Origin of the sequence: Chromobacterium phragmitis, from assembly GCF_003325475.1 — a bacterium.
Lineage (GTDB): Bacteria > Pseudomonadota > Gammaproteobacteria > Burkholderiales > Chromobacteriaceae > Chromobacterium > Chromobacterium phragmitis.
Map to the genome: position 1 here is coordinate 784,058 of NZ_CP029495.1, position 226,478 is coordinate 1,010,535.

Below are 226,478 nucleotides of genomic sequence, written 5' to 3' on the forward strand. Positions count from 1 at the left end.
GTACTGCCCAAACACTCAATCCGACAGGGCCGAACAACAGTAAGTCAATTAGCTGCATCAAGCCCACCCCCAGCACGGAGTGGGTGGCGTAAAGCCGTCGCTCCAGCCAATCATCCGGGGTGCAGCCGCCATAATGCTCCAGCATCGCTTGGTCACCGGCCGCGCGGCGATACAGCTCGCTGCCTTGCAGCAAAACCGTCGTGAGCCCGAAACATTGCGGACTGTGCGGGTCGCCCTGGGTATCGGTCACTGCATGATGCTTACGGTGAATGGCGACCCATTCACGAGTCACCATGCCAGTGGTCAGCCACAGCCAGAACCGGAAAAAATGGCTAGCCAGCGGATGCAGCTGCAAGGCCTGATGCGCCTGATGCCGGTGAAGAAAGATGGTGACCGCGGCAATGGTAACGTGGGTGAGCCCCAGCGTCGCCAGGACAAGCCCCCACCAGGGCAGATCAAGTAGGCTCAGTTGCATGCGACCTCCTTGGCAAGTAGCGAACCGCCGCTTGCCGCTTAACCGGCGCCGCTTGCGGCGCGCAAGTCGGCTTCCGCAGCGCCCGCATGATTGACTGCCGCGGTCGACGCTACGCTTCGGCTGGATGCGGGCTTTTTCAACGTAGCGGCCAGCGGATTCAAACTATCCACCATCGCGCTGGGGATCAGAATCGTCGTGCCGCGCTCCTTGGTGGTCTCATAAATAATGTTCATCGCACGCAATTGCAGCGCTGCTGGATGTTCCGCGTAGATATTCGCCGCTTCGACAAACTTACTGGCTATTTCCGCTTCGGCGGAACCCAGAATAATCCGGGCCTGTTTTTCCCGCTCGGCCTGCGCCTGGCGAGACATGGCGTCCTGCAGCGCCTCCGGAATGGCGACATCGCGGATTTCCACCGAGCGCACGGTAATGCCCCATTCCGCCGTTTTCTCTGCGATCTTGCCGCACAGGTCCTGTACCATGTTTTGACGGTCGCTGAGCAGTACCGCCAACATCGAGGAACCTATCATTTCGCGCAGCGAAGTCTGCGCGACTCGATCAATCGCCTGGCTATAGTCGGTGATGGCCAAGGCCGCTTTTTTCGCGTCATGCACATGCCAGAAGATGATCGCGTCCACATTCACCGGCACCGTGTCGCGGGTCAGCGCCTGCTCGGCATTGAAGGCAGTGGTCTGGATTCTTTCATCAATGGTGGCTACCACGCGGTCCACCACCGGGATGATCAAAAACAGGCCCGGACCATTCACGCCGCGCAACTTGCCGGCACGCAGCACCACGCATTTCTGCCAGGTGTTGGCCATACGCAAGGATTGCGCCACAATCGCAGCCCCCACCCAGAGTAGGATAGCCAGCAGTAAATAGTCACCAATATAAGCCAGCGCGCCGGAGATGATGAAAGTCGCGACAATGAAAGAACTGATGGGGCTCATGGCGGCACTCCTTGCCTAAGGTTTGAACGCATGTGCTGACTGCGCTTAAGCATCTGCGCTTTTGCCATGCCCCATCTGTACGCTGTCATACATAGGAATGAATATTGAGGCCTTGTGTCATTTCAAACACATCGCCGCTCCGGGACGCACAACACATTAGACAGGGAGAATGACGGCCCGTCCCTCTTGCCTGCGACTCGCTTTCAGCAATGCGTTTTTCTTCCATAATGGCTTGAAGACTGGAAAAGACATGATCAGCAATGATGACCCCAGGCGGAATGGCTTGCTCGCAAACCTGCCCGAACTCGAATGGCAAAGATTGGCTCCGCAGCTGGAGCCTGTGGAAATGCCATTGGGAAAGGTGCTGTACGAACCTGGCTGCACGCTTAGCCACATCTACTTTCCAACCACGGCCATCGTCTCGCTGCTCTACGTGATGGAGGACGGCGCCTCTGCGGAAATCGCCGTCGTCGGCCTTGAGGGGGTTGTCGGCATTGCCTTGTTCATGGGCGGCGAAACGACGCCGAGCCGCGCGGTGGTGCAAAGCGCCGGCCAGGGCTACCGACTGAGGGCCGAAATTTTAAAGGATGAATTCAAACGCGCGGGCTCGATGATGCATCTGCTGCTGCGCTACACCCAGGCATTAATCACCCAGATGGGACAAACCGCCGTATGCAATCGACATCACTCGCTGGATCAACAACTGTGCCGCTGGCTACTGCTGAGCCTGGATCGGCTGCAAGGCAATGAGTTGGTCATGACGCAGGAGCTGATCGCCAATATGCTGGGCGTGCGTCGCGAGGGCGTCACTGAGGCCGCGCTTAAGTTGCAGAAAGCTGGACTGATCCACTATGCGCGCGGCCATATCACCATTGTGGATCGAGACGGACTGGAAAAGCGCACTTGCGAATGCTACGACGTCGTGAGAAAAGAGTATCAACGCTTGTTGAACGCGCCGCTATCTCAGTAAGCCTGATGGCGTTGACTGGGCGGCATCGCGCAACAAGCGGCGCGCTGCCTGACAAGACAGGTACACTCACGATGCCGCCAGCAGTTGTCGCAACACATAGGGCAGAATGCCGCCATGGCGGTAATACTCTACCTCCACCGGAGTGTCGATGCGCAGCAGCAACGGCAGTTGCCGGGTCCGCCCATCGGCATTCCGCACTGTCAGCGTCACTTCTTGCCGGGGCAGGATGCCGCGCTCCAGACCGCTCAGGTCGAATAGCTCATCCCCCCTCAGGCCTGCGGCGCTGTCGGAACCGGTGAATTGTAACGGCAACACGCCCATGCCCACCAGATTGGAGCGGTGGATGCGCTCGAAGCTGCGGGCGATGACCGCTTTCACGCCCAGTAATCGAGTGCCTTTGGCTGCCCAATCGCGGCTGGAGCCAGTGCCGTACTCCTCGCCAGCGAAGATCAGTGTTGGCGTGCCAGTCCGCTGGTACTCCATCGCCGCATCGTAGAGGAAGCGCTGCGCGCCATCCGGCTGGCTCAGCGTCAACCCGCCCTCCACCGGCTTACCGTCGGCATCCGGCGGTAGCATCAGATTGCGGATGCGCACATTGGCGAAGGTGCCGCGCATCATCACTTCGTGGTGCCCGCGGCGCGAGCCGTAGCTGTTGAACTCCAAGGGCGCGATGCCCCGTTGTTGCAGGTATTGCCCGGCCGGGGAGCTTGCCTTGATCGAACCGGCCGGGCTGATGTGATCAGTGGTGACCGAGTCGCCGAAGATGGCTAGCGCCCGCGCATCCAGCACCAGGGGCACCGCCGCCGGCTGCAGGGCAAAATCCTGAAAGAATGGCGGCTCGGCGATATAGCTGGACGCCTCCCAGCCATACACCAGCCCGGTCGGCGCGGCGATGCCTCTCCACAGCGGATTGCTGTCGACAAAGTCCTGGTACAGGCGGCGATAGGTGGCCGGATCGGTCGCCTGCGCCAGCGCGGCGGCCACTTCCTGGTCGCTGGGCCAGATTTCGCGCAGCCACACCGGCCGGCCGGCACGGTCCACGCCCAAGGGCTCGCGGTCCAGGTCGATGTCCACCCGACCGGCCAGCGCGAACGCCACCACCAGCGGCGGGCTCATCAGGAAATTGGCCTTGATCGCCGGATGGATGCGCGCCTCGAAATTGCGGTTGCCGGACAACACGGCGGCGCAGATCAGGTCCTTGGCGGCGATTTCCTCCTCCAGCGTCGGCTCCAGCGGCCCGGAGTTACCGATGCAGGTGGTGCAGCCGTAAGCCACCACCCGGAAACCCAGCTGCTGCAAGGACGGCAGCAGGCCGGCCTTGTCCAGATAATCGGTGACCACCCGCGAGCCCGGCGCCAGCGAGGTCTTGATGCGCGGTGCCACCCTCAAACCGCGCGCGGCGGCCTTTTGCGCCAGCAGGCCGGCCGCCAACATCACGCCGGGGTTGGAGGTGTTGGTGCAGGAGGTGATGGCGGCGATCAGCACCGCCCCATGTCCCAGCACGCCATCAGCCGCCGGCGCGGCGCCGGCCTTGCCGTAACCGCCGCTGGACGCCGGCTGCGCCAGCAGCTCATGGAAGCGGGACTTCAGCGCCGGCAGCGCGATGCGGTCTTGCGGCCGTTTCGGCCCGGCCACGCTGGGCACAATGCCGGCCAGGTCCAATTCCAGCGTCTGGCTATAGTCGATCGCGCCGGCCTGCGGCATGCCGAATAGGCTCTGCGCCTGAAAATAGCGGCGGAAAGCATCGACCTCCTCTTCGCTGCGTCCGGTGGCGGAGAGATAGGCCGCCGCCTGTTCGTCCGGCGGAAAGAAACCCATGGTGGCGCCGTATTCCGGCGCCATATTGGCCAGCGTGGCGCGGTCCGGCAGCGTCAGACTGGCTACGCCCGCACCGAAGAATTCGACGAACTTACCCACAACCTGGGCCTGGCGCAGCCTCTCCGTCACCGCCAGCACCAGATCTGTGGCGGTCACGCCCTCGCGCAGTCTGCCGGTCAGATGGACCCCCACCACATCCGGCGTCAGCAAATAGACTGGCTGCCCCAGCATGCCGGCCTCGGCCTCGATGCCGCCCACGCCCCAGCCGACTACGCCCAGCGCGTTGATCATGGTGGTATGCGAATCGGTTCCCACCAGCGTATCCGGGTAATAGACATCATTTTTGCGCAACACGCCGCGCGCCAGATATTCCAGATTCACCTGATGGACAATGCCGATGCCCGGCGGTACGACCCGGAAGGTCTTGAACGCCTGCATCCCCCATTTGATGAAGCGGTATCGTTCGGCATTACGGCGGAACTCCAACTGCATGTTCAGATCCAGCGCATCGCTCTCGCGAAAGTGGTCGACTTGCACCGAATGGTCGATCACCAAGTCCACCGGCACCAGCGGCTCGATCCGCCTGGCCGGCTTGCCGAAGCGTTGCGCCACACCGCGCATCGCCGCCAGATCGCACAGCAGCGGCACGCCGGTGAAGTCCTGCAGCACAATGCGCGCCACCACGAAGGGAATCTCCTCGCTGCGCGCCGCCTGCGGCTGCCAGTTGGCCAGTTGCCGCACATGTTCCTCGGTGATGCGCTGTCCATCCAGATTGCGCAGCAGCGACTCGAGCACGATGCGCAGCGACACCGGCAGGCGGCTGACATCGCCGACGCCCAGCTCGGCCAATGCCGGCAGGGAATGAAACTGGGCAAACTGGCCAGAGGCCAACGGGAACTTGCGTAAACTGTCATGGGCACGCAGGGACATGAGGAACTCCGGTGAGAAGGCCGACAGCAACGATACAGGCGAGATCAGCTTTGACTATGACTCATAAATAGAGTTCTACCAGATGGAGCCAATCAAGATGAGCAAAGCACAACGTGCGGAGACCGATAGCTTCGGCCCGATTGACGTGGCAGAGAGCGCGCTATGGGGCGCGCAGACCCAGCGCTCGCTTGAACACTTTGCGATTTCCAGCGAGCGAATGCCGCCGGAACTGATTCTGGCGCTGGCTATGGTGAAGCGCGCGGCGGCGCTCGCCAATCAGGAGCTAGGGCTACTGAACGAGGCTAAAGCCCAGGCAATCGTCACCGCCTCGGATGAAGTGCTGGCAAATCAGCACAGCAAGCAATTCCCCTTGTCGCTTTGGCAGACCGGCTCTGGGACCCAGACCAATATGAACCTGAACGAAGTGTTGGCCAATCGCGCCTCAGAATTGCTGGGCGGAAAACGCGGCCCGTCGCGGCTGGTTCACGCAAATGACGAGGTCAATCTCGGCCAGTCGTCCAATGATGTGTTTCCCACCGCGATGCATGTGGCGGCGGTGATCGGACTGAATCATAGGCTGCAGCCCAGCCTGGCTCGGCTGCGGCAGGCGTTAGAGGAAAAGTCGCTCGAATTCGCCGACATCATCAAAATCGGCCGCACCCACCTTCAGGATGCCACGCCGCTGACGCTGGGCCAGGAAATTTCAGGCTGGGCCGCCCAGCTGCAACATGCTGAACAGGCGCTTCAGCTCAGCCTGCCGGCGCTGTGCCAATTGGCGATAGGCGGCACCGCGGTCGGCACCGGCCTCAATACCCATCCGCACTTTGGTGCCAAGGTGGCGGACATTCTGTCAACTCAGACTCACTTGCCGTTTGCGAGCGCCGACAACAAGTTCGCCGCATTGGCCTGTCATGATGCGCTCACTTCAGCCCATGGGGCGCTGAAAACCTTGGCCGCCTCGTTAATGAAGATAGCTAACGACATCCGCTGGCTCGCCTCCGGCCCGCGATGTGGCTTGGGCGAGCTGGCGCTCCCGGAAAATGAGCCAGGCAGCTCCATCATGCCGGGCAAGGTCAACCCTACGCAATGCGAAGCCGTCACCATGCTATGCTGCCAAGTGATGGGCAACGATGTAGCGATCTCCATCGGCGCGGCCTCAGGCAATTTCGAACTCAATGTATTCAAGCCGCTAATCGCGCACAATTTCCTTCAAAGCGTACGCCTGCTGACCGATGGCATGGCCAGCTTGCGCCAACACTGCGTGCAGGGCATGCAGGCCAGGCGCGAGCGTATCGGCCAACTGTTGGAGCAGTCTCTGATGCTTGCCACCGCGCTCAATCCCCATATCGGCTATGACAAGGCAGCCGCCATCGCCCGGCACGCTCATCAGTGCGGCGGCACGCTGAGGCAATCTGCGCTGGAGTTAGGCTATCTCAGCGGAGAACAGTTTGATGCCTGGGTCAAGCCGCAGGATATGATATAAAAAATGCATAGTTTATAACTTTTTCAACAAAAAACCGCTAATTGCTCCTAAACTGCTGCTTAGGCGAGCCTGGGAAAACCTATTAGGGCTTATCGCAAAATCCGGGCTCGCCTAGGCTTTGTGGGCTGACCACATGAGCACATCTGCCCCGTAGCAGTGCCGAAGCACCAGGAAAGCCTACAAGCAAGCCCTGATACGGCGTGGCACCTGTCCATCTGGCTGAATAGCAGCATGATGTGGCAGACAAGGCCACAGAGGATGCTAACCCAAACGCAGACCTACAATGATGCGGCCATTACGGTCTGTTTAACCATCAAGAATCCGTTTGGGCTGGCGTTAAGACAGACCATCGGTTTCATCCAAAGTCTGTTCAAGCCGACAGGCCCGGGCTTGAGCCTCCCGAACGACTGCCCCCTGTTTTGGCGTCAGCAAACGCTGCAAGTCAGCATTCCCCATAACAAGAGTAAGCGCATTTCATCCAGCCTGCATGAGCGGCAGCAGCGCTTTAGATAGCAAGACACGCAATGCGGCGTTTACGCCGCGTGATGCCACGGGGCGTATCCCCATGCGACGATAGAAAGGAATTTCACTGGGCAAGTACTCGGCACAAGACTCCCCAGGCCCCAACAGGACAATCAGGAAACGCTGAAGCAACTGCCATCGCCGCAATTTGATGGAAATCAAGATGTATTGCTTCAAACTGCAGGGAAAAGCATGATGATCCGGCGCTTCGATGGCCAAGAGACAGCGAGGCAAGTTAGTAGAAGCGCTTCAGCATGCAGGGTAGTAGCGGCATAAATCTGTTCTAGAAAAGAGGAGAGTCATCTTGCTTTGGACTTATGAAACAGAGTCTCCCAGAAATGAAACCATGCACAAAAAATCGAAATTCATTAAAGCAAAGTCATTCATCAACTGAACCGTTCTACTTTAAATATCGTCCCTATTTTACTTGACTATTGAAACTGACAACATAAAACGCCTTACCACTCTATCAAACTGGAAGAGTGAGCCCTGAATGCGGAAATTTTAAACACTCAATTACGCTCACCGCCAAGGAGGTATGAATGGACCTGCCTTCCATATTCAATAGAAAAAACACTATCGACTGTGACCCGTATAAAAAATGGTCAATTCAAGCCAGGCTTCGATTGGCGGACTCTCTTTTCACAAACACTAGCGAAGGGATATGCATCACTGACAACAATCAAAAAGTGTTAGAAATCAATCAAGCGCTTTGCCAAATCACGGGATTTAGCAATGAAGAAATTCTAGGCAATACACCTAAAATTTTCGCATCTGAAATTCATAGCAGACATTTTTTTGCGACCATGTGGCAAGAAATATACAAGCAAGGACAATGGCAAGGGGAAGTCTGGAATCGACATCACAACGGCAGCTTGTATGCCATACGACTTAGCATTTCAGCAGTTTATGATTCATATCGAAAAATAACTCATTACGTCGGAATTATGGGAGACATAACCCAACAGAAACTGGATTTAGCTGCAGTCACTCAAAACGCTCACATTGACTCACTAACAGGCCTTCCCAATCGACTACTTTTCAAAGACAGATTTCTTCAGGCCATCTCCCAAGCGGATCGAAATAAAACACAGCTTGCCGTTTGCTTTTTAGACCTAGATAATTTTAAAATTATCAATGACCAGCATGGCCATCATAGTGGTGATATCGTTTTAAAAGAGGTTGCTAATCGCTTATCAATTACAATCAGAGCTGGAGATACTGCTGCCAGACTGGGGGGAGATGAATTTGTTTTATTGCTGTCGGGACTAAAAAAATGGTCTGAATGCCTTATGATTTTAAAAAGAATAACAGATACCATACGCCAACCAATCAATTTTGATGGCAACATTACCATCCCCAAAGCAAGTATGGGAGTCGCTATTTACCCATTGGATGCAAGCGATCCTGACATTTTAGTAGCTCTCGCGGATTCCGCAATGTATCGAGCAAAAAAATCGGGAGGAAACCAAATAGCCTATCATTTCAAAAAAGACTAGTTAATTGAATAAGGACATTCAATGAATGGGTATATTTTATTTTACAAACAGATACCAGATTGATGGTAAATCAGATAGCTAAATTCTGGCAGACTGCTACTTCCATTGGCTTGCCATCGGCGCGGCCATTGACCTCGGACACCGAGACGTCCACAACCAGGCCGTTGCGGTTCTCGGTCAGGATATGGGCCATATGGCACAAGCGGCTGGCGTCGCCGGCGCTCTTGCAGGCCAGTCGCGCTTCCGGATCGGTTCGCGATTGATGCGTCTGGTTGCTTCGCTTCTCGCCCCGGAAATCGACGTCCGGGTTGCGCCCTGCGGGTGGGGACGTGTCGTCATCCTGGTGAACAAAGCTTTTGTGCGAAGCCCAGGCATCGATCAGCGTGCCTCGACGCTGAAATGTTCGTCGCTGGTGAGCTTGCCCCACTCGGCCAGGCTGCGTACGCGAATGAAGAAGGCGCGGGCGACGTCTTCGGTAAACAAGCGGTCGCGATTTTGTGAGAAGGTCGAGTGATCCCATACGCGGGCATCGGCGGAAAGGCCGACGAACCAGCGAAACAGCAGGTTATAGTCCAGTTGCTCGACCAGCAGCCGCTCGGAGCGGATGGTGTAGAGCACTTGCAGCAGGGAGGCGCGCAGCAGATGTTCAGGCGGAATCGAAGGCCGCCCGACGCGGGAATATAAGCCGTCGAATACCTCATTCATCGAGCCGAGCACCAGGTCGACCATCTGGCGGATCTTGCGCAGCGGGTGATTGGCCGGGATGCGATCTTCCAGCTGGATGTAGCTGAACAGATTGGTCTGCGTGTCGTTGCGGACGCCTCTCATCGGGTGCTTTCGCGGTTCGTTGGATGTTGATGATTATACCAAATGAATGGTTGTTGGTTTTTCAACGGCCTGCTAGTAATGAGTAGCATCATTTAATAGAACCATTCGATATAGGTCAAGAAAAATCTGTTCATCCCATGCAATCGATCAAAACTTCAAATTATTGCTACAGCCAAAGGTACGAACCTTAATCGGCATCGTACCCATTGCCACCAAATCACGATTAATTGCAGATCGTACTTGATTATCGTCTTTAGCAAGATATGGGATAACGATATTGCAGAGATTGTGCAGCTCTTCTTCGCTATCTAGACGTATACGCCCAACGCCAAGGTAACGGTACTGTTGCTTATTTCGATTGCAGTTGTTGTAACACCCCTTCCCTTCCGTGATAGTCATCCAATACTCACCAATCTGATCACCATAGTACGCATCCGCCTGAACCTTATCGGCATTAAACACAAACAAGCAGTGGTAGTGATAGCCAGCCTCTTCCGTGTACTCCAAAGCCCATACCCAACCCAGGCAATGTTCAAAGATGCTAGGCTTCCCACGACGATTGTTCCAAAGCCTTGTCTTGTATTCCTGAATCTCAAAAACAGACATGCCCTGCTGAAACTGGTCTCTTATCAGAAAGTCCACACGCACTGCCATGACTCTCTTGTAGCCATTACGTTTGCAGTTCAAGATGAAATTGATCGCACTCTGGCAATTTACCTCAGAAAATTCATAGTCAGGTTGAAAAGAAATATTCATGGAAATCCCTTTATTTGCTCCTCTCAATAAATAGGGATAACAAATAATAATTTAACTTGCTTATTAATGACCCATGGCTTGTCAATTACTGCCATGGCTTTGATTATCAAGACAGCTGCCTAGGCAAGCACCTCTCTTCTTAATGAAAAGAAATGAATAATCCAATAATAAACATATACCAGAATGAACTACATTAAAAAATGCAGGAACTCCTTGTATGAAGATGTCAAAAATGTCCTCAGGGCGGGCAATTAATAAAACAGGTTAATATACAGAGTTATTAGCTTGTCCGCTGCGCGTCCGATATTACCCAACTCTGCGCGTTGAATTTTACCCAGGGAGGAAAGCCACTTCCGTCTAGGGGTGGCTGTGGATAAGTCTAATACATTCCAGTAGCCTGATTCAGTTCGATGTCACCAATACCGAGGGCTTGGTGCTGTGACCCTCACCCCCGGTAGATCAGTACCTAGAATGGCTCTGCTTCGTCAGCCCCTCCTAGCCGCGTTTTCTCCCTGGCCTTGATTCTCGATTTCGCCGTATCGCTGCTATGACGGAACCGATAGGACTCGTTACCCGTCTCGACGATATGGCAGTGGTGCGTCAATCGGTCGAGCAAGGCTGTCGTCAGCTTGGCATCGCCAAACACGCTGGCCCATTCGCCGAAGGTCAGGTTGGTGGTAATCATCACACTGGTGTGCTCGTACAGCTTCGACAGCAGGTGGAACAGCAAGGCCCCACCTGCCTGGCTGAATGGCAAGTAACCCAGCTCGTCCAGAATCACCAGGTCAACCCGCATCAACGCGAACGCCAGCTTGCCCGCCTTACCCGCCGCTTTCTCCTGCTCCAGCAAGTTGACTAGATCCACGGTGGAGAAGAAGCGTACCCGTTTGCCGTGGCGCGTAATGCCAGACACGCCCAATGCGGTGGCAAGGTGTGTTTTGCCGGTACCCGTGCCACCAATGAACACGACGTTATGTGCACTCTCGCTGAACGACAGGTCTGCCAGCTCGGCGATCAAATGCTGATCCACCTTAGTCTGACTGAAGTCGAACCCCGCCAGGTCGCGATGCGCAGGAAACCTGGCGGCGTGCATCTGGTAGCTGATTGACCGCATGGCGCGGTCGGTTTCCTCTGCGGCCAGCAGGTGTTCAATCAGCCAGCGCGATGACTCGATAGCGCTTTGGGCATCTTGCGTGACGATCTCATCCCAGGCGCCGGCCATGCCGTAAAGCCGCAATGCCTTTAGCTTGCTCGCGATCTCATCCATGGCGGGCTCCCGTGCGCAGGCTGTCGTAGCGTTCTGGATCAGCCAGCGGCGCTTCCTGGACGGCGAGCTGCGTTTCCGCCTGCTCCGGCATCGGCGACTGCTTGAGCCGGTTTAGTACGTTCTCGATGTGCTCGACGCTCGGGTTACCCGACTCCAGTACCAGCTCGACGGCAACCAGCACGACCTCCAGCCCCGAGCGTGGCACCGCCGCCAGCAGTTTGGCCATGACGCGGTCACCGCCTTCGCGCTTGAGTAATAGCCGTCGCAGCCGCTGTAACGGATCTGGCAGGTCGGCGAATGGCGCACCGTTACGCAGAGCGCCGGGCTTACGCTCGATCAGCGGGAGGTAGTGCTGCCAGTCGTAACTCGTGTGGTGGCTGCCGAACCGGCGCGCGTGGGTGGCCACGATAGCGTCGTTGGCCACCAGGTCGATCCGCTCAGGGTAAACATGAATGCTCACCATCTGGCCGACCAACTCACAGGGTGCTGAGTAACGATTGCGGTCGTAGTGCACCAGGCAGATGCTGTTGACCTTGCCCAGCGTCTCCACGTAGCCGTCGAATGGCGTGACCATCGGCATCAGCTGTGGCTGCTCATGTTCCAGCATCTCGGCGATGGTGAGGCCATCGAACTCACCATGGCGCAGCTCCTGCCATAGCGTGCGGCAACGACTAAGCAACCAGACGTTCAGTTCTGCAAAGCTACTGAACCGTTGCTTGGCGGCCTCTTGCCAGATGCGCGGGCGACTGTCCTGCACATTTTTCTCGACGACGCCTTTCTCCCAGCCGGAAGCGACGTTGCAGAAGTCCGGATCGAACAGGTAGTGCGATGCCATCGCGGCGAAGCGGGTGTTGACCGCTCGTGCCTTGCCACGTTTGACCTTGTCGACGGCAGTCTTCATGTTGTCGTAGATGCCGCGGCGCGGAATGCCGCCGAGTGCCGTGAATGCGCGGGTGTGGGCATCAAACAGCATCTCGTGGCTTTGGGTGGGATAGGCCTGCACAACGAAGGCGCGGCTGGCGCATAGCTTGAGGTGCGCCGCCATGATCTTGCGCCAGATGCCGCCGATCACCAGACGCTCCTCGCTCCAGTCGAATTGGAAAGCCTCACCCAGCTCAAAGCGCAGTGGCACGTACGCCTTGGTTTGGCTCGTGCCACCACCAGCCCGCCACTGTCGGATGAAGGCCGTCACTCGGCTGTAGTCGCCGGAGAACCCTGCTGCCTTGAGCTCGGCAAAGAGCTTGAGCGCGCTGCGGCGCTCGCGCTTGGGACGGTGTAAGTCCGTCTCCAGCATTTTGGTGAGCTGCACCGCATACGGTGCGATCTTGGTTTCAGCGGGTTTCCGCTGGTACTTCGGCGCCGTGCCTTCCGCCGCCTTGAGCCAGTGACGGATCGTTTTGCGGGTCAGCCCAGTTCGCCGCTCAATTTCAGATAGCGATAGGCCATCTCGGTAGAACAACCTGCGAACAATGCCCAGTTCTTTCATGGTGATCACTCCATTCTCCTGCTGAAAAATTCAGCAGGGGGATTGAACATCCTGGGTAGTTTTGAACGCGCACTAGCTCCTGAAAACTGGGTAATTTTCTATGCGTACGCACACCCACGTCCTTCGCCACAGCTTTGCCAGTCACTTCATGATGAACGGCGGCAACATCCTGGTGCTGCAAAGGGCGCTGGGCCACCACAACCTCACCATGACCATGCGGTACGCCCATCTCTCACCCGACCATTTGAGCGAAACCCGCGAGCTGAACCCGCTACGCGCGTTGAACCTTTGTTGAACCCGACAAAGCAAAAGGGGTTGCGCTTGCGCGCAACCCCTTGATTGTTTGGTGGGCCCCCCGAGAGTCGAACTCGGCACCAACGGATTATGAGTCCGCTGCTCTAACCAAGCATGAGCTAGAGGCCCTGAAGAGGGGGCCATTATAGCGAGGAAAAGAAAAATCCCCAAGCCCTTTATTCAAGGAACTTGGGGATGCCATTCGACTAAAGCGTTATGCTTATTGGCCGCCCGGCTCGCTGTCCAGGAAACTGCGCAAGCGCTCGGAACGGGTCGGATGGCGCAGCTTGCGCAACGCCTTGGCCTCGATCTGGCGGATACGCTCGCGGGTCACGTCGAACTGCTTGCCCACTTCTTCCAGCGTGTGGTCGGTATTCATGTCGATGCCGAAACGCATGCGCAGGACTTTCGCCTCGCGCGGAGTCAGCGTGTCCAGCACTTCCTTGGTCGCATCCTTCAGGCTGGAGTACATTGCCGCATCGGATGGGGCCAGGTTGTTCTGGTCCTCGATGAAGTCGCCGAGATGGGAATCGTCGTCGTCGCCGATCGGGGTTTCCATGGAGATGGGCTCCTTGGAAATCTTCATGATCTTGCGAATCTTCTCTTCCGGCATCTCCATCTTCTCGGCCAACTCCGCCGGATCCGGCTCGCGGCCGCTTTCCTGCAGGATTTGCCGCGAGATGCGGTTCATCTTGTTGATGGTCTCGATCATGTGCACCGGAATGCGGATGGTGCGCGCCTGATCCGCGATGGAGCGGGTGATGGCCTGGCGGATCCACCAGGTGGCGTAGGTCGAGAACTTGTAGCCGCGACGGTATTCGAACTTGTCCACCGCCTTCATCAGGCCGATGTTGCCTTCCTGAATAAGGTCGAGGAACTGCAGGCCGCGGTTGGTGTACTTCTTGGCGATGGAAATCACCAGACGCAGGTTGGCCTCGATCATTTCCTTCTTGGCCCGGCGCGCCTTGGACTCGCCGGCCGACATCTGGCGGTTGATTTCCTTCAACGCCTTGATCGTCAGCATCGCGCGGTCCTGCAAATCCGACAGGCGGGTCTGCTTCTCGATGATCGCGTGCTTGAAGCGGGTCAGCGCCTCGCTCCAGGCCTTGCCTGAGTCGATCTCTTTTTCCACCCAGTCAAGGTTGGTCTCGTTGCCCGGGAACACCTTGATGAAGTGGGCTCGGTCCATGCGCACGCGGCTGACGCAGATATCCTGGATGTCGCGCTCGTAAGTGCGGATCTCGTTGACGCGGCCACGCAGCGACTCGCAGAGGCTTTCCACCTGGCGGGTCGCGAAGCGCACCAACATGAACTCGGTGGTGATCGCGTCCTGCAGCTCCTGGTATTCCTTGCTTTGCGAACCCTTGGCGCTCAACGCCTTGACCATCTTGTCGAACAGCATGCGCACGCCGGCGAAGTGCTCCAGCGCGTGCTGCTTCAGTTCTTCCAGATTGGCAGCGGCGTCGGCGTCGGCGTCTACATTGCCGTCTTCGTCCTCTTCCTCTTCGTCCTCTTCGTCCAACAGGTCGTCGCTGTCTTCCGGCTCGGCGAATTGGGCTTCGTCCTCGGTCGGGGCATTGAGGTCGATGAAGCCGTCCACGACTTCGTCTACGCGGATTTCATCGCGCGCCACGCGCTCCATCAGCTCCAGCACCTCGGCAATCGTGCCGGGGCAGGCGGAGATGGCCTGGATCATGTACTTGAGGCCGTCCTCGATCCGCTTGGCGATTTCGATTTCGCCTTCGCGGGTCAGCAGCTCGACCGAACCCATTTCGCGCATGTACATGCGGACCGGGTCGGTCGTGCGGCCGAATTCGGAGTCCACCGAGGACAGGGCCGCTTCGGCCTCTTCCACGGCATCCTCATCCGCCACCGAAGGGGTGGCGTCGGACATCAGCAGGGTTTCAGCGTCCGGCGCTTCTTCACACACCTGAATGCCCAGACCGGCTATCATCGTGACGATGTTTTCGATCTGCTCGGCGTCGGACACGTCTTCCGGCAGGTGGTCATTGATTTCGGCGTAGGTCAGGTACCCACGCTCCTTGCCCAGGGCGATCAACTGGCGCAAGCGTTTCCGCTGCTCTTCCAGGCTCATCACTTCCTGTTGGCTGTCCTGCACATCTTTCTGGTTTTCGGGAGAGGCCGCCATTTCGCTTCCTGCTTGAAAAAAAGCCGAAAAAAACAGTTGATTATAACACAACTACCTGAACTTTTCCGCCGAACCCGTTAGTTCGGCGACGAGAACATTTCCCGCAACAGCTGGGCCATCAGGACTTTCTCTTCGGAAGTCAGTCCTTCGTGCCGGTCCTTCAGTTTTAGCCGCTCCAGTTGCTCCGCATGCAGCATTTTCAGCAGCCGGGCGTTGCCGTCCTGAAACAACTGCCGGTCGTCCTCGCCGGGATCGGCGAATTCGTCCGGGTCTTGCATCGCCTGCTGCAGCACGCTGTCGATCAAACCCTCGTACGGCGTGCCGCGCAGTCCTTCGATCAATTTCGCGGTGTTCGGTGCCTCGCCGTGCTCCAGCACCCGCTCGGCCAGCATTGCAAAGCAACCCAGCTCATCCGACAGCGCCAGGCTGTCTGGCAGCTTGACGTCGCCCGCCCACTGCGGATTCATCAACAACCACTTGATCAGCTTCTTGACCATGGTGGTGTTGACCACCCGCTGCGACTGCTCCGGCAGCCTGTACTCGCGCTTGCCGCCGCCGCGGTTGCCGCCGCCGCGGTTGCCGCGCTCGAAGCGTTGCGGCTTGCCGCCGCCGGTAAGCATGTCCAGTTCGTCGACATCCACGCCCGCCATCTCGGCCAACCGCTTGCGTATCATGTAACCCAGCGCCGGCGCGGCGATCTGGGCCAGCAGCGGCGTCGCCTGGCGGATCAGATCCGCCTTGCCTTCCGGCGTACCGAGATTGATGCCGCGGCACAGCTCGCGGGTGAAGTACACCGACAGCGGCAGGCTTTCCTGAACCAGCAACTGCTCAAACGCGTCGGCGCCGAATTCGCGGACATAGCTGTCCGGATCATGCTCGGTCGGCAAGAACAGAAAATTCAGCGCCTTACCGTCCACCAGCTGCGGCAGGCTGTTCTCCAGCGCGCGCCAGGCGGCCTTCTGCCCGGCGGCGTCGCCGTCGAAGCAGAAATACACCTGCTCGGCGTGCTTGAGCAGCTTGCGCACATGCTCGCCGGTGGTGGCGGTGCCGAGCGTGGCCACCGCGTAGCCGATGCCGTATTGCGCCAGCGCCACTACGTCCATATAGCCTTCGACCACCAGCACCCGGTTTTTCTCCCGGATCGCCTGCCGCGCCTCATACAAGCCATACAGCTCGCGGCCCTTTTCAAACAGCGGCGTTTCTGGCGAGTTCAGATACTTCGGCTCGCCCTTGCCCAGCACGCGTCCGCCGAAACCGACGATGGCGCCGCGCTGGTTGCGGATCGGGAACATCAGCCGGTCGCGGAAGCGGTCATAGCGGCGCCCGCTATCCTCGGCCACGATCACCAGGCCGGCTTCCACCAGCTTGTCGTCCTGGTAGTTATCGACCGCGGCTTCCAGGTTCTGCCAGCCGTCCGGCGAGTAGCCCAGGCCGAAGCGGGCGGCGACTTCGCCGGACAATCCCCGTCCCTTGCAGTAGGCGACGGCATTGGCCGCGCCCTTCAGCTCGCGCCGGTAGAAATCGCTGGCCTGTTGCATCAGCTGCTCCAGCGACACCTGCTTCTCTCGCGCCTTACGGCTGGCTTCCGGATTGACCTCGCGCTCGTTCGGCACCTGCATGCCGATGCCCTCGGCCAGCATCTTGACGGCATCGATGAAGCCGATGCCCTGGTACTCCATCACGAAGCCGATGGCCGAACCGTGCGCGCCGCAGCCGAAGCAGTGATAGAACTGCTTGCTGGGACTTACCGTAAATGAGGGCGACTTTTCCTTGTGAAAGGGGCAGCAGGCCATATAGTTCTGCCCGCCCCGCTTCAGCGGAACGTAGCGGTCCACCACGTCGACGATGTCGACGCGGGACAGCAGTTGGTCGATGAAATCCTGCGGAATCAAGTCCTGCCGCCTCGGCCTCAGGCGCTCAGCTTGGCTTTGATCAGCGCGGACACCTGCGCCATGTCGGCGCGGCCGGCCAATTGCGGACGCAGCGCGCCCATCACCTTGCCCATGTCCTGCATGCCGGCGGCGCCGGTATCGGCCACCGCCTTGGCGATCAGCGCCTCGATCTCGGCCTGGGACAGCTGCTGCGGCATATAGCCCATCAGCACGTCCATCTCGGCCTGTTCCTTGTCGACCAGATCCTGGCGCTGAGCGGCCTGATACTGGGAGATGGAGTCACGACGCTGCTTGATCATCTTGTCGACGACGGCGATGACGCCGGCGTCGTCCAGTTCGATGCGCTCGTCCACCTCTTTTTGCTTGACGGCGGCCAGCAGCAGGCGGATCGCGGCCAGCTTGTCGGCTTCCTTGGCTTTCATGGCGGACTTCATGTCGTCGGTGATGCGAACTCTGAGGCTCATGTCGTGCTCACTTGGAAATCAGGCGCTGCGCGGGCAGCGGGGGAAATTCGGGAGTACAAATGGCAAAACCGCAGGCATGGCCTGCGGTCCTGCTTGATGCCGGAAAACTCTTAGTAGAGTTTCGGCGGCAGCATTTGGCTGCGGATGCGCTTGTAGTGGCGCTTAACCGCGGCGGCGTGCTTGCGCTTGCGTTCGGTGGTCGGCTTCTCGTAGAACTCGCGGGCGCGCAGTTCGGTCAGCAGGCCAGTTTTTTCCACGGAGCGCTTGAAACGACGCAGGGCAACTTCGAACGGTTCGTTCTCTTTAACGCGAATAGTCGGCATTTACTTAAGGGTCCTTAGATTTCTTTAGGGCGTGGCTAAAGCCGCCGCCTGTAAAAACAGCATTTTAGCAATGTTACTGCATTTGTAAAAGTCTGAAACGACAACGTCAGGTCATCTTGTGGTGTTTTGCGCGGTTTGGCGCGGCCAGCCTGGGCCATGAACATCACGACTTGACGGAAGAAATCACCCCCTCACTAGGAGAACTTGGCACTGCACTATAAAAACGTTTCGGCATCCGGCCGGCCAGATAGGCGGCGCGGCCAGCTTCCACGGCCAATTTCATGGCGTGCGCCATTAGAACCGGATTGCGCGCAGCGGCAATCGCGGTATTCATCAGCACGCCGTCGCAGCCCAATTCCATCGCGATCGCCGCGTCGGACGCGGTGCCGACGCCGGCATCCACGATCACGGGAACATTGGACTGCTCGATGATCAATTGCAGGTTCCACGGATTCAGTATCCCCATGCCGGAGCCGATCAGGCTGGCCAGCGGCATGATCGCGCAGCAGCCGATCTGCTCCAGCTCGCGCGCGACGATGGGGTCGTCCGAGGTATAAACCAAGACATCGAATCCCTCCGCCACCAGCACCTCGGCGGCCTTGAGGGTTTCCTTCACATTGGGGTACAGATTATTCGGGTCCCCCAGCACTTCCAGCTTCACGAAACGATGGTCGTCCAGAAGCTCCCGCGCCAGCCGCAAGGTGCGCACGGCGTCTTCGGCGGAATAGCATCCCGCCGTGTTGGGCAGGAGGTTATACCGGTTTTGCGGCAAAAAGTCCAGCAAATTCGGTTCGTTAGCGCTCTGGCCCAGGTTCACGCGCCGTATCGCCGCGGTGACGATTTCGGTGCCGGAAGCGTCCAGCGCCGCCGCGGTCTGCTCGAAATCCTTGTATTTGCCGGTCCCCACCAGCAAGCGAGAACCGTACTCTCGGCCGGCTATCACCAGTTTATCGTCCACCTGCATTCCCTTTTCTTCCATTGACGTCAGAATGGCGGGCGGACAGTCTCAGCCGCCGCCGACCGCCACCACGATTTCCAGCTCGTCGCCATCGGCCAGCCTCGCCTCGGCAAAGCTGCCGCGAGGCACGATCTCGCCGTTGCGCTCGATCGCGATGCGCTTGCCGGCCAGATCCAGCGCGGCGACCAGCTCCGCGAACGTGGCGATGCCGGCGAAGCTTCTGTCCTCGCCGTTGATGCGTAGATTCATTTGGCTCACTTTCTCTCCACGCGCTGCACCACCGCCAACTGGCGGACGGCCGCGAGCACGCGCTCCAGATGCTCCACCCCCTCCACCTGCAGGCGGAAATGGATATTGAACAGGCTGTCGCCGTCTCGGCTGCTGTCCTGGGTGTCGGCGCTTTCGATATTGGCCGAAGCCTGGGAAATGGCGGTGGCGATGTCGGCCAGCGCGCCCCGCTCGTTGCGCGACAACACGCCGACAGTGACGCCGAACATCCGGTCGCGCTGAGCCTCCCAGTTGACTTCCAGCAGCTTGTCCGGATCCGCGCGGCGCGCGTTGGGACAGCTGACCCGGTGAATGACCAGCCCCTGGCCCTTGGTCATCACACCCAGGATGTCGTCGCCCGGCAACGGGTTGCAGCAATTGGACAGCTGCACCATGCCCGCCTCGTTGCCGCGAATGGTGATGGGACCGACGCGCACGCCCTCGCCCAGCCGCTCTCCCGCCAGCTCCAGCATGCGGCGCGCCACCACGATGGGCAGCAGCTTGCCGGCCCCGATCTCGGCCAGCACATCGTCGAAGCTCCTCATCTTTTCGCCGTAGGCGGCGAAGTATTCGACGCGAAGTTCTTCGCTGACCGCCAGCGGCGTCGACGCCAGCGCGCCCACCGCCTGCCTGAGCAGCTTCTCGCCCAGCGCCACCGCTTCCTCGCGCTGCAAGCTCTTCAGATAATTGCGGATGCCGGAGCGGGCGCGACCGCTCTGCACGAAGGCCAGCCACGACGGATTGGGCTTGGCCTGGGTCGAGGTGATGATCTCGACGGTGTCTCCGTTCCTGAGCGCGGTGCGCAAGGGCACCAGCGCATGGTTGACGCGGGCGGCGATGCAGCGGTGGCCGACGTCGGTATGCACCGCGTAGGCGAAGTCCACCGGCGTGGAGCCCTGCGGCAGCACCATGATCTTGCCCTTGGGCGTGAACACGTAGACCTCGTCCGGAAACAGGTCGATCTTGATGTGCTCGAGGAATTCGACGGCGTCGTCGCTCTCCTCCTGCATGTCCAAGAGCTTCTGCAGCCACTGATGGGTGCGCTGCTGCGCGGTGTTGACGCCCTCCCCGCTCTTGTACATCCAGTGCGAGGCCACGCCGGCCTCGGCCACGTTATGCATCTCGCGGGTGCGGATCTGCATCTCCACCGGCGTGCCGTAGGGGCCGAACAGCGTCGTGTGCAGGCTCTGGTATCCATTGCCCTTGGGAATGGCGATGTAATCCTTGAATTTGCCGGGAATCGGCTTGTACAGGCTGTGCAGCGCGCCCAGCGCCAGATAGCAGGCTGGGATGTCGTTGACGACGACGCGGAAGCCGTAGATGTCCAGCACCTCGGAGAAGGACAGGTGCTTCTCCTGCATTTTCTTGTAGATGCTGTAGAGGTTCTTCTCGCGGCCCTTGATCGTGGCCTCGATATTGCTCTGCACCAGCCGCTGACTGACAGCCAGCAAAATCTTGTTGACCACTTCGCGGCGGTTGCCGCGCGCGGCGCGCACCGCCTTGGACAAAACGCTGTAGCGGTGCGGGTGCAGATGCTTGAACGCCAGGTCCTGCAGCTCACGGTAAACCTTGTTCAGGCCGATGCGGTTGGCGATCGGCGCGTAGATCTCCAAGGTTTCCAACGCGATGCGGCGGCGCTTGTCTTCGCGCATGGAGTCCAGCGTGCGCATATTGTGCAGCCGGTCAGCCAGCTTGACGATGATGACGCGGATGTCGCGCGCCATCGCCAGCACCATCTTGCGGAAGCTTTCGGCCTGGGCGTCTTCCTTGGTCTGGTACTCCAGCCGCTCCAGCTTGGAGAGGCCGTCCACCAGATCGGCGACGATCTTGCCGAATTTTTCTATCAGCGTGGGCTTGGTGACGCCGGTGTCTTCCAGCACGTCGTGAAGCAGCGCGGCGGCCAGGCCCTGCACATCCAGCCGCCAGTCGGTGAGCATGGTCGCCACCGCCAGCGGATGGGTGATGTAGGGCTCGCCGCTCTTGCGAGTCTGACCCTCGTGAGCCTCTCGGCTGACCAGGAAGGCCAGCCTGAGCATTTCGACGTCTTCCGGCTTCAGGTAGCGCGCGGCGCTCTCCAGGAACGCCGCCGCTTCAGACTCGATCAAGGCGTTGTAATCGATGCCTGCCTCAATGCCGGTGCCCATCGTCTTGCTCCGTCCGGCAATCAGGCCTTGCCGCGGTTGAGGACTTCCTTGCCGACATGGCCGGCGGCGATCTCACGCAGGGCGATCACGGTCGGCTTGTGGCGGCCCGGCTCGACGAAGGCGCTGGCGCCGGAAGCCACTTGGCGCGCGCGGTAGGCGGCAGCCAGGGTCAAGTCAAAACGGTTCTGGATGCGGTCCAGGCAGTCGTCAACGGTAATACGGGCCATGGTTTCTCTCAGCTAAATGACGGTTACAGGGTTCACTATATCGATTTTCGCTCCGTCCGGCACGAGCGGGACGGAACTATTTTCATTTCGCGGCGGCGGTGCCCATGCGGCGGAACATGTCGGCCAGACGGCGGCACTGCGGCGCGCTCTTCAGGCGTTGGGCGCGGACGATGCTGATCAGATCCTGGCGCGCCCGCTCGAAGTCGTCGTTGACCACGATGTAGTCATACTCGGAGATCTTGTCGATCTCGGCGCGGGCGGAAGCCAGGCGGCGCAGGATGACCTCTTCGGCATCAGTGTCGCGGCCGCGCAGGCGGCGCTCCAGCTCCTCGATGGAGGGCGGCGCGATGAAGATGCCGATAGCGTCCGGAAACGCCTCGCGCACCTGCTCGGCGCCCTGCCAGTCGATTTCCAGCAGGATGTCCCGGCCTGCCTCCAGGCGGCCGCGTATCCACGGCGCGCTGGTGCCATAGCAGTTGCCGTACACCTCGGCCCACTCCAGGAAATCGCCGCGCGACTTCATTTCATCGAAGGTTTCGCGGCTGACGAAATGGTAATGCTCGCCATCGACCTCGCCCTTGCGCGCCGCGCGGGTGCTATAGGAGATAGACAGCTCGACGCTGGGCTCTGCCTGCAGCAAAGCCGCCACCAGCGAGGTCTTGCCGGCGCCGGACGGCGCCACCACGATGTAAATGTTGCCGACGGCCTGGTTCATACAACGTACCAACGTTTACCAAAGAGTAATTTTTCAGGATAGCACAGCGAGGCCGCCAGTGTTAAGCAATGACATATTTTCACGTCAAGATTTAGGTGTTTGAGCGCCCGCTGGCCGATAATGCCGCGTTTTCAGAACGCTCGCGTCGTCCGGAGTCATTTTTCATGCAACTGCTGGAAAGCTTCTTCAAGCTCAAGGAGCACGGCACCACGGTGAAAACCGAGGTGATAGCCGGCTTCACCACCTTCCTGACCATGGCCTACATCGTGCTGGTCAACCCGCTGATCCTGTCCTCCACCGGCATGGACCTGAACGCGGTGTTCGTCGCCACCTGCCTCGCCGCCGCGCTGGGCACCGCCATCATGGGCCTGGTGGCCAACTACCCGATCGCGCTGGCGCCGGGCATGGGCCTGAACGCCTACTTCACCTTCAGCGTGGTCAAGGGCATGGGCCTGTCGTGGGAAACCGCGCTGGGCGCGGTCTTCATCTCCGGCATCGTGTTCCTGGCGGTCAGCTTGTTCAAGGTGCGGGAGGCCATCGTCAACGCCATCCCGCAATCGCTGAAGTTCGCCATCTCGGCCGGCGTCGGCATGTTCCTCGCCATCATCGCGCTGAAAAACGCCGGCGTGATCGCGCCGCATCCGGAAACCTACCTGACGCTGGGCGACATCCACAAACCCACCGCGCTGCTGGCCATCTTCGGCTTCTTCCTGATCGTGGCGCTGGAATACCGCAAGGTGCCGGGTTCCATCATCATCGGCATCCTGGTGGTGACCGTGCTGTCGATCGCCTTCGGCCTGTCGCCGTTCAAGGGCATCGTCGCTCCGGTGCCGAGCATGGCGCCCACCTTCATGGCGATGGATATCCAGGGCGCGCTCAACGCCGGCCTGATCGGCGTGATCTTCGTGTTCTTCTTCGTCGACCTGTTCGACACCACCGGCACCCTGGTCGGCGTGTCGCACCGCGCCGGCCTTTTGGACAAGGACGGCAAGCTGCCGCGGCTGAAACGCGCGCTGATGGCCGACTCCATCGCCATCACCGCCGGCGCCGCGATGGGCACCTCGTCCACCACCGCCTACATCGAATCCGCAGCCGGCACCGCTGTCGGCGGCCGCACCGGCCTCACGGCAGTCGTGGTGGCGCTGCTGTTCCTCGCCGCGCTGTGGCTGTCGCCGCTGGCCGCCACAGTCCCGGCCTACGCCACCGCCCCGGCGCTGTGCTATGTCGCCGTGCTGATGGCGCGCGGCCTGGCCGAGATCGAATGGAGCGACCTGACCGAGTCCGCCCCCGCGGTGATGACCGCGCTGGCGATGCCGTTCACCTTCTCCATCGCCGACGGCATCGCTTTCGGCTTCATCAGCTACGCCGTGATCAAGATCCTGGCCGGCCGCTTCGCCGACCTGCGCCCGGCGGTGCTGATCATCGCCGCGCTGTGGATCTTCAAGCTGGCTTTCTTCCACTAAAAGCACAATAATCTCTTCATCCGACGGCCTGCCCGCTACGCGCAGGCCGTCGCCGCGAACCGTGTCAGTCAGCCGGCACAGTCTCTTGATTTCGAAGTACAATAGCCCCATGGAAAACCTAAGCAATCTCGATTATTCCAGCTATCTGAAGGGCTGGATCCGCACGGTGCCGAACTGGCCGCAACAGGGCGTGATGTTCCGCGACATCACCCCGCTGCTGCAGAATCCGAAAACCTTCCGCATGCTGATCGACATTTATGTCCATCGCTACATGATGGAGAAGGTGGATCTTGTGGCGGGCCTGGACGCGCGCGGCTTCATCATCGGCTCGGTGCTGGCCTACGAGCTGAACGTCGGCTTCGTGCCCATCCGCAAGAAGGGCAAGCTGCCCTTCACCACGGTGGAAGAGGAATACGAGCTGGAATACGGCAACGCCGCGGTGGAAATGCACACCGACGCCTGCAAGCCTGGCGACCGCGTGATCCTGATCGACGACCTGGTCGCCACCGGCGGCACCATGATGGCCGGCTACAAGCTGCTCAAGCGCATGGGCGCCGACGTGCTGGAAGCCGCCGCCATCATCGAACTGCCGGAATTGGGCGGCGGCAAGCTGGTGCGCGATGGCGGCCTGGACTTGTTCACCGTCTGCAGCTACGAAGGCCACTAAACCCGAATCTGGCGGCTTGGCAAGAAAAACGGAGCCAAAGGCTCCGTTTTTTCATGCCCACGAAAAAAGCCCGGCTCAACGCCGGGCAAGGGACACGGAGTCATGCCATGACTCAGCTTTTTTCCAAAGAAACCTTCACCGCCTGGCCATCCACCCGCAGCTTGAGCGGCGCGCCCGGGGTATTGAGCCAGTCGCCGCTGACCTTGTTGGCCTGCCCGCTCACCTGGTAGTCCAGCTTGGCCTGGCGGTTGACGCGGAACGCCAGCTTCACCATCTGGCCCTTCACCTCCACGCTGGCGGCCGGCTGCGCGCCCAGCAATTCGACATCGGCCTTCACCGCCTGCCCATCCAGGCGCAGCCCGCGGCTCGCCCCCTTGAAATCCAGGCTCAACGCCTCGCTCTTGGCCTTCAGCTCGCCGACATCGGCCTCCACGTCGGCCTTGACCGCGTCGCCGCCCAGCGCCACCACGCCGTAAGCACCTTTGATGTCCGCCTTCAACGCCTGGGCCCGTAGCCGCACCGCGTCGAACCGCCCCCTCAACTCGCCGTCGAAAGCTTTCAGGCTCACATCCACTTGCTTGCCCGGCTTGACGTTGCCGCGCACCGTCAGCTTGCAGCGGTCGCCGCCCAGCTTGCCCAGATCGATCTGAAAGGTCAGATCCTTGCCCAGCCGGCTCGCGGCCACCTTGCAATCGGCATCCGACCAGTTGCGCTTCTCCAGTTCCAGCTTGTACGGCTTGGCCGCGTCGGCGGTCAACTCCAGCTTCAGCGCGTCGCCGCGAAAATTCAGCCGGTCTATGCTGGCCGCGTCCTCCGCGTGGGCGGCCGCGGCCGTCAGCAGCAGCGCGCAGGCGGTCTTGACGATATGCATTTCACTTCTCCTCGGCATCATTGCAGAAACAACCAGTAGCCGGCCAGCGTCGCCGCCAGCGCAAAGGCCAGAGCGAAGGCGCGAATGGCCAGACGGACCGGACGGCGGCGGCCGGCGAAGCCGGCGGCCAACTGCCGGGTCTCGGCCAAAACAGCCAGCAATCGGTTTTCGCTGGCGCGATCCGCCGCCGCGCCGCGGATATAGCCGCGATAATCGTTCAGAATCTTGCGCAACTCGGCTTCCGGCAATTCGACCAGGGTCAGTTGCAGCTGTTGCAGGCAGGCGTCGTTCTTCATGATCCATACTCCCATCGCATTGCGAGATTGAGGCGTCAGGCCGCGGCGTTGTCGCGATCCTTGCCGGATACCAATTCGATCTGATATTTCACATAAGCCACCAGCGCGCGCCAGGTCAGCCGGGTCAGCCACACGCAGAACACCAGCCCCAGCGCGCCGCCCAGCAGCAGGCACAGCCCCACCACCGCCGCGCTCATGCCGACCGACATGCCCGGCAGCGCCTCGATGTGCAGCAGACTGTCGCCATCCTTGACCATCACCTTGCTTTCGCTGATCTCCAGCACGCTGTCGCCATCCTTGAGCACGGTCAGCCCATGCGGCCCGCTGGCGCTGATTTTCACTTCCTGCCCGCCGCCGGATGCCTGCAGGCGGGTCAGGCCGCCCTTGCCATCCACCTTCAGCGTGGCGCCGGCGCCGTCGCGCCCGGTGTACACCAGTTCCGCCACCGACCCCGCGTTGACGCTGATCTCGTCGTCCACCTGCTGGGCAAGCTGGCGGGCCGCCGGCTGGCTGGCCTCCACCGTCAACTTGTCGCCGTCGCGGCGGATCAGGATGGCGTCGCCCTGCCGGGTTATCAGCTGAATGCGGCTGCCGCTGTCCGGGTCCAGCACCAGCCGGCCGCCGTCGATTCGCCATTGCTCGTCCGCCGCCTCGCCATCCCAAGCGCCATGGCCTGCATGCGAATAGCCGCCGATATCCAGGCTCTTGCTGCTGAACTCCGGCCAGCCGAACAGGCTGTTGCTGCCCCAGGCCAGCACCGTGGCCAGGCCCGCCAGCAGGAAGCTGACCGAAACGATGTAGCCTATGGTCAGGAACATCAGGTAGATCAGAAACGGAATCGCCAACACGAAATTCAACACGCCGAGCCCGGCGATGGACGCCATCACCCGCGACAAATTGCTGAATGAGCGGTGCTCCTGCCACTGCCTGTAATGACTTTGCGCCTTCAACTCCCGCGCCAGCTTCTGCGGGTTGCCCAAAGCCTCCACGACCTCGGCCTCGTCGCGGCCGTCGGCCTGGGCGTCATTGAAATACTCTTCGTAATCGGCCAGGATTTCGCGCACCGCGTCCGGCTTCAAGCCGGACAGGCCCCGCTCCAGCTGGCTCAGGAACTCTTTCCTCGTCATTGCCGCGCTCCCTCTGTCGATGCCGCCGCGTCGCCGCGCAGCACGTTTTCCACTTCGGCCACAAACTCCTGCCATTCCCGCCTCATCGTCTCCAACTCGCGCCTGCCGGCTTCGGTCAGCTTGTAATACTTGCGCGAGGGGCCCGATGATGACTCCACCAGATAGGTGCTGACCCACGATTCGTTCTGCAGCCTGCGCATCAGCGGATAGATGGTGCCTTCGCTGATATCCATCCCCTGCGATAATTTGCTGACCAGCTCATAGGCGTAGCTGTCGGCCTGGGACAGCGCCGCCAGCACGCACATGTCCAGCGTGCCTTTTTTCAATTGTGTCTTCATCGTTGCCTTCCTCAACAACTGGCAATGCACGATACCTTGCATTACAAGGAACATCGCCGAACTACTGCTCTCGGATGTCTGACTGAACTGTATGGCAAGATACCTTGTATAGCAAGGTATCTTTCATTGCCTTGCTCAGTTGCGAACGGCATGCGGCATTTTCGCCACAGCCTCCTGTCCGCATGCTGCATTGCAAAAGCCGTTTTCCCGGCCATACTTCAGCCATGCGTTTGTATTTCCCGATGGCATTTCCACACGGCAATCCACAATGGAGAAACAAGCAATGCCTCATTCCACGAAACCCTCCATCGCGCTGGTGCTGGGCGGCGGCGCCCCCAACGCCACGCTGATGGCCGGCGCGCTGGTCGCACTGGCGGAAGCTGGCGTCGAATTCGACATCATCTCCGCCTCCGGCGCCGGCGCCATCGTCGGCCTGCTGTACGCGGCCCCGCGCCAGAACGACGGGCTGGCCGCCCTCGCCCGCCTGGCCGACATGGGCGTGTCCGATCCCCTCTACCAGTTGCTGCCGATCAACTTCAAGGTATTCAACAAGCCTGGCCCGCTGGCCGACGCCTGGCGCACCTGGCAGGAACACAACCCCTTCCTGCAGGCGATACGGCAACAGGCCGGCGACGGGCCGGCGCAACGGCTGCTGGCCGACTGGACCCAGCTGATGCTGGCCGCGTTCTGCCCCAGCGACCTCAACCATGCCAGCCAGGGTCTGTGCGCGCACGTGCCGTTCATCGAACAGGTAGTGGACTTCGCCAAACTGCAAGAGCGGCCCGGCGAGTTCTATCTGAACGCCTACAACATCAGCCACGGCGAGATGCGTTGCTGGGACAAGCGCGAAATCACCCATGAGCATTTCCTGGCCGCGCTGTCCTTCCCCTTCATTTATCCGCCGTACAAGCTGGAAGACGGCTACTACATCGAAGGCGCGGCCATTGACACGCTGAACTTCAAGCGGCTGTTCGAATTGCACCCGCGCATCGACTACACCATCGTCTTCGACGTGCTGGGCAGCGACAAACTGCTGCACCCGCCCCGCGGCCTGTACGACGCCTGGGTGCAGTCCATCATCGCGCCGCTGACCTCTATCGCCCGCGACGACCTGCGCCTGTTCGAGGCGCTGCACAACAAGGATGACAGCGGACGGCCCCGCACCGAAGTGCTGAAGATCAACTTCGACGCCCACATCAGCCGCGAAGGCCACCGCGAGGAGCTGGACTGGTCATACTCAAACCTGTCGCGGCTATACCACGCCGGCTACCAGTCCGGCCAGGATGCTTGCCGCCGCTACGCGCGCCAGTTGGGACTGGAAGCGCCGCTGCAGCTGACTGCGTAATCATCCCGATTCCAGCCATCCGCGCCGATGGCTAATCTGACGTTCCAATCCCACGCCAAGGAGACCGGCCATGGCACTGCCTACCGCAGTAAACGACCAGATCACCGACGCCGTCATCCAGCCCGCCCCGCGCCACTCCGGCGACGCGCCGGCCCCGGGCGGCCACCACGCCCGACACGCCGACCTGCCGCCGGATTGCGACCCTGCCGAACTGGAGGCGCTGATACGCCACTTGAAGTCGGAGTGATCCCATCCGGCTCGGCATGCGAAAAGGGCTGCCTCGCGGCAGCCCTTTGGCTTGGATCCAATCCCGTTCAAGCTCAGTACCAATCGATGCCCGGACTCTCGGTGGAGATCACGGTGCCGGCCTCGCCCTTGACGATGCGCTCGATGTCTTCCAGCGCGCCGATCACAGCCTTCTTGCCGGTCAGGCGGGCGAACTCGCAGGCGGCCTCCACTTTCGGGCCCATGGAGCCGGCGGCGAAGCCCAGCTTGTCCATCTCGTCCGGGTGAGCCTGGCGGATAGCCTTGGCCTCCGGCGTGCCCCAGCCGACGAACACGGTCTTGACGTCGGTGGCGATCACAAAGTAATCAGCGTCGACCTCCCGCGCCAGCAAGGCGGAAGCCAGATCCTTGTCGATCACCGCCTCCACGCCCACCAGCTTGTCGCCCTGATACATGGTGGGAATGCCGCCGCCGCCGGCCGCGATCACCACCGCGCCCTTCTCGATCATCCACTTGATCGGGCGCATTTCGAAGATGCGCTTCGGTTTCGGGCTGGGCACCACGCGGCGGTAGTACTCGCCGTCGGCCTTCACCGTCCAGCCCTTGTCGGCGGCCAGCTTCTCGGCCTCTTCCTTGGTGTAGACCGGGCCGACGAACTTGGTCGGATTCTTGAACGCCGGATCGTTGGCGTCCACCTCGGTCTGAGTCAGGATGGTGGCGAGCGGCACTTCGAACGGCAGCACGTTGCCCAGTTCTTGCTCGATCATGTAGCCGATCATGCCCTCGGTCTGCGCGCCCAGCACGTCCAGCGGATACGGGGTCACCTTGTCGTCCACATGGCGGGCGTAGGCGTCATTCTGCAGGCCCAACAGGCCGACTTGCGGGCCGTTGCCGTGGCACATCACCAGGTTGTGGCCCAGCCGGGTCACGGCGGCCAGTTGCTCGGCGGCCACTTTGACGTTGGCGCGCTGGTTGTCGGCGGTCATGGCCTCGCCACGACGTTGCAGGGCATTGCCGCCCAAAGCTACGACGACTCGCATAATGCTTCCTTCCATTCTTTCAACGACGCCGGCCAAGGCTCCCGGTCAGGAGGCCTTGGCCGGTTGATGTATGATTTCAGCGTCGGGCGGGCTTCCCCGCCCGACTGGCACGCGACGTTTATTAGTCGCCCAGCGTGGCCACCAAGATGGCCTTGATGGTGTGCATGCGGTTCTCGGCCTGCTCGAAGGCGATGCAAGCCTCGGACTCGAACACGTCCTCGGTCACCTCGATGCCGTTGGCCAGTTCCGGATACTGCGCCGCGATTTCCTTGCCCACCTTGGTTTCGCTGTTGTGGTAGGCCGGCAGGCAGTGCATGAACTTCACCTGCGGGTTTTCCGCGGCGGCCATCAGCGCGCTGTTGACCTGGAACGGCTTCAGCAGACGGATGCGCTCGGCCCACACTTCGGCCGGCTCGCCCATCGACACCCAGACGTCGGTGTGGATGAAATCAGTGCCCTTGACCGCGGCCTTGGCGTCCTCTGTCAGGGTGATGCGGGCACCGGTGCGCTTGGCGATCTCGCGGCACTCGGCCACCAGCTCGTCGGTCGGCCACAGGTGCTTAGGCGCGCCGATGCGCACGTCCATGCCCAGCTTGGAACCGATCACCAGCAGCGAGTTGCCCATATTGTTGCGGGCGTCGCCGAGGTAGGTGTAGCTGATCTGGGAGATGGGCTTGTCGCTGTTTTCCCACATGGTCAGCACGTCGGCCAGCATCTGGGTCGGGTGCCATTCGTCGGTCAGGCCGTTGTACACCGGCACGCCGGCGAACTTGGCCAGCTCGGTCTCCACCATGTGCTGGTCGAAGCCGCGGTATTCGATCGCGTCGTACATCCGGCCCAGCACGCGGGCGGTGTCCTTCATCGATTCCTTGATGCCGATCTGCGAGCCGGACGGTCCGAGGTAGGTGACATTGGCGCCCTGATCGTAGCAAGCCACTTCAAAGGCGCAGCGGGTGCGGGTGGAGGTTTTTTCAAAGATCAGGGCGATGTTCTTGCCCTTCAGGTGCTGCTGTTCGGTGCCGGAATACTTGGCGCGCTTCAGATCGCGGGCCAGGTCGAGCATGTAGCGGATTTCGCGCGGAGTGAAGTCCAGCATGCGGAGGAAGTTACGGTTGCGCAGATTGAAAGCCATGATGTTGCTCCTGATTAGAGTCTGGGCAAGCGGGCCGTCGTCCTTGGGGGAAGCGGCGGTCAACCTGTCTTTTTGCAAACAAACTAGAACGAGATACGGATTTTCAAGCCCGGCCGGATCCGCCGGCCGGGCGGACAAGCCTTACACCTTCACTTCGTCGCGGATGATCGGGCAGGTCATGCAGTGGCCGCCGCCGCGGCCTCGGCCCAGCTCGGAAGCCGGGATTTCGATCACTTCCACGCCGTGCTCGCGCATCAGGCGGTTGGTGTAGGTGTTGCGGTCGTAGGCCACCACCACGCGGCGGTCCAGCGCCACCACGTTGTTGCCGTCGTCCCACTGCTCGCGCTCGCGCTGGTAGGCGTCGCCGCCGGTCTGGATCACGCGGATTTCCTTCAGGCCCAGCGCCTCGCGCACCACGTCCACCAGCTTGCGATCCTCATGGCGCTCGAAACGGACTTCGCCTTCGCGGTCGCCGGCGTAGATGCTGGTGCAGGTGATTTCGTCCACCACGTCCGGGAACACGGACAACAGGTCGATGTCGAGGAAGCTGAACACGGTGTCCAAGTGCATCGCCGCGCGGGACTTCGGCATCTGGCAGGCGATCACGCGCTTGGCGCCGCCTTCCTTGTGCAGCACGCGCTTGGCCACTTGCACCACCGCCTGCGGGCTGGTGCGCTCGCCCATGCCGATCAGCACCACGCCGTTGCCGATAGGCATCACGTCGCCGCCTTCCAGCGTGGCCGGGCCGTGATCCTGATCGCAGCCGCCCCACCAGACGTTGACCTTGCCGGCGAAGTAAGGGTGGAATTGGTAGATCGATTGCAACACCAGCGTTTCCTGGCGCCGCGCCGGCCAGTACATCGGATTCAGCGTCACGCCTTCGTAAATCCAGCAAGACGGGTCGCGCTGGAACAGGCTGTTGGGGATCGGGGGCAACACGAAGTCGGAACGATCCAGATAGCCGCCGAACAGGCCTTTCGGGTCGAACGGCAATTCGAACTTGGCGATGCCGCCCACCAGATGATCGGCCAGTTGCGAGGATGGCATTTCGTTCAGCCAGCTGCGCAGATCCTGCAGCATGCCGATGCCGACGTTGTCGGCCTTGACCTTGCGGTCCAGGATCCAGTTGCGGGCGGCCTTGTCGTCCAGCACCTTGGCCAGCGCGTCGTGCACCTCGATCACCTCGATGCCGCGGGCCCGCATCTGCTCGACCATGTAAGCGTGGTCTTTCTGCGCGCGCTCCACCCAGATCACGTCATCGAACAGCAGATCGTGACAGTTGTCCGGGGTCAGGCGCTTGTGGGCGAGACCGGGACGGCAAACCATGACAGTGCGCAGCTTGCCGCATTCAGAATGAACACCAAACTTGGTCATAACGATACTCCTTGAGTCTTGTCTGACTTCGGGGACGGGCGATCCGCCCCCACGACTGGTTCCGAAATCTTTCGCTTACAGACCGATCTGACCGGTCGCCAGCATGTAGACCGCGATCAGAGCCAGCACCACCACGATGGCGGCCAGCACGGCTTCGATCAGGTTGAACGGCTTCTGGCCCTGCTCCTTCTTGGCCCACAGGTAGAACAGCAGACCCGGGGCGTACAGCACCATGGACAGGAACAGATACTTGGGGCCCGCGGCATAGATCAGCCACGCGCCGTAAACGGTAGCCAGGATGGCGGTGCCCAGTTCCTTGCCTCGGCCTTCGCCTTGGGCGTAGCCCTCGCCGCGTTGCGCCACCAGCCAGGAGTAGCCGGCGCACAGCAGGTAAGGAATCAGGATCATCGAGGTGGCCAGCGACAGCAGCGCCAGGTAGCCGGCCGAGCTCTTCAGCGTGATCAGCAGGAACAGCTGGATCAGGCCGTTGGTCAGCCACAGCGAGGCCGCCGGAGTGTCGTTGGCGTTGACGGTGCCGAACACCTTGGGCATCACGCCGTCCTTGCCGGCGAGGTAAGGCGCTTCCGAAGCCAGCAGGGTCCAGGCCAGCAGCGCGCCGCCGACGGAAATCACCAGACCCGCGTTCATCAGGTTGGCGCCGAAAGTGCCGAAGGCTTTCTGCAGCACATAGGCGGTGGACGGGTTCTTCAGCGCGGCCAGTTCAGCCTGGGTCATCACGCCCAGCGACAGCACCGATACGGCGACCAAGAGCGCGATGGTCAGCAGGAAGCCGATCACGGTAGCCTTGCCCACATCCTTCATGCTCTCGGCGCGGCCGGAGAACATCGACGCGCCTTCGATGCCGATGAACACCCATACGGTAACCAACATGGTGCTCTTCACCTGGTCGACGATGGAGCCGAGCTTGGCATTGCCCCAGAAGTCCAGGTTGAAGGTATCAACCTTGAAGGCGAACACGATCAATAGAATGAACAGCGCCAGCGGCACCAGCTTGGCGATGGTGGTGACGGTGTTGATGAAGGCCGCGCCGTGCACGCCGCGCAGCACCAGGAAGTGCAGGCCCCACAGCACCACCGACGCGCAGGCGATGGCGATGGGCGTGTTGCCGTCGCCGAAGGCCGGCACCCAGAAGCCCAGCGCCGAGAACATCACAACGAAGTAGGACACGTTGCCGATCCAGGCCGAAATCCAGTAACCCCAGGCCGAATTGAAGCCCATGTAGTCACCGAAACCCGCCTTGGCGTAGCCATAGACGCCGCCGGACACTTCAGGCTTGCGGGAGGCCAGCATCTGGAACACGAAGGCCAGCGCCAGCATGCCGACGAAGGTGATGGCCCAGCCGATCAGGATGGCCCCGGCGCCCGCGCCCGCCGCCATGTTCTGCGGCAGCGAGAAGATGCCGCCGCCGATCATGGAGCCGACCACCAGCGCCGTCAGCGCGCCCAGTTTCAACCGGGGCGCGGCGCCTTCGGGGACGCCGGCTTGAGTAGCAGTTTCAGTGGACATTTTGATTCTCCGATTTGGGATGTAAACCGAGCATTACATTATTAAATTCTTATCATCTGAAATGATGGTATACGCGATAAAACAAGGCGTTCCAGCCTTGTCGGGAGCAAGATTGATTTGCATCAAGCGGGTTTTCCGATCAGATGGCCGACTACCGGGGAATGCGACCAGGGCTTACATTAAATCGTCATGACCATAGTCGCAGCATGGACTTAAACAGGTAGCTTCAGCATAGAAGAGGAAAAGAAAAAGAAAAGACGGCGGAGGAAAGGACAAGACTGCGACAAGCCCAAAAAAAACGGATACGGCCCACCACCGTATCCGCCAACACACACATCAAGAGGACATGCCAATACAACAGGGGTAATGCTTACTTGCCGGGCTTGTTGATGTTCCTGAAGATCACCCACAAAGCCCCGCACGCCACCAAGGTGGCTACCACGATAGTCAACAGGCTCAGCCGGCCGACATCGTCGGCCAACAACAGGGTCAGCAGCTCCATGGTTTCCTCCCAGCGGCGTGCGCTTGCGGTTAACTTGCCAACGACATAATAACCCCTTCAATAACCATGGAATTGACATGGGTCAAACCGCGCGATTTCCCGTCGCCAAATCGCGAAAAACAAAAAAGCCCTCGGCGACGCCGGGGGCTTTTTCAATACAGATCAAAAACTTGTCCGCTTATTTGCCGCCGCCCATGTCCTTGGCCAGGAAGAAGGCGTCGGAGAAGAACTCATCCTCCGGCAAGCCGCGCTCTCGGATGAAAGTGCCATGCGCGGCCTCCACCATCACCGGCGCGCCGCAGGCGTAAACCTGATGTCCGGACAAGTCGGCGAAATCCTCCAACGCCGCCTGATGCACGAAACCGGTACGGCCGGTCCAGTTGTCCTCCGGCAGCGCCTCGGACAGAACCGGAATATAGCGGATGTTGGGGTTCGCGGCGGCCCAGCCTTCGGCCAGATCCGACATATAAAGATCCGCCTTGGTGCGCGCGCCCCAATAGAAGGTCATCGGGCGGGTAATGCCGTGACGGATGGCGTGTTCGATGATGCCCTTGACCGGCGCGAAGCCGGTGCCGCTGGCGATGAACACGATAGGCTTGTCCGACTCCTCGCGCAGGAAGAAGGAGCCCATCGGACCTTTGAAGCGCATGATCTCGCGCTCCTTCATTTGATGGAACACGTATTCGGAGAACGAGCCGCCCGGCTGATGGCGGATATGCAGCTCCAGGAAGGCGTCGTCATGCGGGGCGTTGGCGATCGAGAAGCTGCGCTTCTTGCCGTCCTTCATCAGGATGTCGATGTATTGGCCGGCGCGGAATTGCAAACGCTCCGACACCGGCAGCTTCAGTTTCAGCACCGCCACGTCGTGGATCTTCTCGATCTTTTCCACCCGGCACGGCAAAGTCTTGATCTGAATATCGCCGATGCCGGTCACCTCGCGGACCTCGATGCTGACATCGCCCTTGGGACGGGAACAGCAGAACAGCGCCATGCCCTGCGCCTGTTCGGCAGAAGTCAGCGCCTTTTCCTGGAAGCCATCCTGGCTCACCTCGCCCTCCACCACCTTGCCCTTGCAGGCGCCGCAGGCGCCGTCGCGGCAACCGTAAGGCAATCCCACGCCCTGGCGCAGAGCGGCCTCAAGAATCGTTTCGTGCGCGTCCACGCCGAATGTATGCCCGCTGGGGAGCACTTTCACCTGGCAAGTCATGTGTTTCTCAATCCCGAATTCTGGCTAAAATGCGAGCCATGCGTACTCTACTTGTCATCGGCGCCGGCGATGTCGCGCGGCGCGCCCTTCCCCTCTTGCTGCCTCGCTGGCGGGTGCTGGTCCTGTGCCGGAGCCAAGACTCCGCCGTTCGCTGGCGCGCGCTTGGCGCGCTGCCGCTGCTCGGCGATCTGGACTGCGCCGACAGTCTGGCGCGACTGGCCGGCCTGGCCGATGCCGTGTTGCTGACCGCCCCGCCCCCGCCTCACGGCGGAACCGACCCGAGAATGCGCAAGTTATTGTACGCGCTGGCAAAAGCGGACAGCATACCACAGCAATGGATCTACATCAGCACCAGCGGCGTGTACGGCGATGCCGGCGGCGAATGGCTGGACGAAACCGCCCCTTTGCGCCCGCGCAACGAGCGCGCGCGGCGGCGCGTCGACGCCGAATCCCAACTGCGCCGCCTCGCCGCCTCGCGCCGCTGCGCGTTGACCATCCTGCGCGCGCCGGGCATCTACGCCGACGAACGCCTGCCGCTGGCGCGCTTCGCCAGCGGCGCGCCGCTGATCATCGACGCCGAGGATAGCTGGAGCAACCACATCCACGCCGACGACCTGGCCCTGCTCTGCGCGGCCGCGCTGCGCCGCAGGAGCGGCATTCGCGTCTACAACGCCTGCGACGACCAGCCGCTGCCGGTCAGCCGCTGGTACCGGGCGCTGGGCGAAACGCTGGGATTGCCCTGCCCCCCGCAGCTGCCGCGAGCCGAAGCCAAGGCCGCCGCCTCGCCGCAGCAATGGTCGTTCCTGGCCGAATCCCGCCGCCTGGACAATAGCCGGCTGCGCCGCGAACTGGGCGTCCGCCTGCGCTGGCCGAGCGTCCTCGACTATCTGGCGGCGCTGGCGCGCGATCCGGCCCGGCGGGAGGCAATACTCGCAAGCTACGCCAAGATTCGGTAACATCGCGTTTTTTTTGAGTTTTCAGCAGGCCAGCAAAATGGAAAATCCGGCTTTCAATCGAGCGATCCGCAGCTTCGTGCTGCGCCAGGGCCACCTGTCCCCGGGCCAGCAACGGGCGATGGACGAGGGCATGCCCAAGTGGGGCATCGAGTATCGTCCCGAAAAGATCGACCTGGAGCAGGCCTTCGGCCGCGCCGCGCCCAAGATCCTGGAAATCGGCTTCGGCATGGGCGGCGCCACCGCCGAGATCGCCGCGGCCAATCCGGACCAGGACTACCTGGGCATCGAAGTGCACGGCCCGGGCGTCGGCAACCTGTGCAAGCTGATCGCGGAGAAGGAACTGACCAATCTGCGCTTGATGCGCCACGATGCAGTAGAAGTGCTGGACAATATGCTGGCCGACGGCAGCCTGGACGGCGTGCACATTTTCTTCCCCGACCCGTGGCACAAGAAGCGCCACAACAAGCGCCGCCTGATCCAGGCGCCGCTGGTGGAAAAGCTGGTGAAAAAGCTGAAGCCAGGCGGCTATCTGCACGCCGCCACCGACTGGGAAGACTACGCGTTGCAGATCATGGAGGTGATGAACGGCAACGCCGATCTGGCAAACACCGCTGACGGCTACGCGCCGCGCCCGGATTACCGTCCGCTGACCAAGTTCGAGGCCCGCGGCATTCGACTGGGCCACGGCGTATGGGACGTGATCTTCCGCCGCAAATAAGCGGCGGGGATCCCCCTGCGGCCCGCCTTTGCGGGCCGTTCGCTTTTCATCTCGCCAGCAACGCCTTGATGTCGTCCACCAGTTCGTGCGGCTCCACAGCCGGCTCGTAGCGCTTGACCACCCTGCCGCGCGCGTCGACCAGAAACTTGGTGAAGTTCCATTTGATCGGGTGCGGACGCTCGGAGTCGGCCTGGGTCAGCCAGCGCCACAGCGGATGGGCGCCGTCGCCGTTGACCTCAACCTTGGCGAACAGTGGAAAGGACACGCCGAAACGCGCCTGGCAAAATGAAACGATCTCCGCCTCCGCGCCCGGCTCCTGCCCGCCGAACTGATTGCAGGGAAAGCCGAGCACGACGAAGCCCTGCCCGGCGAAATAGTCCTGCAGCTCCTGCAAGCCGGCGTATTGCCGGGTATAGCCGCACTCGCTGGCGGTATTCACCAGCAACGCGACCTTGCCCGCGTAGGCGGACAACGACTCTTCTGCGCCGTCCGCGCGCGGCGCGCTGAAATCATAGAGCGTGGTCATCGCATGCTCCCTACCGTATAATGCCGCAGCCCGGATGGGCGGCCGCCTGCGACCCGATACCCATTGTCGCGCGGGCGGCGCGTCCGCGCCGAGCCCCGCTTGCAATCGCCCGAGGTCTTCATCCATGTTGTTCAACCCCAGCCGCCAGGACGCCCGCCGCTTCTTCTTCGATACCTGGAGCAAATCCAAGTCCGGCCAGCCCTTGTCCGACCTGGAGCAAATCGTCCTATCCATTCTTATAGACCACCCAGAGTACCATCCCATCCTGGAAAACCCGGAGGCCTTTCTGGAACAGGAGTGGACGCCGGACATGGGAGAGTCCAATCCCTTCCTTCACCTTGGTCTGCATGTGGCCATCGCCGAGCAGCGCTCCATCGATCAGCCCTTCGGCATCCGTGCGCTGTACGCGCAATTGGCGCTGCGCCACGGCGACGAGCACCGCGCCCAGCACGAGATCATGGAGTGCCTGGGCGAAATGATCTGGCATGCCCAACGCTACGGCGGCGGCCCCGACGTCAATCGCTACATCTCCTGCGTGCGCGGCAAGCTGGGCATGGGCGAGGAAGAGCAACCCCGCGTCAATCCTAACGACGCCAGCGACTGAACGGCGCGGCCCCCCGGTAAAAAAACACCGTGGCAGGAGGTCTGTCCACGGTGCAACAAGCGGGGCAGCTCAAGTCGGCGGGACCGACCGAGCCTTTTCAAGATAGTCAAGTAACTATCCACATCCAAATATTCTTCAATAAAAACAATAAAATGGATAAGGAAATGACAAAAAAATCCGGCCACATCATGAAAAATGACCGGATTTGTCACCGAATTCTAATCTCTTATTAAACCAATCTGTTTTGTTGCTCGCCGCGAGCGTAAGCTTCGACATTGGCGACCAACTGCGCGGCCAGCCTGCGCATCGCCTCGCCGCTGGCCCACCCCACGTGCGGGGTGACGATCAGATTGGGCAAGCGCGCCTTCAGCAGCGGATTGTCCGCCGGCGGCGGCTCGCTGCTCAGCACATCAAAACCCGCCCCCCCCAGCTGCCCATATTTCAGCGCCGCCACCAGATCGGCCTCGTCCACCAAACCGCCGCGCGCGGTATTGATCAGGATGGCCCCCGGCTTCATCGCCATCAGCTCCGGCTGGGCGATCATGCTGCGGGTCTCGTCGGTCAGCGGGCAGTGCAGCGACACCACGTCGGCTCGCGCCAGCGCCTCCTCGAACAGCACCCTCCCTTCCCGCGCCTCTTCCGCGCCCTTGCGCTCGGCGAACAGCACTTCCATGCCGAAAGCGCGGGCCATGGCGGCCAACTGGCTGCCGATGCCGCCGCGGCCGACGATGGCCAGCGTCGCGCCGCGCAGCTCGCGTATCGGCGCGCCGAAATGGCAGAACTGCTTGCTCTGGCTCCAGATGCCGGCGGCGACGTCGCGCTGGTAGGCTGGCAGGTTCTTCATCAATGCCATCATCAACGCGAACGCATGCTCGGCGACGGTGTGGTCGCCGTAGTGGCGGATATTGCACACCGCGACGCCTCGCTCGCGGCAGGCCTGCAGATCGACATGGTTGTATCCGGTGGCGGCGATGGCGATCAGCTTGAGCTTAGGCAGCTCGGCGAGGGTTTCGCGCGACAGCGGCACCTTGTTGCTGATCACGATGTCGGCTTCGATCGCATGCGTCGCGATCTGCTCGATGGCGGTGGACGGAAACTCGCGGTATTGCACGGGGAAGCTGAAAACGGGAACCGGGACAGGCAAGCTGTCCCGGTCCAGAAATACGACATTGAGCGTCATTGGCAGGCGGTCATCTCTCGAAGGTGATCAAATCCCGATAGGCATGCCAGCTGGACAGCGCCAGCACCGGCATGATGATGATCAGGCCCAGATAATAGGTGGCGAACCCCACCACGGTCATCGCCACAATGATAGCGGCCCATAGCCCCATCGTCAGCAGGTTCCGGTACACCGCCTGCACGCTCGCTATCATCGCGGTGATGGTGTCCACCTCCTTGTCCAGCAGCAGCGGAATGGCCACCACGCTGACCGAGAACACCAGTTGGGCGAACAGGAAGCCGACGGCGAAATAGATGATCAGAAACTCAAGATTGCCCGGACTGAAGGCATCGGCGACGATCTCGTTCAGATTGGGCAGCGCGGCAGTATCGTAGAACAAGGCGAACATCAACAAGGACACCCGGAACCAGCCGAACACCAAAACCGCCAGCAACACCGCGTACAGGCTGAAGCCTGGCATGTTGACCCGCCAAGCGGCCATGCTGTGCAGCAGCTTCACCCGGCCGTGGCCGTCGAAGGCCTCCATCTGCTTGGCGATGTCGTAGAGGCCGATAGCCATGAAAGGGCCGGCCAGCAGGAAAATGGTGGCGAAAGTGATCACCAGCTCCGGCGCCTGCTCGGCGTAAGCGCCCAGCAGATAGCCCATCAGCACGAACACCGCGCCGTAGAACAGGCAGTCGGCCGGCGCCTTCTGAAAATCGCGGAACCCCCTCTTCAGCCACAGCAGCGGCTGCCGCAGCTCCACCTTGCGCGCCACCGGGCGCACCGGAGGCACATCGTCGTGGTGAGTGACATCCATGGCACACCCCCTTCGCATCGCGTGGAAAATGGAGCCAAACGCTCCGCTTTTCGTTATATGCCAAGCAGGGGAAAACACAAACCGGCCGTGCGGCTGCTACAATCGCGCGGTCAACTCCATTGTTGGGAAAGGAAATACCATGAGCGAACTGATCATCGAGGAATTGGCGCTGGGCGAAGGCGCCGAAGCCGTGTCCGGCCAGGAGGTCACCGTCCACTACACCGGCTGGCTGACCGACGGCACCAAGTTCGACTCCAGCAAAGACCGCATGCAGCCATTCAGCTTCCCGCTGGGCGCCGGCTACGTGATCAAGGGCTGGGACCAGGGCGTGCAGGGCATGAAGGTGGGCGGCAAGCGCAGGCTGACCATCCCATCCGAACTGGGTTACGGCGCGCGTGGCGCCGGCGGCGTGATTCCGCCGCACGCGACGCTGGTGTTCGAAGTGGAGCTGCTGCAGGTGGGCTGATCCCGCCAGCCAGCAAAAAGGCCATCCCCGCGGATGGCCTTTTTATTCGCGTTTCCCGTTTTATTTTTTCACGCAGGACAGCCGGCGGCGTTTGAGCCAGACAAAACCGACCACCAGCAGCAGCAGCGCCACGACCGAAAGAATGCCGGCCTGGCCGCGGTGCACCATGGTCATCAGCCAATCCCGGTTGGCCGCGCCGTAATAGCCGAGATACACCCACACCGGCACCGAGATCAGCGCGGCGAAGCCGTCCATGATCAGAAAGCGCCAGTAGGATACGCGCCGGGTCATGCCGGCGGTGATGAAGATGGGAGAGCGCAGGCCTGGCAGGAAACGGGCGACGAACAGCACCCAGTTGCCGTACTTCTCGAACTTCTCCTGCACCGCCTCGAAGCGCTCCTGGGTCAGGATGCGGGCGATGGGCTTGAAGCGCAACACTTTGTGGCCGAAGATACGCCCAGCCAGGAACATGACGCCATCGCCGACCAGCACGCCCGCCATGCCGACCACGAACATGTAATGCACATTGGTATAGCCCAGGCCGGAAATCACGCCGCCAGCCACCAGGGTGATGTCTTCGGGAATGGGAACGCCGAAACCGCAAATCAGCAGCACCGCGAACACGGCCAAATAACCGTAACCAGCGAAAAAATCGAGAAGTATCTGCAGAGTATCCATCTAATGTTCCGTCCGCCGGCTGTATCCGAATCATCGCAATCTAACGGCTGGGCGGCTAATGTCCATGCACGGAGGTGTATAATAGCACACCTCTCGTTCACGCTTTCTTGACATGACACGCCCTATCCGGCTGGAGATTTCCCTCCCGGCCATCCGCCACAATTTCCTGCTCACCCGCCGGCATTCGCAAGCGCGCAGCCTGTTCGCCGTCGTCAAGGCGAACGCTTACGGCCACGGCGTATTGGACACTGCAAAGGCGTTGGCCGACTTGGCCGACGGTTTTGCCCTGCTCAATATCGAAGACGCGATTCGCTTGCGCGAAGCCGGCCTCGACAAGCCTATCGCATTGCTGGAGGGCCCGTTCGACGCGGCCGAAGCCGCGGCGATGGCCGACTACCGCCTATGCGGCGCCATCCACTCACAACAACAGATGGACTGGCTGGCCAAAGGTTCCGCCAAACGGCCGGTGGATGTCTGGCTCAAGGTCAACAGCGGCATGAACCGGCTGGGCTTCCGCCCGGAAGCGGCCATCGCCGCGCAAGCCAGGCTGGCTGCGCTGCCCCAGGCCAGGGCCGCCGCCATCATGACCCACTTCGCCACCGCCGACGACGATTACGGCGTGGCCGAGCAATGGCAGCGCTTCCTGCCGGTGGCCGCCGCCAGCGGCCTGCCGGTATCCGCCGCCAACTCCGCCGCGCTGCTGCGCCACCCGGATACCCATGGCGACATCGGCCGCCCCGGCATCGTGCTGTACGGCGCGTCGCCGTTCGAGGACCGCGCCGGCGCCGAGCTGGGCCTGCGCCCGGCGATGACGCTGTCGGCCGACATCATCGCCGTGCAGCAATTGCAGCCGGGCGATGCGGTCGGCTACGGCCGCCGCTTCATCGCCGACCGTCCGATGCGCATCGGCGTGGTCGCCTGCGGCTACGCCGACGGCTACCCGCGCATCGCCGCCAACGGCGCGCCGGCGGCGATAGACGGCCAGGCCTGCCCCTTGCTCGGCCGGGTATCGATGGACATGCTGACCGTGGACATCAGCCGCCTGCCGCAAGCCGGCGTCGGCAGCCGGGTGGAACTATGGGGCCCAAGCGCGCCGATCGAAAAGGTGGCGGCCGCGGCCGGGACCATCAGCTATGAATTGATGTGCGCGGCCGCGCCCAGAGTGCCGCGCGTCGTGCGCGACTGAGCGCCATCAACAACGGCGGCGCCAGCAACGCGCCGCCGACATGAGCCGGCCACAGCACCGGCTCGCCTCCCGGCCCCGAATTCGGCCACACGCCCTGCCAAACCAGGCGCAGCAACAGCAGCGCCGCCAGCCATCGGCCCATGGACTCGTCCCGCCTCATCCAGGCCAGCGCCGCCCACCATCCGTACACCACGCCGGAAGCGCCGAGAAACGGCTGCGGTTGCGGCGACAGCAACTGCTGCCACGCCAGCAGCCAGGGCAGCGTCAACGCCAGCAGGCATAGCGGCGCCGCCGCGCGGCGGCCCCCCAGCCCGGCCAGCAGCAACAGGGCCAGGCTATTCAGCGCCGCGTGCCGCCAGTCGGCGTGCGTCCAGCTGGCAGTGAAGCCGCGCCACCATTCGTCGGCCAGCCAGGGTTCGAAACGCCAGCGCCGCGCCGCCTCGCCCCAGGGCATGAACAGCGGCAGCAGCGCCGGCAACAGGCTGGCCGGCGGCAGCCTCACTTGCGGCGGCGCCAGGCCAGGAAGCCCGCCAGTCCCAGCATGCCCAGCGCGGCCTCATCGGCGCCGGCAATGGGGACGAGTTGCAGATCGACATACAGCGGATCATGGTCGGACGAGCGATAGGCGTCGGCCGCATAGTACTTTTGCTGCTGAGCCACGGACTTGAATTCGCTGCCGTACTCCAGCGCGGTCGGCTCGTCGGCGTTGATATGCCACTCGCCGGCGCCGGCCACCCATTTGGCAAGCGCCGCGTCGGCCAAGGCGTGGTCCAGATTGCCGGACTCGCCTTGATAGACATAGGAGTAGGCATCTTTCTGGAAGCGAGCCAGTTGGTTGGACAATCCTCCCTGCTCGAACGCGCGGATCGGGTCTTCCTTGGCGTAAGCGTTCATGTCGCCCATCACCAGCAAGCCCTCTTTGGATGACGCGCCTCGCTGCTGAGCCCATTTGAGCAGATCGCGAACCGCCTGCACCCGGGTCAAATTGCAATTGCCCTGGCCGTCGCCGGTGTCCACATCGGCGACGCCGTCCACCTTGACCTGGTCGCAGCTGCTGCCTTTGGATTTCAGATGGTTGACCACCAGCGTCAGCTTCTTGCCGTCAACCGCGAAGGTTTGCGCCAGGCTGAGGCGGTTCTTGCCAGGGTCGCCTATCGTCAGCGCCTGCGCCGCGCCATCCGGCCTCACCCGCGACGGGCGGTACAGCATGCCGGTGGTGATGGCGTCGGTGCCGATCTTGGGCAGGCCGGGGTCGACGAAGCGGTACTGTTTATCGGCGATCTGGCCGGCGTTCAGCGCCTCCACCAGCTCCTTGACCGCCGACTGCGGGCCGAAGCCGTCATTCTCCAGCTCCATCAGGCCCAGCACGTCGGCGTCCAGCTGGCGGATGGCGCTGACGATCTTGGCCTTCTGGCGCAGGAAGTCGTCGCGGGTCTTGGCGCCGCGCTCGGTCGGGAAGCCGCCGCCCAGGCCGTCGCCGTTGAAGAAGTTGAGCACATTGAAGCTGGCCACGCGCAGCTGGCCCGCCTTGCGCGCCGGCGCCGCCTTGCGCGGATTGGCGGCCGTCACCTGCGGCAGGTAAACCGGCTGAATGCGGTAGGCGCCGTTGCTGAACGACACCACCCCAGTCACTCCGTCCAGCCGGTCGCCCACCCGCAGCGTGCTGGCGGCGGACAAGCCCCCCGGACCCGGCAGCCAGGCGTCGGCGTTCTGCCAGGTCTTGTCGTCGTCCAGCAGCACGCGATCGCGCTGATTGGCCGCGCGCAGCACCTGGGCCTCGGCGCTGCCCGGACGGTAAAGCTGGGTGGGCACCCACTGCCTCGGCTGGCTGGACAGGGCCAGCTCGCCGTAACGCCCGTAGTGATAGCTGTCGGCAACGAAAAGCGGCTGCTCGAACTTCACCGCCATGCCCGCCAGCGACTCCAGCTGGGCGGCGTCTCCGCTCAGCGGCAGGCGCAGCGCCACCGGCGACAACTCGCCCTGATACCCGCACGGCTGGATGTCGGCGGCGGCGGCCGGCTGCAGCTGGGTTTCGGTGCGGGCGTCGCCCTTGCGGCCGTACTCCAGCACTTTGCCGCGCACGCCGACCACGTCGCCGGCCTTCAACTGCGGCAGCGCCAGCTTGCCGGCATAGACATAGATGCCTTCGGAGGTGGCGGGATCCGCGTCCTGGCTCTGCGGCGCTTCCTGGATGAAAAAGCCTGCCGGACCATCCTTGCCGTACAGCACGCTGCTGACCACGCCCTGCACCGACACGGTCTTGCCCTGCATCGGGCTTTGCGGGCCGTTGCCCTGGACTTGATGGATGCGCGCGTCGGGCAGACCACAGGCCGCCTGGGCCTGCATGCCGGCCATCGCCAGCAAGGCGGCCATCCCGGCGCGGGAGAAGGGAAATGCGGGCGTTGTTCTCATTTTTTAGTCATCCTGAGTAGAGGTGGCGCAATTCTATACGCAGATTGATGACATTCAAGTTTATTATTATCGGAAAGCAAATTTCAGCTGAAAAAAATGCCAACCTGGCCAGGTTGGCATTTTGACGGGCGCTCGAAACGCAAGGTCAGCTGGCGACCTTCTCGATCGCCGACGCGATCGCGCGCGCCCATTGATCGGCCAGCGCCTTGTCATCGGCCTCCACCATCACCCGCACCACCGGCTCGGTGCCCGACGGGCGCAGCACCACGCGGCCTCGCCCGCTCAACGCGGCCTCCGCCTCCGCCAGCGGCTCGGCGGCGGCGGCCTTCCAGTCGCAGCCGTTGTGGAGGACGTTGATCAGCGTTTGCGGGAATGGCTGCCAGTCGGCGCAAATCTCGGCCAGGCTCATGTCCAGCTGCATCAGGCTGGCCAGCACCTGCAGGCAGGAAATGATGCCGTCGCCGGTGCTGTGCTTGTCCAGGCACAGGATGTGGCCGGAGGCCTCTCCGCCCACCTGCCAGCCATCGGCATGCAGCATTTCCAGCACGTAGCGGTCGCCCACCTTGGCGCGGCCGAAGGGCACGCCCTGCTTCCCCAGCGCCAGCTCCATCGCCAGATTGGTCATCACGGTGCCGACCACGCCGCCTTTCAGTTCGCCGCGCGCCGCGCGGGCCTTGGCGATCACGTAGATCAGCTGGTCGCCGTCGTAGACGCGACCGACCGCATCCACCATGATCAGTCGATCGCCGTCTCCATCCAGCGCGACGCCGAAGTCGGCCTGATGCTCGAGCACCGCCATCTGCAGCGTCTTGGGATAGGTGGCGCCCACCTTGTCGTTGATGTTGTAGCCGTTGGGCTCGCAGCCGATCTCCACCAGCTCGGCGCCCAACTCGTGGAACACCTTGGGCGCGATGTGGTAGGTGGCGCCGTTGGCACAGTCCACCACCAGCTTCATTCCCTTCAGGCTCAGCTCGTTGGGAAAGGTGCTCTTGCAGAACTCGATGTAACGCTCGGCGGCGCCGTCGATGCGGCGGGCGCGGCCCAGCTCCAGCGACGGATTGGTGTGCATGGGCTGTTCCAGCATCGCCTCGATTTCCAGCTCCAGCGCGTCGTCCAGCTTGTTGCCGCCTTCGGCGAAGAACTTGATGCCGTTATCCTGGAACGGGTTGTGCGACGCCGAGATCACCACGCCCGCCTCCAGGCGCAGCGCGCGGGTCAGGTAGGCGATGCCTGGGGTCGGCAGCGGACCGGTCAGCAGCACGTTGACGCCGGCGGCGGTGAAGCCCGCCTGCAGCGCCGCCTCCAGCATGTAGCCGGAAATGCGGGTGTCCTTGCCTATCAGCACGGTGGGACGGCTGTCCTGGTCATGCTTGACCAGCACGCGCCCTGCCGCGTAACCGAGCTTCATCACGAAATCGGGATTGATCGGAAACTTGCCGACCTCGCCGCGCACGCCATCGGTGCCGAAATATTTGCGACTCATTCTGTGTTCTCTAGTATTCGGTTCATGCCTGGAACAGGCGCATCGACCGCCATTTTGCCATTGGCCGGCGCGGAAAAACCAGCCTCAAATCAAGATTGGGCCAGCGCCTGCCACAGCTGCAGCGCCTGGCGGGTGGCTTTCACATCATGCACGCGCACCACCGCCGCGCCTCGCCGCGCCGACTCCAGCGCCGCGGCGACGCTGGCGCCCAGCCGCTCGGCCGGCAACTGCTCGCCGGTGATCAAGCCCAGCATGGACTTGCGCGACAGGCCCACCAGCAGCGGCGCGCCGGCGATCTTCTCAATCTCGCCCAAACGCGCGAGCAGCGCCAGATTGTGCTCCAGCGTCTTGCCGAAGCCGAAGCCGGGATCGACCAACAGCCGCTCGCGCTCGATGCCGGCATCCAGGCACAGCCGCACCCGGCGTTGCAGATAACCGCCCACTTCGGCGACCACGTCCTCGTAGGCCGGCCGGTCCTGCATGGAGTCGGGATTGCCCTGTTTGTGCATCAGGCAGACCGCGGCCCGGCTGCCCGCCGCCAAGGGCAACGCGCCTTCGTCCTCCAGCGCCGACACATCGTTGATCAGATCCACCGCGCCGAGCTGGATCGCCTCCCGCATCACTTCCGCGCGGCGGGTGTCCAGCGATAGCGGCGCGCCGATGCCGCGCAGTTTCTCCAGCACCGGCATCACGCGCGCCATCTCCTCTTCCGGGCTGACATAGGGCGCGCCCGGACGGGTGGATTCGCCGCCGATATCCAGGATATCCGCGCCTTCGGCCAGCATGGATTCGGCGCGCGCGAGCGCGTCGTCGACGCGATTGAAGCGGCCGCCGTCGGAGAAGGAATCCGGCGTGACATTGAGGATGCCCATCACCAGCGGACGGGACAGATCGAGCGCGAAGCGCCCGCATTGCAAGGTTTTCATTCGGCTTTCGTTCCTGGGCTCCGCTCGACCGAGAAGCGGAATGCAAAACCGGGCAAGCCCGCGAAGGCTTGCCCGGTCGAGGACTACGGGATGGATCAGACCTCCTGGGCCGGATCGGAGGTGGCCGACGAAGCCGCCGGCTCTTCCGGCTCTGCCGGCTTGTCTTCCGCCTTGGCGGCGAAGCCTGAGCCCGGCTTGGGCGGACGCGGCGGTTTGCCGTCCATGATGTCGTTGATCTGCTCGGCGTCGATGGTTTCGTATTCCAGCAGCGCGGCGGTCATCGCCTCCACTTTGTCGCGATTCTCTTCCAGCAGGCGGCGCGCCAGCGCGTACTGCTCGTCGATGATGCGGCGGATTTCGGCGTCGACCTGCTGCAGCGTCGCCTCGGACAGGTTCTTGTGGGTGGTGATCGAGCGGCCGAGGAAGACTTCGCCCTCGTTCTCGCCGTACACCATCGGCCCAAGCTTGTCCGACATGCCGTAGCGGGTCACCATGTCGCGCGCCATCTGCGTCGCGCGCTCGAAGTCGTTGCTGGCGCCGGTGGTCATCTGATTCATGAACAGCTCTTCCGCGATGCGGCCGCCGAACAGGATGGCCAGGCGGTCCATCAGGTAGCCGCGGTCGTAGGCGAAACGGTCCTGCTCCGGCAACTGCATGGTCACGCCCAGCGCGCGGCCGCGCGGGATGATGGTGACCTTGTGCACCGGGTCGGACTTCGGCAGCAGCTTGGCGACGACCGCGTGGCCGGACTCGTGGTAAGCGGTATTGCGCTTCTCTTCCTCGGTCATCACCATGCTGCGGCGCTCGGCGCCCATCATGATCTTGTCCTTGGCGGATTCCAGATCCTCCATGTCCACCAGGCGCTTGTTGCGGCGGGCGGCGAACAAGGCGGCCTCGTTGATCAGGTTGGCGAGATCGGCGCCGGAGAAACCCGGCGTGCCGCGCGCGATCACGTCGGCGTTGACGTCGGCCGCGATCGGCACCTTGCGCATGTGGACGTTCAGGATCTGCTCGCGGCCGCGGATGTCCGGCAGCGGTACGATCACCTGGCGGTCGAAGCGGCCCGGACGCTGCAGCGCCGGGTCCAGCACGTCCGGACGGTTGGTGGCGGCGATCACGATCACCGTGGAATTGGTGTCGAAACCGTCCATTTCCACCAGCAACTGGTTCAGCGTCTGCTCGCGCTCGTCGTTGCCGCCGCCGAGACCCGCGCCGCGCTGGCGGCCGACCGCGTCGATTTCATCGATGAAGATGATGCACGGCGAGTTTTTCTTGGCCTGCTCGAACATGTCGCGCACGCGGGCCGCGCCCACGCCGACGAACATTTCGACGAAGTCGGAGCCGGAGATGCTGAAGAACGGCACCTTGGCCTCGCCGGCGATGGCCTTGGCCAACAGCGTCTTGCCGGTGCCGGGAGAGCCGGCCAGCAGGATGCCGCGCGGGATGCGGCCGCCCAGGCTCTGGTAGCGGGAAGGGTCGCGCAGGTAGTCGACGATCTCCTTCACCTCTTCCTTGGCCTCGTCGCAGCCGGCCACGTCGGCGAACACCACGGTATTGGCATCCTGGTCCAGCATGCGCGCCTTGCTCTTGCCGAACGAGAACGCGCCGCCCTTGCCGCCGCCCTGCATCTGGCGCATGAAGAACACCCATACGCCGATCAAAAGCAGCATCGGGAACCAGCTGATGAAGATGCTCATCAGCATGGACGGTTCTTCCTCCGGCTTGGCGGAGAAGCGAACGTTGTTCTTGATCAGGTCTTCGATCAGTTGCGGGTCGTACGGCGCGAAAGTGGAGAACGCCGTGCCGTCGGTCAGTTTGCCCTTCAGCCACTGGCCGCGCAGCGGATGTCCTTCTATGGTCAGGGATTGCACTTTGCCCGACTCGACATCGCTGACGAACTGCGAGTATTCGAGCTGGTTCTGGGTGTCCTGTCGTTTGTTGAACTGATTGAACACCGTCATCAGCACCAAGCCGATGATCACCCAGATGGCGATGTTTTTGCCGATATTGTTCACGAGTAGCGGACTCCTGTGTGCCCTGACTTTTTGGTTGCTTGTTTTGAATGGCTACGATTGTACGCTGCGCGCCCTTTTATGTCAGCGGCGACCCTTGCCCAGCAAGTAGATTTCGCTGGAGCGGTCGCGCGACGCCTTGGGCTTGCGCGTCACCACCTCTTCGAACAGCTCGCGCATGGCCTTGAGGTAGGACTGGAAATCGCTGCCCTGGAACACTTTGACGAGAAAATGTCCCCCAGGTTTCAAATGATCGCGCGCGAAATCCAGCGCCAGCTCGCATAGCAGGAAACTCCTGGCCTGGTCGATGGCGCTCATCCCTGACATATTGGGCGCCATGTCGGAAATTACAAGATCAAGCGCGCGGCCGCCCAATAATTGCTCGAACTCGCGCAAAACCTCCTCCTCGCGGAAGTCGCCCTGAATGAAGTCCACGCCCGGAACCGGGTCCATCGGCAGGATGTCCAGCGCGAACACCTTGCCAGCGTCGCCGACGATGCGCGCCGCCACCTGCGACCAGCTGCCCGGCGTGGAGCCCAGATCGGCCAGCACGGTGCCGGGGCGGATCAGCTTGTCCTTGTCGTTGATTTCCAGCAGTTTGTAAGCGGCGCGGGCGCGGTAGCCATCCTTTTGCGCCATGTGCACATATTGATCGTTGACGTGTTCCTGCAACCAGTTGTTGCTGCTCTTGCTTCTAGCCATCTCGGCGCTTTCTATCGTGTCAATGCTCAGGATAGCCGATGCGGGGCGCTCCAGACGCTATCCTGTTGTTTTTCGGTTAATTCGGGGCCAAATTTGGGGGCGAGGGGCAAATTCTAGTAGAATCGCGTTTTGCTTTGAATTCCGTATTTCCATGAAAATTGAACTCAAGCCGTTTCAGCGCAAGTACCTGCAGGGTCTGGCGCACGGCATCGACCCGGTGGTGATGATAGGCAACAACGGCCTGACCGAAGCCGTGGTGCGCGAAATCGCCATCAGCCTGGACGCCCACGAACTGATCAAGGTGCGCGTGCTGGGCGACGACCGCGACGCCCGCGTGGCCATGTTCGAGCAAATCTGCGACGAACTGGGCTGCGCGCCGGTGCAACACATCGGCAAGCTCTTGGTGCTGTGGCGCCCCAGCGACAAGGCGCGCATCACGCTGCCGAAGAACAAGCAGGCGATGAAGGACTGACCCCTCCTCCCGCCCGGCGGATGAAAAAAGCGGTGGCCCAGCCACCGCTTTTTCGTGTCCGGCTTATTCTCCGCGCCAGAGGTAGAACAGGCCAAGCAGGCTCTGAACCAGATAGATCAGGCTGGAGATCGCGTGCCAGGTGGCGAAGCCGCCCCCGAACAGCCCCTCCGCCGCGTGGTTCATCTGCTGCTTCAAGGTGACGATGATGGGCGCCACGCCGAACTGGTTGATCAGCGTGCAGGCCAGCATGCCGACGATCAGCCAGAAGCCGCCCTGCTTCAAGCCCGCCACGCCATTGCGCCATACCTGGTCCACCAGCAGGAACACCCCGCACACCAGCCCCACCCAGGCGATGGCCGAGAACAGCCGCCCCGCCACCATGCCGGCAGTCACCGCGTCCAGCGACTTGAACAGCACCGGCGCCACGATCAGGCCGATCACCCACAAACCGCCAATCCAGAAGGTCTTGGCAATAGCACGCAAGCCGTCCATCTCTCCCTCCAGCAACAGACGCAGCACGGAAAAACGCGCGATGGGATGCATCGCGCGCGGTTTGGATTCGTATCAGATGTACTTGACGTCGAGCACTTCGTACTCGCGGATGCCGCCCGGGGCCACTACCTCCGCCACGTCGCCGGCTTCCTTGCCGATCAGCGCGCGCGATATCGGCGAATTCACCGACACCTTGCACACCTTGATGTCGGCCTCATCGTCGCCGACGATCTGATAGGTGACGCTCTCTTCGGTTTCCAGATCCATCAGGTCGACGGTGGCGCCGAACACCACGCGGCCATCGGCGTTGAGCTCCACCGGATTGATGATCACGGCGTTGGACAGCTTGCCTTCCAGCTCGGCGATGCGGCCTTCGACAAACGCCTGACGCTCCTTGGCGGCGTCGTACTCGGCGTTTTCCGACAGGTCGCCATGGGAACGAGCCTCGGCGATCGCCTCGATCACCGACGGACGCTCCACGCTCTTCAGACGTTGCAGTTCTTCCTTCAGAAGCTCGGCGCCGCGTACAGTCAACGGGACTTTGATCATTACAGTATTCTCCACGGGCGGTTGTCCGCCTTCATCAAAAGCACAAGCCGCCGTACAGGACGGCGGCTTGGGCAAGCGGGTTTGAGCGGAATTGTAACGGCAAATCGCTTCCGCATCAAAGCCTACCGATGATCTCCCTGCTCAGCCGGCGATCTGCGCATGCAGCTGCTGCACACTGTACACATCGAAGGCCTCGGCGTGGCTCATGCCCACGCACACCGCCTTGGCGGCGGACAAGGTGGTGTACTGCGGCACGCGCGCCTGCAACGCGGAGCGGCGGATGGAGTGGCTGTCCTGGATCGCGGTGCGCTTCTCGTCCACGGTATTGATCACCAGATCCACTTCGCCGTTCTTGATCATGTCGACGATGTGCGGGCGGCCTTCGTTCACCTTGTTCACCACCTGCACGATCAGGCCGGCGTCGGCCAGATGCTTGGCGGTGCCGCGGGTGCAGCAGACGCCGAAGCCCAGGCGCTGCAATTCGCGCGCCACGTCCACCGCGCCGTTCTTGTCGCCGTCGCGCACCGACAGGAACACCTTGCCGGTCTTGGGCAGGCGGTCGCCCGCGCCCAGCTGCGCCTTGACGTAGGCTTCGGCGAAGGTCTTGCCCACGCCCATCACCTCGCCGGTGGACTTCATTTCCGGCCCCAGAATGGTGTCCACGCCCGGGAACTTGATGAAGGGGAACACGGCTTCCTTCACCGCGTAGAACGGCGGAATCACTTCCTTGGTGAAGCCCTGCTCGGCCAGGCTGATGCCGGCCATGGCGCGGGCGGCGATCTTGGCCAGCGGCGCCGAGGTCACCTTGGAGACGAAGGGCACGGTGCGCGAGGCGCGCGGATTCACTTCCAGCACGTAGATGGTCTCGCCCTGAATGGCGAACTGCACATTCATCAGGCCCACCACGTTCAGCGCGCGGGCCATGGCTACAGTCTGGCGGCGGATCTCATCCTGCATGGCCGGGAACAGGCTGTAGGCCGGCAGGGAGCAGGCGGAGTCGCCGGAGTGGACGCCGGCCTGCTCCACGTGCTGCATGATGCCGCCGATCACCACTTGCTCGCCGTCGGACACGCAGTCGACGTCCACTTCGATGGCGTCATTGAGGAAGCGGTCCAGCAGCACCGGGCTGTCGTTGGATACCTTGACCGCCTCGCGCATATAGCGTTCCAGATCGGCCGGCTCATGGACGATTTCCATCGCGCGGCCGCCCAGCACGTAGGACGGGCGCACCACCAGCGGGTAGCCGATTTCCTCGGCCAGCTTCATCGCCTCGGCCGGCGCGCGCGCGGTGCGGTTCGGCGGCTGCTTCAGACCCAGCTCGTTCAGCAGCTTCTGGAAACGCTCGCGGTCCTCGGCGGCGTCGATCATGTCCGGCGAGGTGCCGATGATGGGCACGCCGTTGGCTTCCAGCGCGCGCGCCAGCTTCAGCGGGGTCTGGCCGCCGTACTGCACGATCACGCCGAACGGCTTCTCGATGCGGCAGATTTCCAGCACGTCCTCCAGCGTCAGCGGCTCGAAATACAGACGGTCCGAAGTGTCGTAGTCGGTGGACACGGTTTCCGGGTTGCAGTTGACCATGATGGTCTCGAAGCCGGATTCGCGCAGGCTCAAAGCCGCGTGCACGCAGCAGTAGTCGAACTCGATGCCCTGGCCGATGCGGTTCGGCCCGCCGCCCAGCACCATCACCTTCTTGCGGTCGGACGGATTGGACTCGCACTCCTCCTCGTAGCTGGAGTACATGTAAGCAGTATTGGTGGCGAACTCGGCGGCGCAGGTGTCCACACGCTTGTACACCGGATGCAGCTTCAGGCTCCAGCGCTTGGCGCGCACGGCGGCCTGGTCGGTGGAGAGCAGCTCGCCCAGGCGGCGGTCGGAGAAGCCCTTGCGCTTCAAGCGGCGCAATTCGCTGTATTCCATCTCCTCGACCTTGCGGCCGGCCAGCGCTTTTTCTTCGCCGACGATGTCTTCGATCTGGGCCAGGAACCAGTGATCGATCTTGCTCACTGCGTGGATGTCGTCGCGGCTCATGCCGATGCGGAAGGCGTCGGCCACGTACAGGATGCGCTCCGGTCCCGGCGCCCCCAGTTCGTGGCGGATGGCGGCTTCGTCAGTCGTGACCGAGTCGAAGCCGGACAGGCCGGTTTCCAGGCCGCGCAGCGCCTTCTGCATCGATTCCTGCAGCGTGCGGCCCATGGCCATCACCTCGCCCACCGATTTCATCTGGGTGGTCAGGCGGTCGTCGGCCTGCGGGAATTTCTCGAAGGCGAAGCGCGGAATCTTGGTGACCACGTAGTCGATGGACGGCTCGAACGAGGCCGGGGTGGCGCCGCCGGTGATGTCGTTCTTCAGTTCGTCCAGCGTGAAGCCGACCGCCAGCTTGGCGGCGATCTTGGCGATCGGGAAGCCGGTGGCCTTGGACGCCAGCGCTGACGAACGCGACACGCGCGGGTTCATTTCGATGACAATCATCTCGCCGGTGGCCGGATTGGTGGCGAACTGCACATTGGAGCCGCCGGTATCCACGCCGATCTCGCGCAGCACCGCCAAGGAGGCGTTGCGCATGATCTGGTATTCCTTGTCGGTCAAGGTCTGCGCCGGGGCCACGGTGATGGAGTCGCCGGTGTGCACGCCCATCGGATCGAAGTTTTCGATGGAGCAGATGATGATGCAGTTGTCGTTCTTGTCGCGAACGACTTCCATCTCGTATTCCTTCCAGCCCAGCACCGATTGCTCGATCAGCAGCTCATGGGTGGGGGAAGCTTCGAAACCGCGCTCGCAGATCGCCAGGAATTCTTCCTTGTTGTAGGCGATGCCGCCGCCGGAGCCGCCCATGGTGAAGGACGGGCGGATCAGCGTCGGGAAGCCGACCTTGGTCTGCGCCTCCAGCGACTCTTCCATGGTGTGGCAGACGAAGGACAGCGGGCAGGACAGGCCGATCTTGGCCATCGCCTCCTTGAAACGGCCGCGGTCCTCGGCCTTGTCGATGGCGTCTTCGGTGGCGCCGATCAGCTCGACTTTATATTTTTCGAGGACGCCGTGCTTGGCCAGGTCCAGCGCGCAGTTCAGCGCGGTCTGGCCGCCCATGGTCGGCAGAATGGCGTCCGGACGCTCCTTGGCGATGATCTTTTCCACCACCGGCCAGCTGATGGGCTCGATATAGGTGACGTCGGCCATGTCCGGGTCGGTCATGATGGTGGCCGGATTGGAGTTGACCAGGATGACTTTGTAGCCCTCCTCGCGCAGCGCCTTGCAGGCCTGGGCGCCGGAGTAGTCGAACTCGCAGGCTTGGCCGATGACGATCGGGCCGGCGCCAATGATCAGAATGCTTTTGATGTCGGTACGCTTTGGCATGGCTTCTACTCTTTGATGACTTGTATTCTCGGGCCGCGCCCCCTCCCCGGCGGCGCGGCGTATTCAATATGGCCTTACAGGCTGGCCGCGGCCAGCTTGGCGCCGAATCCGACGAAGACCGCGCCCACCGATCCGCCCAGCGCCGCCGTAAGCTTGCGGCGGCGACGGAAGGCTGCTGCCAGCTTGTCGCCCAGCAGGATCAGCATCGACAGATTGGCGATGCTGCAGCCCTGCACGATGGCGCCCAGCGCCACGAAGGTCACTGCCGGATGCGGGTAAGCTGGATCGACGAACTGCACGAAGAAGGACACGAAGAACAAGATGGCCTTCGGGTTCATCAGGCTGATCAGCAGCGCCTTGCGGTACGGATGGCCGCCGGACAGCGCCGACGCGGCCGCCGGCGACGCCTCGCCGCGGCGCGCGCGGCGCCAGGCGACGATGCCCGACTTCAGCATATTGATGCCCAGCCAGGCGAGGTAGCCGCCGCCGATGTACTTGACCACCGCGAACAGCGCCGGGTTGGCCTGCAGCAGGCCGGCCGCGCCGGTGGCCGCCAGCGTCATCAGGATGAAGTCGCCGCTGACCACGCCGCCCGCCGCGGCGAAGCCCGCGCGCTTGCCGCGCTGCGCCGCCACCGACAGCACATACATGGCATTGGGCCCCGGCAGCATGATCACGATGATGGTGCCGATCAGGTAGGTGGTAAGGTCGGTAATGCCCAACATATCGCTATTCCGCCCTTACTTCCGTTCCGCCATCGCCGCGATGAAGCGGTCGAACAGGTAGGCGACGTCCTCCGGTCCCGGACTCGCTTCCGGGTGGCCCTGGAAGGAGAAGGCCGGGCGGTCGGTCAGCGCGATGCCCTGCACCGTGCCGTCGAACAGCGAGCGGTGGGTGACGCGGACGTTGGCCGGCAAGCTGGTCTCATCCACCTGAAAGCCGTGGTTCTGGCTGGTGATCATCACGCGGCCGGAATCCAGATCCTGCACCGGGTGGTTGGCGCCGTGGTGGCCGAACTTCATCTTGGAAGTCCGGGCGCCGGAAGCCAGGCCCAGCAGCTGGTGGCCCAGGCAGATGCCGAATACCGGCAGCTTGCTCTCCAGGATGCCGCGGATCGCGGCAATCGCGTAATCGCACGGCTCCGGATCACCGGGGCCGTTGGACAGGAATACGCCGTGCGGATTCATCGCCAGCACGTCTGCGGCCGGGGTTTGGGCCGGCACCACGGTCAGCTGGCAGCCGCGTTCGGCCAGCATGCGCAGGATGTTGTGCTTGACGCCGAAATCGTAGGCCACCACGTGGAAGCGGGTGGAAGCCTGGATCTGATAGCCTGCGCCCAGCTTCCATTGCTTCTCGGTCCAGGCGTAGGGCTTCTGGCAGCTGACCACCTTGGCCAGGTCTTGGCCGGCCATGGAGCCGAAGCCGCGCGCCAGCTCCAAGGCCTTGGCCTCGTCGATGTCGCCGGCCATGATGCAGCCGGCCTGGGCGCCCTTCTCGCGCAGGATGCGCGTCAGCTTGCGGGTGTCGATGTCGGCGATGGCGACGACATTGTGCTTCTTCAGGTAATCGGACAGCGAATCTTCGGCGCGGAAGTTGCTGTGCAGCAGCGGCAGATCGCGAATGATCAGGCCGGATGCAAAAACGGCGCGGGATTCGGTGTCTTCCGAATTCGCGCCGACATTGCCGATGTGCGGGTAAGTGAGAGTGACGATCTGCCTGGTATAGGAAGGGTCCGTGAGGATTTCCTGGTAACCGGTGATGGCGGTATTGAATACCACCTCGCCGACCGTGTGGCCGGCGGCACCGATAGCACTACCTTTGAAAAGCGTGCCGTCAGCCAAGACAAGGATTGCGGGGAGGATTGACACTGGCTGGCTCCTGTTGCTTTGCCTCGGCGCTTACACAAAAACCGGCAGCGGCCGGTTTCGTTTTACACCAAGGGATTTTCAAAATTCTGATGTGAATAACGGGACACGACGCGCCGCGCCTGTCCCGTTGGTTAAACCTTTCTATAGTACCGCGTTTTTTGCACTCGCACAATACGACACGCGGCGTTTTTCAGAAAATCCTCACGCGCCCGGCTTCAGCTGCCAGTGGACGCTGGCTGGCCCCGCCGGCTGGCCCAGCATCAGCATCAGCGGCTTCAACGCATCGTACTTGTCCGGCGGACTCTCGGCGCTGCCCTCCATATGAAATGCCCCCCCGGCCGGCAACGCGCCCTGGCCGTTGATCAGCAACGGCCCTTCCAGCGTGGACAGTGTCAAGCTCATGCCCTGGGCCGCGCCCGCCACGTCCAGCTGATAACTGCCGAAGGGCAGCGCCGTGGTCAGCGGCGATGACGCCCCGCGCCAGGCGACCTGCAACGCTCCGCTGATTTCCTTGCCCTGGCGCGCCAGCTGCGGAATGTTCAGCTGCAGCTCCCCGCCCAGCCTGGCCGCTTGCCAGGTCTTGGACAGATTGGCCAAGGCGGCCACCGGCAACGACAGCGCGAGTCCCCTCACTTCCTGCTTGGAGAAGCCCAGCTGCAGCATGCCGGGCTGGCCGGCGCTGTCCAGATGCCAGACCAGCAAGCCAGACAACAGCCCCTTGGGTTGCCATTTCCACGCCAGCGGACTCATGCTCTGCACCTCGCCGGCCGGCCCCAGATACACCAGCTTGGCGCCGCCGTCCCACACCGTGCCTCGCGCGTCGGCCACTCCCCAGTGTCCATCGCTGTAGCGCGACACCGGCCAGGACAGCCAGCTGGCCGGCAGCGACGACAGCAACCCCGCCAACAACAACGCAGCCAGGCTCAGCCATTTCAATATTCTTCGCCTCATGCCGCCGCCCCCGCGTGCGCCAGCAACGCCTTGATCTTCACCTGTCCCGGCACCGGCTGCGCCTCCGCCTTGACGTTGACCACCCGCACCTGCTGCTGCGCGGCCAGCACGCCGACGAAGCGCACCCAGTCGTCGAAACCGACCACGCCCTCCATCGCCACGCCGGACTCGCCCTCCGGATTGAATTGCAGCGCGGCGATGGGCAAACCCTGGCTCTTGGCCGTCTGCTGCAGCAGCGGAATCAGTTCCTTGGCCGGCAGCGGCGTTTGCGCCGGCTGGCGCTTGAGCCTGGCGGCCTCGTCGGCCAGCGCGCTCACCGCGCCCAGCTCCGCCTGCAGCCGCGCGACCGACGCGCGGTTGCGTTGCAGCGACTTGTCCGCCGGCTCCCAGATAGCCAGGTAGAGCAGCGCCGCGCCCAGCACCGCGGCCATCGCAGCCAGCAAGCGCTGTTCGCGCGGGCTGCGATGGCTCCAATATTCGAGGAATTGCTGTTTGTAGGCTTTCATCGTCACGGCTCCCGAGCCACCACCAGTTGCTTGCTGCCCGGCTGGCTGCTCGTCGCCTCCAGCATGATCTGCCGCGCAGCCAGCAGCTTGCGCCAGCGCGCCAGGCTTTCCGCCGGCACCTCGTTCACCTGCAGCTTGAGCCTGCCGGCCTCGTACTCCAGCGCGCGCGCCTGCAGTTCGCGCCCGCTGGCCGAAGCCAGCGCGCCCATCAACTCCACCAGGTCGTCGCGCGCCGGCTGGCCATGGCTCAGCCTCAACCTGTCCACCGCGCGCGTCATCGCCAGCGCGCTGCTGCCCGGCTGCGCCTGGCCGCCAATCCAAGGCGTCGCCGCCGCTCGGATTTGCTGCGACAGGCTGTGCTTCTGCCACGCGAACCAAGCTGACTGGCCCAGCGTCAGCGCGATTTGCGCGGCCAGCAGGCTGCCCAGCAGCCAGCCGGTCTTCTTCAGCGACGGCGCCCAATCGCGCCAGTAGCGGTTGGCGGCCAGATCGCCCTGGGCGAAATCGTAGCCGCCCTGGCGGCGGCCGCTGCGCCAGTCGTGCGCCTCGCCGCGGACAGCCTCGCCCTGCCAGCCAGCCAGGCGCCCGGTCACTTCTTCCGCGCTGTCGGCCCCGCACACGCTCAGCCGCGCCGGCGCGCCGGCCGCCAGCAGCGAGGCGAACAACGCCTGTTCAATCTGCGCGCCGCCGCGCGGCAAACTGGCCGCGTACGGCGAAGCGGCGCGCACCAGCCAGCGGTCCGCCAGCCTAGTCACGCTCCAGCCGTCGAGCGGCGGCGCCGGCAGCAGGCATTCTTCCGGCACGATGCGGTCGCACAGCCGGCCCAGCGTCTTGAGCATCGCCACCGCGCGGCGCAGCCCGGCCGACTCGGTGGCGGCCACCGCGCGCCGGCCGCCCGGCAAGGCGTCGCCCAGCGCGTAGAGATTGGCGCCGGGATCGTTGGCCAAGCTCTCCTCCAGCGCGAAGCCCACCACCGCCGGCGTCGGCTGCTTGACCGCGTCCGGCAGTTTCACTTCGGCGAACAGCGTGCGCCCGGCGGGCAGCACCAATTCGCATTGATCGGCCTTGGGCCAGCCGCCCGGCGCGCTGTCGCCCTGGGCGGAGAGCTCGCCGCGGGCGTTCAGCAGCGCCCAGGGCAGGCCCGGCTCGCTATCGGGCCAGCCGGGACGCAGATAGAGTCGCAGCGTCGTCATGTTTGTCTCCACCGGACCGCGCCTGCTGGCCGCGGCCGTCGTTGCCTTCTTGCCGCCAAACCAATTTGACGACGTTTTGATTGCTGTAGATCATCGCCCGCATCGACAGCCTGGCCTTGTCGTAGCTGGCCCGGCTGTTGAGCAGGAAATAGCTGGACGCGGCGCCGATGTCCACGTCCGGAAACACAAAGCCGCCGCCCGGCAGCCTCGCCTTGAAATCATTGGCGTCCTTGAAGTAATTGGTCTGCCGCTGCTTCATCAACACCAGCAGATTGCCGTCTCCCATGCCGGGCAGCAGCGCCTTCAGCACGCCGTCGGTCGCGGTATTGACGTTGATCTGCGTCACCGACGGCGGCAGCGCGGCGATGTGCGGCGACAGCTTTTCCATCACCTCCGGCGTATAGCCGGGCAGCCAGCGCAGCATCTCCACCCGTGGCAGCGGCCGGTTGGGCTGCGGCGCCGCGGCGGCCCCGTCGCCGGATGGCTTGTCGTCTTCCTCCTTGCCGCCGCGCAGCTCTTTCAGCAGCGGTTCGGACAGGGTAGTGGGCAGGCTCAGCGAACTCAGCAGCCGCTTGTAGAATTTCAGCTGCTTGACATTGGTTTGGCCATTCATCACCAGCGAGTTGATGTTGAATCGCCCCTGCAGATCGCTCAACGCGCCGCTCACCTTCACTCCCTGCGCCTCGGTCTGCGGCAAGGGCTGCGCCCACAACTGGGACAGCGCCACCACGCCGTTGCCGGCCGGCCCGTTGTTGAAGCGCAAGATTTCCATCGCCCAGCCCAGGCCGGCGTCGGCCACCAGCCTCAGCTGGGCCCGGCTCTTGTCGTTTTCCAGTTGATGCCACCACAAGCCTTGCTGCCACAACACCAGGCTGGCCGCGGTGGTGGCCAGCGCCACAATCAGCAGCGCCATGATCACGGCCATGCCGGATTGCCGCCGCCTCATGGCAACACCCATATCCGCCTCGCCTGCTGTTTGCCCGGCATCATCACCCGCATTTCCAGCGCCCGCGGCACGCGCCCCTGGGCCGCGTCGCCCATCGGCCACGCCGTTTGCCAGCTGCCGTCGTTGAGCAGCACCCGCCAGTCCGCGCGCATGCCGGCTCCCAACAGCGCATAGGCGATGGGCGAGCCCTGGCCGGCCGCGCCCGCCGACCAACTGACGCCGCCGGCGCCGCTCTGGTAGACGATGCGCTCCATCCCGCCCGGATAACGGGCGGAAACCATTTCCAGCATCAGCGACTGGCCCTTGCCGTCCGGCTGCAGCACCAGGCTGCTGGCGCCCAGCGTCAAACCCTGCTGCTGGTCGGCGGCGTTGGCCGGCGGCTGCAGGCCGGACAGGTCGCTTTCCAGCCGGCGGAAGGCCCGCGCCACGTCCACCCATTGCTCGCCGGTCTGCATCAGCCTCTCGCGCGCGATCAGCAACGAGCCGAACGCCTTGTAGCCCATCACCGACAGGATGGCCAACAGGCTCATCGCCACCAGGATCTCCAGCAGCGTCATGCCGCCCTGCCGGCGCGCGCTCACCCGCCGCCTCCCGGCTGCTGCCGCAGATAGCCGGTGACTTCGGCCAGCACGTAATGGCCGGCGCCCGGGGCCAGGATGCGCACCGCCACCTTGCGGAAATTGGGATTGGGGGTGCCGGAGATTTCGCGCTCCCAGCGCCACTCGATGCCGTCCTCCTTGCTCTCCCCCGCCTCCTTGCCCGGCTCCGGAAACTGGCGCAGCGCCTGCAGCAGCGCGATCTGATTCTGCGCCTCCCAGTTGGCCTGCATCCGCAACTCCATGCCGGCGGCGTTGTCGGCGGCGAGGCCGGTGGCGCGCAACAGCGCGCCCAGCGCCACCGCGATGATGGCGAGCGCGACCAGCACCTCGAACAAGGTGAAGCCTTGCTGCCGCTTCATGAGCCGTCCGCCACCGTCACGCGGCCCAGCGGCGATTGCAACACCGTCAGCCGCCGGCCCGCGCCGTCCAGCTTCAGCGCCAGCGCGGCCGCTCGGCCGTCCTGCCACAAAAGCAGCGGCCCGCCTTCCTTCCACGGCTGGCCGTCCAGCAGCGCGCCCTCGCCCGAAATGCCGTCCGGCCATTGATGCGCGGCCAGCAACTCTTCGGTCACCGGCTGCCATTCGCCTTCGTCGTCCAGCCGGCTGAAGGCGTAGCCCTTGCCGCTCCAGCTCAACGCCAGCGTGTCGCCCATTTCGGCCAGATCGCCGGCCTGTTCCAGCACGCGCGCGAAGCGGTAGCCCTCGTCGTTCAGCTGACGATGGGTGTCAGGCCGCAGGCTGAGGGTGACCGTGGTGGCGAGCACGCCGATGATCAGCATCACCACCATCACCTCGATCAGCGTGAAGCCGCGCGCGCGCGCCGCCATGCTCAAGTCGAACGCTCCGGCTTACTTGCCGCTGTCCCAGTTGCCGATGTCGGCGTCGTTGGCCTCGCCGCCCGGCTCGCCGTCGGCGCCGAAGCTCCAGATGTCGATTTCGCCGTGCGTGCCCGGATTGGCGTACTGGTAGGCGTTGCCCCACGGATCCTTGGGCAGGCGTTCCAGGTAGCCGCCCGGCTTCCAGTTCTTGGGCTCCGGCGCGGCGGCAGGCTTCTGCACCAGGGCGGACAGGCCCTGGTCGGTGCTCGGATAGCGGCCGTTGTCCAGCCGGTACAGCTTCAGCGCCTGGCTGATCGCGCCGATGTCCTGCTTGGCGGCGACGATGCGCGCCTCGTCCGGTCGGCTCATCACCTTGGGCACCACCAGCGCGGCCAGCACGCCGAGAATGACGATCACCACCATGATTTCGATCAGGGTGAAGCCGCGTTGGGCGGCGTGTTTGAGCTGTTTCATCGTATCTCCGTCTTTCGTGTCCGGCGGGCGCGCCGCCGGGTTGCTTCAATGGGTAATCGGGATGCGGTCTCTGATGACGGGACCGTCAATGCACCATCTGGTTCATGTCGATGATGGGCATCATGATGGCCAGCACGATCAGCAGCACCATGCCGCCCATTACCAGAATCAGCAGCGGCTCCATCAGCGTGGTGAAGGTGGCCAGCTTGCGCTCCACCTCCTGCTCCTGCTGCTGGGCGGCGCGGTCCAGCATGTGGGACAGCGTGCCGCTGGCCTCGCCGCTGGAGATCAGATGGATCAGCACCGGCGGAAACTGCCGGCTGGCGTTCAGCGCGCGCGACAGCGACACGCCCTCGCGCACCTTGGCCATCGCGTCGGCCACCGCGTCCTGCATCGGCAGCATGGTCATCAGGCCGCGCGCCGTCTCCAGCGCGGTCAGCAAGGGCACGCCGGCGCCGACCAGGATGGACAGCGTGCTGGCCATGCGCGCGGTATTGAGGGCGCGGAACAAGCGGCCGAACACCGGCAGCTTCAGCACCCGGGCGTGGAAGCGCCGCTTCAGCGCCGGCGCGCGCAGCGCGCGGACGATCAGGCAAACCGCAGCGACGATGGAGATCAGCAACGCCACGCCCCACTGGCGCAGGAAATCGCTGCAGGCCACCAGCGCGCGGGTGAGAAAAGGCAGCGTCTGCTTGGTCTGGGCGAACACGCTGACCACCTGCGGCACCACGTAGCTCATCAGGCCGGCCACCACCAGGATGGCCACCAGCGTCACCACCGCCGGATAGGCCAGCGCCAGCGTCACTTTCTGCTGGGTGTTCTGCCGCTTGTCCAGATACTCCGCCAGCCGCGACATCACCATGTCGAGATGGCCGGACTGCTCGCCGGCCTGCACCAGCGAGCGATACAGGGGCGAAAACACGCCGGGCGCGGCCGACAATGCCTGGGCGAAGCTCTTTCCTTCCAGGATGTCGCTGCGCAGCGCGGCCAGCACGGTGCGGCTGCGCGCGTTTTCCGATTGCTCGGTGACGGCGGTCAGCGCCTTCTCCAGGGTCAGGCCGGCGTTGAGCAGCGTCGACAGCTGTTCGGTGATCATCACCAGCTCGGCGCGCGGCAAGCCGCGGCGCAAAACATTGCTGCCGGCGCCGCCGGTCTTGGCGTTGACGCTGTCCACCGTCACCGGCAGCAGGCCGCGCTCCCTGAGCTGCCCGCGCGCGGCGCGGGCGGAGTCGGCCTCCAGCAGGCCGCTCTGCTCCTTGCCCGCCGCGTCGTAGGCGGTGTACTTGAAGGCCGCCATCAGCTCCTCGTCACCCGCAGGATTTCTTCCAGGCTGGTCTCGCCGGCCTTGACCCAACGCAGGCCGTCGTCGCGCAGGCTGCGCATGCCGTGGCGGGCGGCGTGGTCGCGCAGCCGGTGTTCGGACGCGCGGTCGTGGATCAGCCGCTGCATGGCATCGTCGATCAGCATCAGCTCATAGATGCCGTAACGGCCCTTGTAGCCGGACTGGCCGCAGGCCGGGCAACCCACCGGCCGGTAATGGATGGCTTTGGGATCATCCTCCAGCGGCACCGGGTGCGGCGCCTTGCATTGCGGGCAGACGCGGCGCACCAGCCGCTGCGCCATCACGCCCAGCAGGCTGGAAGCCAGCAGGAAGGGCTCGACGCCCATGTCGGTCAGCCGGGTCACTGCGCTGGCGGCGTCGTTGGTGTGCAGCGTGGCCAGCACCAGGTGGCCGGTCAAGGACGCCTGCACCGCGATCTGCGCGGTTTCCAGGTCGCGGATCTCGCCTATCATCACCACGTCCGGATCCTGGCGCAGGATGGCGCGCAGCGCCTTGGCGAAAGTCATGTCGATGCGGGCGTTGACCTGGGTCTGGCCGACGCCGTCCAGGTGGTACTCCACCGGGTCCTCCACCGTCATGATGTTGGTGTGGTTGGCGTCCAGCCGCGACAGCGCGGCGTACAGCGTGGTGGTCTTGCCGGAACCGGTGGGACCGGTGACCAGCAGAATGCCGTGCGGCTGGCGGATCAGCTTGTCCACCGAGGCCAGCGTGTCGGCGGCCATGCCCAGCGTCGCCAGGTCGAGCTTGGCGTTTTCTTTGTCCAAGAGGCGCAGCACCACCCGCTCGCCGTGGCTGGTGGGCAGCGTCGACACCCGCACGTCCACCGGCCGGCCGCCCAGCCGCAGCGAGATGCGGCCGTCCTGCGGAATGCGCTTCTCGGCGATGTCGAGGTTGGCCATGATCTTGATCCGCGACACCATCGCCGCGTGCAGCGCGCGATGCGGACTGACCACGTCGCGCAGCGTGCCGTCCAGGCGGAAGCGCACGGTGGAGCGGTCTTCGAAGGCCTCGATGTGGATGTCCGACGCGCCGTCGCGCAGCGCCTGGGTCAGCAAGGCGTTGATCATGCGGATGATGGGAGCGTCGCCCTCGCTCTCCAGCAGGTCCTCCACCGTCGGCAAGGATTCCACCATCTGGTTCAAATCCAGATCCTGGCCGATGTCGTCCACCATCTCCGCCGCCGCGCCGTCGCGGCTGGCGTAGTGCTCGGACAGGCGCTTCTCGAACTGTGAGGCCGTCAGCGTCTCTACGCCCGACAGCCCGCCGCCGTGCAGGCGCAGCGCCTCGCCCCAGGCCGCGGGTTTGGCGTCCTCGCGCAGCAGCAGCACGCGGCCGGCCTCCCCATCCAGCAGGATGACCCCGTTGGCGCGGGCGAAGGGAAAGGGCAGCAGCGTGGAGAACTTGGCTTGCATCATTGCTCGGCCTTGGGCTTGCCGCCGCTCTGCAGCGCGTCCAGCGCGCCGCGGATGCTGTTTTGCGGCAACTCCTTGATCAACGCGTTGGGATCCAGAGACAGCTTGCTGTTGCTGCTCTTGATCACATCTCCCATCACGTAGTTGTAGCGTTCGCCGGCCACCGCGCGGTTGCCGATCTCGTCGCGGATGATGGTCGGACGGATGAAGATCATCAGATTCTTCTTGTCGCGGGTTTTTTCCTGGTACTTGAACAGGTTGCCCAGTATGGGAATGTCGCCCAGCAGCGGCACCTTGTTCTCGGTATTGCCGGTGCTCTGCTGCGTCAGGCCGCCCAAAGCCACCAGGCCGCCGTCATTGACTGTCACCACGGTGTCCAGCGTGCGGCGGTTGAAGGTGGGGCCGGAGGCGTTGGTCACCGTCTGCGGGTCGATGGAGTCCGCCGCCTGGCTGATTTTCATCCGGATGGTGCCGCCCTCGGAAATCTGCGGCGTGATCTCAAGGCCGAAGCCCACGGTCTTCCGGTCATAGGTGCTGTAAGGCGCGTTCGAGCTGCCGCTGGTGCCGGACGGATAAGTGGCGCTGATCACGCCCACTTCCTGGCCGATCACGATCTTGGCTTTTTCGTTGTCCATGGTCACCAGCTGCGGGCTGGCCACCAGATTGCCCTGCGCCTCTTCCTCCAGCGCCTGGGCCAGCAAGCCCAAGGTGGGAATCTGCACGCCGCCGACGGTGATGTTGTTGATGATGCCCGCGGTCAGCCCGCCGCCGGTGAGGCTGTTGACCAACGAATTCAGCGGGGTCGGATTGGTCGCGTCGGTTTTGCCTATGATGGACGGCGCCTTGGGAAAGCTGTTGCCGACAAAGCCGTTGGAGCCGAAATTGGCCGACCACTGCACGCCTATCTTGGTCGCCCGGCTGGCCGACACTTCCATCACCAGCGCTTCCACGTAAACCTGAGCCCGCCGACGATCCAGCAGATCGATCACATTGCGCAGATTCTGGTACATCGGGTCAGGCACGTTCAGGATCAGCGCGTTGCTATTGCTGTCCGCCTGTATCATCGCGCCGTATCCCGCTCCGGACGGAGAGGACGATGACGACGAGGCCGCGGCGGCCGAGCCGTTGTCGGCCGCCGCGGCCGGATTCTGCGCGGAAGCGGCGCCGCCGGCGGAGGAGCCGCTGCTGACATTGGCCATCAGATTGGCGCTGCCGCCGCTGGAAGACGCGTTGCTCAGCGTGCTGCGTCCCTGCACCGGGCTGCCCTCTCCCGCCAGCAAGGCACGCAGGGTCTTGGCCACATCCGCCGCCTGCGCGTTCTTCAGATACACCACCCGCACATTGGAGCCGGCCTGGCTGGGTTGGTCCAACACCTTGAGCAGGCTCTTGACCTTGCCTATTTTGCCCGGCGTGTCGGCGCGCACCAACAGCACGTTGGCGCGCGCATCGGCCAGGATGGTGGTCTTGCCGCCGTCGGCGCCGCCTTCCTGCATCAGCTTGTTCAGGCTGTTGGCCAGTTCCACCGCCGAGCCGAACAGCACCGGGATCACCACCGTGTCGCCGGCGGCGGCGGACTCCACCGATTCGATGATGGACTCGATGCGCTGGATGTTGTCGGCGTAGTCGGTGACGATCAGCGCATTGGACTGCGGATAGGCGGCCACCGTATTGTTGGGAGAGACCAGCGGCCGGATCACTGGCACCAGTTGGTTGGCGTTGCTGTTTTTCAACGCGAACACCTTGGTGATCAGCCGGTCGCCGTCGCCGCGCGGGATGCTCTTGCTGGCCTTGGCGTGCAGCTTGGCGTCCGCCTCCGGCACGATCTTGATCACGCCGTTGCCCTCCACCGCGGAGAAACCCTGCAACCGCAAGGACGACAGCAGCACCTGATAGGACAGCGAGCGCGGCACCGGACGGCTGGAGACGATATTGACCGTGCCCTTCACCCGCGGATCGATGATGAAGTTCTTGCCGCTGATCTCGCCTATCGCCTTGACCACCGTTTCGATGTCGGCGTTGACGAAGTTGAGCATGACCGTATCGTTTTGCGGCGCGGCGAGCAGGTTGCAGCTGTAAACCAAGGCCAGGGCGGCGACGAGTTTGGAAATTCGCATTGCACTCTCTTATTGGCGAATCATCGCGGCGGGATCCACCGCGGGTTGAGGCTGGGCATCGGGCACTTGGCCCGGCACCGGCACCGGCATGGCGCCTGGCATGGGCTGGGCCGGCGGCATCGCCGGAGACGGCTGCGGCAGCGATTGCGGCATGTCGCCGCCGGTCTGCGCGCCGCCCCCGCCCTGCTGCAGGGGGACGAACTGTTCGTTGCCGCCGGAGCGCAGCGTGATGCCGTTGGGCGCCACCTTGACCAGCTCCCAGCCATCCGGCGTCTGCTTGCCTTGCAGCAGCGGCTCGGGATGGCCGTTGCTGTCTATGATGGCGAAGCCTTGCACGCCTTCGCGGCTGGGCGCGTACACACCGAGCAAGCGGACCGGCGGCGGCGCCGCCATCGCCTGCTGCGGGGCCTCGCCGAACCAATGGCCCTGCGCGGCGGCTGCGGCGGCGGCCTGCGGCTGAGCCGGCGCCAGATCGCGATAAGCGCCCGCGGACGGCGCGAGCAGCGCGCTCGCCTGCTGGCCCAGCCAATACGCGGTCAGCCCCAACGCCAGGACGGGCAAGGCCTTGTGCCACTGCCGGCCCGGCAAGCGCCAACGGCTGAAATCCAGCCTCCGGCGCGTGATTGTCTTGTCCCCTGAACCCATCGGCTTCCCGTATTGTGAATGATGCTGATCAACCGCCCCTGTCGGCACGCTAGATTAAGCAGCAAGGGGACGATTTTGCAATAGCTCGTTCGAATATTTGATGACAGATAAAAATTTAGTCATCGTTAATATTTACGCCAGAACCGCCAGCCCATTGATTCCCGCCTCATATCGCTTAGCGATTCTTACTGGGAAAATGCAAACTTTCGGCATTTTCGCATAAAAAACGCCGCGACAAACTCGCGGCGTCCGGAAGTCCAACAAACCCGTTCAGAACTGATAGTCGTCAAGCGCCAGCGCGCTGTCGGCTCCGCCCAGGATGGCCGCGGCAAGGCCGGAAACCTGCGGCAGCAGGTGCTCGGCGAAGAAACGCGCGGTGACGATTTTGGCATTGAGGAAATCGGCGTCCGCATCGGCCTCCTGCAACTTGTCCTTGGCGATCAGGGCGGCGCGGCCCAACTGCCAGCCCCCCAGCACGATGCCCATCAGCTTCAGGAACGGCACCGAGCCGGCTGCGGCCAATTGCGGCTGGCTGCCGAAGGTTTCCAGAATGAAGGCCACGCAGCGCTCGGCGTCGGCCACGGCGGCCGCCAGATTGCCGGCGATGCTGTCGAAACCGGCCGCCTGCAGCTTGGCGACGGCGGATTGCGCCTCGGCCAACAGCGCGCGCGCGGTGACGCCGTGATCCAGCGCGGTCTTGCGGCCGATCAGGTCCAGTGCCTGGATGCCGGTGGTGCCCTCGTAAATCGCGGTGATGCGCGCGTCGCGATAGTACTGGGCGACGCCGGTCTCCTCGATATAACCCATGCCGCCGTGGACCTGGATCGCCAGGCTGGTGATCTCGTTGGCCTGCTCGGTGTTCCAGCCCTTGACGATGGGAATCAGGAAGTTCAGCAATGCCTGGTTGCGGGCGGCCTCGTCCGCCACCGGATGGCGCGCGGCGCGGTCCAGCGCCGCTGCGGCATAGAAGGTCAACGCGCGCTGCGCTTCGATCTGGGCGCGCATGGTCATCAGCATGCGGCGCACGTCCGGGTGCCGGATGATGGCCACGCCGGCCGGATCGGGCGAGCCGACAGCGCGGCTCTGCACCCGCTCGCGCGCGTACTCCACAGCCTTCTGGTAGGCGCGTTCGGATACCGCCACGCCCTCGATGCCCACGCCCAGCCGGGCGTGGTTCATCATGGTGAACATGTAGTTGAGGCCCTTGTTCGGCTCGCCCACCAGGTAGCCCACGGCGCCGTCGCCGTCGCCGAAGCTCATCACCGCGGTGGGGCTGCCGTGTATGCCCAGCTTGTGTTCCAGCGACACGCAGCGCACGTCGTTGCGCGCGCCCAGCGCGCCGTCGGCGCCCACCAGGAACTTGGGCACGATGAACAGCGAGATGCCCTTCACCCCGGCCGGCGCGTCCGGCAGACGGGCCAGCACCAAGTGGACGATGTTCTCGGCCATGTCGTGCTCGCCCCAGGTGATGAAGATCTTCTGGCCGCTGATGCGGTAGCTGCCGTCCGCCGCCGGCACGGCCTTGGAGCGCACCTGAGCCAGATCGGAGCCGGCTTGCGGCTCGGTCAGGTTCATGGTGCCGGTCCATTGGCCGCTGGCCATCATCGGCAGGTAAATGTCCTTCAACTCGTCGGACGCGTGATGGTGGATGGCTTCGATCGCGCCCAGCGTCAGCAGCGGCGCCAAAGAGAAGGCCAGATTGGACGCGCACCACATTTCCTCCACCGCGGCCGCCAACAACGCCGGCATGCCCTGGCCGCCATATGCCTCCGGCGCGCGCAGGCCCACCCAGCCGGACTCGACGTATTGCCCCCAGGCGTCCTTGAAACCTGGCGCGGCGGCCACTTCACCGTCCTTCCACTTGGCGCCCTGGTCGCCTTGCTTGTTGATCGGTGCCAGCACGCCCTCTGCGAACTTGGCGGCCTCCTCCAGCACCGCGTCGGCCAACTCCACCGAGCATTCTCCGTATCCGGGCAGGCCGCAGATCGACGGCAGCTCGGCCAGTTCGTTCAACGCAAAACGGATGTCCTTGATTGGTGCGTGATAAATCATCGCGCTTCTCCTCTGCTTCTCTCGCGTAGGCCCGCGGCGCGCGGGCCATGAAAAAACCGGCGCTCATGCTTGGGCGCCGGCTGCTGTTGTGTGTTCCGGCGGCTATGCTGCCTGCTCGGTCGGGGGCGCTTGCGGCCGCGCCCCCGGCTGGCGCTTACTTCGACAGTTCGGCCACCAGTTCCGGCACCACGGCGAACAAGTCGCCGACGATGCCGTAATCGGCCACCTGGAAGATCGGCGCCTCTTCGTCCTTGTTGATGGCGACGATCACCTTGGAGTCCTTCATGCCCGCCAGGTGCTGGATCGCGCCGGAAATGCCGACGGCGATGTACAGCTGCGGCGCCACCACCTTGCCGGTCTGGCCGACCTGGTAGTCGTTCGGCGCGTAGCCGGCGTCCACCGCGGCGCGGGAAGCGCCGATGGCGGCGGTGAGCTTGTCGGCCAGCGGGCCGATCACGGCCTTGAACTGCTCTTCCGAACCCAATGCGCGGCCGCCGGACACGATCACCTTGGCCGAACCCAGCTCCGGGCGGTCGGACTTGGTCAGCTCCTGGCCGACGAAGGCGGACAATTGGCTGTCCGCGCCGGCGGAGATGGTTTCCACGGCGGCGGAACCGCCCTGGCCGGCCGCGTCGAAGGCGGTGGCGCGCACGGTGATCACCTTGATCGGATCGGACGACTGCACGGTGGCCATCACGTTGCCAGCGTAAATCGGACGCACGAAGGTGTCGGCCGATTCGATGGCGGTGATTTCGGAAATCTGGGCCACGTCCAGCAAGGCCGCCACGCGCGGCAGTAGGTTCTTGCCGAAGGAAGTGGCCGGAGCCAGCACGTGGCTGTAACCCTTGGCCAGGCCGACGACCAGCGCGGACAGGCTCTCGGCCAGGCCGTGGGCGTAGTGGGCGGCGTCAGCCAGCAGCACCTTGGCCACGCCGGCCACGCTCTTGGCGGCGTCGGCGGCGGCGGCGGCGTCGTGGCCGGCCACCAGCACGTGCACCTCGCCCAGCTTGGCGGCGGCAGTGATGGTGTTCAGGGTGCCTGCTTTCAGGCCCTGGTTGTCGTGTTCAGCGATAACGAGAATGGCCATGGCTTACAGCACCTTTGCTTCGTTTTTCAGTTTGGCGACCAGTTCGGCGGCGTTGGCCACCTTGATGCCGGCGGAGCGGGTGGCCGGCTCGGCCACTTTCAGCGTCTTCAGACGCGGCGCGACGTCCACGGCCAGTTCGGCCGGGGTGGTCTTGTCCAGCGGCTTTTTCTTGGCCGCCATGATATTGGGCAGCTTGATGAAGCGCGGCTCGTTCAGGCGCAGGTCGGCGGTGACCACCGCCGGCAGGCGCAGCTTGACGGTTTCCAGGCCGCCGTCGATCTCGCGGACCACGTCCACGGTTTCCGCCGACAGATCCACCTTGGACGCGAACGTGCCCTGGGCCCAGCCCAAGAGCGCGGAAGCCATCTGGCCGGTCTGGTTGGCGTCGTCGTCGATCGCCTGCTTGCCCAGGATCACCAGTTGCGGCTGTTCCTTGTCCGCCACCGCCTTCAACAGCTTGGCCACGGCCAACGGTTGCAACTCGACGTCGGTCTCCACCAGGATGGCGCGGTCGGCGCCCATCGCCAGCGCGGTGCGCAGCGTTTCCTCGCACTGCTTGACGCCCATGGACACGGCGACGATTTCGGTCGCCTTGCCGGCTTCCTTCAGACGCACGGCTTCTTCGACGGCGATTTCGTCGAAGGGGTTCATCGACATCTTGGCGTTGGCGACATCGACGTCGCTGCCGTCGGCTTTGACGCGGACTTTCACGTTGTAATCGACAACGCGTTTCACTGCGACTAGAACTTTCATATTCCTCCAGCAAACATCTGTGGGTTAATCGAACGCGGAAGGCAAAGAACGGCCAGCTGTGCCTGATTATGCCCCAAGCAAAATTCAAACGAGCGTTTGGTTTGTTCGCGCCGGCGCGACGCGTGGTGAAAATGCAACTCGGCGACGATAGTACGTGATTTCCCCGCGGTTTGCATTTCAGCCCGGAACTGTCACAATGCCCTATCGCACTGCAGCATTTCCTTGTCATAAACAACTGGAGCTGTCATGACCGTCCATTTCGAAGACCTCGTCGTCGGCCAGAGCGCAGAAGCCGGAAAAACCATCACCGAGGCCGACGTGCTGCTGTTCTCCGCCGTCAGCGGCGACAACAATCCGGTTCACCTGGACCAGATCTATGCGGCGACCACGCCGTTCGAGACCCGCATCGCCCACGGCATGCTGACCGCCAGCCTGATTTCCGGCGTGATCGGCACCCGTCTTCCGGGCTACGGCACCATCTACCTGTCCCAATCCACCCGCTTCAAGGCTCCGGTGCGCATCGGCGAAACCGTCACCACCCGCGTCACCGTGGAAGAGCTGATTCCGGAAAAGAAACGGGTGCGCCTCTCCACCCAATGCCGCGTCGGCGACAAGGTGGTGCTGGAAGGCGAATCGCTGGTGATCGCGCCGTCGCGCGCCTGAACGTCAACATTCGACGCCATGCCGGGCCAGCGCCCAGCGCACCGGCTCGGCCACCAACTCGTCGGGAAAATCCAACCTCCGCCTCAGCGCGGAGACGATTTCCGGACTGGTGGGCGCGTTGCCCAGCCCCACCGCCAGATTAGACAGCCATTTGTGATAGCCGATGCGGTAGATCGGGCTGCCCGCCATCCGCTCGCGGAATTCTTCCGCGCTCCAGTCGAACAGTTCTACCAGACTGCCGCCATCCAGACCATGACGCACCGCAAAATCAGCCTCTCCTGTTAAAGCGCCGAACCGATTCCAAGGACAGAACAGCTGGCAGTCGTCACAGCCATACACCCGGTTGCCGATCAGGGGGCGCAATTCCTGGGGAATCGCGCCCTTCAACTCTATAGTCAGATAGGAAATGCAGCGCCGGGCATCCACCGTATACGGCTCGACGATGGCGCCGGTGGGGCAGACATCCAGACAACGAGTGCAGCGCCCGCAGTGGCCGTCCTCCGGCTCATCTTCCGGCAAGGGCAGATCGGTCAGTATCTCGCCCAGGAAAAACAGCGAGCCCTGGCGCTTGGTCAGCAGCAGCGTGTGTTTCCCGCGCCAGCCCAACCCTGCCTGCGAAGCCAGCGCCACTTCGGCCAGCGGCGCGCTGTCGGTGAACACCCGGTAGCCGAAAGGGCCGATGGCGCCCTTGATGCGCTCGGCCAGCCTCTGCAGGCGGTTGCGCAGCACCTTGTGGTAGTCGCGGCCCAGCGCGTAGCGCGACAGGTAGGCGCGGGCGGGGTCGGCCAGCACCGCCTCGGCGGACTCGGCCTGCGGCCAGTAGTTCATCCGCAGCGAGATGACGGATAGGGTGCCCGGCACCAGTTCGGCCGGCCGCAGCCGCATGGCGCCGTGGCGGGCCATATAGTCCATCTCGCCGTGGAAGCCCGCCGCCAGCCAGGCTTCCAGCCGTTGCTCCGCCTCCGGCGGCAGCGCGGCGCGGGTGACGCGGGCGTCGGCGAAACCGGCTTCGCGCGCCCAGGCTTTGATTTGGCGCGACAATTCGGGATAATCCGGTTTTTGAGGAGGATTCTCAGTCATGGCGATGGATGATACCAGCGTTCAAAGCGGCAGCCTGGCCGACGAGAGCGCGACCCTGGCGCTGGGCGCCGCCTTCGCCGCCGCCGCCGAGCCTGGACTCACCGTCCATCTGCTGGGCGACCTGGGCGCCGGCAAGACTACCTTCACCCGCGGGCTGCTGGCGGCGCTGGGCCACCGCGGCAAGGTGAAAAGTCCCACCTACACCCTGGTGGAAAGCTACGCCTTTCCTGAATATAGTGTTCATCATTTCGACCTGTACCGCTTCGCCGATCCGGAAGAATGGAACGACGCCGGATTCAGCGAATATTTCGGCCGCGACAGCCTGTGCCTGGTGGAGTGGCCGGACAAGGCCCGCGGCCTCGCGCCCGCGCCGGACATCGCGCTGGAACTTGCCGTCGCCGGCGATGGTCGCACCTATCACTTTCAAGCCCTGAGCCAAACCGGACAGTCATGCCTGAATCGACTTTCGACCCCACACGCCGCACGCTGCTAGGCGCGGCGGCCGCCACCTTTCTGCTCGCCGTCAGCGGCAAAGGCCTCGCGGCCGGCAGCCAGATCGTCGCCCTGCGCATCTGGCCGTCGTCCACTTACACCCGCATCACGCTGGAATCCAGCAGCGCCGTCCAATACAAGCAGTTCACGCTGGCCAACCCCAACCGGCTGGTCATCGACCTGCAAGGCGTGCAGCTGAACGGCGTGCTGAAGGACATCAGCGGCCAGATCGCCGCCGCCGACCCTTATATCCGCAGCGCGCGCGCCGGCCAGTTCGACCCGGAAACCGTGCGACTGGTGCTGGACCTGAAGACCGACGTCAAGCCGCAGGCCTTCACCCTGGCCCCGGTGGCCGAATACAAGCACCGGCTGGTGGTGGACCTGTATCCGGCCAGCGGCCAGCAGGACGACCCGTTGCTGGCGCTCTTGCAGGACTACAACAAAGGCAAGCTGGAACAACCCCCTGCCCAGATCAAGCCCAAGGCCAAGAACGCCGACCGTCCCATCATCGTGATGCTGGACCCCGGCCATGGCGGCGAAGATCCCGGCGCCGTCGGCCTGCAGGGCAACCGCGAAAAGGACGTAGTGCTGAAGATCGGCCACCAGTTGAAGCAGCTGATCGACGCCGAGCCGAACATGAAGGCCTACATGACGCGCAGCGACGACGTGTTCATCCCGCTCGGCGTGCGCGTGGCCAAGGCCAGAAAGCTGAACGCCGACCTGTTCGTCTCCATCCACGCCGACGCCGCGCCCAACCGCGCCGCGCGCGGCTCCTCGGTGTTCGCGCTGTCGGAGAAAGGCGCCACCAGCGCCTTCGCCAAGGCGCTGGCGCAAACGCAGAACGACTCCGACCTGATCGGCGGCGCCAAGATTGGCAGCAAGGACAAATACCTGGCCCACACGCTGCTGGACCTGACCCAAACCGCCACCATCAACGACAGCCTGAAGCTGGGCAAAACAGTGTTGGGCCAGCTGGGCGGCCTGAACAAGCTGCATAAAAGCGCGGTTGAGCAAGCCGGCTTCGCCGTGCTGAAGGCGCCGGACATTCCCTCCATCCTGGTGGAGACCGCCTTCATCTCCAATCCGGAGGAGGAACAACGACTGATCACCGCGGAATTCCAGCAGCAGATGGCCAACGCCATCTTCAGCGGCGTCAAACGCTATTTCGCCTCCGGCGCCGCGCTGGCCGCCCGCGCCTGAACGCCATAGCCAAAACAAAACCGCCGGACAGATCGTCTGGCGGTTTTGTTTTCGTGCGCCGCTCCGGCTCAATGCGTCGGCGGCATCTCTCCAGGAGGATGATCCTCCTCGGCCGGCACCCGATAGCTCTCGCTGGCCCACTGGCCCAGATCGATCAGGCGGCAGCGCTCGCTGCAGAAAGGACGGTAGCGGCTCAGGGGCTCCCAGCGCACTTCTGTTTTGCAGGTGGGGCAGGCGACGACGCGTACGGATTCGGACATGGCGCTCAAAACTTGCAATTGGTCAGTTGGAACTCGACATCCTGCTCGGTCTGGCGCGGGCGAGCCTCGCCGGTCACCGCGCTGACGAAACGGATATTGAGCGCGTATTTGTTGGCCGACAGCTCCGGCAGCAGCTCAAGATTATCGTCGTAGGCAACCTGGATCAGCTGCACCACCTTGCCGCCGGACATCTGCTGGAAAGCGCCCTTGCGCGCGACGTAATGGTAGCTCTTGCCGCTGTCTCGCAGCAGATGCAGCAGAATTTCCGCGGCATCGGCAGTGGGCATCAACGGCGCGGCCCAGCGGCGCAGGTCCTGCCGCCGCACCTCGGCGGAGCGCTGCTGCCACAGGTGGTAAGACGGCAGGTCGAACTGGCAGGTGCCGCCGGGGATGCCGGCGCGCTGCTTGATCGCCATCAGCCATTCGTTCTCGCGCAGGTTCTGGCCGAACTTGCCGGTCAGCGCCAGCAACTGGGAAGACGCGCGCTCAATCTCCTCCAGCACGCCTTCCAGCGTTTCCTCCGCGACATTGGGATTGTCGCGCAGGGCCTCCAGCATCTGCTTCTGCCGCTCCAGTTCCTGCAGCAGGTCGGCCTTCAGGTCGGCGCGGGACGCCGTCTCCATCAGCTCGAACAACACCTGCAACGCGGCGTGGTGATCATGTGGATGATCCTTGCCTATGAAGTAGGCCAGCCGCCCGTACAGATACTCCAGGCGGAGCAGAATGCGGGTGCGCTCGGTGACAGGAAATTCAAAACTGATCACGGCAGATCTGCCCTTCTCCATGGCTTGGAACAAGCCCTATAACAATGCTTTGACAAGATTTGCCAGATAATAACTGTGTTTGGCATCAACTTGAAGCCTCAATTCTGCCATGCCGCCGCTATTGTCGATGACATCGTCGGCGCGGCGACGCCTTTCTTCCCTCGAGACCTGCGCAGCCATGATGGCGCGAACCGCGTCCGCGCTCAAACCGCTGCGCCGCATCACTCTCTCGATCTGCGCATCCTCGCCGCAATCCACTGCCAGCGTGCGCGCGAGCAGCGGCAGATAACGGCCGCTTTCGAACAGCAGCGGCACCACCAGCAGCGCGTAATCGCCGTCGGCAAGCGCCAATTGCCGCGCGCTTTCCTGGTAAATGGCGGGGTGCAGAATAGCCTCCAGCCGCTTCCTCTCCTCCGGAGCCGCGAACACCCTCGCCCGCATCGCCGCGCGATCCAGCGAACCATCCGCGGCCGCCGCGCCTGCGCCGAACGCCTGGACGATCTCATCCATCGCCGCCCCCCCGACGCGGTCAACTGATGGGCGATCCGGTCGGTATCCACCACCGGCACCCCTAGCTCGGCGAAGCGATCGGCCGCCGCGCTCTTGCCGGAGCCGATGCCGCCGGTCAGTCCCACTACCGGGATAGCCATGACAAATATCCATTCACGATTTGCTCGCCCCATACCAGAGCGATCCAGCCCGCGGCGGTCAGATAGGGGCCAAACGGTATTTCTTGCCCGCGGCCGATGCGCGAGAGCGATAGCATGACGATGCCGCAAACCGCGCCGACAAACGAAGACAACAATACGATCAATGGCAGCATTGTCCACCCAAGCCAGGCCCCCAGCGCCGCCAACAACTTGAAGTCGCCGCCGCCCATTCCATGTCGCCCAGCCACCAGCTTGTACGCATTCGACACCAGCCATAGCGTCATATAGCCATAAACCGCGCCAAGCACGGCGGACGCCAGCGGCACCTGCCCCGTCTGCAAATTGAACAGCAGCCCGCCCCATAGCAAGGGCAACGTCAGTCGGTCCGGCAACAGTTTTGTGTCGAGATCGATGAAGGCCAACGCCAGCAGAAAAGCCGTCAACAACAGCGCGCCGGCCAGTGGCCAGCCCCAGCCCAGCTTCCAAGCCAGGAAACCGAACAGCAGTCCGCACAGCGACTCCACCAATGGATAGCGCCAGGAGATGGCCGCGCCGCAAGACCCGCACTTCCCGCGCAGCAGCAGGAAGCTCAGCAGCGGCACATTGCGCCAAGGAGCCACCGGCGTCCGGCAAGCCGGACAATGCGAGGCGGGGCGCCACAAATTGTATTCGGCCTCCTCTCCCATTTCCTGCCGGGCCTGCAGCGCAGCCAGCCGCAGCGAGGAGGATCCGCCCCCCTCGGCCAAATATTCCACGCTATCGGCCAAAAACTCCCGCTCCTCCATTCTGGGCAAGCGGCAAATCACCACATTGAGAAAACTGCCTACCAGCAATCCAAACACCACCGCCACGCCGACCAGCCAAGCCGGGTGCGTGGCCAGCAGCCATCCGATATCGTCCAGCATCAACCCACCACCTGACCCATCTTGAAAATCGGCATGTACATCGCGATCACCAGCCCGCCTATCAATATCCCCAGAATCACCATGATCGCCGGCTCCAGCAGGCTGGAAAGCGCGGCTACCGCATTATCCACTTCTTCCTCGTAAAAGTCGGCCACTTTGTCCAGCATCTGGTCCAGCGAACCGGACTCCTCGCCGATGGAGGTCATCTGCAGCACCATATTGGGAAACAGGTCGGTGCGCTGCATCGAATAATTAAGGCTGGAGCCGGTATTGACATCCGCCTGGATCCGCCGGGTCGCCTCGGCGTATACCTGATTGCCGGCAGCCCCGCCGACCGAGTCCAACGCCTCCACCAGCGGCACGCCGGCGGAGAACAGCGTGGACAAGGTCCGCGCCCAGCGCGCGATGGTGGCTTTTCTGATGATGTCGCCCACCACCGGCACCCGCAGCAGAATGCGATCCATCTGCTCCTGCATCCTGGGCGTGCGCTTGAACGCGTAGAAAAAGGCGAAGATCGCGCCGAAGAGGGTTCCGAAAATCAGCCACCAGTAATGCACGAATTGGTCCGACAGCCAGATCACGAACAGCGTAGGCGCCGGCAGATTGGCGCCGAAACTGGAGAATAAGTCTTTGAATGCCGGGATTACGTAGATCATGATCACCGCGGTGATGATGAAAGCCGTGCCGACGATGGCGGAGGGGTAAATCAGCGCCGACTTGATCTTGGACTTGATGGCCATCACCTTTTCCTTGTAGGTGGCCAGCTTGTCCAGCAAGGTATCCAGCACGCCGCCCGCCTCGCCGGCGGCGATGATGTTGCAGAACAGCTTGTCGAAATACAATGGCTTCTTGCGGAAAGCCTCGGCCAGCGAAGAGCCCGTTTCCACGTCCGCCCTCACCTCCAGCAACATCCGAGTCACGGCAGGATTGCCGTGGCCCTTGGCCGCGATGTCGAATGCCTGCAGCAAGGGCACGCCGGCGCGCATCATCGTCGACAGCTGGCGGGTGAACAGCGTGATGTCCCTCTCGGTGATCTTCTTGCCGAAGCCGCTGCGCCGGCGGCGGATCTTGGCCACGTTGATGCCTTGCCGGCGCAACTGGGTCTTGGCGACGGCTTCCGACTCGGCCCGCAACTCGCCCCGTATCATCTTGCCGGACTTGTCCTTGCCCTCCCATTCCCAGATGTAGCCTGGATTCGTCTTCTTGGCCGCCGTGGTCGCCATCGCTCCGCCTTCCCTTTATTCGCCGCCGCTCATTGCCGCTCAGTCGTTGGTCACCGCCTCGACCTCGGCCAGCGAGGTCACGCCGCGCATCACTTTCAGCAAGCCGGCGCGGCGCAAGTCGACCATGCCTTCCTCCCGCGCCAAGTCGGAGATATCCACCGAGGTCCCGTTCTTCATGATCAGCCGCATCATCGCATCGCTGATGGGCATCACTTCGAATATGCCGACCCGTCCCTTGTACCCGGTATTGCGGCACTCCTCACAGCCGACAGGACCATAGGGATGCCATCCCTCCGCCAGGTCGTCCTTGGAAAACCCGGCGCGCAGCAAGGCCTCCTCCGGAATCTCCACCGGCTGCTTGCAATGATTGCACAGCTTGCGCGCCAGGCGCTGCGCCATGATCAGCAAAACCGAACTGGCGATATTGAACGGCGCCACGCCCATGTTCAACATCCGGGTCAGCGTGGCGGGCGCGTCGTTGGTATGCAGCGTGGAAAACACCATGTGCCCCGTCTGCGCCGCCTTGATCGCGATGTCGGCGGTTTCAAAGTCGCGGATTTCCCCCACCATGATCACGTCCGGGTCCTGTCTCAGGAAAGCCTTCAGCGCCGATGCGAAAGTCAGTCCAGCCTTTTCATTGACGTTGACCTGATTGATGCCGGGCAAATTGATTTCCACCGGGTCCTCCGCGGTGGAGATATTGGTATCCGGTTTATTAAGGATGTTGAGACAAGTGTACAGCGACACCGTCTTGCCGCTGCCGGTGGGGCCGGTGACCAGCACCATGCCGTAAGGGCGGGCGATCGACTTCAGCAAATGCTCTTTCTGCTCCGCCTCGAAGCCAAGCTGGTCGACATCCAGCGACGCGCCCGAGGAGTCCAGAATACGCATCACGATCTTCTCGCCGAACAGCGTGGGCAGCGTGCTGACGCGAAAATCTATCGCCCGGGTCTTGGAAATCACCAGCTTCAGCCGCCCATCCTGCGGCAACCGCTTTTCCGAGATATCCAGCTTGGAAATCACCTTGATGCGCGAAGCGATCTTTTCCTTCAGGATCAACGGCGGTTGCGCCACCTCCTTCAGCACCCCATCCACCCGGTAGCGGATGCGGTAATACTTCTCATACGGCTCGAAGTGGATGTCGGACGCGCCGACGCCTATCGCGTCCAGCAACATCTTGTGGATGAACTTGACCACAGGGGCGTCATCCACTTCGACCTGCGGCCCGCTATCCACCTGCGCTTCGGGATCGGCAAACTCGAGATCGCCCAAATCTTCGCTTTCCAGCTCCTTCAGCGCCGCAGTGGAACTATCCTGATAACGCCCGACCGTCCTCCCCAGCTTGTCGTCCTCCACCACGACGATCTCTACGGTCAGCCCGGTCTTGAAGGTGATCGCGTGGTAGGCGGAAGTCTGGGTTGGGTCCGAAGTGCCGACATATAGCTTGTTGCCGCGCTTGAGCAAGGGCAGCAGTCTGCGGCTAGCGATCACCTCCTCGTCCACCAGCCCCTTGGGCAATTGGTCCATGTCGAGCGAAGCCAGGTCCAGCAACGGATAGCCGAAAACGCGGGAAGCGAATACCGCCACTTCCCTGGCCGTCATTTTCTTGCTGAGGATAAGCTGCTCGACAAAGCTGATATGGGAAACCGCCGCATGTTTCAGAATGGCGTCCGCATCCTGCTGCAGCAGCATATTGTGCTGAACCAGGGCTCTGCCCAGGCCGGAAATCCCCGCCGTAGCTTCCATAAGCGATATCGATCCAGTAACGACCCTGCGGTCATGATCAGGTACAGGCTGTGACGCTATTATATGCGAAGCCACGCGTGGCAGCCTCGCCGTTTCAGGCTTTCCGAGCGTAGGCGATAAAAAAAGAGCCGCCGAGGCAGCTCTTTTTCAAACAACGCGGGTTCTGACTTAGAAGCGATGGATCAGGCCCAGCCCCAAGGAGTTTTCGTTGTCGGTGCCCGGGTACTTCCACTTCACGTGGCCGTAGGATGTATACACGTCGGTACGCTTCGACAGCGCGTAATCCAGGCCAAGCACGAACTGGTCGTAACCAGAATCATTAATGGTGGTGCCGCCCATGGTCGCGTTATAGCCTTTGGCATAGGACAAATAGGGCGTGAACGCGCCAAAGGTATAACCGCCAGTCAGCGCCAACTCCTTGGTCTTCAGCTTCGTAGTATTAACAGCCAGCTGCGCAGCGGCGGCAGTGCTACCTCCTGCGACCAGGCCAGCTACAGCAACGTTATTAGCCATGGTTCCCAAAGCGCTGTTGTAAAAGGTGCCGAAACCATAGCCCTGGACCTGCTGGTAACCGAACGCCAGATAAATGTTGTTGGCGTTATAGCCCGCCTCCAGACGATGCCAATCCTTGTTGCTGCCGACCACGTTGCTAGCGTCCCCCCAGCTGGCATAGCTGTACTTGCCGAAGTAGCCGGCGTTTTCGTAGCTGAGGCCGATATTGACGAACTGCTGGTTGGTTCGCGAGCCATCCAACCCTGCGATGCGGGCCTCATCGAAGCCAAACAAGGCCATATAGCTGAAGCCATACCAGTTGGGACTGTCATAGCGGACGGCGTTGTTCACGCGGGTATCCATGCGGGTGAACATGCCCAGACCGCCTACGCTCTGACCGCTGTAATAACCCGGATCCACCTGCTCCATATCCATGTTCGGATAGTTGGACAGGCGGCCCAAGCGGATTTGACCCCAGCTGTCGCCAGCCAAACCGATGAAGGTGTCGCGGGTGCCAAAAGTATCGGCGCCGGTACCGTCGACATTGAGCCGACTTTCAACCTGCCAGATCGCCTTCAGGCCATTGCCCAGATCCTCGCCGCCCTTGAAGCCGATGCGGGAAGTCCAGTCATTGATCTCCGAACTGCCCTGCGGCTTGCCGCTGGAATCCAGAGCCAGCGTCGACCCATAAGTCTTGTTGTACTCGTAACCGGCGCGAATCTGCCCGTAGATGGTCACGTCGGCCATGGCGGCCGCAGGCAGGGCGGCAGCCAACGCCAAAGCGATGAGCTTCTTGTTCATTGCAAATCCTTTCAAGTCAGTTGATTGTGTCCTGTTGGCTTCCCGGCTAGGCCGTTTGCCCGGACATTTATGTGCCGACGGTATATTCCATCGATCGCTGCACCCAATATAAGACTGACGTTGCAAAAAAACAAAGAACGCCCTGCCATGACAGGTAAAAATCAGCAAAAAAACAACAATACAATGCTATCCAATTGTTTACAAACCAGTTACCTCATTAAGCCCGCCCCTTGCCAGACGCGGAAAAACAACAAAATTCGCCATAGTGTTGTCGATTAAACACACTTGATCTTCCCCATTCCCACAAAAACCAAGACAGTTAAAATTCATACAAAATAAAAACGCCACTCAGAGGGAGTGGCGTTATCCGATATGGGCGAGTATCTGCGACGGCAACTACTTGGCGGCTGGCTTGGCGGCCGCTGGCTTTGCCGTCGCGGGCTTCGCCGCCGGCGCGGCAGAGGCGCCGCTCACGCTGATTTCCTTGCGCAGGCCATCCAGGGTTTTGTCGCCAATGCCGGAAACCTTCTTCAAGTCATCCACCGTCTTGAACGGACCGTTCTTGGTCCGGTAGTCGACAATCGCCTTGGCCTTGGCCGGACCGATGCCTTTCAGCGCTTCCAGTTGCTGCGGCGTGGCGGTGTTGATGTTGACGGCGGCCAAGGCGACATTGCACAGCAACAGCAAACCGGCGAAAACGGCTAACAGCTTCTTCATGGCAAGCTCCTAAATGAAAGTGCGGTCTGTGATCGTCAGCGCCGGACAAGCGACTCATCCGCGCTGCAGGATCAATTCTAAGACCACCTTGCTGCCCACGTATGCCAGCATCAATGACAGGAAACCGGCCAAGGCCCAACGGATCGCCACCTTGCCGCGCCACCCCCTGAGCCGGCGGCCGATCAACAAACCTGCGAAAATCAGCCAGGACAACACGCCAAACACCGTTTTATGCGTCAACGCAGCCGCCTGGCCGAACACCTCTTCGGAAAACAGCACGCCGGTCAACAAGGTCAACGTCAGCAGCAGAAAGCCGACGGCGATCACCTGAAACATCATTTTTTCCAGCGTCAACAAAGGCGGCAATTGTTTGGCCAGCATGGACACGCGGCGATGATGCAGCGCGCGCTCCAGAATCAGCATCAACGCGGCGATCAGGGCGCCGATCGCGAACAGGCTGTAGGCCAGCATGGACACCAGGATATGCAAGACGAAAGCCGGGTTGGACAAATCGCTGACCAGATGGCGGCCGGGAAAGGCGATGGCGAAAGCCAGCGCGGCCATCGCCAAAGGCATCATGAACAGCTGCAGGCCCTCCACCTTGTAGAAAAAGCTGCAAGTCCAGTAGATCAGCAACATGATCCAGACCATCAAGCTCAGCGCGTGGCCGATGCCCAGAGCCAGGCCGCCGCTGGCGCTCAGCGGCGCCACCACCACCACGGCCTGCGCCAGCAGCAAAGCGCCGAGCAGGCTGTGCTCAAGGCGGGGATTGCGCGGCCAGCGCGCGGTGCCTTTCCAGTTGGCCAGGTAGTGCCAAGTGAAGGCCCCGTAGGAGAGGATCAGGAACAGGGACAAAACGAGCAGGAGACTGGTCATATCGGCTATGTGATCAAATCCGGGCGCTGCCCGGGCGGCTCGTGTTAAAATCGATGGATTTGAGAGTCTACACCAAGCTGCCGTTCGTTGGCAGAGAGTAAGGACAGCACCATGCTAGACAACTTGACCAGCCGCCTGTCCGGCGTGATGAAAACCCTGCGCGGCAACGCGCGGCTGACCGAATCCAACATCCAGGACGCGATGCGCGAAGTGCGCATGGCGTTGCTGGAAGCCGACGTGGCGCTGCCCGTCGTCAAGACCTTCATCGCCCAGGTGAAAGAGCGCGCGCTGGGCCAGGACGTGATGGGCAGCCTGACCCCGGGCCAGGCCCTGGTGGGCGTGGTCAACGAAGAGCTCGTCAAGCTGATGGGCGAAAAGAACGACGAGCTGAACCTGGCCGCCGTGCCACCCGCCATCGTGCTGATGGCCGGCCTGCAGGGCGCCGGCAAGACCACCACCGTCGGCAAGCTGGCCAAAAGGCTGAAGGAAACCCAGAAGAAGAAGGTGTTGGTGGTGTCCGCCGACATCTATCGCCCGGCCGCCATCGAGCAGTTGAAGCTGCTGGCCTCGCAAGTCGGCGTGGAGTGGTTCCCGTCCGACGTGTCGCAAAAGCCGGTGGACATCGCCCGCGCCGCGATCGACCACGCGCGCCGCCACTTCTTCGACGTGCTGCTGGTCGACACCGCCGGCCGCCTTGCCATCGATGAGGCGATGATGGACGAGATCAAGGCGCTGCACGCCGCGATCAACCCGGTGGAAACGCTGTTCGTGGTGGACGCGATGCAGGGCCAGGACGCGGTCAACACCGCCAAGGCCTTCAATCAAGCGCTGCCGCTGACCGGCGTGATCCTGACCAAGATGGACGGCGACTCGCGCGGCGGCGCCGCCTTGTCCGTGCGCCACGTCACCGGCAAACCGATCAAATTCATCGGCGTCGGCGAAAAGGTCACGGGCATCGAACCGTTCCACCCGGACCGCATTGCCAGCCGCATCCTGGGCATGGGCGACGTGCTGTCGCTGATCGAGGAAGTGCAGAAGGGCATCGATCAGAAGGAAGCCGAAGCGATGGCCAAGAAGTTGAAGTCCGGCAAGGGCTTCGACCTCGAGGACTTCAAAGCCCAGATGCAGCAGATGAAGAAGATGGGCGGCATGGCCAACCTTCTGGAAAAGATGCCGGGCCAGCTGGGCGAGATGGCCAAAGGCGTTCAGGGCGCCGAAGCCGAGAAATCCATGCGCCGCATTGAAGGCATCATCAACTCGATGACCATGGAAGAGCGCCGCAAGCCGGAGCTGCTGAAGGCCAGCCGCAAACGCCGCATCGCCGCCGGCTCCGGCGTCACGGTGCAGGAAGTGAACCGGCTGCTGAACCAGTTCGAGCAGATGCAGAAGATGATGAAGCAGTTCTCGTCCAAGGGCGGGATGATGAAGATGATGCGCGGCATGAAGGGCATGATGCCCGGCATGTAAGCGAAAACAAACGGGCGCCAGTCGCCCGTTTGTTTTGAGATGAAGACAAGCCGCCGGCAAGACTGTCCCCAGACGCTACATTGATAGGGCGTCGCCGCGGCGATGGATCGCAAGTTTGAACGCCGTTTGTATTGCAACCTGCCGCTGTTTGGCAAACCACGTTTGGAAATACTCAGCATGAATCTGACTACGTTGACCGCCCTCTCCCCGCTGGATGGCCGCTACGCCGCCCAGGTGGAAGGCCTGCGCAACCTGTTCTCCGAATTCGGTCTGATGAAGTGCCGCGTCAAGGTGGAGCTGGAATGGCTGAAGATGCTGGCCGCCGAGCCGGGCATCGAGGAAGTCAAGCCGTTCTCCGACGCCACCATCCGCGAAATCGACGACGTGATCGCCAACTTCAGCGTCGAGCACGGCGAGGAAGTGAAGGCGATCGAGGTCCGCACCAATCACGACGTCAAGGCCATCGAGTACTGGCTGAAAGAACGCCTGTCAGGCAATCCTGAAGTGATGGCGGCCAGCGAGTTCATCCACTTCGCCTGCACCTCCGAGGACATCAACAACCTCAGCCACGCGCTGATGCTGAAGACCGCGCGCAACACCGTGCTGCTGCCGGCGCTGGACGAGGTGATCCACAAGCTGCAGAAGCTGTCGCACGAACTGGCCGACGTGGGCATGATGTGCCGCACCCACGGCCAGCCGGCCACGCCATCCACCATGGGCAAGGAACTGGCCAACGCCGTCTATCGCCTGAAGCGCCAGCGCGAGCAACTGGTGCACCAGGAAATCCTGGGCAAGATCAACGGCGCGGTCGGCAACTACAACGCCCACTTGGCGGCCTATCCGGACATCGACTGGGAAAGCCTGTGCGGCCGCTTCGTCACCGGTCTCGGCATCACCTTCAATCCGTACACCATCCAGATCGAGCCGCACGACTACATGGCCGAGCTGTATCAAGTGGCGATGCGCGTCAACACCATCCTGATCGACCTGAACCGCGACATCTGGGGCTACATCTCGCTGGGCTACTTCAAGCAGAAGGTGAAGAAGGACGAAGTGGGCAGCTCCACCATGCCGCACAAGGTCAACCCGATCGACTTCGAAAACGCCGAGGGCAATCTGGGCATGGCCAACGCCATCATGGGCCACCTGGCGGAGAAGCTGCCGATCTCCCGCTGGCAGCGCGACCTGACCGACTCCACCGTGCTGCGCAATATGGGCGTCGGCTTCGGCTACACCATCCTGGGCCTGAAGTCCTGCCTGAAGGGCCTGAACAAGCTGGAGATCAATCCGGCCCTGATCGCCGCCGAGCTGGACGCCGCCTGGGAGCTGCTGGCCGAGCCGGTGCAGACCGTGATGCGCCGCTACGGCATCGCCAATCCGTACGAGCAGTTAAAAGAGCTGACCCGCGGCAAGGGCGGCATCACCCGCGAAACGCTGCATGCCTTCATCAAGAGCCTGGAGCTGCCGGACACGGTCAAGGCATCCTTGCTGGAGCTGACGCCATCCAACTATCTGGGCAAAGCGGAAGAACTGGCGCGCCGCGTCTAAGCCGCCGTCCTCCCCTACTCGACGCCGCCCGCCCGGGCGGCGTTTTCATTTTCCGCGCGCCACCCACCCGTCTTTGCGGCAAGTTAGCCGCACCTTGCCCGCTCTCGCCCGCCAATCGGCAAAATTTAGTGGTCAAAATGCCAAATGAACCTGACAATGGAATGTGAATAACACCAAAACACCATAAGCATCGCTGCTGAAAGGAACGGCCGGCCGAATCGGCCCGACCGCCCGAATCAAGGGTAACCTGAAGAGAGAATGGATGATCATGCAATCTATGTACGACCAGTCCTCGAATCCCCCGACCACCCCAGACGAACCGGCCGCCGCCCCCCCGCAAACGGTCACCGCGCGCCAGTTGCTGAATCTGAATGAGCGCGGCCAGCACGGCCTGTACCAGTACTTCATCGAGCACGACACCAACCGCATCCTGCAGCACCTGGACACGCTGCGCGGCATGGCGTTCACCCGCGAAGCCGAGGATGGCGCGAACCTCCCCACCGAGCGGCCCTTCCCCTCGGTATGCCTGATCGGGCTGGGCCGCTGCGGCTCCAATATCGCGCTGGACGTGGCCACCCTGGTGTACAACGCCCGCAAGTTCTATCTCAATGAATTCAATCAGGACGACAAGAGCGCGCCGGAGCAGGAACAACGGCCCCGCCGCTGGATACGCCGCAATCTGCTGTCCCAGCACAAAGCGGCCAAGCCGGCCTTTCTGATCGAGCCGATGGTGATGCTGGGCGACCTGGACAAGGACATCAAGGGCCGCATCCGTTTCTCCCGCCGCGGCGAGCAGGGCGACTTCATCAACAACTACAACAAGATGAAGATCATGGATCTGGCCGAGGTCCACGCCGGCGGCGCCGGCAACGCCCCTATCCTGGGCCAGTACCTGGCCAAGATCATCCTCAACAAGGACACGCTGAGCTTCTCCGACCCGGACTGGACGCTGATCCACTCCTACCTGGTGGACTCCTGCGGCATCAAGGCCAACCAGTCGCGGCTGTATTTCTACATTTTCAGCGCCGGCGGCGGCACTGGCTCCGGCATGGCCTCGGAGTTCGGTCTGGCCCAGCAATACGCCTACATGAGCAAGACCTTCGAGACCCGAAACGAAGGCAAATCGGACCAGGCGGACGACTACGGCTTCGTGTTCGAGCCCATCTTCACCAGCGGCATCTGCATCCTTCCCAATATATCGGGCCAGCACGCCGAAGGCTCCGAGGCGCTGCACATCAACGCCGGCCGGCTGCTGTGCAAATACCTGTCCGAGGAGTGGGACTTCTCCTACAACTTCGACAACGAGGAAGCCGGCGCCGAAAGCGTGATGCGCCGCATCCGGCCCTGGAACGCGATGATGCTGATTTCCAACGACATCATGCGCTACGCCGAGGAGAGCGAGGGCGGCAACATCGAACACCTCGACGTCAACGCTATGGAGCGCCACGCCAATCAATACATCTCGCAGCAGATCTTCAACATCCTCACCGCGCAGGCCGTCACCAGCGACTACGACGAGAACTATTTCCTGCGCGCCGGCATCGACATGGGCGAGACGATACGGCTGGACGCCAACGACCTGTTCATGAGCCTGGCCGGCCCGGTGGCGGTGGCCTACGCCGAATCGGTGGTGTCCGACCCGCTGGGCTCGGACGGCTTCGTCAACAAGCTGGACATCGATGACCTGTTCTACCGATCGATCGACCTGCCGCACTTCAACCAGCAGACCCAAGCGATCGAAGGCATCAGCCTGCTGCCGATCGAATCGGCCAACTACCGCGCGGCGCTGGCCGACTACAAGCAGTCCGGCTATGCGGCGGAAAAGCTGAACCAGCTGTTCTTCTTCCAGAACTGCTCGTCGGTGGTGGCCATCCTGTCGCTGCCCAAGGGCTACAAGCTGTCCTACCTGGATCTGAACCGGCTGAAGCGCCACCTGAACGATCTGTTTCCCAGCACCACGCTGAAGCGTTACGCGCTGGTGATCGGCGCCTCCACCAACCTGTCGCTGACCACGCTGGTGGCCAAGAGCCCCTGCCTCAGCGACGACTTCCTGACGTTGATCGTCGCCTACATCAAACGCTGCTTCGCCCACGGCAACCACCGCTTCGACGACAGCCTGGACAACACGATACTGGACCTGATCACCGCCGACACCTTCGACGAGACTGTGCTGGAGCGCCTGCTCAACGAGTACGAAAACCCGGCCAAGATCCTCGACACCAACTGGTTCGCCATCAAACCAATGTATGAAAAGAAGTACCGCGAACTGATCCGGGACAGCAAGAAGTTCGTGTCCATCAACGACATCCGGCTGACCCGCGAGCACGTGCAGAAAGCGGTGTGCTATCTGCGCGAGATCTACCGCCACCGCATCGGAAAGACCCGGGTGGTTTCGCTCAACACCTACTCCCGCAAGCATCATCACGGCTAAGCTTCGCCACTCCGCCCTCCGCCGCCCGCGGAGGGCTTTTCTTTTGCCCCGCCCGTCCCTCCGGCCCCTGTCACTTGAGCGGCCGGCCTTGGCGCGCGATACTTGCCGGCAAACCGCCAATCAACCGCATGGATACCCGCATGACCCATCGCATCGTATTCGTCGAAGACGACGCCGACCTCGCCGAACTGATCAGCGATTTCCTGTCCCGCCATGAAATGGAAGTGGTCATCGAGCCGCGCGGCGACGCCGCCCTCGCCACCATCGCCCGCGAAGCTCCCGACTTGGTGCTGCTCGACATCATGCTGCCCGGCAAGGATGGCCTCTCCATCTGCCGCGAGCTGCGTCCCAAGTTCGACGGTCCCATCATCATGCTCACCTCGCTGGACAGCGACATGAACCAGATTCTGGGCCTGGAGCTGGGCGCCAACGACTACATCCTGAAAACCACGCCGCCATCAGTGCTGGTCGCCAGGCTGCGCGCCCAATTGCGCAATCTGCGCCCGGCCCAGCCTGCCGAAGCTCCGGCGGCCAAAGCCTCGCGCAAGGCGGTGTTCGGCCAGCTGTCCATTGATCCGGTCAGCCGCGACGTGGTGCTCGCCGGCGAGAAGATTCCGCTCTCCACCTCCGACTTCGACCTGCTATGGCTCCTGGCCAGCCACGCCGGCGAAACGCTGAATCGCGACCTGCTGTTGAAAGAAATGCGCGGCGTAGACTATGACGGCCTGGACCGCAGCATAGACGTGGCCATTTCACGGCTGCGCAAGAAGCTGGGCGACAACCCCAGCGAGCCGTTCCGGATCAAGACCGTGCGCAATCGCGGCTATCTTTTCTCGCTGTCCGGCTGGGAGTAAGCGCGGATGCGCCGTCTGTTCATCCAGTTCTACCTGTTGCTGATGTCCTGCTTCCTGGTTGCGGTCATCATGGTCGGCGTCGTTTACAAGCAGGCGGTGGACGGCGTGGGCGAGCGCTATCTGGCCGACCTGCTCCGCACCACGCTGTCGCTGATCGAGGCCGACCTGCGCGGCGTGCCGGAGGATCGATGGAGCGAAACGCTGGCCAACGCCGACTACGGCTTCACTTTCCGCGTCAAGGTGGAGAAGATGAGCAACTACATCCTGGACGAAGAATCCAAGGAGGCGCTGGATCGCGGCGAGATCGTGATGCTGGAAGACAAATACCTGTTCCTGCAGAAGCTGCAGGACAGCAACTACCTGCTGGTGGCCGGCCCGTTGCGCTACCTGTTCTTTCTCCACCGGCTCAAGTGGTTCGATTACGCGCTGCTTGGCCTCTTGGGCCTGTCGCTGGCGATACCGGTCTTCTTGTGGATGCGGCCGCACTGGCGCGACCTGGTGGCACTGGAGCGCACATCCGATCGGCTGGCCAACGGCGAGCTGGCCGCCCGCGTCGAACTGCCGCCTCACTCCGGCGTCCATCATCTCGGCGTCGCCTTCAATCACATGGCCGACAATATCGCCGCGCTGATCAACAGCAAGAAAACGCTGACCAACGCCGTCGCCCATGAGCTGCGCACGCCGCTGGCCCGGCTGCGTTACCGATTGGCGCTGCTTGAGGGCGATCAGGAGTCCAAAGAGCGGCAGGCGATTGAACGCGACCTCACCGCCATCGACCAACTGGTGGAAGAGCTGCTGTTCCACGCCCGGCTGGACCGTCCGGAAGCGCCGCTGAAGCCGGTCAGCTTCAACGCGCTGCCCTGGGCGCGCGACCGCATCGCCGGCCAGGCTGCGCTGGCCCAGAAGATCCACTGGATAGAGCCGTCCGGCGAAGCGCTGGCCATCACCGCGGACGAACATTTGATCACCCGAGCCCTGGATAACCTGTTGTCCAACGCCCGCCGGCACGCCAACGCCGTCGTCGCCACCCACGTGCTGATCGACAAGCAGCAATACTGCATCATCGTCGACGACGACGGCCCCGGCATACCAGAAGCCGACCGGGACCGGGTATTCGATCCCTTTGTCCGCCTGGACGAAAGCCGGGGACGCAAAACCGGCGGCCATGGACTGGGGCTCGCCATCGTGGCTGGAATCGCCCGCGCCCACCGCGGCAGCATCAAAGTGGAAGCGTCGCCGATGGGCGGCGCCCGCTTCGTGCTGCGCTGGCCAACGGCATAGCATGTACATTTTGTAACATTGGGATACATGCCCCTCCTAGACGCCCATGCCTTGCCATCGCTAGCATTCGGCCCTGAATAAGGACTTCTTCGGGTCCATTTCAACCCAATCGAAAGAAACTTAGGAGTTTCGTAAATGAAAAAGCTGGCTCTGCTCGCCCTGACCGCTGCTTTCAGCCTGGTGTCCGCCAACGGCTTCGCCGCTGAAAAAGCCGCCGCTTCCGCTCCGGCCATCCACAAGGCCAAGAAAGCCGAAAAGAAAAAAGTAGCTTCCGCTGCTCAAAAGGCTCAAGCCGCCAAGGCCGACGCTTCCGCTCCGAAGGCCAAGAAAGCCAAGAAGCACGTAGCGAAGAAGGACGCTTCCGCAGCTCAGAAGGCTCAAGCCGCTAAGGCCGACGCTTCCGCTCCGAAGGCCAAGAAGGCCCACAAGCACGCCGCCAAGAAGCACGCTGCCAAGAAAGACGCTTCCGCTGCTCAAAAAGCCCAAGCCGCCAAGGCCGACGCTTCCGCTCCGAAGGCCAAGAAGGCCAAGAAGCACGTAGCCAAGAAAGAAGCCTCCGCTCAGAAAGCCCAAGCCGCTAAGGCCGACGCTTCCGCTCCGAAGGCCAAGAAGGCTCACAAGCACCACGCCAAGAAGCACGCTGCCAAGAAAGAAGCTTCCGCTGCTCAAAAAGCCCAAGCCGCCAAGGCCGACGCTTCCGCTCCGAAGGCCAAGAAGGCCAAGAAGCACGTAGCCAAGAAAGAAGCCTCCGCTCAGAAAGCCCAAGCCGCTAAGGCCGACGCTTCCGCGCCGAAGGCCAAGAAGGCTCACAAGCACCACGCCAAGAAGCACGCTGCCAAGAAAGACGCTTCCGCTGCTCAAAAAGCCCAAGCCGCCAAGGCCGACGCTTCCGCTCCGGCCAAGAAGGCTGCCCACAAGCACGCCAAAAAGCACGTAGCCAAGAAAGACGCTTCCGCTGCTCAAAAGGCTCAAGCCGCCAAGAAAGACGCTTCCGCTCCGGCCAAGAAGCACGCTGCCAAGGCTAAGGCTTCCGCCGCCAAGTAATTCCAGTGCCGGCGCCGCCTGATCACTCGGCGGCTTAGCATTGCACGGGGCGCTTCGGCGCCCCGTTTCCATTTCCAGGAGCCACCACGATGAAGTTGCCGCGCATTGCACTCTGCCTCGCCCTGCTCCCCGCCCTCGCCCATGCCGCGCCATTGAGCAAAGAACACAAGATCCTGTTCTTCGGCAAGGACGACCGCGTGCTGGAAAAGCCAGAGCGCGCGCCTTGGCGCAGCGTAGGCCAACTGGAAACCCGCTCCCGCACCATCTGCACCGGCACCTTGGTGGCCCCTGACGTGGTATTGACCGCAGGCCACTGCTTCATCGACGAAAAAGGCCGCTTCGACCCCGCCGTGAGCTTCACTGTCGGCCTGTGGGGCAAGGAATACACCGCGTTGAGCCGCATCAAGGAAGTGCAAGTGGACAAGACCTTTCTCAAGGGGCTGATCCGCAAGCGAGACGGGCTATACATCCCGCCGCGCATCGCGCCGCGAGACTTTGCCTTTGTCCGGCTGGCCACGCCGCTGGGCAACAGCCAGGGCACAACGCCTGTATTCTCCGGCGGCGCTCAGGCGCTGAAGGCGTTGCTGGCCAGGCAAAACTGGACCGTCACCCAGGGCGGCTACCCGGTGGACGACCAGCGCCATCTGCGTGTCCACCACGGCTGCAAAGCCACTTCTCTGCGCGACGATGGCCGCCTCACCCATCGCTGCGACACGCTGGAGGGCAACAGCGGCTCGCCCATCTTCGTCATCGGAAAAAATGGCCAGGCCACTATTGTGGCAGTGCAAAGCTCGGCGCCGCCGGCCGCGCGCCGTAAGCTGGAAGACAATATGAGCGTGTCCGCGCCGGTCTTCCACAAAGCGCTGCAGGCTTTCATCGCCAAATCAGGCAAACCGGGCAAGAAATGACAAAGCCGCCCGCAGGCGGCTTGATCGCGTAGGAGATGGCGATCCGGGCTCAGCCTTCCAGCGCCTGGCGCTGCAGCGCCAGCAATTCGCCTATGCCCTTGCGCGCCAGCGCCAGCATCGCAGCCATCTCCTCCTCGCTGAACGGCTCGCCCTCTGCCGTGCCCTGTACCTCGACGAAGCGGCCGCTGCCGGTCATCACCACGTTCATGTCGGTTTCGCAGCCGGAATCCTCCAGGTAATCCAGATCCAGCACCGGCTGCCCCTGTGAAACGCCCACCGATACCGCCGCCACTTGGTCGCGCAGCGGATCCACAGCCAGCTTGCCGGCCTTGCGCAGCCCCTGGATCGCATCGGCCAACGCCACATAGGCTCCGGTGATGCTGGCGGTGCGGGTGCCGCCATCCGCCTGGATCACGTCGCAGTCGATGACGATCTGCCGCTCTCCCAGCTTGGCCAGATCGATGACCGCGCGCAGCGAACGTCCGATCAAGCGCTGGATCTCCTGGGTCCGGCCGGACTGCTTGCCGGCGGCGGACTCGCGACGCATGCGGCTGCCGGTAGAACGCGGCAGCATGCCGTACTCGGCAGTCACCCAGCCCTGGCCCTTTCCCTTCAGGAAAGGCGGCACCGACTCCTCGACGCTGGCGGTGCAGATCACCTTGGTATCCCCGAACTCAACCAGCACCGAGCCTTCGGCATGCTTGGTGTAGGAGCGGGTCAGACGGACGACGCGCATCGCGTCGGCACTACGTTGGGAAGGTCGCATGAAGGCCCCGGGAGTAAGAAAATCGACCGCGATTATACCAGCCGGCCGCGCTCAGCAGTCCTTGTCCACCTGGCTGGCCAGGATTTCCTGATGCATGGTGGCCAAATTCGACTCGAGAATCAGCCGTCCCGCTTTGTTCGGCTGTGTTTTCTCAGTATCCAGAGCGTCGTCGCGCGCGCCCAGCTCCAGCTCGTCATCCAGCAAAGTCACCGCCACGGCGGACAGATTGTCGCCGCCGGCGCCGGCCCGCCGCTCGGCGACATTGATCAGCGCCGGCAACACCTGATTGACGCTGCGCCCAGCGAATATCTTCTCCAGTTCGGCGTCCTGCACCTGGGACCACAAGCCGTCTGTGCACAGCATGATGGAGCAGCCCGGCCCGATCTCCTGCCGCTCGCCGATGTCGATATCCGGCTCGCCCGCAGCGCCCAGGCAGTTATAGATCTTGTTGCGGTCGGGATGGGTCTTGGCGCCTTCCTCAGTCAACAGCCCCTGGTCAATCAGACGCTGCACCTGGGAATGATCGCGCGAGCGCAGCCGCAAACCGCCCCCATCCAGCAAATAGAGCCGGGAGTCGCCGACATGGCACCAGTACAAATGGCCTTGCTGCAGGATGGCCACCACCACCGTGGTGCTGGGCACGTCGGGCAGGCGATGATCCGCCGCATACTCCAGAATCACCTGATGCACCGAACTGATGGCGTTCACCAGGAAACGGTTTGGATGGCTGAGCGTCGGCGTCGCCTGCTGATAGAACAGCTCGCAGAGCAAATCCACAGTGATCTGCGCGGCTACCTCGCCGCGCATGTGGCCCCCCATGCCGTCGGCCATCACCAGCATCACCGCCTCGCGCGAATGCGCGATAGCGAGCCTGTCCTGGTTGTAGCTGCGCCCTCCCACCCGGCTCTCCTGGAAGATAGACAGTTTCATCCCTACCCCTCTCGATGCCGGCCGCCGGCCAGCCCCTTGATCCAGCCGACCAGACGGTTGCCCTCCCCTGCGGGCGGGCGCTCCGGCTCGCTGTACTCGGTCTGCTGGAGACTCTTCTGGATTTCCAGCACGGATGCCGGCCGCGCGCCCGGCGCCATCTCCAGACACCGGTCGCACAAACCTGTCAGTTCGCGCGAATACCGATAACGAAAAGCCTGCGACGCCGGAACCAGCAAATCCTGCTCTTGCCGCTCCTTGGCGGCCTGAGGCGTGTCTCCGCCCATGCAAACGTACAGGCAGGCGCCAATCGCGTAAATATCGGTCCATGGCCCAAGCGGCTGCTCCTTCTCATATTGCTCCGGCGCGGCAAAGCCTGGCGTGTACATTGCGGCGAAATGCTTGTCGCGGCGCGACAGCGTCTGCCTGGAGGCGCCGAAATCCAGCAACAGGGGCACGCCGTTGCGCCGCAAGTAAATATTGGCCGGCTTGATATCCAGATGCAGCAGCCGCTGGCTGTGCACCTCGCGCAAGCCCGACAACAAAGCGGCGAACCACTTGCGGATCAGCCTCTCCTCCATCCTGCCTCCGGCCAGTTCCAGCTCCCGCCCCAGCGAACGGCCGTCGGCGTACTCCATCACCATGTACACCGTCTGGTTGGCGCGAAAGAAGTTGCTGACCCGCACCACCGCCGGATGGGAAATGCCGGACAACACCCGGCCCTCCTCGAAAAAGCACTTCAGCCCCAGGTTGAAAGCATCTCGATCCAGATCGTGCGGTACCGTGACCGCGCCATCCTGCTTGCGCTCCGCAAGATTGCGCGGCAGGTATTCCTTGATCGCGAATTTGCGGTCGTCATCATCCAGCGCCAGATAAACGACGCTGAAGCCGCCCATCGACAGCTGGCGCACGATGGTGTACTCGGCTAGCCGATAGCCTGCCGGAAGCGGGGTCTGCTTGCTGGATTGAGTCATCGAATGGCAGTTGTTATAGTGTCCACTGGCCCTGAATTGAGCTTAGCAAAGCAATTCGGGCCCAGCATTCGAAAATACCGATACAGGAGCTCCCCATGATATTGAGCATGACCGGCTTCGCCGCCGCCACCCGGGAATTCCCTGGCGGCATGTTGAGCCTGGAAGTCCGGGCCGTCAATCATCGCTACCTCGACGTGCAGATGCGCCTGCCGGAAGAGCTACGCATCATCGAACCGCAGCTGCGCGAGCAGATCGCCGCCCGCGTCACCCGCGGCAAACTGGAATGCCGCGTAGGCCTCAACCAGGTGGACAGCGCCGCCCCGACACTGGAGTTGAACCAGGCCTTCCTGTCCAGGCTGCTGGAGGTTTCGCGCGAAGTGCAAAAGCAAAGCGGCGAAGGCAAGGGCCTGTCGGTGGGCGAACTGATGCGCTGGCCCGGCGTGCTGAAAAGCAACGAGCTGGCGCCGGAAGTGCTGCACCAACTGTGTCTGGAGGCGCTGCAAACCGCATTGGCCGACTTCAACGCCTCCCGCTCCCGCGAAGGCGAAAAACTGAAGGACGTGCTGATCGAACGCATAGAAGGCATGGAGACCATCGTCGCCGCGATCAAGCCCAAACTGCCGCAAATCCTGGAAAACTACATGGCCAAGCTGTCCGGCCGCCTGCAAGAAGCGCTGGGCAGCGTGGACGAAGACCGGCTGAAACAGGAATTCGCGCTGTTCGCCCAGAAAATAGACGTGGACGAGGAGCTATCGCGCCTGACCACCCACCTGACCGAAGTTCGCCGCATCCTCAAATCCGGCGGCCAATCCGGCAAGCGGCTGGATTTCCTGATGCAGGAACTGAACCGCGAAGCCAACACCCTGGGCTCCAAATCGGTCTCCACCGACACTACCCAGGCCTCGGTCGAGCTGAAGGTGTTGATCGAACAAATGCGAGAGCAGATTCAAAACATCGAGTAAGCCCTCACGCCGCATCATGGCGTGTCAGCGAAACCTCAGAAGCCCCGCCAGCCGGGGCTTTATTCATTTTGGACTGTCACCGCGCCGACACGCATATCGCCGTCCAGACTTCCAACCCTGATGTCGAAAACGAGGTCGATGAAGCCCGATACTCAAGCTTTCAACACATCTGATTTCCACCATGATGACACCATCGCAAGGGGCGCATCATGGAATGGATACTGTTGATAACTGCCGCCATGGCGCTGGCAGTCTGGCGACTACACGTCAAGGAGCAAAACCGACAACGCCGACAACAAGAAGCGGAGGCGCAGCAGCAGACAAGAGCCGATGCGCTCATGTGCTATTTCCGCCAGGTGGACAACTCACGAGCCTTCCCTGACGTGCCGCTGCCATTGAACATGCAGGCAGGAGAGTTTGGCGTGATCGAGACCGGCGCCACCCTCTACGGCTACCGCAAGCAGTCCTACCATGTCGGCGGGGCTGTGCGTGTCGCGCGTGGCGTCTATGTAGGCGGCGGGCAGCGCATCAGCGTAGATGCCTTAACATCGCTGGCCGACGGCGCGCTCAATCTGACCAACAAGCGGGCCGTATTCCTGTCGTCCCAAAAGACCATCAGCGTCAAGCTGTCGGACGTGATGTTCCAGGAGGCCATCGACCGCTCGACCATGGCGCTTCACACCGCCAAGCGCGCCGCGCCGCTGATCTTTTCCACGGCCGACTGCGACGCGGGCCTGCTTGTTCTCCTCATCAAGCTGTTCAGCGCCGGCACCTTTGACAGCCGCTTCCTCCCCGATGGCTTGAGGATCGAGCCGAAGAAAGTTCTGGAAGAGGTCATCGTCGGCGTCAGCCATGTCTGAATCTAAGCCGATCCGAAATTTCTGCGCAGGGGAGGCCACAGGTTCAGCCAGCATGAACCCACAAACTCCATGGAAGCGCTCCGCCGAATTTTTCAGCCCATAAAAAAGGGAGCTCGCAGAGCGATACGCTCGCGCTAGGGCGCCAGTTGCTATTCGCTCCCCATGGGAACCGCATCCGGGATTCCAAGCCTCCATAAGACGATGAATAACTGCTGGTCGAGATTGCGAAAGTGCTAGATTCATTGCATACCCATCGCCCGCCGGCCAGGAGTCGAATCATGATGGCCCCTCCCATTACGCCCGCCCAGTACAGCCTGTGGCAACTGACGCGTTATTTCCTGCGGCTGGGCACGCTGGGCTTTGGCGGCCCGGTGGCGCTGGTCGGCTACATGCATCGTGATCTGGTCGAGCGGCGCGGCTGGATAGCCGAGGCCGATTACAAGGAAGGCATCGCGCTGGCGCAAATCGCCCCGGGGCCGCTAGCGGCCCAACTGGCGATCTACCTGGGCTATGTCCATTACCGCGTATTGGGCGCCACCGCCGCCGGCCTCAGCTTCGTGCTGCCGTCCTTCCTGATGGTACTGGCGCTGGGTTGGGCCTATCAGGCCTTCGGCGGCTTGCCCTGGATGCAGGCGGTATTCTATGGTGTAGGCGCCGCCGTGATCGGCATCATGGCGATCAGCGCGCATAAGCTGGCGACCAAGAACCTGAAAAGCGACCGATTATTGTGGAGCATCTTCGCGGCGCTGGCGCTAGTCACCATCGTCACCCAGTCAGAAATCGCCTGGCTGTTCATTGCGGCGGGCCTGTTGGTTTGGCTGGTACGCTGCCGGTCCCGACCGCCTCCCGGCATGTTGGGCGCGGCATTGCCGCTGCTGCCCGCCGCGGCCGATCCGGGCCTGCTGCTGCAACTGACCGTGTTTTTCGCCAAGGCTGGCGCCTTCGTTTTCGGTTCGGGCTTGGCAATCGTGCCCTTCCTCTATGGAGGCATCGTCACCGAGCATCATTGGCTGACCGACAAGCAGTTCGTCGACGCGGTAGCAGTGGCGATGATCACGCCGGGGCCGGTGGTGATCACTACGGGGTTCATCGGCTATCTGGTGGCCGGCTTGCCCGGCGCGTGCATGGCAGCGCTGGCCACCTTCCTGCCGTGCTATCTGATCACGGTGCTGGCGGCGCCCCATTTCAAGAAGCACGGCAAGCGCCCAGGCCTGATGGCTTTCGTCGATGGCATCACCGCGGCGGCCATTGGAGCCATCGCAGGTTCGGTCGTGCTGCTGGCCCAACGCTCCCTGGCCGACCTGCCAACCGCTCTGCTGGCGATCGCCGCCGCAGCGCTGCTTTGGCGGCTGAAGCCATTGCCGGAACCGATCATCGTGGCCGCGGCGGCGCTGCTCGGCGTGGCGTTGTTTCCGCTGACACATCATTAATGAACCGGCAAGCTCGGCACTCCCATTTTTCATGTGCCCATAAGAAAAGCGCGAGCAGCCCGATGCTTTACTGGCAAAGTGTTGAAAAATCTACTCAATAATCTGATCCATCAGTTGGGCACACAAAGCTTGCTCCCCCATCCAACCGCTATCCGACCCTCCCTCATGTCATTTACACGCCGATCATGCTTTTTTACCTTTATTCACGGCGTGAAATCGCAGAAAATGAGCCTTTACTACTCTTTATCGAAAGATCCATCGCCATGACCAAAGCCGAACTGATTGCCCTTCTCTCCGACAAGTCCGGCCTGACCAAAGCCGACGTGCTGCGTGTGCTGGGCGCTTTCGACGACGTACTGCTGGACACCCTGGCCAGCAACGGCGAGATCAGCATCGTGGCCGGCAAATTCAAGGTGAAGGAAAGCGCCGCCCGCACCGGCCGCAATCCGAAAACCGGCGAGACCATCCAGATTGCCGCCAAGCGCAAGGTTTCTTTCGTCGCCAGCAAACAGCTGAAAGACCGCATCGCCTGATGCGCACATGAGCCGAACATGAAAAAGGGCCGCGATTTCGCGGCCCTTTTGCTTGCATGCTTGAGATCAGTTCCGGTTCCAGATCAGCTTGGCGATCGCGGACGAATCCAGTTCGCCGCCTCCCTGCGCCACCAGTTCGTCTATCAACTGCATCGTGCGCTCCGCCGCCGGCAGGCTGATGCCCTGCTCGCGCGCGGTATCCAGCACGATATGCATGTCCTTGGCGTGCAACTTGGCCTTGAACCCTGGCGCATAGTTGTCGTCTATCATCCTCTGCCCATGAACATCCAGCACCCGACTCTGGGCGAAGCCGCCCAGCAACGCGGCGCGCACCGGAGCGGGATCCACATCACAGGCCTTCGCCAGCTTGACGATTTCCGCCACCGCCGCCACACCTACCGCCACCGCGATCTGGTTGCAGGCCTTGGCTACCTGGCCGGCGCCGCTGGCGCCGATATGGGTGATGGTCTGCCCCATCGCCCGCAACGCCGGCAACGCCTTGTCCAGCGCCTCACCCTTGCCTCCCACCATCACGGTCAACGTGCCGTTGACCGCGCCGACCTCGCCGCCCGATACCGGGCAATCCAGAAAATCCACGCCCTTTTCCGCCAAAGCCGCGGCAATGCGGCGCGCGCCATTGGGCGCGATGGTGCTCATATCCACGCAAACCAGGCCCGGCTTCGCGCCTTCGGCCGCGCCGCCCTCGCCCAACAGGACCGACTCGACGTCGACGGTATCCGACACATTGGTCACCAGCACATCCACTTGCCCGGCTAGCGCTGCCGGACTATCCGCCCACGTCGCGCCGGACTGCAGCAATGGTTCGGCGCTTTCTTTCCGTCTTGCCCAAACGCAAACCTCATGGCCCGCTCTCAACAGATTAAGGACGCAAGGACGCCCCATGATGCCCAGACCGATATATCCGACGCGCATGTTTTCTCCGATGCGAAACAGCAATCGGATGAGGATAGGCTATTGCGAAAAGATGCGCCAGCGGCGCTCAAGAATTGTCAGCCGGCTCCCGCCGGCCGGCCAGCCAGTTTTCAAACTCCTCGCCGGTCTGACTGGCCTGCTTCTCCAGGTAATAGACGAAAGCCAGGATTTCCGCGACGGCGCGATACAGTTCGGGGGGAATATGCTTGTCCAAATCCACCTGCATCAGCAGGGATACCAACTCCGGAGAATCGTGAACGAATACCCCCGCGTCCTGCGCGCTGTCGATGATGCGCTGGGCGACTTGGCCATAGCCTTTGGCCACCACTCGGGGCGAGTGCTGGCCCTCTTTGTACGATAAGGCAACCGCGGAGCGGCGCTTGTCGTCACTCTGCGCTTGGTTCATGCTGCTTCACCACCAGGCTGGCAAGATTCAGTCCCGCTGCCGCCATGCCGCCCTGCAGTCGAGCCGCATGGCGTTGTATCAGTTGCCCGGTTTCGCTTTCGTCTGCGCTGAACATCACCTGCACCGACTGCCCCACCATCCGCACTTTCACTCCCATGCCGCCCAGCGTCGGCAACTCGAGGGACAAACTGGTATTCCACGCGGGAATGTCTTCGCCGCCGCCCCCTCCCTTGCGCTCATTCTCGGCTTTTTCCTGCTCAATCTGCAGCTGCATGGGTTGCCCCGGCCAGGCCAGGCCCTGAAACTGCACCGTCCGGTTCTCCAGGCCATCCAGCTGGCGTTGCACCAAACTGCCCAGCTCCTGCAATTGGGGTTTAAGCTGGCCGCTTTTCTGATCATCGTCCAGCATGTGCGGCGTCAGATTGAGCTTGGCCTGAGGCTCTTGCTTCAACTGCTCCAGCGGATGCTGGCCATTGCTGAAATCCTTGAGGTGGGACTCATAGAACAGGCCGCTCTGCTTGACGTCCTGCTGAAGTTGTCTGGCGACCTGAGCCGGAGGTTGCTGGGCCACATCCAGTTGCAGCGGCTTGGCCGACGCATGGGCCTCGCCGGAATTCAGCAAGGTCGTCAAATAACGGGAGGCTTGGCTCAACTTTACCGCGACCGAGGCATCCTGCGCCGGAGCGGCTTCCTTGCCGCTGTCCAGCAAGGCGAAGGTCAGCGACGGCTGCAACGACATCACGCGCAAATTCAGCGTATCGCCGGCAAGATTCGTGCCCTGCGGCAGACTCAGCGTGAACAGCGCGTTCTTGATCAGCACGGCCAGCTGATTATTGCCCAGTTGGTCCGCCACCTTCGCAGTCAACAGCTCCCCCACCATCATTGACGGCAGCTTGGATGGCTGGCTCAGCGCCTCCAGCAGTTTCGCGCTATCCAGCGCGTTGCGCAGCTGGGCAACCGTCGGTCCGCCGCCCTGTACATTAGCCGGAAGATTGGTGGGGAGAGAGGGAATCATGAAGTCGGGCTGTTACGGTAAAGGGAAACGATCAACTCCGCCTCGCTGCGGGAAATCCCGCAACGCGAAGCCACTTCCGAAGCCGTCAAGCCCTGGCGAATCATTTCTATCGCCTGATTATACGGACTCAAGCCGGAGTCTCCCTGGCTGCGATGCTCCAAGCGAGCCTGCAGGCGCGTCACATCGCGCTGAAGGGAGCTGATTTGCTGTTGCAACTGGTCCAGATACAGGGAGGTGACGCTATCACGTTTGCTTTCCAGGCGCTGCAGACGGCTGAACAGGTACACTGCCGCAGCCGCCAAAGCCAGCCACAGCACAACCATCAGATACGGGAAGAATGCGCCGGACATGGAGATTTCCCCTCGGGTAAGATCCGCACTGACTTAAGTGTATGGCGAAATATGGCGCAACCCAAGCCCAAACCCGGCCAATCAAAACAACCGACGCTCATCCCTTGTATTGGCGATTCAACTTGGAACTCTGACTGAGGACACGCAGTTCCGCTTTGATCTGCTTGGCCCAGCCAGACACTTGCTGCTGGGCCTCTTCCCGCACAATCAGCACTCTGCGCAGGGTTTCCCGTTGAGTCTCGCTCAGGCTGTCTCGCCCGTTGTCCCCCAACTCTTTCAGCAGCTGGCTCACCCCGGCTTCGCTTCGCTCGTAGAGCGCAGAGAAACGGGGGCGATCGCGCCGAGTCGCCGCCTCCAGCAGCTCTCTGGTCAACGACTCCAGCTCTTCAATCAACTTGGCCTGCGCCGGGGTGATCGTCCGTGATTTCATGTCTCACTAGGCCCCGGCCGGACGATCGGCCTCCGCCAGCGAAGCCGCGCTCCCTCTATCCACCTGCTGCCAGGCAGGGAGAATGGTTTCCAGCAACGCGCGTACTTCGGCCAAGACTTCCAGATCATTCTTCAAGCTGGCCTTGGCCAGCCTGACCTTCATATACAGGTACAAATCATTCAGATTCGCAGCCGCATCCGAACCCTGCTCCAAGTCCAATGCGATCCTCAGCCCCTCCAGGATATCCATCACCTTGGTGATCATCCGGGCCTTTTCATCGAAACGGCCTTGGCCGATGGCGACATCCGCCGCCTGCAAGGCTTTGATCGCGCCTTCGTAAAGCATCACGACGATGCCGACCGGGCTCGCCCCATAAATCGCGGTTTTCAAGGCATCATTGGCATATGCCTGATTGAACTGCTTGAGCATTCGTGAATTCAGCATGGCCCACCATCATTTCTGGAACTAGCGGGCGACCCATCGCCGCCCGGACTGCGACTTTACTTGGAAGAAATCAGGTTGAACAAGCTAGCGGAACCTGACTGCATCTCTGACAATGTCTTGTTCAAAGCCGTATATTGCCTGATCAACTGCGCCTGCTTCGTGTCCAACCTAGCCTGCAACGAGCTCTGTAGCTGGGTTTCCGCGCTCGCCTTGGACTTGATCGTCGCCTTACTGGTTTCAATCACGCCCTTGGGATCGAGCATGCCATTGATCGCGGCGTTGAAACGCTGGGCAAAGCCAGTATTCGCGGCGTTTCCAAACAGGTTCATCACCGCCTGCTTGTCTTTTTTCATCGCGTCGTTGAACGCGGTCTGATCCAGCTTCAACGTGCCGTCTTTTTGCAGCGAAATGCCGGCCTGCGACAAGTAGGCGATGGAGTTCACCGCGTCCACGCCCGCCACCGGCGTAGACAATACTTGCTGCAACTTGTTCTGGATGTCCAGAATCGAGGCATTGCCCTTCATCGCGCCGCTGCGCGCAGCCTTGACGTCGCTGATGATTTGGTTGTAGGCATCGACGAACGACTGCAGATTCTTGGCGACGCCTGCGCTGTCAGGCGACATCGAAACCGTGAAAGTCCCTGCTTTATACAGGTCAATCTCCACACCCGCCACGGCATCGGTCACCTTGTTGCTGCCCGCGCTGATCGACACCCCATTTACGGTTAAGTTAGCGTTTGCCGCATCCTTTGACTCGCCTTCAGCGGCCACGGTCTGAGACAAGCCGGCCAAAGTCGAACCGCTAGTCGTGCCTGTGTCGCTGCCGCCGGCAGTGATCTTGAACTGGTTATCCTTGCCAGACTCCGCAGCCTTCAGCACCAGCTTGTAATTGCCGCCGTTCTGCACGATCGAGGCATTGACTCCGATGCCCGCGGCATTGATCTTGTCGTTGATGGTCTGCAGCGAAATCGGATCACTGCCGTTGCTGCTCAGGTTCACCGTCTGAGTCTTGCCGTTGATCTCGAAGGAAATCGACTGCGGGGCACCCGTGATGGACGCCTTCGGATCTGTGATATTCGGCGCCGTCCCGGAGCCTACCTTGTCAAACACCAGTTGGCGGCTAGTCGCCAGATTCGCCACGTTCACCTCATAGGTGCCCGAGCTGCCGCCGCTGGTAGCAGAGACCGCCGCCATCGAACCATCGCTGACAGTCGCCTTGAACACTTGCAAAAAACGGCCGGATGACAGGCCGGTCAAGGCTGTCTGCAGCGCAGACAACGAAGAGCTGAGTTTGCCTACAGTGCTGAGCTGGGTGTTGTATTGGTCGGCTCGCTGTTGACTTTCGTTGAGCGGGCGGCGCTCAATGCCCATCAACTGGCTGACGATACCCTGAACATCCAGAGCGCCCACGGAACTGGTAATGGAAGCCATGTTATCCCCATGTTATTGTCGCTTCGGAACAAAGGGGTCAGGCCTTGTCCTTCAGCAGGAGGCCCTTGAAGTCGCCGATCGCCTTGGCGATGCGCAGCGCTTCTTCGGACGGAATCTGGCGAATGACCTTGTTGTTGTCCTTGTCGACGACCTTTACCACGGTGGAGCCCGTGTCCTTGTCGACCGAAAACAGCAAGGAACTGTTGTACAAAGAGGCCGTGTTGTTCAACTGCTTGACCGAATCCTCCAACTGCTTGGTCAGGGACTGCTGCTTTTGTTCCGAACCCGCCGCCGCCTGTTGCTGCTGGCTCTGCCCAACCGCGGCGACAGCTTGCGTCGTATCCGCCAGCACCGGCTGGCCTTGATCGCTTGCAGGGGCTTGCGCCAGCTCTACCAGTTGCTGACGCTGTACCGGAGCGGCCGCCGTCGGAACGGAAGGCGATAAGATGGAAGGGATTTGCATGATCATGCTCCTCATGACCACAGCTCCGGCTGCCCAACCGGAGCTGCGTCTGGCTATACCATCAGTTTACTACCGTTATTGCAGCAGCGTCAGGGCTGCTTGGGGCAGCGTGTTGGCTTGCTTCAGGATAGACGAGCCGGCTTGTTGCAGAATCTGGTTCTTAGTCAGGTTAGCCGTTTCCGAAGCGAAGTCCACATCCACGATACGGCTGTTGGCGGCAGTCAGGTTTTGCACGTAGTTTTGCAGGTTAGCCACCACAGCGTCAAACCGGTTCTGCACCGCGCCCCAAGTCGAACGCACAGTCGAGATTTCCGCGATGTCCGCGTCCAGGGCCGACAACACGCCGGACGCGCCGGACTGCGAGGTCACGCTGATGGTGCCGGTCGCGCTCAGCGAGGAGTTGTAGCTACACAGCACGCCGCCGGAGGTCAAGTCCACCGAGGAGATCGACACTTGGTTGTTAGCCGCGCCGGAAGAGCCGACTTGGAAGGTCAGGCTGCCGCCGCCGGACAACAGCGAAGTGCCGTTGAACTGGGTGGTTTGCACAATACGCGAAATTTCCTGGGTCAGCTGGTCCACTTCGTTTTGCAGCTGCGAACGGTTAGTGTTGCTAACCGAGCCGTTGGCGGACTGCACCGCGATTTCGCGGATACGCTGCAGGTTGTTGGCGATCTGACCCAGCGCGCCTTCAGCCGTCTGCCCTACGGAAATACCGTCATTGGCGTTGTTGACCGCTTGGTTGTTGCCGCGGATCGCCGCAGTCAGCGTCTGCGAAATCGCGAGACCGGCGGCGTCGTCCTTGGCGCTGTTGATGCGGTAGCCGGAAGAAAGACGTGCCAGAGACTTCGACAGAGACATCTGCGAGTTATTCAGATTCAGCTGCGCCTGCAGCGAGGATACGTTGGTGTTGACGGTAATGGCCATGATGACTCTCCTGATACTCAGTGTGGGCAAAGAGGCTTGCTTACACTGCTTATCGGCTAGCGCATTCCGAACTTTATGGTGAAAGTGTGAATTTTCACACTTGACACGCCATCAACCCCGACCTATCCGGTCATCTCATCCCATCGCTCCCGTTCGATCCTTCCCTCTCGTCCCTTAGGCGGCCGGCTGCTCAGGCAAGCCAGCCGCCCTTATCCCTCTTATTGCAGCAGAGACAGCGCCGCTTGCGGCAGCGAGTTGGCCTGTTTCAGGATGGAGCCGCCGGCCTGCTGCAGAATCTGGCCCTTGGTCAGGTTGGCGGTTTCCGAGGCGAAGTCCACGTCCATGATGCGGCTGTTGGCCGCGGTCAGGTTCTGGGTGTAGTTGCCCAGGTTGGCCACCACCGCGTCGAAGCGGTTCATCACCGAGCCGAAGGTGGAGCGCAGGTCGGAAATCTTGGCGATGTCCTGAGACAGCAGGTTCAGCGCCTTGGCCGCGCCATCCTGCGAGGTCACATCCACGGTTTTCACCGCCAACAGATTGGCATTGAAGGAGTGCAGGCCGCCGCTGGCGCCAATAGTCGGATTGGCGTTGCTGAACGTGGTCTGGGCATCCTTGGCGGTATCCATCGCCGTCCGGGCATTATCCAACGCCGTCTTCGCAGCCGCCTTGCCTGCGGTATCCGCAGCCTGCCAGGCCTTGTCGGCATCGTCCACCGCCTTGCTTTTGGCGGCGAGGTCAGTATCCAGATAGGCTTTCTCCGCATTCAGCGACTTGCGCTTCATTTCATCTGCAGTAGCCTGTGTCACGCCGGGATTCGGCGCGCCAGTAGTGGCATCGGCAACAGCTCCGTATGCCGTCTTTGCGGCATCCCACGCGGTCTTGGCATCTGCAGCAGCCTTTGTCAGGTCTGCAGTAGAGCCAGAAAGGGTGTTCGGGGTCGACTGAGTCAAATCCACGGTCTGAATACTGATCTGGTTATCCGCCGCGCCCTCGGAACCCACCTGGAAGGTCAGATTAGCGCCGCCGGCCAGCAACTTGGTGCCGTTGAACTCGGTAGTCTGGATGGTGCGGGAGATTTCCTGGGTCAGCTGGTTCACTTCGTTTTGAAGCTGCGAACGGTTCGTGTCGCTGACGCCGCCGTTGGAAGCCTGCACCGCGATTTCGCGGATGCGCTGCAGGTTGTTGGCGATCTGACCCATCGCGCCTTCAGCGGTCTGGCCGACGGACACGCCGTCGTTGGCGTTGCGCATTGCCTGGTTGTTGCCGCGGATGGCGGAGGTCAGGGTCTGGGAAATGGCCAGACCGGCGGCGTCGTCCTTGCCGCTGTTGATGCGGAAGCCGGAGGACAGGCGCTGCAGCGACTGGTTCAGCGACATGCTGGAGTTGTTGAGGTTCAGTTGCGCCTGCAGTGAAGACAGGTTGGTGTTGACGGTAATTGCCATTTCATTCCCCTTATCGGCCCACAGGGCCATCGAATTTTCTTGCCTGTTGAGGACAAGATCGGCCGACAGGAGGAATTTGTTATGAAAATGGTATTATTACCAAAAATGAGCTGCGCTAATCATTTTCACAAGCAATAAACAACTCAAATTCTCGCATTCATCAGAATGAAAAACCGGCCGCTCCGTTCATTGAGACGGGAGCGGCCGGTAGGTCCTGGGTTTGCCGGACAGGTCAGCCGTGCAGCACGCGCAGCCAGTCCTCGTAGTGATCGTCTAGCCAGTAGTCGCTTCCAACCCAGGCTCGCAAGCGATCGCCATCCTTCGCCAGCGCATCCAGATCGTGGACGCGCGCGCGTATCGCCTCCACCCACGCCTCAGCGCGGTTGGGCACGCGGCAAACCGGCGCCTGGTTGCTCTGGTAGGGATAGATGTCGGTGCACACCACCGGCCAGCCCAGCACGCCATACTCCAATAGCCGCAGATTGCTCTTGGCCTCGTTGAAGGGATTGACCTCCAAGGGCGCCACTGCCAGATCTAGATTGAGAGAGGCCATTTTTTCCGGATATTGCGAGAATGGCACCGGCTGGTGGAATTCCTTCACATAGGGCTTGAACTGCGGCAGGGTCATGCCCATCAGCACCCAATCCACTTCTTGATGGGTCTGCTTCATCACTTCCAGCAGCAATTCCAGATCGCCGCGGTGCTGCGACGCGCCGACCCAGCCCACCCGCGGCTTGTCGCCGGCTCGGCGCTCGGATTTCAGCTGCTGCCATACGCTCTTGCGCAGCCGGTTCGGAATCACCTCGATCCGCTCTATCATGCCCTTGCAGAAATGCAGCAGAGGCTCGGTCGAAACCACCAGCGCGTCGCAATGCTTCAACGACTGGCGCAAACGCTGTTTGGCGTCCGGGAATTGCCACTTCCACAAATCGTACAAGTCGCTCTTCAACGGCAAGCCTCCCACCATGTCGTCAATGCCGAGCACGATCCGAAGCTGCGGCAGGAAACGGCGGTAGTTCTGCATGGCGAACTGGAGCTCGTCGGTGATCGCGGTATGCATCAGCAAGGTATCCGGCGCCAGGCGCGCCAGCTCGACAATGGAGGGCAGGCCGCGCATCGGCTGCAAGATCTCCCCATCCAGCTTGCCTTTTTCCTGCAGCACCGACAGTGGCATGCTGAGGCGGTACTCACCGCTGCCGCCCGGAACCGGCATGCCCAATACCCGCTTGCGGCCAGGAATCAACGGGTCCCAAGAGGCATGGCGATCGGCATCCGGCTCCATTTTGCGGGTACGCAGCGATAAATGGCGGTTATAGCCGGGATCGCGCTTGAGCAACGGTAGCCAGCGCTCCAAAACCGTGAACATTTCATCGTGCTCGCGCACGGTGGCCTCTAGCGCCACCCGCGGGTCGCGGGTCACTTTCTTGATCGTCTTGCCGTGGTGGTGGTACATCACCGCGTAAGGATTGTAGACATTGCGCCATCCGGCTTGCTGCACCTTGACGCAGAAATCGACGTCGTTGAACCAAATTTGGAAATTGGCCTCATCCATCCCTCCCACCTGCTGGTAAACAGACTTGGAAATCAACAGGCAGGCCGCGGTCACCGCGGAATAATTCTGCATCGTCTGCGCGCGGTTCATATAGCCCGGCAGGTTGATATCTTGAGACTCGAACGCATGCGCGGCGACCGCGAACAGCGCGCCGGGCATGCCCAACACGATGCCCGCATGCTGCACCTGCCCGATTTCCGGGTACAGCAGGCGTGCGCCCACCGCGCCCACGCCCGGCTGCTGCGCGGTGGCCAACATGCGGGTCAGCCAGTTGCCCAGCACCACCTCGGTGTCGTTATTGAGCAGCAGCACGTATTCGCCCCGAGACTGCTCAACCCCCATATTGCATTGGGCCGAAAAATTGAACGGCGCGTCGTAGGGCAGAATGCGCACCCGGTCCGGATAGCGCTGTTGCAGGTCCTGATAATACTCCAACGTCTCCGGCTGCTCGGAACGGTTGTCTATCACCAGCAGTTCGAAGTTTTGATAGTCGGTCTTGTCGAACAAGCCTTCGATGCAGGGTTCCAGCACTTCCAATTTGTCCCGGTTCGGGATGATGATGGAGATCAGAGAGTCGTTTTGAAGCTGGTATTCGTAATGATAGGTGCCCGTCACCAGCCCCGGTCTGACCGCCACCGGGTAGCCGCAACGCTGGCCATGGTTTTCCAGCGCCACCTGGCGCGAAGCATGGCCCAAGTGATCGAACTCGGGGTCGACCCAAGGCAGGGACAGCAGCATGTCGTCGATGTGGGCCGCCATCGACGGTCCATAACTTTCCAGCAACCGCAGGGTCAAATCGTAGCTGTAAGCCTCTGGATAGGGCTGGACGCCGCCAATCCGGACCAACGCCTGGGTGGAAAAAGCCCCGGCATGGCCGATGTAGTCCATCGAACGCAGATAATCCGGCGAAAAATCCGGACGGAACGCGGGCAAGAAGCGCTCGCCCATAGGCGATACGACATCGCTGTCGCAATACACCATCACCTTGTCCGGATTCTGGTGGATCGCTTCGCCCATGCGCAACAGCGTCTGCGGCTGCAGGCGGAAACCGGCCGGCAGCAACCAGGTCCAATCCGCCTGCCGGTCCGCGATGTAGCCATTGATCGCCGCCGCCACCGCGTTGGCGTCATCCATGCCCGGCACGCGGGCCCAGCCTAATTGGCCGCTGCTGGAGAATACCGGATCCGGCGCGTCCCAATCCGCCACCACCAGCAACCGCCAATGCGGATACAGCTGCTTCTCCAGCGCGGTGATCGAGTGCCCCAGCAACGCCTGTTTTTCCTTGGGGGCCAGCACGATCAGGTTGAATAGCGGATGGCTTTGCCACACGGTCATCATCCGCTCGGCCAATTGCTCGGCATGCACCTCGCGGAAGTTATGGTTCTTCAGCCAGCGCATGTAATTGAGCTGGCTCACTTGGTCGCTATTGCTACTTCTTCCCAAGAAGGGTTTGCCCAGCGTCATCGGCATGGTTTGCCGCAACTCCAGTGGCAGCACGCTGTTCCATGCGTCCAGATAGTCGCCGATTACGTTTTCCAAGCAGCAGGCGCCTATGGCTTGCTCCCGCGCCCGCGTCGCCAACGCTCTGCGTTCGACCTCATTCTCAATCAACTCGGAAATCGCTTCGAACCAGGCATCGGGATTGTTCTCGACCACTTTCGCCAGCCCCGTCCCCTTCAGCGAGGCGTAAGGAGGCGCATCGGATACCACCGAGGCTGCGCCGACGATGGAATAGTCCAGCCATTTGATGTCTGACTTGCAATCGTTGAAGTCGTCGCGGCTCAGTGGCGCCAAGCCGATATCCAGGCGCAAGGAAGCCAAATGGGCGAAATACTCGTGATACATCACCCAATCAGGCACCAAGCGCACCCCCTTGCGCCCCACCATGGCCTGGGGCACATCGCCCCAGAACACAAATTTGACCAAGCCCGCGTAGTAGCTGTAAATCCGCGTCAGCGCCGGCGCGATCATGCTCAGGTCTTTGCCATGGGTGCTGGTGCCGGCAAATCCAATCACCACCTGGCCATCCTGGGCAGGCATCGGCTCGACGACGCGATGCCGGCTTACCGCGTTGCGCAGCACCGCAACCCGAGGATTGATGGAGCGCGCTTTTTCTGCCATCAACTTGGTGCTGACCGTCACCAGATGGCATTGCGGCATCAACCAATTGATGTATTCAACGTACTGATAATTGTCCTCATACATCGGATTGCTTGGCGGCAAGCCCGGCAGCCAATCGTCCATCTCCAAGACGATGGGCTTGCCAGACGCCAGCATCTGTTCGATCAATGGTTTGGTCAGGTGCGTAATGAACCAGCGCTGAACGATGAAAAAATCCATCGAGGCGATGAAGTGCTCATCGCTATCGAAACCGTAGTCCCCCAGAAACCGCGCACGCTCGATACTATGGTAAAAATAGGTATCGATCGCGCCGGCCAGCAGTGACAACGGGTCGGCAATGCGCAGCTTGAAACAAGCGAACTCGACAAAATCCCGTGACAGAATCCCTACGCGCGGCTTTCTCTTTTGCATTCTGTTCATCCCTATTTCGCAAGCGCCCGGCAAGGGCGCATCAACTGGATGACGGCGACGCGCCGCCTGCTAGGCTTTCTCCAACAGCAAATAGAATTGCAGCGTGCACATTTCCTGCATTTCCTCGTGGGTGACGTTCTTGATCACCATCTTTTCCACCTCGATATTGCACGGCAGCGAGCCCTGGGCGCGCTCCATCAGCGGCAGCAAGCGCGTATCCAGCGCGTTTTTCTTGGCCAGCACCCGATAGCCGGTCTCGCGGCAAAACTTCTGGATTTCTTTCTCGGTGAAAAATCGGATGTGGGTGATATCAAGCAAGCCCTCCCGGGCATAAGTCCAATTGCCCTTCATCAGCTCCCCGATCAACACCAGATTGCGGACATTGGGAATGCTGACCACCACCTGCCCCTTTTCCGACAGGTATTCTCGCAGTTTCACCATCACTCGCCACGGGTCATACATGTGTTCCAGCACATCGGCCAGCAGCGCCATGTCCAGCGAGCCCTTGGCAATGCCTTCCCGCTCGAGGTCGAAATCCTCGAACATGCCCACCAGCACCTTGTCCAGCCTGCGGCTGGCCAACTCCGCGGCGGCCTTGTTGGTTTCAATGCCCCAAACCTGGCAATCCGGAAAACGCAGCTTGGCCAGCGCGCCGTTGGCGCCGCCGGCGCAGCCGATGTCCAGCATCAGCTTGGGCCGATTGGCTATCATGTCGATCAGATCCTGGCGGCCGGTGGTGTGATAACCCGCCGTCACGTCGTGCGACTCGACGCTCAGGTATTCCTGCCAGACGTATTGGCCCTGCTTTTCCGGGAAGCGCAAAGCCAATTGGTCGACCAGCTCCACCAGCCTGGAAGTGGCTTTTCCATCCACCCCGGCATTGAAAAACTCGCGCCGCGCCGCAGCGGCCTCCAGCAGGCTCTTGCGGAACTCGGCATCGGCGATCAGCTTGGCCAGCGCCAGCGCCACGTCCTGGGCTTCCAGGGTCAACACGCCATCGTTGGCGCCGAAGCTGCCCCCGGCCACGCTGCCGAAATCGCTGAGCACATTGATGGCGGGCGTGCCGGCCAGCACCGCCTCGATCGACAAATTGGAGTCATAGGACACCACCGCGTCGCCGGCCGCCGCCCAGTATTTGGAATCGCTGACCGCATAGCGGACGCAATCGCCGACGCCCAGCTTCTCCGCCACGGCGAAAAAGTTTTCCCGCAGCCGATCCGCGCCAGCCATCGCGGTCACTCGGTCCTTGTACACCAGCCAGGCATTGCCGAAACCGCCCTCCCGCAACTGCTGGATGGCGAGGCAGGCCTCCATCATCTGCTGCAGCGAATCGCGATCGTCCAGAAAGCTCAGCCCCGCGTTCCAGGTAGAGCCCCAGACGATCCACTGGCCATCCAGCGGCAAATTGAAGGAAGCCGCGACGCTGGCCCGGATTTCGTCCCGCTTGGCGCTCATCGCCGGAATCACGTCCCAGCCGGCCTCGCCGACGACGAAGAGATTGCCCGCCGGCACGCCCAAATCCAGAAAATACTCAACGCTCCGGTTGCTGGGCAGCGCCAGATAATCGGACACCACTTCCTCGCCGATGTAATCGCGCCCCATGCCGGTGCCATGCACCACCTGCAACACGGGGATTTTCTTGCGGCGGGACCAGAGCGCCAGCGATTTGCCGTCTCGCAACACATCCTCGTTGAGCAGCGTGATCTCGATGTCGCACATCGCCGAAATGTCGTCCAGCACTTTGAACAAGCCGCGCACCGCCGGCAAATCCCGCCGCAACGCTTGCAGCAAGGCTTCTTTCACCCGGGGGTCCGTCGCGCCCGGACTCAACTCGCAGACAAAGCCATTCTGCTCCACCCGTTCCAGCAACGGCTGGATCTCCTCGACCATGCCCAAATCGGCCGACAGCGGCAGCGGAATCAGCTCGCTGCCCGCCTCTTGGACCGCTTGCCGCAGAGTGTCGTTGATCATGTAGTCGGGCACGAAGACCACTCGGTTGCGCCCCTGCAGATATTGCGTCAATACCGGCAGGTTTTTTTCCCATAGCGCATAGATCAAGGCAGTCGGCTTCATTCCGCGTCTCCGGCTGGCGGCTGCGACAGCAGCGCGACCAGGTTTCTCTGCAGTTGGTATTCCAGGCTGGCGGGAAGAGACTCGCCATCCAGCTCGCAATAGGGTTTCATTTCGTCCGAACGATGCCATTCCTTGACAAAGCTCTGGATATTTCGATCCCAAAACTCTCCCGTGCTCCAGCCATTCAGCCGGGAGCCATGGGAAGGAGCCAAATCCTGCCAATCGAGAGCATCCAGCCGTCCCAGGCAGCTGGACATCAGCATATAGGCGATGCCGCGATTGCGCGCTCGGGACAGCAAATTGTCGAAGGTCTGCCGCCACGCGTCCGGCGGCATATTGAGCCAGGGCGCCAGGTCATCCAGCCGAATGGGCGACGCGCTCTGCAAATAGCCGCTCAGTTGCCTGTCCTGATCCAGCCACAACTGGTTGGCTTGCTCATCCGGGCTGTTTTCCAGCACCACCATGAAACGGCCGGTGGCGATGGCGCTCAAGCAACCGAAGAAGTGCTGCTCGATGAATACCGCCAGCTCCAGCAAGCTGTCATCGCTGGCCAGCCATGTCATCTGCCTTCGCCACCAGGCGGAATTCTGCAGCGGCATGGAGAAAGCGGGATGGCGATACTCGCCGCAGATGAAACTGCCGTACGGCACGATGCCCAATACTTTCAAGCCCACTTCATTGGCGGCCGAACATAGCCGCTCTCCGGACAGGTGCATATTGAAGGCGTTCGCCCCCTGCTCCATCAACTCTTCCACCGTCACGTTCCGCCCGCGGGCGAAGCTCAGATGGTCCAGCGAGTAGATGTCGAAAATCAGCCGCCCGCCCGGACGCACCACCCGCTTCCACTCCTGCAGCACCGGCTCCACATGCGGGAAATGCGTCATCACGTTCAAGGAAATAAGGCTGTCGAAGCTTTGATCGTCGAACGGCAACTGCTGCACATCGCCCTGCTTCAACGTGATGGGCTGGCCGCCGGCCAAACGCTGGCATTCGTCCAGCATCGCCTGGGAGCTATCCGTTCCGGATAGCCGGTAGCCCTTGGCGATCAGCGGCAAAGAGGCGCGGCCGGTGCCGATGCCGACGTCCAGCACATCCTGCCCGCTCAAAAACCGCTCGCACAGCTCGATCTCGACGATATTCTTCAAGCGGTTGGTATCCACATTCTGCACCATGCGCTGGGAATACCAGGCCACCATATTCCGGTCTTTCCAGGCATCGGTCTTCCAGCTGATCAAATCCTGCTCGCTAGTACTCATGATGTGTTGTCTCCAGGAATCTCAAATCTCGCGATGACGGAACAGGACAAAGGCCTCGGCGGCGGCAAAGCCCGCGCTCGCGCCGCGCCATGCGGCCAGATGGCCGGCGCCTTCGATGGAGCGGGGATGCGGAAACGCCCGCATCTCTCCGGCATAGGCAGCCAGGGCCGCCTGCTTTCTCTCCAGCTGCCCGCCAATATCGATGAACCAATTGGGCGCGAACGGCGAGCCGGACCACTCGGTGGATGAAGGCACTTCGAAGCAGAGTATTGTCCGCACGCAATGGCCAGGCAAGGGACGGCAGGCGGTGACCGCCGCGTGATGAGTGACGCGATGATCCACATTCAAGTCATTGGCGAAGTGGGTATAGACAATCTCGGGAAGCAAGCTGGATACCTTCGCCTCCACCGCCTTGACCAGATCCAGCAGATCGACGCCGTCCAACCGGTTGTCGGGAAAGTCGAGCAAGGTCAGCGACGACACGCCCAACAGCCGATTCGCGCGATCGGCCGCCCCGCGCAGCGCCGCGAACGCCTCCTGGCCAGCCTCTCCCCGGCTGTTCAAGCCTTGCGCCAGGATCAGCACATGCACTTCGTCGCCCTGATCGGCATGCGCGGCCATCGCCCCGCCGCACCCCAGCACCTCGTCGTCGGGATGCGCCGCCACCACCAGCACTTTTCGTTTCGTCATGGTTTCCGCACCACAAAGCTCCACATCGCCAACGTGGCCGGCTCGGGAGCGAATCGCTCAATGGTTTTCTCTTCCATCGCCAGCCATTCCCAACCCGCGAACAAATCCCGCAGATGCCCGCTATCGCTGAAGTGCACGCGCCCTACGCCGCCGAACGCGCCTTGCTCGTAATCTCGCCGCGTCCAAGCGTCCTCAGCGGCGGCTCCGCGGCCATAATCCGCATGCCGCGTAGAGAACCAATCCACCCCGATATAGAGGCCGCCGGGGACGAGGCACTCGCGGACCCGGGCAAGCGCCAGACGGATATCCCGCTCGCAGTTATGGGTCAAGGCCGCCCGATCGACCACCAAGTCGAAAGCGCCGGAGAAGGGCAACTCGGCGGTAAAGTCGGCCACCCGCACCGCGTCTTGCAGCATCGGGAAATCCCGCGCGGCCTGAGCCGCCGCGGAGGCGCTGCCTTCCACCGCGAAATAGCGCCAGCCCTGCGCCAGAAAAAAAGGAATGTTGGCGCCCACTCCGCACCCCAGCTCCAATATGCGGGCCTCGGACGGCAAATGGCGCGCATGCCTCCGGCACAAGCTGACCAGATCGGACCACGGCCAGCGGCTCAGATGCGCGCCGCTGGAAAATTGCCGCTCCCATTCCGGGGAAAAACCCATCGCGCCTCCTTAGGATGGAAAACCGGCGCCTGGATCGGCGCGATTCATCCACCAATCCAACACCGACAAGCCGGGCTCAAATGCGCCGTATAGTTGCGGGTACGGCGCCGGCGTGAAGGACTGGTAATCGATGGCGATCCCCGCCTCCGCGAAATCCTGCTCGCGCAGATAATTCCGCCCCAATGCGCCCGATAAATAATGGTCGGCATCAAAATGCCGGCACAAATCCAATACCAAATCCGACTTTTTCCCTAATTCTGACAGCTGGCTGCTGCGCGCCAAGCGGGTATCGATTTGCAGTTCCGCCAGCCAGAATTGCAGCTGCGCCCAGCAAAACTCGGCCAGATTGCGGCTTGGCATCCGGTACAACGGCTCCAGCCTGGCGAACTTGGCGCGAAAATCCGGCGCCTTGGCGTAGTTGGTCGCGATCGCGCGCAAATGCTTGTCCCGCCATGGCTGGGCATCATCCATCTCCGTATCACGCAGCGAGGATCGCAGGTGGCCCTTCTGCCTGACGGGTATCGTCAGCCATTGTCCGCCGCCCGGCCCCTTTATCCTGTTGCGATTGATGAAGCTGTTGCGTTCGAACTGCACGGTATCGAGAAACACGAACACATCGGCCCGAGCGATCTTGTCGAAATAGCCCAACCAGGGCAGATAAGCCGGTTGATGGGCGGATAGCGTGAACGTCACCCGCGGCTTACCTTGTCGCGGTAATAGCCTGCCCTCACCTGCATCGGATTGCCGTATACCAGCGAGTAGTCCGGGATCACGCCCGCATCGACTATGGTGCCCGCCGCGATCACGCAATAATCGCCTATCACCGCTCCTCCCTTGACCAAGCAATGGGATCCGATGAACACGTGGTGCCCTATCGAGATATCCCGTCGCTCGATATGCTCCGACATGCCCAGACAGCGTTTATGGGAATCCGCGCAGTTGATCGCCACAAAGGACGCGATATCGCAATCCGCGCCTATCGTCACCTGGGCGCCCTTGGCATTGACCTCGGACATCGCTCCGATGGCGGTGCGCTCGCCGATATCCGGCGCGCCGTGTATCCAAACCAAGGGATGGAAGCGGTTGGCGGGGAAATCCGTCATCTCGCTGAACCCTTCGCTCAGAGCTTGCCTGAATGCGTCCTTATCCTGCATCGCGCTCTCCATTTGCCATCATTTCGCCCAAACGCAATTTCTGCCCGGCTCTGATCGGAACGGCTGCCACCAGGCCAAGCGCCTGCTGCAGCATATCCGGAGACAGCCCTCCTCCAGGCCTGCGCAAGCCGATGTTCTCCTCGGTCAACGCCTCGCCGGCGGCGATGTCTCTCAAAGCCACGACGCTGCGGCGGGCCAGCGTTCTCATTTCCATCTCGGCGGGAGTGGGGCGTACCCGCGGATCTCCCAGCAAGACATCCGCCAGGCGAATGCCGTCCAGCCATGCCCGCAGATTGCGCGGCTCTTCCGAAAACCAATGATCCGGCCCCGGCAAGCCATGGTCCAACGTGAAGTGCTTCTCGAATACGCAAGCGCCCAAGGCCCGGGCCAGCATGGCCGCATCCCGTCCTTGAGAGTGGTCGGAAAATCCCGTGACCAGCCCGGGAAAGCCCTGCCGCAGGGTGGTCAGCTTGGCGACGTTCACATCCTCCGCCGGCGTGGGATACTGCGAGGTGCATAGCAACAGCACAACCGGGCGCCCCTCGAACCACCCCGCGGCATCCAGCGCCTGATGTACCTCGGCCATATCCGACATGCCGCAGGAAAGCAACAAGGGCAGGCCCGCCTCGCGATACCGGCGGATCTGGGGCAGATTGGTGAAGTCATCCGACCCGATCTTGACCGCCGGAATGCCCAGCTCCAGCAACAGCTGCAAATCGCCGATATTCTGCGGCGTGGACAAAAACACTATTCCCGCGCTGTCGCAGTGACGCTTGATGGCGCGCCACTGATCCACGCCGAATTCGTGCCGTTTGAACATCTGCAGCATGGGTTCGGTCACGCTGCGGCCTTGCGACTGATAGGTATAGGTTTGCGCGGGATCTCCGCAGAACTCTTCCGCTTTGAAAGTCTGGAATTTGACGGCGTCCGCGCCCATGGCTTTGGCCGCGTCTATCATCTTCATCGCCTGCTGCAAGTCGCCGTTGTGATTGATCCCGACCTCCGCGATGCAAAAGGCCGGCTCGCCCTCGCCAACCCAGCGCTGTCCTATCTGCAACCGTCTATCCATCGCTCATTCCCATTCGGCTATGACATCCCACACTCGCCGCGCGCCCAGGCCATCGACCAAGCGGAACGCGGCCTTCGACATGCGGCTCAATTCTTCCGGCCGCAACGAAAGCAGCGCTTGGGCATAGTCGCTCTCATTCAATCGTTCGGCGAAACCCAAAACCCTGGCCGCGCCGGCATGTTCCAACGCCCGGCACACTTCGGCCTGATTATCGGCCAATTGCGCCACCAAAGCGGGCAAACCCAAGGCGCAGCGCTCCCAGCTGGCCGACCCCGCGCTGCCGACGCAGACATCCGCCTCGCGCACCAGGCGGGCCATGTAGCCGATCTGATGATGATGCGTCCAGCCCTGTTCTGCGCACAGCCGGCCAATGCCAGCCGGATCAGGATGGCCGTCGCCGGTCACCACATCCACCCGCAGCGGCAATCCAGATTCCGCGATGCCGCGTAGCGCCTTGCCGGTTTCGTCGCCGGCATCACCGCTGCTGAGAAAAACCAGCGCGCGGCCCAGGCTGCTTCTTGGAACGCAATCCGCGCGCAACGCGGCGAACTCGGGCCGGAGCAAGGCGTAACGCGGCCCCAACAGCAAAGCGCAATCCGCCGGTACCTTGCCGAGATAGCGTCCGCCGCCCGGCCGGCAGTCGTTTTGATCAAGCAGCAAGTCGCAGTCATGGCGGCGATCTGCCATATCATCCAACGCCAGCAGCCAGGCTGCCTCCAACCTCAGCGGCCTCTCCCACTCTGCGTCCAGTCCATAGTGGTCCACCACTACGCCGCATGCAGGCCCGGCTCTCATCCAATCCAGGCAGACCGCAGCATCCTCGGCCGCTCCGCCCTCGGGGTCCAGATCCAATATCCGGCACCCCGCCCTCTCCGCCACGCCCCGCCATGCCGGCGGCAGGGCCCGGCTGGCCAGCGCGACGTCCGCGCCTTCCCGCAGCCGGGAATCCAGCAAGGCGAGGCATCGCATCAAATGCCCCCCGCCCACGGCAGGGCCCGCGTCAGCCCGCAGCAGTATCCGGCGCATATCCCATCAGCCCCCGCGCCAGACATTCCGCCAGGCGAAAATCATCCAGCGTGTCGATGTCCACCGAGCGCGCGAACGGCATCAGGTGCGCGCGCATGCCCGTGCCGTAGAATTCGCGCTCGCGGCGGAAAGCCTCGACATCGACGGCATAGGTGCTGCCGTTTCCGGCCACCAGCGCGCCGAACTCCCGACTGGGCCGATTGCACAGCTCCGGCCACATCGGACTCGCGGCGCCGTCCTCTCCATACCTCAACGCCTGATACGGGTAATGGGTATACGTCGTCGCCGCGATGGAGAAATCGCAATGCCCGGGCTGCAGCAGCCCCATCACCGCGCGGATATCGTCGGCGTCGCGCAAGGGCGCGGTCGCGTACAGCACGCACAATTGCCGGTATGTCCGTCCAGCAGCGGCCTCGCGGTCCAACAATTCCAGACAGACCTCGGCCACGCTGGCGGTATCGCTGCCCAACGCCGGCGGGCGGCGATCCACCTCCGCGCCGCAATCGACCGCCAGCCGGGCGATCTCGTCGTCGTCGGTGGACACCAGCACCCGGTCGAAACAGCCAGACCGCAAGGCCGCCTCCACGCTGTAGGCCAGCATGGGACGGCCGAGAAACGGCAGCGCGTTCTTGCGCGGCAACCGTTTGGAGCCGCCCCGCGCGGGGATCAGCGCCAGTTTAGCCATGCTGCAGATCATCCCAGGCCAGCAGGTGTCCGGCAGGCAGATCGCGCGCCAGCACGCGCTCGCGCAGGCCTTCGTACTGATCCGGCCCGATGCCGTGCCCCGGGCGGCGGAAATCCACCGCCAGCTCGGACAGCCGCTGGCCCGCCCGCGCAGGCTGCGCCAGGAACACGCTGCGCCGTATGCGCTTGCGCTTCTCCATCTCTTCCGGATGCAGGATGCGCCTGTGGCTGCCCAAGGCGGTTTCCACGTCGCGAATCGCGTGGATGAAGGCCGCCATCTCTTGCGGCTCCAGCGAGAACACATGCTCCACGCTGCGAGTGCAGCGGTCCATGGTGATGGTCTTCTCCAGCAGATTGGCGCCCAGCGCCAGCGCGGCGACGTCCATGTCCCACCCTGGGGTATGGTCGGAAAACGCCACCGGGTAGGGGAACATCTTCTTCAAGGTGGCGATGATGTTGAGATTGATGCTGTTCAGACGCGCCGGGTAGCCGGACGGGCATTGGTGGATGATGATGCTCTCGTTGCCCTCGGCTCGGATCACGTCCACCGCGGCCTCGATCTCGCCCAGCGTCGCGTTGCCGGTGTCCAGCTGCACGCACATGCCGGTGCGGGCGGCCTGGCGCAGCAACGGGAAATGATTGACGTCCGCCGAAGCGATCTTGATCGAAGCGCAGCCCAGCTCTTCCAGCAGGCGGATGTCCTCTTCGAACGATACGGTGGAGAAGAAGGCCAGGCCCAGGCTGTCGCAATAGGCTTTCAGCTCGCGCCACTCTTCCCGCTCCAGACAGCGGCGGCGCAAAATCTGGTACAACGGCTCCTCCACCGTCTCCATGCGGCCGCTGGCCTTGTCGACCAGCACTTCGTAACTGAACAGCTGCTGCTTGTCGGCGCACAGCTTGTCGGCGTCGAATATCTGGAATTTGACGGCGTCGGCGCCCGCCTCCGCCGCCAGCTTCACCAACTGCTTGGCGGACGCCAGGCTGTCATGCGTCGGCCCCGCCTCATAAGTGATGAAGCAAGGATGGCCATCGCCTACCGCTCGTTTGCCAAAATATACGGTCATGATGCGATCTCGCTCAAAGAGGTGCGAACAGCCTGGATCACGCGATCGAAGGCTTCGTCCGTCAGGTCGTAATACAGCGGCAGCGACAACGCCCGCTGATAATAAGCCTCAGCCACCGGGCACAAGCCATCCCGGAACCCCAATTGCCGATAGTAGGGCTGCTGATACACCGGCTGGTAATGGACATTGGCCAGAATACCCTCGGCGCGCAGCGCGTCGAACAGCGGCCGCCTCCACTGCGGCTGGTCCAGCCGGGCCGCCAGCAGGTGCCAGGCGGGATCGGTTTCCGGCAATTGCCGCGGCAAGCTCAACGGCAGATCCTCCAGCTCGCGGCGGTAATCCGCCACGCGCCGCCGCCGGCGCTCGACGAAGGCGTCCAGCCTGTCCATCTGGCTCGCGCCGAGCGCCGCCTGGATATCGGTCATCCGGTAGTTGAAGCCCAGCTCCAACTGCTGATAGCACCAGCCGCCTTCCGCCTCGCCGCGCATTTGCGCCGGATCGCGCGTGATGCCGTGAGAGCGCAGCCGCAGCAAACGCTGGTACAGCTCGGGGTCATTGGTCAGCACCATGCCGCCCTCGCCGCTGGTGATGATCTTGACCGGGTGAAAGCTGAACACGGCGGCGTCGGAATGGCGGCAGCCGCCGACGGCTTCGCCCAAATAGCGGCCGCCTATCGCATGCGAAGCGTCCTCCAGCACCTTGCAACCGTAGCGGCGCGCCACTTCGGCGATCTCCCGCATCTGGCAGGACTGCCCGGCGAAATGGACAGGAATCAACACCGCCGGCAACGTCCCCTCCCGCGCAGCCTGCTCGAACTTGGCCTCCAGCGCGTCCGGGGACAGGTTGAAGGTTTCGCCGTCGATATCGACGAAATCGATATCGGCGCCGCAGTAGCGCGCGCAATTGGCGGAAGCCACGAAGGTATTGGGCGCGGTCCATACCCGCGCGCCCTCCGCCACGCCCAAGCCCAGGCAGGCGATGTGCAACGCGGCGGTGGCGTTGCAGACCGCCACCGCGTGGCGGGCGCCGCAGTAGTCCGCCACTTTGCGCTCGAAACGCTCGATCGCCGGTCCTTGCGTCAGCCAATCGGAGCGCAGCACGGCCTCCACCGCGGCGATATCCGCCTCGTCTATGTTCTGCCTGCCATAAGGGATGCTAAACATAGAGCTGCCGGTCCAGTTCCTGCAGCTCCTCCACCGTCAGGAACCAGGGGTTATTGTCCGAGGTGTACTTGAAGCCTTCCGCGACCAGCGCGCCCTGCTCCATCAACCCGTTGCTGCTGTATTCGTTCTGAACCACGAAACGGATGGACGGCGTGATAACGTAGTGATCATCGAATTCAAACGTGTGGTAACTGTCGTCGCGGGCGATCATCATCTCGTGCAGCTTCTCGCCCGGCCGGATGCCTATCACATGCTGCTTGAGATCCGGCGCCATCGCCTGCGCCAGATCCACCACCCGCACCGAGGGGATCTTGGGCACGAACAACTCGCCGCCCTGCATCCGGGCGAAGCTTTTCAACACCAAGTCCACGCCCTGCTGCAAGGTGATCCAGAAACGCGTCATCCTCGGGTCGGTGATGGGCAGGCTATCGGCCCCCTCGGCGATAAGCTTGCGGAAGAAAGGGACGACCGAGCCGCGCGACCCCACCACATTGCCATAACGCACGACCGCGAAGCGGGTCTTGTAGCCGCCGGCGATGTTGTTGGCGGCGACGAACAGCTTGTCGGACAGCAGTTTGGTCGCGCCGTACAGATTGATCGGACTGGCCGCCTTGTCGGTAGACAAGGCCACGACCCGCTCCACCCCGCACTCCAGCGCGGCATTGATGATGTTCTCCGCGCCGTTGACATTGGTGCGTATGCATTCGGTGGGATTGTACTCGGCGGCCGGCACCTGCTTCAGCGCGGCGGCATGCACCACATAGTCGATGCCCCGCATCGCCTGCTTCAGCCGCTCCGGATCACGCACATCGCCCAAGAAGAAGCGCATGCAGGGATCGGTGAATTCCTGCTGCATCTCGAACTGTTTCAGTTCGTCTCGCGAAAACACTACCACCCGGGCAGGCTTGTAGCGAGCCAGCAAGGTGCGGATGAACATCCGGCCGAACGAACCGGTGCCGCCACTGATCAACAACGACTTATTATCAAACATGTCTCCCGCCTCCCCAGATGGATCCGGCACGCCGCGAATCGTCGACGCCGACGTCACGACTGGGCCAGTAGCTCAAGCAACGTGGCGGTGACCGCCTCGACTCCCGCGGCACCTGTCGCGGCGTCGAACTGCACCGTGGCGTTGCCGCCCTTGCCTGCGGCCCGATTGCTGACCAGGCACAAATGGGCATAAGGCAGCTCTAGCTCCCTGGCCAGGGCGGCTTCCGGCATGCCGGTCATACCCACGATATCGGCCCCGTCCCTCTCCAACCTTAGAACTTCCGCGGCGCTTTCCAGCCTGGGCCCCTGCGTGCAGGCGTAAACGCCATCGTAGACGCCGCTGATGCCGGTGCTCTGGAGCGCGCTTTTAAGCCGCCCGCGCAAAGCCGCGTCATAGGGAGAAGTGAACTCGGCATGAACCACGGGGCGCTCGGGCCCTTCGAAGAAGGTGTGCTTGCGCCCCCAGCTGTAGTCGATGATGTCGTGCGGCACCACCAGTCGGCCAGCCCCCATGTCGGGCCGGATCCCGCCGACGGTGCCGATGGCGATCACGCCTTTGACGCCCTGGTTATGCAGCGCCCACAGATTGGCGCGGTAATTGATCTCGTGCGGCGCCAGCGAATGGCCGTAGCCGTGGCGAGCGATGAACACCACATTCTGACCGGACAATCTGCCAAAGGTCAGCGCGCAGGAAGGATCGCCGTAAGGTGTGCGCACAACCTGGCGATGTGTGACATCCAGTACCGGCAGCTGGGCCAGCCCGCTGCCGCCGATGATAGCCAACATATTATTCTCCTTTGTTCCCGCGCGGCCATCGGCCAGCCAAGCGCCGTCCGATGCGACGGTTTTACCCGCTTCCCATATCCCCGTCAGCCTGATTATGTCTGAATCCGGCTGCTTCAGGATAGTGCGCGGAGAAGGCTGGAGCCGGCTTTTCCTGCTTTTCCTTCTCGATGCCGGCGGCCCTGGCATATCGAGAGAACATATTTTCGCCAGGAAAAAAACCGCCGCGCGCGCTCTTGGCAGCGTCATACCATCCGGTCTCCACATCCGGCATTTTCCTGCCCCGCCGCGGCCACCTCCTTCGCGCAGGCCTCGGCCCTTTCCGCCCAGACCAAAATCAATCCGCCTCCGGCAGAAAAATTACACAAGCATCGCAAAACGACAATGGGAAGCCAGGCGAACCCAGGAAAATCCGCTTGCCCTTACAAATGATAATAGTTATCATTTCCATATGAACGCACATTATCCGCCCACCGCCCCGGCCAAACCGCCCGCCGCCGCGTCGCCGCCTCTATTGCACAGCCGCCAGCTGTTCGGCGGCGGCCGCGAAGTGCTGATCGAACACCAAGGCGAGCTTTACCGTCTGCAACTCACCCGCAACGGCAAACTGATACTGATCAAATAACAACCGCAAGCCAGCCGACGCCAGCCAGCGGAAACAACAACGACATTGGAGTTTCCATGGCCCTGTTCCGTGCCACCCCTCTGGTGCTGAGCCTGGCGGCAGCCTGGCCCGCCTTTGCCGATACCACCCTGCCCACGCTGGAGACGACGCAGGTCACCGCCCATCGCAGCGAAAAGCCGCTGGCGGAAACCGCGCCCAACGCCTCCGTCATCTCCCGCCACAAGCTGGACGACCGCCTGATCCGCGACATCGCGGACGCGGCGAAGTATGAACCGGGCGTCGACGTGGCGACCGACCCCAGCCGCCGCGGCAATGCCGGCTGGACCATACGCGGCATCGACGGCAATCGCATCCTGATGCTGATAGACGGCGTTCGTCTTCCTGAAGGCTACAGCGGCCGCCAGGGCATCTACGAGTCCGGGCGCGACTTCGTCGAACTGGAAACGCTGCGCGCGATCGATATCGTCAAGGGCCCTACCTCCAGCCTGTATGGCTCGGACGCCATCGGCGGAGTCATCGGCTACCGCACGCTGACTGCTGACGACTTCGTCCCGGAAGAGAAAGGCGTAGGCGGCAGCGTCAAAGCCTTTGACGCCTCCGCGGACAGCAGCTGGGGAGCCTCGGGCGCAGTCGCCGCCAAGTCCGAGCGCGGCGATCTGTTGCTGCACTACACCCGCCGCAATGGACACGAAACGAAAAACCAGGGACAAAACGCCAACACGGGCTCCAACCGGACCGAGCCCAATCCCAAGGACTGGCACAGCGAAAACATCCTCGCCAAATTCGGCGCCAACGCCAATGCGAACAACAGGCTGGAATTCACGCTGGAGCAATACCAGCGCTCCGCCGATGCCGATCTGCTGAACCAACTCTCCACGCGCGCGCCTTACAGCCAGGCCCAGGATCACACCAAACGGACCCGGGTCTCCGCCGCCTGGGGGGCCAAGCAGCTGGGGCCGCTGGACGAGTTGACGCTCAAGGTATACGGGCAGCGTCTGGAAAACAGCGATAAAGACATCAGCGGCGTCGCCAACGGCAACCGCACCTTGAACGATTACGGCTTCGAGCAGAAAACCGTCGGCCTGAGCCTGGACGCGATGCAGCGTTTCCAAGCTCTGGGCGCGCAGCACCAGTTGCTGTGGGGGGCGGACCTCAGCCGCAGCGACACCTCGCGTCCCCGCAGCAAATACGCGATCGCGGCAAACGGTTCCTCCTCGCTGATGCCGGGCTACCCGAGCAAACTGTTCCCGGACAGCCAGTCAGACCGTCTCGGCCTGTTCGTCAGCGACGATATGAAACTCTCCAACGGCATGGTGGTGTCGCCATCTCTGCGCTGGGACCGCTACAAAATGCGTCCGGAAATGGATGCGGCCTACCTGCTGAACAATCCCAATCCGCAAAACGTGCCATCGTTCAGCGATCAAGCCCTCTCTCCAAAGCTTGGCGTCAGCCTGCCGCTGGCGTCCAACTACACCGCCTTCGCCCAGTTCAGCTCAGGCTTCCGCGCGCCGCCGTTCGACCAGGCCAATATGGTCTTCGTCAACCGGGGCCAGGGTTATGGCTATCAAGTCATCGCCAACCCTAACCTGAAGTCGGAAACCAGCCGCGGCGTGGAACTGGGCCTGAAAGGCAAGTGGAGCGGCTTCGACTTCGCCGCGACCGCGTTCTACAACCGCTATCGGAATTTCATTTCCCTGGTCACCTTGCCGCCGGAAAACGGCTTGATGACGACCCAGTATCAAAACATCGGCCGCACCGACATCAAGGGCGTGGAAGGCAGGATCAACTGGCGCTTCGCTCCAGGCTGGAGCACCAGCGCCTCGCTGGCCTACGCCCACGGGCGCAATCTTCAGGACAACACCCATCTGCGCGAAGTCGCGCCGTTCACCGCTGTCTGGGGCATGCGCTATGACTCGGAGCGCTTCGGCGGCGAAGCGCTGGTGCGCGCGGCGACGGCCAAAAAGCTGGACCAGGCGGCTCAGTTCGGCGCGCCGGGCTACGGCACGCTGGACCTGACTGCCTATTGGAAACCGGCCAAGCAGACCATCATCCGCGCCGGCGTCTTCAACCTGTTCGACAAGAAGTACTGGAAGGATGCGGACGTGCGCAATATCGGCAGCCTCGATCCTGTCGACCTCTACACCCAACCCGGCCGCAACTTCAGCGCCAGCGTCGAATACCAATTCTGATCCACCCCGCGGGCGGTCCCGCCGCCCGCCCCCACAGGAGACACACATGAGCCAGCTATGGGACCGCTATCAGATGCTCAAAGCCAGCCAGCCCCAACTGCGCGCGCGTGACGCCGCCGCCGCGCTGGGCGTCAGCGAATGCGAACTGGTGGCCGCCGATCCGGCCGCCGCGCCGCTGAGGCCGGAGTGGCCGGAAGTCCTCGCCGCCCTGGCCCCGCTGGGCCGGGTGATGGCGCTGACCCGCAACCACGCCTGCGTGCATGAAACCAAGGGCGAATACGCCAATGTGTCGTTCGAGGGCAAGATCGGCATCGCCATCAATCCGGTGATCGACCTGCGCATCTTCCTGTTCCACTGGCGCCATGGCTTCGCCGTGCGCAGCGAGACGCCGCGCGGCACGCAGCGCAGCCTGCAGTTCTTCGACCGCCACGGCGAAGCGGTGCACAAGGTGTACCTGACCGCCGACAGCGACGTCGCCGCCTACGAGGCATTGACGGCGCGCTTCTCCGCGCCCGCCTCCGAACTCGCGCTGGAGCCGCCCGCCCGCCCCGCCGCCGAGCAGCCCGACGAAGCCATCGACCGGGACGCCTTCCAGGCCGAATGGCACCGCCTCAACGACGTGCACGCCTTCCACCCCTTCCTGCGCCGCTGGCAGGTGTCGCGCCGGCAGGGCTTCCGCCTGGCGCCGCCGGGACAGGCCTGGCGCGTCCGCGAAGACGCGGTGGAGCAGCTGCTGCGCCGCGCCGCCGCCACCGAGACGCCCATCATGGTGTTCGCCGGCAACGGCGGCATGATCCAGATCCATACCGGCGCCGTCCGCAACGTGCAGGTGGTGGGGGACTGGCTGAACGTGCTGGACCAGAACTTCAACCTGCACCTGCGCACCGATCTGATCGCAGAGGCCTGGATCACGCGCAAGCCGGGCGACAACGGCGTGGTCAGCTCGCTGGAGCTGTTCGACGAAGCCGGCGAATCGCTGGCCACCTTCTTCGGCGAACGCAAGCCCGGCCGCGCGGAGCGCCCTGAGTGGGTGAAACTGTTGGGCGAACTGCCGCCGCTGGAGCAGGCCGATGTCGCTTAAGTCCTGGATTCCCAGCCTGCTGCTGGCCGCGCTGCCGCTGGCCGCCCCGGCCGCCGAACGGGTAGTGGTGCTGACGCCGGACATCGCCGAGATCGTCGTCGCGCTGGGCGCCGGCGGCGAGGTGATAGGCCGCGACCGCGACAGCAAGCAGCCGGAACTGGCCCGCGCCCAGGTGGTGGGATTCTCCCGCGCGCTGAGCGCGGAAACCATCGCCGGCCTGAAACCGACCCTGGTGCTGGGCAGCGCCGCCGCCAAGCCCGCCGCGCTGTGGCCGCAATTGGCGCGGCTGAAGCTGCGCGCCGAGGAGGTCAGCGCGCGCGAGGACGGCCGCGACTTCGCCGACGCCATCCGCAAGGTAGGCGCTCTGCTGGGCCGCGACGCCGCCGCCGGCAAGCTGGCCGACGACTGGCAACGCAAGATGCTGGCGCGGCCGGCGCGGGCCGTCCGCTACCTGGTCAGCTACGACGGCAGCCTGGTGGCCGGCCGCGACACCGCGTCCGACACCTTGATCCGCGCCGCCGGCGGCGTCAACGCGGCGGCCGGCCTGTCCGGCTTCAAGCCGCTCAACCGCGACGCCTGGCAGGCGCTGAAGCCGGATGTGATCATACTCGGCAGCCACACCGCCGCCGCTTACGGCGGCAAGGACGCCTTCTCCAGGCGGCCGGAAGTCGCCGCCACGCCCGCCGGCAAGCAGGGCCGCATTTACCAGTTGCCGCCGCAGCAGGGCATGCTGATCGGACTGGGCAGCCCGGCCGTAGTCGAGCGGATGGTGAAAATGTGAACGCCTCCCGACTATTGTGGCTGGGCCTGATCGCCGCCAGCGCGGGCTTGCCGACGCTGGCCTTGTCCCTTTCGGCCGGCGCCTGGTCGTGGCCGGACCTCGCCGACCCGCTGGTGACCGAACTGCGGCTGCCGCGCATTGTCGCGGCGCTCGCGGTGGGCGCCGCGCTGGCGGCCAGCGGCGCCGCTTTACAAGCCTTGTTCCGCAACCCGCTGGCCGATCCCGGCTTGATCGGCACCTCAGGCGGCGCCGCCTTGGCCGTGATCGCCGTGCTGGCGTTGGGCCTGTCCGGGCTGTCGCTGCCGTTGGCGGCTTTCGGCGGCGGCCTGGCCGCCACCTGGCTGATCCTGCTGCTCGCCCGGCTGGCCAAAGGCGGGCTGGCCGGCCTGCTGCTGATGGGGTTGGTGGTCGGCGCGTTCTGCGGCGCGGTCTCCAGCCTGATCCTGTTTCTATCCGACGACCTGACGCTGCGCGCCGCCAGCAGCTGGCTGGCCGGCAACCTGGGCGCGGCCATGCCCGCCCAGCTGTGGCCCTGCCTGCTGGCCGCCGGGCTCGGCGTGGCGCTGCTGTGCGCGATAGGCCGCGACCTGGACTGCCTGTTGCTGGGCGAGGAAACCGCCCGCTCGCTGGGCATAGACACCGTCCGCACCCGCCGGCTGGCGGCGGTGGGCGCCGCGCTGGCCACCGGCGGCGCGGTGGCGCTGTCCGGCGTCATCGGCTTCGTCGGCATGATGATACCCAACGCGCTGGCGCTGCTGGTGGGCGGCTGCCGCCGCCGGCTGATCCTGCTGTCTGCCTGGGCCGGCGCGCTGTTCCTGCTGGCGGCGGACACCTTGGCGCGCAACATCGCCTGGCCGCTGGACCTGCCGGTTGGCCTGATGGCCGCCTTCGCCGGCCCGCCGTTCTTCATCTGGCTTTTCCGCCGCCAACAAGGAAGCGCACGCGATGCCTGACACCCACGCCCTGAAAGTCCGCGACCTGGCCTATCACGCCGCCGGCCGCCCATTGCTGCAAGACATCTGCCTGGACCTGCCTGCCGGCCGCGTCAGCGCGCTGCTGGGCCCCAACGGCGCCGGCAAGACCACGCTGCTGCGGCTATTGGCCGGCTTGGCCGCGCCCAGCCGCGGCGCCGCGCGCCTGGCCGGCCAATGCGTGAGCCGGATGGACGCGCGCCGGCGCGCGCGCCTCATCGCCTGGGTGCCGCAGCACCTGCCAGCCGACATCCCGCTGACGGCCGGCGAATTCGTCGCGTTGGGGCGCATGCCCCACCAAGGCGCGTTTGCCCGGCCTTCTCCCGCGGACAAGACGGCAACCCAGGAGGCGCTGGCCATCGTGGAAATGGAGGCCCACGCCGCCAAACGGCTGGACGCGCTGTCCGGCGGCGAGCGCCAGCGGGTGGCCATCGCCCGCGCGCTGGCGCAGCAAGCGCCGGTCATCCTGCTCGACGAGCCGACCAACCACCTGGATTTGCGCCACCAGCACAGGCTGCAACTACTGCTGCGCGAGCTTGCGGCGCAAGGCAAAACGGTGGTGCAGGTGCTGCACGACCTGGCGCTGGCGGCAGAATACGCGGATCAGGCCGCGCTGCTGAACGCCGGCCGGCTGGAAGCGGCCGGCAACGCGCGGGAGGTGCTGACGCCGGAGCGGCTGCTGGCGGTGTACCGCTGGCCGGTTCGCCTGGCACATCCCCCAAGACAAGCCCGCGCAGCCTGAAAAAACAAAAGCCGCCCCGGCATTCCGGAGCGGCTTCCTGTCAAATTTCGCCGTCTTACTTCAGCGCGTAGATGGCAGGCAGGTTGCGCCAGGCGCCGCGCACGTCCATGCCGTAGCCGAACACGTAGCGGTCCGGCACGTCCAGGCCGACGAAGTCCGCATGCATCGGCTTTTCCTTGCTGATCAGCTTGTTGGCGAACACGCCGCTGTAGAAGGCCTTGGCGCCCATGCCCATCACCTTGTCGCGGATGGCTGCCATGGTGTGGCCTTCGTCCAGGATGTCGTCCAGCACCAGCACCACGCGGTCGCGCACATCCTCTTTCGGCGCCTGCTTCCACACCAGCTCGCCGCCATGGGTCTTGTCGCCGTAGCGGGAAACGTGGACATAGTCGAAGTCCAGCGGGAAGGCCAAGCGCGGCAGCAACTGGCCGGTGAACACCACCGCGCCGCCCATCACGGACAGCACCAGCGGGTATTCCTCGCCCAGTTTTTCGGTGATTTCCACCGCCATGCGGTCTACGGCGGCGCTGACTTCCTCCGCGCTGAACAGCACGTCGGCGCTGTTGATCAGGCCGCGGGCTTCGGAAATATTAGGCATGATGACTCCTTAACAGAACAGCGGCGCCGCTCGACGCGGCGCAATGGAAAAAAACTCAGCCGAGCTTCAGCTCGCGCAGGAAGGCGGCGAAATCCTCCGCCACCTCGTGGTGCTTCAAACCATAGTTGACGGTAGCCTTCAGGTAACCCAGCTTGGAGCCGCAATCGTAACGGGTGCCCTTGAACGGCAGCGCCAGCACCGGCTCGTCCTTCATCAACGCGGCGATGCCGTCGGTCAGCTGGATCTCGCCGCCGGCGCCGGCGCCGGTATTCACCAGCTTGTCGAACACGCGCGGCGTCAGGATATAGCGGCCGACCACCGCCAGATTCGATGGCGCCTCCTCCGGTCGCGGCTTCTCGACGATGTGCTCCACGCTCTGGTGTCCCTTGGCGTTCTTCGCCACCTGGACGATGCCGTAAGAGCCGGTCTCTTCCGGCGCCACGGTCTCCACGCCCAGGATGGAGGCATGGGTTTCGTCGAACAACCGCACCATCTGCTCCATCGCCCCCGGCGCGCCCTCGATCAGGTCATCGGCCAGGATCACCGCGAACGGCTCGTCGCCGACCACCGGCCGCGCGCACAACACCGCGTGGCCCAGGCCGAGCGCCTCGGTCTGGCGGATGTAGATGCAGCTGACATTGGGCGGAATGATCTCTTGCACCAGTTGCAGCAGCTTCTGCTTGTTCTTGTATTCGAGCTCCGTCTCCAGCTCGTAAGCCTTGTCGAAATGGTCTTCGATGGAGCGCTTGTTGCGGCCGGTGATGAAGATCAGTTCCGTGATGCCGGCGGCGATCGCCTCCTCCACCGCGTACTGGATCAACGGCTTGTCGACGACGGGCAGCATTTCCTTGGGGCTGGCCTTGGTGGCCGGCAGGAAACGGGTGCCGAGACCCGCTACGGGAAATACCGCCTTGGTGATTTTCTTCATCTCAACTCCGCGATTCTTTGTCAATCCGACTCGATAACAGCGCCGCATTCTAGCCCGAGATCGCTCAAGGTCAAAATGTCTGTTGCGCCGCCAGCTGCCGAGCCACGTCCCGCACAACCGTTTCCCAGTCCCCAGGTGCCGGCTGGCGCCATAGTCTCACCGACGGATACCAGGGCGCCGTGGCGGCATCGGCCAGAAAAAAGGGCGCGCTCTCCGCTCGCAACAAAGCCCAGGTCGGTCGGCCCATCGCGCCGGCCAGATGCAGGATGGCGGTGTCCACGCAAATCACTAGGTCCATCTGCGCCGCCAGCGCGGCGGTATCGGCGAAATCGCCTATTCTTGGCTGCGCCACCAGCCCTTGCAACGCCGCAGGCAACGCGCCCGGCTGCAAGGCGAAGAAATCCATGCCGGGCATCCGGCACAGCTCGGCGAACAAAGCCGGCGGCACCGACTTATGCTGGCGCCAGGCATCGGCGATGCCTACGCCCCAGCGGCCGCTTTCCCACACCACGCCCACCCGAGGACGGCCGCTCATGCTTGGCAACGCCGTCGCCTCGAAATCTGGCTTCCGCAGATAGGTTTCAGTCGGCAGAGTATCCAGCGTCGCGCCTAGCAAGCCTGGCAGCGACATCAAAGGCAATTGGCAATCATAAGCCGGCGAAGCGTCCGACGGCATCAGTTCGATGCCATCAAACTGCGCGAATAATCGATGGAAAGTCTCGGGACACGCCAACAGAATGCGCGCGTCCCGATGCTCAGCGCGGATGCGCGGCAGAAAGCGCGCCATCTGCAGGCTGTCGCCCAATCCTTGTTCAGCCCAAAGCAGCAGCGTCCGGCCCTCCAGCGGCGTCCCCGTCCAGAGCGGCCCGACATGCCGCGGCGCGAGGATGCAGCGCCAGCGCGCCTCGTACAGCGGCCACGCCTCTGCGTAACGACCGGCGAGCAATAGCGCGATGGACAAACTGAATTGAAGGTTGGCGTCATCCGGCGCCATCTCCAGGCCTCCCCGGAGCACGGCGATGGCGTCGTCCAGCAACAAAGCGCTGGTGCAGACATTGCCCAGGTTGTTGCAGCGCGCCGGCGTCAAGCCATCCAGCTCGATCGCCTTCAGAAAACAGGCGATGGCGTCCTGGTAGCGCAGTTGATGCTGGCGCACCACGCCCAGATTGCTCCAGGCATCGACATGGCCGGGTTCCGACGCCAGCGCCTCTTCCAGCAACTTGCAAGCCAGCTCCAGTTCGCCCAGCTCCTTCAGCAATACCGCCAGATTGCTCTTGAGATTGGCCGATTCCGGATTCAAAGCCGCTGCCGCCAGGTAGTCGTCCAGCGCGCGCGCGGTATCATCCAGGCGCAGCCAGGCATTGGCGCGGTTGGCCAGCGCTTGCCAATCCTTGGGATTGCGCGCCAGGCACAAATCGAAAGACTCGATGGCGCCCCGCCAATCGCCGGCCGCCGCGTGTCGGTTGCCTGCGTCGAAATCCGCCCTGCCTATCGCGCTTTTCGCCATCTCAGTCCTCTCAGCCGCCCAGCAAGGCCCGCAGCCCGGCTTCGTCCAAAATGGCGACGCCCAGCTCCTGGGCCTTGGCGAGCTTGCTTCCCGCCTCCTCGCCCGCCACCACATAATGGGTTTTCTTCGACACGCTGCCGGATACCTTGCCGCCGGCGGCCTCGATCAAAGCTTTGGCCTGATCGCGGCTCAAGGTCGGCAGCGTGCCGGTCAACACCAGCGTCTTGCCGTCCAGCGGCAGCGCGGCGGCCTCCGCCGCCTCCGGCAGGCCGGCCAGTATCCCGTCGCGCAGGCCGGCCAAGCGGCCCACGGCCTCGCGCCGGCCGGGCGCGTCCAGCCAATCGGCCAGCGCGTTGACCACCTCCGCCGGCAGCTCCAGCGCCAGCAGCGCGCGGCGCTCGCTCTGCGCCAGCCAGGCCAGGCCGCGCTGCGCCGCCAGCTGCTGGCTGCGCACCTCGGTCAGCCGGGGGATGCCCAGCCGCGCCAACAGCGCGCCATCGTCCAGGCGCTCGCGCAGCTTGGGCGACGGCGCATGCTCGTCGGCAGGCTTCACCTCGGCCAGCAAGGCGTCCAGCGCTTTCTCGTTATTGTCCTCGGCGAAAAAGTCGGCCAGCGAGTCCGCCACCACGCCGCCAATGTCCGGCAGCGCGGCGAACAGCGCCGCCGGACAGCGGCGGATCAGCGCCATGCTACCTAGCCAGTCGGCCAGCGTCTTGGCGGTGGATTCGCCGACGTGGCGGATGCCCAGCGCGAACAACAGCCGCGCCAAGGGCGGCGTCCGGCTGGCGTCTATCGCCTCGATCAGGTTTTCCGCCCATTTGCTGGCCACCTTGCCGGCCTTGACCGTCTCCGGCGTGACGCCCTCGTCCTCGTCGGCGCGGCGCTTCATCTCCAGCAGGTCTTCCAGCTTCAGCCGGTACAGATCGGCCACGCTCTTGACGTAGCCGTACTCGACCAGCTTGTCGATATAGCGCTCGCCCAGGCCGTCGATGTCCATCATGCGGCGGCCGGCGAAGTGCTGGATCGCCTGGCTGCGCTGGGCGCGGCAAGACAGGCCGCCGGAGCAGCGGGCGATGGCTTCGCCTTCTTCTCGCATCACGTGGCTGCCGCACACCGGGCAGGCCGTCGGCAGCCTATAGGCCGGATATTGCGGCGCCTCTCCGGCGCTGAACAGGTCGCCGCCTTCAGCCGGCCGCATCGGCCGGCGCTCCAACACCACAGACACCACTTCGGGGATCACGTCGCCGGCGCGGCGCACGATCACGGTGTCGCCGACGCGCACATCCTTGCGCCGCACCTCGTCCTCGTTGTGCAGGGTGGCGTTGGTGACGGTGACGCCGCCGACGAAGACCGGCTGCAGCCGCGCCACCGGCGTGATGGCGCCGGTGCGGCCTACCTGCTCCTCGATGGCCTCGACCACGGTCAGCGCCTCTTCGGCCGGGAATTTATGGGCGATGGCCCAGCGCGGCGCGCGCGAGACGAAGCCCAAGGCATCTTGCAAATCGCGCCGGTTCACCTTGTACACCACGCCGTCTATCTCAAACGGCAGGCCGGCGCGGCGCGACATCACGTCTTCGTAATATGCGGACAAGCCCGCCACGCCCTTGACCACGGGCCGCAGGCTTTCCTCCACCACCGGGAAGCCCAGCTGTTTCAGCCAGGCCATTTCGCCGCCATGGGTGTCCGGCCAGTCCGCGCCCGCCACCTGGGCGATGGCGTAGGCAAAGAAGGACAAACGGCGCTGCGCGGTAATGCGCGAATCCAGCTGGCGCAGGCTGCCGGCGGCGGCATTGCGCGGGTTGGCGAAAGTCTTGTCGCCGCGTTCGATCTGATCCGCGTTCAGGCGCTCGAAATCGCGCTTCAGCATCAGCACCTCGCCGCGCACCTCCAGCAGCGCCGGCGGATTCGCGCCGTCCAGCTTCAGCGGAATGGCGCGTATGGTGCGCACGTTCTCGGTCACCTGCTCGCCGGCCACGCCGTCGCCGCGGGTGGCGGCGCGAGCCAGGACGCCATGCTCATACACCAGCGAAATGGCCAGACCGTCGAACTTGGGCTCGGTCGCGTATTCCACCTCCGCCGCGTCCAGTCCCTTGCGCACCCTCTCGTCGAACTGGATCAGCTCGGCGTGGCGCTCGGCCGGATCGGCCAGCTGCATGTCGGAAAAGGCGTTGGACAAGGACAGCATCGGCACCGCGTGCACGACGCTGTCGAACTCGGCCAAAGGCGCGCCGCCGACGCGGCGGGTCGGCGAATCGGCGACGACCAACGCCGGATAGCCCTCTTCCAGCGCCTGAAGTTCGCGGAACAAGCGGTCGTATTCGGCGTCGGGCACCGTCGGCGCGTCCAGCACGTAGTACTCGTGGCCGTAGCGGTTCAACAACTCGCGCAGTTCGGCTGCGCGCGTTTCATATGCGGTCATTGGAAATTCTCGAACGGCAAAAGGGCCGGCAAAGCCGGCCCCGAAATCATCAAATCATGGTTCAGGCGAACAGGCGCAAGGCCGCGACGCTGCCCGGCGCGATGCCGCGGTCATCCATGCTGCCGTAAATGTGCAGCAACTGGTCGCGGATGCGGGCCAGGCCGGTTTCGCTCAGCACCCGGCGGTTGTCGTCCACCAGTTGGGCATCGAACTCCTGCGCCAGATGACGGGCGAAATACACGGCGCGGTCGAACACCTCCACGCCGCCGGCCACGCGCGGCACGTCGAACAGCAGCGTCAACGCCGGGAAGCTCTTGTCCAGCAGCGTATGGAAGGTGAACGGCATCTGGTCCGCCGCCACCAGCGAATAAAGGGTATTGCCGGAATCGGCCAGATAATGGAAAGCGCCGTCCGGCTCCAGCTGCAGGCCGGCCGCCTCGACGAAACTGCGCAGCCGCGCGCCCTCAATCGACGACTTGGGCACGACATTGATGCCGATCAGCACGTCGACATCGGCGCAAAAACGGTCCAGCTCGCGCGCCGCCACCAGCTTCTGCTGGCGCTGCGGAAAGCTGACCGCCGCGTCGTGGTCCTCGGCGAAACGCGATACCTGCTGACAGAAAACAGCCAGCTCCTGCTCGGTCACCGCGCCGGAGCGGTCAACCATCTGCATGCTGACGTTGATCTGCTTGTAGCGGGTGCCGGGCAGCGCCTCCGCCACCTTCCACAGGCCCCGCTCGGTGCGGCCTATCAGCTGCGTGCGCTTGCCTACGTTGAAGCGCGGCATCGCCGCCAACTCGTGCGGCTCGTGAAACACCACCTCGGCGATGAAGTCCAGCGACGGATCCAGCATCGCCACCACCAGCGCCTGGTGATCGGCGGAGTCCATCGCCAGCTCGGCCTCGTCTTCTTCATCCATGACCGGCACATCGAGTCGAGACGCAGCCGGCTCCTGCCGAAACTGCGCAGCCGCTTCGCGCGCATACGGGGGATCGTCTGGCAATTGCGGCTCGAACACCGGGCCGTCGTCCTCCGGCTCCAACTCGGCGTCCACCAGCACCGGCTCCATCCGATCGGCGCGCACGCCATCGCGCACATTGTTCTTGGGAACATCCAGCAACACGTCATCGTGTCCGCGCGCAAACGCCTGCTGCGTCCGCTTGCGGAAACGCCACTCCTGGAACATGTTGAAACCAACCACCAGGGCGATCACGCCGCCGCCCAATATCAAAACACCAATCTGCAATTCGCTCATTAGCCAGTCCGCATTAAGGCGAATAATCGAAGCCGCCATTCCTTAAAAAGCTGGTAGCGTCCACCCTTTTGACGCGCCATGCCTCCACATGAGGCCATTTTCCAGCGGCTTCCCGCTATTGTCCTGTCGCTGCCCGGCCGCGGCACTCCGCCAGCCGGCCCGTGGAACACGGTCATTTCACGCTCATTATAACGAAAGCCCGCCGCCGCGCACCATTCGCCAACGCTTTGGCCCTTGACAAACGCCAATCGCCGCAGTGGCTTGGCAGAATTCCAACTCATGTCCTGGGTATTCTGCCACCCTCCCCTCCAAATTACTGTCAGTCAGGACAGGCCGATCTAGAAAATTTTGCCAGGATGAACATGACATTTCAGACAGGCGAATTTATCCAAAGTGCGTGTCAGAATTGCAGGTGACTCTGTCATAGGGCCTACATTTCGCACCACTCCGCTTAAACAGCACGGGGACTCTTTCGATGAAAAAATCCGATCAAGCCAGTTTCCTGCCTGTCGTACGCGAACTATCGCGCACCTATCAGGCCTTTGAACAGTTCGCCAGCTTCAATATCCGCCGGCTGGGACTGACACCGCCGCAGTTCGACGTCGTCACCACACTCGGCAATAGCCAGGGCATGAACTGCAAGGAGCTGTCCGATCACACGCTGATCACCAAGGGTACGCTGACCGGCGTGCTCGACCGTCTGGAAGACAAAGGCATCGTCACCCGCAGCATGCAACCCAACGACCGCCGCAGCGTCTTCGTCGCTTTGACTCCTTACGGCCAGCAATTGTTCAATGACGCCTTCCCGGCGCATCTGGATTACATGCACAACGCCTTCCAGCAATTCGGCGAACAAGACCTCTCCGGCTTCTGCAACGAGCTCGGCCGCCTGCGCGCCAGCTTCAGCCAGGCGCTGGAACAGCAGGAAAGCACGCCGGCCTGAACCGGCACTCAAGGACAGCTAATGTCCGCTCCCCGCAAAGCGCACCGGCACGGTCAGATCCGACTCCACAACATCGCCGTTGCGCTTCGCGGGCACAAATCTCCAGTTTGACACGGTCTCCGCCGCCGACCTGTCCAAGCGGCGATAGCCGCTGCTTCGCGCGATGGATACCGCCAGCGCGCGCCCATCCGCGCTCACCCTGACCTTCAACAACACAGTGCCCTCTTCTCCCAGTTGCCTTGAGCGCTCCGGATAGGCGGGTTGCGGGTTATTCAAATATGCCGGCGCATACAGCGCCTCGCTGCCCCCGGACGCTTCAGCCACGCCTGAGCGCGCAGCCTCCCCGCGCCCCGCCAGCGCGCGCGCCGCCATCTCTGGGCCATTTGCCCCCGCGGCGCCAACCGCGGCAGCAATGCCCCTCCGATGCTCAGCGTCTGCCAGCCTCCCCGCCTGCTTGTTCTCGTCAGATGCCGCCCATCCTGCTCCGGCCTTGGCGGTTGGCTTGGCTTGCGCCTCAATCGCCTGAGCCCCACGCGCCATCGAAGGCGCGTGATGCGCCGGTCCCTCCGCGACCTGACGCGACGCCAAGCCTGGCGGCGGCAAAACCAGGGTCATCGCGCCAAGATTCGCATCCCGTAGCGGAGCCTCGCCGCCTACCGCCAGCAAGACCGCCAGAATCGAACCGTGAATGGCGATAGACAACAGCACGGCCCAACGCAGCCGCGGCGTGCTTGCGCTCAGCAACGCATCGCCGCCCCCGGACGGCTGTATTGCCACCACGCCACGGCGCAGCACATCAGATAAAACAGGAAGAACAGACCGAACGCCGGCAAAAAGCTGCCAAACACATCCAACGCGGAGCCAAAAGCCTTGGGAATGACGAAACCGCCGAAAGCAGCCATCACCGAGCTGACATTCATTGCCGACGCGCCTCGCCGACCGCCTCGCTGATAGGCGGCCTGCAAACTGGCGCCATGCTCGCGCGCCTCTCTGCCCGCCAGAATCAGAAAAACCTTGGGGGACAATTGGTAAGACGAGCCGTTCCCGATCCCAGCCGCGAAAAAAATCAGCTGGAACATCGCCAGAAACCAAGCGAACGAACCGCCGCTGCCCGCCGATGGCAGGCTCAGGTAAACCCCAATGGTTCCCAGCGCCATCAACAAGTTGGCAGCGACCGTGGCGATTCCGCCCCCAACCCGGTCGCCCATCCAGCCGCCCAACGGCCGTGCCAACGCGCACACCATCGGGCCGACGAACAGGTAGGGGCTGGCATCCACCAGCGGGAACATGGCTCGGGCCAACAAGGGAAAGGCGGCGGCAAAACCAAGAAAAGTGCCGTAACTGCCCATGTACAGCAGGCAGATATACCAAGTGTGCCTATCACGCATCGCATCCAACTGGTCTCGCGGCGTAATGCGGAGCTTAGGCAAATCGTGCGCGTACAGCAGACAGGCCAGCGCGGCCACGACGATCAGCGGCAGCCAGATATAGGCCGCATTCTGCAACCAGACGAAATGCACTTCGCCCCCTCGCCCCCAAACCTGGGGCTCGCCGGCCCACCTGCCGAACAAGGGATAGAGTATGCAGAGAGGAATCAACAACTGCGCCACCGACACGCCCAGATTGCCCAGGCCGGCGTTCAACCCCATCGCCAGACCCTTTTCGGACTTGGGAAAGAAAAAACTGGTATTGGACAAATGGGACGTGCTGGCGCCGCCGCCCAAGCCGCACAGGCCCGCCACCAGCAGCAACAACCAGAATGGCGAAGAAATATCCTGAACCACCCGGCCCACGCCCCAGGCCGGCAGCAATAGCAGCAAAGTGGACAGCCCCATCCACAATCCGCCGCCTACCCAACTCCAGACCAGGGAATACGCCAGCCGAGTCAAGGCCCCGACCAGCGGGGGAATGGACACCAGCAGGAATTGCTGCTGGCCGGAAATCAGGAATCCCACCGCCGGCAGGTTGACCACCACCATGCTCCACATCATCCAGATGTTGAAGTTCAGGTGCAGCGAGAAGATGGACAGCCACAGATTGCGTCGGGCAATGCCGCGGCCGCGGCTGAGCCAAAAAATGACGTTTTCCGGCTCCCAACGCTTGATGCTAACAGTCATGACTCTGCTTCCACGATGACGGAACAACGCAGGCGGACTGTTTCATCCAGTCCTATCAGCCCGGCGGCGCAGTATGCCATCCGCCCATGCCGCCTGGCTTGCGCCTGATCAAGACCGGTCTCAGGCCGTTTCCCGCATCCTCAGCGCCTCGACGATATCCACCGCCACAATGCGGCTGACGCCCTGCTCCTGCATGGTTACGCCCACCAGTTGCTCGGCCATCTCCATCGTCAGCCGGTTGTGTGAAATATAGAGGAACTGGGTGCGCTCCGACATTTGCTTGACCAGATCGCAGAAGCGGCTGGTATTGGCGTCGTCCAGCGGCGCGTCCACCTCATCCAGCAGGCAGAACGGCGCCGGATTCAGGGAAAACAGCGAGAACACCAGGCTCATCGCGGTCAATGCCTTTTCGCCGCCGGACAAGAGGTGAATGGTGCTGTTCTTCTTGCCCGGCGGCTGGGCGATGATCTGCACCCCGGCATCCAGCAAATCCTCGCCGGTCAGCACCAGTTCCGCGCGGCCGCCGCCGAACAGCGTGGGGAAGAATTCGCGCATCTTGGCGTTGACCGCGTCGTAAGTGGCCTGCAGCATGTCGCGGGTTTCGCCGTCGATCTTGGCAATGGCATTCATCAAGGTCTCCATCGCCTGATTCAGGTCCGCCGACTGGTTCTGCAAGTATTCTCCGCGCGTCTTCGCCTCGTCCAGTTCCTGCAGCGCCGCCAGGTTGACCGCGCCCAGGCCTTCCAGCGCGCGCGCCAAACGGGCGATTTCCGCCGCCAGCGCGTTAGGCTTCACCCCCTCGTTCAGGTCGGCCAACAGCGCGGCCTCGTCGGCCTGGGCTTGAGCCAGTTCCTCGGCGAAGCGCTCCATCGCCAGGCGCGCTTCCTGATGCTTGAGCAGCCAGTCCGAGCGCGCTTCCCGCAGCGCCGGCAGCGCCGCGTTGGCCTCCTGCTGGCGCTGGCTGATCTCGCGCATGCGCTCGGTCAGATGGTTCAATTGGTCGCGCGCCGCCGCCAGCGCCGCGTCGCGCGTTTCACGTTCGGCCAGCGCCAGCTGCAGCGTCTCTTCCGGCACCGTCTCGTCCACCGTTTCGGACTCTATGGCCAATGTCTCCAAGCGCTCCTGCAGCTGCTCGTCGCGGCCGGTCAATTCGCGGCCGCGGCGCGATAGCTCGGCCACCTTCTGTTCGGCGCTATGCAGAGCCAGCTTGATCTCATGCAGCATGCGCTCGGCGTCGCGCGCCTTGTTGCGCGCCAGCTCCAGCCTGGTTTCGGCGTTCAGCCGCGCGAGGCGGATGTCTTCCAGCTGCAGTCCCAGCTCTTCCAGCGTCAGCGCCGCCTCCTCGCCCATCAGCTCGGCGTCGGCGATGCCGTCGTCGGCGTGCTGGCGCTCCTCGGCGATGCGGCCGCGCTCGGCCTCGATGGCGGCGAGGCGCGCGGCTCCCTGGCGCGCCGCCTGATCCAGCTTGACGTGTTCCAGCGTGGCGGCATTGAGCTCCGCTTCCAGCCGGGTCAGCGAGCCCTTCTGCCCGCGGACCGCCTCGGCCAGCATATTGCCCATGCTTTGCAGGCTGTCGCGCTTCTTTTGCATGGATTCGATTTCCGGCCGCATCGCCTCGGCGCGGGCAGAGGCTTCATCCAATTGCTGCTTGCGCGCCATCAGGCCGTCGCCGCTGGCTTCGGCATGGAAGCGCACGCTGGCGGCGTCCACGCGATGGCCTTCCGGCGTCAGCCAGCATTCGCCGGCGGCCAGCTCGCCGCGCCGCGCCAAGGCGGCGTCTAGGGAATCCGCCAAATAGACGCCGGCCAGCCAGTCTGCCAAAGCCGCGTCAAACGGCGCTTGCGCCTTTACTTCGGCCAGCAACGCCGGCCAGTTGCGCGCGGGCAGCCCCGCGGCAGGCGCGCGCTTGCCGTCCACCAGCGCCAGCGCGGCCGGCGGCAGAGTGGCAGGCAGGCAGGCGGCGCGGGCGGACAACCGCTCGCCCAATACCGCCTCCAGCGCCGACTGCCAGCGCGCGACTTGCAGCGATTGCCACAGCTGCGGCGCGTCGGCCAAGCCATGCGCGTCCAGCCACCCTGCCAGTTGCTCGTCCGCCGCCTCGCGCTGCAGCAGCGCCGCCAGCGCGGCGGCCTCGGCCTCGGCGCGCGCCAATTCAGTGCGCTTGGCGCCCAGTTGCTGATCCAGTTTCTCGCGCTCGGCGGCCAGATCGGCCTGCTTGGCCTCGTCCGCTACCAGCCGCGCCCGCACCGCGTCCAGCGCGGCCTTGGCCTTGTCCACCTCTTGCCGCGCGGCTTCCAGCGCATGGTGCTCGGGCAGGTTCAGGTCGGACAACTCGCGCGTCAGCGCGGCGTCGCGGCCGGCCAGTTGCTGCAGGCCGCGTTGCCAGTGTTCGATTTTCTGGCGCGACAGGTCGCGCTCGCGCGTCAGATTGGCCTGCTGCGCGACCAGCTGCGATTGTTGCTGATCAAGCTGGCGGAAGGCGGCCTCGGCGGTCGGCAGCTCGTCGGCGCCGTCCTCCAGCGCCATCTGCGCTTCCTCCTGCCGCAATTGCGCCTCTTCCAAACGCGGCAGCCAATCGTCCAGCTCGGCGTCCACCTGCTGCCGGTTGTCGGCCAGTTGCTGGCGCTCGCCGCGCGCCGCCAACAGGTCGCGCTCCAGCCGTTGCCGGCTTTGCTCGCGGTGGCGTTCCGCCTCTTCCAGGCGGGCCAATTGGGCATTGGCCTCGAACAGATGCTGTTGCGCCTCGTGCACCGCGTCGCTGGCGGCGAAATGCTGCTCGCGCACCGTCTCCTGCTCGGTTTCCAGATGGGTGGCCGCAGCTTCCAGCGCGGCTTCTTCGGTTTCGATGCGCGCCAGCTCGCCGCGCGCGTGCGCCTCGTTGCGCGCCGCCTCTTCTCGTCGCGCCAGCGCCAGCAGATTCTGCTTGTGGGTCAGCGCGCCGCGCATGTCGTGGTATTGCGCCGCCACCTCGGCCTGCTCCGACAGGCGCTCCACCTGCCGCTCCAGCTCTTGCTGCAAGTCGGCGATGCGCTCTAGGTTGGCGCGGGTGTCGGACAGGCGGTTTTCCGTCTCTCGGCGGCGCTCCTTGTACTTGGACACGCCGGCGGCTTCTTCCAGATACGCGCGCAACTCTTCCGGCCGCGCCTCGATGATGCGCGAGATCATGCCCTGCTCGATCACCGCGTAACCGCGCGCGCCGACGCCGGTGCCGAGGAACAGGTCGGTGATGTCGCGGCGGCGCACCTGCTGGTTGTTGATGTAGTAGCTCGACTCCCCCTGCCGGGTCAGCACGCGCTTGATCGCCACTTCGGCGTACTGCCCCCAGGGACCGGTCAGTTGGCCGTCGCCGTTGTCGAACACCAGCTCCACCGAGGCCCGCGACACCGGCTTGCGGCTGGAGGAGCCGTTGAAGATCACGTCCTGCATGGATTCGCCGCGCAACTGCTTGGCCGACGATTCGCCCAACACCCAGCGCACGGCGTCGATCACGTTCGACTTGCCGCAGCCGTTGGGGCCGATCACCGCCACCAGTTGGCCCGGCACCGCGATGCTGGTGGGGTCGACGAATGACTTGAAGCCGGCGAGCTTGATATGGGTCAGGCGCAAAACGTCCTCGCTGCGAAAGGGAGCAAACTGTTCATTTTATCAGGCCGCCGCCGGCCGCGCTCGCGCAGGCGGGAAGGCAAAATGCCGCTAGCCAGCGGGCATGCCAGTTGTGCCATAATGGCCGTATGGAATCCCTATCGCTGTCCCATCACTTCCTGATCGCCATGCCCGGCATGGCCGACCCGCTGTTCGCCAAGTCGCTGGTCTATCTGTGCGAGCACGGCGAACACGGCGCCATGGGCCTGATCATCAACAAACCGTCCGGCATCGCCATGGCGCAGCTGTTCGACCAGATCGACCTGCCGCTGGACGACGAAGACACCCGCACCGGCTTGGTCTACTTCGGCGGCCCGGTGCAGCCGGATCGCGGCTTCGTGCTGCATCAGCCCGCCGGCAACTGGCAGTCCAGCCTGATGGTCACCGACGACATCGCGCTGACAACCTCCAAGGACGTGCTGGCGGCGGTATCCGAAGGCAACAAGCCGGAGCAGTTGCTGATCTCGCTGGGCTACGCCGGCTGGTCAGCGGGACAGCTGGAAAAGGAAATCGCCGACAACGGCTGGCTGACGGTGCCGGCCGAGACCTCCATCGTGTTCGATCTGCCCTACGAAGAACGCTACGACGCCGCCATGGCGCTGCTGGGCTTCGATCCCTCCTTGCTGTCGTCGGATGTCGGACATGCCTGAAGGCAGCGCTCTGGCTTTCGATTTCGGCGAGCGCCGCATCGGCGTCGCCGTCGGCGATACCCTGCTGGGCATTCCCCATCCGCTGGCCACGATAGACACGGCCGTCACCGACGAGCGCTTCGCCGCCATCGCCAAGCTGATAGCGGAATGGCAGCCCAAGCAGCTTGTAGTGGGTCTGCCCATGCACCCGGACGGCGAAGAGCACGCGCTGTCGGCGCTGTCCCGCCGCTTCGCCAATCGGCTGAAGGGCCGTTTCGGCCTGCCGGTGTGGCTGGTGGATGAGCGCTACACCTCGGTGATCGCCGAGCAACTGCTGGAAGAAGCCGGCGTCAAGAAGGGGCGCAAGCAGAAACCGGCGCTAGACCAAGTGGCCGCCCAGGCCATCCTCGCCGGCTGGTTCGAGCACCCAGGCGCCGAGGTTTGATGGCGGCCAGGCTCGCCGCCTTATTGCTGATCGCCGTCGGCATCTCAGGTTTCTGTTGGCTATGGCGACCGGCCCAGCAGGCCAATGCCGCCCACGACTGGCCCATCGCCGCCGGCAGGGTGGAGCGCAGCGCCGTCGAATGGCGGCCGCGCCGCGGCGGCGGCCACAGCGATCAGCGCGAATACAGGGCCGACGTCGTCTACCGCTATCAAGTAAACGGCCAGACCTATCGCGCCGGCAACATCCGCATTCCCGACGCCGGTTTCGGCGGCAGCCCGACGCTGGCGCAGGAAACCGCCCGCCGCTACCCGGCCGGCGCGGCGGTGCAAGTGCGCTACCATCCGGCCAATCCTCAGCAAGCGTGCCTGGAGGCCGGCGCGCACTGGAGCACGCGGGCCGGCCAGCTGCTGATGCTGCTGTTCGCCGCCGCAGGCATCGCCCTGCGGCTCAGAGGCTGAGCGCCCCCTGGCTTGGCGTTGCCGCACGGCCCATCCCGCAGTTTGAAATCTGGCACAAGCCATTGTTTTGTCAGAAGCCAATGAGTCCGACTGACAAACTGCCCGATACGAACGGCGAAGGCTGATTCACCGGGGGACCCGTCGTGAGCATCCGTCAAACCGCGCAGATTTCCCTGGCCAGCGCCGCCTTCGCGCCGCCAATAAAAAAAGCCCGGATGCTCCGGGCTTCTCTACCTCAGCGGCTGCCTTGCTTGCGGCCTTCTTTCTCTTTCAGCTTCTCTTCCCGCAGAATGGCTCGTTCGGCGGCGAGAATCTTGGCGCGCTTTTCCCACTCCGCCCACTCTTCCGGGCGCTCCAAGGTGATGCGGCCGGTTTGGCCGTCGCGAAAATCAGTCAACACGATCTCCGCCGCCTTCTGCATATTGATGCGGCCGCCGGACAACACCGCGCCGCGGCGCTTGCCTATCAGTTCCAGCGCCTGCCAGTCCTGCGCGCCCTCCAGTGCTTCTTCGTCGAATTTGTAGCGCGCGGCCAGCTCGGAACGGTAATGGACCAGCAGGTATTTCAGCAGCTCCAGCGCCACCTCTTCCTCGTCCATGGCGTTGCGGCCCACCGCGCCGCTGGCGGCCAGATTGTAGCCGCCCTCTTCCACTTCGATCTTCGGCCACAGCATGCCGGGCGTGTCATACAGCTCGAAGTCGTCTGCCAGGATAATGCGCTGCTCGTTCTTGGTGACGCCCGGCATATTGCCGGTCTTGGCGATCTTGCGGCTGGACATGCTGTTGATCAGCGTGGACTTGCCGACATTGGGAATGCCGCAAATCAACACCCGCAGCGGTTTTTCCAACCCGCCGCGGGTCGGCGCCAGCGCGCGGCAGGCCGCGATCAGACGCTGCGCCGGCGCGCGTTCGCCGGCGTCCATGCCGAGCGCCTCTGTCTGCTTCTGGGCGCGGTACCAGGCTAGCCATTGCTCGGTGACGACCGGATCGGCCAAGTCCTGCTTGTTCAAAATCATCAGCCGCGGCTTGCCCTTGGCCATGCGCGCCAGCATCGGGTTGGCGCTGGAGGCCGGCAGACGGGCGTCCAGCAGCTCGATGACGACATCGATATCTTTCAGGCGCTCGGCGACATCCTTGCGCGCCTTGTTCATATGGCCGGGGAACCATTGGATTGCCATTGTCAACGCTTTCTAATCGGGTCCAGCAGATAAGTCAGACCATTGTGGTCGAGTTCTTGCATCAGTTGCAGCAAGCGGCCGATCTCGCCTGGCGGAAAGCCCTCGCGGGCGAACCAGTTGAGATAATTGCCCGGCAGCTCGCAAATCAGCGTGCCTTTGTGCTTGCCAAAGGGCATGGCGCGGGTGGTGAGGGCGATCAGGTCTTCGGCTTGCATGATGGCAGATATAGATGGCGGTGCGGCATTGTGCCAAAGCCGGCGGCTTGCTGCCAGGCTTGACGTGGCGCAAGCGGTCCGCGGGTTTCGCGGCGGCGCATGCCGCCCGAGGGTAGCATGTCGCCATAGCCATCCAGGCCGGGCTCCACCCGGCCATTTTTTACCGGTTCGCGCAGAGCCGTTTGCGGGCGCCTTGGCGCCCGCCTTTTCACTTCGCCGGCATCGGCTTGCGGTCGTTGAAGTACAGGAAGCCTTTGACCACCCGGTAGATATACCACACCCATACCCCGAACAGCACCACGCCGCCCACCAGCAGCCAGAGGGTGGCGAAACCCACGACATAGCCCAGCAACGCCAGCCAGAAAGTGCGGATCTGCCACTCGAAATGGCTTTCGTACAGCGTGCCGCGCACCTCGTCGCGCTTCACGTAATTGACGATCACGCCTACCAGCGCGGTGACGCCCACCAGCAGGCTGACCGCCTGCAGGATATACACCGCCAGCGTAAGGTTGTTCAGCTTGCGCTCGTTCTCGTCGTGCAGCTCCAGCTCCATGGGCATGCTCTCCTGTTCATTGTCCAGACAGTTCGGCAAAGCGGGCCGACAATCGTTCGCGGCAGCGGCGGCTGGCCTCGGCCACGCCGCCGCGCGGCAGCGGTTGCGCGCGCCAGCCGCGCATCGCGCCGGGCTCTCGCCCCGCCGGCAGCAGCACCGGCAAAGCCGGCTGGTACGCCAGGGCCAGAGACTCGGCCAATGCGCGCGCGCGGCGATTGGCCTCGTCCAGCAGGGTCAGTTCGTCCAGCGCCAGCTCCACCTGCTTCCACTCCAGCAGCAGGATGCGCGCCGCCAGCCAGTCTGCCGGCTCGGCGATGCGGGCCGGGGTGGGCCCGAACGGCAAGCCTCGCCGCAGCGCCAGCCTCAGCGCCAGCAGGCGGATTTCCGGCAGCAGCGCCTCGGATAGGCAACCGCCTTCCGGCAAGGCTTGCGGCGATCCCGGACGATAAGCCAGCGCCTCGCCGTCGGTCGCCAGGGCGGCCGGGTACAGCGGCAAGTCCGTCTGAGGCAGGCTGCGGCTGGTGGCGAGGGAAAGGGCGTCGCTGACTTCGTTCATGGCACTATCTCCTGGATGGAAGCTTGCCGCCGCTCCGGAGACCATTTGCTGTGTGATGCTCAAAAGACAAATGCCGCCGGTAATCGGCGGCATGGTCGGTAATCTGCTCGACGGCTTCGCGTATCTCGCTGCCGAGCCTATCCCTGGCGCCGCCGGGAGGGGCGGTACCAATAATAGGCGTGGGCGAAAAATACGGTTCGTTCGAGCATGCCGACCATGCTGCCAACGATGGCCGCCGCCGTCAAGCGCAACCGACGCGGCGTTTGCGCGCGCGCAAAAAAAACCGGCCGCGCGAGGCGTCCGGCTTCGGGTCGTGGCATGGCCGACTTACATATTGGGATAGTTCGGCCCGCCGCCGCCTTCCGGCGTCACCCAGTCGATGTTCTGGGTCGGATCCTTGATGTCGCAGGTCTTGCAGTGCACGCAGTTCTGCGCGTTGATCTGCAGCTTGGGCGCGCCCTCGTCCCGGCCGACGATCTCATACACCCCGGCCGGGCAGTAGCGCTGCTCCGGCGCGTCGTACTGGGCCAGATTGATGGCGATGGGCGCCGACGCGTCCTTCAGCTTCAGATGCGCCGGCTGGTCTTCGCTGTGATTGGCGTTGGAGATGAACACCGACGACAGGCGGTCGAAGGTCAGCACGCCGTCCGGCTTGGGATAGGCGATCGGGCTGAATTCGTAGGCCGGGCGCAGCGCCTCGTTGTCGGCGTGCTTGTGCCGCAGCGTCCACGGCGCTCGGCCGCGAAACAGGAAGGTGTCCAGCGCGGAATAGATCATCGCCGGCCACAGGCCCCAGCGGAAGGATGGGCGGATATTGCGCACCTTGTACAGCTCGTCGTATACCCAGCTCTGCTTGAACTTGGCCGAGTAGGCCTTGGCCTCGCCGCCCTGCGCCTGCGCGTCGTCGCCCAGCAGTTCGAACACCGCCTCCGCCGCCAGCATCGCCGACTTCATCGCGGTGTGGGTGCCCTTGATCTTGGGCACGTTGAGGAAGCCGGCGGTGTCGCCGACCAGCACGCCGCCGGGGAAGGTCAACTTGGGCAGGCTCTGCAGACCGCCCTCGGTCAGCGCGCGCGCGCCGTAGGACACGCGGCGGCCGCCTTCGAAGGTCTTCTTGATCGCCGGATGGGTCTTGAAGCGCTGGAATTCCTCGAACGGCGACAGATAGGGATTTTTATAATCCAAGCCGACCACGAAGCCGACCGCCACCAGATTGTCTTCCAGATGATAGAGGAAGGAGCCGCCGTAGGTGGCGGTGTCCATCGGCCAGCCTACGGTGTGGGTGATGTGGCCGGGCTGGTGGTTTTCCGGCTTCACTTCCCACAATTCCTTGATGCCGATGCCGAAAGTCTGCGGATCGGCGCCGTCGGTCAGTTGGAAGCGCTGCAGCAGCGCCTTGGTCAGCGAGCCTCTACAGCCCTCGGCGAAAATGGTTTGCTTCGCCCACAGCTCCATGCCCGGCTCGCCTTCCAGCTCGCCGTTCTTGCCGGTGCCGACGGCGCCGGTGGCCACGCCCTTGACCGAGCCGTCCGCGTGGTACAGCACTTCGGCCGCGGCGAAGCCGGGGTAGATCTCCACGCCCAGGTTTTCGGCCTGCTGGCCCAGCCAGCGGCAGAAATTGCCCAGGCTGACGATGTAGTTGCCCTTGTTGTGCATCTGCGGCGGGGTGGGCAGTTGGATGGACTCGGTCTCGGTCAGGTAGAGGAAGCGGTCCGACAATGCCGGCGTCTTCAGCGGCGCGTCCAGCTCCTGCCAGTTGGGCAGCAGCTCGGCCAGCGCGCCGGTCTCGATCACCGCGCCGGACAGGATGTGGGCGCCGATCTCGGAGCCCTTCTCCAGCAGGCAGACGCTGATGTCGCGGCCTTGCTCGGCCGCCAGTTGCTTCAGGCGAATCGCGGCGCTCAGGCCCGAAGGGCCGCCGCCGACGATCACCACGTCGTATTCCATGTATTCGCGTTGCACCGTTTCTCCTTTGCGCCCGCTGGGACCTGTTGATTTTTCGGACATCATGCTATGAAGATGTCACGCCGTCAAAATCAAACAAGCGTTTAAACGGTGCCATTGTTGCGCAATGCGACAATGTCCGAGTCCACGTAACCCAGCGCGCGCAAGATCTGCTCAGTATGTTCTCCCAGGGCGGGAGGGGCCAGATTGTACTCTACCGGCGTGCCGGAAAGTTTGATCGGACACCCTACCAGCGGCACTTGCTGTCCGGCGGCGTCGCGCATCTCCAGCTGCATCTCCCTCGCCTGCGCCTGAGGATCGTCGAAGGCCTCCGCCACATTGTTGATCGGCCCGCAGGGCACGCCGGCCTTGTCCAGCGCGGCCAGCCAGTAATCGCGTCCATGGTGGCGGAAGGCTTGCGCCAGCAGCGGCACCAGTTGCACGCGATGGGCGACGCGCTGCGGATTGGTGGCGTAGCGGGGATCTCGCGCCCATTGCGGCTGGCCGATCAGCCGGCACACCTCGGCGAACTGCTTGTCGTTGCCGCAGGCCAGGATGAAATAGCCGTCGGAGGCGGCGAACACCTGGTAGGGCACGATATTGGCGTGGGCGTTGCCCAGCCGAGGCGGCACATTATGCCCGACCAGCCAGTTGGAGGCGACATTGGCCAACATCGCCAGCGAGCAGTCGAACAGCGCCATGTCGATATGCTGGCCGGCGCCGCTGCGCTCGCGGGCGATCAGCGCCGCCTGCACCGCGTTGGCGGCATACAAGCCGGTGAACAGGTCCGACACCGCCACGCCCACCTTGTGCGGCTCGCCGTCGGCCGGCCCGGTGATGCTCATCAGGCCGGACATGCCCTGCACGATGTAGTCGTAGCCTGCCAGGCTGGCGTAGGGGCCGGTCTGGCCGAAACCGGTGATCGAGCAATACACCAGCCTGGGGTTGACGGCCTTCAGGCTGTCGTAATCCAGCCCGTACTTCCTCAAGCCGCCCACTTTGTAGTTCTCCAGCACCACATCGGCGTCGGCCGCCAGCTTGCGCACGATGTCCTGGCCGGCCGGCTGGGCGATGTCCACCGTCAGCGAGCGCTTGCCGCGGTTGGTGCACAAAAAATAGGCGGCCTTGCCGTCAGACAGGCTGGGCGGCGACCACTGCCTGGTGTCGTCGCCGCAGCCCGGCTTCTCTATCTTGATCACCTCCGCGCCCAGGTCCGCCAACAACTGGCTGGCCCACGGTCCCGCCAGCACCCGGCTCAGGTCCACCACCTTGATGCCCGACAACGCTCCTGCCATCTCGCCTGCCTCCCTGCTTTGGATGTCGATGATGCCGCCCGTTCGCGGCGCGCACGCGCCGTCCCGGCAGTTTCAGTGTAGCAATCGCTGATATTCCAGGCACTGTCCCTCACCCTCCTCGCAATTCCGGCCGGAAAAAAAAGTGGCCCGGCAAGGCCGGGCCAACAAAGGACAGACAGGAATCAACGGCGCGGCCGGCCCTCCGGCCGCGCCGGCTTATCAGGCAAATGCCTGAATACCGGTCTGGGCTCGGCCCAGAATCAGGGCATGCACGTCGTGCGTGCCCTCATAAGTGTTGACCGCCTCCAGATTCATCACATGGCGTATCACATGGAATTCGTCGCTGATGCCGTTGCCGCCATGCATGTCGCGGGCGACGCGGGCGATGTCCAAGGCCTTGCCGCAGTTGTTGCGCTTGATCAGCGAGATCATTTCCGGCGCGGCCTGCCCCTCATCCATCAGCCGGCCGACTCGCAACGCGGCGGAAAGCCCCAGCGCGATCTCGGTCTGCATATTGGCCAGCTTCAGCTGGATCAGCTGGTTGGCGGCCAGCGGCCGGCCGAACTGCTGGCGGTCCAGCGTGTACTGGCGCGCGGCGTGCCAACAGAACTCGGCGGCGCCCATCGCGCCCCAGGCGATGCCGTAGCGCGCCTTGTTCAGGCAGCCGAACGGTCCCTTCAGGCCTTTGACGCCGGGCAGCAGTTGCTCGTCCGACACCAGCACGTCGTCCATCACGATTTCGCCGGTGATGGACGCGCGCAAGGAAAACTTGCCGTGGATGGCGGGCGCCGACAGCCCCTTCATCCCCTTTTCCAGGATGAAGCCGCGAATCTCGTCATCGTCGTCCTTGGCCCAGACCACGAACACGTCGGCGGCCGGGCTATTGGTGATCCACATCTTGCTGCCGGACAGCAGATAGCCGCCGTCCACCTTGCGGGCGCGGGTCTTCATGCTGGCGGGGTCGGAACCGGAGTCCGGCTCGGTCAGGCCAAAGCATCCCAGCCATTCGCCGCTGGCGAGCTTGGGCAGGTACTTGTCCTTCTGCGCGTCGGAACCGTAAGCCCAGATCGGGTGCATCACCAGGGATGACTGCACGCTCATCGCCGAGCGGTAGCCTGAGTCCACCCGCTCCACCTCGCGCGCCACCAGGCCGTAGGCGACATGCGACAGACCGGCGCAGCCATAGCCTTCTATCGTGCAGCCGAGGAAGCCCAGCTCGCCCATCTCGTTGATGATGTCGCGGTCGAAACGTTCTTCGCGGTTGGCGGTCAACACCCGCGGCAACAGCCGCTCCTGGCAATACTCGTGCGCGCTTTGCCGCACCAGCCGCTCCTCATCGGTCAACTGGTCCTGCAACAGCAAGGGATCTTCCCAAGCGAACGGGGCGCGCTGTGTGGATGCTGCCATCTGCCTTCTCCCACTCAGTTCCGCATTGCGGAATTAAATTTCACCATGCAAAATAGACTAAACACTCTGCCGCGCGCTTGTAAAGCGATTTATTTGTCATGCGGCAATTTCTTTGTCGCAATGGGGAACAAGATGCAACAACAAGAAGACCGCCAATTCGTCACCGCGCTGGCGCGAGGCCTGGAAGTGCTGGCGGCGTTCCGCCCCGGCGAGGTCGCGCTGTCCAACCAGGAACTGGCGCGCCGCACCGGGCTGCCCAAGTCCACGGTATCCCGGCTCAGTTACACGCTGACCCGGCTGGGTTATCTGCAACAGGAAGGGGACGGCGGCCAATACAAGCTGGGACTGGCGCTGCTGGCGCTGGGGTCGGCGGCGCTGGCCGGCTACGACGCGCGCGCGGCGGCCGCGCCCTTGATGCGGGAGTTCGCGCTGGCCAACAATGTGTCGGTCAGCCTGGCGCTGTGCGACGGCAGCGACATGGTGTATCTGGAAACCTGCCGCAGCCAGGCCCGGGTATCGGTGCAGCTGGCCACCGGCTCGCGGGTGCCGCTGGCCACCACCGCGATCGGCCGGGCCTACTTCGCCGGCCTGCCGCCGCAGGAACGCGAGGCGCTGCTGCCGCTCCTGGCCGAACGCCACGGCAGCGACTGGCCGGCATTGCGCTCGCGGCTGCTGCAGACCTGCGCCGACTACGGCGTCCATGGCTACACCGCATCCTTCGGCGAGTACGAGCCCGACGTGATGGCGGTGGGCATCCACCTGCCGGCGCTCTTGCCCGGCCAGCCGGCGATGGCGCTCAACGCCAGCGGCCCGGCCTTCGCCTTCGACGAGGCGGCGATGCGCCAGCGCGTGGCGCCGGCGCTGCAGGCGCTGCGCCAGCGCATCTCGCCGCTGCCGGCAAGCCCATCGCCTTGAAACGACGACGGCCCGCTTCTCGGCGGGCCGTCGACAGGATTGCGCGGGGAATCAGGCGGACTGGATGTAATGGACCAGGTGGTTGATCACCTGCTCCTGCTCTTCTATGGTCGACCTCACCAAGTCGCCGATGGACAGGATGCCCAGCACGGTCTGGTCCTCCATCACCGGCAAGTGGCGGATGCGCTTCTCCGTCATCAGCGCCATGCATTGATCCAGCGTCTGCTGCGGCGTCACGTACACCACGCGGCTGGTCATGATGTCGCGCACCTTGGTCCCGGCCGAGGTGCGGCCCTGCAGCACGATGCGGCGGGCGTAATCGCGCTCGGAGAAAATGCCGACGATGTCGCCGGACTCCATCACCAGCACCGCGCCGATATCGTTCTCCGCCATCACCTGCAGCGCCTGGAACACGGTGCTGTCCGGCGTCACGTACACCAGCGCCCGATTGGGTTTGCTGTCCAGAAGTTGTCTCACGGTCTGCATGCTGCCTCCCCTTGTGACCCGCGGCGCCAGAGCGCGCGGCATGCCATTACTATAGCCCACCGCGGCAAGCGGCTCCACGTCCGCCGGACAGCCGCGCTCAGGCGCGGATCATGGTGCCCACGCCGGCCGCGGTGAGGATTTCCAGCAGCAACGCGTGCTTGACCCGGCCATCGATGATATGAACCGAGTTGACGCCGCTCTTGGCCGCGTCCAGCGCCGAGCTGATCTTGGGCAGCATGCCGCCTGACAGCGTGCCGTCGGCAAACAGCTCGTCGATGCGCTGCGCGGTCAGCCCGGTCAGCAGTTGGCCTTGCTTGTCCAGCACGCCCGGCGTGTTGGTCATCAGCACCAGCTTTTCCGCCTGCAGCGTTTCCGCCAGCTTGCCGGCCACCAAATCGGCGTTGATGTTGTAGGCTTCGCCATCCAGGCCCACGCCTATCGGCGCCACGACCGGGATGAAGTCCTGGCTGTCCAGCAGCGACACCAGCGACGGATCGATGGATTCGATCTCGCCGACTTGCCCGATATCGATGGCTTCGTCGCCTTCAGCCTTCAGAAACAGCTTGCGGGCGCGGATGAAGTGGCCGTCCTTGCCGGTCAAGCCCACCGCCTTGCCGCCGTGCTTGTTGATCAGCGACACGATCTCCTTGTTGACCAGGCCGCCCAACACCATTTCCACCACCTCCATGGTCTCGGCGTCGGTCACCCGCATGCCCTGGATAAACTCTCCCTGCTTGCCGACCCGGGTCAAGAGATCGTTGATCTGCGGGCCGCCGCCGTGCACCACCACCGGGTTGATGCCCACCAGCTTGAGCAGCACCACGTCTTTGGCGAAGCCCTCCTTCAAGGCCTCGTCGGTCATCGCGTTGCCGCCGTACTTGATCACGATGGTCTTGCCCGCGAACTCGCGGATATAGGGCAAGGCTTCTGCGAGGATCTGCGCTTTCTCTGCTGCTTCGGTGGCCATGGCCTTCTCCAGGATGCTTGCGCCGCGCCGGCCGGGCGGCGTCGTAATGGGGTCAATGTGTTGCATTTTAATCAAGCCAATTACTGAACTGTTATTTATTAATTGCGGCGCGGCGTCATATTGGCCTAGAGTCGACAATTACTGAACAATAATTCAGATATGCAACGATGGCACAAGCACAAGCCTCGCGCTGGCAGCGCAAGAAAGACGCCCGGCCCAGCGAAATCCTGGACGCCGCGCTGACCCTGTTCGTGGAAAAGGGCTACAACGCCACCAAGATGGAAGACATCGCCCGCGCCGCCGGCGTCACCAAGGGCACGCCCTATCTGTACTTCCAGAACAAGGAAGAAATCTTCAAGGCGGTGGTGCGCGAAACCATCGTCGCCCGCGTGCATGCGATGAGCGCCCAGCTGGCCCAGCTTCACGGCATCGGCAGCAGCGAGCTGCTGTTCCTGGCGCTGGACGACTGGTGGACCCATATCGGCTCCACCCGCGCCGCCGGCCTGTGCAAGCTGATGGCCGCCGAAGCCACCAACTTCCCGGAGCTGACCCGCTTCTATTACGACGAAGCCATCCTGCCGGCGCGCCACTTGCTGGGCCACATCATCCAGCGCGGCATGGACAACGGCGAGTTCCGCCCCGTGCCGCTCGACTACGCGATCGACGCGCTGACCGCGCCGATGATGATGACGATGATACTCAGCCATTCCTTCGCCCTGGTGCCCGGCTGTTGCGACAGCATCAAGGCCAATCCGCTCGAATTTCTCAAGACCTCTCTGCAACTGACATTGCAAGGCATGCACCAGCCCTCGCCCCTGGACGACCGCTCATGAAAAGCCCTCAAGCCCTTGGCCTCGCGCTCATCGCCGCGCTGGCCCTTTCCGCCTGCCAGGACAAGGCCGCCGCGCCCGAAGACATCCGTCCTGTGCGCTACATCGTCGCCGGCGGCCAAGCGGAAATCGGCGGCGACAGCTACGCCGGCGAGATCCGCGCCCGCAATGAAACCCAGCTCGCTTTCCGCGTGGCCGGCAAAGTGGCGGCCAAGCTCGTCAACAACGGCGAACGCGTAAAGAAAGGCCAACCGCTGGCGCGGCTGGATCCCAGCGACTACCAGCTGGACCTGGCGGCCAAACAGGCGCAGCTGGCGGCGGCCGAATCCGACCTCGCCCAGCAGCAGCTCAATCTGAAACGCTATCGCGAACTGCTGGCCAAGCAATTCATCAGCCAGGCCCAGGTGGACGCGCAGCAGAACGGCGTCAACGCCGCCCAGGCCAAGCTCAAGCAGGCGCGCGCGGCGCTGGACGCCAGCCGCAACCAGACCGGCTACGCGACGCTGGCGGCCGACGCCGACGGCGTGGTCAGCCAGGTGCAGGCCGAGCCCGGCCTGGTGGTGGCGGCCGGCCAGCCGGTGGCCAAGCTGTCGCAAGACGGCCCGCGCGAAGTGGCGATCCAGGTGCCGGAAAACGCATTGGACGCGGTGCGCCGGGCCGGCGGCTTCCGCGTGACGCTGTGGAAGGGCGGCGCGCCGCTGGAGGGCAAGCTGCGCGAGCTTTCCGCCGACGCCGATCCCGCCACCCGCACCTATCCGGCGCGCATCGCGCTGTCCGGCGACAGCCGCAGCCTGCAACTGGGCATGACCGCCGCCATCGCCCTGCCCGCACGGGTTTCCGGCGAGCTGAAACTGCCGTTGACCGCGATTCTGGACCTGCAGGGCAAGCACTATGTCTGGACGGTGGACGACAAGACGCTGCGCGTCAGCCGCAAGCCGGTCGAGGTGGCGTCGATAGACAGCGACGGCGCGTCGATCGCCTCAGGCGCGCGCGCCGGCGACAAGATCGTCACCGCCGGCGTGCATCTGCTGCGCGAAGGCCAGCGCGTGAAGCTGCTGGGCCAGTGAGGACGCGGCGATGAAAAAACTGAATCTGTCCGAATGGGCGCTGCAGCACCAGCCGCTGGTGCGCTTCCTGATGGTGATGCTGATGCTGGCAGGCGCATGGGCCTACACCCAGCTGGGCCAGAAGGAAGACCCGGAGTTCACCTTCAAGGCGATGCTGGTGCAAGCCAACTGGCCCGGCGCCAGCACGGTGGAAATGGAGCGCCAGGTCACCGACAAGCTGGAAGAAAAGCTGCAGGAGATGGGCGAGATCGACTATGTGCAAAGCTACACCAAGCCGGGCGAGACCCTGCTGATCGTGTCGCTGCGCGAGGACGTGCCGCCCAAGAACGTGCCGCAGTTGTGGTACCAGGTGCGCAAGAAGCTGGGCGACATCGCCTATGCCTTGCCCGCCGGCGCGCAGGGACCGTTCTTCAACGACGAGTTCGGCGACACCTTCGGCAACATCTACGCCTTCAGCGGCGACGGCTTCAGCTACGAGGAGCTGCGCCGCTACGTCGAGGCCTCCAAGCAAGAGCTGCTGCGGGTGCCGGACGTGGCCAAGGTGCAGCTGCTGGGCAAGCAGGAACAGCAAATCCACGTCGACCTGTCCAGCGCCAAGCTGGCCAGCCTGGGACTGGACCGCCGCGCCATCTGGCAGGCGCTGCAGCAGCAAAACGCGATGACGCCGGCCGGCACGTATGAAACCGCGACCGACCGCATCTGGGTGCGCCCCACCGGCAAGTTCGACTCGGTGGCGGCGGTGGCGGCCACGCCGGTCAGCGCCGGCGGCCGCACCTTCAAGCTGGGCGACATCGCGACCGTGTCGCGCGGCTACATCGATCCGCCCGTCACCAGCGTGCGCTTCAACGGCAAGCCGGTGCTGGCGCTGGCCATCAGCATGAAGAGCGGCGGCGACGTGCTGAAACTGGGCGCCGGCCTGGACCAAGCCATCGCCCGCATCAAAAGCAAGCTGCCGCTGGGCGTGGAGATCCACGCCGTGTCCGACCAGCCCAAGGTGGTGCACGACGCGGTGGGCGAATTCATGCGCTCGCTGGTGGAGGCGGTGGTGATCGTGCTCGCCGTCAGCTTCTTCAGCCTGGGCCTGCGCACCGGCGTGGTGGTGGCGCTGTCCATACCGCTGGTGCTGGCGATGACCTTCCTCGCCATGTACTTCTTCAATATCGACTTGCAACGCATTTCGCTGGGCTCGCTGATCATCGCGCTGGGCCTGCTGGTGGACGACGCCATCATCGCGGTGGAGATGATGGCGCTGAAGCTGGAACAAGGCTGGAACAAGTTCCAGGCCGCCACGTTCGCCTACACCAGCACCGCCTTTCCGATGCTGACCGGCACCCTGATCACCGCCGCCACCTTCCTGCCGGTGGGCCTGGCCAAGTCCATGGCCGGCGAATACGTGTTCAGTCTGTTCGCCGTGGTGGGCATCGCGCTGGTGCTGTCGTGGATCGTCGCCGTGGTGTTCACGCCCTTCCTGGGCTACAAGCTGCTGTCCAGCCATCCGCACCACGGCGAACAGCGCGACGTCTACCAGAAGCCGTTCTATCTGCGCTTCCGCCGCGCGGTGGAGTGGTGCCTGGATCACCGCAAGACGGTGATCGCCGCCACGTTGGGCGTTTTCATTCTGTCGCTGCTGGCGTTCAGGCTGCTGGTCGCGCAGCAATTCTTCCCCTCATCCAACCGCCCCGAGCTGATGGTGGACATGTGGCTGCCGCGCGGCGCCAGCTACCACGCCACGCTGGAGCAGGTGGAGAAGATGGAAAGACTGGCCAAGGCCGACGCCAACGTCATCAGCGTCACCAGCTATGTCGGCAGCGGCAGCCCGCGCTTCTACCTGCCGCTGGACCAACAGATGCAGCACACCAACTACGCCCAGCTGATGGTGATGACGAAAGACGAGCACGTGCGCGAGGCCGTGAAAAAGCGGCTGGAAGGCATCTTCGACAACGACTTCCCGCTGGTGCGCGGCCGGGTCACCCGGCTGGAAAACGGCCCTCCGGTCGGCTACCCGGTGCAGTTCCGCGTGATGGGCCCGGATCACGACCAGGTGCGCAAGATCGCCGACCAAGTGGAGGCGCTGGTGCGCAAACATCCGTCCACGCTGCACGTGAACCAGAACTGGGGAGAGCAGGTGAAGGCGCTGCGCATCGACATCGACCAGGACAAGGCCAGCGCGCTGGGGCTGAGTTCGCAGCAGCTGTCGCAGCAGCTGCAAATGCTGATTTCCGGCTCCGCCGTCAGCGCCTACCGCGAAGACGACCAGAGCATCGCCATCGTCGCCCGCCTCAATCCCGGCGAGCAGCGGAATGTCGCCGCGCTGGGCAGCCTGATGGTGCAGACCGGCAGCGGCCGTTTCGTGCCGGTGTCGCAGATCGGGCACATCCGCTATGAGCCGGAGGAAGGCATCATCTGGCGGCGCAACCGGCTGCCTGCCATCACCGTCAGCGCCGATGCGGTGGACGGCGTGCAGGGCGCGGACGTGTCCGGCCAACTGCAGCCCCAGATGCAGGCGCTGGAGCGCACGCTGCCGCTGGGCTACCACATCGAAACCGGCGGGGTGCTGGAGTCCAGCGGCAAGTCGCAGCGCGCCATCGCCGCCGTCGCGCCCTTGATGATTGTTGTAGTTCTGACACTCCTGATGCTGCAGCTGCACAGTTTCCAGCGCACGCTGATGGTGGTGCTGACCGCGCCGCTCGGCATGATAGGCGTCACCCTGACGCTGATCTTGTTCCGCGCGCCTTTCGGCTTCGTCGCCATGCTGGGCGTGATCGCGCTGTCGGGCATGATCATGCGCAATTCGGTCATCCTGGTGGACCAGATTGAGCAAGACATTCGCGAAGGCATAGACCGCTTCGAAGCCATCGTCGGTTCCACCGTGCGGCGCTTTAGGCCCATAATGCTGACGGCATTGGCCGCCATTCTGGCAATGATTCCATTGACCCGCAGCACGTTCTGGGGTCCGATGGCGGTCGCCATCATGGGAGGACTGCTGGTGGCCACCGTGCTGACCCTGCTGTTCCTGCCGGCGCTGTACGCCCAATGGTTCCGCGTCGGCCGCGACGAGCGGCAGCCTCCAGCCCAACCGCAAGAACAAGAGCACACATGAAGAATCACAGCCTCACTCTGATCGCCCTGCTGGCGCTGGGATCCGCGCTGCCGGCCCAGGCCTTCGATCTGGTCGGCGCCTGGCAGGCCGCCCGCGACTACAATGCCGACTTCGCCGCCGCCCGCGCCCAGCGCGAAGCCGGCCAGGAAAAACTGGTGCAGGGCCGCTCGCAGCTGCTGCCCCAGGCCAGCGTCAGCGGCAACTACAGCTACACCAACCCCATCCAGCCCTCGTCCGCCCAGCGGCGCTATGAATCTCACGGCTACAATGTCGGCGTGCAGCAGCCGTTGTTCGATGTCGGCAAATACACCGGCTACCAAAAAGGCAAGATCGGCACCCTGCTGGCCGACACCGCGTTCAGCGCCGCCGAGCAGCAGCTGATCCTGGACATCGCCCAGGCTTACTTCGACGTGCTGCGCGCCCGCGACACGCTGGCCGCCACCCGCGCCAGCAAGAAAACCTATCAAAACCTGCTGGAGCAGGCCAAGACCGCGTTCGAGGTGGGCACCGCCACCATCACCGACACTCATGAGGCGCAAGCGGGCTACGATGGCGCGGTGGCGCAGGAAATCAGCGACGCCAACAACCTGGAACTGGCCGAGAACAATCTGAAGCGGCTGACCGGACTGGAGCCCTCCGCCATCCAGAGCGTGCGCGAGCAACTGCCTCTCGACCCGCCCAAGCCCGCCGGGCTGGATGCCTGGGTCGGCATGGCGCTGCGCGGCAGCTTGAAGATACAGAACGCCGAACAAAACCTGCAGTTGACCGAGCAGACCATCACCGAGAAGCGGGGCAACCATCTGCCTACGGTCAACCTCACCGCCGGCTACAACGACGCCATCAGCAATCAGCCCAGCCTGTTCAACCAGCAGCACACGCGCGGCAGCTCGGTCGGCGTCACGGTCACGCTGCCGCTGTTCGCCGGCGGCGGCATCAACTCGCAGGTGCGCGAAGCCGTGGCCCAGCGCGATGCCGCGCGCGACCAGCTGGAAGCCGCCCGCCGCCAGGTGAAGGAAGACGTGCGCAAGGCCTTTCTGGGCGTCACCAACGGCGCGGCGCTGGTCCGCGCCCAGCAGCAACTGCTGGTTTCGGCCAAGAGCAAGGTGGAATCCACCCGCCTGGGCAAGGAAGTAGGCATCCGCACCAGCATCGATCTGCTGCAGGCCGAGCAAGCCTACTACACTGCCCTCACCACGCTGGCCAACGCCAAGTACAGCTACCTGACGGCCAAGCTGGCGCTGGCGCAATCCGCCGGCCAGCTGCAGCCGGAGACCCTGGGCGAAGTCAATCAATTGATCGTGCGCTGAGCACGGAACGCCCCCAGAACGCCTGTGCCGCTTCCGCCACAGGCGTTTAATTTTTTAAGGCGCTCGTAGCTTTTTGCTAAACACCCTCATAGAATGATCCGATGCCGCGCCGGCCATCCCGGCGCCATATTCGACCCGCCGCGGCGGCGACACGATCGCCCGGCACCGAGGAGACTTCCATGAGCCAGCAGCAACTGATGCAACGCAAATCCGACGCCACCCCGCGGGGCGTCGGCGTGATGTGCGGTTTCTTCGCCGACCGCGCCAAGAACGCGGAAGTATGGGATACCGAGGGCCGGCGCTACATCGACTTCGCCGGCGGCATCGGCGTGCTCAACACCGGCCACCTGCACCCGAAAGTAGAAGCCGCAGTGGCGGAGCAGCTATCCCGCTTCAGCCACACCTGCTATCAGGTGGTGCCATACGAGTCCTACATCAGCCTGGCGGAAAAGCTCAACCAGCTGACTCCGGGCAGCCACGCCAAGAAAACCGCGCTGTTCACCACCGGCGCCGAAGCGGTGGAAAACGCGGTGAAAATCGCCCGCGCCGCCACCGGCCGCCCCGGCGTGATCGCCTTCGGCGGCGCCTTCCACGGCCGCACCCTGATGGGCATGGCGTTGACCGGCAAGGTGGCGCCGTACAAGCTGGGCTTCGGCCCCTTCCCCTCCGACGTCTACCACGCGCCGTACCCGAACGCGCTGCACGGCGTGTCGGTGCAAGACTCGCTGGCCGGCCTGGAAAAACTGTTCAAGTTCGACATCGACCCGGCGCGCGTCGCCGCCATCATCTATGAGCCGGTACAGGGCGAAGGCGGCTTTTACGCCGCCCCGGCCGAATGGGTGAAGGCGCTGCGCGCGCTGTGCGACCGCCACGGCATCCTGCTGATCGCCGACGAAGTGCAAACCGGCTTCGCCCGCACCGGCAAGCTGCTGGCGAGCGAGCATTTCGACGCGGTGCCAGACCTGATCACCATGGCAAAATCGCTGGCCGGCGGCTTCCCGCTGTCCGCCGTCACCGGCCGCGCCGAAGTGATGGACGCGCCGGCCCCGGGCGGCTTGGGCGGCACCTATGCCGGCAATCCGCTGGCGCTGGCAGCCGCTCACGCCGTGCTGGACGTGATCGAGAGCGAGAAGCTGAATGAGCGCGCCCAACGCCTGGGCGACGCGCTGAAAGAAAAACTGAACGGCCTCAAGTCAGCCGTGCCGCAGATCGCCGAAGTGCGCGGACTCGGCGCGATGATCGCCGTCGAATTCAACCAGCCCGGCAGCCACACGCCCGACCCGGACTTCGCCAAGAAAGTGCAGCAGCATGCCTTGGCCAACGGCCTGATCCTGCTGACCTGCGGCCTCTACGCCAACGTGGTCCGTTTCCTGTTCCCGCTGACCATCGAAGACGACATCTTCGCCGAGGCGCTGGGCAAGCTGGAAGCGGCACTGAAAGCCTGATCCATCGACACCCCTCCGAGCGGTCCCGCCGAAAGGCGTGTCCGCTCGCTTGCTCAAGGAACACTCGCAATGTTGAATCTGCAAGACTCCTCGCTGCTGCGCCAGCAATGCTATCTCGGCGGCCAATGGCTGGACGCCGACGGCGGCCAGCACATCGCCGTGCACAATCCGGCTACCGGCGAGAAAATCGGCCAAGTACCGAAGATGGGCGCCGCCGAAACCGAGCGCGCCGTCGCCGCCGCCGCGCGCGCCTTCCCGGCCTGGAAGGCCAAGAGCGCCAAGGAGCGCGCCGCCATCCTGCGCCGCTGGTTCGACCTGATCATGGCGCATCAGCAAGACTTGGCGGTCATCCTGACCTCAGAGCAAGGCAAGCCGCTGGCCGAGGCCAAGGGCGAGATCGCCTACGGCGCCAGCTATATCGAGTGGTATGCGGAGGAAGGCAAGCGCGTTTACGGCGACATCGTTCCCGGCCCCGCCGGCGACCGCCGCGTGCTGGTCACCAAGGAACCGATAGGCGTCACCGCCGCCATCACGCCGTGGAACTTCCCCAGCGCGATGATCACCCGCAAGGCCGCGCCGGCGCTGGCCGCCGGCTGCGCCATGGTGGTCCGCCCGGCCAGCCAGACGCCGCTGTCGGCGCTGGCGCTGGCCGAGTTGGCCGAGCGCGCCGGCATCCCGCCGGGCGTATTCTCCGTCATCACCGGCGGCTCCAGCGAAATCGGCGCGGTCCTGACCGGCAACGACGCGGTGAAGAAGTTCTCCTTCACCGGCTCCACCGAAGTCGGCCGCAAGCTGATCGCCCAATGCGCCGGCACGGTAAAGAAGGTATCGATGGAGCTCGGCGGCAACGCGCCCTTCATCGTGTTCGACGACGCCGATCTGGACGCCGCAGTGGAGGGCGCGCTGATCTCCAAATACCGCAACGCCGGCCAGACCTGCGTCTGCGCCAACCGCATCTACGTGCAGGACGGCGTCTACGATGCCTTCGCCGAGAAGTTCGCCGCCGCCGTCGCCACGCTGAAAGTGGGCAACGGCCTGGAGGCAGGCGTGACCCAAGGCCCGCTGATCGACCACAACGCGGTGGCCAAGGTGGAAGAGCACATCGCCGACGCGCTGGCCAAGGGCGGCCGACTGATCGCCGGCGGCAAGCGCCACGCGCTGGGCCACACCTTCTTCGAGCCGACCCTGATTGCCAATGTGAGCAGCGACATGAAAGTGGCTCGCGAGGAAACCTTCGGCCCGTTGGCGCCGCTGTTCCGCTTCCAGACCGAAGAAGAAGCGATCCGTCTGGCCAACGATACCGAGTTCGGTCTGGCCAGCTACTTCTACGCCCGCGACGTCGGCCGCATCTTCCGCGTGGCCGAAGGCCTGGAATACGGCATGGTGGCGGTCAACAGCGGCCTATTGTCCAACGAGGCCGCGCCGTTTGGCGGCGTCAAGCAGTCCGGCCTGGGCCGCGAAGGTTCCAAATACGGCATCGAAGATTATATGGAGATCAAATACGTGCTGCTGGGTGGGCTGGATCGCTGAGCCGAATTATCAGTCAACAGGATTTCTCCGCCATCCCCGCTGTCGAAACAGCGGGGATTTTTTATACCCGTTGACCTCCTCCCACAAAGCACAAAGCCCAGCTCGATAGAGCTGGGCTTGTGTATGAGGCGTCTGGCGGTGTCCTACTTTCACATGGCGAATGCCACACTATCATCGGCGCTAAGATGTTTCACGGTCCTGTTCGGGATGGGAAGGCGTGGGACCATCTCGCTATGGCCACCAGACATAAACTGGCACAAACTGAAAGAAGCCTGAACCAGAGATGTTCTCTGATTCTGAATATTCGGTATCTGATCGTGTCGCACACACTCTATCTTCGTCACTTAGCTCTCTAAGTCACTCAAATGATAGGATCAAGCCTCACGAGCAATTAGTATCGGTTAGCTTCACGCCTCACAGCGCTTCCACACCCGACCTATCAACGTCCTGGTCTCGAACGACTCTTCAGGGAGGTCAAGCCTCCAGGGAAGTCTCATCTTCAGGCAAGTTTCCCGCTTAGATGCTTTCAGCGGTTATCTCTTCCGAACTTAGCTACCCGGCAATGCGACTGGCGTCACAACCGGTACACCAGAGGTTCGTCCACTCCGGTCCTCTCGTACTAGGAGCAGCCCCCGTCAAACTTCCAACGCCCACTGCAGATAGGGACCAAACTGTCTCACGACGTTTTGAACCCAGCTCACGTACCACTTTAAATGGCGAACAGCCATACCCTTGGGACCGGCTACAGCCCCAGGATGTGATGAGCCGACATCGAGGTGCCAAACACCGCCGTCGATGTGAACTCTTGGGCGGTATCAGCCTGTTATCCCCGGAGTACCTTTTATCCGTTGAGCGATGGCCCTTCCATTCAGAACCACCGGATCACTATGTCCTGCTTTCGCACCTGCTCGACTTGTCGGTCTCGCAGTTAAGCTACCTTTTGCCATTGCACTATCAGCACGATTTCCGACCGTACCTAGGTAACCTTCGAACTCCTCCGTTACACTTTGGGAGGAGACCGCCCCAGTCAAACTGCCTACCATGCACTGTCCCCAATCCGGATCACGGACCAAGGTTAGAACCTCAAACACACCAGGGTGGTATTTCAAGGACGGCTCCACCAGAACTAGCGTCCTGGCTTCAAAGCCTCCCACCTATCCTACACAAGTCTGTTCAAAGTCCAATGCAAAGCTACAGTAAAGGTTCACGGGGTCTTTCCGTCTAGCAGCGGGGAGATTGCATCTTCACAAACACTTCAACTTCGCTGAGTCTCAGGAGGAGACAGTGTGGCCATCGTTACGCCATTCGTGCGGGTCGGAACTTACCCGACAAGGAATTTCGCTACCTTAGGACCGTTATAGTTACGGCCGCCGTTTACCGGGGCTTCGATCAAGAGCTTGCACCCCATCACTTAACCTTCCGGCACCGGGCAGGCGTCACACCGTATACGTCCACTTTCGTGTTGGCACAGTGCTGTGTTTTTGTTAAACAGTCGCAGCCACCGATTCTCTGCGACCTGTCAAAGCTTCATCCGCAAGGGACTACACCTCAACAGGCATACCTTCTCCCGAAGTTACGGTATCAATTTGCCGAGTTCCTTCTCCTGAGTTCTCTCAAGCGCCTTAGAATTCTCATCCTGCCCACCTGTGTCGGTTTGCGGTACGGTTCTTGTGTAGCTGAAGCTTAGTGGCTTTTCCTGGAAGCGTGGTATCAGTCACTTCAGGTCCGTAGACCCTCGTCATCACTTCTCGGCGTTAAAGAAGAGCGGATTTGCCTACCCTTCACGCCTACCGGCTTAAACAGACTATTCCAACAGTCTGATGACCTAACCTTCTCCGTCCCCACATCGCACTACACAAAAGTACGGGAATTTTAACCCGTTTCCCATCGACTACGCTTTTCAGCCTCGCCTTAGGGGCCGACTCACCCTACGCCGATGAACGTTGCGTAGGAAACCTTGGGCTTTCGGCGAGCGGGCTTTTCACCCGCTTTATCGCTACTCATGTCAGCATTCGCACTTCTGATATCTCCAGCATCCCTTACGAGACACCTTCACAGACCTACAGAACGCTCCCCTACCACGCACAGTAAACTGTGCATCCGCAGCTTCGGTTATCAGTTTGAGCCCCGTTACATCTTCCGCGCAGGACGACTCGACCAGTGAGCTATTACGCTTTCTTTAAATGATGGCTGCTTCTAAGCCAACATCCTGGCTGTCTAGGCCTTCCCACTTCGTTTACCACTTAACTGATCATTTGGGACCTTAGCTGGCGGTCTGGGTTGTTTCCCTCTTGACAATGGACGTTAGCACCCACTGTCTGTCTGCCAAGCTCGCACTTTCCGGTATTCAGAGTTTGCCATGGTTTGGTAAATCGCAATGACCCCCTAGCCATAACAGTGCTTTACCCCCGGAAGTGATACTTGACGCACTACCTAAATAGTTTTCGGGGAGAACCAGCTATCTCCGAGTTTGTTTAGCCTTTCACCCCTATCCACAGCTCATCCCCTAGTTTTGCAACACTAGTGGGTTCGGACCTCCAGTGCGTGTTACCGCACCTTCATCCTGGCCATGGATAGATCACTCGGTTTCGGGTCTACGCCCAGCAACTAAGACGCCCTATTCGGACTCGGTTTCCCTACGCCTCCCCTATTCGGTTAAGCTTGCTACTGAACGTAAGTCGCTGACCCATTATACAAAAGGTACGCAGTCACGGAACAAGTCCGCTCCCACTGTTTGTATGCATCCGGTTTCAGGTTCTATTTCACTCCCCTCCCGGGGTTCTTTTCGCCTTTCCCTCACGGTACTGGTTCACTATCGGTCGATCATGAGTATTTAGCCTTGGAGGATGGTCCCCCCATCTTCAGACAGGATTTCTCGTGTCCCGCCCTACTTGTCGACTGCCTAGTTCTTGCGATGCGTTTTCGTGTACGGGGCTATCACCCACTATGGCGGTCCTTTCCATGAACCTTCCACTAACGCAACTCATAACACAGTCAGGCTGTTCCGCGTTCGCTCGCCACTACTTACGGAATCTCGGTTGATTTCTTTTCCTTCAGCTACTTAGATGTTTCAGTTCGCTGAGTTCGCCTCCTCTGACCTATGGATTCAGTCAGGGATCTCCTTGCGGAGGGGTTTCCCCATTCGGACATCGCGGGATCAAAGCTCTATTGCCAGCTCCCCCGCGCTTTTCGCAGGCTTACACGTCCTTCATCGCCTATGATCGCCAAGGCATCCACCAGATGCACTTAGTCGCTTGACCCTATCATTTCAGTAACCTAAATTACCGCAACAACAGAGAGTGTTTGTGCGACGACTGCACCGCCCCTTTTGATATGGCGACGCAGCCTTAGATACAATCAAATACCCAAGATGACGATTCATTCAACATGCAGAATTAACTCCATGTCGTTTGTCTCGCCGTCTTTATATATTCGGCTTCTTCAGTTTGTTAAAGATCGGGCGTTTATACAACGCAAACAGAATCCAACTCTTCCGAATTCGATTTTGTTTGCGATGGTGGAGGATGACGGGATCGAACCGACGACCCCCTGCTTGCAAAGCAGGTGCTCTCCCAACTGAGCTAATCCCCCTCTTTTTGGGTGATGCTGCGTTGCTCAGTCGCTCATGTGCATAAGCACATGCCGCTCCTTCGCGCCTTGCCTGACCCAAAAAATACTGGTGGGTCTGGTAGGACTCGAACCTACGACCCCTGCGTTATCAACACAGTGCTCTAACCAGCTGAGCTACAAACCCAGTAGTCGTTTGATACCACATCCTTTTCGATCAAAATCCAGCAGATCCAGGCGAAAGCTGACGACGTGTACATCGAGTACACGAGGAAGCTTTCAACGCAGAGCTGCGCCGATTTTCATCGAAAATGCCCTTAACTTGAATAACCGATAGGCTGTAAGTACTTGGCAATCGCCATTCTCTAGAAAGGAGGTGATCCAGCCGCAGGTTCCCCTACGGCTACCTTGTTACGACTTCACCCCAGTCATGAATCCCACCGTGGTAAGCGGCCTCCTTACGGTTAGCCTACCCACTTCTGGTGAAACTCACTCCCATGGTGTGACGGGCGGTGTGTACAAGACCCGGGAACGTATTCACCGCAGCATGCTGATCTGCGATTACTAGCGATTCCGACTTCACGCACTCGAGTTGCAGAGTGCGATCCGGACTACGATCGGTTTTCTGAGATTAGCTCCACCTCGCGGCTTGGCAACCCTCTGTACCGACCATTGTATGACGTGTGAAGCCCTGCTCATAAGGGCCATGAGGACTTGACGTCATCCCCACCTTCCTCCGGTTTGTCACCGGCAGTCTCATTAGAGTGCCCAACTTAATGATGGCAACTAATGACAAGGGTTGCGCTCGTTGCGGGACTTAACCCAACATCTCACGACACGAGCTGACGACAGCCATGCAGCACCTGTGTTACGGCTCCCTTTCGGGCACCAAGATATCTCTACCAAGTTCCGTACATGTCAAGAGCAGGTAAGGTTTTTCGCGTTGCATCGAATTAATCCACATCATCCACCGCTTGTGCGGGTCCCCGTCAATTCCTTTGAGTTTTAACCTTGCGGCCGTACTCCCCAGGCGGTCAACTTCACGCGTTAGCTACGCTACCAAGGATTCAAACCCCCAACAGCTAGTTGACATCGTTTAGGGCGTGGACTACCAGGGTATCTAATCCTGTTTGCTCCCCACGCTTTCGTGCATGAGCGTCAGTGTCATCCCAGGGGGCTGCCTTCGCCATCGGTATTCCTCCACATCTCTACGCATTTCACTGCTACACGTGGAATTCTACCCCCCTCTGACGCACTCTAGTCGTGCAGTCTCCAATGCCGTTCCCAGGTTGAGCCCGGGGCTTTCACATCAGACTTGCACAACCGCCTGCGCACGCTTTACGCCCAGTAATTCCGATTAACGCTTGCACCCTACGTATTACCGCGGCTGCTGGCACGTAGTTAGCCGGTGCTTATTCTTCAGGTACTGTCATCCCCGCCAGGTATTAACCAGCGGGATTTCCTCCCTGACAAAAGTCCTTTACAACCCGAAGGCCTTCTTCAGACACGCGGCATGGCTGGATCAGGCTTGCGCCCATTGTCCAAAATTCCCCACTGCTGCCTCCCGTAGGAGTCTGGGCCGTGTCTCAGTCCCAGTGTGGCGGATCATCCTCTCAGACCCGCTACTGATCGTCGCCTTGGTGGGCTCTTACCCCACCAACTAGCTAATCAGACATCGGCTGCTCGTATAACGCGAGGTCTTTCGATCCCCCGCTTTCCCCCTCAGGGCGTATGCGGTATTAATCCGGCTTTCGCCGAGCTATCCCCCATTACACGGTACATTCCGATGCATTACTCACCCGTTCGCCACTCGCCACCAGGAGCAAGCTCCCGTGCTGCCGTTCGACTTGCATGTGTAAAGCATGCCGCCAGCGTTCAATCTGAGCCAGGATCAAACTCTTCAGTTCAATCTCAAGCAAATTTTCTGGCACGCAAGTTCAAAGAAATAAACAAGTATCTCTTGTCTCTTGCAGTGCAAGTGTCGGCTTTCGCCAAGCACTTACACCTATCGGTTATTCGTTCTGTTAAAGAGCAGTGCCTTCGCTGCTTTCGTCACACCGGAGAACCGTTTCGTTTCCGCTGTTTCGTTCGCTGCGTCAGCTGAGGAGGCGAACTATACGCCCGCCCCCCGAACCCGTCAACACCTTTTTCGAGAAAAAACGAACTTTCTTCGACCCGCCCGCGCAAGGCATTGATTTGCAAGAAAAGAGGCAGTAAAGAATTTCAGGCCTGCAGCCCTTGCAGCGAGAAAACCGCCACAGTCGGGCCTGGCTGGCTACTGGAAATACGGAGGCGGCTACGCGCCGACAGGCGATTCTGCTACGCTCCCATGCGTTTGGCACGCGATGTGCCTGCCGTGGACACTCTATATATGCTCAAATTCGATGTGCTGATTATCGGCAGCGGCCTGGCTGGGATGACATTGGCGCTGCACTTGGCGGAAACCCGCAAGGTAGGCCTGATCACCAAGCGGGATTTGCTGGAAGGCAACTCCACTTACGCCCAAGGCGGCATTGCCGCGGTGCTGGATACCGAGGACTCGGTCGAGGACCATATCCGCGACACGCTGATCGCCGGCGCCGGACTCTGCAACGAGGAGGCGACCCGCTTCATCGTCGAGCACTCCAGAGAGGCGATAGACTGGCTGATCGAGCTGGGCGTGCCCTTCACCCGCGACGACGAACACCAGACCGGCTACCACCTGACGCGCGAAGGCGGCCACAGCCATCGCCGAATCATCCACGCCGCCGACGCCACCGGCGCCGCGGTGACCAGCACCCTGGGCCAGAAGATCAAGGCCCATCCCAATATCACCGAGCTGGAACACTATATAGCGATCGATCTGATCACTGCGCAGAAGCTGGGCCAATCCGGCAAACGCGCCTACGGCGTATACGCGCTGGACAAGAACAGCGACGAAGTCGTCACCATCGCCGCCCAGCACACCATTCTGGCCTCGGGCGGCGCGGGGAAGGTTTACCTCTATACCACCAATCCGGACACCGCCACCGGCGACGGCATCGCGATGGGTTGGCGCGCCGGCTGCCGCGTCGGCAATATGGAGTTCATCCAGTTCCATCCCACCTGCCTGTACCACCCCCACGCCAAGTCCTTCCTGATATCGGAAGCGGTGCGCGGAGAAGGCGGCATTCTGAAGCTGCCGGACGGCACCCGTTTCATGCCGCAACACGATCCACGCGGCGAGCTGGCCCCCCGCGATGTGGTGGCACGCGCGATCGACTTTGAAATGAAGAAGCATGGCCTGGATTGCGTCTACCTGGACATCTCCTACAAGCCGGCGCAATTCATCAAGGAACACTTCCCCAATATCTACGCCCACTGCCTGGAGCTGGGCATCGACATCACCCAGCAGCCGATACCGGTAGTCCCGGCAGTGCACTTCACCTGCGGCGGCATCGTCACCGACCTGGCCGGCCGCACCGATGTGGGCGGCCTGTACGCGGTGGGCGAAGTGGCCTGCACCGGCCTGCACGGCGCCAACCGGCTGGCCAGCAATTCGCTGCTGGAATGCCTGGTGATAGGCAAGGCTGCGGCGGCCGACATCCTGGCGGCGGACAGCATCAAACTGCCGACGATTCCCGCCTGGGACGACAGCCGCGTCACCGATCCGGATGAAGAGGTGGTGATCTCGCACAACTGGGACGAACTGCGCCGCGCGATGTGGGACTACGTCGGCATCGTCCGCACCAACAAGCGGCTGGAGCGCGCGCTGCACCGCATCGACCTGCTGAAGGGCGAAATCGACGAGTATTACAGCCACTTCCATGTCAGCAATGATCTGATCGAACTGCGCAACCTGGTGCAGACCGCGGAGCTGATCGTCCGCTCCGCGCTGCTGCGCAAGGAAAGCCGCGGCCTGCATTACAGCCGCGACTATCCGAACTTGTTGCCGGAAGCCGCGGAAACCGTGCTGACGCCGGATGCGCCGCGCGGCGGCTGAGTCTTCCCTTCCCGAAAAGCCGCCTATCGGCGGCTTTTTTTCATGGACCGGCCTACTCGTACAGACATCATTGCAACACATTGTCATTTATTTTTACATTAATAACTCAATTTGAGTTATTCGTCATATCATGACTCCCCGCGCGCTGGTCGTGGGCGGTTCGGCGTTCATCCGCCGTCGCGCCCGTCAGACCTCTCACGCAGATGACGCCGGCACGCGCCTTCGCCCCATTCGCCAATCGATCAATAACCGCGGCTGACTCAAGCCGCGCAACGTTTCAGCTGTTTCATCGACAAGCATCTCTTCAGGCAATACCACCTAGACAGGGAGAAAATTCATGAAATACGCAGCAAAACGCCTTTCCTTCCCATCCGCCATCCTGGCCGGATTCGCCATTCTGGCCACCGGCTTCGCATCCGCCCAAGGCTCCGCAGCGGGCAGCGCAGAAAAACAGGCCTCCCGCCAGCCAGACTGCGCCCCCGCCTGGAACCCCGCCTCGCCTTACGACGCCGGCAGCATCGCCAGCCGCGGCGGAATCCATTACCGAGCAGCCTTCTGGACTCAGGGCAACCCCCCGGAACGGGGGCAGGCCTGGCAGGCCGGCAAGCGCTGTCGCCCCGTAATCCAGGCCAAAGCCGCCGACCACGACGCCAACTTCCCGCCCAACACGCTGAAGTTCCTGAAGGCCAACACCGGCCTGGACGGCGAGCAGTGGGACAACATCATGAAGCTGGTCAACAAACCGGAACAGGACTCGCTGGAGTGGACCAAGTTCTACGGCTACTGCGAGGACATCAAAGACAAGCGCGGCTATACGATAGGGATTTTCGGCGCCACCACCGGCGGCTCCAATGACGAGGGCCCGGACGGTCCGACGCTATTCAAGGAGTTCGATGCTTCCAGCGGTGCCAGCAATCCCTCCATCGCCGGCGGCCTGGCCCGCGCCGGCGTGCACGGCAGCATGCAGGGCAAGATCCTGAAGATCAGCGACAGCGCCAAGGCGTTCTGCGGCAAGATCAACGCGCTGCAAAACAACGCCGCCTGGCGCGACGCGATGTGGAACACCTTCTACAAGGTGTACATCCAGTACAGCGTGCAACAGGCCCGCCAGCGCGGCTTCTCCAGCGCGCTGACCATAGGCTCCTTCATCGACACCGCGCTGAACCAGGGCGCCACCGGCGATTCCGGCTCGCTGCAGGGCCTGCTGTCCCGCTCCGGCAACAGCGCCGACGAGAAAACCTTCATGACCACCTTCTACGCGCAGCGCAGCAAGATCGTCGACACCAACGATTACAACCAGCCGCCCAATGGCAAGAACCGCGTCAAGCAATGGAGCACGCTGCTAAACCAGGGCGAGACCGATCTGAAGAACGCCGACGCCGCGGTGCGGAAGGTTACCGACTGGGAAATGAAGTAAGCGCGCCATCGCCAGAACACCGCGTGCCGGCCCCCCCGGCGCGCGGTTTCGTTTCCAGGCTTAGAAGTGGCCGAACAGCACGCCGGTTTTCTGGTCCGCCGACATCGCGTACACCGGCAGCGTTCCCGGCTTGGTTTCGCCCATTCCGGGCGAATTCAGCGGCATGCCCGGCACCGCGACGCCGACCAGCTTGCTGTTGCCCGCCAGCAGTTTCTTGATGGCGGCGGCCGGCACATGGCCTTCCACCACGTAGCGGCCCACCTTGGCGGTATGGCAGCTGCCCATCCCCGGCGTCACGCCGAGCTGGCTCTTCACCTGCTGCATATCGTCGCGATTGACGGCGGAAACGGCGAAACCGTTCTGCTTCAAATAAGCAATGTAGGCTTCGCAGCAACCGCAGCTTGGGCTCTTGTAGACGGCGACGGGAACCGCGGCCAGGGCGGAGGCGCTGGAAATGGCCAAAACGGCCGCGAACAGGGTATGACGCAATGCGGGCATGCTTGCCCTCCTTTCATGTATCCGGATAAATGAGCCGCGCAACGGCGCGGCGGCAAACGCTCAGATCCGGACAGGCGCAGGAGGTCGAAATGGAGGCAGCAAGGACGGCCCCATCCTCATATGCGGCAACGCAAACACCCGCACGCCGACGGCGGCGAAAACCGGCAGCCCCGGCGACGGAGACCCGATGGGCAACGACAGACAGGCCGAGGCGCATGAGGCCTCGCCGCAGCCGGACTTCGCCTTGTCATGCGGCGATGCCGGCGCCTTCTCCGCGCCCATGGCGGAGCAATCCCGGCCCGCCGCCATCACGGCGCACGCCTGATCCTCGAACACATCCGCCAACGGCGCGCGCGCGGCCGCCGCCCACCCGCTCAGCAGGGACAGCGGCAACACGATCAGCAACAGCAAGCGCCAGACTCTCATCCGGCCACGATACCATGGCTGCGCGCGCGGCGGCATCCCCGCCCGGTTCGCGCTTGCCCTGCGTCAAACCGCCGGCCATGCGCCGCGGCCCGAGGCTGGGTATGCTTGCAGGCGAGACGGCGTAGACAAGAAGGAGGAAAACATGGATCTGCTGGCGGCGATGCGCGCCTTTAGACAAGTGGTGGCCTGCGGCAGCTTCAGCGCGGCGGCGGACGCGATGGATCTGTCCCACACCGCGGTATCCCGGCAAATCAGCGCGCTGGAGCGCCATCTGGGCGCGCAGCTGCTCAATCGCACCACGCGCCGGCTGGCGCTGACCGAGGCAGGCCACCATTACCACCGCCATTGCCTGGACATCCTGGACCGGGTGGACGAAGCCGAGCGCGCGGCGGCATCGCTGCAGGCCCGCCCGGCCGGCATGTTGCGCGTCAACGCGCCGATGGCGTTCGCCAATCTAGAGATGGGCCGCTGGCTGCCGGATTTCCTGTCCCGCTTCCCGGACATCAAGGTGGACCTGGTCGGCAATGATCGCTTCGTCGATCTGATCGCGGAGGAGTTCGATGTCGGCCTGCGCATTTCCCGCGGCCTGCCCGACTCCAGCCTGGTGGCCAAGCGCCTGTCCGCCAGCGACATGGCGGTGGTGGCTTCGCCCGACTACCTGAGGCGGCGAGGCGCTCCCGCCGCCCCGGAAGAGCTGGCCGTGCACAATGTGCTGACCTATTCGCTGGCCCTGCAAACCTCGGAACTGGTGTTCGCCGCGCCGGACGGACAATGGCGCCGCGTCGCCGTCAGCGGCAATCTGCAAGCCAATACCGGCATGGTGGTGTGCGACGCCGCCCGCGCCGGCCTCGGCATCGCCGTCTCCGCCACCTTCGTCGTGCACCAGGATCTGCGCGAGGGCCGGCTGGTGCGGCTGCTGCCAGAATACCGGCTGCCCGCGCGCGAACTGTACGCGGTCTACCCGCAAAACCGGCATCTCTCGCCCAAGGTGCGCGCCTTCGTCGACTTCGCCGCCGATTACTACGCCATGCCGCGTTGGGACTGAGCGCGGATATCAGAACGCCGCCTCGCCCCTGAGGCAGGGCACACCGACACAGTCAGTACAAGCAGTACGAGTCGGCGCGCCTCGGCGCCTGGATGGATGTCAGCGGCGCGAGAACGCGCCGCGCCTCACCGCAGCGGCTTCAGATCAAAGCGATCCCTCTGAAATTGAAACAACAGACAATCCGCGCCCGGCAGGCAGCCGCTGGCATGCGGCCACTCCGCCGGCAGCAAATAATAGGAACCCGCCGGATACAGCGTCCGCTTGCCGCCCGCCTCTGCGTAAAACACGCCGGCCAGCACCACGGTGGGCAGGTCGCTGCCATGCGCGTGCGGCGGATTGTTCCGTCCGGCCGGAAAACGGACGAAAGCCTGGTACGGCCCGCCGGCGGTCAAGCTGCCCGCCACATCCGCCACCTGGATGCCGTCGCCGCCCGGCAGACCGCGCCACGGCAGCGTATCCGCCGGCCAACTGGCCCCGCCAGACGATCCGCCCAGCGCGCCTCCGCTCAAGCAAGCAGCCATGATCGCCGCCAGAGTCTTCAGCATGGCAGGCCCTCCCCTGTCGCGCCGGCCCGCGGCAAACTCACAATCTCGGCGGTCTCCAGCACATCGCCGAAGGTATCGGCGATAGCGGCCAGCGCGGCCAAATGCAGTTGGCGATGCGGCACCGGCTCGCCGCCGGGCGGTTGCAAATCGCGGGTGGCGCAGGCGTCTGCGGCGACGATCACCTCAAAGCCAGCCGGAACCGCGTCCCTGGCCGCGCCTGCGACGCAGGCATGCGTCATCAGGCCGGCGATCATCAGCGTGTCCGTTCCCATCTCCCTCAGCCTGGCCGCCAGATCCGTGCCGACAAAGGCGCTGACCTCCCGCTTATCCACCACCAGCTCGCCCGGGTTGGGCCGCAGGGCGGCATGGATGGCGCTGGACGGCTGGCCGGCGGCGAACAGCGGCGAACCCGCCGGGGCCTGATGGCGGACATGCACCACCGGCCAGCCGCGGGCCGCGGCGAAAACTCGCAACGCCTGGGCGCGCTCCAGCGCCGCTTCCGCGTCCGGCAGCGGCAAGGCGCCGTCGAAATACTCATTCTGGAAATCGATCAGCACTAGCGCGGTGTTTTCCGACAACGAAGTTCTCGCCGCCGCGCCGCAAATGTGTCTAAGCGTCAAAGCCGACATGATGCGCTCCTTGAGCCGTGGATGATGGCTTGCAGCTTAATGGGAGAAGTTGATGCGAAAAACATCATCAAATGAACATGATTTGTGCTTGTTTTGCACAAAACAACACAGCCGCCTGCGGAAACAGGCGGCTGCGGGAATGAGGAACCGCCGTTCAAGTGCGGAAACGTTCCACCACGTTCTTGAGCTTGCTGGCGCTCTGATTCAGTTCGTTCAACGTGGAGCTGGCGCCTTGCGCCACTTCCGACGTGGATCGGGTCATGCCGTTGATGTGTTCGGTGGTGTGCGCGATGTTGCCCACCGCGGTGGACTGCTCGCGAGTGGCATGGGTGATCTGGGTGAAGGTCTCCACCACCTGCTGCATCAACCCGCCTATGCTTTCGATCTCGCCGGCGGCGCTGCGCGCCAGCTCCACGCTCTGATCCACCGTGCTGCGCGCCTGCTGCATGCTGCTGGCGGTGCCGGCCGTTTGTTGCTGCATGCCCTGGGTCATGGTGGTGATTTCGGTTGTGGCCTGGGCCGTGCGCTCGGCCAGCTTGCGCACCTCGTCCGCCACCACCGCGAAGCCTCTGCCCTGTTCGCCGGCGCGCGCAGCCTCGATCGCCGCGTTCAAGGCCAGCAGATTGGTTTGGTCGGCGATATCCTTGATCACGCCGACGATGGAGCTGATCTCTTCGGAATGCTTGCCCAGCGATTGCAGCGTATCGCCCAGCGTGGACATGGCCTGGGATAGCTTGCCCACCTCGGCCGAGACCTGTTGCATCGCGTGGCGGCCGCGCTCGGCGCTGTCGTGGGCTTGGGAAATGATGGCGTTGGCGTCGGCGGTGGTGTCGGCGACGTGGGTGACGCTGACCGTGATCTGTTCGATGGTGGCGGCGTTGGAACTGATCGCTTGGTTCACCTGGTCAGCGTCTTCGCTGATGCGGTTGGTGGTTTGATGCAGCGAGCCCACCGCGGTCACCAGCTCGCCGGCGTTGTTGTTCACCTCGCCGATCAGCCGGCGCAGCCGCTGGTTCATCACGCCGATCTGGCCCAGCGCGCTATGCTCCGGCGCCTTGGGCACGTCTACCGTCAAGTTGCCGGAGGCGATCTCCTGCAGCACGCCTTCGATGTCAGAGACCGATCCGCCCAGTTGGGCGTACAACTGGCGCCGCCCCATCAGGATCAAGACCAGTATCTCGCCTACCAGCAGCACGATGGTCACCGCGAACATCCACTGCGCGCTGGACAAGCGGTCGCGCGACTGTTGCAACGCGGCATTGGTGCGCTGGTCCAGCAGCACGAAAAAGTCGTCGATCGGCTTCATGATCTTGGCTTTGTACACATGGTATTCCTTGCTGTGCACCAACTTGCGGGCCAGTTCCATGTCCGGCGGGCCGCTGACCGTGTAATTGCCTTGCGCGTCGGCAAACTTGCCCTTCACCGCATTCATCGCCTTCACTTCCAGATTGACCAGGCCGTCGGAATTGGCCTGCGCCTCCTTCAGCTTGGCGAACTCCTCGTCGGTGAAGCCTGCCTGCTTCATCAGCGTCTGCAGCGGCACGGCCTCGCCATCCGGCCGCGGCTTTTCCTGCCCGGCGGCGACGAAGTCCCAGTAGATGCGGTTGTACTCCTGCGGCCGCGGCGCCTTGCCGTTGCGGATGTCCAGCACGCGGTTGTACTGCTGCTCATAGGACGGATCGCCGGTGACGACGTAAGTGCGCCCCAAACGGGTCAGGTCATCCGAGCTCTGCCGCAACTCGGACGCCAGCAAATAGGAATGGTAGCGGTTGTCGCCGGCGGCGCTCATCGCATCCACCGCCTGCCGCATCGACATGAAGGTGTACACCACGCCGATAAAGGTCAGCACGATCAAGGCCAGCAGAATATTGATGGCGAGATTGCCGCGGAAATTGCTCATGGAAGAACTCCTTGTAGTGCGCCCCGCCGCCTGTTCCGGCGGCGGGATCCATCTAGCCGCGCCATTGCCCGGCTGGCGTCGGAACCGGCGCGGGCACGTCGGTCCGGGTTTCGAAACGCTGCATCAGCCTTTGCATCTCTTCGGCATAGCCGCTGCTCTTCTCGGAAATGGACGCCAGCTCCTCCACCAGGCAGGCGTTCTGCTGGGTCGCTGAGCTCAGCATCTGGATGGTGGCGTTGATCTGCCCCACCGCGCTGGCCTGCTCCCTGGCCGCGCCGGCGATTTCCTGGATCAGGTCCGCGGTGCGCTGGCTGGACGCCACGCTGGCCTCCAGCTGCCGGCCGGCCATGGACGCCATTTCCACTCCCTGCCTGGCCACGCTGGAAATCTCCCGCGCGGCCAGCTGGCTGCGCTCGGCCAGCTTCCTGACCTCCTGCGCCACCACCGAGAATCCCTTGCCCTGATCGCCGGCGCGGGCGGCCTCGATCGCGGCGTTGAGCGCCAGCAGATTGGTCTGGTAGGCGATGTCGTCAATCGCGGCGATGCACTCGGCGATGCGACGCATGCTCTGCGCCGTCTGCTGGACGATCTCGCCGCCGTGCTGAGTGTCGCCGGCTGCCTGCAAAGCCATGTTTTCCGTCAGCGCCGCGTTGTCGCTGGTCTGGCTGACCGAGGCCGATATCTGCTCCAGCGAACTGGCGGCCTCCGACAGGCTGGCCGCCTGCTCGCTGGTGTTCAGCGACAGGTTCTGCGAAGTGCTGCTGATCTCCGCCGACAAGGCGGATAGCCTCGCCGCGCTGCTCTGGCTGCTGGCGATGGAACCATTGAGCGCGCTGATCGTCTGGACGATGGCGTCGGCCATGCTGCCGGGCGGATAACCGGCCTTGCGCTCCCCCGCCGCCAGATTGCCGGCCGCCACCGCCCTCATCAGCCGGGTGACATGCAGCGGTTCGTCGCCCAGCATCTTGTGCAGCGCGCGGTAGATGCAACAGAACATCAGCGCGCTCAATGCGCAGCAGGCCAGCAGCAAGGCGATGACAACGGCCAGCCACAGCCTGGCGTCGCCCTGGGCCTCGGCCACCGCGCCGTTGGTGCGCTGTTCCATCAACTGGTAAAACTCGTCCACCGGCCGCATGATGGCCACCTTGTCCAGGTGATACTGGCGGTCATGCAGGATGCGGCGCGCCATTTCCTGATCCGGCGGCCCCGTTCGGGTGAAACCGCCCTTGCCGTCGGCGAAGCGTCCTTTCATCGCGTTCATCGCCACCGTCTCGGTGTTCACCAGCCGGTCGGAATTGGCCTGCGCCTCCTTCAGCTTGTCGAATTCCTGCTGGGTGAAGCCGGCCTGGCCCATCAATTGCTGCAGCGGCACCGCGGGGCCATCCGGCTGCGGCTTGCGGCCATCCGCCGCCATGAAGTCCCAATAGATGCGGTTGTAATGCAGGGGACGCGGCAACTGGCCATTGCGGATGGCGAGCACCGACCAATACTGCTGTTCGTACATGGGATTGCCGGTTTCGGCATAGGTGCGCACCAGGCGGGTCAGGTCATCCGAACTCTGGCGCAGCTCGTTGGCGAGCAAATAACTTTGATAGCGCTGCGCCTCCGCGCGCGCCTGCCAACCCTGCGCCTGCTGCAGGCGCAACGTGCACAACAACACCAGCAACAGCAGCAGGATCAGCAATCCGGCGCTGGCCGCCAGCAAAGTCTTGATATTCAGCTTCATGCCCCGCCCACCTCGCGACTCTTATGTGGGAACCCGCCCTCTCGGGGACAGTTAGCTACCGTTATAGGTACTAATACGGATATGACCAAGCCATGCAGCCCATCGAAAACTTCGCCTCGCTATTCAGGAAAAGGCGCGTCCAGCATCATGTCAACGCTGCTCGGCGCGGCAAAGCCGTCAACGAAGCGGCGACCGTAATCGCCCAGGAAATTATCGGCGGCCGTTTGCGGAAAACGCTGGGCGATGCCGCACAAGCACGTTGTCAGCGCCCGCTTCATGCCCAGCCGCGGTAAGGCGCTCAGCACCCGATCCCCCTCCGGAGCCAGCTCGCGCCATCCCCAGCCGCCATAGTCCACGCCGATCCCCAGATGGCAATACCGCACCACGTCCTCCTTGTGCATGGCGATGGAGCCTGTCGTGTGCAGGGCGATCGCGTCCCAGACCTGGCGCAGCCCATCGCCGCCCACGCCCCGGCGGCCCGCCCAGTCTCGGGCGAAGTTCGCCCCATGCACTTCGAACCGTGCCCTCCCGTCGAAATGGCTGGTCAGGCCGACATCGTGCAGCAGGCAGGAAACCGCCAGCAGTTCCGGATCCGGCGCGTGGCCGCGCCGCCTGGCCAGCAGCGCCGCGAACAGCCAGGAACGCGCCACATGGTTGAACAGCCAGGGCGCGGACAGAGACCGCGCGCAGTCAAGCGCCTCGGCAACCAAGGCGCTGTCCGGCAAGGCCAGATCCAGCTGTTTCGACAATTCGCGCAACTCGCGTCCAAAAATGGGGGATGGCATCGATATCGCTCCATGATGAATGCCGGCGGCGGCCGGCCTGTCGCGGCCTTCCCGGAGGCCGCTCTCTTGCCTTCCACCGATTGTGACGCCATCATCAAGTCTGAAAAGCCATATTTCCCACTAAATCAGACAATATGAAAGACATCGTCTTCTTCATCCATTCCGGCTTCGACATGCTGGATCTGGCGGGGCCGCTTTGCGCCTTCCGGCTGGCCAATTGCGGCGCGGCCGTTCCGCCGTATCGGCTGCGCATCGTTTCCGTCCAAGGAGGCCTTGTTCCAGACGCGATGGGACTGCTGCTGGACAGCTTGGCGTTTGAAACGCAGGCCGGCGCCGGCCTGGACACGCTGCTGGTGGCCGGCGGTCCGATTCCCGATCTGCCCGACCCAGGCATCGCATCCGCCATCCAAGCCCTGTCAGCCCAGGCCCGACGCAGTTGCAGCGTCTGCACCGGCGCCTTCTTGCTGGCAGCGGCCGGCCTGCTCTCCGACCGCCGGGCCACCACCCACTGGCGCCACGCGCCACGGCTGCAGCGCGAGTACCCTGACTGCAGGGTGGACGGGGACAAGATCTTCGTTCAGGACGGCCCCATCTGGACCTCCGCCGGCATCAGCGCCGGCATAGACCTGGCCATCGCCCTGATCGAAGACGATCTCGGTAGCCAAGCCGCCCGGCAGGTGTCGCGCGAAATGGTGGTCTACCATCGCCGGCCTTCGGGACAATCGCAATTCTCGGAAATGGACGATCTCTGCCCGCAAAGCGACCGCTTGCGCGCGGCGCTCGCCTTCTTGCGGGCCCATATCGCGCGGGATATCCGCGTCGGGGACCTTGCCGCCGCGGCCTGTCTCGGAGAGCGGCAGTTCAATCGGCTGTTCCGGCAGGAAACCGGAGAAACGCCGGCTCGCGCCATCGAGCGGCTGCGGGTGGAGATCGCCCGCGCCAGGCTGGCCAGCGGCAAAGAGCCAATCGCCGCCATCGCCCGCGCCGCCGGCTTCCATGACCCGGAACGGATGCGTCGGGCTTTTCTGCGGCAGCTGGGGCAAACGCCTCAGGCCTATCGCCGACAAGCAGCCCGCGAACGCGGGGAGACGACCAGCCAGAACCACACTATTTAAATGGGTATCATAAGCTGGCCAAAATCGACGATTTGCACCCATAAGTGAGCGAAGAGCAAGAACGGCATTTCAAACGCGAAAAGCAAACGTTTTCAAGGAACGGGGATGGGGATGGAGAAAAATGAAATGAATTCGGGACGGCAGAGTAGCTAGAAACGCGAAACGGGAAGCATAAGCTGGCCGTTTCGGCCAATTATGCTTCCCGTCTCTTGGATTCTGGTGGACCGAAGGAGGATCGAACTCCCGACCTCTGCATTGCGAACGCAGCGCTCTCCCAGCTGAGCTATCGGCCCATCAATCCGCGGATACTAACACAACGGCATTTCGCTTGGCCAGCCCCCTGCCTCACACCTGTCCCGCGCCGGCCAGGGGCAAGCTGAACCAGAACACGCAGCCCCCCTCCGGGCTGCTGACCGCGCCGAATTCGCCGCGGTGAAACTCGACAATGGAACGGCAGATGTTGAGGCCGATGCCCATTCCTTCCGGCTTGGTGGAGTAGAACGGCGTGAACAGATTGTCCTGCATCCCGGAGGACAGGCCCGGGCCGTTGTCCACCACCTCCACCCGCCACCTGCCGTTTTCCACGCAGGTGTGCAGCTCCACGCAGGGGCGCGGCGTGCCGGCTTCCACCAGCGCCTCTATCGCGTTTTTCATCAGATTCAGCAGCACCTGCTCGATCAGCACGGGATCCATGTCCACCAGACAGGCGCGGCGATCGGCCGCCAGTTGCAGGCTGACCGCGTTCTTCGCTGCCAGGGGTTCCGCCAGGCCCAGCGCGCGCTGCACCACCCTCGCCGGCTCGGCCCGCTCCAGCTGCGGCTCGTGCTTCTTGACGAAGGCGCGGATGCTGCTGACTATCTGCGCCGCGCGGCGCGCCTGTTCGGCGATGGCGTGTATCGCCTCACGCACGCCGGCGGGCAGAATCAGTTCCTCCGGCAAGCGGCGGCCGACGCCGGCGGCGTAGGTATTAATGGCGGTCAGCGGCTGGTTCAGCTCATGCGCCAGCGTGGAGGCCATCTCGCCCATCGCGATCAGCCTGGCCGTATTCTGGAAGCGCTCCTGTTGCGCCTGCTCGCGCTCTTCGCGCCGGCGCTCCGCGGTGACGTCGCTGACAATGGCGAGCCAGGCCGCTTCGCCGTTGACCCACTCGATGCGGCGGCGGCGGATCAGCAGGCAGTTGTCGCCGGTGACGATGAATTCCTGCCCGTATTCGTCGCCGCCCTCGCCGGCGCGCAGACCGGGCAACAGCACGCAGCAGGGCGCGTCGGCATCGCCCACTTGCCACAGCTCGGCGAAGCCCGGGTTGGCGTACAGCAGCAAGCCGCTGCCCTCGTCCACCACGCAGACGCCTGCGGCCAGACCGTTGAGCACGGTGAGGAAGCGGCGGTGGGCGGCGTCCAGGGCCATGCGTTGGCGTTGCCGTTCGGTGATGTCGAACAGCGAGGCGATCCAACCGCGCTGGCTGCCGTCCTCCTCCACCAGCGGCGTGGCGAACAGACGCACCACCAGCGTGTCACCGCGCTTGCGCTTGAGCGTCAGCTCGAAGCCATGCTCCGGCTGGCGGTTGTCCCGCACAGCGTCCATCGCGCCGGCCAAGGTTCCGTGCTGGTCGTCCGGCCAGAACGGGTGCGGCGGGAAGCTGCCCACCAGTTCCTCCGGCGCGAAGCCCAGCATGTCGCAGAAGGCGCGATTGACGCGGACGATCTCGCCCTCCAGCCCGATGGCCACCAGGCCGCTGTTCATCGAATCCTCAATCGCCTGCCTCAGCGACACTTCCTTGGCCAGCCGCTGCTCGGCCAGCAGCCGCTCCCGCATGTGCCGGCGGATGCGCCACACCGCGTAGAGCAAGGTCAGCAGCAGCAGCGCGATGACTACGGTCAACACCGGCAGCGTCAGGCCCAGGCCGCTGCGGTAGCTGACCGCGCGCAGGTACAGCCCGTAGCCGGGCGGATCGAAGCTGGTCTGGTGCGAGATGGTGCCCGGCTGTTCGGCGGCGTCGAATTTCTGCGCCAGCGTCTTGCCGCCCAGATCGACAATGCTGATGTAGTTTTTGGAAGCGATCCACCATGGCACCTGGTGGTAGAGCAAGCCGTCCAGTTGGTAAGACAGACGCACCCCGCCCAGCAGCCGGCCGTCATGGACGATGGGAATGGCCAGGTCGAAGCGGTATTTGCCGGCAGGCCCCAGATAAGGCGCCCCATAGCTGGGACGCAGCAATCGGCCGGCGCGCCACAGCGCGTCGTACTCGGCTGGGTTCAGTTGGCGCTGGTCGCGGCGCACGCCGTGGGTATCCCATTCCACCATCCGGTCCAGCCCCACCCGCTCCAGCGTCACCATCTCCGGGTTTTCACGCAGGTAGAACGATGCCTGCTGGGCAAAGCGGCGACTGTCCAACTTGCCGGAGGCGATGTCGCGCGCCAGCGCGTCGCCCCACTCCTGGTGCCCTTCCAGATGCATGCGCAACGATTGCTCCAGCCACAGCACCTCCTGGATCAGGTTGTCCTGCTGCTCGTCTCGCCAGTCGCGATACACAAGATAACTGAGGCTGCACAGCGCCAGCAGCAGCGCGATCAGCGCCAGGCTGGCGCCCAGCCACAATTGATGCGGAGAACGCCGATTACGGGACGATGACGAAAACATGGCGAATAATGAAGAAGATGGCATGCCGCAGATGATACCCCGAGCGCGCGGCGGCGGGGCGCATGCCCCTGTTCTGGAATTCCCTAATGGCCAAGGCGCGATAGAGCTTCTACTTTATCCGCACAACAACCGGCTAGAACCGGAATGATATCTACAACGCTGCAATGGATGGAGACTCCAACATGAAACTGAAGCACGCCGCGCTGGCCATCTGCGCCAGCCTCACCCTGTCCGGCTTCGCCCAGGCGGCCGGCGAAATCGTCATCAAGTTCAGCCACGTGGTGGCGCCCAACACGCCCAAAGGCAAGGCCGCCGAGTATTTCAAGAAGCTGGCCGAACAACGCACCCACGGCAAGGTCAAGGTGCAGGTTTACCCCAACAGCCAGCTCTACAAGGACAAGGAAGAGCTGGAGGCCCTGCAGCTGGGCGCGGTTCAGATGCTGGCGCCGAGTCTGGCCAAATTCGGCCCGTTGGGGGTGAAGGAGTTCGAAGTCTTCGATCTGCCCTATGTGTTCGACAACTACGACGAAGTCAACAAGGTGATGCACGGCCCCATCGGCAAACAGCTCTTGACCAAGCTGGAGTCGAAAGGCATCAAGGGCCTGGCCTACTGGGACAACGGCTTCAAGAATTTCTCGGCCAACAAGCCGATCAAGACGCCGGCCGACCTCAAAGGCATGAAGATCCGCATCCAGTCGTCCAAGGTGCTGGAGGAGGAAATGCGCAGCCTGGGCGCGCTGCCGCAGGTGATGGCCTTCTCCGAGGTGTACCAGGCGCTGCAGACCGGCGTGGTGGACGGCACCGAGCTGGAGGCGTCCAACCTCTACACCAGCAAAGCCTACGAGGTGCAGAAGAACCTGACGCTGACCCAGCACGGCTTTCTGGGCTACGCGCTGATCGTCAACAAGAAATTCTGGGACGGCCTGCCGGCCGACATCCGCAAGGAGCTCGACGGCGCGGTGGCCGACGCCTCCGTCTACGCCAACAAGATCGCCAAGGAAGAAAACGACAAGGCGGTGGCGGCGATCAAGGCCTCCGGCAAGACTCAGGTCTATGTGCCGACGCCGCAGGAACGCGAGGCATTCAAGAAAGCGATGTTGCCGGTGCACCAGAAAATGGCCTCCCGCATCGGTCCGGACCTGCTGAAGGAAATCTACAAGGAAACCGGCTTCAACCCCGCCAAGTAAACGGACAGATCGCCGCGCGCCCTCCGGCGCGCGGCTTGCGCGCGTTCTAGGAATACCGCCATGCTGAAAATCCTCGACCACCTCGAGGAGTGGCTGATCGCCTGCCTGATGGGGGCCGCGACCTTGATCACCTTCGCCGCGGTGCTGCATCGCTACGGCTCGGGCGTTCCCACTCTTCAACCCTACCTCGCCCCTATCAATATGGCCTGGGCGCAGGAGCTGACCATCTATCTGTTCGTCTGGATGGCCAAATTCGGCGCCGCCTACGGCGTGCGCACCGGCATCCACGTCGGCGTCGACGTGCTGGTGAATCGCCTGTCCGACAACAAGCGCCGCGTCCTGATCGTGGTCAGCCTGCTGGCCGGCGCGCTGTTCACCGGGGTTGTCGGCACCCTGGGCACCAACTTCGTCTGGGCCATCGGCCATACCGACCAGACCTCGCCCGATCTGGAGGCGCCGATGTGGCTGGTCTACCTGGCCGTGCCCTGCGGCTCCTACCTGATGTGCTTCCGCTTCCTGCAAGTGCTTGCCGGCTTCCTCCGCACCGGCGCGCTGCCCAAGCACGACCATACCCATGTGGAAGGCATGGAGGACGTCGCCGCGGACAGCAACTGGTTCGCCTTGGACGACAATCTGCACCCGCGCAGCCTGAACAACGACGACAAGGGGAGCAAGCGGCCATGAGCGTGCTATTCATTTTCGGCCTGCTGGTGCTGCTGATGCTGACCGGCATGCCCATCTCCATCGCGCTGGGCCTGACCGTGCTGACTTATCTGTTCAGCATGACCCAGATACCGATCGAGTCGGTGGCGTTGAAGCTGTTCACCGGCATCGAGAAGTTCGAGATCATGGCCATCCCCTTCTTCATCCTGGCCGGCAACTTCCTCACCCACGGCGGCGTGGCGAGGCGAATGATCAACTTCGCCACCAGCCTGGTCGGCCATTGGCACGGCGGCCTGGGCCTGGCCGGCGTGCTCGCCTGCGCGCTGTTCGCGGCGGTATCCGGCTCCAGCCCGGCCTGCGTGGTGGCCATCGGCTCCATTCTGCTGCCGGCCATGGTGAAGCAGGGCTTCCCCAAGCAGTTCGGCGCCGGCGTGATCACCACCTCGGGCGCGCTGGGCATCCTGATCCCGCCGTCCATCGCCATGGTGATGTACTCGGTGGCCACCAACACCTCGGTAGGCCAGCTGTTCATCGCCGGCGTGGTGCCGGGCCTGATGCTGGCCAGCCTGCTGGGGCTGACCACCTGGCATCGCGCCCGCAAGCACGGCTACCCGCGCCTGCCCAAGGCCAGCATGGCCCAGCGCATGAAGGCGCTGCGCGAGAGCATCTGGGGCCTGCTGCTGATCGTGTTGGTGATAGGCGGCATTTACAGCGGCATTTTCACGCCGACCGAGGCCGCCGCCATGTCCGCCGTCTACGCCTTCATCGTCGCCGTCTTCGTCTACAAAGACCTGACGCTGAAACAGGTGCCCAAGGTGTTGCTGGATTCGGCCAGCATGTCGGCGATGCTGCTGTACATCATCACCAACGCGGTGCTGTTCTCTTTCCTGATGACTTCGGAGAACGTGCCGCAAATGATGGCAGGCTGGCTGATCGACGCCGGATTGGGACCCATCGCCTTCCTGTTGATGGTGAACGTCCTGCTGCTGCTCGCCGGCAATGTGATGGAGCCGTCGTCCATCATCCTGATCATGGCGCCCATCCTGTTCCCGGTCGCCCAGCAGCTGGGCATCGACCCCATCCACTTCGGCATCCTGATCACGGTGAACATGGAGGTGGGCATGTGCCACCCGCCGGTGGGATTGAACCTTTACGTCGCTTCGGGGATCACCAAGATGGGGATCACCGAGCTGACGGTGGCGGTATGGCCGTGGCTGCTCACCATGCTGGCCTTCTTGCTGGCGGTGACCTACATCCCGGAAATCTCGCTGTGGCTGCCGCGGGCGCTGGGCATGATGTCTTGAAAAACCAGCGCATCCGACATGCCGACGCGATGGGCTCGCCCATCGCGTGTTTTGTCTGACACGGCATAGCCCGGGCCTGGCATAAGTCTTATAATGCCTCGCTAGACTCCCTTATACCCTTACAGCAAACATAAAGATAACCTCTCTATCAGGAGCCTGCGAATGGACGAGCAATTGCGCCAAAGCGCCTTGGAATTTCACCAGTTCCCGACACCGGGCAAGATTCAGGTCGCCCCGACCAAGCCGCTGACCACTCAGCGCGATCTGGCGCTGGCCTACTCCCCCGGCGTGGCCGCCCCCTGCGACGCCATCGTCGAAGACCCGCTCAACGCCTACAAGTACACCGCCCGCGGCAATCTGGTGGCGGTGATCTCCAACGGCACCGCAGTGCTGGGCCTGGGCAATATCGGCGCGCTGGCCAGCAAGCCTGTGATGGAGGGCAAGGGCGTACTGTTCAAGAAATTCGCCGGCATCGACGTGTTCGACATCGAAGTCAACGAGCTGGACCCGGACAAGCTGGTGGACATCATCTGCTCGCTGGAGCCGACCTTCGGCGGCATCAACCTGGAAGACATCAAGGCGCCGGAGTGCTTCTACATCGAGAAGAAGTGCCGCGAGCGCATGGGCATCCCGGTGTTCCACGACGACCAGCACGGCACCGCCATCGTGGCCGCCGCCGCGGTGCTGAACGGCCTGCGCCTGGTGAAGAAGGAAATCTCGGAAGTGCGCGTGGCGGCCTCCGGCGCCGGCGCCGCCGCCATCGCCTGCCTGGACCTGCTGGTCGCCCTGGGCGTCAAGCGCGAAAACATCACCATCTGCGACTCCAAGGGCGTGGTCTTCATCGGCCGCGACGAGAAGCTGGACGAATCCAAGCTGCGCTACGCCATCAAGGACAACGGCTGGCGCAAGCTGGCCGACGCCATGGCCGGCGCCGACATCTTCATGGGCCTGTCCGGCCCGCGCCTGGTTTCGCAAGACATGGTCAAATCCATGGCCCGCGATCCGCTGATCCTGGCCATGGCCAACCCGGAGCCGGAAATCCTGCCGCCGCTGGTCAAGGAAGTGCGCCCCGACGCCATCATCGGCACCGGCCGCTCGGACTTCCCGAACCAGGTCAACAACGTGCTGTGCTTCCCCTTCATCTTCCGCGGCGCGCTGGACGTGGGCGCCACCACCATCAATGAAGAGATGAAGCTGGCCACCGTGCGCGCGATCGCCGACCTGGCGATGGCCGAACAGAACGATGTGGTGGCCACCGCCTACGGCGACCAGGAGCTGTCCTTCGGACCGGAATACGTGATTCCGAAGCCGTTCGACCCGCGCCTGATCGTCAAGATCGCCCCGGCCGTGGCCAAGGCGGCGATGGAGTCCGGCGTCGCCACCCGTCCGATCGAAGACTTCGACGCCTACGCCGACCAGCTGGCCCAGTTCGTGTACAAGACCAACTTGTTCATGAAGCCGGTGTTCGCCCAGGCCAAGAAGGACCCGAAACGCGTGGTGATGACCGAGGGCGAGGACGAGCGCGTGCTGCACGCCACCCAGGAAATCGTCACCCAGGGTCTGGCCAAGCCCATTCTGGTGGGCCGTCCCAGCGTGATCGAGAAACGCATCGAGAAGCTGGGCCTGAAGCTGCGCGCCGGCGTGGATTTCGAGCTGGTCAACAATGAGTCCGACCCGCGCTTCAACGACTACTGGCAGGACTACTACCAGCTGATGAAGCGCAAGGGCGTGTCGCAGGAGCAGGCTCGCCGCCGCGTGATCGGCAACACCACGCTGATCGGCGCGATGATGGTGCGCCGCGGCGACGCCGACGCGCTGATCTGCGGCACCTACGGCCCGTACCGCCAGCACTTCGACATCCTGGAGAACGTGCTCGGCTACGCCAACCAGGACAAGGTGGCCGGCGCGATGAACGCGCTGATCCTGCCGACCGGCAACATCTTCATCGCCGACACCTACGTCAACGCCGAACCGAACGCCGAGCAACTGGCGGCCATCACCAAGATGGCCGCCCAGAGCATCCAGCGCTTCGGCATCGCGCCCAAGGCCGCGCTGCTGTCCAACTCCAGCTTCGGCGCGCTGAACACCGCGTCGTCGCAGAAGATGCGCGCCGCCTTCGACCTGATCCGCGAAGCGCAGCCTGAGCTGGAAATCGACGGCGAGATGCAGGGCGACGCCGCGCTGGTGGAAAGCATCCGCCAGCAGGCGATGCCGGACTCCTCGCTGAAGGGCTCCGCCAACCTGTTGATCATGCCGAATGTGGAGGCCGCCAACATCAGCTACAACCTGCTGCGCGTGTCCGCCTCCGACGGCGTGACCATCGGCCCCATCCTGATGGGCATGGCCAAGCCGGCGCACATCCTGACCCCGATCTCGTCGGTGCGCCGCATCGTCAACATGGTGGCGCTGGCCTCGGTCGACGCCCAGGTTGCCGCGCAACAGGGCTGATCCGGCGCTTCAGGCGTCTTATACTGAACGGGCAAGCATCGCTTGCCCGTTTTTTTATCGCCGGAATCCACCATGAGCCAAGACAACCATAACGACCCTTTCGCCCTGTTCCGCCAATTCTGGCAACAAGCCACGCCTCCCGGCATGCAGGCCTTTTTGCCGCCGATGTCGGAAGAGGAAATCGAACGCAAGCTGGCCGAGCTGAAAGTGGTGGAAGGCTGGCTGACGATGAACCTGGGCGTGCTGACCATGCAGATCAAGACGCTGGAGATGCAGAAAGCCGCGCTGCACTCGATGCGCCCGAAAGATCCGCCCATTGGCTGAGCCCCCGGCTCCGCCGCGCTGGGCGCCGTTCCTGGCGCTGTGCCTGCTATGGCTGCTGCCGGGCCTGATCGGCCACGAGCCTTGGAAGCCCGACGAGGCCTATACCTTCGGCCTGGTGCGCCACCTCGCCGCCAGCGGCGACTGGGTGGTGCCGATGCTGGCTGGCGAGCCCTTCCTGGAAAAACCCCCGCTGTTCTTCCTCACCGCCAGTTGGACCATGCGCCTGTTCGAGGGATGGCTGGGCGCGCCGGACGCCGCTCGGCTGGCCGCCGGCCTGTGGATTGCCATCGGCGGACTGGGACTGGCCTCCGCCGCCCGCGGCCTGTACGGACCGGGGCACGGCCGCTGGGCGCTGGCTCTGTTGCTGGGCACTGTCGGCCTGCCGCTGCGCGCCCATCAATTGATCACCGATACCGCACTGCTGGCCGGCTTCTGCTGGGGCCTGGCCGGACTGTGCCACGCCAAGAATCGCCCCGTGCCTGCCGGGCTGATGCTGGGCGCCGGCGCGGCCATCGCCTTCCTCAGCAAAGGGCTGCTCGGTCCAGGCTGCCTGGCCATCGCCGCGCTGGCGCTGCTCGGGCATCGCAGCTACCGCAGCCTCGCCTACCTGCAAACCTTGGCCATCGCGCTGGCCATCGCGCTGCCGCTGCCCCTATGCTGGATGTTCAGCCTGCATCAACGCAGCCCCGCGCTGTTCCATGTCTGGCTCGACGCCAACAACTTCGGCCGTTTCCGCGGCACCGCCCAGCTGGGACCGCGCGCCGCTCGCGGCTTTTACGGTCTGACCCTGCCCTGGTATGCGCTGCCGCTGTGGCCATTGGCCTTGCTGGCGCTATGGCGCGCCGGGCGGAGTCGATTCGCCAAGGTGGAGTGGCTTCCGCCGCTGGCGCTGTTCGGCGTCACGCTGGCGGTGCTGCTCGCCGCCGCCGACGCGCGCGAACTGTACGCGCTGCCGCTATTGCCGCCTCTCGCCCTGCTGGCGCTATCCGGGCTGCGCGGCGCCGGCACGCCGCCGCGTTGGCTGAAATGGCTTCTGGCCTTGCTGATGGCGGCCCTGGCTGGCTATCTGTTGCTAGGCGCCGCCGCGCTCAGCTTCCCCCTGGACAGCATCCTCGCCCGCCGCTGGCTGGAACATCGCTTCCCGGGCTGGGCGCCGCGCTTCCTGCCCGGCGACTGGCTGCGTTTCCTGGCCGCCAGCGCGTTGCTGGCATGGTGCTGGCGACAGCCCATGCCCGGCGCCGCCAGCTTGCTCTGGCGCTGGAGCCTGGGCCTGACCTGGCTCTGGTGCGTCATGGCCATTTTGTGGCTGCCTGCGCTGGACCACGGCATGCGCTACCGTGAAGCCTTCTCGGCGTTGAAGCCGCGGCTGGACAATATCGCCCGCGGCGGCGATTGCGTCGCCAGCCTGGGCCTGGGAGAGCCGCAGCGCGCGCTGCTGGAATACTATGCCGGGCTGCGCACGCTGCGGCTGGAAGCTTCGCCGGCCGCCGGACGCTGCCGCTGGCTGCTGCTGCAAACGCTTCACGACCGCGTGCCCTCCCCTTACGACGCTTTGCGGCCTGTTTACGCTTTTCAACGGCCGGGAGACCGCAAGGAACGCTTCCGCCTGTATAAATTGTGGTGAATTAGCATTTTTTATCATGACAGCGCTATCTTGCGTCACATTCCGTCACACGGTTCCACACAACTATTAACAATTTCAATCATGGATTTATCTTATCCTGACATTCCCAAGGATGAGGTATTGCATGACTGTCACAAACTCCGTGGATTTGTTCTGGTCGCTGGCGAAGGGAGAGTTTTCCCAACGCGACGGTTTCGACGAGGGCAAGAACCGCTTCAAATTCGTCTTCCGCGGCATGCTGACGCTGCCGTGGACATTGCGCTGGCTGGACACTTTCCGCCATTCGCAGACGCTATTGACCTATCTGCGCCGCAATCCACGGTTAGCCAGCAAGCTGCATCGTCCCTACCTGCACCGCTCGCTGGGGTGCGCCGGCAAACTGGCAGCGCTTCGCGCGCATTATCAGCTTCTCGAACAACGCTTCGCAGCCGATGTCCGCGGGCGCTTGTTGTCCAGCGCGCCCTTGCGTCTCGCCGATCTCGTCGGCAAAAACGACGTGCCGCTGCAATTGCTGCTCACACAACAGCACAGTTTCGACAAGGAAGGGGAAATGTCGCTACAGGTCTGCGGCGCCGATCAGGTGCCGCTGGCGACGCTGACCTTTACGCTGACCCGCCGCGACGGCGGCATGACGCTGGTGGCCGGCGGCCTGCAAGGCCCCCGCAAGCCTTACGGCGCAGAGCAGGTACAACAGGCCACCAAGGCCGCTCACGGCCTGTTCCCGAAACGGCTGGCGATGGAAGCGCTGGCGGCGCTGGCCCGCAAGATAGGCGCGGACCAGATTCTGGCCGTCGGCAACCGCGAGCACATCTATAGCTCTTGGCGCTATCGCCGCAGCCTTTTCGCCGACTACGACAGCTTTTGGCAGACGCTGAACGCCGAGCCGGTGGACGGCGGCCGCTTCTTCCGCATTCCGCTGACGCTGCCGCGCAAGGCGATGGCCGACATCGCCAGCAAGAAGCGCTCCGAATACCAGCGCCGCTACACGCTGCTGGACGAGCTGTCCGCCCAGACCCTGGCCGCGCTCTGAAATCGCCTCAGGCAGGCCGCTCCAGCGTGAACGCCGCCTCGGCCAAGCTGTAGCGGTTGCCGCCCAGCTTTCCGACTGCCTGCAGGCTTTGCTCGTCCAGCGCGCCGTCGCGCCACAAGCCATCCGCCACATGAATGTATTTCACTTCGGCCAGCACCAGATTGCCGGCGCCGCTGCCGTGGCCGAAAGTCAGGCATTGATGCAGCGCGCACTCCAGCCTCACCGGCGCTTCGGCCACGCCAGGCGGCTTGACCGTCACACTGTCTATCTTGGCCACGCCGGCCAATTCGAATTCGTCCACATCCGCCGGATACGCGCCGCAACTGGCGTTCATCGCCGCCGCCAGCGGCTGGCTGACGATGTTGACCACCAGCTCTCCGGTCAGGCGGATATTGGCCAGCGTGTCCTTGTCGCGCTCCGGCGCCTGCTTCAGGATGCTGATGCCGAGCAGCGGCGGATTGACGCTCATCACGTTGAAAAAGGAAAACGGCGCCAGATTGCACACGCCCTTCAAGTCCTGGGTGCTGACCCAGGCGATGGGCCGCGGCAACACGCACCCCACCAGCAGCTGATACAGATTCGTCCGATCCAGTTGCTGCACATTGAACTCCATCGTTGGTTCTTCGCCTGCGGTGAAATTGCCATGCCAACATTCTAATGCGCATCGCCGCGCATTTGCCAGCAGACGATTGACTGGTTCGTCCCTTCGCCACCCGCTAAAATGCCCGGATGAACGCACCCCGCTTTGTCCATCTTCGCCTCCACTCGGAGTTTTCCATCACCGACGGCATCGTCCGCCTCGACGACGCGGTCAAGCGCGCCGTCAAGGAGCAGATGCCCGCGCTAGGCGTGTCGGACCTGATGAATCTGTTCGGCATGGTCAAGTTCTACAAGAGCTGCCGCAACAAGGGCATCAAGCCCATCGTCTCCGCCGACATCTGGCTGGAAAACGAGGAAGACCGCGACAAGCCCTACCGGCTGATGCTGACGGCGAAGAACCGCGAAGGCTACCGCCGCCTGTGTGAATTGTTGACCGAGGCCTTCAGCCACAACCAGTACCGCGGCCGCGCCGAGGTCAGGCGCGAATGGCTGGCGTCCGGCGACAACAGCAACCTGCTGTGCCTGTCCGGCGCCCACCTGGGCGACGTCGGCGTCGCGTTGTCGATGGGCCAGCGCGACGAGGCGCGCCGCCGCGCCGACTACTGGGCAAAACTGTTCCCAGGCGCCTTCTACCTGGAAGTCCAGCGCGTGGACAGCCCGCAAGTCGAGAGCGTGGTGCAGGCCACCTTGTGGCTGGCCGGCGAAACCGAGCTGCCGGTAGTGGCTACCCACCCCATCCAGTTCATGGACAAGGGCGACTTCAAGGCGCACGAGGCGCGGGTGTGCATCGCCGAAGGCTACACGCTGGGCGACAAGCGCCGCCCGCGCAGTTTTCATGAGTGCCAGCACTTCCTCAGCGCCGACCAGATGATGGAGCGCTTCGCCGACATCCCGGAGGCGCTGGCCAATACCGTGGAAATCGCCAAGCGCTGCAATATCTCGGTGGTGCTGGGCAAGAACTACCTGCCGCTGTTCCCGACGCCGGACGGCATGTCGCTGGACGACTTCCTGGTCCACGAAGCCCAGCGCGGCCTGGAAGAGCGGCTGAAGCAGCTGTACCCGGACGAGGCCGAGCGCGAGGCCAAGCGGCCGGCATACGACGCTCGGCTGAAGTTCGAGTGCGACACCATCATCCAGATGGGCTTCCCCGGCTACTTCCTGATCGTGGCGGACTTCATCCAGTGGGGCAAAGGCAACGGCTGCCCGGTGGGCCCTGGCCGGGGCTCCGGCGCCGGCTCGCTGGTAGCGTACAGCCTGTCCATCACCGACCTGGACCCGCTGAAATACGCGCTGCTGTTCGAGCGTTTCCTGAACCCGGAGCGGGTGTCCATGCCCGACTTCGACGTGGACTTCTGCCAAGAAAACCGCTGGCGCGTGATCGAATACACCCGCCGCAAATACGGCGAGGAGGCGGTGAGCCAGATCGCCACCTTCGGCACCATGTCGTCCAAATCGGTGATCCGCGACGTCGGCCGCGTGCTGGACCTGCCCTTCGGCCTGTGCGACCGCCTGTCCAAGCTGATCCCGCTGGAGGCCAACAAGCCCCTCAGCCTGACCAAGGCGATGGAGGTGGAGCCCCAGATCGGCGAGATCATCGAAAGCGAAGGCGCGGGCGAGCTGATCGAGCTGGCGATGACGCTGGAAGACCTGACCCGCGGCATCGGCATGCACGCCGGCGGCGTGCTGATCGCGCCGGGCCGCTTGACCGACTTCTGCCCGCTGTACATCGCCAGCGGCGAAGGCGCGTCTCCCGTTTCCCAGTTCGACAAGGACGACGTGGAGCAAATCGGCCTGGTGAAGTTCGACTTCCTGGGCCTGCGCAACCTGACCATCATCGAACTGGCGCAGAAGTACATCAAGGACACCACCGGCGAGGAGGTGGACGTCGCCCACCTGCCGCTGGACGACAAGCCGGCGTACAAGGTGTTCGCCACCGCCAACACCACCGCCGTGTTCCAGTTCGAGTCCACCGGCATGAAGAAGATGCTGGTGGAGGCCAAGCCCAGCAAGTTCGAGGAAATCATCGCCTTCGTGGCCTTGTACCGCCCGGGCCCGATGGACCTGATCCCGGACTTCATCCAGCGGATGCACGGCGCCAAGTTCGAGTACCTGCATCCGCTGCTGGAGCCGGTCTTGGCCCCGACCTACGGCATCATGGTGTACCAGGAACAGGTGATGCAGTCCGCCCAGGTGATCGGCGGCTACAGCTTGGGCGGCGCCGACTTGCTGCGCCGCGCGATGGGCAAGAAAAAGGTCGAAGAGATGGTGGCCCAGCGCGCGATGTTCGTGCAGGGCGCGGCCAAGCAGGACATTCCCGAGTCCAAGGCCAACGAAATCTTCGACTACATGGAGAAGTTCGCCGGCTACGGCTTCAACAAGTCGCACGCCGCCGCCTACGCGCTGGTGGCCTACCACACCGCCTGGCTGAAGGCCCACCATTGCGCGGCCTATATGGCGGCGACGATGTCCACGGAATTGGACAACACCGACCAGCTCAAGGTGTTCTACGACGACTGCCAGGACAGCAAGAACGGCATCGCCTTTCTGCCGCCGGACGTCAACCACAGCTTCTACCGCTTCGTGCCGGTCAGCCGCCAGGAAATCCGTTACGCGTTGGGCGCGATCAAGGGCACCGGCGAATCGGCTGTCGACCACATCGTATCGGCGCGCGAGGCCGGCGGCCCCTTCACCGACCTGTTCGATTTCTGCAAGAGAACGGACAAGAAGCTGGTCAACAAACGGGTGATCGAGGCGCTGATCCGCGCCGGCGCCTTCGACGCCATCGAGCCCAACCGCGCGCTGTTGTTCGCCAACGTCGGCCTGGCCATGGAAGCCGCCGAGCAGGAACACGCCAACGCCAATCAGGGCGGCCTGTTCGACATGTTCGGCGACGACGTCGCGCCGGCGGTCGAGATGGCGGCCACCCGGCCATGGAGCGACGCGGTGAAGCTGGCCGAGGAAAAGCTGGCGATCGGCTTCTACCTGTCCGACCACCCGTTCACGGCCTACGAAAAAGAGGTGCGCGGCTTCATCAAGACGCCGCTGTCCCGCCTCAGCCCGCGCAAGGAGCCGCAACTGCTGGCCGGCTTCGTCACCGGCATCCGCGTCAAAGTGGGCAACCGCGGCAAGATGGCCTTCGTCCAGCTGGACGACGGCACCGCCAAGCTGGAAGTCAGCCTGTTCGCCGAAAGCTTCGAACTGAACCGCGACAAGCTGAAGGAGGACGTGGTGCTGGTGGTGGAAGGCAAGGTCAGCGAAGACAGCTTCGCCGGCCCCGGCCGCCTGCGCATCATCGTCGACAAGCTGTACAGCCTGGGCGAGGCGCGCAGCCGCTACGCGCGCGGCCTGTCCTTGCAGCTGCCGGCCAAGCCGGATATCGCCAGGCTCAAGTCCGAGCTGCATCCGTTCAAGAGCCAGGACGCCGGCTGCCTGGTGCGGCTGGCCTACAGCAACGGCCAGGCCAAGGGCGAGTTGATGCTGCCGCAGGAATGGGGGGTGCGCCTGGACGACGGCCTGTTGTTGTCATTGTCCGATTGGCTGGGCGAAGGCAAGGTCAAGGTGCTGTGGTAAGCCTCGCCGCCTGAAGAAACGCCGCCCGTCGCCCTGACCGGCGGCGTTTCGCTTTGCCGGGGATCAGCCGGTGACGCTGGCCGCGCCGGTCTCCACATGGCCGACCAGGCGGCGCAGGAAATTGGCGTCGTTGGTGCAGCCGACGGTGAAGTCGTACCAGCCGTACACGCCGGAGAGGTTCCAACTCAGTATCTGGCTGCCGCCGGCCGCCACGCTGACTTGCTGCGGCGCGGAGCCGCCATAGCCGTTGCCGCTGATCTGGAAGGTCACCGGCGATTTGCCGCCGTTGTTCAGTTGCAGCGTCAGCTGCGGCACGCCCGCCACCACCGAGGCGGCCCCCACCGCCTCCAGCACGCCGGCGGCGCTGCGGAGATTGCCGACAAAGCGGCGCAGGAAGCCGTTGGGGCCATACATCGTCAGGTCGTAGAAGCCGCCGCCGTAAGTCTGGGCGTGGAAATAGTCCTTGATCTCGCCGCCGGCCGGCACGTCGTACTGCCATGGGCCATCGCTGCGGTACTGGTTGGCGTAGATCGAATAATGGACCGCCTGGCTGCCGCCGTTCTGCATGTGCGCCCAGAAGATGCCCCCGGCGACGTCGGTGCTGCCGTAGCCGTTGCACTGGTAAGGCAGCGCCCGCGCCGGACGGCGGCCGCCTTCCGGCAGCGGCATCTGGCCCGGCTGCGGCGCGGTCGGCGCCGGCCAGCCCTTGCTCTGCTGCGCTTGGGTCAGCAACGCGGCGGTGTCGGGAAAGGCCGGCACGCTGGGGTTGCGGTTGGAGAAATCCAGCGCGCTGGAGAGATCGCCGCAGATCTGCCTGCGCCAGGCGGAGATGTTCGGCTCCTGCACGCCGGTCCAGGTTTCCAGGAAGCGCAGCACCGACGTATGGTCGAACACCTGCGAACAGACGTGGCCGCCGCGGCTCCACGGCGACAGCACCAGCATCGGCACCCGCGGCCCCAGGCCGATGGGCTTGCCGCCGATGAACTCGGCGGCGGTGCCGGCCGGCGGCACCGGCGGCGGCATGTGGTCGAACAGGCCGTCGTTTTCGTCGTAGTTGAGCAGCAGCACGGTGGACGCCCACACGTCCGGGTTGGCGGTCAGCGCCTGCAGCACGCGGTCCAGCAGGTAGGCGCCGGCGGCCGGCGGCGCGCTCGGGTGCTCGGAATACGCTTCCGGCGCGACGATCCACGATACCTGCGGCAGCGTGCCGTTGACCGCGTCGTTGCGAATGGCGGCCACCAGATCCTGCACCGAGTTGCCGCTGACCTTGGGCACCGAGCTCATGCCGCGGTCGCACAGCGGATTGCCCGGCTTGGCGCTGCGGTACTGGTTGAACCAGGCCAGCGCGTTGTCGTCGTAGTTGTCGCCCAGCACCTGGTACACCTTCCAGCCGACGCCTGCCGCCTGCAGCCGCTCCGGATAGGTGGTCCAGCTGTAGCCCTTCTCGCTGTTGTCCGTCACCGGGCCGCCGTTCTTGCCCGCCGGGTCCACCATGCCGCTCCACAGGTAGAGGCGGTTGGGATTGGTCGGCCCCTGCACCGAACAGAAATAGTGGTCGCACAAGGTGAAGGCATCGGCCAGCGCGTAGTGGTAGGGAATGTCGGCGCGGGTGAAATAGCCCATGGTCAAGCTGCTCTTGGCCGCGATCCAGCCATCGTACTTGCCCTGGTTCCACGCGGCGTGGGTGCCGGTCCAGGAGTGGTCCAGATCGGCCAGATACTGGGCGTTGGTGCGGCTGGTATCCAGGCGGAACGGGTATTCGCCGTTGGACAGATTGGGCTGGCGGAACACGCTGCTGCCGTTGCGCAACTGCAGCGCGCTGCGGTCACCGAAGCCGCGCGCCCCGCCCAGCGCGCCGAAGTAATGGTCGAAGGACCGGTTTTCCTGCATGAACACCACCACATGCTTGACCGCCGACAGGCTGCGCCCGGCCGGACGTATCGCCATCGCGGCGGCCAGCCCCGGCGGCAGCACGCCGGCGGCCATGCCTGCGGCCGACAACTTGATAAACTCACGACGTGACATCTCGCTCATGACAACGCTCCGTAAATTTTCAGGATTCATGACCCTGGCAAGCCAGGCCAAGCGCGCAGTGTGCTCATCCAATGTGATGGCTTGATTAAAGGACAGCCGGCGGCGATCGGCGAGGTGCCGCTGGCAGACGGGACAGCGGAAGGCCTCGCCCTCTCCGCTCCCCTTTCCCATCCGGCACGCATCGATTAACCTTGCCCGCTCGACACACCCAAGCAGGATGCCCGCCATGCAGTTACGCCAGGCCCGCCTGTCCGACCTTCCCGCCGTGTTCGCCATCGAGCAGGCGGTGTTCGGCAGCCACGTCTATCCCGACTTCTTTTTCCGCCAGGCGCTGGACCTGTGGCCTGACTGGTTCTGGCTGGCCGAAGACGACGCCGGCGCGCCGGCCGGCTACGCGCTGGGCGCGCCGTCCCAGGAGCCGGACCAGCTGTGGCTGCTGTCGCTGGCGCTGCTGCCGTCCTGCCGCGGCCGCGGCACCGGCAAGGCCTTGATGCAGGCGGCGCTGCAGGCGATGAGGCCGCGCGCGCGCAGCGTCCGCCTGACCGTGGACCCGGCCAATCCGGCCGCGGCGCTGTACCGCAAGCTGGGCTTTGCCGAAATCGGCCGCGACGCCGATTACTTCGGCCCCGGCGAAGCCCGGCTGCTGCTGGAGTGGCAGCCTGGCTGACATGCGCTACACTGGCGCTTTTGCCCGATTGAAGCGCCGATGAAGCCCGCCTTGTTCCAGCGCCTGCTGGTCTCCCTCACTCTGGCCGCCAGTCTCGGCTATTTCCTGATCCTGGCGCTGCGCCCGGACTGGCTTTCCGGCTGCGTCGCCGGCTTGCCGCTATCCATCCTGCTGGCGCTGGCGGTGATCCTGCTGCTGTGCGGCGTGTCCACGCTATATAGCCGCGTCGGCGACGGAGAAGACGCATGAGCGCGTCGCAGTTGTTGTTCCTGGCGCTTGCGCTGCTGACCCTGGGCCTGACCGTAGCCGCGCGCCGCCGCACCGCCTCCCTCAATGATTTCTATACCGCCGGCGGCCGCCTGCCCGCCTGGCAGAACGGCTTGGCGCTGGCCGGCGACTACCTGTCGGCCGCCGCCTTTCTCGGCGCGGCCGGCATGTATCTGGGCCAGGGCTACGACTCGCTGGCCTACGCGGTGGGCACGCTGGCCGGCTGGCCGCTGCTGTTGTTGTTGCTGGCCGGGCCGCTGCGCAAGCAAGGCCGCTACACGGTGGCCGGCGTGCTCAGCCAGCGCTTCGACCACGCCGGCGTGCGCCTGGTCAGCATCGCCAGCTCGCTGACCGTGACGCTGTGCTACCTGATCGTGCAGCTGGTCGGCGCCGGCAAGCTGATCGAGCTGCTGTTCGGCCTGCCCTATCTCGCCGCCGTCGGCCTGGTGGGCCTGCTGATGATGGCCTATGTGGCGCTGGGCGGCATGCTGGCCGCCACCTGGGTGCAGATCAGCAAGGCCAGCCTGCTGTTCGTCTGCGCGCTGCTGCTGGCTGCCGGCGTGATGGCGCGCTACGGCGGCAGCCCCGCCGCGTTGTTCGCCGCCGCCGACGCGCTGCGCGGCTCGGCCGCCTTCCTGCCGAGCCAGGCGCTGGCCGATCCGGTGGAGGTCCTGTCGCTGGGCCTGGGGCTGAGCCTGGGCCTGCTGGGCCTGCCCCACGTGCTGATGCGCTTCTTCACCGTGGCCGACGCGCGCGCCGCGCGCCGCTCGGTGGCCATCGCCACCTGGCTGGTGGCCGCCTTCTTCCTGCTCAATCTGCTGATCGGCTACGGCGCGATGACGCTGATCGGCCCCGATCCGCAATTCCACGCCGCCGACGGCAAGCTGATAGGCGGCGGCAATATGGCGGCGCTGCACCTCGCCGCGCTGCTGGGCGGCGACTTCGCCCGCGCGCTGGTGGCCGCGGTGGCCTTCGCCACCATCCTGGCGGTGGTGGCCGGCCTGATGCTGGCCGGCGCCAGCGCGGTCAGCCACGACCTGTACGCCAGCTGGCTGAAAAAAGGCATGGCCGATCCGCGCCGCGAGCTCAAGGCATCGCGGCTGGCCACGCTGGGCCTGGGCCTGGCGGCCATGCTGCTGTCCACCGTATTTCAGCAGCTGAACATCGCGCTGATGATGGGCCTGGCCTTCGCCATCGCCGCCTCCGCCAATTTTCCGCTGCTGCTGCTCGCCTTGCACTGGCGCGGCCTCACCGCGCGCGGCGTGGTATGGGGCGGCGCGGCCGGCATCGTCTCCTCGCTGCTGCTGATCGTCTGCGGACCGGCGGTGTGGGTGGGGGCGCTGGGCCACGCCCAGCCGCTGTTCCCGTATTCCAATCCGGCGCTGTTCTCGCTGCCGCTGGCCTTCGCCGCGGCCTGGCTGGGATCGAGCCGGACGAACTAACATGATGTCTACGCATTAAAGAAAGCAAGCGCAATGAGCAACCTGACCCTTTACGGCAACCGCTACTCCGGCCACAGCTACAAGGTGCGCCTGGCCCTGGTGCTGGCCGACATTTCGCACGATTACGCCCACGTCGACCTCGCCCTGCCGCGCGGGGAGCGCCCGGAAGACTTCCGCGCCGCCAGCCGCTTCGGCGAAGTGCCGGCGCTGGTGGCCGACGGCGTGCCGCTGTGCCAGTCCAACGCCATCCTGCAATGGCTGGCCGACAGCTACGGCGCCCTGGGCGGCGCCCTGGGCGAGCGCCAGCGCGTGCGCGAATGGCTGAGCTGGGAAACCAACCGGCTGGGCATGTCGCTGCCCAATCTGCGCTACTCCCGGCTGACGGCGCACTACGCGCCGGCGGTGGAGGCCTGGCTGGAAGCGCGGCTGCGAGAAGATCTGGCCGTGCTGGAGGCCGAACTGGCCGAGCGCCGCTACCTGGCCGGCGACCAGGTCAGCATCGCCGACATCTCGCTGTGCGCCTACCTGTGGTGGCTGGCCGACGCCGGCCTGGCCATCGCCGATTGGCCCAACGTCCAGGCCTGGCTCGCCCGCATCGCCGCCCAACCGGGCTGGCAGCACCCGGACGAGCTGATGGCGGCCGACATCCCGGAATAAACCGGCTGCCATGGCGGAGCGCAAGGTGCTATGGTTGCGGGCGGCTGCGCCGGCCGGAGAGCCGCCAACATCATGTCGGAAAACATAGAGGAGAACACATGAACCGTCCGTCCTGCATCCGCCACTGGCAAGAGCTGGAGAAAAAGGAAGCCAGCCATTATCCGGACAGCCAGGAAACGCTGGCGCATGGCGCGCCGCTGGGCCGCCATTTCGGTTTCGCGCGGCTGGGCATCCACCACGAGCGGCTGGAACCAGGCCAGCGAACCAGTTGGCCGCACGCCGAAAGCACGGAAGACGAGTTCATCCATGTGCTGGAGGGCGAACCTGACCTGTGGCTGGACGGCACGCTGCATCGGCTGCGGCCGGGCGACTCCGCGGGCTTCAAGGCGGGCGACGGCCAAGCCCACGCCTTGATCAACAATACGGAAAACACCGTCCGCCTGCTGGTGGTCGGCGACGCCACCCGTCCGGACAACCAGGTCCACTACCCGCTGCACCCGGCGCGCAACGCCGCCATCGGCAAAATGCACTGGGCCGACGCTCCCGCGCGTCCGGACGGCGGCCATGACGGCCTGCCGGACAAGCTGCGCGAAAACAATGGGCCGTTTTGAAAGCGGCCAGACGCCATGCTGACTTTAGCCGCCCCGACGCTGCTAGCCATCCCCATCGCCAATCAGGACGAGCCTTTCGTCGATCTGGCGGCTTACCCGGAATGGCACGCGGACCTGAGCCGCAGCCAGATTTCCAGCCGCAGCCCGCACTTTCTCAAGGCGCGCCGCGCGGTGGCCGAGCGGCTGCGCGACGCCGCCCGCCGGCTGCCAGACGGGCTGAAGCTTTACGTCAAGGAAGCCTACCGTCCGCTGGCTCGGCAGCAACGCTCCTACGACGAACACCTGGTCCGGCTGCGCCGGCTCAGGCCCGAACTGGATGAGGCCGCGCGGCTGCGCGAGGCCAGCCTCTACGTCGCGCCGCCGGCCGTCGCGCCCCACCCCACCGGCGCGGCCTTGGATGTCACGCTGATGAATGCCGCCGGGCAAGAGCTGGACATGGGCTGCCCATTCAACGCCGACAGCGAGGAATCGAACGGCGCCTGTTATACCGACGCCGCCGGACTGTCTGAAACCGCCCGCGCCAACCGCGCCGTCCTGATCGCCGCGATGACCGCGGCAGGTTTCATCAACTACCCGTCCGAATGGTGGCACTGGTCGTACGGCGATCGCTACTGGGCGGCCGTGACCGGCGCGCCGGCCGCGCTGTACGCCGCCGTCGACGAAAGCCTTCTGGAATCCGCATGAACGACTTTCTGCCCGCCCTGGCCGCCATCGTCGGCTCCAGGCACCTGCTCACCGCCGCAACCGATACCGCGCCGTTCGCGCTGGACTGGCGCCGCCGCTACCAGGGCGCGCCGCTGGCCGTGGCGCAGCCCGGCTCGACCGCGGAAGTCTCCGAGCTGGTCAAACTGTGCCGCGCGCATCAAGTGGCCATCGTGCCGCAGGGCGGCAACACCTCCACCTGCGGCGCGGCCACGCCGGACGGCAGCGGCCGGCAGCTGATCGTCGCGCTGCGGCGGCTCAACGCCGTGCGCCATGTCGACACCGACAACAACGCGCTGACCGTGGAAGCCGGCGTCACCTTGCAGGCAGCGCAACAGGCGGCCGAAGCCGCCGGCCGGCTGTTTCCGCTGTCCCTCGCCTCGCAGGGCAGCTGCCAGATAGGCGGCAATCTGTCCACCAACGCCGGCGGCGTGGCGGTGCTGCGTTACGGCACCATGCGCGAGCTGACGCTGGGGCTGGAGGCGGTGCTGCCGGACGGCCGCGTGCTGAACCAGCTGCAGGGCTTGCGCAAGGACACCACCGGCCTGGACCTGAAGCAGCTGTTCATCGGCGCGGAAGGCCAACTGGGCCTGATCACCGCAGCCACGCTGAAGCTGTACCCGCTGCCCAGCGCCCACGCCACCGCGATGGTCGGCGTCGGCGACATCGAGACGGCGATAGACTGGCTGAACCGGCTGCGCCACCGCTTCGGCGACCGCCTGACCGCCTTCGAAGTGATGGACGCCAGCTGCCAGCAGGTGCTTCAGCGCCACCATCCGTCGCTGATGCCGTTCTCCGCGCCGTGGCTGATCCTGATCGAGCTGTCCGACGGCGGCGATCCGGTCGAGCTGAACGATGCGCTGGCGAGCTGGTTGGCGGAGCAGGACATGCTGGACGGCGTGCTGGCGCAAAACGAGACCGAGCGGCGCAAGCTGTGGACGCTGCGCGAGGAGATATCGGAAAGCCAGCGCAAGGACGGCCCCAGCATCAAGCACGACATCGCGGTGCCGACATCGGCCCTGCCGCGGCTGGTGCGCGATTGCTCGGCGGACCTGGAAAAAGCCTTCCCCGGCGCCCGCATCGTCGCCTTCGGCCACGCCGGCGACGGCAATCTGCATTACAACGTCAGCTTCACCCGCCCCGGCAACGCGGACCTGTTCGAGGACGAGGACGCCGTCAACGCCATTGTCTACGACCACGTCTACCGGCTGGGCGGCACCTTGGCGGCGGAACACGGCGTCGGCCAGCTGAAAAAGGACTGGCTGGTCCGCTACAAGGACCCTCTGGCGCTGGAGCTGATGCGCGGCATCAAGCGCGCGCTGGACCCGGACGGGCTGATGAATCCGGGCAAGTGGCTGTAGGACCGGAGCCCGGCCGCGCCGGGCGTTCCGCCGACAAGGACTGAACCATGGCGCGCCCCCTTGGGGCTTCCGCCCTACCCGCCGGACAGCCGGGTAATCGTCTCGTCCCATCCCTCGCCGCGCCTTTGGCGCTGCGGGCGAACCGAGCCATACCAAGGCGTCGTCTCGCCATCCGTTCCCCAACGCCAATCCGCATGCTCGTCGGCCAGCAGCAAACGGCAAGGCGTTCCCAGCGCGCCGGCCAGGTGCGCCATCGCCGTGTCCACCGCGATCAGACCATCCAGCTCCGCCAGCAAGGCCGCGCTGTCGGCGAAGTCCGTCAAGCCGGAACCCCACTCCGCCACGCCGCTTTCCGCCAACCATGCCCGCTCGGCATCGGTCGGCTTCGGCTGCAACGAAATCCAGTTGACGCCTGGATCAGCCAATAATGGCAGCCAGGCCTCCGGCCCAGTCAAGGAACGGCAATGGTTGAACGGGTGCTCGGCGCGGCCGCGCCAGACCAAGCCGATATTGCTTCCAGGCGGCAAATGCGCGCGCCAAGCGTGCCGCAGGGCCGGTTCCGCATCCAGGTAAGCCCCGCATGGCTTCGGCTCGAACTCGCGCAGCACCCATGGCAGGCTCATCGAAAACACATGGCAATCGTGCGGCGGAAAAGCGGCCGGATAGCCGCCGGCCATCGCCCGCCACTCCACTTGCGGCCATTGCCGCGCAAATAAGGGCTGCAGCGGCGCGGCCGGTGGCGCACAACAACGCGGCCAAATTAGGCAGCGCCGCATCCGGCTGCCGGTCATATGCGCCCCGCAGCCAGGCCTCCGCCTCATCCCAGCGCCGCCGCGCCATCAGCAGAATGCCCAGATTATTGCCGGCGGCGAGGTGTCCGGGCGCCAGCGCCAACGCGCGCCTCAGCAGCGTTTCCGCTTCCGCCGCCTCGCTCCGCTCCGCCAGCAGCTGGCCCAGCAGTTGTAGCGCTTCGACATCGTCCGCGTCTGCATCCAGGCAGGTCCGCAATTGAACGACAGCCTCGTCCCGCTGGCCGCGCTGGCGCAACAGCCTGCCCAATTGGTAATGCGCGGCGGCGGACGGATGCGCCGCCAGCCTGCGGCGGAAGCAGGCCTCGGCCTCATCCAGGCGGCCCGCGTCCTGCAGCAGATTGCCCAGATTGCCCAGGCAGGACGCATGGCCGGGGTCTCGCGCCAGCTCGACGGCGTAATGGGCCTCGGCCTGCGCCGCGTCGCCCTGTTCCGCCCGCAGGCAGCCCAGATTGTAATGCGCGTCCGGCGTGGCCGAATCCAGCGTCAGCGCCTGGCGCCAGCATTGCTCGGCCAGAGGAGGCTGCGCCAGCCGGGCCGCGCAGACGCCCAGCAGGTTCCACAACGGCGCGTTGCCGGGCTCGGCCTGCAGGCCTGCCTGCGCCGCGCAGAGCGCGCCGGCCAGGTCGCCTTCGGCCATCAGCCTCGCGGCGAGCCAGGCATCAGGAGAAAGCGAGGTCATCTGGCGTCCGCCAATCGGAAAAGTCGTTTCGGATCATCGACGCAAAAACGCCGCCTGGCAAGGCGGCGTGCGCGATGGCGGCGCCGGCTCTTACAGCCGGAACTTGTTGAACTCGGCGTCCATCTTGCCGGCGTTGCCGGCCAGGCCCTGCAAGGTGCTGCTGACGTTCTGCAGCACGTCGTCGTTCTCCAGCACATGGCCGTTGATCGCTTCCGAGCTCTGCGCGATCAGCGTCGTGGCCTTGTGCTGCTCCTGGGTGGAGTTGGAGATTTCGCTCATCTTGGCCACCACCTCCAGCATCGACGCGCGGATGGCGGCGATATTGTCCACCGCCTCGCGGGTCAGGCCGACGCCCTCGTCCACCGCCTGCACCGTGCTGTTGACGTCGCCCACCGCGCGGCCGGTTTCCTCGCGGATCGCGCCCACCATATTGGAGATTTCCAGCGTCGCCTGCGCGGTGCGCTCGGCGAGCTTGCGCACCTCGTCGGCCACCACGGCGAAGCCGCGGCCCTGCTCGCCGGCCCGGGCGGCCTCGATCGCCGCGTTCAGCGCCAGCAGGTTGGTCTGGTCGGCGATGTCGCGGATCACATTGGTGATGCCGGAGATTTCCTGCGAGCGCTTGTCCAGCGAGGACAGCATCTCCTCCAGCCCGCGCACCGACTGCACGGTGTTTTCCATGCCCGATGACAGCCGCTGCATATTGTCGGCGCTGGAGGCCAGGTTCTGCCCGGTGGCGCTGGCCAGCTCGTCGGCCTGGCGCGCGCTGTCGGCGATGTGGGAGATGGAAACGGTGATCTGCTCCAGCGTAGCCGCGTTGGACGAGGACACGTCGGAAATGTGGCGCGAGCTCTGCGCGACGTCGGCCACCAGCTGGCTGGCGTCCTGCACCCCGCCCACCACCCCGGCGGCGTCGCCCTTCAGGCCGCGGAACAGATGGCCCAGCTGGGCGACGAAGGTGTTGAAGGCGCGCGCGGTGGCGGCGATCTCGTCCTGGCCGTCGTCCTTCAGCCTGAGCGTCAGATCGCCCTGGCCGCGGGCGATGTCTTCCATCGCCGCCTTCAGCCGCACCAGGCCGGCCAGCATCTTGCCGATCACCAGGCTGGCGAACGGAATCATCAACGCGAACACCAGCAGCGTCAGCCCGCCTATCGTGTACAAGAGCGTGTGCAGCGGCGCCAGGATTTCGTCGCGGTCGGCCACCAGCGCCAGCACCCAGTTGGTGCCGGGAATGGCCTGAGCCGAGATCAGCATGCTCTTGCCGCCGATATCGACGTCGGACGCCTTGTCGTTCTGCACCAATTGCGCCAATTTATCCGGCGTCAGATCCGGCACCACGCTGGTGATCGGCTTCAAGGTCAAGTCGGCCTGCGGGTGGGCGATGACGGTCCCCTTCTTGTCGACGATGAAGGCGTAGCCGTTGCCGCGCACTTTCATCGACAGCACCGACTTCACCAGCGCGTCCACCATCACGTCGCCGCCGACCACGCCGGCGAAAGCGCCGTTGTGGTTGAACGGCGCGGCGATGGTGACGGTCAGTTTCTTGGTGGCCTCGTCGACGTAGGGGTCGGTGACGATGGGCTGGCCGGCCGCTTGCGCCAGCTTGTACCAGTCGCGGTCCGCCACCTTGTAGTCGGCCGGTGCCACCCAGTCGTCGGAGAACAGCGAGCGGCCGTCGGCATAGCCGGCATAATTGACATTGAAGCCGCCGGCCTTGGTGCCCACCTTGAGGAAACGCAAGGCGTCCGCCTCGCCTGCCGCCGCGGTCTGGGCGACGATCTGCTGCTTCTTCTCCCCCAGCCAGGTGGTCACCACCGCGCTCTGCCCTTTCAGGCTGGCGCCGAACTCATTGTCCAGCCCCTCCAGGATTTCCGAACGCATCTGCATGAAAACTATGGTCACCAGGACCAGGCCGAACAGCGCCATCAACAAGGCGTTGAACGCAATCAGGCGGCTACGGAGTGATTTCATCGCATTTCCTTCATTTCTACGCTGTATTGCCCGGGCAGAGCCGACCATTCCCTCGATAGATTTCTTGTAATTTATTGAAAAGCAGGACGATACGCTAAACCAAGCCGGCAGAGCGCCGCTTGATCAAGCTCATGCCATTTTCACAATATGATAGGTGCAATGACGATGGCAGTCGATGTGAATAAGAGACGGGAACAGACAAAAAAACACCCCTGCGGCAATGCGGCAGGGGTCAACACGAGGAAGAAACATCGGACCGGCCTCGGCCAGCGCGATATTTCGAGGGGCTAACACCTCAAAACCTTGCGGTTCTCAGTGCAGCGGGGATTCTAACGTAATTGCTCTACAAAAATCCAGCACATTTAGAGCAATTCACCCATTTTTCATGATTCCGGCCACTGGTGATCGCGGAACTGCTCGCGCAGCTTCATTTTCAGCAGCTTGCCGGTCGCGGTGTGCGGCAGCTCGTCGACGAAGGCGACATCGTTGGGCGTCCACCACTTGGCGATCTTGCCGTCGAAATGAGCCAGCAGCTCCTCGCGCGTCGCGCGCGCGCCGGGCTTCAGCGTCACCACCATCAACGGCCGCTCGTCCCACTTGGGGTGGGCCACGGCGATGGCCGCCGCCTCCGCCACCGCCGGGTGTCCCACCAGGATGTTTTCCAGGTCGATGGAGCTGATCCATTCGCCGCCGGATTTGATCACGTCCTTGGTGCGGTCGGTGATGCGCATGTAGCCGTCGGGATCGATGGTCACCACGTCGCCGGTGTGGAACCAGCCGTCGGCGCTGTGGTTGGCGTCCAGCTCGCGCCGGTAGTACTGCGACAGCACCCATGGGCCGCGCGCCTGCAAATTGCCGAAAGACACGCCGTCGTGCGGCAGCGGCAGGCCGGCGTCGTCGACGATGCGGATGTCCACGCCGAACGCCGGCCGCCCCTGCTTGGTCAGCAGCGCGTTCAGTTCCGGGCCCTTCAGGCCCTCGTGCTTGAGCTTGGGCGTGCTGGTGGTGCCGTACGGCGACAACTCGGTCATGCCCCACAGCTGGCGCATTTCGATGCCGCGCTCGGCCAGTTGCTCGATCATGCTTTCCGGCACCGCCGAGCCGCCGGCGATGACGCGCTTGAGCGGCGCCAGCGACAGGTTTTCGCGCTGGCAATATTGCAACAGCTGCAGCCAGACCGTAGGCACGCCGACGGTGGTGGTGACGCCCTCTTCGGCGATCAGACTCTGCAGGCTGGCGCCGTCCAGCTTCGGTCCCGGCAGCACCAGCTTGCTGCCGTTCATCGCGCAGCTGTAAGGCAGGCCCCAGGCATTGGCGTGGAACATCGGCACCACCGGCATCACCACCGCTCGCGCCGAGATGTCGAAGCTGTCCGGCAGCGAACTGCCGAAGGCGTGCAGCACGGTGGAGCGGTGGGAATAGAGCACGCCCTTGGGGTTGCCGGTGGTGCCGGAGGTGTAGCACAGGCTGGAGGCCGCGTGCTCGTCGAGCTTGGGCCAGTCGTAGACGTCGCTGTGGCCGTGCACCAAGTCTTCATAGCTGAGCAGATTGGGAATGCCGCTGTCGGCAGGCAAATCGGCGCGCGCCGCCAGCAGCACGAAATGCTCGACGCTTTTCAATTGGTCCGCGATCTGCTTCACCAGCGGCAGGAAGGTGGCGTCGAACATCAGCACCTTGTCTTCCGCGTGGTTGACGATCCAGGCGATCTGCTCGGGGAACAGCCGGGGGTTGACGGTGTGGCAGACGGCGCCGCTGCCGGACACCGCGAAGTAGATCTCGAAATGGCGGTAGCCGTTCCAGGCCAGCGTGCCCACCCGGTCGCCCGGCGCCACGCCCAGCGACGGCAGCGCGCCCGCCAGCTGGCGGGCGCGGCGGGCGGCGTCGCGATAGGTGTAGCGGTGGATCGGCCCCTCCACGCTGCGCGACACGATCTCGGTGTCGCCATGGAAGCGCTCGGCATGCACGAGCAGGTCGGAAATCAACAGCGGCAATTCCATCATCTGGCCACGCAACATCTCGCATCTCCCCGTTCTCGGTATGGAATGGGCAAATTACGCCGCGCTGGAGCATTCGCTCCAATCATATTTTCTGATGGCCCGCCATCGTCCGATTTATATATTCGTCATGCCAATGCCTTCAACTTTTGACCGGTTTCTTGGCCAGCATCCGCTGCAGGGTGCGGCGATGCATGCTGAGCGCGCGGGCGGTAGCCGAGATGTTGCCGTCATTCTCCGCCAGCACCCGCTGCAGATGCTCCCAGGTGACTCGGCGCAAGGACATCGGCTGCGGTGCCACCGGCAGCTCGGGATTGGCGGCCTGCTGGGCGAAAGCGGCCAGAATCTCTTCGACGCCGGCCGGCTTGGCCAGGTACTGCACCGCGCCCAGCTTGGTGGCCTCCACCGCGGTGGCGATGCTGGCGTAGCCGGTCAGCACCACGATGGCGCTGTCCGGACAGGCCGCGCGCAGCGCCGGCAGCAGCCGGAGCCCGCTGTCGCCGGCCAGGTTCAGGTCCAGCAGGATGCGCGCCGGCCGCTCCGCCGCCCGCGCCAGCGCTTCCTCGGCGTCGCGCGCCCAGACCGCCGCGTGTCCGCGCCGCGCCAGCGAGCGCGTCAGCACCATGGCGAAGGCCTCGTCGTCGTCTATCAGCAGGAATTCGATCATTCGCCCTCCTCCAGCGGCAGTTCGATGCGGGCGTGGACGCCGCCCTCGGCGCGGTTGTCCAGCCGCAGCGTGCCGCCCAGCCGCGCCAGCGTGGCGTGGCTGAGCATCATGCCCAGTCCCAATCCCGCCGGCTTCGCCGAATCCAGCGGCGCCAGTCCGGCGCGCGCCAGCTGCGCCTCGCTCAGGCAGCCCTGGCGGTTGACGATGTCCAGCCGCAGCCGGCCGCCGCTCAAGCCGGCAGACACCTCCACCTCGCCGCCGCCGGCCTCGGCCGCGTTGTTGATCAGATTGAACAGCGCCGGCCAGAACGCGGCATCCAGGCACACCCAGGGGTCGTCGCCGTCCGGCGCGCGCCACTCCAGCCTCACATCCGGCCGCAGGCTGCGCCAGCCTTCCAGCCGCTCGGCCAGCGCCGCGAACAGCGGCTGCGGCCCCGCGCTGGGTTCGGAACCGTGCTTGAGGCGGGACAGCGTCGCCCGGCAGCTGGCCAGTTGCGCCCGCATCAGCTGCAGATCCTGGCGCAGCGCCTCGTCGCCCTGGCGCTCGCTGAGCAGTTCGTCCACCAGCAGCGTCATCGTGTTCAGCGGCGTAGACAGCGAATGGGCGGCGCCGGCCGCCTGCATGCCCACCGCCAGCAGCTGCTCGTCGCGCAGCTGGGTCTCGCGCGCCTGCGCCAGCGCGTCTCCCTGGTGGCGCAATTGGCGGGCCAGCCAGGACACGAAGCCGGCGATCAGCAGCGCCGACAGCGCGAAGGAAATCCACATGCCGGACAGGTGCAGATTGAAGGCGTAGGCGGCGTTGCCGCCATTCAGCGGCCAGTCCAGATGCCATTCGAACAACAGCCCGTAGGCGGCCACGCTGAGCGTGGCCAGCAGCCAGGCGAACCAGCCCGGCGACAACAGCGCGGCGAACAGCACCGGCGGCAGGTACAAGGACGCCAGCGGATTGGCCGCGCCGCCGCTGAAAGCCAGCAACTCGGTCAACACCAGCACGTCGCCCAGCAGCCCCAGCCGCAGCGCCTGCTCGGCCGACAGCCCCCAGGCCGGCAGGCGCGGCAGCAGCAGGTTCGCCAGCGCCAGCGTAGCCAGCGCCTGGCCGACCAGCAGCCAAGGCAGTGCCACCCGCTCCAGCGCGCAGCCGGCCAGCGCCGCCATGGCCAGCCACAGCATCAGCCAGCGCAGCCGCCGCACCCGCGCGCCGGCTTGCGAGGCGTCGCCCGCCAGCGCCGGCGCGAATATCGCATCCTTATCCATGACGCGAACTTTACCATCAAGCCGGCCGCGCGGCGGCTGCGACACTTTGCCGCATTGGTCGGCGCGGCGGCTTCCACTACCATCCCCGGTCAATAATTCCAACACAAACAAATCAATTCCGTGATGACAATCCGCTACCTGCTCCCCCTGCCGCTCGCGCTGGCCGCCGCCCACGCCTCTGCGGCGGAAACGCCCGCCTTCGTCGGCGAAGAAGTGCTGGTGACCGCCAGCCGCCTCGACCAGCCGCTGCGACTGTCGCTGGACCCGCGCGCGCCGCGCCAGCCGGCGCCGGCCGCCGACGGCGCCTCGCTGCTGAAAAACATTCCCGGCTTCAACGTCGCCCGCAAGGGCGGCAGCTCCGGCGATCCGCTGCTGCGCGGCCTGGGCGGCTCGCGGCTGGCCATCCTGGCCGACGGCGGCTTCGTGTTCGGCGGCTGCGGCGGCCGGATGGACCCGCCCACCGCCTATCTGTTTCCCGACGCCTACGACGCGGTGGACGTGGTCAAGGGTCCGCAAAGCGTGAAGCTCGGCCCCGGCCTGGTGGCCGGCGGCGTCAACTTCGAACGCAAGACGCCCCGCTTCGACCAGCCCGGCGTCCGCTTCAACGGCAGTCTGCTGGGCGGCAGCGGCGACCGCAACGACGCCTACGCCGACTTCGCCGCCGGCTCGCAGTACGGCTACGCGCGCATCCTGGCCAGCCGCAACCACGGCGGCGACTACCGCGACGGCGACGGCCGCCCGGTCCACTCGGCGTTCGAGCGCGACAGCCAGACCGCCATCGTCGGCCTGACGCCGGGCCGCGACACCACGCTGGAAATCTCGGCCGACCGCAGCCGCGGCCAAGCCGCCTACGCCGACCGGATGATGGACGGCAGCCGGTTCGACCGCGACGCCTGGGGCGTCAAGCTGGAACAGCGCCGCCTGGCCGGCTGGCTGGACGCGGTGCGGCTGCAGCTGAGCCACAGCTATGTCGACCACGTGATGGACAACTTTTCGCTGCGGCCGGCCCCCAAAATGAAAAGACTGGGCAACCCCGACCGCGAGGCCGATACCGGCCGCCTGAGCGCCGACCTGGCCTTCGGCGACTGGGAAGTCGCCGCCGGCGTCGACTGGCTCCGCGACCGCCACCGCAGCCGCGGCGGCATCGATTACCAGCTGCAGCCTCGCCTGCCGGACATGAGCTTCGACAACCAGGGCCTGTACGCCGAAGCGTCCACCCCCCTTGGCGCGCAGGGCAGGCTGATCGCCGGCCTGCGCCGCGACGCCACCCTGGCGGTGCAGGAAGCCGCGTCCAATGGCGGCATCCGCGCGGAGAACCGCTACCACATGGACTCCGGCTTCGTCCGCTACGAACTCAAGACCGGCGGCTGGACGCATTACGTCGGCCTGGGCCAGGCCCAGCGCGCGCCCGACTACTGGGAGCTGAACCGCAACGACGGCCTCGGCAAGGAAAGCAATCTGCAGCTGGACGCTGGCCTGCTGTACCAGGACGACAAGCTGCAGGGCTCGCTGTCCACCTACCTGAGCCGCGTCGGCGGCTTCATCCTGATCGACAACAACAGCCCGCAGATGGCGCGCAACGTCGACGCCCGCCGCTACGGCCTGGAGAGCGAGGCGCGCTGGCGCTTCGCGCCGCAATGGACGCTGTCCGGCAGCGCGGCCTGGGTGTGGGCGGCCAATCTGGACGACGGCCGGCCACTGGCGCAGACGCCGCCGCTGGAAGGCAAGCTGGGCCTGAAATGGGATGACGGCCGCTACGGCGCCGGCGCCACTCTCCGCGCGGTGCAGCGCCAGGACCGCGTCGCGCCCGGCCAGGGCAATATCGTGGGGCAGGATATCGGCGCCGCGCCCGGCTTCGCCACGCTGTCGCTGGACGCGGGCTGGAAGATCAGCAAGCGCTTCAAACTGCTGGCAGGCGTCGACAATGTGTTCAACCGCAGCTATGCCGAAAGCGTCAGCAAGGGCGGCGGCATGGTGGCCGGCTACACCCAGACCACCCGCGTCAACGAGCCCGGCCGCACGCTGTGGACCAAGCTGCAGGTCGAGCTGTAAATATCCGCCCGTCCTCTCGTCTCGGGGCTTCCAGTCTGCTAGGCTGGAAGCCTTTTTCACGATGGCGGCGGCATGAAGACTCCCTATTTCAAGATCCTGGCCTGCGGTTTGACGCTGTTCATCCTGCTGGGCCCGCTGGTGGCGCTCCTGGCCAGCGGCGTTGTGCCGATGATGGCCTATCTGATGGGCGCGGTGCCGGCGCTGATCTTCGGCTTCCTGCTATGCCTGCTGCGCATCGCGCTGGCAAACTCCATAGAACGCTGGCAGCGCCAGTGGCCGGCCTGGCTGCTCGCCTTCGCCGCCTTCGCCCCCGGCGCGTTCAGCGGCAGCCTAATCACCCTGCTGTACGCCCGCGCCGCCGAGCCGCTGCTTTACAACGACTGGATGACCCTGTATCTGGGCGCGATGGCCGGCGGCGTGTGCAACGCGCTGTTCTGGCGCATCCGCTTCGACGCGCCCGCCAACCCGCATCAAGGATAGAGAGAAGCCCATGCCCCACTGCGTGATCGAATGCTCGGCCGAGATCGCCGGCCACCCGGACATCGACCGCCTGCTGCTTGCCGTCCACGAGGCCGCCAACGCCAGCGGCCTGTTCCAGAGCGCCGACATCAAGGTCAGGCTGCAGTCCTACGACGACTTCCTGGTGGGCGGCCGCGACGAGGATTTCGTCCATATCGCCTGCCATGTCCTGGCCGGCCGCAGCGACGATCAGAAGGGACGATTGGCCGACCTGCTGGTGCGCGCGGCCTGCGAGCGGCTGCCCGGCGTCGAATCCGTCAGCTGCGAAGTGCGCGACATGGCGCCCGCCGCCTACAGCCGGCGCGACAAGCTGCTGGCCCGCGGCTGAGCGGAAAAAAAGCCCGCCGGGTCATGGCGGGCTCGCAACCTTTGTCTGCCGGACGCCTGTCGCGCCCAGCCCTCACAGCATACCTCGGCGCGGCGCGCTCCGCCTGCGGCGGATTGCCGCAGTCAGCGCCGTTCCAGCCGGGCTTCCAGACCGCCATCCGGCCGGTTCTTCAATGCCAGCCGCAGGCCGTGCAGCTCGGCGATGCGCTCGACGATGGACAGGCCCAGGCCGCTGCCCGGCTGTTCCTGGCCGGGCGGACGGAAAAAACGCTCGCGCACCCGCCCCAGCCATTCCGGCGCGATGCCCGGCCCTCGGTCCAGCACGCTGACCGCATGCTCCTCCAGCCTTAATTCCACCACGCCGTCGGCCGGCCCGTAGCGGCAGGCGTTTTCCAGCAGATTGCGCAGCATCAGCCCCACCAGGATCGCGTCGCCCGCCAATGGCAGCGCCTTTTCCGGCGCGCAGCGCCAGTCCAGCTTCCACTCCACGCCGTCGGCTCCGGCCGCCAGCTCCGCCATCAAGCCCTCGGCCAAACGCGCCCAATCCACCGCCTGGCGCTGCTGGGGATGCGGCAGCGGATCCAGCCGCGACAAGGCCAGCAATTGCTCAACCAGCCGGCCGGCCCGGGCGATGCCCAGTTGCAGCTGCTCCAGCGCGTGGCGGCGGCCGCCCTCGTCCGGCGCCAGCGCCAGCACCTCGGCCTGCACCCGCAGCGCCGCCAGCGGCGTGCGCAGCTCATGGGCGGCGTCGGCGGTGAAGCGGCGCTCGCGCTCCAGCATGTCGGCGATGCGGACGAACAGCGCGTTCAGCGCCCGCAGCAGCGGCTCCACCTCCTGCGGCACCTCGGCCGCCACCGGGCTGTTGTCGTCCGCCGCGCGGCCGGCGATGGCGTCGGCCAGCCGGCGGAACGGCGCCAGCTCCCGCCGCAGCGCCAGCAGGATCGCCGCCAGCATCAGCGGCAGGCCGATCAGCCACGGCAACAATTGGGCCTTGACCACGCTGGCCACCATCTCCTGGCGCAAGCCCAGCTTCTGTCCCACCGCCACCATCCGCGATCCGTCCGGCGCCGGCAGATACAGCAACCGCCAGTCGTGATGACGGTCATGCCCGAGATAATCCTGGAAGCCCCGCCGTGCCGGCTCGTAGTCGAAACGGCGGCCGCGACCGTCGCACAATACCCGCCGGCCTTGGGCGTCCCAGATCGCCAAGCCCATGTCATCGTTGTCCATCCTGCCCTTGTCCGCCCCGGCCAGCAGATGCTTGAGCTTGGGCGGATCGTCCGGCTGCAGGCCGTGGACATCTATCGCCAACAGCTGGCGCGCAAACTGCGCCATCTGGGTATCGAACAGCTCGTCCACCTCGCGCTGGGCCAGCCACACCGCGAATGCCGACGCCGCCAGCCAAGTGGCGGGCACGATCAGCAGCAGCACCAGCATCAGCCGGGCCTGCAGGCTGCGCGGCCGCCTCACGCCGGCTCCCCCAGCGTGTAGCCGATGCCGCGCAAGGTGCGGATGAAGCCGGCGCCCAGCTTTTTGCGCAAGTGGTGGACATGCACTTCCAGCGCGTTACTCTCCAGCTCCTGCCCCCAGCCGTACAATTTTTCCTCTATCAATTCGCGCGGCAGCACCCGGCCCTTGCTGCTGAGCAGCAGTTCCAGCAGCGCCAGCTCGCGCGCGGTCAGCTCCAGCGGCGCGCCGTCCAGCGTCGCGGCCCGCGCCACCGGGTCCAGGCTGAGCCGCCCATGGCTGAGCAGCGGGCCGCACTGGCCATGGCGGCGGCGGGTCAGCGCGCGCAGCCGCGCGGCCACTTCGGACAAGGCGAAAGGCTTGGCCAGATAGTCGTCGGCGCCGGCGTCCAGGCCGCCGACGCGGTCGGCCAGCGCGTCGCGCGCGGTCAGCACCAGCACCGGCTCGTCGCGGCCGGCCCGGCGCCAAGCGGCGAGGATATCCATGCCGTCCATGCCGGGCAGGCCCAGGTCCAGCACCACCGCGTCGTAGGGCGCGGCGGGCAGCGCGGCCAGCGCCTGGCGGCCGTCGCGCAGCCAGTCCACCGCGAAGCCCAGCTGCTGCAACCCCATTTTCAAGCCGTCGCCTATCTGCGCGTCGTCTTCCACCACCAGTATCCGCATCGCCCAGCCCCCTATTGCCCGACATCCCTTATCCCATACCCAGCTTAAACCACGCTTAAGCGCGATTCCGTCCAGGCGGGCCATTCTGTCATTGAATGGCATAGGACTATTCACCTTGCCGTCAACAAAACCTCATTTCCCTGTCACGTCGCCATTGCAGCATGAGGCGGTCATCCCGGCCCACGGACCCGCCATGCAGCCAGATACCGCTTCCGACGCCTCCCGCCGCCTGCGCAGCATCTGGATATCGGATGTCCACCTCGGCACCGCCGGCTGCCGCGCCGAGCATTTGCTGGACTTCCTGCGCGAGCACGAATCCGAGTACCTGTACCTGGTGGGCGACATCGTCGACGGCTGGCAGTTGCGCAAATCCTGGTACTGGAAGCAAAGCCACAACGACGTGGTACAGAAGCTGCTGCGCAAGGCGCGCAAAGGCTGCCAGGTGGTCTACATCCCCGGCAACCACGACGAAGCCGCCCGCCAGTACTGCGGTCTGGACTTCGGCGGCGTCGCCATCCGCCACGAGGCCGAGCACTTCACCGCCGACGGCAAGCGGCTCTTGGTGCTGCACGGCGACGAATTCGACGGCGTGATCCAGTACGCCAAGTGGCTAGCCTACCTGGGCGACAATCTGTACACGCTGATCCTGCAGCTGAACCGCGGCTTCAACTGGGTGCGGCACCGGCTGGGCCTGCCTTACTGGTCTCTGTCGCAATACCTGAAGCATAAAGTGAAGAACGCGGTGAACTTCATCAGCCAGTTCGAAACCATCCTCGCCGGCGAAGCGCGGCGGCGCGGCTTCGACGGCGTGGTCTGCGGCCACATCCACAAGCCGGAAGTGCGGATGATAGACGGCATCCTGTACGGCAACAGCGGCGACTGGGTGGAAAGCCTGTCCGCGCTGGTGGAGCACGCCGACGGCCGGCTGGAAGTGCTGCACTGGACCGCGCTCGGCCAGGCCGCGCCCGCGGCCGAACCCGCCATTCCCGTGTCCACGGAGGAGTCGACATGCGCATCATGATCATCACCGACGCCTGGAAGCCCCAGGTCAACGGCGTCGTCCGCTCGCTGACCGAAACCGCGCGCGAGCTGGACGGCTTCGGCCATCAGGTCAACATGATCACGCCGCTGGAGTTCAAGACCCTGCCCTGCCCCACCTACCCGGACATCCGGCTGTCGCTCTTGCCCTACCGCCAGGTGGCGCAGCGCATCGCCGGCTTCGCGCCGGACGCGGTGCATATCGCCACCGAGGGCCCGCTGGGCCTGGCCGCCCGACGCTTCTGCCTGCGCGAGGGCCTGGCCTTCACCAGCGCCTACCACACCCGTTTCCCGGAATACATCCATGCCCGCTGCCGGCTGCCGCTCGCCATTAGCTACGCCTGGATGCGGCGCTTTCACAATGCCGCGCAAGCCGTGATGGTGCCCACCCGCTCCATCGCCGCCGATCTGGAGGCGCGCGGCTTTCGCAACGTCAAGCTGTGGAGCCGCGGCGTGGACACCGCGATGTTCAGCCCGGGCGAACGCCAGAAGCTGGACGAATCCAACCCGCCCCGCTTCGTCTACATCGGCCGGGTGGCGGTGGAAAAGAATATCGAATCCTTCCTCAAGCTGGACCTGCCCGGCAGCAAATGGGTGGTCGGCGACGGCCCGCTGCTGCCCCGGCTGAAACAGCAGTATCCCGACGTGTACTTCGCCGGCGTGTTTCCGCAGCAGGAGCTGGCCCGCTTCTACCGCGCCGCCGACGTGTTCGTCTTCCCCAGCCTCACCGACACCTTCGGCCTGGTGCTGCTGGAGGCGATGGCCTGCGGCGCGCCGGTGGCCGCTTTCCCGGTGGCCGGCCCGCTGGACGTGGTGGGCGACACCGGGGCCGGCGTGCTGGACTGGGACCTGCGCGCCGCCTGCCTGAAGGCGCTGGAACTGGACCGAGGCCATGTGCGCCGGGTGGCCGAAAACTACTCCTGGCAGGCCGCCAGCCGTCAATTCGAATCCCATCTGCGGCCCCATGCCGGCAGCTCTGCCGGCCTCTCGCCCGTCGCCGATTAGGTATGGCTTGCTTCAGCTGCTGTAAGCGCTATATTGGAAAAGTTGAAGCTCCCGGAAAACGGACTCTTTTGGCGAGCCTGTCCGGCGGCCCCGCGAACGAATGGCATTGCGACCGCGCCCACGACACGAGGCGGCGGTCGGCACCGGAGGTGTCAGCAATGCCCAAAGCAGCATCCAGGACGGATGCATCCCCAACGCGGCCGCCGGCAAGCCCGCCGCCATCTCGGCAGATGGCCTGCGCATCGGTAGTAAAGGCAGCATCCCGGAACATCGGTTTCCGAGCCAGCGCCCGTCGCGGGCGCACCAAGGGTGCCAGAGCCACATGCTCCGCCGCGATGCCTCCGTCGACTCCCCGGCTTCAGGGTGGCGCGCGGCTGTCGAGCGCGCCGTATCGCAGACAGGTCCGCGCCAGTGGCATCGCCGTGCGGCGCGGCCGCGATGTAAAGTCCCCCGTTCATCCCTCAGAGGGCGCTCCGATGCCGGAGCGCCCTCTTGTTTCAGATCAATTGCGGACCGTTCTAGCACGTCTAAATAACGGAAAACGATAAAAAAATCAGCAAACAATCTTCCGCATGCTATGCGCAGTCGGTTACCATGCTGCAACCGCGCGCCGCGGCCAGGACAATCCGTCAGGCGCCATTTGCGATGGCATTCATCCCGGCCAGTCCGGTTTAATGCTGTTCCAAACAAATAAAAGTATGCCGTCATACAACACCCGACGCCGCAGGAATACTCAGGGGGCCGGCAAACGGGTTAAAATCATTGCAGCGCAATATTGTCCGATCTTTAAATTTTGTGAGTCGCTCGAGCTATGTCCTCTCCTAATCTGACCGCTGAGAAAGTCCTGTCCGTCCATCACTGGAACGACACGCTGTTCAGCTTTACCTGCACCCGCGACGCGGGCTTGCGCTTCATCAATGGCCAATTCGTGATGATAGGCCTGGAAGTGAACGGCAAGCCGCTGATGCGCGCTTACTCCATCGTCAGTTCCAACTACGAGGAGCACTTGGAGTTCTACAGCATCAAGGTGCAGGACGGTCCGCTGACCTCCAAGCTGCAGCATCTGCAAGTCGGCGACACCGTGTTGATCAGCAAGAAGCCAACCGGCACCCTGGTGCAGGACAACCTGTTGCCTGGCAAGAACCTGTACCTGCTGTCCACCGGCACCGGCCTCGCGCCGTTCATGTCCATCATCAAGGACCCGGAGATATACGAGCGCTACGACAAGGTGATCCTCACCCACGGCGTGCGCTGGGTCAGCGAGCTTGGCTACCACGACTACATCACCAAGGAACTGCCGGAGAACGAATTCTTCGGCGACATGGTGAAGGAAAAACTGATCTACTACCCGACCGTGACCCGCGAAGAATTCCGCAATCAGGGTCGCCTGACCGACCTGATCACCAGCGGCAAGCTGTGCGCAGACATCGGCCTGCCGCAACTGAATCCGGAACACGACCGCGTGCTGATCTGCGGCAGCCCGAGCATGCTGCACGACCTGTGCGAAATCCTGAACGGCATGGGCTTCAAGGAATCGCCGCGCATGGGCGAGCCAGCCGACTACGCGATCGAACGCGCCTTCGTCGAAAAGTAAGCCGGCCGTCTGCGCCGCTTGGCCCAAGCCCCGCCATGTCGCGGGGCTTTTTCTTTGCCCAGAGCGGAACCGGGCAAAACAAAAGGGAGGCCGAAGCCTCCCAGTTTTTATGCGAGCCAGACGCAGCCTGGTTTGTTACTTGGCGGCCGAAGCGGCAGCCTTGTGAGTCTTCTTGGCATGCGGCTTGTGAGCCTTCTTGGCCGGAGCCGAAGCGTCGGCCTTGGCGGCCTGGGCCTTCTGCGCGGAAGCTTCCTTCTTGGCGGCGTGCTTCTTGGCGTGCTTGTGAGCGGCTTTCTTGGCCGGGGCGGAAGCGTCAGACTTGGCTGCCTGGGCCTTCTGCGCCGAAGCTTCCTTCTTGGCTACGTGCTTCTTGGCATGAGACTTATGGGCTTTCTTGGCGGCCGGAGCGGACGCGTCGGACTTCGCGGCCTGGGCCTTTTGCGCGCCGGAGGCTTCCTTCTTGGCCGCGTGCTTCTTGGCATGCTTGTGGGCTGCCTTCTTGGCCGGGGCGGAAGCCTCGGCCTTGGCGGCCTGAGCCTTCTGCGCGGCGGAGGCGGCTACCTTCTCGCCTTTCTTGGCGTGGTGGATCTTGGCCGGAGTCTTCTTCTCGGCCTTCTTGGCTGCCGGAGCGGCCTTGGCGGCGGGAGCGGAGGCCGGGACGGCTTGCGCGGCGAAACCGGCGGCGGAGCTCAGGCCGAATACAGCGGACAGGGCAAGAAGGGTCAGCTTTTTCATGATTTCATCTCCAAGTCGGTAAGGGAGGCCCGAGGCCTGCCGGAGCCACCGGTTCGGTGTTTCCTTGAGACGTATCCTAGTCCCGCCCCCCGGCTCCGTCTGTTAGCGCCTTGTAAGGCCGTGTAACGCGACGTACACGCGACAAAACCATTGCTGCTTCTGCCCATTCCGCGCCCAGCTCCGCCGGCCAGTCGGCGGACACTGGCCCGTCCTCAGTCGCGCCGGCGCGCGGTCACGATCTGGTACACGCCGCCGAACACGGTGCGCTTGCTCCAGTCGAAACGGTCCGACGCCTTGCCGTAGGCCGCGATTTCCTGGTTCCACAGCGCCTCGGCGAACGGCTCCAGCGCGCGGTTCACCCACTTGAGCAGCCACCCTATCGGCTGCCAGGGCCGGGGCCGGTGGTAGTCGACGAACATCGCCCGTCCGCCCGGCGCCACCTGGGCCAGCATATTGTCGACGATGGCCGACTTCATATTCTCAGGCACCTCGTGCAGCAAGAAGAAGCTGCATACCAGATCCTGCTTCTGCTCCGGGTGGTAGCGGGCAGCGTCCGCGCGCACCACCTGCGCCCGCGCGTCGCCGGCCAGCTTGCCCTCGGCCAGCTCCACCTGGATCGGCGTGACGTCGGTCAGCGTGAAGCGGCCCGCCTCGCCGACTCGCTCCGCGGCTCGCTGCACCAGATCGCCGTAGACGTGGGCAACCTGCCAAACCTTGTCGCCCGGCCGGATTTCGTCCAGGTAGGCGCGCATCAGCCGCTGATCGTTGCCGAACAACAGCGTGCGCACCACCAGCTTGCGGTCCAAGAGCCTGGCCTTGCGCGGATTGACGTAAGCCCAGTCGTAGACCTCGGTCATGTAGTCGGGCACATCCTGATAGTAGGGGTCGGCGGTGGTGCGAGTGTGCAGTGTAGTCATGGCGGCTACCGTTTGATGTGGTTGGATGGAAACAGCTTAACAAGCCGGGCCGGCCCCAGGCTTGAGCCAGGCCAAACCTTGCCCGAACCGCGGATCAATGCTGGCCGGCGGCCTCTTCCGCGTCGGCGTAGGTCTGCGCCACCTCGATGAAGGACGCTTCCACCGCCAGGAAGGCGTCGACCACGTCGGGGTCGAAATGGCGCCCGCTGCCGGCGACGATGATGTCCCGCGCCTGCGCGTGCGGCAGCGGCGGCTTGTAGATGCGCCGGCTGACCAGCGCGTCGTAGACATCGGCCAGCGCCATCAGCCGGCCCGCCACCGGAATCTCGTCCCCCTTCAAGCCATACGGATAGCCGCTGCCGTCCCACTTCTCGTGATGCGAACAGGCGATCTCCTTGGCGAAGCTGAGAAACGCCGCCTCCAGGCCCAGTTGGCGCTCGGCGGCGACGATGGCGTCCCGCCCCAGCGCCGCGTGCTGTTTCATGATCGCGAACTCGTCGTCGGTCAGCTTGCCGGCCTTGAGCAGGATATGGTCGGGAATGCCCACTTTGCCGATGTCGTGCAGCGGTGCCGACTTGCAGATCATGTCGATGTTACGCTCGGACAGATACTGGTCGAAACGCGGGTGGCCGCGCAGTTGCTCGGCCAGCAGCTTGACGTAGAACTGGGTGCGCTTGATGTGGTTGCCTGTCTCGTTGTCGCGGGTCTCCGCCAGCGAAGCTAGCGCCCAGATCGCCACGTTCTGCACCATCTCGGTTTCCTGGGTGCGGCGGCGGACCTCGCTCTCCAGGTAGTCGTTCTGGTTCTTGAGAAAATCGCGCGCCGCCTTGACGTCCAGCTGGTTGCGCACCCGCGCCATCAGGATGCCGGGATTGATGGGCTTGTGGATGTAATCGGCCGCGCCCAGCTGCAGGCCGGCGGTCTCGTCCTCCGCCTCCTGCTTGGCGGTCAGAAAGATCACCGGCACGTCGAAGCCCGGCCGGCTGGCCTGCAGCCGGCGCAGCACCTCATAGCCGTCCATTTCCGGCATCATCACGTCCAGCAGGATCAGGTCCGGCTCGGCGGACGCGACGATCTGCAGCGCGCGCGCGCCGCCGGTGGCCACCTTGATCCGGTACGCCCTGTGCAGCAGATCGCTGATCAGCGCCAGGTTGTCCGGGGTGTCGTCCACCGCCAGCACCGTCGGCCGCTTGTCAGGCTGGCTTGCCATGCTCGCTCTCCCTCGCCCGTCTCAGGCTGGCCAGCGCGTCGTCGAAACGGTACTGGCGCAGCGCCTGCTCGAACCCCGACGCGGCCTCGCCCAGCGCGGCGCGCAGGCTGCCGGCCTCGGCGGCGTAAACCTCCACCGCGTCGGCGTCGTCCTCTCTCAGCAAGCGCTCCAGCCTGTCCAGCGCCGGTCCCAGCGCCGTCCAGTCCGGCGCGCCCGGCACGCTGGCCGGCGCGGCCTCGGGCGGCAACGCCGTCCGCAACTGGCCGATCAGCGCCTGCAGCGCCCGCTGCGTCTCCTCGATCTGCGGCTCCAGTTCCGCCAGCCCCGCTCCGCCGCGCACTCCGCTCTCCAGGCCGGCCGCCAGCTGCTGCAAGCCGTCGGCGCCTATGGTGCCCGCCAGGCCCTTCAGCGTGTGCGCCGCCCGCATGCCGTCCTCCCGCGCCTCGCTGCGCAGCGCCTGTCTCACCTGCTCCACCGCGTCGGCCTGATCCGCGACGAAGCGCCGCAGCAGCCCCTCGTACAGCGCGCGGCGGCCCAGCACGCGCCGCAGCGCGGCGGCCACGTCCAGGCCGGCGACGCGAAGCAAGGGATCCTCGTCGTCGTCGGCGCCGTTCCCGCCCGCAGCCGCCTTCAGTTCGGCCGAGGCGATGGCCGGCGCGTCGGGCCTCGCCCCGCGCGGGTCCCAGCGCTTGAGCGCGGCGAACAGCTTGTCGGGATCGATGGGCTTGGTCACATGGTCGTTCATGCCGGCGTCCAGGCAGCGCTCGCGGTCGCCGCTCATCGCGTTGGCCGTCATCGCCAGGATGGGCAGGGTGCGCCATGCCTCGCGCTGCCGCAGCCGCCGCGTCGCTTCCAGGCCGTCCATCACCGGCATTTGCATGTCCATCAGCACCAGGTCGAAGGTTTGCGCGTCTGCCAGCCGCAGCGCCTCTTCTCCGTTGCTGGCGATGGTCACCTCGATATCGGCCGCGGTCAGCAGCTCGGTGGCGACTTGCTGATTGAGCTCGTTGTCCTCGGCGACCAGCACCCGCAGGCCGCGCAGGGATGACAAGTCCGCGCCATCCGGCTCGGCCGGCTGCCTCGTCCCGCCGCCTCCGCCGCCGTCGCAATGCAGCAGCCGCATCGTGGAGTCGAACAGCACCGACGGGCTGACCGGCTTGACCAGCATCATCTCGATGCCCGCGCCCTCGGCCTCGCGGAACACCTCCTCGCGGCCGTAGCCGGTCACCATCACCCGGTGCGGACGCGTCGCGGCGTCTCGCCGCATCAGGCGGCGGGCGGTCTCGATGCCGTCCATCTTCGGCATCCGCCAATCGAGGAAAACCACCTCGTACGGATCGCGCGCCTTTTCCGCCTTGGCCACCCGCTTCAGCGCCGCCTCGCCGTCGCCGGCCTCGTCGACGCGGAAGGTCATGCCGCGCAGCTGCTCGGCCAATATCGTGCGCGCGGTCTGGCAATCGTCCACCACCAGCACCCGCCGGTTGCGCAAATCCATGCGCGGCAGCCGCTCGGGACGGCGCGCGCCCTCGCCCAGCCGGGCGGTGAACCAGAAGGTGCTGCCCTTGCCCGGCTCGCTGCTCACCCCCACCTCGCCGCCCATCATCTCCGCCAGCCGCCGGGAAATGGCGAGGCCCAGGCCCGTGCCGCCGTATTTGCGCGAGGTGGAGTTGTCCGCCTGCTGGAAGGACTGGAACAGCTTGGCCTGCTGCTCGGCGCTCAGGCCGATGCCGGTGTCGCAGACTTCGAAATACAGCAACAGGCCGGCCTCGCTTTCCTCGCGGCGGCGCACCCTGACCGTCACTTCGCCATGCTCGGTGAACTTGACCGCGTTGTTAACGTAATTGACCAGGATTTGCCCCAGCCGCAGCGGATCGCCTATCAGCTCGCGGTTCAACTCGGGATCGACGTCGAAATTGAGCTCCAGCCCTTTGGCCTCGGCCTTTTCGCCCAGCATCGTGGCCAGATTGTCGAGCACCCGCTCCAGGTCGAACTCGGTGTTTTCCAGATCCAGCTTGCCGGCCTCGATCTTGGAGAAGTCGAGGATGTCGTTGATGATGCCCAGCAAGTGTTTGCCGGAATCGTGGATCTTCTGCAGGTAGTCGCGCTGCTTGGGGTCCAGCCCGGTGCGCAATGCCAGGTGGGCCATGCCGATGATGGCGTTCATCGGCGTGCGTATCTCATGGCTCATATTGGCGAGGAAATCGCTCTTGGCCCGGGTGGCGCCCTCCGCCTCCTCCATCGCCTGCTTCAGCCGCAGCTCTTCCTGCTTGCGGCTGCGGATGTCGCGGATGAACAGCGTGCCGGTGCGCTCGCCGGCCTGGTCCACCACGGTCAGTCCGGCCTCCACCGCTATCGTCTGGCCATCCGCCCGCGTCAGCAGCAGCTCCCAGAATTCGCCGGCGCGCAGCGCCAGGTCGGCGCCGTCCAGCCCCTGCCGCAGGATGCCCGGCAGCGGGCCGTCGCCCGCCAGCCTGGCCAGCTCGTTCAGCTTGGCCGGCCTAGCCTCGCCATCCTCCAGGCCG

General features: G+C 63.7%; 201 protein-coding genes, 4 tRNA genes, 3 rRNA genes and 3 pseudogenes (2 of these 211 running past the window's edge). 72 read left to right on the forward strand and 139 right to left on the reverse strand.

What is annotated here, in order from left to right; genetic code table 11:
• Nucleotides 1-475: the 5' portion of a DesA family fatty acid desaturase gene (locus DK842_RS03905; RefSeq protein ID WP_114060185.1), read on the reverse strand. The gene continues 689 nt to the left of window position 1, outside the view; only the first 475 of its 1,164 coding nucleotides appear in the window; it begins with the start codon at nt 473-475; its stop codon lies beyond the left edge, outside the window.
• A gap of 38 nt (nt 476-513) precedes the next feature.
• The gene (locus DK842_RS03910; protein WP_114060186.1) at nt 514-1,425 is read right to left on the reverse strand and encodes a slipin family protein; all 912 of its coding nucleotides are present in this window, start codon (nt 1,423-1,425) and stop codon (nt 514-516) included.
• Between the two features lie 250 nt (nt 1,426-1,675).
• Between DK842_RS03910 and DK842_RS03915 the strand changes: the two genes are divergently transcribed.
• On the forward strand, nt 1,676-2,395 hold the full coding sequence (locus DK842_RS03915) for a Crp/Fnr family transcriptional regulator (protein WP_174774520.1): 720 nt from the start codon (nt 1,676-1,678) through the stop codon (nt 2,393-2,395).
• A 66-nt stretch (nt 2,396-2,461) separates the two neighbouring features.
• Here DK842_RS03915 and acnA read toward each other — a convergent pair whose 3' ends face one another.
• Nucleotides 2,462-5,143: an aconitate hydratase AcnA gene (acnA, locus tag DK842_RS03920; RefSeq protein WP_114060187.1), complete on the reverse strand. Its 2,682-nt coding sequence runs from the start codon at nt 5,141-5,143 to the stop codon at nt 2,462-2,464.
• 97 nt (nt 5,144-5,240) lie between these two features.
• Between acnA and fumC the strand changes: the two genes are divergently transcribed.
• From fumC to DK842_RS03935, 3 genes and pseudogenes are all read left to right on the forward strand, one after another.
• Nucleotides 5,241-6,626: a class II fumarate hydratase gene (gene fumC, locus DK842_RS03925; RefSeq protein ID WP_114060188.1), complete on the forward strand. Its 1,386-nt coding sequence runs from the start codon at nt 5,241-5,243 to the stop codon at nt 6,624-6,626.
• Between the two features lie 190 nt (nt 6,627-6,816).
• Nucleotides 6,817-7,115 (forward strand): annotated as a pseudogene (locus DK842_RS24225) (transposase); the annotation flags it as partial.
• Nucleotides 7,116-7,690: 575 nt separating this feature from the next.
• Nucleotides 7,691-8,647 carry a diguanylate cyclase domain-containing protein gene (locus DK842_RS03935; RefSeq protein ID WP_114060190.1) on the forward strand — a complete coding sequence of 319 codons (957 nt, stop codon included), beginning with the start codon at nt 7,691-7,693 and terminating at the stop codon, nt 8,645-8,647.
• A 115-nt stretch (nt 8,648-8,762) separates the two neighbouring features.
• Here the strand turns inward: DK842_RS03935 and DK842_RS23800 are convergent.
• From DK842_RS23800 to istA, 4 genes and pseudogenes are all read right to left on the reverse strand, one after another.
• Nucleotides 8,763-9,475, reverse strand: a pseudogene (locus DK842_RS23800) (IS5 family transposase); the annotation flags it as partial.
• A 147-nt stretch (nt 9,476-9,622) separates the two neighbouring features.
• Nucleotides 9,623-10,231, reverse strand: a complete 609-nt coding sequence (locus DK842_RS03945) for a YagK/YfjJ domain-containing protein (RefSeq protein ID WP_114060192.1) — start codon at nt 10,229-10,231, stop codon at nt 9,623-9,625.
• Between the two features lie 466 nt (nt 10,232-10,697).
• Nucleotides 10,698-11,498: an IS21-like element helper ATPase IstB gene (istB, locus tag DK842_RS03950; protein WP_114060181.1), complete on the reverse strand. Its 801-nt coding sequence runs from the start codon at nt 11,496-11,498 to the stop codon at nt 10,698-10,700.
• Nucleotides 11,491-12,984 (reverse strand): IS21 family transposase, encoded by a 1,494-nt coding sequence (gene istA, locus DK842_RS03955; RefSeq protein ID WP_114063596.1) that lies wholly within the window; start codon nt 12,982-12,984, stop codon nt 11,491-11,493. Before istA ends, istB begins: the two co-directional genes overlap by 8 nt.
• Nucleotides 12,985-13,084: 100 nt before the next feature.
• Here istA and DK842_RS03960 point away from each other — a divergent pair, with 100 nt between their 5' ends.
• The gene (locus DK842_RS03960) at nt 13,085-13,279 is read left to right on the forward strand and encodes a tyrosine-type recombinase/integrase (protein ID WP_198414626.1); all 195 of its coding nucleotides are present in this window, start codon (nt 13,085-13,087) and stop codon (nt 13,277-13,279) included.
• 49 nt (nt 13,280-13,328) lie between these two features.
• Here DK842_RS03960 and DK842_RS03965 read toward each other — a convergent pair.
• The 10 genes from DK842_RS03965 to gmk form a co-directional block, all read right to left on the reverse strand.
• Nucleotides 13,329-13,407 (reverse strand) — tRNA-Ile (locus DK842_RS03965).
• 91 nt (nt 13,408-13,498) lie between these two features.
• The gene (rpoD, locus tag DK842_RS03970; RefSeq protein ID WP_114060193.1) at nt 13,499-15,427 is read right to left on the reverse strand and encodes an RNA polymerase sigma factor RpoD; all 1,929 of its coding nucleotides are present in this window, start codon (nt 15,425-15,427) and stop codon (nt 13,499-13,501) included.
• Nucleotides 15,428-15,504: 77 nt separating this feature from the next.
• Nucleotides 15,505-17,319, reverse strand: a complete 1,815-nt coding sequence (dnaG, locus tag DK842_RS03975; protein ID WP_114060194.1) for a DNA primase — start codon at nt 17,317-17,319, stop codon at nt 15,505-15,507.
• A 17-nt stretch (nt 17,320-17,336) separates the two neighbouring features.
• Nucleotides 17,337-17,783 carry a GatB/YqeY domain-containing protein gene (locus tag DK842_RS03980; RefSeq protein ID WP_114060195.1) on the reverse strand — a complete coding sequence of 149 codons (447 nt, stop codon included), beginning with the start codon at nt 17,781-17,783 and terminating at the stop codon, nt 17,337-17,339.
• A 110-nt stretch (nt 17,784-17,893) separates the two neighbouring features.
• On the reverse strand, nt 17,894-18,106 hold the full coding sequence (rpsU, locus tag DK842_RS03985; protein WP_021478758.1) for a 30S ribosomal protein S21: 213 nt from the start codon (nt 18,104-18,106) through the stop codon (nt 17,894-17,896).
• A gap of 163 nt (nt 18,107-18,269) precedes the next feature.
• A complete protein-coding gene (locus DK842_RS03990; RefSeq protein ID WP_114063597.1) occupies nt 18,270-19,070 on the reverse strand; it encodes a thiazole synthase in 801 nt (266 codons plus the stop codon).
• Nucleotides 19,071-19,112: 42 nt separating this feature from the next.
• Nucleotides 19,113-19,313, reverse strand: a complete 201-nt coding sequence (gene thiS, locus DK842_RS03995; protein WP_021478756.1) for a sulfur carrier protein ThiS — start codon at nt 19,311-19,313, stop codon at nt 19,113-19,115.
• 5 nt (nt 19,314-19,318) lie between these two features.
• Nucleotides 19,319-21,475 (reverse strand): RelA/SpoT family protein, encoded by a 2,157-nt coding sequence (locus DK842_RS04000; protein ID WP_114060196.1) that lies wholly within the window; start codon nt 21,473-21,475, stop codon nt 19,319-19,321.
• Nucleotides 21,476-21,495: 20 nt separating this feature from the next.
• Nucleotides 21,496-21,702 (reverse strand): DNA-directed RNA polymerase subunit omega, encoded by a 207-nt coding sequence (gene rpoZ / locus DK842_RS04005; protein ID WP_011137316.1) that lies wholly within the window; start codon nt 21,700-21,702, stop codon nt 21,496-21,498.
• 82 nt (nt 21,703-21,784) lie between these two features.
• Nucleotides 21,785-22,417 carry a guanylate kinase gene (gene gmk, locus DK842_RS04010; protein WP_114060197.1) on the reverse strand — a complete coding sequence of 211 codons (633 nt, stop codon included), beginning with the start codon at nt 22,415-22,417 and terminating at the stop codon, nt 21,785-21,787.
• Between the two features lie 164 nt (nt 22,418-22,581).
• On the opposite strand from gmk, the gene DK842_RS04015 reads away from it, so the two are divergent.
• Nucleotides 22,582-23,880 (forward strand): NCS2 family permease, encoded by a 1,299-nt coding sequence (locus DK842_RS04015; protein ID WP_114060198.1) that lies wholly within the window; start codon nt 22,582-22,584, stop codon nt 23,878-23,880.
• 109 nt (nt 23,881-23,989) lie between these two features.
• Nucleotides 23,990-24,547 carry an adenine phosphoribosyltransferase gene (locus tag DK842_RS04020; protein ID WP_114060199.1) on the forward strand — a complete coding sequence of 186 codons (558 nt, stop codon included), beginning with the start codon at nt 23,990-23,992 and terminating at the stop codon, nt 24,545-24,547.
• Nucleotides 24,548-24,659: 112 nt separating this feature from the next.
• On the opposite strand, the gene DK842_RS04025 is transcribed toward DK842_RS04020, so the two are convergent.
• The 4 genes from DK842_RS04025 to DK842_RS04040 are packed head-to-tail and all read right to left on the reverse strand — an operon-like array spanning nt 24,660 to nt 27,179.
• Nucleotides 24,660-25,418, reverse strand: a complete 759-nt coding sequence (locus tag DK842_RS04025) for a hypothetical protein (protein ID WP_114060200.1) — start codon at nt 25,416-25,418, stop codon at nt 24,660-24,662.
• 17 nt (nt 25,419-25,435) lie between these two features.
• On the reverse strand, nt 25,436-25,714 hold the full coding sequence (locus DK842_RS04030) for a DUF1700 domain-containing protein (RefSeq protein WP_114060201.1): 279 nt from the start codon (nt 25,712-25,714) through the stop codon (nt 25,436-25,438).
• A gap of 35 nt (nt 25,715-25,749) precedes the next feature.
• Entirely contained in the window at nt 25,750-26,841 is a 1,092-nt protein-coding gene (locus DK842_RS04035; protein WP_114073116.1) for a DUF1700 domain-containing protein, read from the reverse strand.
• Entirely contained in the window at nt 26,838-27,179 is a 342-nt protein-coding gene (locus DK842_RS04040) for a PadR family transcriptional regulator (protein WP_114060203.1), read from the reverse strand. Before DK842_RS04040 ends, DK842_RS04035 begins: the two co-directional genes overlap by 4 nt.
• Before the next feature lie 283 nt (nt 27,180-27,462).
• Between DK842_RS04040 and DK842_RS04045 the strand changes: the two genes are divergently transcribed.
• Nucleotides 27,463-28,524, forward strand: coding sequence for a patatin-like phospholipase family protein (locus DK842_RS04045; protein ID WP_114060204.1), 1,062 nt, complete (start codon nt 27,463-27,465; stop codon nt 28,522-28,524).
• A 70-nt stretch (nt 28,525-28,594) separates the two neighbouring features.
• Nucleotides 28,595-28,771 (forward strand): hypothetical protein, encoded by a 177-nt coding sequence (locus tag DK842_RS23320; RefSeq protein WP_168191801.1) that lies wholly within the window; start codon nt 28,595-28,597, stop codon nt 28,769-28,771.
• 73 nt (nt 28,772-28,844) lie between these two features.
• On the opposite strand, the gene arcC is transcribed toward DK842_RS23320, so the two are convergent.
• The 6 genes from arcC to DK842_RS04075 all read right to left on the reverse strand — a co-directional run bounded on the left by arcC (nt 28,845) and on the right by DK842_RS04075 (nt 35,531).
• A complete protein-coding gene (gene arcC, locus DK842_RS04050) occupies nt 28,845-29,789 on the reverse strand; it encodes a carbamate kinase (RefSeq protein WP_114060205.1) in 945 nt (314 codons plus the stop codon).
• Nucleotides 29,790-29,910: 121 nt separating this feature from the next.
• Nucleotides 29,911-30,921: an ornithine carbamoyltransferase gene (locus DK842_RS04055; protein ID WP_114060206.1), complete on the reverse strand. Its 1,011-nt coding sequence runs from the start codon at nt 30,919-30,921 to the stop codon at nt 29,911-29,913.
• Nucleotides 30,922-31,062: 141 nt separating this feature from the next.
• Complete coding sequence (locus DK842_RS04060; protein WP_114060207.1) at nt 31,063-32,295, reverse strand: arginine deiminase; 1,233 nt, start codon at nt 32,293-32,295, stop codon at nt 31,063-31,065.
• 75 nt (nt 32,296-32,370) lie between these two features.
• Nucleotides 32,371-33,822, reverse strand: coding sequence for an arginine-ornithine antiporter (gene arcD, locus DK842_RS04065; protein ID WP_114060208.1), 1,452 nt, complete (start codon nt 33,820-33,822; stop codon nt 32,371-32,373).
• A gap of 370 nt (nt 33,823-34,192) precedes the next feature.
• A complete protein-coding gene (locus tag DK842_RS04070) occupies nt 34,193-34,324 on the reverse strand; it encodes a DUF3149 domain-containing protein (protein WP_114060209.1) in 132 nt (43 codons plus the stop codon).
• Between the two features lie 178 nt (nt 34,325-34,502).
• Nucleotides 34,503-35,531, reverse strand: a complete 1,029-nt coding sequence (locus DK842_RS04075) for a CDP-6-deoxy-delta-3,4-glucoseen reductase (RefSeq protein ID WP_114060210.1) — start codon at nt 35,529-35,531, stop codon at nt 34,503-34,505.
• Nucleotides 35,532-35,569: 38 nt separating this feature from the next.
• Between DK842_RS04075 and DK842_RS04080 the strand changes: the two genes are divergently transcribed.
• Nucleotides 35,570-36,487 (forward strand): NAD-dependent epimerase/dehydratase family protein, encoded by a 918-nt coding sequence (locus DK842_RS04080; RefSeq protein WP_114060211.1) that lies wholly within the window; start codon nt 35,570-35,572, stop codon nt 36,485-36,487.
• A gap of 37 nt (nt 36,488-36,524) precedes the next feature.
• On the forward strand, nt 36,525-37,205 hold the full coding sequence (gene trmB, locus DK842_RS04085; protein WP_114060212.1) for a tRNA (guanosine(46)-N7)-methyltransferase TrmB: 681 nt from the start codon (nt 36,525-36,527) through the stop codon (nt 37,203-37,205).
• Nucleotides 37,206-37,251: 46 nt separating this feature from the next.
• Here trmB and DK842_RS04090 read toward each other — a convergent pair whose 3' ends face one another.
• Nucleotides 37,252-37,731, reverse strand: a complete 480-nt coding sequence (locus DK842_RS04090; RefSeq protein WP_114060213.1) for a glutathione peroxidase — start codon at nt 37,729-37,731, stop codon at nt 37,252-37,254.
• A gap of 124 nt (nt 37,732-37,855) precedes the next feature.
• Here DK842_RS04090 and DK842_RS04095 point away from each other — a divergent pair, with 124 nt between their 5' ends.
• Nucleotides 37,856-38,335: a DUF1841 family protein gene (locus DK842_RS04095; RefSeq protein WP_198414628.1), complete on the forward strand. Its 480-nt coding sequence runs from the start codon at nt 37,856-37,858 to the stop codon at nt 38,333-38,335.
• Nucleotides 38,336-38,564: 229 nt separating this feature from the next.
• Here DK842_RS04095 and DK842_RS04100 read toward each other — a convergent pair whose 3' ends face one another.
• Together DK842_RS04100 and DK842_RS04105 are read right to left on the reverse strand one after the other, a co-directional pair.
• Nucleotides 38,565-39,515 carry a D-2-hydroxyacid dehydrogenase gene (locus DK842_RS04100; RefSeq protein ID WP_114060214.1) on the reverse strand — a complete coding sequence of 317 codons (951 nt, stop codon included), beginning with the start codon at nt 39,513-39,515 and terminating at the stop codon, nt 38,565-38,567.
• A gap of 10 nt (nt 39,516-39,525) precedes the next feature.
• Nucleotides 39,526-40,314: a DUF2189 domain-containing protein gene (locus tag DK842_RS04105; protein WP_114060215.1), complete on the reverse strand. Its 789-nt coding sequence runs from the start codon at nt 40,312-40,314 to the stop codon at nt 39,526-39,528.
• A 139-nt stretch (nt 40,315-40,453) separates the two neighbouring features.
• Here DK842_RS04105 and DK842_RS04110 point away from each other — a divergent pair, with 139 nt between their 5' ends.
• Complete coding sequence (locus DK842_RS04110) at nt 40,454-40,780, forward strand: FKBP-type peptidyl-prolyl cis-trans isomerase (protein WP_114060216.1); 327 nt, start codon at nt 40,454-40,456, stop codon at nt 40,778-40,780.
• Between the two features lie 60 nt (nt 40,781-40,840).
• On the opposite strand, the gene DK842_RS04115 is transcribed toward DK842_RS04110, so the two are convergent.
• Nucleotides 40,841-41,458 (reverse strand): DedA family protein, encoded by a 618-nt coding sequence (locus DK842_RS04115; RefSeq protein ID WP_114060217.1) that lies wholly within the window; start codon nt 41,456-41,458, stop codon nt 40,841-40,843.
• Between the two features lie 112 nt (nt 41,459-41,570).
• Here DK842_RS04115 and alr point away from each other — a divergent pair, with 112 nt between their 5' ends.
• Nucleotides 41,571-42,644, forward strand: coding sequence for an alanine racemase (gene alr / locus DK842_RS04120; protein ID WP_114060218.1), 1,074 nt, complete (start codon nt 41,571-41,573; stop codon nt 42,642-42,644).
• Here alr and DK842_RS04125 read toward each other — a convergent pair.
• The 6 genes from DK842_RS04125 to rlmE form a co-directional block, all read right to left on the reverse strand.
• Complete coding sequence (locus tag DK842_RS04125) at nt 42,586-43,146, reverse strand: rhomboid family intramembrane serine protease (protein WP_114060219.1); 561 nt, start codon at nt 43,144-43,146, stop codon at nt 42,586-42,588. The two genes, alr and DK842_RS04125, sit on opposite strands and share 59 nt — an antisense overlap.
• Nucleotides 43,143-45,056 carry an ExeM/NucH family extracellular endonuclease gene (locus DK842_RS04130; protein WP_145963966.1) on the reverse strand — a complete coding sequence of 638 codons (1,914 nt, stop codon included), beginning with the start codon at nt 45,054-45,056 and terminating at the stop codon, nt 43,143-43,145. The genes DK842_RS04125 and DK842_RS04130 overlap by 4 nt, the downstream gene beginning before the upstream one ends.
• A 145-nt stretch (nt 45,057-45,201) precedes the next feature.
• Nucleotides 45,202-46,539 carry a phosphoglucosamine mutase gene (gene glmM / locus DK842_RS04135; protein ID WP_114060221.1) on the reverse strand — a complete coding sequence of 446 codons (1,338 nt, stop codon included), beginning with the start codon at nt 46,537-46,539 and terminating at the stop codon, nt 45,202-45,204.
• Nucleotides 46,540-46,628: 89 nt separating this feature from the next.
• Nucleotides 46,629-47,465, reverse strand: a complete 837-nt coding sequence (gene folP, locus DK842_RS04140; protein WP_114060222.1) for a dihydropteroate synthase — start codon at nt 47,463-47,465, stop codon at nt 46,629-46,631.
• A 95-nt stretch (nt 47,466-47,560) separates the two neighbouring features.
• The gene (ftsH, locus tag DK842_RS04145; RefSeq protein ID WP_114060223.1) at nt 47,561-49,480 is read right to left on the reverse strand and encodes an ATP-dependent zinc metalloprotease FtsH; all 1,920 of its coding nucleotides are present in this window, start codon (nt 49,478-49,480) and stop codon (nt 47,561-47,563) included.
• An 81-nt stretch (nt 49,481-49,561) separates the two neighbouring features.
• Nucleotides 49,562-50,179: a 23S rRNA (uridine(2552)-2'-O)-methyltransferase RlmE gene (gene rlmE / locus DK842_RS04150; protein WP_114060224.1), complete on the reverse strand. Its 618-nt coding sequence runs from the start codon at nt 50,177-50,179 to the stop codon at nt 49,562-49,564.
• A gap of 151 nt (nt 50,180-50,330) precedes the next feature.
• Here rlmE and DK842_RS04155 point away from each other — a divergent pair, with 151 nt between their 5' ends.
• On the forward strand, nt 50,331-50,651 hold the full coding sequence (locus tag DK842_RS04155; RefSeq protein ID WP_114060225.1) for a YhbY family RNA-binding protein: 321 nt from the start codon (nt 50,331-50,333) through the stop codon (nt 50,649-50,651).
• 63 nt (nt 50,652-50,714) lie between these two features.
• Here the strand turns inward: DK842_RS04155 and DK842_RS04160 are convergent, their stop codons facing one another.
• The 20 genes from DK842_RS04160 to DK842_RS04255 all read right to left on the reverse strand — a co-directional run bounded on the left by DK842_RS04160 (nt 50,715) and on the right by DK842_RS04255 (nt 71,802).
• Nucleotides 50,715-51,194 (reverse strand): DUF4149 domain-containing protein, encoded by a 480-nt coding sequence (locus tag DK842_RS04160; protein WP_232538587.1) that lies wholly within the window; start codon nt 51,192-51,194, stop codon nt 50,715-50,717.
• 21 nt (nt 51,195-51,215) lie between these two features.
• A complete protein-coding gene (greA, locus tag DK842_RS04165) occupies nt 51,216-51,692 on the reverse strand; it encodes a transcription elongation factor GreA (protein ID WP_114060226.1) in 477 nt (158 codons plus the stop codon).
• A 141-nt stretch (nt 51,693-51,833) separates the two neighbouring features.
• Nucleotides 51,834-55,043 carry a carbamoyl-phosphate synthase large subunit gene (carB, locus tag DK842_RS04170; RefSeq protein WP_114060227.1) on the reverse strand — a complete coding sequence of 1,070 codons (3,210 nt, stop codon included), beginning with the start codon at nt 55,041-55,043 and terminating at the stop codon, nt 51,834-51,836.
• A 74-nt stretch (nt 55,044-55,117) separates the two neighbouring features.
• On the reverse strand, nt 55,118-55,768 hold the full coding sequence (gene leuE / locus DK842_RS04175) for a leucine efflux protein LeuE (protein ID WP_114060228.1): 651 nt from the start codon (nt 55,766-55,768) through the stop codon (nt 55,118-55,120).
• A 15-nt stretch (nt 55,769-55,783) separates the two neighbouring features.
• A complete protein-coding gene (carA, locus tag DK842_RS04180; protein WP_114060229.1) occupies nt 55,784-56,911 on the reverse strand; it encodes a glutamine-hydrolyzing carbamoyl-phosphate synthase small subunit in 1,128 nt (375 codons plus the stop codon).
• A 201-nt stretch (nt 56,912-57,112) separates the two neighbouring features.
• Entirely contained in the window at nt 57,113-57,862 is a 750-nt protein-coding gene (locus DK842_RS04185; RefSeq protein WP_114060230.1) for a type II secretion system protein N, read from the reverse strand.
• Nucleotides 57,859-58,368: a type II secretion system protein GspM gene (gene gspM, locus DK842_RS04190; protein ID WP_114060231.1), complete on the reverse strand. Its 510-nt coding sequence runs from the start codon at nt 58,366-58,368 to the stop codon at nt 57,859-57,861. The genes DK842_RS04185 and gspM overlap by 4 nt, the downstream gene beginning before the upstream one ends.
• Before the next feature lie 2 nt (nt 58,369-58,370).
• Nucleotides 58,371-59,561 carry a type II secretion system protein GspL gene (gene gspL, locus DK842_RS04195; RefSeq protein ID WP_114060232.1) on the reverse strand — a complete coding sequence of 397 codons (1,191 nt, stop codon included), beginning with the start codon at nt 59,559-59,561 and terminating at the stop codon, nt 58,371-58,373.
• Nucleotides 59,518-60,507, reverse strand: a complete 990-nt coding sequence (gene gspK / locus DK842_RS04200; RefSeq protein WP_168194813.1) for a type II secretion system minor pseudopilin GspK — start codon at nt 60,505-60,507, stop codon at nt 59,518-59,520. Before gspK ends, gspL begins: the two co-directional genes overlap by 44 nt.
• Nucleotides 60,504-61,088: a type II secretion system protein GspJ gene (locus DK842_RS04205; protein ID WP_114060234.1), complete on the reverse strand. Its 585-nt coding sequence runs from the start codon at nt 61,086-61,088 to the stop codon at nt 60,504-60,506. The genes gspK and DK842_RS04205 overlap by 4 nt, the downstream gene beginning before the upstream one ends.
• Nucleotides 61,085-61,465 (reverse strand): type II secretion system minor pseudopilin GspI, encoded by a 381-nt coding sequence (gspI, locus tag DK842_RS04210; protein ID WP_114060235.1) that lies wholly within the window; start codon nt 61,463-61,465, stop codon nt 61,085-61,087. Before gspI ends, DK842_RS04205 begins: the two co-directional genes overlap by 4 nt.
• Nucleotides 61,462-61,932, reverse strand: a complete 471-nt coding sequence (locus tag DK842_RS04215) for a prepilin-type N-terminal cleavage/methylation domain-containing protein (RefSeq protein ID WP_232538659.1) — start codon at nt 61,930-61,932, stop codon at nt 61,462-61,464. Before DK842_RS04215 ends, gspI begins: the two co-directional genes overlap by 4 nt.
• Nucleotides 61,933-61,953: 21 nt before the next feature.
• Entirely contained in the window at nt 61,954-62,397 is a 444-nt protein-coding gene (gene gspG, locus DK842_RS04220) for a type II secretion system major pseudopilin GspG (RefSeq protein ID WP_114060237.1), read from the reverse strand.
• An 85-nt stretch (nt 62,398-62,482) separates the two neighbouring features.
• Nucleotides 62,483-63,694, reverse strand: a complete 1,212-nt coding sequence (gene gspF / locus DK842_RS04225; protein WP_114060238.1) for a type II secretion system inner membrane protein GspF — start codon at nt 63,692-63,694, stop codon at nt 62,483-62,485.
• Entirely contained in the window at nt 63,694-65,154 is a 1,461-nt protein-coding gene (gene gspE, locus DK842_RS04230; RefSeq protein ID WP_114060239.1) for a type II secretion system ATPase GspE, read from the reverse strand. Before gspE ends, gspF begins: the two co-directional genes overlap by 1 nt.
• Nucleotides 65,151-67,265 (reverse strand): type II secretion system secretin GspD, encoded by a 2,115-nt coding sequence (gspD, locus tag DK842_RS04235; protein ID WP_114060240.1) that lies wholly within the window; start codon nt 67,263-67,265, stop codon nt 65,151-65,153. Before gspD ends, gspE begins: the two co-directional genes overlap by 4 nt.
• Before the next feature lie 9 nt (nt 67,266-67,274).
• Nucleotides 67,275-67,910 carry a type II secretion system protein N gene (locus DK842_RS04240; RefSeq protein ID WP_114060241.1) on the reverse strand — a complete coding sequence of 212 codons (636 nt, stop codon included), beginning with the start codon at nt 67,908-67,910 and terminating at the stop codon, nt 67,275-67,277.
• A 270-nt stretch (nt 67,911-68,180) separates the two neighbouring features.
• The gene (locus DK842_RS04245) at nt 68,181-69,962 is read right to left on the reverse strand and encodes an acyl-CoA dehydrogenase (protein ID WP_114060242.1); all 1,782 of its coding nucleotides are present in this window, start codon (nt 69,960-69,962) and stop codon (nt 68,181-68,183) included.
• A gap of 154 nt (nt 69,963-70,116) precedes the next feature.
• Nucleotides 70,117-71,049 carry an electron transfer flavoprotein subunit alpha/FixB family protein gene (locus DK842_RS04250; RefSeq protein WP_114060243.1) on the reverse strand — a complete coding sequence of 311 codons (933 nt, stop codon included), beginning with the start codon at nt 71,047-71,049 and terminating at the stop codon, nt 70,117-70,119.
• A 3-nt stretch (nt 71,050-71,052) separates the two neighbouring features.
• Nucleotides 71,053-71,802: an electron transfer flavoprotein subunit beta/FixA family protein gene (locus DK842_RS04255; protein WP_114060244.1), complete on the reverse strand. Its 750-nt coding sequence runs from the start codon at nt 71,800-71,802 to the stop codon at nt 71,053-71,055.
• A gap of 246 nt (nt 71,803-72,048) precedes the next feature.
• On the opposite strand from DK842_RS04255, the gene DK842_RS04260 reads away from it, so the two are divergent.
• Nucleotides 72,049-72,465 (forward strand): MaoC family dehydratase, encoded by a 417-nt coding sequence (locus tag DK842_RS04260; protein ID WP_114060245.1) that lies wholly within the window; start codon nt 72,049-72,051, stop codon nt 72,463-72,465.
• Between the two features lie 3 nt (nt 72,466-72,468).
• Here the strand turns inward: DK842_RS04260 and queG are convergent, their stop codons facing one another.
• A complete protein-coding gene (gene queG, locus DK842_RS04265; RefSeq protein ID WP_332835401.1) occupies nt 72,469-73,506 on the reverse strand; it encodes a tRNA epoxyqueuosine(34) reductase QueG in 1,038 nt (345 codons plus the stop codon).
• A gap of 37 nt (nt 73,507-73,543) precedes the next feature.
• Here queG and tsaE point away from each other — a divergent pair, with 37 nt between their 5' ends.
• Nucleotides 73,544-74,038 (forward strand): tRNA (adenosine(37)-N6)-threonylcarbamoyltransferase complex ATPase subunit type 1 TsaE, encoded by a 495-nt coding sequence (tsaE, locus tag DK842_RS04270; RefSeq protein ID WP_114060247.1) that lies wholly within the window; start codon nt 73,544-73,546, stop codon nt 74,036-74,038.
• The gene (locus DK842_RS04275) at nt 73,996-75,237 is read left to right on the forward strand and encodes an N-acetylmuramoyl-L-alanine amidase (protein ID WP_114060248.1); all 1,242 of its coding nucleotides are present in this window, start codon (nt 73,996-73,998) and stop codon (nt 75,235-75,237) included. The genes tsaE and DK842_RS04275 overlap by 43 nt, the downstream gene beginning before the upstream one ends.
• 68 nt (nt 75,238-75,305) lie before the next feature.
• Here DK842_RS04275 and yacG read toward each other — a convergent pair whose 3' ends face one another.
• The 9 genes and pseudogenes from yacG to DK842_RS04320 all read right to left on the reverse strand — a co-directional run bounded on the left by yacG (nt 75,306) and on the right by DK842_RS04320 (nt 83,671).
• Nucleotides 75,306-75,497 carry a DNA gyrase inhibitor YacG gene (gene yacG, locus DK842_RS04280; RefSeq protein ID WP_114063600.1) on the reverse strand — a complete coding sequence of 64 codons (192 nt, stop codon included), beginning with the start codon at nt 75,495-75,497 and terminating at the stop codon, nt 75,306-75,308.
• 5 nt (nt 75,498-75,502) lie between these two features.
• The gene (zapD, locus tag DK842_RS04285) at nt 75,503-76,261 is read right to left on the reverse strand and encodes a cell division protein ZapD (RefSeq protein ID WP_168191805.1); all 759 of its coding nucleotides are present in this window, start codon (nt 76,259-76,261) and stop codon (nt 75,503-75,505) included.
• Between the two features lie 36 nt (nt 76,262-76,297).
• Nucleotides 76,298-76,944 (reverse strand): annotated as a pseudogene (gene coaE / locus DK842_RS04290) (dephospho-CoA kinase).
• Nucleotides 76,896-77,816 (reverse strand): prepilin peptidase, encoded by a 921-nt coding sequence (locus DK842_RS04295; RefSeq protein WP_114060249.1) that lies wholly within the window; start codon nt 77,814-77,816, stop codon nt 76,896-76,898. Before DK842_RS04295 ends, coaE begins: the two are co-directional and overlap by 49 nt.
• Nucleotides 77,816-79,039 (reverse strand): type II secretion system F family protein, encoded by a 1,224-nt coding sequence (locus DK842_RS04300; RefSeq protein ID WP_114060250.1) that lies wholly within the window; start codon nt 79,037-79,039, stop codon nt 77,816-77,818. Before DK842_RS04300 ends, DK842_RS04295 begins: the two co-directional genes overlap by 1 nt.
• 39 nt (nt 79,040-79,078) lie before the next feature.
• Entirely contained in the window at nt 79,079-80,785 is a 1,707-nt protein-coding gene (gene pilB / locus DK842_RS04305; RefSeq protein ID WP_114060251.1) for a type IV-A pilus assembly ATPase PilB, read from the reverse strand.
• A gap of 168 nt (nt 80,786-80,953) precedes the next feature.
• Nucleotides 80,954-82,078: a porin gene (locus DK842_RS04310; protein WP_114060252.1), complete on the reverse strand. Its 1,125-nt coding sequence runs from the start codon at nt 82,076-82,078 to the stop codon at nt 80,954-80,956.
• A 396-nt stretch (nt 82,079-82,474) separates the two neighbouring features.
• Nucleotides 82,475-82,795, reverse strand: a complete 321-nt coding sequence (locus DK842_RS04315) for a ComEA family DNA-binding protein (protein ID WP_114060253.1) — start codon at nt 82,793-82,795, stop codon at nt 82,475-82,477.
• Nucleotides 82,796-82,849: 54 nt separating this feature from the next.
• On the reverse strand, nt 82,850-83,671 hold the full coding sequence (locus tag DK842_RS04320) for a cytochrome C assembly family protein (protein ID WP_114060254.1): 822 nt from the start codon (nt 83,669-83,671) through the stop codon (nt 82,850-82,852).
• A gap of 111 nt (nt 83,672-83,782) precedes the next feature.
• Here DK842_RS04320 and ffh point away from each other — a divergent pair, with 111 nt between their 5' ends.
• The 7 genes from ffh to DK842_RS04355 all read left to right on the forward strand — a co-directional run bounded on the left by ffh (nt 83,783) and on the right by DK842_RS04355 (nt 93,204).
• A complete protein-coding gene (gene ffh / locus DK842_RS04325; RefSeq protein ID WP_114060255.1) occupies nt 83,783-85,138 on the forward strand; it encodes a signal recognition particle protein in 1,356 nt (451 codons plus the stop codon).
• Nucleotides 85,139-85,315: 177 nt separating this feature from the next.
• Nucleotides 85,316-86,686, forward strand: a complete 1,371-nt coding sequence (gene purB, locus DK842_RS04330) for an adenylosuccinate lyase (protein ID WP_114063602.1) — start codon at nt 85,316-85,318, stop codon at nt 86,684-86,686.
• Between the two features lie 262 nt (nt 86,687-86,948).
• Nucleotides 86,949-89,117, forward strand: coding sequence for a hypothetical protein (locus DK842_RS04335; RefSeq protein WP_114060256.1), 2,169 nt, complete (start codon nt 86,949-86,951; stop codon nt 89,115-89,117).
• Nucleotides 89,118-89,257: 140 nt separating this feature from the next.
• Nucleotides 89,258-89,971: a two-component system response regulator RstA gene (gene rstA, locus DK842_RS04340; RefSeq protein WP_114060257.1), complete on the forward strand. Its 714-nt coding sequence runs from the start codon at nt 89,258-89,260 to the stop codon at nt 89,969-89,971.
• 6 nt (nt 89,972-89,977) lie between these two features.
• Nucleotides 89,978-91,252, forward strand: a complete 1,275-nt coding sequence (gene rstB / locus DK842_RS04345) for a two-component system sensor histidine kinase RstB (protein WP_114060258.1) — start codon at nt 89,978-89,980, stop codon at nt 91,250-91,252.
• 135 nt (nt 91,253-91,387) lie between these two features.
• Nucleotides 91,388-92,296: a hypothetical protein gene (locus tag DK842_RS04350; RefSeq protein ID WP_114060259.1), complete on the forward strand. Its 909-nt coding sequence runs from the start codon at nt 91,388-91,390 to the stop codon at nt 92,294-92,296.
• An 89-nt stretch (nt 92,297-92,385) separates the two neighbouring features.
• A complete protein-coding gene (locus DK842_RS04355; protein ID WP_114060260.1) occupies nt 92,386-93,204 on the forward strand; it encodes a trypsin-like serine peptidase in 819 nt (272 codons plus the stop codon).
• 49 nt (nt 93,205-93,253) lie between these two features.
• Here DK842_RS04355 and rph read toward each other — a convergent pair whose 3' ends face one another.
• The 3 genes from rph to DK842_RS04370 are packed head-to-tail and all read right to left on the reverse strand — an operon-like array spanning nt 93,254 to nt 95,871.
• The gene (rph, locus tag DK842_RS04360; RefSeq protein WP_114060261.1) at nt 93,254-93,970 is read right to left on the reverse strand and encodes a ribonuclease PH; all 717 of its coding nucleotides are present in this window, start codon (nt 93,968-93,970) and stop codon (nt 93,254-93,256) included.
• A gap of 51 nt (nt 93,971-94,021) precedes the next feature.
• Nucleotides 94,022-94,900: a PP2C family protein-serine/threonine phosphatase gene (locus DK842_RS04365; RefSeq protein WP_114060262.1), complete on the reverse strand. Its 879-nt coding sequence runs from the start codon at nt 94,898-94,900 to the stop codon at nt 94,022-94,024.
• Nucleotides 94,901-94,902: 2 nt separating this feature from the next.
• Nucleotides 94,903-95,871, reverse strand: coding sequence for a serine/threonine protein kinase (locus DK842_RS04370; protein WP_114060263.1), 969 nt, complete (start codon nt 95,869-95,871; stop codon nt 94,903-94,905).
• 95 nt (nt 95,872-95,966) lie between these two features.
• On the opposite strand from DK842_RS04370, the gene DK842_RS04375 reads away from it, so the two are divergent.
• The 4 genes from DK842_RS04375 (at nt 95,967) to DK842_RS04390 (ending at nt 99,656) form a co-directional block, all read left to right on the forward strand.
• Nucleotides 95,967-96,833, forward strand: a complete 867-nt coding sequence (locus DK842_RS04375; RefSeq protein WP_114060264.1) for a YicC/YloC family endoribonuclease — start codon at nt 95,967-95,969, stop codon at nt 96,831-96,833.
• A gap of 209 nt (nt 96,834-97,042) precedes the next feature.
• Entirely contained in the window at nt 97,043-97,693 is a 651-nt protein-coding gene (locus DK842_RS04380; RefSeq protein WP_145963967.1) for a hypothetical protein, read from the forward strand.
• Between the two features lie 278 nt (nt 97,694-97,971).
• Nucleotides 97,972-99,123, forward strand: coding sequence for a chromate transporter (locus DK842_RS04385; RefSeq protein WP_198414629.1), 1,152 nt, complete (start codon nt 97,972-97,974; stop codon nt 99,121-99,123).
• Between the two features lie 263 nt (nt 99,124-99,386).
• A complete protein-coding gene (locus DK842_RS04390; RefSeq protein WP_114060266.1) occupies nt 99,387-99,656 on the forward strand; it encodes an HU family DNA-binding protein in 270 nt (89 codons plus the stop codon).
• A gap of 66 nt (nt 99,657-99,722) precedes the next feature.
• On the opposite strand, the gene DK842_RS04395 is transcribed toward DK842_RS04390, so the two are convergent.
• The 25 genes from DK842_RS04395 to DK842_RS04520 all read right to left on the reverse strand — a co-directional run bounded on the left by DK842_RS04395 (nt 99,723) and on the right by DK842_RS04520 (nt 124,462).
• Nucleotides 99,723-100,589 carry an NAD(P)-dependent oxidoreductase gene (locus DK842_RS04395; protein WP_114060267.1) on the reverse strand — a complete coding sequence of 289 codons (867 nt, stop codon included), beginning with the start codon at nt 100,587-100,589 and terminating at the stop codon, nt 99,723-99,725.
• A gap of 67 nt (nt 100,590-100,656) precedes the next feature.
• Entirely contained in the window at nt 100,657-100,995 is a 339-nt protein-coding gene (locus DK842_RS04400) for an EscU/YscU/HrcU family type III secretion system export apparatus switch protein (protein ID WP_114060268.1), read from the reverse strand.
• Nucleotides 100,976-102,010 carry a flagellar hook-length control protein FliK gene (fliK, locus tag DK842_RS04405; protein ID WP_114060269.1) on the reverse strand — a complete coding sequence of 345 codons (1,035 nt, stop codon included), beginning with the start codon at nt 102,008-102,010 and terminating at the stop codon, nt 100,976-100,978. The genes DK842_RS04400 and fliK overlap by 20 nt, the downstream gene beginning before the upstream one ends.
• The gene (locus tag DK842_RS04410; RefSeq protein WP_114060270.1) at nt 102,007-102,360 is read right to left on the reverse strand and encodes a DUF2802 domain-containing protein; all 354 of its coding nucleotides are present in this window, start codon (nt 102,358-102,360) and stop codon (nt 102,007-102,009) included. The genes fliK and DK842_RS04410 overlap by 4 nt, the downstream gene beginning before the upstream one ends.
• A 97-nt stretch (nt 102,361-102,457) precedes the next feature.
• Nucleotides 102,458-102,790 carry a flagellar protein FliT gene (locus tag DK842_RS04415; RefSeq protein ID WP_114060271.1) on the reverse strand — a complete coding sequence of 111 codons (333 nt, stop codon included), beginning with the start codon at nt 102,788-102,790 and terminating at the stop codon, nt 102,458-102,460.
• 6 nt (nt 102,791-102,796) lie between these two features.
• A complete protein-coding gene (gene fliS, locus DK842_RS04420; RefSeq protein ID WP_114060272.1) occupies nt 102,797-103,234 on the reverse strand; it encodes a flagellar export chaperone FliS in 438 nt (145 codons plus the stop codon).
• A 56-nt stretch (nt 103,235-103,290) separates the two neighbouring features.
• Nucleotides 103,291-104,664, reverse strand: a complete 1,374-nt coding sequence (gene fliD / locus DK842_RS04425; RefSeq protein WP_114060273.1) for a flagellar filament capping protein FliD — start codon at nt 104,662-104,664, stop codon at nt 103,291-103,293.
• 37 nt (nt 104,665-104,701) lie between these two features.
• The gene (locus tag DK842_RS04430; RefSeq protein WP_232538589.1) at nt 104,702-105,142 is read right to left on the reverse strand and encodes a flagellar protein FlaG; all 441 of its coding nucleotides are present in this window, start codon (nt 105,140-105,142) and stop codon (nt 104,702-104,704) included.
• A 60-nt stretch (nt 105,143-105,202) separates the two neighbouring features.
• Complete coding sequence (locus DK842_RS04435) at nt 105,203-106,051, reverse strand: flagellin N-terminal helical domain-containing protein (RefSeq protein WP_114060274.1); 849 nt, start codon at nt 106,049-106,051, stop codon at nt 105,203-105,205.
• 218 nt (nt 106,052-106,269) lie between these two features.
• Nucleotides 106,270-107,523 carry a flagellin N-terminal helical domain-containing protein gene (locus DK842_RS23810; protein WP_232538590.1) on the reverse strand — a complete coding sequence of 418 codons (1,254 nt, stop codon included), beginning with the start codon at nt 107,521-107,523 and terminating at the stop codon, nt 106,270-106,272.
• Between the two features lie 202 nt (nt 107,524-107,725).
• On the reverse strand, nt 107,726-111,577 hold the full coding sequence (locus DK842_RS04450) for a glycosyltransferase (RefSeq protein WP_232538591.1): 3,852 nt from the start codon (nt 111,575-111,577) through the stop codon (nt 107,726-107,728).
• A 69-nt stretch (nt 111,578-111,646) separates the two neighbouring features.
• The gene (locus tag DK842_RS04455) at nt 111,647-113,650 is read right to left on the reverse strand and encodes a class I SAM-dependent methyltransferase (RefSeq protein ID WP_168191807.1); all 2,004 of its coding nucleotides are present in this window, start codon (nt 113,648-113,650) and stop codon (nt 111,647-111,649) included.
• Nucleotides 113,647-114,906, reverse strand: coding sequence for a class I SAM-dependent methyltransferase (locus DK842_RS04460; RefSeq protein WP_114060276.1), 1,260 nt, complete (start codon nt 114,904-114,906; stop codon nt 113,647-113,649). The genes DK842_RS04455 and DK842_RS04460 overlap by 4 nt, the downstream gene beginning before the upstream one ends.
• 21 nt (nt 114,907-114,927) lie before the next feature.
• Nucleotides 114,928-115,596 carry a PIG-L deacetylase family protein gene (locus DK842_RS04465; RefSeq protein ID WP_114060277.1) on the reverse strand — a complete coding sequence of 223 codons (669 nt, stop codon included), beginning with the start codon at nt 115,594-115,596 and terminating at the stop codon, nt 114,928-114,930.
• Entirely contained in the window at nt 115,593-116,255 is a 663-nt protein-coding gene (locus DK842_RS04470) for a class I SAM-dependent methyltransferase (protein ID WP_114060278.1), read from the reverse strand. Before DK842_RS04470 ends, DK842_RS04465 begins: the two co-directional genes overlap by 4 nt.
• 9 nt (nt 116,256-116,264) lie before the next feature.
• Complete coding sequence (locus DK842_RS04475; protein WP_168194814.1) at nt 116,265-116,948, reverse strand: WbqC family protein; 684 nt, start codon at nt 116,946-116,948, stop codon at nt 116,265-116,267.
• Nucleotides 116,945-117,409, reverse strand: a complete 465-nt coding sequence (locus tag DK842_RS04480) for an acyltransferase (protein ID WP_114060280.1) — start codon at nt 117,407-117,409, stop codon at nt 116,945-116,947. Before DK842_RS04480 ends, DK842_RS04475 begins: the two co-directional genes overlap by 4 nt.
• Nucleotides 117,399-118,478, reverse strand: coding sequence for an N-acetylneuraminate synthase family protein (locus tag DK842_RS04485; protein WP_114060281.1), 1,080 nt, complete (start codon nt 118,476-118,478; stop codon nt 117,399-117,401). Before DK842_RS04485 ends, DK842_RS04480 begins: the two co-directional genes overlap by 11 nt.
• 3 nt (nt 118,479-118,481) lie before the next feature.
• Nucleotides 118,482-119,447: a UDP-2,4-diacetamido-2,4,6-trideoxy-beta-L-altropyranose hydrolase gene (gene pseG / locus DK842_RS04490; RefSeq protein ID WP_232538592.1), complete on the reverse strand. Its 966-nt coding sequence runs from the start codon at nt 119,445-119,447 to the stop codon at nt 118,482-118,484.
• A 31-nt stretch (nt 119,448-119,478) separates the two neighbouring features.
• Nucleotides 119,479-120,189 (reverse strand): acylneuraminate cytidylyltransferase family protein, encoded by a 711-nt coding sequence (locus DK842_RS04495; protein WP_168191809.1) that lies wholly within the window; start codon nt 120,187-120,189, stop codon nt 119,479-119,481.
• Nucleotides 120,182-121,252, reverse strand: coding sequence for an N-acetylneuraminate synthase family protein (locus DK842_RS04500; protein ID WP_114060284.1), 1,071 nt, complete (start codon nt 121,250-121,252; stop codon nt 120,182-120,184). Before DK842_RS04500 ends, DK842_RS04495 begins: the two co-directional genes overlap by 8 nt.
• Entirely contained in the window at nt 121,249-122,415 is a 1,167-nt protein-coding gene (gene pseC, locus DK842_RS04505) for a UDP-4-amino-4,6-dideoxy-N-acetyl-beta-L-altrosamine transaminase (RefSeq protein WP_114060285.1), read from the reverse strand. The genes DK842_RS04500 and pseC overlap by 4 nt, the downstream gene beginning before the upstream one ends.
• Entirely contained in the window at nt 122,408-123,406 is a 999-nt protein-coding gene (gene pseB, locus DK842_RS04510) for a UDP-N-acetylglucosamine 4,6-dehydratase (inverting) (RefSeq protein ID WP_114060286.1), read from the reverse strand. Before pseB ends, pseC begins: the two co-directional genes overlap by 8 nt.
• Nucleotides 123,407-123,459: 53 nt before the next feature.
• Nucleotides 123,460-124,191, reverse strand: coding sequence for an S-methyl-5'-thioinosine phosphorylase (locus tag DK842_RS04515; protein ID WP_168191810.1), 732 nt, complete (start codon nt 124,189-124,191; stop codon nt 123,460-123,462).
• A gap of 61 nt (nt 124,192-124,252) precedes the next feature.
• Nucleotides 124,253-124,462, reverse strand: coding sequence for a hypothetical protein (locus DK842_RS04520; protein WP_114060287.1), 210 nt, complete (start codon nt 124,460-124,462; stop codon nt 124,253-124,255).
• A 177-nt stretch (nt 124,463-124,639) separates the two neighbouring features.
• On the opposite strand from DK842_RS04520, the gene hemP reads away from it, so the two are divergent.
• Genes hemP through DK842_RS04550 form a run of 6 tightly spaced genes read left to right on the forward strand, consistent with a single transcriptional unit; the run spans nt 124,640 to nt 130,577 of the window.
• The gene (gene hemP, locus DK842_RS04525) at nt 124,640-124,813 is read left to right on the forward strand and encodes a hemin uptake protein HemP (RefSeq protein WP_114060288.1); all 174 of its coding nucleotides are present in this window, start codon (nt 124,640-124,642) and stop codon (nt 124,811-124,813) included.
• A gap of 56 nt (nt 124,814-124,869) precedes the next feature.
• Nucleotides 124,870-127,002, forward strand: coding sequence for a TonB-dependent hemoglobin/transferrin/lactoferrin family receptor (locus DK842_RS04530; protein ID WP_114060289.1), 2,133 nt, complete (start codon nt 124,870-124,872; stop codon nt 127,000-127,002).
• 46 nt (nt 127,003-127,048) lie between these two features.
• Complete coding sequence (locus tag DK842_RS04535; RefSeq protein ID WP_114060290.1) at nt 127,049-128,083, forward strand: hemin-degrading factor; 1,035 nt, start codon at nt 127,049-127,051, stop codon at nt 128,081-128,083.
• Complete coding sequence (locus tag DK842_RS04540) at nt 128,073-128,864, forward strand: heme/hemin ABC transporter substrate-binding protein (RefSeq protein ID WP_114060291.1); 792 nt, start codon at nt 128,073-128,075, stop codon at nt 128,862-128,864. Before DK842_RS04535 ends, DK842_RS04540 begins: the two co-directional genes overlap by 11 nt.
• Nucleotides 128,861-129,817 carry a FecCD family ABC transporter permease gene (locus DK842_RS04545; protein ID WP_232538593.1) on the forward strand — a complete coding sequence of 319 codons (957 nt, stop codon included), beginning with the start codon at nt 128,861-128,863 and terminating at the stop codon, nt 129,815-129,817. Before DK842_RS04540 ends, DK842_RS04545 begins: the two co-directional genes overlap by 4 nt.
• Nucleotides 129,810-130,577 (forward strand): ABC transporter ATP-binding protein, encoded by a 768-nt coding sequence (locus tag DK842_RS04550; RefSeq protein WP_114060293.1) that lies wholly within the window; start codon nt 129,810-129,812, stop codon nt 130,575-130,577. Before DK842_RS04545 ends, DK842_RS04550 begins: the two co-directional genes overlap by 8 nt.
• 55 nt (nt 130,578-130,632) lie before the next feature.
• Here the strand turns inward: DK842_RS04550 and DK842_RS04555 are convergent, their stop codons facing one another.
• The 5 genes from DK842_RS04555 to DK842_RS04575 all read right to left on the reverse strand — a co-directional run bounded on the left by DK842_RS04555 (nt 130,633) and on the right by DK842_RS04575 (nt 137,284).
• Entirely contained in the window at nt 130,633-131,175 is a 543-nt protein-coding gene (locus DK842_RS04555; RefSeq protein WP_114060294.1) for a hypoxanthine-guanine phosphoribosyltransferase, read from the reverse strand.
• A 55-nt stretch (nt 131,176-131,230) separates the two neighbouring features.
• Complete coding sequence (gene galU, locus DK842_RS04560) at nt 131,231-132,103, reverse strand: UTP--glucose-1-phosphate uridylyltransferase GalU (protein ID WP_114060295.1); 873 nt, start codon at nt 132,101-132,103, stop codon at nt 131,231-131,233.
• Nucleotides 132,104-132,173: 70 nt separating this feature from the next.
• Entirely contained in the window at nt 132,174-133,610 is a 1,437-nt protein-coding gene (locus DK842_RS04565; protein WP_114060296.1) for a tetratricopeptide repeat protein, read from the reverse strand.
• Between the two features lie 10 nt (nt 133,611-133,620).
• Entirely contained in the window at nt 133,621-136,029 is a 2,409-nt protein-coding gene (gene ligA, locus DK842_RS04570; protein ID WP_114060297.1) for an NAD-dependent DNA ligase LigA, read from the reverse strand.
• 61 nt (nt 136,030-136,090) lie between these two features.
• Nucleotides 136,091-137,284 carry a cell division protein ZipA C-terminal FtsZ-binding domain-containing protein gene (locus DK842_RS04575; protein WP_114060298.1) on the reverse strand — a complete coding sequence of 398 codons (1,194 nt, stop codon included), beginning with the start codon at nt 137,282-137,284 and terminating at the stop codon, nt 136,091-136,093.
• Between the two features lie 475 nt (nt 137,285-137,759).
• On the opposite strand from DK842_RS04575, the gene DK842_RS04580 reads away from it, so the two are divergent.
• Nucleotides 137,760-138,227, forward strand: a complete 468-nt coding sequence (locus DK842_RS04580; RefSeq protein ID WP_114060299.1) for a MarR family winged helix-turn-helix transcriptional regulator — start codon at nt 137,760-137,762, stop codon at nt 138,225-138,227.
• An 18-nt stretch (nt 138,228-138,245) separates the two neighbouring features.
• On the opposite strand, the gene DK842_RS04585 is transcribed toward DK842_RS04580, so the two are convergent.
• The 3 genes from DK842_RS04585 to smc all read right to left on the reverse strand — a co-directional run bounded on the left by DK842_RS04585 (nt 138,246) and on the right by smc (nt 143,950).
• On the reverse strand, nt 138,246-138,971 hold the full coding sequence (locus tag DK842_RS04585) for a TonB family protein (protein ID WP_114060300.1): 726 nt from the start codon (nt 138,969-138,971) through the stop codon (nt 138,246-138,248).
• Nucleotides 138,965-140,344: an MFS transporter gene (locus tag DK842_RS04590; protein ID WP_114060301.1), complete on the reverse strand. Its 1,380-nt coding sequence runs from the start codon at nt 140,342-140,344 to the stop codon at nt 138,965-138,967. The genes DK842_RS04585 and DK842_RS04590 overlap by 7 nt, the downstream gene beginning before the upstream one ends.
• 120 nt (nt 140,345-140,464) lie before the next feature.
• The gene (gene smc, locus DK842_RS04595; protein WP_114060302.1) at nt 140,465-143,950 is read right to left on the reverse strand and encodes a chromosome segregation protein SMC; all 3,486 of its coding nucleotides are present in this window, start codon (nt 143,948-143,950) and stop codon (nt 140,465-140,467) included.
• A 125-nt stretch (nt 143,951-144,075) separates the two neighbouring features.
• On the opposite strand from smc, the gene DK842_RS04600 reads away from it, so the two are divergent.
• From DK842_RS04600 to DK842_RS04610, 3 genes are read left to right on the forward strand one after another with little or no spacing between them, the layout of a single operon-like run.
• Nucleotides 144,076-144,636, forward strand: a complete 561-nt coding sequence (locus DK842_RS04600; RefSeq protein ID WP_114060303.1) for a YqgE/AlgH family protein — start codon at nt 144,076-144,078, stop codon at nt 144,634-144,636.
• On the forward strand, nt 144,620-145,060 hold the full coding sequence (gene ruvX, locus DK842_RS04605; RefSeq protein WP_114060304.1) for a Holliday junction resolvase RuvX: 441 nt from the start codon (nt 144,620-144,622) through the stop codon (nt 145,058-145,060). Before DK842_RS04600 ends, ruvX begins: the two co-directional genes overlap by 17 nt.
• Nucleotides 145,060-145,518 carry a DUF3592 domain-containing protein gene (locus DK842_RS04610; protein WP_114060305.1) on the forward strand — a complete coding sequence of 153 codons (459 nt, stop codon included), beginning with the start codon at nt 145,060-145,062 and terminating at the stop codon, nt 145,516-145,518. Before ruvX ends, DK842_RS04610 begins: the two co-directional genes overlap by 1 nt.
• A 235-nt stretch (nt 145,519-145,753) precedes the next feature.
• Here DK842_RS04610 and ylqF read toward each other — a convergent pair whose 3' ends face one another.
• From ylqF to DK842_RS04645, 7 genes are all read right to left on the reverse strand, one after another.
• Nucleotides 145,754-146,695 carry a ribosome biogenesis GTPase YlqF gene (ylqF, locus tag DK842_RS04615; RefSeq protein WP_114060306.1) on the reverse strand — a complete coding sequence of 314 codons (942 nt, stop codon included), beginning with the start codon at nt 146,693-146,695 and terminating at the stop codon, nt 145,754-145,756.
• Nucleotides 146,696-146,697: 2 nt separating this feature from the next.
• A complete protein-coding gene (locus DK842_RS04620; protein ID WP_103902068.1) occupies nt 146,698-146,910 on the reverse strand; it encodes a DUF3820 family protein in 213 nt (70 codons plus the stop codon).
• Nucleotides 146,911-147,118: 208 nt separating this feature from the next.
• Nucleotides 147,119-147,463, reverse strand: a complete 345-nt coding sequence (locus DK842_RS04625) for a DUF4870 family protein (RefSeq protein ID WP_114060307.1) — start codon at nt 147,461-147,463, stop codon at nt 147,119-147,121.
• Between the two features lie 16 nt (nt 147,464-147,479).
• Nucleotides 147,480-148,019 (reverse strand): hypothetical protein, encoded by a 540-nt coding sequence (locus DK842_RS04630; protein ID WP_114060308.1) that lies wholly within the window; start codon nt 148,017-148,019, stop codon nt 147,480-147,482.
• Nucleotides 148,020-148,346: 327 nt separating this feature from the next.
• Entirely contained in the window at nt 148,347-149,966 is a 1,620-nt protein-coding gene (locus DK842_RS04635; protein ID WP_114063608.1) for an electron transfer flavoprotein-ubiquinone oxidoreductase, read from the reverse strand.
• Between the two features lie 101 nt (nt 149,967-150,067).
• Complete coding sequence (locus tag DK842_RS04640; RefSeq protein WP_114060309.1) at nt 150,068-151,258, reverse strand: CaiB/BaiF CoA transferase family protein; 1,191 nt, start codon at nt 151,256-151,258, stop codon at nt 150,068-150,070.
• 219 nt (nt 151,259-151,477) lie between these two features.
• Entirely contained in the window at nt 151,478-152,665 is a 1,188-nt protein-coding gene (locus DK842_RS04645) for an acyl-CoA dehydrogenase (RefSeq protein WP_114060310.1), read from the reverse strand.
• 132 nt (nt 152,666-152,797) lie between these two features.
• Between DK842_RS04645 and DK842_RS04650 the strand changes: the two genes are divergently transcribed.
• Nucleotides 152,798-153,580, forward strand: a complete 783-nt coding sequence (locus tag DK842_RS04650) for an IclR family transcriptional regulator (RefSeq protein WP_114063609.1) — start codon at nt 152,798-152,800, stop codon at nt 153,578-153,580.
• A gap of 51 nt (nt 153,581-153,631) precedes the next feature.
• On the opposite strand, the gene DK842_RS04655 is transcribed toward DK842_RS04650, so the two are convergent.
• Nucleotides 153,632-154,066, reverse strand: coding sequence for a CBS domain-containing protein (locus tag DK842_RS04655; protein WP_114060311.1), 435 nt, complete (start codon nt 154,064-154,066; stop codon nt 153,632-153,634).
• A gap of 97 nt (nt 154,067-154,163) precedes the next feature.
• Complete coding sequence (gene argB, locus DK842_RS04660) at nt 154,164-155,033, reverse strand: acetylglutamate kinase (protein WP_114060312.1); 870 nt, start codon at nt 155,031-155,033, stop codon at nt 154,164-154,166.
• 167 nt (nt 155,034-155,200) lie between these two features.
• Here argB and DK842_RS04665 point away from each other — a divergent pair, with 167 nt between their 5' ends.
• The 6 genes from DK842_RS04665 to gabD all read left to right on the forward strand — a co-directional run bounded on the left by DK842_RS04665 (nt 155,201) and on the right by gabD (nt 164,312).
• Nucleotides 155,201-155,866, forward strand: a complete 666-nt coding sequence (locus DK842_RS04665) for a TetR/AcrR family transcriptional regulator (RefSeq protein ID WP_114060313.1) — start codon at nt 155,201-155,203, stop codon at nt 155,864-155,866.
• Nucleotides 155,863-156,930, forward strand: coding sequence for an efflux RND transporter periplasmic adaptor subunit (locus DK842_RS04670; RefSeq protein ID WP_114060314.1), 1,068 nt, complete (start codon nt 155,863-155,865; stop codon nt 156,928-156,930). Before DK842_RS04665 ends, DK842_RS04670 begins: the two co-directional genes overlap by 4 nt.
• 10 nt (nt 156,931-156,940) lie before the next feature.
• On the forward strand, nt 156,941-160,030 hold the full coding sequence (locus DK842_RS04675) for an efflux RND transporter permease subunit (protein WP_114060315.1): 3,090 nt from the start codon (nt 156,941-156,943) through the stop codon (nt 160,028-160,030).
• Complete coding sequence (locus DK842_RS04680; RefSeq protein ID WP_114060316.1) at nt 160,027-161,337, forward strand: TolC family outer membrane protein; 1,311 nt, start codon at nt 160,027-160,029, stop codon at nt 161,335-161,337. Before DK842_RS04675 ends, DK842_RS04680 begins: the two co-directional genes overlap by 4 nt.
• A 179-nt stretch (nt 161,338-161,516) precedes the next feature.
• Complete coding sequence (gene gabT, locus DK842_RS04685) at nt 161,517-162,782, forward strand: 4-aminobutyrate--2-oxoglutarate transaminase (RefSeq protein WP_114060317.1); 1,266 nt, start codon at nt 161,517-161,519, stop codon at nt 162,780-162,782.
• Between the two features lie 69 nt (nt 162,783-162,851).
• The gene (gene gabD, locus DK842_RS04690; protein WP_114060318.1) at nt 162,852-164,312 is read left to right on the forward strand and encodes an NADP-dependent succinate-semialdehyde dehydrogenase; all 1,461 of its coding nucleotides are present in this window, start codon (nt 162,852-162,854) and stop codon (nt 164,310-164,312) included.
• A 130-nt stretch (nt 164,313-164,442) separates the two neighbouring features.
• Here the strand turns inward: gabD and rrf are convergent.
• The 5 genes from rrf to DK842_RS04715 form a co-directional block, all read right to left on the reverse strand.
• Nucleotides 164,443-164,557 (reverse strand): 5S ribosomal RNA (rrf, locus tag DK842_RS04695).
• A gap of 125 nt (nt 164,558-164,682) precedes the next feature.
• Nucleotides 164,683-167,572: ribosomal RNA gene (locus DK842_RS04700) — 23S ribosomal RNA — on the reverse strand.
• A 255-nt stretch (nt 167,573-167,827) separates the two neighbouring features.
• Nucleotides 167,828-167,903: transfer RNA gene (locus DK842_RS04705), tRNA-Ala, on the reverse strand.
• An 86-nt stretch (nt 167,904-167,989) separates the two neighbouring features.
• Nucleotides 167,990-168,066, reverse strand: a tRNA-Ile gene (locus tag DK842_RS04710).
• Between the two features lie 182 nt (nt 168,067-168,248).
• Nucleotides 168,249-169,786: ribosomal RNA gene (locus tag DK842_RS04715) — 16S ribosomal RNA — on the reverse strand.
• Together the 16S, 23S and 5S rRNA genes with 2 tRNA genes alongside form the textbook arrangement of a ribosomal RNA operon.
• 464 nt (nt 169,787-170,250) lie before the next feature.
• Here DK842_RS04715 and nadB point away from each other — a divergent pair.
• The gene (gene nadB / locus DK842_RS04720) at nt 170,251-171,840 is read left to right on the forward strand and encodes an L-aspartate oxidase (RefSeq protein WP_114063610.1); all 1,590 of its coding nucleotides are present in this window, start codon (nt 170,251-170,253) and stop codon (nt 171,838-171,840) included.
• A gap of 337 nt (nt 171,841-172,177) precedes the next feature.
• Nucleotides 172,178-173,257 carry a chitosanase gene (locus DK842_RS04725; protein ID WP_114060319.1) on the forward strand — a complete coding sequence of 360 codons (1,080 nt, stop codon included), beginning with the start codon at nt 172,178-172,180 and terminating at the stop codon, nt 173,255-173,257.
• A 60-nt stretch (nt 173,258-173,317) separates the two neighbouring features.
• On the opposite strand, the gene DK842_RS04730 is transcribed toward DK842_RS04725, so the two are convergent.
• Nucleotides 173,318-173,755 (reverse strand): DUF411 domain-containing protein, encoded by a 438-nt coding sequence (locus DK842_RS04730; RefSeq protein ID WP_114060320.1) that lies wholly within the window; start codon nt 173,753-173,755, stop codon nt 173,318-173,320.
• 187 nt (nt 173,756-173,942) lie between these two features.
• Here DK842_RS04730 and DK842_RS23325 point away from each other — a divergent pair, with 187 nt between their 5' ends.
• Complete coding sequence (locus tag DK842_RS23325; RefSeq protein WP_168194815.1) at nt 173,943-174,080, forward strand: hypothetical protein; 138 nt, start codon at nt 173,943-173,945, stop codon at nt 174,078-174,080.
• A 243-nt stretch (nt 174,081-174,323) separates the two neighbouring features.
• Nucleotides 174,324-175,226: a LysR family transcriptional regulator gene (locus DK842_RS04740; protein WP_114060322.1), complete on the forward strand. Its 903-nt coding sequence runs from the start codon at nt 174,324-174,326 to the stop codon at nt 175,224-175,226.
• Nucleotides 175,227-175,351: 125 nt separating this feature from the next.
• Here DK842_RS04740 and DK842_RS04745 read toward each other — a convergent pair whose 3' ends face one another.
• The 5 genes from DK842_RS04745 to DK842_RS04765 form a co-directional block, all read right to left on the reverse strand.
• Nucleotides 175,352-175,771: a cupin domain-containing protein gene (locus DK842_RS04745; protein WP_114060323.1), complete on the reverse strand. Its 420-nt coding sequence runs from the start codon at nt 175,769-175,771 to the stop codon at nt 175,352-175,354.
• Nucleotides 175,765-176,400: a cysteine hydrolase family protein gene (locus DK842_RS04750; RefSeq protein WP_114060324.1), complete on the reverse strand. Its 636-nt coding sequence runs from the start codon at nt 176,398-176,400 to the stop codon at nt 175,765-175,767. The genes DK842_RS04745 and DK842_RS04750 overlap by 7 nt, the downstream gene beginning before the upstream one ends.
• Nucleotides 176,401-176,554: 154 nt before the next feature.
• A complete protein-coding gene (locus tag DK842_RS04755) occupies nt 176,555-178,300 on the reverse strand; it encodes a methyl-accepting chemotaxis protein (protein ID WP_114060325.1) in 1,746 nt (581 codons plus the stop codon).
• A gap of 52 nt (nt 178,301-178,352) precedes the next feature.
• Complete coding sequence (locus tag DK842_RS04760; RefSeq protein WP_114060326.1) at nt 178,353-180,026, reverse strand: methyl-accepting chemotaxis protein; 1,674 nt, start codon at nt 180,024-180,026, stop codon at nt 178,353-178,355.
• A 119-nt stretch (nt 180,027-180,145) separates the two neighbouring features.
• Complete coding sequence (locus DK842_RS04765) at nt 180,146-180,811, reverse strand: HD domain-containing protein (protein WP_114060327.1); 666 nt, start codon at nt 180,809-180,811, stop codon at nt 180,146-180,148.
• 134 nt (nt 180,812-180,945) lie between these two features.
• On the opposite strand from DK842_RS04765, the gene DK842_RS04770 reads away from it, so the two are divergent.
• Nucleotides 180,946-181,926 (forward strand): GlxA family transcriptional regulator, encoded by a 981-nt coding sequence (locus DK842_RS04770; protein WP_114060328.1) that lies wholly within the window; start codon nt 180,946-180,948, stop codon nt 181,924-181,926.
• Nucleotides 181,927-182,143: 217 nt separating this feature from the next.
• Here DK842_RS04770 and DK842_RS04775 read toward each other — a convergent pair.
• Together DK842_RS04775 and DK842_RS04780 are read right to left on the reverse strand one after the other, a co-directional pair.
• Nucleotides 182,144-182,219: transfer RNA gene (locus DK842_RS04775), tRNA-Ala, on the reverse strand.
• A gap of 52 nt (nt 182,220-182,271) precedes the next feature.
• Entirely contained in the window at nt 182,272-184,566 is a 2,295-nt protein-coding gene (locus tag DK842_RS04780; RefSeq protein WP_198414630.1) for a PAS domain-containing sensor histidine kinase, read from the reverse strand.
• Nucleotides 184,567-184,748: 182 nt separating this feature from the next.
• Here DK842_RS04780 and DK842_RS04785 point away from each other — a divergent pair, with 182 nt between their 5' ends.
• From DK842_RS04785 to DK842_RS04815, 7 genes are all read left to right on the forward strand, one after another.
• The gene (locus DK842_RS04785; protein ID WP_114060330.1) at nt 184,749-185,753 is read left to right on the forward strand and encodes a TRAP transporter substrate-binding protein; all 1,005 of its coding nucleotides are present in this window, start codon (nt 184,749-184,751) and stop codon (nt 185,751-185,753) included.
• Between the two features lie 60 nt (nt 185,754-185,813).
• Nucleotides 185,814-186,437, forward strand: coding sequence for a TRAP transporter small permease (locus DK842_RS04790; protein WP_114060331.1), 624 nt, complete (start codon nt 185,814-185,816; stop codon nt 186,435-186,437).
• Nucleotides 186,434-187,720, forward strand: coding sequence for a TRAP transporter large permease (locus tag DK842_RS04795; protein WP_114060332.1), 1,287 nt, complete (start codon nt 186,434-186,436; stop codon nt 187,718-187,720). The genes DK842_RS04790 and DK842_RS04795 overlap by 4 nt, the downstream gene beginning before the upstream one ends.
• 162 nt (nt 187,721-187,882) lie before the next feature.
• Nucleotides 187,883-190,168 carry an NADP-dependent malic enzyme gene (locus DK842_RS04800; RefSeq protein ID WP_114060333.1) on the forward strand — a complete coding sequence of 762 codons (2,286 nt, stop codon included), beginning with the start codon at nt 187,883-187,885 and terminating at the stop codon, nt 190,166-190,168.
• Between the two features lie 72 nt (nt 190,169-190,240).
• Entirely contained in the window at nt 190,241-190,492 is a 252-nt protein-coding gene (locus DK842_RS04805) for a PhaM family polyhydroxyalkanoate granule multifunctional regulatory protein (protein WP_114060334.1), read from the forward strand.
• Nucleotides 190,485-192,116 carry an ArnT family glycosyltransferase gene (locus tag DK842_RS04810; RefSeq protein WP_114060335.1) on the forward strand — a complete coding sequence of 544 codons (1,632 nt, stop codon included), beginning with the start codon at nt 190,485-190,487 and terminating at the stop codon, nt 192,114-192,116. Before DK842_RS04805 ends, DK842_RS04810 begins: the two co-directional genes overlap by 8 nt.
• A gap of 124 nt (nt 192,117-192,240) precedes the next feature.
• Complete coding sequence (locus DK842_RS04815) at nt 192,241-193,146, forward strand: VirK/YbjX family protein (RefSeq protein ID WP_168191811.1); 906 nt, start codon at nt 192,241-192,243, stop codon at nt 193,144-193,146.
• A gap of 7 nt (nt 193,147-193,153) precedes the next feature.
• Here DK842_RS04815 and DK842_RS04820 read toward each other — a convergent pair whose 3' ends face one another.
• Entirely contained in the window at nt 193,154-193,759 is a 606-nt protein-coding gene (locus DK842_RS04820) for a flavin reductase family protein (protein ID WP_114060337.1), read from the reverse strand.
• A gap of 116 nt (nt 193,760-193,875) precedes the next feature.
• Here DK842_RS04820 and dnaE point away from each other — a divergent pair, with 116 nt between their 5' ends.
• On the forward strand, nt 193,876-197,316 hold the full coding sequence (gene dnaE, locus DK842_RS04825; RefSeq protein ID WP_114060338.1) for a DNA polymerase III subunit alpha: 3,441 nt from the start codon (nt 193,876-193,878) through the stop codon (nt 197,314-197,316).
• A 63-nt stretch (nt 197,317-197,379) separates the two neighbouring features.
• On the opposite strand, the gene DK842_RS04830 is transcribed toward dnaE, so the two are convergent.
• Nucleotides 197,380-199,350, reverse strand: a complete 1,971-nt coding sequence (locus DK842_RS04830; RefSeq protein WP_114060339.1) for a phosphocholine-specific phospholipase C — start codon at nt 199,348-199,350, stop codon at nt 197,380-197,382.
• 226 nt (nt 199,351-199,576) lie between these two features.
• Here DK842_RS04830 and DK842_RS04835 point away from each other — a divergent pair, with 226 nt between their 5' ends.
• The 7 genes from DK842_RS04835 (at nt 199,577) to DK842_RS04865 (ending at nt 205,057) form a co-directional block, all read left to right on the forward strand.
• Nucleotides 199,577-200,017, forward strand: coding sequence for a GNAT family N-acetyltransferase (locus DK842_RS04835; protein ID WP_114060340.1), 441 nt, complete (start codon nt 199,577-199,579; stop codon nt 200,015-200,017).
• 39 nt (nt 200,018-200,056) lie between these two features.
• Nucleotides 200,057-200,266 (forward strand): hypothetical protein, encoded by a 210-nt coding sequence (locus DK842_RS04840; RefSeq protein ID WP_114060341.1) that lies wholly within the window; start codon nt 200,057-200,059, stop codon nt 200,264-200,266.
• Nucleotides 200,263-201,726 carry a sodium:solute symporter family transporter gene (locus DK842_RS04845; protein ID WP_114060342.1) on the forward strand — a complete coding sequence of 488 codons (1,464 nt, stop codon included), beginning with the start codon at nt 200,263-200,265 and terminating at the stop codon, nt 201,724-201,726. Before DK842_RS04840 ends, DK842_RS04845 begins: the two co-directional genes overlap by 4 nt.
• A gap of 33 nt (nt 201,727-201,759) precedes the next feature.
• Nucleotides 201,760-202,383 carry a glutathione S-transferase family protein gene (locus tag DK842_RS04850; RefSeq protein ID WP_114060343.1) on the forward strand — a complete coding sequence of 208 codons (624 nt, stop codon included), beginning with the start codon at nt 201,760-201,762 and terminating at the stop codon, nt 202,381-202,383.
• Nucleotides 202,384-202,481: 98 nt separating this feature from the next.
• Nucleotides 202,482-202,994, forward strand: coding sequence for a cupin domain-containing protein (locus tag DK842_RS04855; protein ID WP_114060344.1), 513 nt, complete (start codon nt 202,482-202,484; stop codon nt 202,992-202,994).
• A gap of 15 nt (nt 202,995-203,009) precedes the next feature.
• The gene (locus DK842_RS04860; protein WP_114060345.1) at nt 203,010-203,678 is read left to right on the forward strand and encodes a M15 family metallopeptidase; all 669 of its coding nucleotides are present in this window, start codon (nt 203,010-203,012) and stop codon (nt 203,676-203,678) included.
• Entirely contained in the window at nt 203,675-205,057 is a 1,383-nt protein-coding gene (locus DK842_RS04865) for an FAD-binding oxidoreductase (protein WP_114060346.1), read from the forward strand. The genes DK842_RS04860 and DK842_RS04865 overlap by 4 nt, the downstream gene beginning before the upstream one ends.
• Before the next feature lie 74 nt (nt 205,058-205,131).
• Here the strand turns inward: DK842_RS04865 and DK842_RS23330 are convergent, their stop codons facing one another.
• From DK842_RS23330 to DK842_RS04895, 6 genes are all read right to left on the reverse strand, one after another.
• Entirely contained in the window at nt 205,132-205,482 is a 351-nt protein-coding gene (locus tag DK842_RS23330; protein ID WP_168194816.1) for a glycosyltransferase family 9 protein, read from the reverse strand.
• Entirely contained in the window at nt 205,475-206,548 is a 1,074-nt protein-coding gene (locus DK842_RS04875) for a tetratricopeptide repeat protein (protein ID WP_114060347.1), read from the reverse strand. Before DK842_RS04875 ends, DK842_RS23330 begins: the two co-directional genes overlap by 8 nt.
• A gap of 90 nt (nt 206,549-206,638) precedes the next feature.
• Nucleotides 206,639-208,516, reverse strand: coding sequence for a methyl-accepting chemotaxis protein (locus DK842_RS04880; RefSeq protein ID WP_114060348.1), 1,878 nt, complete (start codon nt 208,514-208,516; stop codon nt 206,639-206,641).
• Nucleotides 208,517-208,899: 383 nt separating this feature from the next.
• Nucleotides 208,900-210,531, reverse strand: a complete 1,632-nt coding sequence (locus tag DK842_RS04885) for a 3-(methylthio)propionyl-CoA ligase (RefSeq protein ID WP_114060349.1) — start codon at nt 210,529-210,531, stop codon at nt 208,900-208,902.
• A 121-nt stretch (nt 210,532-210,652) separates the two neighbouring features.
• A complete protein-coding gene (locus tag DK842_RS04890) occupies nt 210,653-211,177 on the reverse strand; it encodes a response regulator transcription factor (RefSeq protein WP_114060350.1) in 525 nt (174 codons plus the stop codon).
• Complete coding sequence (locus DK842_RS04895) at nt 211,174-212,430, reverse strand: ATP-binding protein (protein ID WP_232538594.1); 1,257 nt, start codon at nt 212,428-212,430, stop codon at nt 211,174-211,176. The genes DK842_RS04890 and DK842_RS04895 overlap by 4 nt, the downstream gene beginning before the upstream one ends.
• Nucleotides 212,431-212,553: 123 nt before the next feature.
• On the opposite strand from DK842_RS04895, the gene DK842_RS04900 reads away from it, so the two are divergent.
• The 3 genes from DK842_RS04900 (at nt 212,554) to DK842_RS04910 (ending at nt 215,329) form a co-directional block, all read left to right on the forward strand.
• Nucleotides 212,554-214,482 (forward strand): TonB-dependent copper receptor, encoded by a 1,929-nt coding sequence (locus DK842_RS04900; protein WP_114060351.1) that lies wholly within the window; start codon nt 212,554-212,556, stop codon nt 214,480-214,482.
• Nucleotides 214,483-214,554: 72 nt separating this feature from the next.
• Nucleotides 214,555-214,962: a hypothetical protein gene (locus tag DK842_RS04905; RefSeq protein ID WP_114060352.1), complete on the forward strand. Its 408-nt coding sequence runs from the start codon at nt 214,555-214,557 to the stop codon at nt 214,960-214,962.
• Nucleotides 214,963-214,972: 10 nt separating this feature from the next.
• A complete protein-coding gene (locus DK842_RS04910) occupies nt 214,973-215,329 on the forward strand; it encodes a 5-carboxymethyl-2-hydroxymuconate Delta-isomerase (RefSeq protein ID WP_114060353.1) in 357 nt (118 codons plus the stop codon).
• 122 nt (nt 215,330-215,451) lie between these two features.
• Here DK842_RS04910 and DK842_RS04915 read toward each other — a convergent pair whose 3' ends face one another.
• Entirely contained in the window at nt 215,452-216,798 is a 1,347-nt protein-coding gene (locus DK842_RS04915) for an ATP-binding protein (protein WP_114060354.1), read from the reverse strand.
• Nucleotides 216,795-217,457 (reverse strand): response regulator, encoded by a 663-nt coding sequence (locus tag DK842_RS04920; RefSeq protein ID WP_114060355.1) that lies wholly within the window; start codon nt 217,455-217,457, stop codon nt 216,795-216,797. The genes DK842_RS04915 and DK842_RS04920 overlap by 4 nt, the downstream gene beginning before the upstream one ends.
• A gap of 193 nt (nt 217,458-217,650) precedes the next feature.
• Here DK842_RS04920 and DK842_RS04925 point away from each other — a divergent pair, with 193 nt between their 5' ends.
• The 3 genes from DK842_RS04925 (at nt 217,651) to DK842_RS04935 (ending at nt 221,094) form a co-directional block, all read left to right on the forward strand.
• On the forward strand, nt 217,651-218,478 hold the full coding sequence (locus tag DK842_RS04925; RefSeq protein ID WP_114060356.1) for a UDP-2,3-diacylglucosamine diphosphatase: 828 nt from the start codon (nt 217,651-217,653) through the stop codon (nt 218,476-218,478).
• Complete coding sequence (locus tag DK842_RS04930; RefSeq protein ID WP_114060357.1) at nt 218,466-219,500, forward strand: glycosyltransferase family 4 protein; 1,035 nt, start codon at nt 218,466-218,468, stop codon at nt 219,498-219,500. Before DK842_RS04925 ends, DK842_RS04930 begins: the two co-directional genes overlap by 13 nt.
• A gap of 811 nt (nt 219,501-220,311) precedes the next feature.
• Nucleotides 220,312-221,094: a ferredoxin--NADP reductase gene (locus DK842_RS04935; protein ID WP_114060358.1), complete on the forward strand. Its 783-nt coding sequence runs from the start codon at nt 220,312-220,314 to the stop codon at nt 221,092-221,094.
• 135 nt (nt 221,095-221,229) lie between these two features.
• On the opposite strand, the gene DK842_RS04940 is transcribed toward DK842_RS04935, so the two are convergent.
• The 4 genes from DK842_RS04940 to DK842_RS04955 all read right to left on the reverse strand — a co-directional run.
• A complete protein-coding gene (locus tag DK842_RS04940) occupies nt 221,230-221,829 on the reverse strand; it encodes a hypothetical protein (protein ID WP_114060359.1) in 600 nt (199 codons plus the stop codon).
• 212 nt (nt 221,830-222,041) lie between these two features.
• A complete protein-coding gene (gene rquA / locus DK842_RS04945; protein WP_114060360.1) occupies nt 222,042-222,746 on the reverse strand; it encodes a rhodoquinone biosynthesis methyltransferase RquA in 705 nt (234 codons plus the stop codon).
• Between the two features lie 94 nt (nt 222,747-222,840).
• On the reverse strand, nt 222,841-223,956 hold the full coding sequence (locus DK842_RS04950; protein WP_114060361.1) for an HD-GYP domain-containing protein: 1,116 nt from the start codon (nt 223,954-223,956) through the stop codon (nt 222,841-222,843).
• Nucleotides 223,940-226,478 carry the 3' portion of a response regulator gene (locus DK842_RS04955; protein WP_232538595.1) on the reverse strand. 572 nt of this gene lie beyond the right edge of the window, so only the last 2,539 of its 3,111 coding nucleotides appear in the window; its start codon lies beyond the right edge, outside the window — the gene reads right to left on this strand; its stop codon occupies nt 223,940-223,942. The genes DK842_RS04950 and DK842_RS04955 overlap by 17 nt, the downstream gene beginning before the upstream one ends.

Excerpts from the sequence above, each read along its gene's own strand:
- DK842_RS03910 (WP_114060186.1), bottom strand. The coding sequence starts at position 1,425 with ATGAGCCCCATCAGTTCTTTCATTGTCGCGACTTTCATCATCTCCGGC.
- DK842_RS03915 (WP_174774520.1), top strand. The coding sequence starts at position 1,676 with ATGATCAGCAATGATGACCCCAGGCGGAATGGCTTGCTCGCAAACCTG.
- acnA (WP_114060187.1), bottom strand. The coding sequence starts at position 5,143 with ATGTCCCTGCGTGCCCATGACAGTTTACGCAAGTTCCCGTTGGCCTCT.
- fumC (WP_114060188.1), top strand. The coding sequence starts at position 5,241 with ATGAGCAAAGCACAACGTGCGGAGACCGATAGCTTCGGCCCGATTGAC.
- DK842_RS03935 (WP_114060190.1), top strand. The coding sequence starts at position 7,691 with ATGGACCTGCCTTCCATATTCAATAGAAAAAACACTATCGACTGTGAC.
- DK842_RS03945 (WP_114060192.1), bottom strand. The coding sequence starts at position 10,231 with ATGAATATTTCTTTTCAACCTGACTATGAATTTTCTGAGGTAAATTGC.
- istB (WP_114060181.1), bottom strand. The coding sequence starts at position 11,498 with ATGGATGAGATCGCGAGCAAGCTAAAGGCATTGCGGCTTTACGGCATG.
- istA (WP_114063596.1), bottom strand. The coding sequence starts at position 12,984 with ATGAAAGAACTGGGCATTGTTCGCAGGTTGTTCTACCGAGATGGCCTA.
- DK842_RS03960 (WP_198414626.1), top strand. The coding sequence starts at position 13,085 with ATGCGTACGCACACCCACGTCCTTCGCCACAGCTTTGCCAGTCACTTC.
- rpoD (WP_114060193.1), bottom strand. The coding sequence starts at position 15,427 with ATGGCGGCCTCTCCCGAAAACCAGAAAGATGTGCAGGACAGCCAACAG.
- DK842_RS03980 (WP_114060195.1), bottom strand. The coding sequence starts at position 17,783 with ATGAGCCTCAGAGTTCGCATCACCGACGACATGAAGTCCGCCATGAAA.
- rpsU (WP_021478758.1), bottom strand. The coding sequence starts at position 18,106 with ATGCCGACTATTCGCGTTAAAGAGAACGAACCGTTCGAAGTTGCCCTG.
- DK842_RS03990 (WP_114063597.1), bottom strand. The coding sequence starts at position 19,070 with ATGCAGGTGGACGATAAACTGGTGATAGCCGGCCGAGAGTACGGTTCT.
- thiS (WP_021478756.1), bottom strand. The coding sequence starts at position 19,313 with ATGAATCTACGCATCAACGGCGAGGACAGAAGCTTCGCCGGCATCGCC.
- DK842_RS04000 (WP_114060196.1), bottom strand. The coding sequence starts at position 21,475 with ATGGGCACCGGCATTGAGGCAGGCATCGATTACAACGCCTTGATCGAG.
- rpoZ (WP_011137316.1), bottom strand. The coding sequence starts at position 21,702 with ATGGCCCGTATTACCGTTGACGACTGCCTGGACCGCATCCAGAACCGT.
- gmk (WP_114060197.1), bottom strand. The coding sequence starts at position 22,417 with ATGAACCAGGCCGTCGGCAACATTTACATCGTGGTGGCGCCGTCCGGC.
- DK842_RS04015 (WP_114060198.1), top strand. The coding sequence starts at position 22,582 with ATGCAACTGCTGGAAAGCTTCTTCAAGCTCAAGGAGCACGGCACCACG.
- DK842_RS04020 (WP_114060199.1), top strand. The coding sequence starts at position 23,990 with ATGGAAAACCTAAGCAATCTCGATTATTCCAGCTATCTGAAGGGCTGG.
- DK842_RS04025 (WP_114060200.1), bottom strand. The coding sequence starts at position 25,418 with ATGCATATCGTCAAGACCGCCTGCGCGCTGCTGCTGACGGCCGCGGCC.
- DK842_RS04030 (WP_114060201.1), bottom strand. The coding sequence starts at position 25,714 with ATGAAGAACGACGCCTGCCTGCAACAGCTGCAACTGACCCTGGTCGAA.
- DK842_RS04035 (WP_114073116.1), bottom strand. The coding sequence starts at position 26,841 with ATGACGAGGAAAGAGTTCCTGAGCCAGCTGGAGCGGGGCCTGTCCGGC.
- DK842_RS04040 (WP_114060203.1), bottom strand. The coding sequence starts at position 27,179 with ATGAAGACACAATTGAAAAAAGGCACGCTGGACATGTGCGTGCTGGCG.
- DK842_RS04045 (WP_114060204.1), top strand. The coding sequence starts at position 27,463 with ATGCCTCATTCCACGAAACCCTCCATCGCGCTGGTGCTGGGCGGCGGC.
- DK842_RS23320 (WP_168191801.1), top strand. The coding sequence starts at position 28,595 with ATGGCACTGCCTACCGCAGTAAACGACCAGATCACCGACGCCGTCATC.
- arcC (WP_114060205.1), bottom strand. The coding sequence starts at position 29,789 with ATGCGAGTCGTCGTAGCTTTGGGCGGCAATGCCCTGCAACGTCGTGGC.
- DK842_RS04055 (WP_114060206.1), bottom strand. The coding sequence starts at position 30,921 with ATGGCTTTCAATCTGCGCAACCGTAACTTCCTCCGCATGCTGGACTTC.
- DK842_RS04060 (WP_114060207.1), bottom strand. The coding sequence starts at position 32,295 with ATGACCAAGTTTGGTGTTCATTCTGAATGCGGCAAGCTGCGCACTGTC.
- arcD (WP_114060208.1), bottom strand. The coding sequence starts at position 33,822 with ATGTCCACTGAAACTGCTACTCAAGCCGGCGTCCCCGAAGGCGCCGCG.
- DK842_RS04070 (WP_114060209.1), bottom strand. The coding sequence starts at position 34,324 with ATGGAGCTGCTGACCCTGTTGTTGGCCGACGATGTCGGCCGGCTGAGC.
- DK842_RS04075 (WP_114060210.1), bottom strand. The coding sequence starts at position 35,531 with ATGACTTGCCAGGTGAAAGTGCTCCCCAGCGGGCATACATTCGGCGTG.
- DK842_RS04080 (WP_114060211.1), top strand. The coding sequence starts at position 35,570 with ATGCGTACTCTACTTGTCATCGGCGCCGGCGATGTCGCGCGGCGCGCC.
- trmB (WP_114060212.1), top strand. The coding sequence starts at position 36,525 with ATGGAAAATCCGGCTTTCAATCGAGCGATCCGCAGCTTCGTGCTGCGC.
- DK842_RS04090 (WP_114060213.1), bottom strand. The coding sequence starts at position 37,731 with ATGACCACGCTCTATGATTTCAGCGCGCCGCGCGCGGACGGCGCAGAA.
- DK842_RS04095 (WP_198414628.1), top strand. The coding sequence starts at position 37,856 with ATGTTGTTCAACCCCAGCCGCCAGGACGCCCGCCGCTTCTTCTTCGAT.
- DK842_RS04100 (WP_114060214.1), bottom strand. The coding sequence starts at position 39,515 with ATGACGCTCAATGTCGTATTTCTGGACCGGGACAGCTTGCCTGTCCCG.
- DK842_RS04105 (WP_114060215.1), bottom strand. The coding sequence starts at position 40,314 with ATGGATGTCACTCACCACGACGATGTGCCTCCGGTGCGCCCGGTGGCG.
- DK842_RS04110 (WP_114060216.1), top strand. The coding sequence starts at position 40,454 with ATGAGCGAACTGATCATCGAGGAATTGGCGCTGGGCGAAGGCGCCGAA.
- DK842_RS04115 (WP_114060217.1), bottom strand. The coding sequence starts at position 41,458 with ATGGATACTCTGCAGATACTTCTCGATTTTTTCGCTGGTTACGGTTAT.
- alr (WP_114060218.1), top strand. The coding sequence starts at position 41,571 with ATGACACGCCCTATCCGGCTGGAGATTTCCCTCCCGGCCATCCGCCAC.
- DK842_RS04130 (WP_145963966.1), bottom strand. The coding sequence starts at position 45,056 with ATGAGAACAACGCCCGCATTTCCCTTCTCCCGCGCCGGGATGGCCGCC.
- glmM (WP_114060221.1), bottom strand. The coding sequence starts at position 46,539 with ATGAGTCGCAAATATTTCGGCACCGATGGCGTGCGCGGCGAGGTCGGC.
- folP (WP_114060222.1), bottom strand. The coding sequence starts at position 47,465 with ATGAAAACCTTGCAATGCGGGCGCTTCGCGCTCGATCTGTCCCGTCCG.
- rlmE (WP_114060224.1), bottom strand. The coding sequence starts at position 50,179 with ATGGCTAGAAGCAAGAGCAGCAACAACTGGTTGCAGGAACACGTCAAC.
- DK842_RS04155 (WP_114060225.1), top strand. The coding sequence starts at position 50,331 with ATGAAAATTGAACTCAAGCCGTTTCAGCGCAAGTACCTGCAGGGTCTG.
- DK842_RS04160 (WP_232538587.1), bottom strand. The coding sequence starts at position 51,194 with ATGCATCCCATCGCGCGTTTTTCCGTGCTGCGTCTGTTGCTGGAGGGA.
- greA (WP_114060226.1), bottom strand. The coding sequence starts at position 51,692 with ATGATCAAAGTCCCGTTGACTGTACGCGGCGCCGAGCTTCTGAAGGAA.
- carB (WP_114060227.1), bottom strand. The coding sequence starts at position 55,043 with ATGCCAAAGCGTACCGACATCAAAAGCATTCTGATCATTGGCGCCGGC.
- leuE (WP_114060228.1), bottom strand. The coding sequence starts at position 55,768 with ATGTTGGGCATTACCGACCTTACCACCTACCTGATCGGCACCATCATC.
- DK842_RS04185 (WP_114060230.1), bottom strand. The coding sequence starts at position 57,862 with ATGAGGCGAAGAATATTGAAATGGCTGAGCCTGGCTGCGTTGTTGTTG.
- gspM (WP_114060231.1), bottom strand. The coding sequence starts at position 58,368 with ATGAAAGCCTACAAACAGCAATTCCTCGAATATTGGAGCCATCGCAGC.
- gspL (WP_114060232.1), bottom strand. The coding sequence starts at position 59,561 with ATGACGACGCTGCGACTCTATCTGCGTCCCGGCTGGCCCGATAGCGAG.
- gspK (WP_168194813.1), bottom strand. The coding sequence starts at position 60,507 with ATGAGGCGGCGGCAATCCGGCATGGCCGTGATCATGGCGCTGCTGATT.
- gspI (WP_114060235.1), bottom strand. The coding sequence starts at position 61,465 with ATGAAGCGGCAGCAAGGCTTCACCTTGTTCGAGGTGCTGGTCGCGCTC.
- DK842_RS04215 (WP_232538659.1), bottom strand. The coding sequence starts at position 61,932 with ATGGCGGCGCGCGCGCGCGGCTTCACGCTGATCGAGGTGATGGTGGTG.
- gspG (WP_114060237.1), bottom strand. The coding sequence starts at position 62,397 with ATGAAACAGCTCAAACACGCCGCCCAACGCGGCTTCACCCTGATCGAA.
- gspF (WP_114060238.1), bottom strand. The coding sequence starts at position 63,694 with ATGGCGGCCTTCAAGTACACCGCCTACGACGCGGCGGGCAAGGAGCAG.
- gspE (WP_114060239.1), bottom strand. The coding sequence starts at position 65,154 with ATGATGCAAGCCAAGTTCTCCACGCTGCTGCCCTTTCCCTTCGCCCGC.
- gspD (WP_114060240.1), bottom strand. The coding sequence starts at position 67,265 with ATGCGAATTTCCAAACTCGTCGCCGCCCTGGCCTTGGTTTACAGCTGC.
- DK842_RS04240 (WP_114060241.1), bottom strand. The coding sequence starts at position 67,910 with ATGGGTTCAGGGGACAAGACAATCACGCGCCGGAGGCTGGATTTCAGC.
- DK842_RS04245 (WP_114060242.1), bottom strand. The coding sequence starts at position 69,962 with ATGATTTATCACGCACCAATCAAGGACATCCGTTTTGCGTTGAACGAA.
- DK842_RS04250 (WP_114060243.1), bottom strand. The coding sequence starts at position 71,049 with ATGGCCATTCTCGTTATCGCTGAACACGACAACCAGGGCCTGAAAGCA.
- DK842_RS04255 (WP_114060244.1), bottom strand. The coding sequence starts at position 71,802 with ATGAAAGTTCTAGTCGCAGTGAAACGCGTTGTCGATTACAACGTGAAA.
- DK842_RS04260 (WP_114060245.1), top strand. The coding sequence starts at position 72,049 with ATGACCGTCCATTTCGAAGACCTCGTCGTCGGCCAGAGCGCAGAAGCC.
- tsaE (WP_114060247.1), top strand. The coding sequence starts at position 73,544 with ATGGCGATGGATGATACCAGCGTTCAAAGCGGCAGCCTGGCCGACGAG.
- DK842_RS04275 (WP_114060248.1), top strand. The coding sequence starts at position 73,996 with ATGCCTGAATCGACTTTCGACCCCACACGCCGCACGCTGCTAGGCGCG.
- yacG (WP_114063600.1), bottom strand. The coding sequence starts at position 75,497 with ATGTCCGAATCCGTACGCGTCGTCGCCTGCCCCACCTGCAAAACAGAA.
- DK842_RS04295 (WP_114060249.1), bottom strand. The coding sequence starts at position 77,816 with ATGCTGGACGATATCGGATGGCTGCTGGCCACGCACCCGGCTTGGCTG.
- DK842_RS04300 (WP_114060250.1), bottom strand. The coding sequence starts at position 79,039 with ATGGCGACCACGGCGGCCAAGAAGACGAATCCAGGCTACATCTGGGAA.
- pilB (WP_114060251.1), bottom strand. The coding sequence starts at position 80,785 with ATGGAAGCTACGGCGGGGATTTCCGGCCTGGGCAGAGCCCTGGTTCAG.
- DK842_RS04310 (WP_114060252.1), bottom strand. The coding sequence starts at position 82,078 with ATGAACAAGAAGCTCATCGCTTTGGCGTTGGCTGCCGCCCTGCCTGCG.
- DK842_RS04315 (WP_114060253.1), bottom strand. The coding sequence starts at position 82,795 with ATGAAGAAGCTGTTAGCCGTTTTCGCCGGTTTGCTGTTGCTGTGCAAT.
- DK842_RS04320 (WP_114060254.1), bottom strand. The coding sequence starts at position 83,671 with ATGACCAGTCTCCTGCTCGTTTTGTCCCTGTTCCTGATCCTCTCCTAC.
- ffh (WP_114060255.1), top strand. The coding sequence starts at position 83,783 with ATGCTAGACAACTTGACCAGCCGCCTGTCCGGCGTGATGAAAACCCTG.
- purB (WP_114063602.1), top strand. The coding sequence starts at position 85,316 with ATGAATCTGACTACGTTGACCGCCCTCTCCCCGCTGGATGGCCGCTAC.
- DK842_RS04335 (WP_114060256.1), top strand. The coding sequence starts at position 86,949 with ATGATCATGCAATCTATGTACGACCAGTCCTCGAATCCCCCGACCACC.
- rstA (WP_114060257.1), top strand. The coding sequence starts at position 89,258 with ATGACCCATCGCATCGTATTCGTCGAAGACGACGCCGACCTCGCCGAA.
- rstB (WP_114060258.1), top strand. The coding sequence starts at position 89,978 with ATGCGCCGTCTGTTCATCCAGTTCTACCTGTTGCTGATGTCCTGCTTC.
- DK842_RS04350 (WP_114060259.1), top strand. The coding sequence starts at position 91,388 with ATGAAAAAGCTGGCTCTGCTCGCCCTGACCGCTGCTTTCAGCCTGGTG.
- DK842_RS04355 (WP_114060260.1), top strand. The coding sequence starts at position 92,386 with ATGAAGTTGCCGCGCATTGCACTCTGCCTCGCCCTGCTCCCCGCCCTC.
- rph (WP_114060261.1), bottom strand. The coding sequence starts at position 93,970 with ATGCGACCTTCCCAACGTAGTGCCGACGCGATGCGCGTCGTCCGTCTG.
- DK842_RS04365 (WP_114060262.1), bottom strand. The coding sequence starts at position 94,900 with ATGAAACTGTCTATCTTCCAGGAGAGCCGGGTGGGAGGGCGCAGCTAC.
- DK842_RS04370 (WP_114060263.1), bottom strand. The coding sequence starts at position 95,871 with ATGACTCAATCCAGCAAGCAGACCCCGCTTCCGGCAGGCTATCGGCTA.
- DK842_RS04375 (WP_114060264.1), top strand. The coding sequence starts at position 95,967 with ATGATATTGAGCATGACCGGCTTCGCCGCCGCCACCCGGGAATTCCCT.
- DK842_RS04380 (WP_145963967.1), top strand. The coding sequence starts at position 97,043 with ATGGAATGGATACTGTTGATAACTGCCGCCATGGCGCTGGCAGTCTGG.
- DK842_RS04385 (WP_198414629.1), top strand. The coding sequence starts at position 97,972 with ATGATGGCCCCTCCCATTACGCCCGCCCAGTACAGCCTGTGGCAACTG.
- DK842_RS04390 (WP_114060266.1), top strand. The coding sequence starts at position 99,387 with ATGACCAAAGCCGAACTGATTGCCCTTCTCTCCGACAAGTCCGGCCTG.
- DK842_RS04395 (WP_114060267.1), bottom strand. The coding sequence starts at position 100,589 with ATGCGCGTCGGATATATCGGTCTGGGCATCATGGGGCGTCCTTGCGTC.
- DK842_RS04400 (WP_114060268.1), bottom strand. The coding sequence starts at position 100,995 with ATGAACCAAGCGCAGAGTGACGACAAGCGCCGCTCCGCGGTTGCCTTA.
- fliK (WP_114060269.1), bottom strand. The coding sequence starts at position 102,010 with ATGATTCCCTCTCTCCCCACCAATCTTCCGGCTAATGTACAGGGCGGC.
- DK842_RS04410 (WP_114060270.1), bottom strand. The coding sequence starts at position 102,360 with ATGTCCGGCGCATTCTTCCCGTATCTGATGGTTGTGCTGTGGCTGGCT.
- DK842_RS04415 (WP_114060271.1), bottom strand. The coding sequence starts at position 102,790 with ATGAAATCACGGACGATCACCCCGGCGCAGGCCAAGTTGATTGAAGAG.
- fliS (WP_114060272.1), bottom strand. The coding sequence starts at position 103,234 with ATGCTGAATTCACGAATGCTCAAGCAGTTCAATCAGGCATATGCCAAT.
- fliD (WP_114060273.1), bottom strand. The coding sequence starts at position 104,664 with ATGGCTTCCATTACCAGTTCCGTGGGCGCTCTGGATGTTCAGGGTATC.
- DK842_RS04430 (WP_232538589.1), bottom strand. The coding sequence starts at position 105,142 with ATGAGGAGCATGATCATGCAAATCCCTTCCATCTTATCGCCTTCCGTT.
- DK842_RS04435 (WP_114060274.1), bottom strand. The coding sequence starts at position 106,051 with ATGGCCATTACCGTCAACACCAACGTATCCTCGCTGCAGGCGCAGCTG.
- DK842_RS23810 (WP_232538590.1), bottom strand. The coding sequence starts at position 107,523 with ATGGCCCTGTGGGCCGATAAGGGGAATGAAATGGCAATTACCGTCAAC.
- DK842_RS04450 (WP_232538591.1), bottom strand. The coding sequence starts at position 111,577 with ATGCAAAAGAGAAAGCCGCGCGTAGGGATTCTGTCACGGGATTTTGTC.
- DK842_RS04455 (WP_168191807.1), bottom strand. The coding sequence starts at position 113,650 with ATGAAGCCGACTGCCTTGATCTATGCGCTATGGGAAAAAAACCTGCCG.
- DK842_RS04460 (WP_114060276.1), bottom strand. The coding sequence starts at position 114,906 with ATGAGTACTAGCGAGCAGGATTTGATCAGCTGGAAGACCGATGCCTGG.
- DK842_RS04465 (WP_114060277.1), bottom strand. The coding sequence starts at position 115,596 with ATGACGAAACGAAAAGTGCTGGTGGTGGCGGCGCATCCCGACGACGAG.
- DK842_RS04470 (WP_114060278.1), bottom strand. The coding sequence starts at position 116,255 with ATGGGTTTTTCCCCGGAATGGGAGCGGCAATTTTCCAGCGGCGCGCAT.
- DK842_RS04480 (WP_114060280.1), bottom strand. The coding sequence starts at position 117,409 with ATGCAGGATAAGGACGCATTCAGGCAAGCTCTGAGCGAAGGGTTCAGC.
- DK842_RS04485 (WP_114060281.1), bottom strand. The coding sequence starts at position 118,478 with ATGGATAGACGGTTGCAGATAGGACAGCGCTGGGTTGGCGAGGGCGAG.
- pseG (WP_232538592.1), bottom strand. The coding sequence starts at position 119,447 with ATGCGATGCCTCGCCTTGCTGGATTCCCGGCTGCGGGAAGGCGCGGAC.
- DK842_RS04495 (WP_168191809.1), bottom strand. The coding sequence starts at position 120,189 with ATGGCTAAACTGGCGCTGATCCCCGCGCGGGGCGGCTCCAAACGGTTG.
- DK842_RS04500 (WP_114060284.1), bottom strand. The coding sequence starts at position 121,252 with ATGACCGTATATTTTGGCAAACGAGCGGTAGGCGATGGCCATCCTTGC.
- pseC (WP_114060285.1), bottom strand. The coding sequence starts at position 122,415 with ATGTTTAGCATCCCTTATGGCAGGCAGAACATAGACGAGGCGGATATC.
- pseB (WP_114060286.1), bottom strand. The coding sequence starts at position 123,406 with ATGTTTGATAATAAGTCGTTGTTGATCAGTGGCGGCACCGGTTCGTTC.
- DK842_RS04515 (WP_168191810.1), bottom strand. The coding sequence starts at position 124,191 with ATGTTGGCTATCATCGGCGGCAGCGGGCTGGCCCAGCTGCCGGTACTG.
- DK842_RS04520 (WP_114060287.1), bottom strand. The coding sequence starts at position 124,462 with ATGCCGGATGTGGAGACCGGATGGTATGACGCTGCCAAGAGCGCGCGC.
- hemP (WP_114060288.1), top strand. The coding sequence starts at position 124,640 with ATGAACGCACATTATCCGCCCACCGCCCCGGCCAAACCGCCCGCCGCC.
- DK842_RS04530 (WP_114060289.1), top strand. The coding sequence starts at position 124,870 with ATGGCCCTGTTCCGTGCCACCCCTCTGGTGCTGAGCCTGGCGGCAGCC.
- DK842_RS04535 (WP_114060290.1), top strand. The coding sequence starts at position 127,049 with ATGAGCCAGCTATGGGACCGCTATCAGATGCTCAAAGCCAGCCAGCCC.
- DK842_RS04540 (WP_114060291.1), top strand. The coding sequence starts at position 128,073 with ATGTCGCTTAAGTCCTGGATTCCCAGCCTGCTGCTGGCCGCGCTGCCG.
- DK842_RS04550 (WP_114060293.1), top strand. The coding sequence starts at position 129,810 with ATGCCTGACACCCACGCCCTGAAAGTCCGCGACCTGGCCTATCACGCC.
- DK842_RS04555 (WP_114060294.1), bottom strand. The coding sequence starts at position 131,175 with ATGCCTAATATTTCCGAAGCCCGCGGCCTGATCAACAGCGCCGACGTG.
- galU (WP_114060295.1), bottom strand. The coding sequence starts at position 132,103 with ATGAAGAAAATCACCAAGGCGGTATTTCCCGTAGCGGGTCTCGGCACC.
- DK842_RS04565 (WP_114060296.1), bottom strand. The coding sequence starts at position 133,610 with ATGGCGAAAAGCGCGATAGGCAGGGCGGATTTCGACGCAGGCAACCGA.
- ligA (WP_114060297.1), bottom strand. The coding sequence starts at position 136,029 with ATGACCGCATATGAAACGCGCGCAGCCGAACTGCGCGAGTTGTTGAAC.
- DK842_RS04575 (WP_114060298.1), bottom strand. The coding sequence starts at position 137,284 with ATGAGCGAATTGCAGATTGGTGTTTTGATATTGGGCGGCGGCGTGATC.
- DK842_RS04580 (WP_114060299.1), top strand. The coding sequence starts at position 137,760 with ATGAAAAAATCCGATCAAGCCAGTTTCCTGCCTGTCGTACGCGAACTA.
- DK842_RS04590 (WP_114060301.1), bottom strand. The coding sequence starts at position 140,344 with ATGACTGTTAGCATCAAGCGTTGGGAGCCGGAAAACGTCATTTTTTGG.
- DK842_RS04600 (WP_114060303.1), top strand. The coding sequence starts at position 144,076 with ATGGAATCCCTATCGCTGTCCCATCACTTCCTGATCGCCATGCCCGGC.
- ruvX (WP_114060304.1), top strand. The coding sequence starts at position 144,620 with ATGTCGGACATGCCTGAAGGCAGCGCTCTGGCTTTCGATTTCGGCGAG.
- DK842_RS04610 (WP_114060305.1), top strand. The coding sequence starts at position 145,060 with ATGGCGGCCAGGCTCGCCGCCTTATTGCTGATCGCCGTCGGCATCTCA.
- ylqF (WP_114060306.1), bottom strand. The coding sequence starts at position 146,695 with ATGGCAATCCAATGGTTCCCCGGCCATATGAACAAGGCGCGCAAGGAT.
- DK842_RS04620 (WP_103902068.1), bottom strand. The coding sequence starts at position 146,910 with ATGCAAGCCGAAGACCTGATCGCCCTCACCACCCGCGCCATGCCCTTT.
- DK842_RS04625 (WP_114060307.1), bottom strand. The coding sequence starts at position 147,463 with ATGGAGCTGGAGCTGCACGACGAGAACGAGCGCAAGCTGAACAACCTT.
- DK842_RS04630 (WP_114060308.1), bottom strand. The coding sequence starts at position 148,019 with ATGAACGAAGTCAGCGACGCCCTTTCCCTCGCCACCAGCCGCAGCCTG.
- DK842_RS04635 (WP_114063608.1), bottom strand. The coding sequence starts at position 149,966 with ATGGAATACGACGTGGTGATCGTCGGCGGCGGCCCTTCGGGCCTGAGC.
- DK842_RS04640 (WP_114060309.1), bottom strand. The coding sequence starts at position 151,258 with ATGGCAGGAGCGTTGTCGGGCATCAAGGTGGTGGACCTGAGCCGGGTG.
- DK842_RS04645 (WP_114060310.1), bottom strand. The coding sequence starts at position 152,665 with ATGGCAGCATCCACACAGCGCGCCCCGTTCGCTTGGGAAGATCCCTTG.
- DK842_RS04650 (WP_114063609.1), top strand. The coding sequence starts at position 152,798 with ATGCAACAACAAGAAGACCGCCAATTCGTCACCGCGCTGGCGCGAGGC.
- DK842_RS04655 (WP_114060311.1), bottom strand. The coding sequence starts at position 154,066 with ATGCAGACCGTGAGACAACTTCTGGACAGCAAACCCAATCGGGCGCTG.
- argB (WP_114060312.1), bottom strand. The coding sequence starts at position 155,033 with ATGGCCACCGAAGCAGCAGAGAAAGCGCAGATCCTCGCAGAAGCCTTG.
- DK842_RS04665 (WP_114060313.1), top strand. The coding sequence starts at position 155,201 with ATGGCACAAGCACAAGCCTCGCGCTGGCAGCGCAAGAAAGACGCCCGG.
- DK842_RS04670 (WP_114060314.1), top strand. The coding sequence starts at position 155,863 with ATGAAAAGCCCTCAAGCCCTTGGCCTCGCGCTCATCGCCGCGCTGGCC.
- DK842_RS04675 (WP_114060315.1), top strand. The coding sequence starts at position 156,941 with ATGAAAAAACTGAATCTGTCCGAATGGGCGCTGCAGCACCAGCCGCTG.
- DK842_RS04680 (WP_114060316.1), top strand. The coding sequence starts at position 160,027 with ATGAAGAATCACAGCCTCACTCTGATCGCCCTGCTGGCGCTGGGATCC.
- gabT (WP_114060317.1), top strand. The coding sequence starts at position 161,517 with ATGAGCCAGCAGCAACTGATGCAACGCAAATCCGACGCCACCCCGCGG.
- gabD (WP_114060318.1), top strand. The coding sequence starts at position 162,852 with ATGTTGAATCTGCAAGACTCCTCGCTGCTGCGCCAGCAATGCTATCTC.
- nadB (WP_114063610.1), top strand. The coding sequence starts at position 170,251 with ATGCTCAAATTCGATGTGCTGATTATCGGCAGCGGCCTGGCTGGGATG.
- DK842_RS04725 (WP_114060319.1), top strand. The coding sequence starts at position 172,178 with ATGAAATACGCAGCAAAACGCCTTTCCTTCCCATCCGCCATCCTGGCC.
- DK842_RS04730 (WP_114060320.1), bottom strand. The coding sequence starts at position 173,755 with ATGCCCGCATTGCGTCATACCCTGTTCGCGGCCGTTTTGGCCATTTCC.
- DK842_RS23325 (WP_168194815.1), top strand. The coding sequence starts at position 173,943 with ATGGGCAACGACAGACAGGCCGAGGCGCATGAGGCCTCGCCGCAGCCG.
- DK842_RS04740 (WP_114060322.1), top strand. The coding sequence starts at position 174,324 with ATGGATCTGCTGGCGGCGATGCGCGCCTTTAGACAAGTGGTGGCCTGC.
- DK842_RS04745 (WP_114060323.1), bottom strand. The coding sequence starts at position 175,771 with ATGCTGAAGACTCTGGCGGCGATCATGGCTGCTTGCTTGAGCGGAGGC.
- DK842_RS04750 (WP_114060324.1), bottom strand. The coding sequence starts at position 176,400 with ATGTCGGCTTTGACGCTTAGACACATTTGCGGCGCGGCGGCGAGAACT.
- DK842_RS04755 (WP_114060325.1), bottom strand. The coding sequence starts at position 178,300 with ATGAGCAATTTCCGCGGCAATCTCGCCATCAATATTCTGCTGGCCTTG.
- DK842_RS04760 (WP_114060326.1), bottom strand. The coding sequence starts at position 180,026 with ATGAAGCTGAATATCAAGACTTTGCTGGCGGCCAGCGCCGGATTGCTG.
- DK842_RS04765 (WP_114060327.1), bottom strand. The coding sequence starts at position 180,811 with ATGCCATCCCCCATTTTTGGACGCGAGTTGCGCGAATTGTCGAAACAG.
- DK842_RS04770 (WP_114060328.1), top strand. The coding sequence starts at position 180,946 with ATGAAAGACATCGTCTTCTTCATCCATTCCGGCTTCGACATGCTGGAT.
- DK842_RS04780 (WP_198414630.1), bottom strand. The coding sequence starts at position 184,566 with ATGTTTTCGTCATCGTCCCGTAATCGGCGTTCTCCGCATCAATTGTGG.
- DK842_RS04785 (WP_114060330.1), top strand. The coding sequence starts at position 184,749 with ATGAAACTGAAGCACGCCGCGCTGGCCATCTGCGCCAGCCTCACCCTG.
- DK842_RS04790 (WP_114060331.1), top strand. The coding sequence starts at position 185,814 with ATGCTGAAAATCCTCGACCACCTCGAGGAGTGGCTGATCGCCTGCCTG.
- DK842_RS04795 (WP_114060332.1), top strand. The coding sequence starts at position 186,434 with ATGAGCGTGCTATTCATTTTCGGCCTGCTGGTGCTGCTGATGCTGACC.
- DK842_RS04800 (WP_114060333.1), top strand. The coding sequence starts at position 187,883 with ATGGACGAGCAATTGCGCCAAAGCGCCTTGGAATTTCACCAGTTCCCG.
- DK842_RS04805 (WP_114060334.1), top strand. The coding sequence starts at position 190,241 with ATGAGCCAAGACAACCATAACGACCCTTTCGCCCTGTTCCGCCAATTC.
- DK842_RS04815 (WP_168191811.1), top strand. The coding sequence starts at position 192,241 with ATGACTGTCACAAACTCCGTGGATTTGTTCTGGTCGCTGGCGAAGGGA.
- DK842_RS04820 (WP_114060337.1), bottom strand. The coding sequence starts at position 193,759 with ATGGAGTTCAATGTGCAGCAACTGGATCGGACGAATCTGTATCAGCTG.
- dnaE (WP_114060338.1), top strand. The coding sequence starts at position 193,876 with ATGAACGCACCCCGCTTTGTCCATCTTCGCCTCCACTCGGAGTTTTCC.
- DK842_RS04830 (WP_114060339.1), bottom strand. The coding sequence starts at position 199,350 with ATGAGCGAGATGTCACGTCGTGAGTTTATCAAGTTGTCGGCCGCAGGC.
- DK842_RS04835 (WP_114060340.1), top strand. The coding sequence starts at position 199,577 with ATGCAGTTACGCCAGGCCCGCCTGTCCGACCTTCCCGCCGTGTTCGCC.
- DK842_RS04840 (WP_114060341.1), top strand. The coding sequence starts at position 200,057 with ATGAAGCCCGCCTTGTTCCAGCGCCTGCTGGTCTCCCTCACTCTGGCC.
- DK842_RS04845 (WP_114060342.1), top strand. The coding sequence starts at position 200,263 with ATGAGCGCGTCGCAGTTGTTGTTCCTGGCGCTTGCGCTGCTGACCCTG.
- DK842_RS04850 (WP_114060343.1), top strand. The coding sequence starts at position 201,760 with ATGAGCAACCTGACCCTTTACGGCAACCGCTACTCCGGCCACAGCTAC.
- DK842_RS04855 (WP_114060344.1), top strand. The coding sequence starts at position 202,482 with ATGAACCGTCCGTCCTGCATCCGCCACTGGCAAGAGCTGGAGAAAAAG.
- DK842_RS04860 (WP_114060345.1), top strand. The coding sequence starts at position 203,010 with ATGCTGACTTTAGCCGCCCCGACGCTGCTAGCCATCCCCATCGCCAAT.
- DK842_RS04865 (WP_114060346.1), top strand. The coding sequence starts at position 203,675 with ATGAACGACTTTCTGCCCGCCCTGGCCGCCATCGTCGGCTCCAGGCAC.
- DK842_RS04875 (WP_114060347.1), bottom strand. The coding sequence starts at position 206,548 with ATGACCTCGCTTTCTCCTGATGCCTGGCTCGCCGCGAGGCTGATGGCC.
- DK842_RS04880 (WP_114060348.1), bottom strand. The coding sequence starts at position 208,516 with ATGAAATCACTCCGTAGCCGCCTGATTGCGTTCAACGCCTTGTTGATG.
- DK842_RS04885 (WP_114060349.1), bottom strand. The coding sequence starts at position 210,531 with ATGTTGCGTGGCCAGATGATGGAATTGCCGCTGTTGATTTCCGACCTG.
- DK842_RS04890 (WP_114060350.1), bottom strand. The coding sequence starts at position 211,177 with ATGATCGAATTCCTGCTGATAGACGACGACGAGGCCTTCGCCATGGTG.
- DK842_RS04895 (WP_232538594.1), bottom strand. The coding sequence starts at position 212,430 with ATGGATAAGGATGCGATATTCGCGCCGGCGCTGGCGGGCGACGCCTCG.
- DK842_RS04900 (WP_114060351.1), top strand. The coding sequence starts at position 212,554 with ATGACAATCCGCTACCTGCTCCCCCTGCCGCTCGCGCTGGCCGCCGCC.
- DK842_RS04905 (WP_114060352.1), top strand. The coding sequence starts at position 214,555 with ATGAAGACTCCCTATTTCAAGATCCTGGCCTGCGGTTTGACGCTGTTC.
- DK842_RS04910 (WP_114060353.1), top strand. The coding sequence starts at position 214,973 with ATGCCCCACTGCGTGATCGAATGCTCGGCCGAGATCGCCGGCCACCCG.
- DK842_RS04920 (WP_114060355.1), bottom strand. The coding sequence starts at position 217,457 with ATGCGGATACTGGTGGTGGAAGACGACGCGCAGATAGGCGACGGCTTG.
- DK842_RS04925 (WP_114060356.1), top strand. The coding sequence starts at position 217,651 with ATGCAGCCAGATACCGCTTCCGACGCCTCCCGCCGCCTGCGCAGCATC.
- DK842_RS04930 (WP_114060357.1), top strand. The coding sequence starts at position 218,466 with ATGCGCATCATGATCATCACCGACGCCTGGAAGCCCCAGGTCAACGGC.
- DK842_RS04935 (WP_114060358.1), top strand. The coding sequence starts at position 220,312 with ATGTCCTCTCCTAATCTGACCGCTGAGAAAGTCCTGTCCGTCCATCAC.
- DK842_RS04940 (WP_114060359.1), bottom strand. The coding sequence starts at position 221,829 with ATGAAAAAGCTGACCCTTCTTGCCCTGTCCGCTGTATTCGGCCTGAGC.
- rquA (WP_114060360.1), bottom strand. The coding sequence starts at position 222,746 with ATGACTACACTGCACACTCGCACCACCGCCGACCCCTACTATCAGGAT.
- DK842_RS04950 (WP_114060361.1), bottom strand. The coding sequence starts at position 223,956 with ATGGCAAGCCAGCCTGACAAGCGGCCGACGGTGCTGGCGGTGGACGAC.